Consider the following 192,157-nt stretch of genomic DNA (forward strand, 5'->3'; position numbering starts at 1 on the left):
CCCAGGCCGATTACGCCATCCGGCTCGACGGCACGCTCAACCTCGCAGAGGCTGACTTTATTCTCTGACAGGTGCCGACCATAAATGCACGGCAGATATGGCGGCGTGACTTGTGTAATGGCATAGGTCGCACATGGCCTCACGCCGCCTGTTCGTAGCCCTGCGTCCAACAGAGGATGTTTGCGAAGCCTTGCTCGATACGATGGAAGGCGTCGCGGGCGCGCGGTGGCAGGACGCGGATAATCTCCATATTACCTTGCGCTTTATCGGCGAGGTCGATCGCCACACATTCTCCGACGTGGTGACGGCGCTCGAGAGCGTGCGACTGCGCGCGTTCTCGCTTGCGCTGTCCGGCGTAGGTCATTTTGAAGGCAAGCACCGCGCCAAGGCAATCTGGGCGGCAGTCGCGCCCTCGCCCGAACTCGATGACTTGCAACTCGGCGTGGAGATGGCGTGCCGCCGGGCTGTTCTTGCTGCAGAGACCCGCAAATTCATCCCCCATGTCACGCTTGCACGGCTCAATGCCGGCAGCGGAACAATTGGGCAGTGGCTTTCGGAACATGGCGACCTGGCTCTCGGGCCGTGGGACGTGAACAGCTTCACTCTGTATGAGAGCGACTTGACGCCAAACGGTGCGATTTACCGTGAACTGGTTGTATTTCAGTAGCTTGTAACGGCTTCCACTAATCTGGGTTAATCGGGAACACGCTCCAGCCGTGGGTTGGGTGCGGTCAAGCGTGGACCTCAGCGCCCCTCCAGCCGTTGATAAGGTGAACACAGGTAACACACCGCGCGCCCTGCGGTCCGACCCGGCCAGAAGCCACAATCGCGGGAAACAGGCGCGCCGAACAGGAGTACGATGCAACCCCCCAATCCCGCCTCTGCGGGCCAGAAACCTTATCCCACTTCCCCCCCGGTCAAGAGCAGCCAATTGCAGCCGGCGCGCCGATGGATGCGTGCCGCCATGGTGCGCGAACTCATCAGCCGGATGCGCAGCAAGGAACACGCGAACGACCAGCCGTCAACGCCGCGCCCTCGTGCCCGCCGCCGCAAGAAGAAGGCTGCGCTTGCGGTATCGGCGATGGTCATGACGGTCGGTTCAACCGGCTATGAACTCGGCAACCCGAGCGACGCGAACGCCATCACGCTGGTCAGCCAGCACGACAATATCCGCAGGCACGCTTCGAAACGCACCGTCAGCGAAGAGCTGAAGGAAGCGATTGCAGAAGAAGAGGGCGTCCACCTTACCGTCTATGCCGACCCGATCGGCAAGCCGACTGTAGGCGTCGGCCACCTTGTGCGCGCATTCGATAATCTCTCGGTCGGTGATGTGATCAGCTACGAACGTGCGCTTGAATTCCTCGAACAGGATTTGAAGCAGGCCGAAGCGGCGGTTGCGCGTTTGACCGCGAACCTGCCGCTTTACCAGCACGAATATGATGCGCTTGTCGACCTGGTGTTCAATATTGGCGAAGGGAACGCCAACAAGGAAAACAGTCCGAATTTGAACGCCGCCATCAAGGCTGGTGACTATGCCGCCATTGCCGAAGAACTGGCATATCACACCGCTGGCAACGCCAAGCTGCGTGGTCTTGCCTACCGAAGTGACAGGCGTGCCGCGATTTTCCAGCAAGCCGATTACAGCGACCCTCGCCCCCGTGCGCTTGCCCTTCGCGATCCTCAACTAGAAGGCATTGACACCGGCTGATCGCATGCAAAAACCCGTTCAGCCGCTTGGCAGCTTCACCTGCTATAGCTAAGCGGACAGTTACAACGGCAACCAAATTGAATTTAAGTGGATTGCCGCCACACGAGAGAGAGAAAGAAGGGTCCGCCCGCAATGAAAACGCGTTTGCTAACCTCCACAACCTTGATCGCCATGATGGCGAGCGCTTGCACCACCATGCAGGAGACAGAAATGCCCGACGCTGCCGGAATTCCGCAGATCGAGGAGTACAATCCCGCAATCCCGCAGGCGACGAGCATCTTTGCAGAATTGTCGCCGCTCTACATGCACGCGCCGCAGTTCGATCAGGTTGCTGACGACGAATGGCAAGGCATCGTTGAAGAAGCGATTGCAATCCAGCTGGCCGAAATCGAAGCAATTGCGAATAATCCCAACCCGCCGACCATGGGCAATACGCTGGTCACGATGGAGCGTTCGGGGCAGGTCTTCTCGCGTGCTTATGGTGCTTTCAGCCAGGTCGTGGGTGCCAATATCAACGACACGATTGCCGCTACCGACGAAGCGCTAGCTCCGCAGATCGCTGCGATGACCGACAGCATTTATCTCAACGCGGACCTGTTTGCGCGGGTGAAGGCAATTTACGACAATCGCGCCGCAATGGCGATGACCGCAGAAGATGCGATGCTGCTTGAAACCACTTACGCAGAATTCGTCCATCGCGGCGCTGAGCTTGGTGCCGAACAGCAGGCCGAGCTTCGCCAGATCAACGGGCGGCTTTCGTCGCTGTCTTCGCAAATCTCGCAACTGATCACGCAGGGCCAGAACGCTGCCTCCATCGTGGTCGACACGCGCGCAGAGCTTGCAGGCCTTTCCGATGGTCAGATCGCCGCGGCGGCGGCCGCTGCCACCGAAGCCGGCCATGACGGCAAGTTCATGCTGAGCGTCAGCAACACCACGGGCGTGCCCACCCTTGCACAATTGCACAACCGCTCCGTACGTGAACGGCTGCACCGTGCCAGCGTGGACCGCAACCAGTCGGGCGAAACAAGCACGCTGCCGATGATCCGCGAAACGATTGCCCTGCGCAATCGCCGCGCACAGCTGTTCGGCGAGCCAACCCACGCGAACTGGCAGATGTACGACCGCATGGTTTCCGACCCTGCTCGCGCAATCGGCTTCATGACCGACATGGTCCCCGCGCTCCACGCCACGCAGGACCGCGAAGCCGCTGTCCTGCAGGCACGGATCGAACAGGACGGCCACGATTTCGAGCTCGCCCCGTGGGACTGGGAATATTACGCCGGGATCGTTCGCCAGGAACGCTACGCCCTCGATAATGAGGAAATCAAACAATACTTCGTGGTCGACCGCGTGCTGGAAGACGGCGTGTTCTATATGGCGCAGCAGCTCTACGGCCTGACCTTCGAACAGCGCAGCGATATTCCGACCTATCATCCCGATGTCAGCGTCTACACCGTGTTTCACGATGGCGAACCGATCGCATTGTTCTACTTCGACCCGATGAGCCGCCCGTCCAAGCGCGGTGGTGCCTGGATGAGCAACTTTATCGAGCAGAGCCATCTGCTTGGCCTGCGCCCCGTTGTCACGAACACGCAGAACATCGCTCCGCCCGCACCGGGCGAGCCTGCACTGGCGACCTGGGACGATGTGACGACGATGTTCCACGAGTTCGGTCATGCATTGCACGGCATCTTCGCGGACCAGCAATATCCTTCGCTCTCGGGCACCAACACGGCACGCGACTGGGTGGAATTCCCCAGCCAGTTCCACGAGAACTTCGCTGCCGTGCCTGAAGTGCTGCAACGCTATGCCCGTCATAACGAAACCGGCGAAGTCATCCCCGATGAGCTGATCCAGGCGATCGATCGTTCGAGCAAGTTCAACCAGGGCCACAGTTTCGGCGAGATCATCGCTGCATCATTGCTCGACATGGAATGGCACTCGATCGATCCGAGCCAGCCTGCCCCGACCGACGTCATGGCCTTTGAAGCCGAAGCGCTCGACCGCATCGGGCTGCGTCACGACCTCGTGCCGCCGCGCTATCGCACGCCGTATTTCCGGCACATTTTCGAGCATGGCTATGATGCAGGCTACTACGCCTACACATGGACCGAAATGCTGCACCATGATGCGTACAGCTATGTCCAGAACAATGGCGGCATGACCCGCGAAATGGGCGATCACATCGTGTCGACCTTCCTCGGCCAGGGCCATTCGAAGACCTACGAACAAATGTTCCGGGACTTCACGGGCCGCGATCCGCGCGTCGAACCGCTGCTCGAAGCACGCGGGCTGATCCCGGAAGATGACAATGTAACGGGCATCGACGGAGCCGAAGGCGCGCTCTGATCGGTTCTTCAATGCTACAAGGAGGGGGTCGGCGTGCGAGCGTCGGCCCCTTTTTCATGCGAGGAGCGGCGTCAGCCGTCGATGACCAGCGCCCGCGCGCCGGCCTCGCCTACCCAGCGCGCATCGACGCCCCAGCCATTGGCGATGTTCTGTGGGGATAGCGCCTGCTCCGGCTCGCCATCCGCGACGAGACGACCTTCTCGCAGCACCAGCACTCGGTCGGCGTGGTTCATTGCAAGCGCCAGATCGTGCAGCACCAGAACCACGCCGCAGCCCGATTCCGCTTCTGCCTCGAGCACTCGCAGCATCTCCAGCTGGTGCGCGATATCGAGCGCAGCGAGCGGTTCATCAGCGAGGATCCATTGAGGCTCTCCGGCCAGCACCCGCGCAAGCAAGGCGCGCGCTTTTTCACCGCCGCTGAGTGTGGATACCGGGCGATCACGGAAATCTTCCAGCCCGCAAACGCCTATGGCGCGGTTGACCTCTGCCTCGCCGGTATCGCGGTGCGGCAATCGTCCCAGCGCGACGAGGTTGGCAACCGAGACATCCCATGCAACTTCCGCAGATTGGGGCAAATATCCGACATTGCGGGCACGGGTCAGCGGGTGAACGGCTGCCAGTGACTTGTCGCTAAGCGCTACTGTTCCCGCTGCTGGCTTCATCAGGCTGCCGAGCGCGCCGAGCAAGGTCGATTTACCCGCGCCATTGGGGCCGCAGATCGCGGTGATGTCACCGGGACGCAGCGCACAGCTGACGCGGTCGAGCACCAGCTTTTGTCCGCGCTGCACCGACAAGTTATCGCACGCGAGTATCATGCCAGCCCCCTTCTCATCCGGAGCAACAGCACGAGGAAGAACGGCGCACCAATCAGGCTGAGCGCGATGCCCAGTCGCAATTCCGTCACCAGCGGAAGGATGCGGCACACCACGTCGGCCACCAGCACCAGCAAGGCCCCCGCCAAGGCACTCGGCACGATCAGGCTGGAGGGGCGCTTGTCGGTCAGCGGGCGGACGAGGTGCGGCACGATCAGTCCGACAAAGCCGATAATTCCGGCAACCGCCACTCCGGTACCGACCGTCAGGCCCGTGCCCAGCACCATCAGCCCCATAAGTTTGGTCGGGTTGACGCCCATCGACCGGGCCGCCTCCTCACCCAGCGTAAGTGCATCGAGCCAGCGTCCCGCGCGCCACAGCACCAATAATCCAGCCAGTGTGAGCGGCGCGGCCATCGTCACATCGCTCCACCCGCGATCGGTCAGTGCCCCCATCAGCCATGTCACGATATTGCTCATCGCAAATGCATTGGGCGAAAGGCTGATAGCGAGGCTGGTGAGCGCGCCCGCAAGACTAGCGATCATCATGCCTGCCAGCGTGAACAGCGCGATGCCATGCGCGGGATTGGCGGTGCGTCCGGCGATCAGGGCCAGCAGGGCCATGGCTCCGCCAGCGCCCAGCAGTGCGAAGCCGGACAGGAGCAGCGTGGAACCTGCCCCGATGTACAGCGCGATCACGGCTCCCAGCGCGGCGCCCGGCGCGATGCCGAACAGGCCAGGATCGGCGAGCGGATTGCGCAAATAGCCCTGCATTGCTGCACCCGCTGCGCCCAGTCCGCCGCCGATGACTAGCGCCAGCACCGCACGCGGCAAACGCAGTTCGGCAAGGATCAGCGCGGCATTGGCCGTAGTCGCCGGGTCGATCCATACGCGCCCTGCCAGCAGCGAAAGCGGCACTGCAATCAACAGGAGCGCGGCAAAGGTGATGGTGGCGCGGTTCATTCCAGCCCCGCGCGTATCTCGGTCAACCGCGCCAGCGCGCGCGGAATGGTCGGTCCCCCGCAATAAAGCAGCGTCGGGTCGAGTGTTTCGTAACGCACACCTTGCAACCGTCGCAGCACCGGGTGCGACAACATACGTTGCTCTCCTGCCGCAAGCACAAATTGCGGCGGATCGGCGACCACCTGCTCGAGCGGGAGGTAAGCGCCCTGCCCCATGCCGCGTGCGGCGGAATGGCTGGCGAAACCGGTATGCTCGAGCATGGCGATGGCGAGCGTCCCATCGCCCGGCACGATCCCGCCCTGTTGCCACAACAGCGCAGAAGCGGGCGCACCTTCAAACTCCGCCGCCTCCCATGCAAGCTCGATCCGCGTCACCAGAGTCTCACCCCTGCCAGCATTCCCAGCGAGATCGGCCAGCCGCCGGACCTGATCCATGCTGTCATGCGGGCTGGCGACGATATCGAGAAGTTCGACCTGCACTCCCGCACGCTCGAGCGCCTCGCGCGTGGAGGGAGCAAGAAAAATGTCTGCGACCACGATATCTGGGGCCAGCGCGAGCACTTCCTCCGCCGTTCCGCCTGTCGCACGAAACTGCGCGGCCTTGTCGAGCGGCATTGAGCTGGAACTGGCCCGCTGGCTGTAATGCGAGATTGCCAGCAATTGCCCCGGTGCCGAGACTTCAGCCAGGATCGCATCGGCGCAAGGATTGAGGCTGACGATGGTCGGATGGTCAGAGTCTCTGGCAGGCTGCGTCGGCGCGCAGCCCGCCAGCACGAGGGCCAAGGCGGCCAGCGCCCTCACAGTGCCAGCCGCGCTCCGATGAAGGCTGCACGCCCACGCGTGTTGTAGCCGGCGGCGGTCTGGTAATCCTCGTCCCACACATTCTCGACGCGGCCAAAAAGCTGGACCTTATCGCTCACATCGAATGCGGCGCGCAGTGTCAGCACTTCGTAGCCATCAAGGCGCGTGAAATTGCCCGCATCGTCGAAGGCATCGGAGACGAGCCGCAAGTCTGCTCCGAGCGACAATCGCGCGAGCGGGGTCCAGTCCGCTGTAAGCGTCGCTGCGTGGCGCGGGCGGCGGGCCAGTTCATTGCCCGTATCGCGGTCCTCGGTGTCGGTGAAAGCGTAGACGGCTTGCAGCCGCAGCGTTTCGGTCAGCTTCGCGCCTGCTTCCACTTCCACACCGGTAGCGCGGGTGCGGGCGATGTTGTCATAGGTGCCGAAAGGCCGGTCGATGCAGATGTCGCTGGTCACGCCGAAACAACCGACAAAGGCGATCTGGTCTTCGGTGTCGCGGCGGAACAGCGTCACAGAGCCGTGAAGGTCCTGCGAACGGTCGCCATAGGCCAGGCCAATGTCCATGCCGGTGCTTGTTTCAGGCGTCAGCGTGGCATTGCCGAAATCGGAGAAGAGCTGGAACAGGCTGGGCGCCTTGAAGCCTTCGCCTACACTTGCGCGCAAACGCAGATTGGCGGCCAGCGCGTAGCTCAAATCTGCGCCGAAGCTAACCTCGCTGCCGAAATCGGCTTGGTCGTCCAGCCGCACACCGATATGGCCGGAAATCCCGCGCCATTCGATACCGGCCTGTGAATAGATACCGAAAATCCGCGTGTTATTGCCGCTATCGAACAGTGTTTCGTAACTCGTCCATTCGTTCTGCGCGCCGAAATTGACGATCAGCGGACCGATAGGACGCCATTCCCCGCGAAGGCTCACGAGGTCCGACTGCCCCTCGCTGGTGAAGGTCGCGTTGCCATCCCCGTCGAGATTGTCGCGCGCCGTATCCGCGAAGCTGTAGCTAGCCTGCAAAAACAGCGGGCCAGTGTCATAGACCGCACCGGCAGAGCCGAAAGTCTGCGCGGTATCCTGAACCTCGTCCGAGTCAGCAAGCGCAAAGGCAGGTGCCGGGAAACCGTCGATCTCCAGTTCGCCTTCAGCCTGCCGCAGCCGTGCAAACACCTCGAAAATGTCGGAGAAATAGTAGCGGCCGTGCCCCTCGACCACCCACTGCTCGAAGCCATCGGCCTCGGTCCCGCTGGCGGCGGAGGAGAAACCGTCAGTACTGGTGTAGCTGGCTGATGCGCCGATAAAGCCGGTGTCGGGATCGGAAATCCCGCCCGAAGCCGCGCCGGTAAAGCTGTTGTCCGCGCCATATTCGACCAGCCCAGCAAACCCGCCTTCGGCCCGCGTCGAGGCGACGATCACGCCGCCGATGGCATCCGAACCCCAGATGGTGGAGTTTGAACCGCGCAGTACCTCGACCTTGGAGAAGTTGTTGCTGAGCAAATTGCCGAAATCGAACCCGCCCGAAGGCGCAGCAGAGTCGGCGACCCGCACGCCGTCCACCACGACCAGCACTTGCTCGGCCTCTGCACCGCGCAGGCGCACGCCGGTAAAGCCGCCCAGCCCGCCATTGCGGCTGAGTGTCAGGCCGGGGACACGTTCAAGCACGCGGGTGAAGTCCGGCCCCTGCACGCTGCGAATTTCATCCTCACCAATGACGGTGATGGCCTGTCCGGTATCTTCCAGCTCGATCCGGGTGCCGGTAGCGGTGACAGTGATGGCGTTTTCCGACGTTTGCGCCGCGTCCGACGCCAACACGAAATCATCGTCCTGCGCCATTGCAGGGACGGAGAGAGCCACAAAAGATGCACCAAGAAACAGATATTTATACACTCAACCTCCTATCAAAAGCGAAATTGCCGCTTTCGAGGGAGGGAGCGCGGAAATGCGCTCTCCCGCTAGCTGCCGGTACTCCCCGCCCGTCAGCGTAAGCGACCGTCACCCGGCAGGTCTCCTGGCTCCCGGATCATCGCTCGCCGCCCGCCTTCCCGCTTGCGCAGTGGCCTATGGGTAGCTCGCTCCCCGGTCACAGTTGCGGGGGCAGCGGAGGATTGGCACCTCCTTCCCTCTTAGGTCCACGCGAATGGACAACCCGTGACGTCGCGAACCCCATAGGCGCGGTGGCAGGTGGCGGCAAGCCCGCGCCGCAACAGTGCAAAATCGAGTGTTAACCGGCGTCCCGCAACGGTACGCATGCAAATGGAAAGATGCTGCGAAACATCGCTCCCGCTAAAGCGGCGGTGTGAAACAGGCTTTCCCCAACCAGCATTCCGGCGAATCGCCGCGCCGCGATTTCCGTACGCCGCGCAGGTCGCTGCGTGACCGGCTGATCCCGCTCGCCAAACGGCTGGGTATTGTCGGGCTGGCAATCGCCGTACCTTCCCTTGCCGCAGAAGGCGCGATGGGAACTTTAGACAGCGAACCGGCCCAGCAGCCAATCACGCTGATGGCATTCGAAACACCGGGGCAGAGTTTTCCCGGCTCTGCATTCTACTATCTCGAAGACACACCGCGCCTTGTCGAAGGCGAGCAGTGGAGCGGGACGGCCGAAGTGATCGGTGAACCCGCGCTTGCGACATCGGACCTCACCGAAGCACCGCTCGCCGCTGCGCCGCTGCGCATCCGCGGATCGGACCTCGACCATATGCGCGCGCAGGAATGCATGGCGCAGGCGATCTATTACGAGGCGGCGAGTGAAAGCGATGCAGGCCAGCGCGCTGTAGCGCAGGTTGTGCTCAACCGGGTGGCGCACCCATCCTATCCGCGCACGGTTTGCGGCGTGGTCTACCAGGGCAGCGAGCGGCGCACCGGGTGCCAGTTCACCTTTACCTGCGACGGTTCGCTTGTGCGGCGCCCGTCGGCCAGTGGCTACAGCCGCGCCAGCCGCATCGCGCGCGAGGCGCTTGCCGGTCTGGTCTACGCGCCCGTTGGCACGGCGACGCATTACCACACGCTGGCGGTCAATCCCTATTGGGCGAGCAGCCTCGAAAGCGTCGGCGTGATCGGCGCGCACATCTTCTATCGCTGGCCCGGTGCAGCCGGACGGCCCGCCGCCTTCAGCGCGGGCTATGCTGGTGGAGAGCCGGCCTCGGCCCGCGCACGGATGCAAATGCCGCAGGCACCTGATCCGGCGACTGCGCCTGTGCTGGTGCAGGCAGACCTGGCAGCCGCTGGCGGCGCCTCTCCGCCCGTATCATTCTCCACAGTCGCACAGGGTCCGAGTGCTCCCCCGGCACCTCCACGCAGCGGCGATATCCGTGCGGAATATGCCAACAGCGGGCGGTGGATCGAGCGACCCTGACGGTGCTCGGGCATTTCGTGCTGCCTCATCAAACCTACTGAAAACACGACTAAGACTTCAGCAACCATTCTCTAGAACCTTCGCTTAGAGGGCGCGGTTTATAGAGGCCCCTGTCGCACCTGTGGCACAACGCGCCACGCAATCGCAGGACCAAGGCAAACCATGTCAATCCGCTTCGCCGCAGCCGCCAAGCCCACCTCAGTCCGCATGTCGCCCGACAGGGTCCGCGCAATCCACACGGATGCCGCCAATGATGATGGTGACCTGGTCAGCCAGGTCTTCATCAACGCTGCCCTGCGGCATTTTGCCACTCACGGACTCGGCGCGGCGCAGCACGCCCGCGACCAGGCGCTTGCTGCGAGCGAAGCCGGCGACCGCCAGACATTTGAATGGTGGCTCGAGATTTGCCGCGCTCTGGACCGCCGCATGGCGCGCCGGATCGATCCCAAGAATCACGCGAACTCGGCCCGCTAGACCGCGCCCGACTCCGGGTGATGGCTCTCAGCGGCTCCCTTACATAGCAGCGTAGGACCAGCTTCCGGCATCTGACCGGAGCTGGCGCAGCTGCGCCAATCCCCCTGCACACCCCCGACAAGCAACGCCTGATCGCCATTTATTGCTATTGCAAACCAGTATCATAACATACGACTTTTAGACTGTTGCAATGCCCTTTTACGCGTTCTAGGGCAGTCCTGAATTGAGCGCGCGGCCTCTTGCGGGGCGCATGGCCCACGCGCCCTGTAAACCGAATGAGCGCCCGAGGCTTTAAAGGACCAGGCTTTTTCATGGCACGCAACAAGATTGCCCTCGTCGGCGCCGGAATGATCGGCGGCACGCTCGCCCACCTCGCAGCGATGAAGGAAATGGGCGACGTCGTCCTGTTCGACATTGCCGAAGGAATGCCAGCCGGCAAGGCGCTGGACCTTTCGCAGGCTGGCCCGGTCGAAGGCTTTGACGCCACGCTCAAGGGCACCAGCGACTACGCCGATATCGCGGGCGCCGATGTCGTGATCGTCACCGCAGGCGTGCCGCGCAAGCCCGGCATGAGCCGCGACGATTTGCTCGGCATCAACCTCAAGGTGATGAAGGCCGTGGGCGAAGGCATCAAGGCCAACTGCCCCGATGCTTTCGTGATCTGCATCACCAACCCGCTCGATGCGATGGTCTGGGCGCTGCGCGAATTTTCCGGCCTGCCGCACAACAAGGTCGTCGGCATGGCTGGCGTGCTCGACAGCGCGCGCTTCCGCCACTTCCTCGCCGATGAATTCGACGTGTCGATGGAAGATGTCACTGCCTTCGTGCTCGGCGGCCACGGCGACACGATGGTGCCGATCCTCGAATATTCGACAGTAGCCGGAATCCCCGTGCCCGACCTCATCAAGATGGGCTGGTCGACGCAGGAAAAGATGGACGCGATTGTCGACCGCACCCGCAAGGGCGGCGGCGAGATCGTCGGCCTGCTCGGCAATGGCTCGGCCTATTATGCCCCCGCAACCAGCGCGATCCAAATGGCCGAGAGCTACCTCAAGGACAAGAAGCGCGTCCTGCCCTGCGCCGCCTATCTCGAAGGCCAGTATGGCGTGGATGGTCTCTACGTCGGCGTGCCCATCGTGATCGGTGCCAATGGCGTCGAGCGGATCGTCGAGATCGAACTGGACGACGAAGCCAAGAAGGGCTTCCAGGTCAGCGTCGATGCAGTCGAAGAACTGCTTGAGGCTTGCAAGGGACTGGATAGCAGCCTTGCTTAAATCGGCGGCAGGATTGGCGGCGGCAGGCGTTGCAATGATCGCAATTCCTGCGAGCGGCCAAGTTCAGCCGGTTTCCGTAGATAGCCTCGCCGTGGCAGTCAGCGCATGTATTCTCGCCGTCGATGGGGAGCAACCGATTGCGGAAACTCTCGTAGCGAGCGGTTGGAGCGAGGCCACACTCGAGTCGGATGAGCCTGTCCAGACCCCGCTTTTGGTCTTCGGTCACAGCGACAGTGAAGCCGTCATCATGACGCTTAATGCAGGTGAAGGTGAGCCGGAGCCATGCGTCGTCGTTGCGCGCCTTCCATCAACAACCGTCTACCATCCTTCTGCGGAAGGGCTGAGCAGAATAATTGGCATGCCGGTATCGCGCGAAGATAATCAGTACACGTGGCGCTTCGCTGGCAAGCTGGCACAGATGGCTCCAACCGGCAGCGCCGATGCGCCAAGCCTCCGTTTTCTAGTAATCCGAACAGGAGACAATTGATGTCCATCCTCGTAAACAAAGACACCAAGGTCATCACCCAGGGCATGACGGGTAACACCGGCACGTTCCACACGCAGCAGGCTCTCGATTACGGGACCAAGATGGTTGCGGGTGTCACTCCGGGCAAAGGCGGCTCCGAGCATCTCGGCCTGCCGCAGTTCAACACGGTGCGCGAAGCCAGGGAAGCGACCGGCGCGACCGCGTCGTGCATCTACGTGCCGCCGCCCTTTGCCGCCGACGCCATTCTCGAAGCGATCGAGGCCGAGGTCGAGCTGATCATCACGATCACTGAAGGCGTTCCGGTGATGGACATGGTGACCGTCAAGCGCGCCTTGACCGGCTCCAAGTCGCGCCTGATCGGCCCGAACTGCCCCGGCGTGCTGACGCCGGAAGAGTGCAAGATCGGCATCATGCCCGGCAAGATTTTCCAGAAGGGCAGCGTTGGCGTCGTCTCGCGCTCGGGCACGCTCACCTATGAGGCCGTGCACCAGACTACGGCTGTCGGCCTCGGCCAGACGACCGCTGTCGGCATCGGCGGCGATCCCGTGAACGGCACCAACTTCATCGACGTGCTCGACCTGTTCCTGGACGATGACGCCACCAAGTCGATCATCATGATCGGCGAAATCGGCGGCAGCGCGGAAGAGGAAGCGGCCGAATTCATCAAGCAGGAAGCCGCCAAGGGCCGCCGCAAGCCGATGGTCGGCTTCATCGCCGGCCGCACCGCGCCTCCGGGTCGCCGCATGGGCCATGCCGGTGCCATCGTGGCAGGCGGCAAGGGCGGCGCTGATGACAAGATTGCGGCGATGGAAGATGCGGGCATCCGCGTCTCCCCCTCGCCCAGCGAACTCGGCACCACGCTCGACGCGATGCTCAAGGAAATGGCGTAACCACTTACGCACTGCCTCCAGGGAGAGGTGAACGACATGGGTAACGAACCGAAAAACTTCCTTCCCGAACTGCCCTCGCAAGGCGAGGCGCAGGCCGGGCCGAGCTGGGGCAATCCGCGTTGGCCGCTGGTCGACGATGCGGGCGACCTTTCCGCCGCCATGGACCCGACCGACATGGTCGCCGTGGTCAAGGAAGCTGCGGCAAAGGCGGGCAAGCCGACCGATACCGCCAGCATCGAAGCGGCGTGTCGTGACTCGATCCAGGCGATGCTGCTGATCCGCCTGTACCGCGTGCGAGGGCATCTTGCGGCCGATCTCGATCCGCTCGGCCTAACCCACCGCGAGATCCCCGAGGATCTTACGCTCGAATGGCATGGCTTTGCAGGGCAAGAAGACAAGGAAGTCTTCGTTGGCGGAGTGTTCGAATTCGAATGGGTCAAGGTCGGCACGCTGCTCGAAGCCTTGCGCACGACCTATTGCGGCAATGTCGGCCTTGAATACATGCATATCGCCGACACCGAAGAACGGCGCTTCCTGCAAGACCAGTTCGAACAGCCCGAAGAGACCATCCAGTTCACGCCCGAAGGCAAGCAGGCAATCCTGCAGGCGGTGATCCGCGGCGAGGAATACGAGAAATTCCTCGGCAAGAAATACGTCGGCACCAAGCGCTTCGGCCTTGATGGTGGCGAAGCCATGATCCCGGCGCTTGAAGCCGTTATCAAATACGGCGGCTCGACCGGCGTGCGCGAGATCATCTATGGCATGGCCCATCGTGGCCGGCTGAACGTGCTCGCCAATGTGATGGCCAAGCCGTACCACGTGATCTTCCACGAATTTTCGGGCGGCAGCGCCAATCCCGACGATGTCGGCGGTTCGGGCGATGTGAAATATCACCTTGGCACCAGCACCGACCGCGAGTTTGACGGGATCAAGGTCCACATGAGCCTCGTCCCCAATCCCAGCCACCTGGAAGCGGTGAATCCTGTGGTGCTCGGCAAGACCCGCGCGCAGCAGGCGATGCATGACGATCTCGATGCGCATGAAAAGGTCATGCCTGTCCTGATCCACGGCGATGCCGCGTTTGCCGGGCAAGGGGTCGTGTGGGAATGCTTCGGCCTGTCCGGCGTGCGCGGTTATTCGACCGGCGGGTGCATCCACTTCATCATCAACAACCAGATCGGCTTCACCACCAGTCCCAAATTTGCGCGTTCCTCGCCCTACCCGTCCGACGTGGCGAAGGGCATCCAGGCACCGATCCTGCATGTGAACGGCGATGATCCCGAGGCCGTGACCTTCGCCTGCAAACTGGCGGTCGAATATCGCCAACGCTTCAAGCGCGACGTGGTGATCGACATGTGGTGCTACCGCCGCTTCGGCCACAATGAGGGTGACGAGCCCAAGTTCACCCAGCCGCTGATGTATGATGCGATCAAGAAGCATCCGCGCGTGTCGGAAATCTATTCCGAACGGCTCAAGGACGAAGGCGTGATCGAGGAAGGCACTGCACCTGGCATGCGGCAGGACTTCATCGACCACCTCGAGGGCGAGTTCCAGGCAGCCAAGAGCTACAAGCCCAATGAAATCGACTGGTTCGCCGGTCGCTGGAGCGGGCTGCACAAGCCAGCCGATCCGGAAACCGCGCGGCGCAATGTGGAAACGGCGGTCGACAAGAAGCTGTTCGCCAGCCTTGGCCGCACGCTGACCACGGTTCCCGAAGATCATACGATCCACAAGACGCTGGGCCGCGTGCTCGATGCGAAGCGTGAAATGTTTGCCAGCGGTGGCGGCTTCGACTGGGCCACGGCAGAGGCCCTGGCCTTTGGCAGTCTCGTGACCGAGGGTTTCGGCGTGCGCCTGTCCGGACAGGATTCGGGCCGCGGCACCTTCAGCCAGCGCCATGCAATCTGGGTCGACCAGAATGACGAGGGCAAATATATCCCCCTCGCCACGCTGCCGCACGGCAAGTTCGAAGTATATGATTCCACGCTGAGCGAATTCGGCGTGCTCGGTTTCGAATACGGCTTTGCTTTGGCTGATCCCAAGACACTGGTGATGTGGGAAGCGCAGTTTGGCGATTTCGCCAATGGCGCGCAGATCATGATCGACCAGTTCATGGCCGCAGGCGAAGTCAAATGGATGCGCGCCAACGGCCTCGTGCTGTTGCTGCCGCATGGATATGAAGGCCAGGGCCCGGAACACTCTTCCGCAAGGCTCGAGCGGTTCCTGCAACTCTGCGCGAACGACAATATCCAGGTGTGCAACATCACCAGCCCGGCGAACTACTTCCACGTGCTTCGCCGCCAGATGCTGCGTCCCTTCCGCAAGCCGCTTGTCATCATGACGCCCAAGAGCCTGCTACGCCATCCCGATGCCAAGTCGGAAGCGAAGGACTTCACGGGCGACAGCCACTTCATGCGCATTCTTTCGGACCGCAAGGAAATCGCCGACAAGAAGGTGCGCCGCCTCGTCCTGTGCAGCGGCAAGGTTGCCTACGATCTGATGGACAAGCGCGATGAGGAAGATGTGGACGATGTCTCCATAGTCCGGATCGAGCAGATCTACCCCTTCCCCGGCGAACCGCTGGCCGTGCGCATGAAGCGCATGACCAATCTCGAGGAAGTCGTCTGGTGCCAGGAAGAGCCGCACAACAACGGCGCATGGTTCTTCGTGCAAAACCGCATCGAGGACGCGCTCACCGCTGCCGGACACAAGGGAATGCGTCCATCCTATGCCGGGCGCGAAGAAGCTGCATCGCCCGCCACCGGCTTCGCCTCGCGTCACCAGGCGCAGCAGGAAGCTCTCGTATCGGTCGCGCTGGGCTTGTCCAGCCGCGGCAAAACCGCCGCCAGGCAGGCAGCGCGTTCCACCAAAAAGAAAAGCTGAGGAAGCACTCTCATGGCAACCGAAGTCAAGGTCCCTACACTGGGGGAATCGGTCACAGAAGCGACGGTCGGCGAATGGCTGAAGCAGCCCGGCGATGCCGTTGCTGCGGATGAGCCGATTGTCAGTCTCGAAACCGACAAGGTCGCGGTCGAGGCACCCTCGCCTATCGCCGGGGTCATTACCGAGCTCAAGGTCGAGGTTGGCGCCACTGTTGAAGTCGGCGCAGTGCTCGCGATCGTGGAAGCCGGTGGAGCGCCGGCCGCCAAGGGCGAAGAGGCCGGGCGTGCTGCCGAACAGCGCGAAGAAACGCAGGCCAAGAGCGCCGACAGTGGCAGCGCCGCTGCGAGCGATGGCTCTGTCACCATGTCCCCCGCCGTGCGCCGTGCGGTTATCGAACACGGTGTCGATCCGACGACGATCAAGGGCACAGGCAAGGATGGTCGCCTGACCAAGGAAGATGTCCTCGCCGCGGCCAAGAGCAAGGAAACCGGCCCGACCGACGCAAGCAAGCCTGCCGCACCGGCTCCTGCCGTGCCTGCTGCCGCGAAGGGCGAACGCCGCGAGGAACGCGTCAAGATGACGCGGATGCGCCAGACCATCGCCAAGCGCCTGAAGGGCGCGCAGGAAGAAGCTGCGCTGCTCACCACATTCAACGATTGCGACATGACCGCCGTGATCGAGGCTCGCGAGGCCTACAAGGAAGTCTTCGCCAGGAAGCACGGCATCAAGCTCGGTTTCATGAGCTTCTTCGCCAAGGCTGCGGCGCTGGCACTCAAGGACGTGCCTGCCGTCAACGCGCAGATCGACGGCGACGAGATTGTCTATCACGACTATGTCGATCTCTCGGTTGCGGTCAGCGCGCCCAACGGCCTGGTCGTGCCAGTAGTGCGCAGCGTCGACGCGATGAGCTTTGCCGAGATTGAACTCGCCATCGCCGATTTTGGCAAACGCGCCAAGGCAGGCGAGTTGACCATGGAAGACATGAAGGGCGGCACCTTCACGATTTCGAATGGCGGCGTGTTCGGATCGCTGATGTCGACCCCGATCATCAATCCGCCTCAGAGCGCCGTTCTTGGCCTCCACCGCATCGAGGACCGCCCGGTCGCCGTGAATGGCGAAGTGGTGATCCGCCCGATGATGTATCTAGCGCTAAGCTATGACCACCGCATCATCGACGGCCGCGAAGCGGTAACCGCGCTCAAGATCATGAAGGAAGCGATCGAAGATCCCATGCGGATGCTTATCGACCTTTGATAGACGCACTCCCCCATATCGTGGGAATGACGAGAGAGAATTATGGCTGAATATCAATACGACGTCCTTGTTATCGGTGCCGGCCCCGGCGGCTATGTCGCCGCAATCCGCGCGGCGCAGCTGGGACTGAAGACCGCGTGTGCCGAGAGCCGCGATACGCTTGGCGGGACCTGCCTCAACGTCGGCTGCATTCCATCCAAGGCAATGCTGCACGCATCCGAATATTTCGATGCGGCGAGCAATGGCACGATGGCCAACATGGGCGTGGAAGTGACGCCCAAGCTCAACCTGCCCAAGATGCACGAACAGCGCCTCGACGCGGTCGAAGGGCTGACCAAGGGCGTCGCCTTCCTGTTCAAGAAGAACAAGGTCGACTGGAAGCAGGGCCACGCCACTTTCGTCGATGCGCACACCGTCGACGTGGGCGGTGAAAAGGTCACGGCCAAGGAAGTGGTGATCGCGACGGGTTCGTCCGTCACGCCCCTGCCCGGTGTCGAGGTCGACAATTCCAAGCACGTCGTGGTCGATTCCACAGGCGCGCTCGAATTGCCCAAGGTGCCCAAGCACATGGTTGTGATCGGCGGCGGTGTCATCGGACTGGAACTCGGTTCGGTCTGGCGGCGGCTCGGCGCAAAGGTCACCTGCGTCGAATTCCTCGACCAGATCCTGCCCGGCATGGACGGTGATATCCGCAAGGAATCGAACAAGATCTTCAAGAAGCAGGGGATCGAATTCAAGCTTTCCACCAAGGTCACCGGCGTTACCGTCAAGGGCAAGAAGGCCACCGTCACGCTCGAACCCGCCAAGGGCGGCGATAGCGAGACAATCGATGCGGATTGCGTGCTCGTGTCGATTGGCCGCAAGCCCAATACCGATGGCCTTGGCCTCGACAAGATCGGTCTGGAAGTGAACCAGCGCGGCCAGATCGAGGTCGATCACGAATTCCGCACTGCGGTCGATGGCGTGCGCGCAATTGGCGATGTCGTCCCCGGCCCCATGCTCGCGCACAAGGCCGAGGATGAAGGCATTGCCGTGGCCGAATGGATTGCGGGCGATACCGGCATCGTGAACCACGATGTCATCCCCACCGTCGTCTATACCATGCCCGAAATCGCTGGCGTGGGCCTTACCGAGGAACAGGCGATCGAAAAGATGGGCGGCGACAAGAAGGCCATCAAGACCAGCAAGTTCCCGATGATGGCGAACAGCCGCGCGAAGACCAATCACGAGCCCGACGGCCTTGTAAAGGTCATCGCCGAGGCCGAAAGCGACCGCGTGCTGGGCATCTGGGCTATTGCCAGCGTTGCCGGGACGATGATCGCCGAAGCTGCCATCGCGATGGAATTCGGCGCGACGAGCGAGGACATCGCCTACACCTGTCACGCTCACCCGACCCATGCAGAAGCCGTGAAAGAGGCGGCAATGGGCGTGCAGGGCAAGCCGATCCATATTTGATGGTGCTTGCCTGACATGACCATTCGGGATCGCCTGCCTGCCCTCCTGGCGCTTGCGATCCCGGTGGTGTGCGGCGCTGCGTGGATGGCTGCCTCGGGAGCGCCGTTCCATTATCCGCTGGTCAATCTTGGCGCACTGGCTCTGGTCAGTGTCTGGATGTTGGCTGGACGCGGACCGCATACTGCGCTCAGCCGCCATATCTTGCTCATCACCCTGCTGGTCATTCTCCTTTGCCCGCTTGTAATCGGACCCGAACTCACCTCCATCACCGGAGACCGCGTGGTGCGCTGGACCCCGCTTGGACCGTTGACGCTCCATACCGGAATGCTCGCCGCGCCCGCGCTCGCCGTGCTGGCTGCGCGCAATCGCAGCTATGGCGCGGCATTCCTGCTTGCAGGACTGTTGGCGGTGCTGTTGCAACCCGATGCTGCGACAGGCTTTGCGCTGACGTTTGCTGCCGTCGGCATCCACCATGTCACCAAGGACTGGAAGTTTGGCGCCGTCGCCATTCTCGGCTTTCTCGCCTCGATAGCCATGGCCCTGGCCGGCGAGATTCCGCCGCAGCCCTTTGTTGAGCGCGTGCTGGTCGATGCGACTTTGCAGAGCATAATTCTCGGCATTGTCCTCGCAGCCACGCTGCTTGCAAGCTTTGCGCTACTGTTGTTCGCGATACCCTTGGCACGCGAAGCGCGCTTCGCCCTCGCCGGCCTGTTTTTCGGCTTTGCAGTCATGGCGTTCATGTCAAACTATCCCACACCCTTTATCGGCTATGGCGCGGCGCCTATTCTCGGTTTCGGCCTTGCGCTCGGCCTGCACAGGATACCCGCCCGATGACCCAGCTTTCGCCCTTCCACCTCGCCTTTCCCGTCGACAGCCTGATCGCTGCGCGCGCCTTCTGGGGCGAGGTAATGGGTTGCAAGGAAGGCCGCAGCAGCGACGACTGGTGCGATTTCGATTTCTACGGCCACCAGATCGTGGCGCATCAGGCCCCTTCGATCGTCGCCAAGGGAGGTCGCGGCACCAATCCGGTCGACGGACACGATGTCCCCGTCCCGCATTTCGGAATCGTGCTGGATATGGATCAATGGCGCGAGCTGGCAGAGCGCCTGATCGAAAAGGGCGTCGAATTCGAGATCGCGCCATACATCAGGTTCGAAGGCGAACCGGGCGAGCAAGCCACGATGTTCTTCCGCGATCCCGCGGGCAACGCCATCGAAATGAAAGCCATTGCAGACCGGTCGAAACTTTTCGCCCGCGACTAGTGGTACAACGGGCACCGCGTTAAGGGGCGGACATGGCAAAACAGAAAATGATGCGATTGTTCGCAAAGTGGCACATCTGGCTCGGCTGGCTGGTGGGCGTTCCTGTCCTGATGTGGACCGTGACCGGCCTGGTCATGGTCTGGTATCCGATCGAGGAGGTGCGCGGCACTCACTTGCGCGTTGAGAGCGAACAGGTGCTGATACCCGCTTCACTGGAACCGCCACCATTGGAAACCGGCGAAGGCTACCGCGCATTGCGCGCAGCCATGCAGGATGGCAGGCCCGTGTGGTTCGCGACCCACGCCGATGGACGCGTCGAGCGTTTCGCCGCCGATGCGGGCGGAGCACTGCCCGCCATTGATGAAGCCTACGTCCGCGAGCTGGCCGCAAGGCAAATCGTTGGCGGTGACAACCCGGTGACAGTCGAACAGTTTTCTGCCGAGGAGTCACCCTTCGATTTCCGTCGACCCGTGCCCTCATGGCGACTCACGCTGGACGATGGCGCGCACGTATATGTCGATGCGCAAACCGGGGAAATCGCCGCTGTGCGCACGCGCTTCTGGCGGGTCTTCGATTTCATGTGGGGGCTGCACATCATGGACTTGCAGACGCGTGAACTCGATCAACAGAGCGACTTCCACCACACGATCCTTGTGCTGTTCGCAGCCCTTGCCGTGCTTGGCTCACTACTTGGCTGCACGCTGATGTTCCGTCGCCGCAAGGCCCGCGTGAAAGTGCCGACATGAACAGCGAAATCCTCACCCCGCTGATCGACTGGCTCGACATCATCGGCATAGCCATCTTTGCGCTCACCGGCGCATTGCTGGCGGCGAAGCAGCGCCAGACTTTTGTGACCGTCGTTTTCTTCGCCCTTTTGACTGGCGTCGGCGGCGGTTCGGTTCGCGATCTGTTGATCGGCGCCCCAGTATTCTGGATCACGGACCCCTGGGTTGCTTTTGCCTGCCTGGCCGTTTCGTTGATTGCGTGGTTTACCCCGGTGCGCTGGTGGGAAGGCAAGCTGCTCGATATCGCCGATGGCGCGGGCCTGACTGCCTATGCGGTACTCGGTGCGGCCAAGGCGCTCAGTTACGGCGTTCCGCCCATTCCGGCGGTGCTGATGGGTGTGGTGACAGGCTGTGTCGGCGGGATCATGCGCGATGTAGTAGCGGGCCGACCCTCGATCCTCATGCGGCCCGAGCTTTACGTGACCGCTGCCGCGCTTTCCGCCTCCTTGTGCGTCATCGGCGAAGTGCTTGGCTTGCCCCGCGTCCCGGTATGGATCGCGGCCGCTTCGGCAGGCTTCCTGCTCAGGAGCGCCGCCCTTCACTGGAATCTTTCGCTTCCCGCCTATTCGCGAGAATCCTGACGCCTTTGCGCGAAACTAGCTGCCCGGCTGCTCGAAATCGGGAGCTTCGGCAGTAGAATAGCGACCATCGACGGTCGGGCTATTGTCATAGCCGTTGTCGCCATAGCCCTCGTCACCATAGGCTTCTTCACCGGGCAGCGGACCACCCGGATATGATGGACGTGGACCGTCGCTTGTTGCAGTCACCCGTGGTTCCTCGCGATAGGTGTATTCGCTATCGCTCGCGGTTCGAGTGGTGGCACGGGCGCGGGCATAGGCACCCTCGTCCCACTGTTCGCCCGCAGGCGCGGCGGCGGTGAAATCGCCAGCATCGTCATATGAATAGCTCGGCGCACCAACATCGACGTTGCGGACGCGGCCGTCATTGTCGATCCAGCAGCTCCAGCTCTCGTTGTTTTCGAGTGTACCGGTGATGCGCCAGCCATCAGAAGTGCGGCGCGCGCTAGAGATATCGTCCACCTCGTCGCGTCCGCGCTCGATCTGGTCGATGCACATGTCGACGGCACGTTCCATGCCGCGGCGGTCATACCCGCCACGGTCATCGCGATAGTCGCGGTCGCGGTAATCGCGGTCGGGATAATCGCGATCACGATAGTCCCGATCCCGGTCGCGGCTGCGGGATGACCCGGCAATTGCAGCAATCGTGCCCAGCACCAGGACGCCAGCGATAACGTCACCAGCATCCACGCGGTTGCGGTGACGATGGCGGCGATAGTGGCGATGCTGGTTCTGGTCCGCCGCTTCGCCGGTGTTCACTTCAACATCGGCGCTGGCGAAACCGGAACCGCTCATATCGGGCAATTCGACTGCCGCAGCCGGCGTAGCAATCATGGACAGGGCCGCGGCGAGCGCAGCACCTGAGGTGAATCTTGAAGGCTTGCTCGTCATGTTTCGTCTCCCCGTCCGGGCACCGTGCCGGTGGCTAGCAGATACGGTTAGGCGGCCCAGGCTGAAATTAGCCTGAACCGCCTGTCCTGTCTTTTCCTAGGTGACCTTAGAGGCCACGGATGCCGCTGAAGTCGATGTCGACAACCCGCCCGTTGCGAACGTCACATTCGAAGCGGCCTTCATCCCAGCCGTTGTTGCGATAGCCACGACGGTAGTCGTTACGATAGCCACGGCTGCGATAATTGTCGCGAACTGCGATCCGGCCCTTCACTTCGAAGCCGTTACGTTCACGATCAACGTCGCGAATTTCGTAAACTTCGGCGCGCGATCCGGTGTAACGCTGGGCAGTCCGTTCTGCCGCGCGGACACATGCTTCTACAGCACTGCGCGCATTGTAACGGCCATAGCCATTGCGATTGCGGTTGTTGCGATAGTCACCGCGATAATCGCGATAATTGCGGTCGCGATAGCGGCGATCGTCGTAACGATCATTGTCACGCGATGAGAGGATAGCGGCAAGGCCGCCGAGGATTACGGCACCGGCGATAACTTCGCCTGCCGAAATGCCATCATCATGGCGGTCGCGATAGCGATCCTGAGCGGCTGCAGGCGATGCTGCTGTGAGCGCCATTGCGCCAGCCGCGACGGTGGCGAATGAACCCTTGGCCAGGGCTTTGGTCATGGTCTTCATGGGGCTTCTCCTTCCGAAGCGGGTAGCGGAATTGCCACCTGATAAGAGGGTTCTACCCGAGTCGGAGTGAGTTGAGCCTGAACTTGCGTGTTAGGAAATATTCAGGAAAGTACGCACTTTCCTGAATAACTCATTCTGCGACTTGCAGACCCGTCCAATATCCCAAAAAGCTCAGTATATCAGCTGCTTCTGCGATAGCCTTGTCTGTCGGTTTGCCCGATCCATGGCCCGCACGCGTCTCGATCCGGATCAGTTGTGGACGATCTCCAAGCTCTGCCTTCTGAAGCGCGGCGGTGTATTTGAAGCTGTGCCCCGGCACCACACGGTCATCGGTGTCTGCGGTCGTGACCAGCAAGGCCGGATAAGCCGTTTCGCGCTGGATGTTGTGATACGGCGAGTACTCTCGCAGGATACGCCAGTCTTCCTCGCGGTCGGGATAGCCGTAGTCATCGACCCAATACCGCCCGGCGGTCCACTGGTTGAAGCGCAGCATGTCCATCACGCCCACAGCCGCGTTGCCGGCAGCAAACAGGTCAGGACGCTGGTTGACCACCGCACCGACCAGCAGGCCGCCGTTGGAGCCGCCCTGGATCGCAAGGCCATCCTCGGGCGTGACGCCTTCGGCAATCAGATATTCGCCCGCGGCGATGAAATCATCGAACACGTTCTGCTTGTTCGCGCGGCGACCGCCATCGTGCCATGCCTTGCCATATTCGCCGCCGCCACGGATGTTGGCGACTACATAGGCACCGCCAGCCTCGACCCACGCAAGGCGACTGGCCGAAAAGCCGGGAGTGAGCGAAACATCGAAGCCGCCATAGCCGTAGAGCAAGGTCGGCACTGCCTCCCCGCTTTCAGCGACATCGGCGCGGCGCACGATGAACATCGGCACCCGCGTGCCATCCTTGCTTTCGTAGAAACGCTGCTCGACCGCGAAATCTTCGGGCGAGAAGCTGACGTCGGGTGCAGCAAACACCGTGCTCTCGCCCGTCGTCACATCGTAGCGATAGATCGTGCTGGGACGGTTGAAGCTGGAGAAGTTGTAGAATGTCTCCGCATTGTCCGGGCTGCCGCCAAAGCCGCCCGCGCTGCCGATCCCGGCAAATTCGATCTCGCGCACCATCTCGCCGCCGAGCGTGTAGACATAGGCGCTGGAGGAGGCGTCCTCGAGATATTCTAGCACCAGATGACCACCGATGATCGATGCATCGGCAGTCGGCTGGTCGCGCTCCGGAATGACGACGGTCCAGCCATCCTGCGGATTGTCCATGTCGATAGAGACCACACGGTACCTCGGCGCGGCATCATTGGTTACGAAGAACAGCCGTGAGCCGACGCTCTCGATCATGCTCCAGCTGTTTTCGAAGCCGGTCACAAGCGGGCGCGCCTGCCAACCAAGCGTATCGCGCGCTTCGAGGTCGATCATGTGCACTTCGTAACGCGCATCGGTGCCGGTGGAGGAAGTGACGATCGCCCAGCGGCCATCATCGCTGGTGCCTGCGGTATGGTTTCGCTCCGGATGGTCCGGAGTCGCGTAAACGAGCTGGTCGTCCGCCTGATCGGTGCCGAGAGCGTGGTAGTAGACCGCCTGGTTGGTGTTGAGCGCCTGGAAATCCTCACCCTCTTCGGGTTCTGGAAAGCGCGAATAGAGAAAACCTTCCTCACCCACCCAGGCCAGGCCGGAAAACTTCACCCAGCGGATTTCGCCGCCGACATGCTCGCCGGTTTCGACATCCATGACGCGCACTATGCGCCAGTCGGTGCCGCCATCCTGAACGCTGTACAGCAGCTTGGAGCCATCGGGTGATGGCACCCAGCCGCCAAGTGCGGTTGCACCATCGTCAGCCCATTCATTCGGATCGATCAGCAGGCGCGGTTCGCCATCGAGCCCGTCGCGCACATAGAGCGGCGACTGATTCTGGAGGCCCGAATTGCGGTTGTAAAAATAGCGATTGCCGCGCGCCACGGGGACCGAGAAACGCTCGTAATCGGTCAATTCGCCAATGCGGCCCGCAAACCAGTCCCGCGCGGGGAGATCTTCGAGATAGGCATCGGTGACGGCATTCTGCCGCTCGACCCAATCGGCCACTTCTTCATTGTTGCGCACATCGTCTTCAAGCCAGCGATAGGGGTCAGCCACCTCTTCGCCAAAAATTGTCTCGACCACGTCTCCGCGGCGGGTCTCGGGATAGTCGGGAGCTGTCATGTCCTGCGCGTTAGCGGGAATGGCAATTGTGGCAAGCAGCGAGGCTGCTGCGATAGCTGTGCGATTCATGCGACCTCTGAATTAGTGTTCGGAGTGATCGTATGTAGTTGGCAATGAAACCAGTCGGATGCAAGGTGGGCGTTCGGCTATTCTTCCAGCGCCGCCAACACATCGCGGGTGAAGGCCTCGATATCGAAGCCGCTGCCGCCCGCCGGATCCTCTCCGCGCCGCACGATCACGACATCGCGGCTGGGGATGACCACGATATACTGCCCGCGATTGCCTCGCGCCGCGAAGGCATCCTCGGGAATGCCCTCCATCCCGCGCATGGTCCACCAGCCCGCACCATAGCCCCAGCGGCCTTCGGGCTGCGGGCCGGAAGGATCGGAGACGTATTGCACCCAGCCCTCGGGCAAGATGCGCGTGCCATCTGGCAGAACACCGTCGTCGAGGTAAAGCTGGCCGAGCCGCGCAAGATCGCCTGCGGTGGACCACACCTGACTGGAGAGAATGTAATTGCCTTGCCAGTCGGTCTCGGCAACTGTCGCGTCCATCCCGACTAGCTCGAACAGTTTTGCGGGCGGATGCGCTTCGAACGTGTGTTCGATTGCTTGAACCGCAGCAAGGGTATCGTTGTTGGCATAGCGAAAAACAGTTCCCGGCTCGTTAATCAGCGGCCAGTCGACGGCGACCTCGTCAACGGTCGCCCCGCCAAAATAGAGCGGATCGGTGCGGTTGCCCGGCGTATCGGAATAGCGTCCGGTCGCCATCCGCAGAGCCTGGTCAATCGTGATCACGCGCCGCGGGTCGTCATCGCCTGCGCCAAGGCCCGCGCTTGCGGAAACATCGATATCGCCCCGCTGCACCGCCGCGCCCACGAGAGTGGCTGCAATGCTCTTGGCGACCGACCACGTGCGTTGCGGCGTCGACACCACATTAGGGAAATCGCTAACTGATAGGGACACGAGATCGCGCCCAGACGCCCTGACGATCACCGCGGTCGTCCGCGTATTCGCACCATAGCTGGAACCGTCGAAGGCGGTGTGCCCGACGTCATGGAGCGGTCCTGCGGTCAACGGATGACTCGCGTAAATTATCGTCGCCTGTTCGGTATCAGACTGCCAGTCACTTGTCGGCTCGGCTGCCCCGATCGGTAATCCCACGCAGCCACGTCCGGGATCGTGATGCGCGAAACGCGGTGCGACCGTGTCGCTCCACGTGACTGACACAAGGCTGATTTGACCGTCTCGAGCCCGCACGATCTGGAAGGGGAGTTCGGCGATAATGGCGTCCAGCGGCGACTGGATCCCGGTGAGCTCCCATTCCATCACGCTCTCAGGCGTACGAGTCCCGCCGTTACGCTCCGCATTGGCAATCGCACTGCAGAGGAATAGCGCCTTGTATCCGGCGGCGAGCGCGCGGTCGTAACGGGCATCGAGTTCGCTTTGCGAAGTAGATTGCGCGGTTGCGGGATTGGCGAAAAGCAACCCAGCGGTTGATAGTGCGGCTGCGAGCATTGTGGTGCGGATCATGGCGCGCACTGTGCCACTTTCAGCACAAAAGAAAAGGGCCGCCGGATCGCACCGACAGCCCTTTATTTGTCTCTTCAAACGAGGCGCTTACGCGTCTTCGTATTCGTCCTCGGTCATCACCGGGCCGCTGTCCTGACCCTTGGCGTCTTCGTCACGGTCGACGAATTCGATATAGGCAATCGCGGCAGCGTCGCTGGCGCGGTAACCGGCCTTGATGATGCGGGTGTAGCCACCTTCGCGGTCGGCAAAACGCTCTGCCAGGACCTCGAACAGCTTCTTTTCCTGTGCTTCGTCCATCAGGCGGCTATGCGCGAGACGACGGTTCGACAGGCCGCCACGCTTGGCGAGCGTGATCAGCTTTTCGACATAGGGACGAATTTCCTTCGCCTTGGCGGTGGTGGTGAGGATCTGCTCGTGCTTGATCAGCGCAGCAGCCATGTTGCGGAACATGGCGGTGCGGTGCTGGGACTTGCGGCTGAGCTTGCGGCCTTTGATACCGTGACGCATTTTCTCTTACTCCAGTTCGTTATGGGCCCGTATGAGGTTGCCCGTAGCAGGCCGGAAAAAGGGGTCCGGCCCATGCCCCGTGTGGCAATTAGCCGAGCAGTTCCTGCTCGAGCTTCTTGGCCATTTCTTCGATGTTTTCCGGAGGCCAGCCAGGAATGTCCATGCCGAGGCGCAGACCCATGCTGGAAAGCACTTCCTTGATCTCGTTGAGCGACTTGCGGCCGAAGTTCGGCGTGCGCAGCATCTCGGCTTCGGTCTTCTGGACCAGGTCGCCGATGTAGATGATGTTGTCGTTCTTGAGGCAATTGGCCGAACGCACCGACAGTTCCAGCTCGTCGACCTTCTTGAGAAGGTAGCGGTTGAGCTGGTTGGTGTCGCTTTCCTGCGGTTCTGCTGCAACGCCGATCATCTGGCCCTGCGGCTGCGGGATGCCGTCTTCGAAGTGGACGAACAGCGTCAGCTGGTCCTGCAGGATGCGCGCCGCATAAGCGATGGCATCTTCAGGAGTAACGGTGCCGTCGGTTTCGATGGTCAGGCTCAGCTTGTCGAAGTCGAGCTCCTGGCCAACACGGGCGTTCTCGACCTTGTAGCTGACCTGCTTGATCGGCGAGTAGAGGCTGTCGATCGGAATAAGGCCGATCGGCGCGTCTGCCGGACGGTTCGACACGGCAGGCGAATAGCCCTTGCCGGTGTCGGCGGTCAGTTCCATGTTGAGCGTGGCGCCTTCGTCGAGGTGGCACAGCACGAGATCCTTGTTGAGGATTTCGATGTCGCCGGACACGGCGATGTCGCCGGCCTTCACGTCACCCGGACCGGTTGCGGAAAGCTGCAGGCGCTTGGGGCCTTCGCCTTCCATCTTGAGCGCGATCTGCTTCACGTTGAGCACGATGTCGGTGACGTCTTCACGCACACCGGCAAGGCTGCTGAATTCGTGCAGCACGTTCTCGATCTTGATCGAGGTGATCGCCGCGCCCTGCAGGCTGGCGAGAAGCACGCGGCGCAGCGCGTTGCCGAGCGTCAGGCCATAGCCGCGCTCGAGCGGTTCGGCGATGAAGGTCGCCTTGCGCTTCTTGTCGGTGCCTTCCTTGACGTCGAGAGTGTTGGGCTTCTTCAGTTCCTGCCAGTTCTTAGTATTGACGGACATGGACTTCCCCTAAAGGTATATAATGGCGCAAAAGTCGCGGGGTGCTGGAACCGCCGCGACCGATGCGAATGACTGGTTGTGCGAGGACCGGATGCCCTCGCGGCAGGCTTCGATCAGACGCGACGACGCTTTGAAGGTCGCACGCCGTTATGTGGTATCGGCGTTACGTCGCGGATGCTGGTGATGTTGAAACCAACGGCCTGCAGTGCCCGCAGCGCGCTTTCGCGGCCCGAACCCGGACCCTTGATTTCGACTTCCAGCGTACGCACGCCGTGTTCGGCAGCTTTCTTGCCGGCATCGTCTGCAGCGACCTGCGCGGCATAGGGTGTCGACTTGCGGCTGCCCTTGAACCCCATCATGCCCGCGCTGGACCAGCTGATAGCATTGCCCTGTGCATCGGTGATGGTGATCATGGTGTTGTTGAAGCTCGCATTGACGTGCGCGACGCCACTGGAGATGTTCTTTTTGTCGCGGCGCCTTACTCGGCCTGGTTCGCGTGCCATTTTCTATATTCCTCGTATCTCGAAAGAAGGAAAAGCTGCGGGGCTTGCCCCGGCTTACTTCTTCTTGCCGGCGATCGGCTTGGCCTTACCCTTGCGGGTACGGGCGTTGGTGTGGGTGCGCTGACCGCGGACCGGGAGGCCCTTACGGTGACGCAGGCCACGATAGCAGGCGAGGTCCATCAGGCGCTTGATGTTCATCGCGGTGTCACGACGAAGGTCGCCTTCCACGGTAAGATCAGCGTCGATGGTTTCACGGATCTGCACGACTTCGCCATCGGTCAGGTCCTGCACGCGGCGGGCGTGATCGATGCCGAGCTTGTCGACAATCTTGCGGGCCGTGGTCGGTCCGATTCCGTGAATATAGGTGAGCGCGACAATCACGCGTTTGTTGGTGGGGATGTTTACCCCGGCAATACGAGCCACTTAGTTCTCCATGCTCCACAGAGGATTTGCCGGACCCGAAATACGGGGAGCGCGCCTCTATCTCATAGCGGTTGCGTTTCGCCCCAAGCTGGGAATTGAAAAACCAAGGCTCGCGTGAAAGCTGCCCTGAATCGGTCAAGTCTTTGCAAATGGACGATTGGAAGGCGCAGATAGGGTGATTCCCCCTCTACGTCAACAGGCGAAAGCGAGCCAGCGGTCACCCGCTGCCCGTTCCCGGTTCTTCCCGTTCTGTGATCAGCCTATAGCGCGCATGGCCGTGCTAGTCAAAACGGGCGTTAACCTTCGGCGCCTTCTCCGGCTACAGCGCCGCCCAAACGATCGACCAGGCCGCCGAGAAATTCAGCCTGCACGTTATCCACAACCGGCCCGAATTGCCCGACCGGAAAGCGCGCTTCGCCGCCGGTGATATAGTCCCAGGTGATGCGCGTTCCCGCCTCTTCCTCGGCTAACGTCACCGTAAGCGTGCCGACCAGCCCTTCGGACTGCAGCGGCCCGAGCGAGCCCGACATGCGCAAGAGCGATCCGGGCATGACCATGAGCACGCGCATATGCTCGACCGAGCCAGCGGGCCAGCCATCGGTGGCCGGCACGGTCTCGCAAAAGCAGCCCCCTGCCCGCGCATCCAAACGGAGGTTGGCGGAATCATCCGACCAGGTATGGGTCCACCAGGCTTCGGGGTGAATGAGCTCGCGCCAGACCTGTGCGCGGTCGGCAGCGACAACCACGCTGTGGGTGCTGGCAAACCCGCCGTGTTCGGATTCAACGATTTCGGCTGACGCCGGCAACGCGGCAAGCATCACGAGACACGCGGTCGCGGTGGTCATTAGGCGCTTCATATTCACTCCCCTTCTTCAGGAGGAGGGATAACCGCGCCTTCAGGCGGAAGCCAAGACCTTCTCGATCGCGGTGGTCACGTCATCGATGGCCGCCATGCCGTCCACCCGCTGCACGATGCCGCGCGCGTCGTAGATCGGCAGGATCGGCGCGGTCTTGGCGCGATATTCGTTCATGCGCGTGCGCACGGTATCTTCGGTGTCATCGGCACGGCGCTTGAATTCGGTCGAGCCGCACTTGTCGCACACGCCCTCTTTCGCAGGCAGCTTGTGACGGTCGTGATAGCCTTCGCCGCAATTTGCACAGGTGAAGCGGCCAGTGACACGGTCGACCAGCGCTTCCTCATCGACAACCAGTTCGATTACGTGATCGAGCTTGCGGTCATGCTTGGCGAGAATGTCGTCGAGCGAGTGTGCCTGGGCTTCGGTGCGCGGGTATCCATCGAAGATCGCGCCGACCTCATCACCCATGTCCGCCAGCTTTGCATCAATCATCGCCGAGACGATTTCGTCCGACACCAGCTCGCCTGCGTCCATCACAGCGGCAACGCGGCGGCCAAGTTCGGTATCGGCCTTGCGCGTTTCGCGGAGCATGTCTCCGGTCGAAAGCTGCAGCATACCGTGATGTTCTACCAGCAAATTGGCCTGCGTGCCCTTGCCCGCGCCCGGAGGCCCCAGGAGAATGATGTTCATGACTGCAGCGAATCCCCGTCCAATTGAAGCCCTGACGCTAGCCTAGCGATTGCGGCCCTTCAACTTAGCCTTTTTGATGAGATCGCCATACTGGTGCGCAAGAAGATGCGACTGGATCTGGCTGATCGTATCCACGGTCACGTTCACCACAATCAGCAGGCTGGTACCGCCCAGGAAGATCGGAATGCCCGTTTGCGCAATGCCCCATTCGGGAATGACGCAGACCAGTGTCAGGTAGATCGCACCGACCACGGTGATACGCGACAGGACGTAATCGATGTACTCGGCCGTGCGTTTGCCCGGACGGATGCCCGGAATGAAGCCACCCTGCTTCTTCAAGTTCTCTGCCGTATCTTCCGGATTGAAGACAACCGCGGTGTAGAAGAAGCAGAAGAAAATGATGCCTGCAGCGTAGAGCAGCATGTACAGCGGCTGCCCGTGCGCCAGATACTGGTTGAGCGACTGGATAAAGCTGCCCGACGAACTGGTCGTATCGATGGAATTGCCGGCGAACTGCGTGATCGTGAGCGGCAGCAGCAACAGCGAACTGGCGAAGATCGGCGGAATAACACCAGCAGTGTTGAGCTTGAGCGGCAGGTGCGAGCGGTCTGCCTGCATACCGCCGCGCTGCTGGGCGCGCTTGGGATACTGGATCAGCAGGCGGCGCTGGGCGCGCTCGACAAAGCAGATTACCAGGATCAGGCCGATGATCATGACCAGCATTCCGCCGATCACGATGCCGCTGATCGAGCCGGAGCGACCGCCTTCGAACAGGTTGACCGCAAAGGTCGGGAACTGGGCAACGATACCCGCCATGATGATGAGCGATACGCCGTTACCGATGCCGCGGCTCGTCACCTGTTCACCCAGCCACAGCAGGAACATGGTTCCGCCGACAAGGTTGATGACGGTCACGACGCGGAACATAATGCCGGGGTCGACAACCGCTTGCAGGCCGCTCTGCGCGCCGTAGGCTTCCAGCCCGCTGGCAAGGAACCAGCCCTGGATCGCGCACAGGAACACGGTGCCGTAGCGGGTGTACTGGTTGAGCTTCTTGCGTCCGGCCTCGCCTTCCTTCTTCAGCGCCATCAGGCTGGGATGCAGCGATGACGCGAGCTGGATAACGATAGAGGCGGTGATGTAGGGCATCACACCAAGCGCGATAAGGCTCATCCGCTCCAGCGAGCCGCCGGAGAACATGTTGAACATGTCAAGGATGCCGCCGCGGGTGGTGTCGTAAAGCGTTTCCAGAACCATCGGGTTCACGCCGGGAAGCGGAACGAAGCTGAGGAAACGGAAGACGATCAGTGCACCGATGGTGAACCAGATACGCTGCTTCAGCTCGGTCGCCTTGCTGAAATTGGCGAGACTGAGCGTGCTTGCAATATTATCGGCGCGGGATGACATTTGAAGCCTTAATCCTGGTCATGATGCCGGACCCTCCCGGCTCAGGGGAGCTAGATAGGGAGGCGCGGGGCCGATGTCGAACCCGCGCCTCTAAATTCTACCAGCTTATTTAGCCTTCTTGGCCTTGGCCGCTGTGTTGGCTTCGCGACGAGCAGTCTTCTTTTCGTGCTCGGACGGGCCGCGATCGATGACTTCGACCTTGCCGCCAGCCTTTTCGACAGCAGCAACCGCACCCTTGGAGGCACCGGCAACGCTGAAGTTGAGCTTGGCAGAGATTTCACCCTTGCCGAGCAGTCGTACGCCGTCCTTGCCGCCACGGGCGACACCCGCAGCCTTCAGGGCTGCGTGATCGACCGTCTTCTTGGCGTCGAGCTTCTTGTCGTCGACGAGGCGCTGGATCTGGCCGAGGTTCACCTCTGCATAGTCCTTGCCGAACGGGTTGTTGAAGCCACGCTTCGGAAGGCGCATGTGAAGGGGCATTTGGCCGCCTTCGAAGCCCTTGATGGCTACGCCCGAGCGGCTCTTCTGGCCCTTCTGGCCACGGCCAGCGGTCTTGCCCTTGCCCGAACCGATACCACGGCCCACGCGGGTACGCTCTTTACGGGCACCCGGATTGTCACGAATTTCGTTAAGTTTCATATCTTGCACTCGCTTTCGCTGTTTTCGCGCTGAGAAAACCGTCGATTAGTCGACGATCTCCACCATATGCGGCACCTTCTTGAGGGCGCCGCGCACTTCGGGGGTGTCCTGCAGTTCAACGACCTTGTGCATCTTGTTCAGCCCGAGGCCGATCAGGATCTGGCGTTGAATCTTGGGACGGCGGATCGGCGAACCGATCTGCTTAAGCTTGATGGTTTTCTTGGCAGCCATCGTAATTACTCCGTCAGAGCCGCAGCGTCAGCTTCGGCCTCTACTTCGCTCGCACCACCACGGCCAAGCAGGTCAGCGACCTTCTTGCCGCGACGCTGGGCAACCGACTTCGGCGAAGACTGGTTGGTCAGGCCATCGAAAGTGGCGCGGATCATGTTATAGGGGTTGGACGTACCGACCGACTTGGTCACAACGTCCGCCACGCCAAGCGCTTCGAAAACAGCACGCATCGGGCCACCGGCGATGATACCGGTACCGGCCGGAGCCGAACGGACAACCACGCGGCCTGCGCCGAAATGGCCGGTGCCATCATGGTGCAGCGTGCGGCCTTCCTTGAGCGGAACGCGGATCATCTTCTTCTTCGCAGCGGCGGTAGCCTTGTTGATGGCTTCCGGCACTTCGCGAGCCTTGCCGTGGCCGAAGCCAACGCGGCCCTTGCCGTCACCCACCACGACCAGCGCGGCGAAACCGAAGCGCTTACCGCCCTTCACAACCTTGGCAACGCGGTTGATATGGACGAGCTTTTCGATCAGCTCTTCGCCATCATCGTCTCCGCGACCACCACGGCGATCATCACGACCGCCACGGCCACGACCGCGGCCACCGCCACGATTGTCGTCACGGCCACGTCCGCCGCCACCACGGCCACCGCGAGTACGCGGCTGCCCTTCGGCACCCTGCGCAGGCGACTGGTTTTCAGCCGCTTCGCTGGTTGTCGTCGTCGGCGTCGGGGTCGAGCCTTCGATGTTCTGCTCGACCTGGTCGGCCGGCTTGGTTTCTTCGTTCTTGGTTTCGTCAGCCATCATCAGAACTCCAGCCCGCCTTCGCGGGCGGCATCGGCCAGCGCCTTGACGCGACCATGGAACAGGAACCCGCCGCGATCGAACACGACAGTCTTCACGCCGGCCTTCTTGGCGGCTGCGGCAATATCCGAACCCACCTTGGCGGCGGCATCGACATTGGCACCCGAAGACTTCACACCAAGAGTATTGGCGGCTGCAACGGTGCGGCCATCCTTGTCATCGATGATCTGCGCATAGATGTGCTTGCCGGTGCGGTGCACCGACAGGCGGGGCTTGTCGCCGGAACGCTTGCGGAGTGCGGTGCGCACCCGGCGGCGGCGGCGTTCAAAGAGAGAGAGCTTTGCCATCTTACTTCTTCTTCCCTTCCTTGCGGAAGATGTACTCGCCGCGATACTTCACGCCCTTGCCCTTGTAAGGCTCGGGCTTGCGCCATTCGCGGATCTCGGCAGCGAACTGCCCGACCTTCTGCTTATCGATGCCCGAAATCTCGACCGTGGTCTGATCGGGCGTCTTGACTTCGAGACCTTCCGGCACATCGAGATCGATGTCGTGGCTGAAACCGAGCTGCAGCTTGAGCTTCTTGCCCTGCGCCTGTGCACGGTAACCAACGCCGTTGATCTCGAGGACCTTGGTGAAACCTTCGGTCACACCGTCAACCAGGTTCTGCACCAGCGTACGCTGCATGCCCCAGAACTGGCGAGCCTGCTTGGTCTTGTTGATCGGGTTGACCTGGATTTCGCCTTCAACGACCTTGTAGTCGATGAGTTCGAACATGCTCATCGTGAGTTCGCCCTTGGGGCCCTTCACGCTCAGCACGCCATTTTCGGTCTTGGCGGTAACGCCAGCGGGCAATGCCACCGGCCTTTTTCCGATGCGGCTCATCAGAACACCTCCGCAAGCACTTCGCCGCCGACGTTCTCGGTGCGGGCTTCGTTGTCCGAAAGCACGCCCTTGGGGGTCGAGACGATGGTGATGCCAAGGCCGTTGCGAACCACCGGAAGCTCCTGGCTTCCCGAGTAGATCCGGCGACCCGGCTTGGAGACACGGGCGAGATGCTTGATCGCAGGCTCGCCTTCGAAATACTTCAGTTCAATCCGCAACGCAGGGTGCTGGCCCGTAGCGTCTTCGCTATAGCCACGGATGTAGCCTTCGCGCTGGAGCACTTCGAGAACATTGGCACGCAGCTTGGAAGCGGGCGAAAGGACGGAATCCTTCTTCGCCTGCTGGCCATTGCGGATACGGGTGAGCATATCACCCAGGGGATCGGTCATCGGCATAGTCTAGATCCTCACCAGCTCGACTTGGTCACGCCCGGGATCAGGCCCTTGTTGGCCAGATCGCGGAGTTCGATGCGGTTAAGCCCGAACTTGCGGTAGTAGCCGCGCGGGCGGCCGGTGGTGTTGCAGCGGTTGCGCACCCGGGTCGGGTTCGCGTTGCGCGGGATTTCAGCCATCTTCAGGCGTGCGATCAGACGCTCTGAATCGTCGAGCGATTCATCGTCCGCAATAGCCTTCAGCTTGGCATACTTGCCTGCGTACTTCTTGACGAGCTGCTTGCGCTTCTCGTTCTTGTTTATGGAACTCAGTTTCGCCATTGGACTTAAGCTCTCCTGCGCCGCTTACGCGGCCTCTTTTTCTTCGGCGTTTTCGGCCGGGAACGGGAAACCGAACAGGCGCAGCAATTCGCGGGCCTCTTCGTCGGTTTTTGCGGTGGTGGTCACGATGATATCCATCCCGCGCACCTTTTCGATCTTGTCGTAGCTGATCTCCGGAAAGATGATCTGCTCCTTGATGCCCATGGCGTAATTGCCCTGGCCATCAAACGACTTGGGATTGAGACCACGGAAGTCGCGAATACGCGGCATCGCGATGGTCACGAGGCGATCGAGAAATTCGTACATACGGTCACGACGCAAGGTTACCTTGGCACCGATCGGCATGCCTTCACGCAGCTTGAACTGCGCGATCGACTTCTTCGCCTTGGTAATCACCGGCTTCTGGCCAGCGATCGCTTCCATTTCCTCAGCAGCCGTCTGGACCTTCTTCTTGTCCTGGCTGGCCTCGCCCACACCCATGTTGAGCGTGATCTTGGCAATCTGCGGCACTTGCATGCGGTTGGCGTAACCGAACTTGTCGGTCATGGCCTTGACGATTTCGTCCGCATACTTCTGCTTCATGCGGGGCGTATAATCAGCCATCGATAGTCTCCCCGGATTTCACGGCAACGCGCACCTTCTTGCCGTCCTTTTCTTCGAAACGGACGCGGGTGGGCTTGCCGTCCTTCGGATCGGCGATTGCGACCTTGCCAAGCTGCATCGGCGCAGGAATGCGATCGATGCCGCCCTGCGGATTGGCCTGGCTCGGCTTGCGGTGGCGGGTCATCACGTTGACGCCTTCGACGAGCACGAGGCCGGCCTTCGGCATAACCTGCTGGACAGTGCCGGTCTGGCCCTTGTCCTTGCCCGAGAGCACTACGACAGTGTCACCCTTCTTGATCTTTGCGGCAGCCATCACAGCACCTCCGGAGCGAGCGAGATGATCTTCATGAAGCCCTTGCCGCGCAGTTCGCGCACGACCGGGCCAAAGATACGCGTGCCGATCGGCTCTTCGCTCTTGTTCACGAGAACCGCGGCGTTGCCGTCAAAGCGGATCACGCTACCGTCAGGACGACGAACGTCCTTGCGGGTGCGCACGATCACCGCACGGTGAACGTCGCCCTTTTTGACCTTCGCACGCGGCTGGGCTTCCTTGACGGAAACCACGATCACGTCCCCGACACTCGCGGTCCGGCGCTTCGAGCCACCCAGTACCTTAATGCACTGGACGCGCTTGGCGCCGCTGTTGTCCGCAACGTCGAGATTGGATTGCATCTGGATCATCGATCCGGTTCCTTCTCATTGGCTTTCCGAGACTTGGCCGAAACCCGCCCGGAAGTTCCTAACGTCTGCCCCTGCAAAGCAGCGGCGGGATTGCTTACTCGGCTTCCGCCGCTTCCTTGTCGGCGTCCGCCTTCTTGGCCGAAGCCTTCTTTGCAGCAGCCTGCTTCTCTTCCGGAGCGCCGGTCGGCGTGGCTTCGGCGACATCGAGGTCTGCGGCAACAGCCACACCCTTGCTTGCCACCAAGCGGTCGATCACGTTCCACGTCTTGGTCTTGGAGATCGGTTTGGTCTCCTCGATCCGGACGGTGTCGCCCACGGTGTATTCATTCGCTTCGTCGTGAGCGTGATACTTCTTCGAACGACGAATGATCTTCCCGTACAGCGGGTGCTTCACGCGGCGTTCGACCTTCACGGTCACGGTCTTGTCGGTCTTGTCGGAGACGACAGTTCCGGTCAGGATACGTTTCGGCATGGTCTTTTCCTTACGCCTCGGCGCCCGCAGCAGCAGCCGCGCGCTCGTTCTGCAGCGTCTTGATCTGCGCAATTTCACGACGGACCTGCTTGACCCGGGCAGCGCCCTCAAGCTGGTTTGTCGCGGCCTGGAAACGCAGGTTGAACTGCTCTTTCTTCAGCATGACGAGCTGCTCGGCGAGCTGGTCGTCAGTCTTCGTACGAAGGTCTTCTATCTTCGCCATTACTTGGTTCCTCCAAGATGCGAGGTATCGCCCATACGCGCGATGACCTTGGTCTTGATCGGCAACTTCATCGCGGCGCGGCTGAAGGCTTCGGCGGCCAGTGGGCCGGGAACACCATCAAGCTCGAACAGCACACGACCCGGCTTTACGCGGGCGGCCCAGAATTCGACCGATCCCTTGCCCTTACCCTGACGCACTTCGGCAGGCTTTTTCGACACCGGCACATCGGGGAACACGCGGATCCACAGACGGCCCTGACGGCGAATGTGACGCGTGATCGCACGACGCGCAGCTTCGATCTGGCGCGCGGTGATACGTTCGGGTTCCAGGGCCTTGAGGCCGTAGGAGCCGAAATTCAGATCCGTACCGCCCTTGGCCTTGCCATGGATCTTGCCCTTGAAGGCTTTACGGTACTTGGTTTTCTTCGGTTGCAGCATGTTATCTACTCACCTCAACGTGCGGGGCGGACGCCGGACGTCTGCGATTCCATCATCAGACGATCCTGCGAGGTCGGGTCGTGACCCAGAATCTCGCCCTTGAAGACCCACACCTTGATGCCGATGATGCCATAGGCGGTCAGCGCCTCGGCTTCAGCGTAATCAATGTTGGCGCGCAAGGTGTGCAGCGGCACACGGCCTTCGCGGTACTGTTCGACACGTGCGATTTCGGCACCGCCAAGACGGCCGCCACACATGATCTTGATGCCTTCGGCACCAAGGCGCATGGCCGACTGCATGGCGCGCTTCATGGCGCGGCGGAAAGCGACACGGCGAATCAGCTGGTCGGCGATGCCCTGGGCGACGAGCTTGGCGTCGATTTCCGGCTTGCGGATTTCGACGATGTTCAGCTTCACTTCGCTGTCGGTCATCGTGGCCAGCTTGGCGCGCAGCTTTTCGATGTCTGCACCCTTCTTGCCGATGATGACGCCGGGACGCGCAGCATAGATCGAAACGCGGCACAGCTTGGCCGGACGTTCGATCACCACCTTCGAAATCGCGGCCTGCGGCAGCGAACCGACGATGTACTTGCGGATCTCGATGTCTTCCTTGAGCAGCTTGGCGTATTCGCCGCCTTCGGCGTACCACCGGCTGTCCCAGGTGCGGTTGATCTGCAGGCGCAGACCGATCGGATTGCTCTTGTGACCCATCTTACGCCTCTTCCTGCTCGCGAACGACGATCCGCAGCCGACTGAACGGCTTGAGGATGCGCGTGGACTTGCCACGGCCGCGCGTTGCGAACCGCTTCATGGTGACAGACTTGCCGACACTAGCCTCGGCAACGACGAGAGCGTCGACGTCGAGGTCGTGGTTGTTTTCCGCATTGGCGATCGCTGATGCGAGAACCTTGGTCGCGTCACGTGCCATGGCCCGCTTCGAGAAGGAGAGGATGTTCAGTGCCTCTTCAGCCTTCTTGCCGCGGATCAGCGCAGCAACCAGGTTGAGCTTCTGCGCGGAGCCACGGATCGTGGTGCCAACGGCCATCGCTTCGTTATCAGCGACGCGGCGGGGAGATTTCGCCTTGCCCATTATCGCTTACCCTTCTTGTCGGCAGCATGGCCCGGGAAGCTGCGTGTGGGCGCGAATTCGCCGAGCTTGTGCCCAACCATTTCCTCGCTCACCGAGACCGGGATAAACTTGTGACCATTGTAGACGCTGAACGTCAGGCCGACGAAATCCGGAAGGATCGTCGAACGACGCGACCAGGTCTTGATCGGCTTGTTGCTGTTTGCTTCCTGTGCGTCCTGCGCCTTCTTCAGAAGGTGCAGATCGACAAACGGACCTTTCCAGACGGAACGTGCCATCGTGCCTTACCTCTTCTTCTTCGCGTGACGCGAACGGATAATCATCTTGTCCGTCTGCTTGTTCTTGCGGGTGCGGGCACCCTTGGTCGGCTTGCCCCACGGGGTAACCGGATGACGGCCACCGCTGGTGCGGCCTTCACCACCACCATGCGGGTGATCGACCGGGTTCTTGGCGACACCACGCGTCAGCGGCTTGATGCCCATGTGACGGCGGCGACCGGCCTTGCCCAGGTTCTGGTTCTGGTTGTCGGGGTTCGAAACCGCGCCAACCGTGCCCATGCAATCGGCACGCAGGTAACGCTGCTCGCCGCTGTTGAGGCGAACGATCACCATGCCGCGGTCACGACCGACGAGCTGCACATAGGTGCCTGCCGAACGTGCGATCTGGCCACCCTTGCCCGGCTTCATCTCCACGTTGTGGATGATGGTGCCGACCGGCATCTGACCCAGCAACATGGCGTTGCCCGGCTTGGTGTCGGTCTTCTCGCCAGCGATGACCTTGTCACCGGGAGCAAGACGGTTGGGAGCGATGATGTAGGACAGTTCGCCGTCCTCATACTTGATCAGCGCGATGAAAGCGGTGCGGTTGGGATCGTATTCGATCCGCTCCACGGTAGCTTCCATGTCCCACTTGCGACGCTTGAAGTCGATGAAGCGGTACTTCTGCTTGTTACCGCCGCCCTTGCCGCGCGAAGTGATGTGGCCCTTGTTGTTACGGCCACCGGTCTTGGTGATGCCCTTGGACAGCGACTTGACCGGACCACCCTTGTGGAGGCCGGTCTTGTCGACCAGGACGAGGCCACGGCGCGCCGGGCTTGTCGGTTTATAGTTCTTCAGTGCCATCGGATCAGCCCAGTTGCTCTGTGACGTCTACACTCTGGCCTTCGGCCAGGGTCACGATCGCCTTCTTGAAGTCGGAACGCTTGTAGGGCTTACCCTTCCAGCGCTTCGACTTACCCTTGGTCAGGATCGTGTTCACTTTCATGACCTTCACGTCGAACAGTGCCTCTACCGCAGACTTGATCTGCGGCTTGGTGGCATCGTTCGCGACCTTGAAGACCACGGCGTTGTTTTCGCTCAGCAACGTCGCCTTTTCGGTGATGTGCGGGGCGAGGATCACGTCGTAGTGACGCGAATCAATTCCTTGCTTCTTAGCCATTGAAACGCGCCTCCAGCTTTTCGACCGCGTCCTTGGTCAGGACCAGCGTATCGTGATTGAGGATGTCGTAAACGTTGGCGCCGATCGCTGGCAGCACGTTGACACCGGGCAGATTGCCCGCAGCCTTCGCGAAGCTGTCGGTCACGGCTTCACCGTCGATTACCAGCACCTTGCCGTTCCAGCCATTCTTGTCGAAGTGGCCTTTGAGCGCCTTGGTCTTGGCATCCTTCACATCAAGGCTGTCGACGATCACGAGACCGTCCTTCGCCTTGCTGCTCAGGGCCATCTTGAGACCGAGTGCACGGATCTTCTTGTTCAGCGACTGCTCGAAGTCACGCTTGCGCGCACCGTGAGCCTTACCACCGCCGATGAAGATCGGAGCCGAGCGAGCACCGTGGCGAGCGCCGCCGGAACCCTTCTGCTTGCCCCACTTCTTGCCGGTACGGGCAACGTCGGAACGCTCACGCGTCGGGCGAGCCGTGGCGCGGCGGTTTTCCAACTGCCACGTTACGACACGATGCAGGATGTCGGCACGCGGCTCGACACCGAACACGGCATCATCGAGCGTCACGTCACCGGCAGCCTTGCCGTCGATTTTCTGGACCTTCACCTTCATGGCGATCAGCCTTCCTCGTTCTTGGCGTCTGCTTCGCCGCCTGCAGCGCCGGTATCGGCACCACCTTCGGTTTCAGCGCCAGCTTCTTGCTCTTTCGCCAGCTTTTCCTGCGTGGCGGCATCGACTGCGGGGTTCACCTCGTGCTCCGCCGCGCTCTCGACCAGGCCGGGAGCTGCATCTTCGGTGGCGGTTTCGTCGGCGTTGCGACGCATTGCACCGGGGAACGGCACGCCGTCTGGAAGCGCGACCTTTACCGAGTCCTTGACCAGCAGCCAGCCATTCTTCGAACCGGGGACAGAGCCCTTCACGAAGATCAGGCCGCGGTCGGCATCGGTGCGCACAACTTCCAGGTTCTGCTGGGTGCGCTGACGGTCGCCCATGTGGCCGGCCATCTTCTTATTCTTGAATACTTTGCCCGGGTCCTGGCGGTTACCGGTCGAGCCGTGCGAACGGTGAGAGATCGAAACACCGTGCGTAGCGCGCAGACCGCCGAAGCCCCAGCGCTTCATCGCACCGGCAAAGCCCTTACCCACGGTGTGACCCGTGATGTCGACCTTCTGGCCAGCAATGAAGTGATCGGCCGTAATCGTCGCGCCGACGGGAAGAAGACCTTCCTCGTCCGCCACGCGGAATTCGGCGACCTTCTGCTTCAGACCAACTTCAGCCTTGGCGAATGCTTCGCGCTGCGGCTTGTTGACGTTCTTGTGCTTCGCATCTCCGGCGCCAAGCTGCACCGAGAAATAGCCGTCGCGGTCGGCTGTGCGGTTTCCGGTGACCTGACACCCTTCCAGCGACAGAACGGTCACGGGAACGTGACGTCCATCCTCCTGGAACAGGCGGGTCATCCCGACTTTTTTCGCGATCACGCCAGTGCGCATGACCAAACTCCTTACAGAGGCACAAGGGGACCATTCCCCAGGTGCATGCAGCCCAAGTTTTCGAAACGTCGCCCCGTCCGGGCTGTAATGCTCCTGCAGCAAGGCTGCGAGAGCGAGACGGGGGACGCGGCCCGGATGGATCCGGCGGTATCCCTATGTCTTGCCGATTGCCCGATTTCTCCGGCTATTCGGCGGGGCCATATGGAGCCCCGAAACTCTCTGGCGGTTTAAGGTCCCTCCAGAAGGACCGGTGCAGCGCTTAAGCGAGCTTAATTTCCACGTTCACGCCAGCAGCAAGATCGAGCTTCATCAGCGCGTCGACCGTCTGGGCGTTGGGCTGCACGATATCGAGCAACCGCTTGTAGGTGCGCACCTCGAACTGCTCGCGCGACTTCTTGTCGATGTGCGGGCCGCGGTTCACGGTGAACTTCTCAATGCGCGTCGGCATGGGAATCGGACCACGAATGAGCGCGCCGGTACGGCGTGCGGTTTCCGCAATCTCACCAGTCGCCTGGTCGAGCACGCGGTGATCGAAGGCCTTGAGGCGAATGCGAATATTCTGTGCGTCCATGATTCCAACTACCGATGCGAAAGAGCCAAGGGGCCTAAACCCCCAAAAACAAAAAGGCCCGCCCCGCGTAACCCGGTTTCCCGGAACGGGCGGCCTTCCCGTAAAATTCGTTGCGAGCGAGACGAATCTCCCTCTGTCTGGACGCGCATATACGGGCGAGATGACGAACTGACAACCCCCGAAATCGGCCAATTTGCCGTAAGCGGGATTTGCGTGCGACGAAGCGACCAATGGCCGGCCTCACCCGAAGGCATGTGCCTCCATAAAAAGGGCCCGGCACTCACTGGGAGTACCGGGCCGCTTTTGTCATCCGTTCGCGCCTTGTGGCGCGGCGGAATTACTTGGTGATTTTCGAAACCACGCCCGAGCCGACCGTACGGCCGCCTTCACGGATAGCGAAGCGCAGGCCTTCGTCCATGGCGATCGGAGCGATCAGCTTCACGCCGATCGAAACGTTGTCGCCCGGCATGACCATTTCGGTGCCCTCGGGGAGGACAACTTCACCGGTCACGTCGGTGGTGCGGAAGTAGAACTGCGGACGGTAGTTGGCGAAGAACGGCGTGTGACGGCCACCTTCGTCCTTCGACAGAACGTAGACTTCGGCGTCGAAGTCGGTGTGCGGCGTAACCGAACCCGGCTTTGCGAGAACCTGGCCACGCTCGACTTCTTCACGGCCAACGCCGCGGATCAGGGCGCCGATGTTGTCGCCAGCCTGGCCCGAGTCGAGCAGCTTGCGGAACATTTCAACACCGGTCACGGTCGTCTTGGTGGTGTCCTTGATGCCGACGATTTCGACTTCGTCGCCAACGTTCACAACGCCGGTTTCAACACGGCCGGTCACAACCGTACCACGACCCGAGATCGAGAACACGTCTTCGATCGGCATCAGGAAGGGCTGGTCAACCGGACGGTCGGGCTGCGGGATGTGCTCGTCAACGGCAGCCATCAGCTCGAGGATCGAGTTCTTGCCGATTTCATCGTCACGACCTTCGAGAGCGGCCAGGGCCGAACCCTTTACGATGGCGATGTTGTCGCCGTCGAAGCCGTACTCGGTGAGCAGTTCGCGGACTTCCAGTTCGACGAGTTCGAGGATTTCCTCGTCGTCAACCTGGTCGACCTTGTTCATGTAAACGACCAGAGCCGGAACGCCGACCTGACGCGAGAGCAGGATGTGCTCGCGGGTCTGCGGCATGGGGCCGTCAGCAGCGTTCACAACCAGGATCGCGCCGTCCATCTGGGCGGCACCGGTGATCATGTTCTTCACATAGTCAGCGTGGCCCGGGCAGTCGACGTGCGCATAGTGACGCGCACCGGTTTCGTATTCGACGTGTGCGGTCGAGATGGTGATCCCGCGCTCACGCTCTTCCGGAGCCTTGTCGATGTTTGCGAAATCGATAGCAGCACCGCCATGTTCTTCAGCCATCACCTTGGTGATTGCTGCAGTCAGCGTGGTCTTGCCGTGGTCGACGTGACCAATGGTGCCGATGTTGCAGTGCGGCTTGTTCCGCTGGAATTTTTCCTTCGCCATTTTCTCTTATTAACCTCTGTCTAAAATGAAAGTTCTGCGGGGAGAGAGTCGGCACCCGCTGAAACAGGCGCCGCCCCTAGCTGTATCGCTCGCCTTAGGCAAGCTTCTCCTTGACCTCTTGTGCCACGCTGGCCGGAACTTCGTCGTAGTGGCTGAACTGCATCGTGTACTGAGCACGGCCCTGACTGAAGGACCGCAGCTCGTTCACATAGCCGAACATGTTGGCCAGCGGAACGAATGCTTCGACCGCCGTAGCAATACCGCGCGTGTCGGTGCCCTGGATCTGGCCACGACGCGAATTGAGGTCGCCGATGACATCGCCGAGATAGTCTTCGGGAGTCACAACCTCGACCTTCATCACCGGCTCCAGCAGTTTGATGCCGGCGCGCTCGGCCGCTTCGCGCATCGCGCCACGACCGGTGATTTCGAAAGCCACCGTGCTCGAGTCGACGTCATGGTACTTGCCGTCGATCAGGCGGATCGTGAAGTCGATGATCGGGAAGCCGATCAGGTGACCACTTTCAGCCTGCTCGCGCATGCCCTTTTCAACCGACGGGATATATTCGCGCGGAATGTTACCGCCCTTGATCTCGTCTTCGAAAATGACGCCCTGGCCACGCTCGCCCGGCGAGACAACGACCTTGGCTTCACCGAACTGACCCGAACCACCCGACTGCTTCTTGTGGGTGTAAGTCACTTCGACTTCACGGCCGAGCGACTCGCGGTAAGCCACCTGCGGCGCACCGACATTGGCTTCGACCTTGAATTCGCGCTTCATGCGATCAACGAGGATGTCGAGGTGAAGTTCACCCATACCCTTGATGATCGTCTGGCCCGATTCGTGATCCGTGGTGACGCGGAACGAGGGATCCTCGGCAGCCAGGCGGTTGAGCGCAACGCCCATCTTTTCCTGGTCGGCCTTGGTCTTGGGTTCCACCGACAATTCGATAACCGGATCCGGGAATTCCATCCGTTCCAGAATGATCGGGTGAGCCGGATCGCACAGCGTGTCACCGGTCGTGGTTTCCTTCAGACCGGCAATGGCCACGATGTCACCAGCAAACGCTTCATCAATGTCTTCGCGGTTGTTGGAGTGCATCAGCAGCATGCGGCCGATCTTTTCCTTCTTGTCCTTCACCGAGTTCAGGACGCCGCCCTTGGACAGCTTGCCCGAATAGATGCGGGTAAAGGTGAGCGAGCCGACGAACGGATCGTTCATGATCTTGAAGGCCAGTGCGGAGAACGGCTCGTTGTCGCTCGACGGACGGGTTTCTTCCTTGTCCTCGTCGCCGGGAACAACGCCCTTGATCGCCGCAACATCGGTCGGGGCGGGCATGTAATCGACAACAGCGTCAAGCAAAGGCTGTACGCCCTTGTTCTTGAAGGCCGAACCACACAGAACCGGCACGAAAGCCTGCTCCATGGTGCCCTTGCGGATCAAACGCTTGAGCGTGGCTGCATCGGGGAGGTCGCCTTCAAGATAGGCTTCCATCACGTCATCATCGAGTTCGACGACGGTTTCGATCAGCTGTTCGCGATATTCGGCCGCCTTGTCCGCAAGATCGGCGGGGATGTCGACATAGTTGAACGTCGCGCCCAGACCGTCATTTTCCCAGACGATACCGCGATTGTTGACGAGATCGACAACGCCCTGCAGGTCGGCTTCCATGCCGATCGGCAGGTAGAGCACCAGCGGCTTCGCACCGAGACGATCGATGATCGACTGTACGCAGTAGTAGAAGTCGGCACCGGTACGGTCCAACTTGTTGATGAAGCACATACGGGGGACTTTATACTTGTCCGCCTGGCGCCATACGGTTTCGGACTGCGGCTCCACACCTGCGACACCGTCGAACACGGCGACGGCGCCATCGAGTACGCGCAGCGAGCGTTCGACTTCAATGGTGAAGTCGACGTGGCCGGGCGTGTCGATGATGTTGATCCGGTGCTTGGGGCCTTCGCCATCCTCGGCCGACCAGAACGTGGTCGTCGCGGCGGACGTGATGGTGATCCCGCGCTCCTGCTCCTGCTCCATCCAGTCCATCGTCGCGGCACCATCGTGCACTTCGCCGATCTTGTAGGACTTGCCGGTGTAATACAGAATACGTTCTGTCGTAGTGGTCTTGCCGGCATCGATGTGAGCCATGATGCCGATGTTGCGGTAACGCTCCAGCGGATATTCGCGGGCCATGTGGAATTCCTCGTAAGGTTCGGGAAGCGAACTTCGTCGCGTCCCATGTAGTAACTTATCCGGTCACTTGAAGACCGGAGCACCCTGCCCCGGCCTCACAAGCAGAACGGACTACCAGCGGTAGTGCGAGAACGCGCGGTTGGCATCCGCCATGCGGTGCGTATCTTCGCGCTTCTTCACCGCGTTGCCGCGATTGTTGGCCGCATCCATCAGCTCACCCGAAAGACGGGCGCTCATGGTGGTTTCGGCACGACCGCGCGCGGCCGTGATCAGCCAGCGGATCGCCAGCGCCTGGGCACGTTCGGGACGCACTTCGACAGGCACCTGGTACGTAGCACCACCAACACGGCGGCTGCGCACTTCGACCTGCGGCTTCACATTGTTGAGAGCTTCATGGAACAGCTCGACCGGATTGGCCTTCGCCTTGGTTTCAACCGTTTCAAGGGCGGAATAGACGATGCCTTCGGCAACAGCCTTCTTACCGTCCAGCATGAGGTTGTTCATGAATTTCGACAGCACCTGATCACCAAACTTGGGATCGGGCAGGATGACCCGCTTTTCGGGACGACGACGACGTGACATTTTGCAAAAACTCCTTCGGAGTGGTCGCTCGCACATGGCAAGCGCCCTGAACCTTACTTCGGACGCTTGGCGCCGTACTTCGAACGGGACTGGCGGCGATCCTTGACACCCTGCGTGTCGAGCACGCCGCGCAGCACGTGGTAACGCACACCGGGAAGGTCGCGTACACGGCCGCCGCGGATCAGCACCACGGAGTGTTCCTGCAGATTGTGGCCCTCGCCCGGGATATAGGCGATGATCTCACGCTGGTTGGTCAGACGGATCTTCGCAACCTTGCGCAGTGCCGAGTTCGGCTTTTTCGGGGTCGTCGTATAGACGCGCGTGCAAACGCCGCGCTTCTGCGGGCTGGATTCCATCGCCGCAGACTTGCTCTTCTTGACGATGGGACTGCGGCCCTTGCGGACCAGCTGGTTGATAGTCGGCATTCGTTTCTCTTCACCTGATCTTCTGGTGCGACGACATTGTCGCCCCAGCGCGCCCCATTCGGGCGCAAAACCGGTTCCCACTTTTGCTAATGGGAGCGCGGCGCCTTGCAGCAACGCAATCCCATAGCGAGGCGAGAACCTGGCCTCTTGGCACCGTTGGTCTGTGTGGATTGTCCGTAAGTTCGTGCAAGGCCTGTCCGGTCGATCCGGTCTGCCAAGGGACAAAGCCCAGGGCCGCCGGAGGCGGATGCTGCACGAGCCTGAAAACACTCCACCCGCACCAATGGCACCGGGTTACTTTGACGGCAGCCCCGGCGGTATCGCTACCGCCCCAATAGAAAAGAGCCCCTCACTTCAGCGAGGAGCCCCGGGACAAATCCGGCAATGTTCAGCTCTATCTGACCGACGCTGGCACAAGGCTGGCTTCGGATGGAGGCGCACTTAGTTGGATTTGGGCGGGGGGTCAAGGGTCGAAGCCATCGCACCTCACTCGTCACATGAGTCATCAAGGAAGCCGAACTCGGGAAAAATTTTCCGTTCTGTCCGACAAACTTGACATGCCCCCCCTAATTTTCCCTCACCCTATTTCTCGGTGACCCTCGCCGCTACTCGACCGGGGTGATCTGTACCGGCGGAGGAACCATGCCGATGTCGTCGTAACCCTCGACACGCGATTCCATGCCCTCGGTAATCGTCAGCGTGTAGGCACCGCGCGAACCGCCATAGGCCTGCACCCGGATGCGCATCATGTCGAGCAGGCCGGGGTGGTCCGCCAGCAGGCCGAGGTCGACCGGCAGCAGCGCGTTGAGCGAGCCTGACCCGTCATCATCCGAAGTCGCCACGGCAAAGCCCAGCGGCGTATCGAAGCCCAGTTCCACAAACGGATCGATGCTGCCGCCAAAGTCGGGATCGCCCTCGTCCGAGGCATCCATGCGGATCGTCACCTGCCCGTCACCATTGCGGATCGCGGCAATCGCGGCGGGATTGAGCTGGTACATGATCGTGCTCGGCAGGTCGGAGCTGTCCTCCCACTGCGAGCCGAGTTCGCCGGTGGCCGTGTCGTCCAGCCCGATCATCTGCAGCGGCAGTTGCGCCGCAATCTCGCGCCGTTCGCGAACACGCAGGGTGAAGTCGCCCGTGCTCTCTCCGTAACCCATCGCCGCGATGGTGTAGGTGCCGGCCTCGTCAAACGTGTGGCGCAGCAGCGAGTTCAGCCCGTCGCCGCCGTCATCGTCGTAATTGATCGCCTCTCCGCTGGCGTCGCGCAGTTCCAGATAGGGGTCGAGCTCGCCTTCGGACAGCATTGCGACCTCGATCGTGTCGCCGGCCTGTGCCTGGAAGGTGAACAGGTGCGGCTCTCCCTGCACGGAGCCGGTTTCGCGCGCTCCGAACGTCACCGTGCGGGTGGCCGGCGCGGTGTAGGTGCTGGTGGCAAGCCGCAGGTCGAAGCTGCCGCCATATTCCTCGCCGTCTTCCATCCAGGTCGCATCGAAGCTGTTGACCGAGATCACGATGCGGCGGCCAGCGTCCTCGCCGCGAATGCGCACGCGCGAGTTGAGATCGTCACCCCCGTCATCATCCTCGGCAATCACGTCGCCGCTGACAGCGTCGGTCACGGTTACGATCGGATCGAGGTCGGAGGTCGAGATCACGTCGATCTGCATCACTGACCCGGCAGGCACGTTGACTTCGAAGGTTGCCGGTTCGCCAGAAACACTGCCCTGGAACACGCGAACATCGCTTTGTGCCTGGTCGAGATTGACCTGCGCACTGGCGACGACAGGCGTAAGCAGCGCTGCGGCACCGATCAGCAGTGCAGTCTTGTGAAATCCGAATCGCATGTAATTTCCCCCGTTCTGAAAAATGATTTGCCCTGTTGCTATCAATGATAGCGACACGTTTCTAGGAACATGTCACTGAACCGGCCCTATCCCTGCCATTCATCGCTCAGAAGGCCGAACAGCCAGCTGTCACACCAGCCGATGTGGGTTTTCATCGCATCGCGAAGATGCGCCTCGCGGGTAAACCCCAGAGCGAGCAGCAATCGCGCCGAGGCCGTGTTGCGCGGGTCGACGTCGCCAAAGATGCGATGATAGCCTTCGCGGCGGAACAACTGGGTGATGAGAGCCGTCATGCATTCTCGTGCGATGCCCTGCCCTTCATGACCGGGCACCATGATGTAGCCGATTTCCGCCACCTCTTGGTGCGGGGAACTCGTGAACATGCGGAACACCGGTGCACCGCCATCCTTCGGCTCTGCCACCCACGACCGCCCGGCCTTCTCATCGAGCAGGTAATCCTGCAGCGCAGCGCGGTCTGTGAAGGGTCCGCATGACCAGTAACGCATCTGGCTCTTGCTCGAGAAGGCAGGCCAGAAGGTGTCGACGTCCTGTTCTGTCGGAGCGCGGCAGGTGAAGCGGGGCGTGGTGAGGATCGGGACTTGGGTCATGTACTCGCAGGCAATCAGCTCCACTTGGCCGGATCAAGTGCGAAAAGCTCGGCCAGTTGTTCGTACAGCTCCGGTTCCTCTTGCAACATGGCCCGCGGCTTCTCGAAAAAGGTAACGGTGGCCTCGGCAAAGAACTCCTGATGGTTTGTCGCGCCATAGGGATCGATCAGCGTGGGATGTCCGCTTTCCATCCGTCTCACATGGCCATGATAGGCGTCGAGCATTGCCTTCTCCCATCGCGCGTACTGCTGCCCCTTGCGCAGATGGGGGATGCCGTTGGTGTGTCCGGTCAGGGCATCGAGCTGGTGGGCGAATTCGTGAATGACGACATTGTGGCCGTCTTCCGGATTGAGCCCGCCACGCAGGGCATGGTCCCACGAAAGAACAACCGGCCCACGGGACCAGCTTTCACCTGCCGTGCCGATATCGCGTTCGTGAACCAGAAAACCGTCGTGTTCGCCTCGCCCCGTACTGAACGCTGACGGATAAATCAGGATGGTGCGCAGCGTATCGAACCAGACCGGGCTGTTGACGACCAGCAGGCAAGCTTGCGCGGCAATGGAAAGCCGCATCTCTTCCTTCAGTTCGATGCCGTTATTCCCGTGAAAAGTAACCTGATCAAGGAACAGGTTGATCTTGCCTTCGAGGCTCGGTCGCAAGGATTCCGGCAGACGGCGAAGTATGGGTACGAGCCTCGCCAGCATCTCCCGCTGCTGCGGTGAAAGCGGCGTCGCCAGAAGCCGCTCCCGCTTCCGCCTTCGCGAAATGTAGCGGTACGACAGGCCCAGCACCACGAGGGCGAGGAGGACAAGAGGGAGATAGCTCATCGGGCGGCGGCCGGGCACTTGATCGGGAATGGCAGGATCGCCTCTCTCACCCCACCAGAAACTCCACCAGCGCTTTCACCTTCTTCTGCCGCCATTGCGGGCGCGGGGCGAGGAGCCAGTAGGCGCGGCGGCAGTCTTCGGGGTCGCCGATCATCTCCAGCCGTCCGTCTGCCAGCGCATCCTCCACCAGCGGCATTGGCAGGCTGGCGCGGCCCATTCCGGCCAGCACCGAAGACAGCACCTGCCCCGCGTTGCCGACCTGCAGGCCGACATCAGCGCCTGCGGGCGGCTCGTAAGTCGGCCAGCTGATCCAGCTTTCCGGTGCGCCGGGCGCGGTTACTGTCACGCGGCAGCCATTGATAAGCTGCTCACCTTCTAGATCGTCCGGCCCGTCAACCAGACGGATCGCCAGGTCGAGATTGCTTTCGGTGAAATCGGCGTTTTCATCCGCCACCAGCAGGAAGCGGGCGTCGGGGTTCGCCTCGCGAAAGCGCGCCAAACGCGGGGCGAGCCATTGGGCGTAGAATTCACGCGGCGCAGCTATGGCGAAATTGCTGCTCGACTGGCCTGCCTGCATGGCCTGCACGCTTTCCTCGAACCGCAGGAATCCTTCGCGCAAGGGATCGAGACCGGCCTCCGCCTCATCGGTCAGTTCCAGCCCCTTGGAAGTGCGCCGGAAAAGCACCACGCCGAGCACATCTTCCAGCGCGCGGATTTGCTGTCCCACGGCGGCAGGCGTCACCGCCAGCTCGTCTGCCGCACGGGTGAAGCTGAGATGGCGCGCGGCGGCGTCGAATACGCGCAGGGCGTTGAGAGGCAGGTGTGTGCGTTTCATTCCGGTTTCCTGACATCGCCTCTATGAAGGAAGCGCCGCTGCGGCAAGGTGCTTGACCGCATCGCATCCCGGTACCGCAGCGGAGCGAAGCCGGACGAATGTATCCGTAAGGTTGCTGGCCGAGCGGTGATTGAACCGCCGTCGCCTGAAACTAAACGGAAGAATCCGCAGGCGCGGCAAGCGGGAAGAACGGGATTGCTGCTTCGAACAGATCGCCATCGGCATCGACGAAGGTGTAGAAGCCTTCCATCGTGCCCTGGTTGGTGTTGAGTTCGCAGCCTGACACATAGTCATGCGTCTGCCCCGGCTGTAGCAGCGGAGTTTCACCCACCACACCTTCGCCATCGACAATGTTCACCATTCCGTTCGAATCGGTGATCCGCCAGTGGCGGGACTTCAACTGGATACGTTCGCTCCGGCCGTTTTCGATGCGGATGTGATAGACCCAGAACCATCGACCTGCCCCGACGCGCGATTGCTCCGGCATAAAGCTCACAGCTACTCTCACGGTCACACCCTTGGTGATCGCAACATGTTGGAACAGGGACGAGATTGCGTTGACTGTCATGCCCCGATCTTAGCTATTATCCGTGACGGGAGCAAAGGAACCCGTCGCGCCTTGGCAAGGAATCACCCGCGCCGTGTCCTGCGCGCAACTCAATCGGCTGGATTATGCCGCGCAAGGAAATCGACAATCGCATCGTAATAGGCCTGCTCGTCCTCGGGATTGTAGAACCCGTGCCCTGAATCCTCCAGCGCCAGCGTCTCCAGCTCTATGCCGGCATTGTCAGCGCGGCCGACCATAAGTTCGAACTGGTCGAAGGGTACGCGGTTGTCCTTTTCGCCATGCACAAGCAGCACGGGGCGCGTCAGACGGCGGACCTGCACGGCGGGCGAGACATCGTCGAGATCGAAATTGGTCTGGTCGCCATCGATTCGGTCCCAATGTCGCCCGCGATTGCGCCCGAACAGATAATCGCTGTCGTGCGCCAGTTGCCGCTCGAAATGCATGACGCCTGCAAAACTCACTGCACAGCGATAGATTTCCGGGTTTCGGATCGCGCCCCAGACGGCGGCGAAACCGCCGTAGCTGGATCCGATCATGCAGACCCTATCGGGATCGACCGTGCCCTGCGCGACCAGATGGGCGACAACGTCATCGAGGTCGTCCTGCATGACGCGCCCGACCTGGCCATGGCCAAGCAGTTCGAAGCTCTCGCCAAAGCCGCCCGATCCGCGATAATTGGGCTGGATCACCGCATATCCGCGATTGGCGAGCAATTGCACCATGTCGTTGTAATCATCCCAGTCGCGAACGCCGTAGGGGCCGCCGTGGGGGTGGACGATCAGGGGCAGGTTCGCCGCATCGCGCCCGCGTGGCAGCGTGAGATAGCCGTGGATGGAGGTGCCATCGCGGGCCTCGTAACGCATTGCCCGCGGGGTCGCGAGCATCTCGGGCTGCAGGCCGGGGCGATACTCGGCAAACAGCGCCAGATCGCGTTCACCCGGGGTGAAGACATACAACGCTCCGGGATCTGCCGGGCCCGATTGCAGGACCAGCATCCGTGTGTTGCTGTCATCGATATCAAGGATCGTGACATCGCTCCCGGGCAGAGCGGCACCCAGTTGCTCACGCCAGCGTCGGATCTGCGGGTCGAGCCATTCGCGGCGGTAGTTTTCGCCCGCGTAGCCGACTGCAATCGGCGTCCTGTCCGGCCCGAATACGACCGACGACACATCTTCGTCAGCCGACTGGAACACGATCCTGCCCGGCTCGCCGGTGGAGAAATCGAATTCCATCAGCGCGCGACGCTCCCCGCCGGGTGGAACGGCAATCGAATAACCGACATCGCTTCCGGCACGCAGGCCCATGAAATCCCAAAGATCTCTTGCATCGGTGTCGTCGAGGCGTACCCGCGCAACGGTCTCCCAATTATCGCCGGCATTGCTGCGATAGCGCATTCCCAGCCGCCTGCTGTATCCGCGAACGCCCAACCCGATGCGCACCACTCCGGTTTCGTCGGCAAGCCATGATCCGACCGAGTTCTGGCGGGATTCCACCTTCACGCCGCGAATTTCGTCGTCATGTTCCTCGGATGTCAGATCGAAACGCCAGACGTCGGGCGGACGACCCCAGCCTTCGGCGATTGCCACCAGCACGAAGCCGGCATCATGGTTGGTATGGATGATGTTGTCGCCATCGAAGCTCATCCGATTAAGGACCAGCGGGCGCAACCTGCGCGCCTCCAGGTTGAACGACACAAGGCGGCTAAATCGCAGGTCGTAGCGACTGTCACGACCCAGCATCGACAGTAGCAGCCGTTCGTTACCGGCCCAGCGGAACCACTTGAAATCATCCGGCTCACCGAGCGCAATCCCGCCCACCAGCTCGCGAGTGCTGCTGTCGAAAACGCTGAGGTACATCTGGTCGTCGCGCAAGACCGTGAACGCAAACCGCGAGCCGTCTGGCGACAATCTTGCCGAGTTGAAACTTGAACGTGAAGCGAAAGCCGAGGTGGGAATTACATCGGGGATTTCGCTCGCCTGGACTTCGGTGACCACGGCCGGTGCAGCATCCTGCGCCAGGGAAGCCGACGCTGGCACAAGCCATAGCGCTGCCGCAGCAATTGCCCCGAAAACGAACCGAAAAAACCCCATATGCCCCTCCATTTTCATGGAGAGACTATGTGGTTTTCACCCAATCGCAAGAGATTTATCGCGCCTTTTCCACGGCCTAGAGCCCGAGCTTGCCTAGCGCCCGGTCCAGATCCTCGATCAGGTCGAGCGGGTCTTCCAGCCCGACGTTGAGCCGTAACATGCCATCCTCGATCCCCGCCTCAGCGCGCCCCTCTTCGCCCATGTTATAGTGGGTTGTGCTGGCCGGGTGGCACATCAGCGACTTCGAGTCGCCGATATTGTTGGAGATGTCGATCAGCTCGAGCGCGTTGCATAGCGCCATGGCCTGTCGCTGGCCTTCCGACCCCTCGCCGGGCGCAAAAAATGCGAAGATTGGCCCCGCCGACACCATCTGCTTTTGCGTGAGCGCATGTTGCGGATGGCTGGGCAGGCCCGGATGGAGCACGCGCAGCCCACGGTCTTCGAGGAATTGCGCCACCAGCAACGCATTGGCGCTTTGCGCAGTGGCGCGCAGCGGCAGCGTCTCCAGCCCCTTCATCACCACCCAGGCATTGAATGGCGCACAGATCGGGCCGGTATTTCGCTGGAACGGGCTGAGCTTTTCCTCGATCCATTCGCTGCTGGCACAGACCGCACCGGCCATCACGCGGCCCTGCCCGTCCATGAGCTTGGTCGCCGAATAGGCCACCACGTCGGCGCCGAAATCCATCGGCCTTTGCAACACGCTGGTCGCAAAGGCATTGTCGACCACCGTCGTGATCCCCTTGCTGCGTGCGAGGCCGCAGACAAACTCCAGGTCGACCAGGTCCATCGTCGGGTTGGCAGGCGTTTCAAAGAAGAACGCCTTGGTATTGGGCTGCACCGCTGCTTCCCACGCGGCATTGTCGGTCCCGTCGATAGCCGTGTGGGTGATACCGAAACGGTTGAGCACATTGTCGAGGATCCAGCGACACGACCCGAAGGCGGCGCGTCCGGCGACCACGTGATCGCCTGCGCTGAGCATACACAACAGGGAGGATGTCATCGCTGCCATGCCGCTCGCCTGCATCAGGCAAGCCTCGGCGCCCTCCATCGCCGCGATGCGTTGCTGCGCCATTTCAACCGTGGGGTTCTTGAAGCGCGAATATTGCATCCCTTCAGCCTCGCCCGCGAAACGTGCGGCGACTTCCTCGGCGCTGTCGTAGGTGAACCCGCTGGTGAGATAGAGCGCCTCGCTCGTCTCGCCATGTTCGCTGCGATGCGTGCCCGCGCGCACGGCTTGTGTGGCAGGGCGCCATTTGGAGGTGATGGCGGGGTTCGATGCGATGGTCTTCTTCATATGGCGCCGAGTGTTAGGGGTGCGCGGCGCGTTTGCCAATTGCCCTTGAGCGCGCTGGCGATTAACGCATGCCATTCCTTATGAGCGCGCCGCCCGACCATCCCCGCGATCCCTTTGCCCTGAACGCCATCATCGCGCTGGCCTTCGCCGCCTTGGCATTCGTGCGGATCGGTATTCCGAGCGAGCCCTATTTCGACGAGCTCCATTACCTGCCGGCTGCCCGCGCCGTGCTGGATCTGGGCTTTGCCACCAATCTTGAGCACCCGCCGCTCGGCAAGCAATTGATTGCCCTGGGCATCTGGCTGTTCGGGGATACGCCGCCGGGCTGGCGCCTGCCGAGCATTGTGTTCGGCACAGTCGCGCTGTTCGCGGCGATGCGCGCGGCGTGGTTTTCCAGCCAGACCCGCGCCGCCAGCCTGCTGACCGGATTGTTTGTCGGCACCAATTTCCTGCTGTTCGTCCATTCCCGCATCGCCATGCTCGACATCTTCATGGTGAGTTTCCTGATGGTGGCGCTGTGGATGTTCGCCGGGGCCGTGCGCGAAAACGAGACGGGCCGCTGGCGCCTTGTCCTCTGCGGCGTAGCGCTTGGGTGCGCAATGGCGAGCAAGTGGAACGCCATTCCCATCGCAATCCTGCCCGGTCTCGCCTTTTTCGCAGCGCGCTGGAAGGCAGAGCGCCGCCGGTTGATCCTCTCGACCCGCGGCTGGCCGGTGGCGGGCATATCCTTGTGGGAAGCGGCCATCTGGCTCGGTGCGCTGCCATTGGCCGTCTATGCCCTCACCTTCTGGCCATTCCTCTTCTGGAGCGTGCCGCAGGGCAATCCGACCGGGCTGGTCGACCTGCACCAAAACATGCTCGCGCTGCAAACGCAGGTGCCCGAAAGCCACCCTTACCAGAGTGTCTGGTGGCAATGGATCGGGAACAGCCGCGCCATCTGGTATCTCTACGAGGAGGTGGACAACGCGCATCGCGGGGTAATGCTGATCGGCAATCCGGTGACCATGTGGTTCGGCCTGCTGGCGATGGCATGGTGTGCCTGGGCTGGCTGGCGCCAAAAGCGCAAGGACATGCTGGCGCTGGTCCTGCTCTATCTGGCCAGCCTTGCCCTCTGGGTAGTCGCGCCCAAGGCGGTGCAGTTCTACTTCCACTATTTCCTGCCGGGCATGTTCGTGAGCGGCGCGCTGGCGCTGGGCGTCGAGCGATTGTGGCAGCGCGGGGAACGGCTCGTGCCGTGGGCGCTCTCGCTGGGTGCGCTGGCCTTCTTCCTCTACTGGTTCCCGATCCTCACCGCCGCGCCGCTCGATGATCCGCAGGATTTCCTGCGCTGGGCGTGGATCGAAGGGTGGCGGTAATGTCGATCTGGCGGCGCAGCCTGAGCGGCCTGGCCGCGATTGCAGTTACGCTGGCCATGTTCTCCCTGATCGCTTTCAGCCTTGATGCGAGCGCGGTTCGCGTGGCTCTCGGCATCACGCCGGAACTCGATGTTCCCTATGTCGAAACGCGCTCCGAAATGGTCGATACCATGCTCGACATGGCCGAAGTCGGGCCGGACGATCATGTAATCGACCTGGGCACGGGCGACGGGCGCATCCTGTTCGCCGCAGCGCAGGATCGCGGAGCCCGGGGGCTTGGCGTGGACCTCGATCCGGTGCTTGTCGACGATGCCGCGGACGAAGCAGCGCGCCTCGGCCTGTCCGACCGTGTGACTTTCCGCGAGCAGGACCTGTTCGAAACGCCGCTGCACGAAGCCGATGTGGTGACCATGTTCCTGCTGCCGAGCGTGAACCTGCGCCTGCGACCGCGCTTGCTGGAAGAACTGAAGCCGGGCACGCGTGTTGTCAGCAACCGCTTCGATATGGGCGACTGGCGGCCCGACGAGGTGCGCCGCACTGCCGGATATCCGGCCTATCTGTGGATCGTTCCCGCCGATGTTGCAGGTTCGTGGATGCTCGCTGTCGGGGCGCGATCAATCGCTCTCGAGCTGGAGCAGCAATTCCAGGATGTGACGGGGACCGCCATGATCGACGGACAGCCGCAAGCGATCGCCTTTTCGATGCGCGGGGATCGTCTGCGGTTCAGCCTTGAAATCGACGGTGAATACCGGACATTCGACGGCGTGGTTCGCGACGACAGGATAATACCGGCCGATGAAGCGGACTGGCTCGCCCTGCGCCAATCCGACTGATGCTGATGGCCTGACATGCGGTGCACGGCCTTCTTCCCGCGCACCGCCTGCCAGTTATTGGTTACATCGCTACCGGACGCACGGTGACCGACTCGCCATCGGTATTGGTTGCGGTGAAAGAGCCGTCTTCAGCGGGAGGAGTTTCGTCCCAGCATGTCGGGCCTTCCTCATCCGGATCGAGTGTGTTGCTAAAGCATGTCTGTCCGTCGGCGACCCACCACGTGCCTTCTTCGGTGACATTGCCGTCCGCATCGTAGGATGAATGTGTACCGTCAGCATTAAGCACCGAGGTGCCAACGCTTCCGTCGGGTCCGACGACTTCATGCGTACCGGGCATGGTGCCGTTGGCGGTCACCATCGCGGCAACCTCTCCTTCGGCCATCGCATCGTCTTCGACCACCGGTTCTTCAACCGCTGCCTCGGAACAGGCGACAAGCGCCAGCGGCGCGGCAAACATCAATATCTTCTTCATGTAATTCCCCTCTCCATAACGACCCGAAGGCTGCCTAGCAGTTTGGGAAAGCAGAGGGAATAGATCGGCAGTGCATTGCCGCAGGGGAGCACCGCTCTAGCGGAAACGGCCCCATACGAACTTGCTCGACAGCGCGTAATTCCAGACAGAGGCGATCACGACACCGATCAGCGCGGCAATCCACCAGATCACGCCCTGATCCTCCAGCACGGTCGCGACGGCTACATTGGCAAAGGCGCCGATGGAACACGCACCGCAGAACTTGAGCCAGCCCCAGAACAGATTGTCCGGCCCGTCGAGCTTCTTGTCCCGGTAGGTCAGGAGGTTGTTAAGCCAGAAGTTGAACGTCATTGCCACCATGGTCGCAATGGCCTGCCCCCAGCCGAACGCGACCAATCCGGGCGAATAGACCGCGGCCAGCACCGCCATGTGGACGAACACGCCCAGGCCGCCAACAAGGCCGAACAGCGCGAAACGCACCGGAATGTAGCGGCCAAGATAGCGTTCCATCAGACCGGCCACGAAATCGAGCACCACGCCGTGATCGAGCTTGCTTTCCCCTGCGAGGCGTTCGGCGAATTTCAACGGGAATTCCTTCACTGTGAGGCGCGGCTCGGCAGTCGCGAGAATGTCGAGCATGATCTTGAAGCCTATCCCCGAAAGGTTTTCAGCCTGTTTACGCAGTTGGTCGGTGCGCAGCAGGAAGAACCCGCTCATCGCATCGGTCAGCTCGGTTCCGGTCAATTGGCGGGCGAGCGCGTTGGCTATCCTGGAGCCTTGTTCGCGTCCCTTCGATGACAGGCCATCGGCATTGCCGCCCACGGCAAACCGGCTGGCATAGGCAAGGTCGGCCTCGCCCGATTTCACCGCTGCGAGCATTTCGACGAGCAGCGCGGGGTCGTGCTGGTGGTCAGCATCCATCACCGCCACATAGGGCGCGGCGGTGGCGCACATGCCTTCGATTGCGGCGCTGGCAAGCCCGCGGCGACCGATGCGCTGGATCACGCGGATGCGCGGGTCGCTGCGACCGATGCGGCGCGCCTCCTCGGCAGTGCCGTCATGCGAATTGTCATCGACGAACACGGCTTCCCAGCCGCTCGGGCCGAGCGCCTTTTCCAGCCGCTCCACCATGGGCGCAATATTGTCCCGCTCGTTGAGCGTGGGCAGTACGATAGCGAGATCGAGCGGCGCGGTGCCTTGCGCCTTTGCCAGCGTGGCGACGCTCTCTACCTGCTGCCTGAAATCATTGTGGCTCATATGCATGGGACCGCGTTACGGGGAATTGTTAACCATAAGGTTACCACGGCGGATTTCATGCCGATGCTCAAAGCCGCTCCAGCACGGCATCACCAATGGCCGTGGTCCCAGCCGAACCGCCCAGGTCCGCCCCGAGGATGCCATCGTCCAGCACCTTCGCAACCGCTGCCTCGATACGCGCTGCATCATCATCGCGGCCCAGCGAGTGGCGCAGCAGCATGGCAAGACTGAGGATCATCGCGGTCGGATTGGCCAGCCCCTGCCCGGCAATATCGGGCGCGCTGCCGTGGATGGGTTCATACATGCCGAAAGTGCCGAATTCGGTCTGACGCTCGCCTAGCGCGGCACTGGCCAGCAGTCCGATAGAGCCGACGCACATGCTCGCCTGGTCGGACAGGATATCGCCGAACAGATTGCCGGTGACGATCACGTCGAACTGGCCCGGATTACGCACCAGCTGCATCGCGGCGTTGTCGACATACATGTGGCTGAGCTCAACGTCGGGATAGTCGGCGGCGGTTTCCACGATGACATCGCGCCACAACTGGCTGGTTTCGAGGACATTGGCCTTGTCGACGCTGCACAGCCGCCCCTTGCGGCCCTGCGCGGCGCGGAAGGCGACATGGGCGATGCGGCGCACCTCGTCTTCGGCATAGGACATGATGTCATAGCCTTCGCGCCTGCCGTCACCGGTCTTGCGCATTCCCTTTTCGCCGAAATAGACATCGCCATTGAGCTCGCGCACGATCAGCGTGTCTATCTGGCGGGCAATTTGAGGCTTGAGCGCGGACAGGTCTTCCAGCCCCGGAAACATCTTGGCGGGGCGCAGATTGGCGAACAGGCCAAGCTCGCTGCGAAGGCCAAGGATTGCCTGTTCAGGTCGCAAGTGCCGCTCCAAATCGTCGCAGGCCGGATCACCCACCGCGCCGAACAGCACGGCATCGGCAGCGCGTGCCATGTCCAGCGTCTCTTCGGGCAGAGGGTGGCCGTGGCGCTTGTAGGCGATCCCGCCGACATCGCCTTCGAACACTGTCAGCTGCGGCAACGAAAGCGCATCGAGCACGCGCCGCGCCTCGCCCATAATTTCCGGGCCGATCCCGTCCCCTGCAAACAATGCGATTTTCATGTCAGACCATCCGTCCCAGCAAATCCCGAAGCCGTGTGCGCGCCGCCATAACGTCTCCCCGCCGGTCGGCAAGCAGGTAGTGGTCAAGCGGCTCGGCCAGTTCGTCCATCACCTCGATAATCTGCGCCAGATCGCCCTCGGGCCGGCCGCCTGCACCGCCATAGCCCAGTTCGCGCAGCAACAGCGCCTCGTAACCCACCAGCGCGCTCGCCCAGCCGCGCGCGCTAGGGGCGTTGCAGATTGCATCTAGCGTTCCGCCAAGCGCTTCGTAGAGCGAGGCATAGGGCTGGCGTTCGGGCAGCGCGGTGGCGGTTAGCGCGCACACCCAGGAGATGGCGGCAGCGGGCAACGGTTCGCCCAGCCACGCCCCGCGCGACTGCGTGAGTTCGACCTTGGCAAAGGGCAACTGGCTGTCGGACTTGGCCGAAAGTTGCACTTCCACCGCATTGCCGGGAATGACAACCGGGCGAAGATTGCGACCACGTCCGCCCGCAACATAGCCCGCGATCAATCCGTATTCTTCAGTCAGGAAGCGCGCGACAACCGCTGTTTCGCCATGCTGGCGTGCGGCGAGGAGTATGGCGGGTGCGCGAAGCTGCATCCAGCGCGGTTACTCTGCCGGAGCAATCAGTCCAAGTATGCTTTCGTGGAATCGTGCCCGCGAGCGGTAAGAGAAGCGCGCCTCAATCGTGCTTGGCTGGCGGACCTTCATGGCCGAAGACCTTTGCTTCGAGCGCGTCGAGACGGGTGCGCATCGCGTCTGCCTCTTCGCGAGCCTTGGCAGCCATGTCCTTCACCGCATCGAATTCCTCGCGGGAAACGAAATCCAGGCCGCCCATGGCTTCCTTCATCTTCTCGCGCGCGTTTTCCCGCGCTTCACGGCCCATTCCCGCGAGCGTACCCGCAGCCGAATTGGCAACCTTGACGAAATCGGCGATGATCTTGTTTTCGCTTTGCATGGCCTGAATGTGGTGCTTCTTGAGAGAAATCTCAACTCAAAATTCGTAGGTCTGCACCGCCCCGCTGTCTTCGAATCGAGAAGCGTCGGGATTGAGTTGCAGGAATTGCCAGTTGAGCAGGGTCGCGAACAGGATCCACGCGAGATAGGGAAGCATCAGGATGCCCGCCCATTTGCGTACCTTGAAGAACAGGATCGTCGTCACGATCGCAAGCACATCAACCGCGATCAGCACGTAGAGCGCCAGCGTGATTTCCTGCTGGCCGAAGAATACCGGCGACCACGCAAGGTTGAACGCCAGGTGGACGAGGAAGGCAGCAATCGCCACGCCGCGGCTTGGCGAACCCCAGGCCGAACACACCAGCGCGAAGGCAAAGCCGATCATTGCGTAGAGGATCGTCCAGACGATGCCGAAGGTAGCAGGCGGCGGGTAAATGCCGGGCTTGTCGAGCGACTGGAACCACGCGCTGTTCGCATCGCCGCCCATTTGGCCCGCGACAAAACCCGCCAGCAGGATAGCCGGCACAAGGAAAAGCGCCCAACGCAGGAGGCTGGCGCGCAACTGTCCGGGTGAAGCGAGACGGTTCATCAATATCCCCAAAAATGCCGATTCGGCTTGGGCTTAGTTGTGACGGGCAGGTTGCACAGTGGCAAGCGCTCCGGCCCGAAGTGTCCGCAATGGGGTCAGTCTGGAGAATTTGTCAGGTCATTTGCCCGCGCACGGCGTTGACGAGGAACTCGATGTTGCCCTGCGTTCCGGTAATCGGGCTCTCCGTCAGGCCATCGATGCGCCAGCCGCGCTTCTCCAGCCAATCAGTCACTTCGTCGCACACACGGGCGTGCAGGGCAGGATCGCGCACGATGCCGCCTTTGCCCACCTCTTCACGGGCGACCTCGAACTGCGGCTTTATCAAGGCAACCAGGCGGCAATCGGGTGCGGCGAGCGCGAGCGGGACTTCGAGCACTTTGGCCAACCCGATGAAGCTGGCATCACACACCACCCAATTGCACGGCCGGTCGATCTGCCGGGCGGTCAGCGCGCGGGCATTGGTCTGTTCGAGCACGGTGATGCGCGGGTCTTCGCGCAGCTTCCACGCAAGCTGGTTGGTGCCGACATCCACCGCGAACACGTGCTCCGCACCGTGATGCAGCAGCACCTGCGTGAAACCGCCCGTCGAACTACCGATATCCATCGCCACCGCGCTGGCAGGATCAAGGCCGAAATGCTGGATCGCGTGATCCAGTTTCATGCCTCCGCGCCCGACCCACGGGTGATCGCGTCCGCGCACCTCTATGGCCCAGTTTTCCGCGATTTGCTGGCCGGACTTGTCAATGCGTGAGAGCTTTCCCGGCGGCCCTGCAAATACCAGTCCGGCCATGATCAGCGCCTGCGCACGGCTGCGGCTATCCGCCTCGCCGCGCTCGACGAGCAGTTGATCGATCCGGCTGCGTGAAGGCTTGCGCTCTGCCATGGGCGAAGCGATAGGATGATGGAACCGGACTTGCCAGCCATTGGTTGCCAGAATTGAACAGCAATCGCTTCCCAGACAGAGAGAAGAGCCGACATATGCAGCCACGCCGCACACCATTACTCGCCGGGACAGCCGCTATTGTCGGCGCTTTGGCTCTTGTCGCCTGTATCCCGCCAGCGCCCGAACCCACCCCCGTACCATCGCCCACGCCGACGCCGGTGGTTCAACCCACGGCTCCGCCAACAGTCGTTACACCGACTTACGATAACTGGATGGATGCACCGCAAACGGCGGGCGATTGGACCTATACGGCGCAGGCGGGCCAGACGCTCGCATTGTTCGGCACAGGCACTTCGCGCGGCGATGCTTCGCTGACCATACGCTGCGACCTTGCGACACGGCGCGTCATGATTGCACGGCGCGGCACAGCTTCCAGCCAGGTGCAGATGCGCATCCGCACCGAAACGCAGGATCGCGTGCTGACTGCGGGCACGATGGGCGGGACGTCGGGCGAGCTTGCCGCAGAGCTGAGCGCACGCGACAGCCTGCTTGATGCCATTGCCTTTTCGAAAGGACGTTTCGCGGTGGAGGTCGACGGAGTGCCGACGATCCATGTTCCGGCCTATCCTGAAATCACCCGCGTCGTGGAAGACTGCCGCAGCTGATCGCCGGGCTATATTCGCTGTCGTCAAACCGTCATGGGACGGCTGCGAAGCGAAGGCGGCATTGTGACTGTGAAAAAGAATAAAACAAGACTTGTTTTAATGGACTCGGCGATTCACAAAGGTACCCAAGACCGGCGGTGAATGCAGGTCTCGGGCTCCCGGTGATAGGCAGTCCTGGCTCTCAAAGCGCGAAAGGAGGTGATCCGATGTCTCATGGTTCAGCAGGGAGGTCGGTGACGATCCATGCGGAGCATATTCGGTAGTTACTACTTTCGCCGAGTAAGGCTTCGTGGGCGGTCGCATTGACCGCTGACCATGAAAAGGGCGGTTCCTGTTTCGGCAGGGCCGCCCTTCTCATATGCGACCCGATTTTCGGAGCGTCTAGTACTCGGGAAATCCATCACACCACAAACGCGCTGCAACCCCTTGCCTCTCACAACGCTGCCGCCTAATCGCCGCGCAAGGAGTGAGCACGAACATGGATTTTACCCGCCTTCCCCATCCTGCCCCGGTGCCCGGTGCCACGCGTGACCAGGCGATTGCCGATCCGGGTTTCGGTACTGTCTTCACCGACCACATGATCTCGATCGACTATGACGAGGGCGAAGGCTGGCATTCGGCCACGCTCGGTCCGCGCGGCCCCATCGCACTCGATCCGGCGGCCAGCGTGCTGCATTACGCGCAGGAAATCTTCGAAGGCATGAAGGCCTACAAGCTGGCAGACGGCACGATGGCGCTGTTCCGGCCCGAAGCGAATGCCGCGCGCTTCAACCGCTCCGCCGCGCGCCTCGCGATGCCCGACCTTCCCGAAGAGGTGTTCGTCGAGGCGGTGAAGCAGGTCGTGCTGGCGGACAAGGACTGGTTCCCTGGTGTCGAGGGCGGCTCGCTCTACATCCGGCCCTTCATGTTCGCCAACGAACACTTTCTCGGCGTGCGACCGGCGAAGAAATACAAATTCCTAGTGATCCTCTCGCCTGCCGGAAATTACTTCAAATCGGGCGCGCCTGCCGTGTCCGTCTGGGTGAGCGATTATACCCGGGCAGCGCCGGGCGGAACGGGCGAAGCCAAGTGCGGCGGCAATTACGCCGCCAGCCTCGTTCCCACCGGCGAAGCCTTCGCCAAGGGGCACGATCAGGTGGTGTTCCTCGATGCAGCCGAACACAAGTGGATCGAGGAACTGGGCGGCATGAACCTGTTCTTCGTGTTCGATGACGGCAGCATCATCACCCCGCCCCTGCGCGGCACCATCCTGCCCGGCATCACCCGCGATTCGATCATCACGCTGGCGCGCGAACAGGGCCTTGATGTGCGCGAGGAAATGTATTCGATCGACCAATGGCGCGACGATGCGGCGAGCGGAAAGCTGGTAGAAACCTTCGCCTGCGGTACCGCAGCGGTGGTGACGGCAGTGGGCAATGTCGCCGGGCGCGATGGCGAATTTTCCATCGGCAGCGGCGGACCGGGTCAGGTCACCAGTTCCATCCGCGAAAAGCTCGTCGGCATCCAGCGCGGCACGGTCGAGGACACGCACGGCTGGGTGACACGCCTGGACTAGGATGAAGGGCGATGGCCGCAAGGAAAGTCCTGATCTACCTCGCCGAGCCGCACATCGGCGAACTGGAGCGGATCCTTGCGCGACATTGCCGGCGGTTCTGGCGCGAGGCCGTTCCGGGCGGGCTCGAGAAATACAGCTGCATCGTGCAGCAACGCTATACCGAAAGGCTATTGAACAATCTCGACGCGAGCTTTGGCGCCGACCCTGAATTTCACGCCCATGTCGAAATGCTCGACGCGGTCTTGCCGCCCGTCACCGAAGATGCGGCATCCGAACTGCCGCTCGACACGGACCTCAAACCGCCGACCGCGCTCGAACGCTTCTTCAGCCGCGACCGGTTGAGCACCGACGAGATCTATGAGGATATCGACGAGAGCCTGCACATCACGCCGTCCTACCTGCTGATGGTGACGCTTTCGGCGCTCATTGCAGGGCTCGGCATGCGCAGCGGGCAGACAGCGGTGGTCATCGGGGCAATGATCATCGCGCCCTTGCTCGGCCCCACTATGGGGCTGGCGCTCGCAGCGACAGTAGGTAACGGGCAATTGGGGCTGCGTGCGGCGGGAACGCTGGCAATCGGCTGCGTTTTCGCGGTGCTGGCCGGGGTCGCGCTTGGCCTGCTGGTTCAGATCGATCCGCTTGTTCCGGAACTGCGCAATCGCACCATAGTCCAGCCTTCCGATGTTGCCTTGGCGCTGGCTTGCGGAGCGGCTGGCGTGCTGGCCTTCACCCGTGGCGCTTCGCTGTCACTGGTCGGCGTGATGATCGCGGTTGCGCTTGTCCCGCCGCTCGCCGCTATCGGCATCTATCTTGGTGCCGGTTACACGCTTGCTGCATCGGGGGCGCTCTTCCTGTTCGCGGTCAATCTGGTGTGCGTGAATGTCGCGGGGATTGCGATGTTTCTTATCCAGGGCCTGCCGCCCAAGAACTGGCGAATGACCGGCGGCATTCTGACCGTCTGGGCTGTCATTTTGATCCTGCTGACCTCGATGATGGTCGGACGGATATTCCTGGGGTTTGGCTCGTGGGATAGGGTGCTAGCCAATCTCTCAGGCTGAAACGCCCGCCAACTAAAGCGCCAGCGGAATCGGCGCATCCCCCGGCTTCCACGGCTTTTCGCGCTGCATCACGGTCTTGAACAGATCGCTTTCCAGATGCCCTGCCAGCCATCGCTGGACATGGGGCAGATCGAGCGCGTCGAACCATTCGCGGTCGTGATTGGCGAACTGGCGGATGAAGGGGAAGATCGCGATATCGGTAAAGCCGCGCTGTTCTCCGCATAGCTGGCCGTTCGCCGCCAGCCTTGCTTCCAGTTTGCGCAGGAATTCCTCGCCGCGTGCGCGGTGCGGCAGTGGGTCGCAATCATCGTAGCGGTTGGGATATTTGTAGTGGTCGAGCGCGTGCTTGAACTCCCCGTCGCATTCGGCGAGCAGCTCTGCATCGTGCTGCTCCAGCCAACCTTCGGGGTCGGTGTGGCCGAGTGCCCAGCGCATGATATCGAGGCTTTCTTCCAGGAACCCGCCATCGCTGTGCACCAGCACCGGCACGGTGGCCTTGGGCGAGATGTCGAGCATGGCCTGCGGCTTGTCGGACAGCTTCACCTCACGCAGTTCGCAGCGCGTCCCGCTCACCACCAGCGCCATGCGTGCACGCATCGCATAGGGGCAGCGGCGGAAGCTGTAGAGCACACGGTCAGACATGGTGCTTCTCCCCCTTCTTCGGCAGGATCGCGCCCACATGCTCGACACCCCGCTTGGCGGCGAGCACCTGCTGCTTCTGCCGCTCGCGATAGGAATCGCGCTGTTTCTCGGTCCGCTCGTCATGGCAGGCGGGGCAACTGACGCCGGCTTTGTAGAGCGGGCTTTCGAGGTCTTCGGCGCTCACCGGAAGGCGGCAGGCGTGGCACAATTTGTAGCTTCCCTGCACCAGCCCGTGGCCCACGCTCACGCGCTGGTCGAACACGAAACATTCGCCGCGCCACAGGCTCAGTTCCTCGGGCACGGTTTCGAGATATTTGAGGATGCCGCCCTTCAGGTGGTAGACTTCCTCCACACCTTCAGCGGCAAGGAACGCGGTGGATTTCTCGCAGCGAATGCCGCCGGTGCAATACATCGCGACCTTGGGCGGTGTGCCGTCACCCTTCGCCATCAGCCGCTCCCGCTCGGCGCGGAACCACGCGGGGAAATCGCTGAAGGTCGGCGTCCGCGGATCGAGTGCCCCCTCGAACTGGCCAACCGCCACCTCGTAATCATTGCGCGTGTCGATCACGATGGTGTCGGGGTCGGATATCAAATCGTTCCAATCCTGCGGATCGACATAGGTGCCCGCATTATTCGCCGGATCGAGATCGCACTGCCCCATGGTCACGATTTCGGGCTTCACGCGCACCTTCAAGCGGTGGAACGGCATTTTGGCGGCGCTGGAGAACTTCACCTCGATATCGGCGCAATCGGGCAGCGTGCGGATGTGATCGAGCACCTTTGCGACGCTGTTTGGGGAGCCTGCGATTGTTCCGTTAATGCCTTCATGGGCGAGCAGCAGCGTGCCGCGAATGGAATTGTCCTCGCACAATTGCTGGAGCGGCGCGCGCAGGGCTTCGGGATCGGCGAAGGTCGCGAATTGATAGAGCGCTGCGACGCTCATTGGTGCGTCTGGGGTTGGGGTGTCGGTTGGCATGGGTGAGCCTTTAGCGAGATGCCGGGCTTGCGGCCAGATACTCGTATTCTTTCTTGAGTATGGCTTGGACGAGTTTCTGCTTGGGGGTGCATCAAGACGAGATTGGCACTAAACGTCTTGGATGGATCTCAACGAACATTATCGGTTCTGGCTCCACACTCGAAAGCCGGAATGCGACTATTATGAACGCGCCACCGATATACCGGTCAGTGCATCCTGCGCACGGATCGGTAGGGAAAACGACTCTTTCGCGGGTTTGGGAAAGTTATCGAAGCTCGTCGAATTGGAAGCGTCGAATGCCAATCAGGATATGCTCGAAGAAATATCCCGACTTTCAGCCCTTCAGTACCTGGATCTTGGCTGGCCGCTGGTAGCGAAAGACCTCACTCCCTTGCTAGCGCTCGAAAATCTGCAGGTGCTGAAGATCGACAGCCCGCGACACATGACTGATTTCAGCCCTTTGTCGAAATTACCGAAACTGGAGCGCTTGTTCCTGACGAATGCAAAGCATTGCGACAATCTCGATTGGTTACGGCCACTCAAGAATCAACTCATCGCCTTGGGGATAGAGGGGAGTACGTGGACCAAGCACACCATTCCCACGCTGGAACCACTCAATGGGTTCGCGCTCGAAGCGTTGTTTCTCACCAACACCAAGCTGGCGGATCAGGATCTATCACCTCTGGCTACTATGCGAAACCTGCGTTTTTTGGGGACCGCGCTCAATGCACCTAAAGCCGAATTCATGGCTCTCAAGGCTAGAAACGCAGGCCTTGAATGCAGCTGGTTTGATGAAGCGCTTTGGGCAACCTTCAAGGACCCGAGACCGCCAAAGCAAAGTTGAACAACAGAGCGAAGGCATGAACCGCGGCCGGCCGGTCAGATGCTATCAGGATACAGCGGCCGGATATCCACCGGAATGCTGTCCATCCCCGCTATTGCGGCCTCGGCGTGCTCGTCGAGATGCGCGTATTGTTCGAAAAACGCTTTGGTCCCGTCGTAATCGCCGGTCGCCTGCAGCATCAGTTCGGTCCGCAGCAATTCGGTAAGGCCGCTTTCCAGCCGCGCTTCGTCGATCACGAAAACGCCTGCATCCTCGTCCCAGGCGAAAGCGCCGTAGTCGAGCAGGAAGCCGTATTGCGCCGCCGCGCCCTTGCCGTGGGCTTCCTCGATACCGAAGCGCATGGAGCGGAACAGGCCGGCGAAATAGGTCGCCAGCAATTCGCTCTTTTCCGCCACGGGCAGTTCGCCGCGCTCCATCATGTAAAGGAGGTTGTAGATGCCCATGACATCGGCCTTGCTCTCCTCAAGCGCCGAATATTGCTCGCGCAGTGCCTCGTTCACCGTAGTCTGGCTGCCATCGACGGTGATTGTGCCCGGCCCGAGCGAGTGGCTGAGTTCGTGGAACAGGGTGAACAGCTGCATGTAGCGGCGGCTCACAAGCGCGGCCTGTTCCTCGGCCAACACAACATCGGCAATCGGGTCGAGGATCATGTCGAACTTCGCGCCGAGCACGTTGGACAGGATCACCTTTTTCGCGCCCTTGGCTTCGCGCACGCGCTCGTCATTGGGCAGGTTGAAGGCGATGGTCTGCACGCCGGGCACATTGTCGCCGCCGCCATGCACCTGGTCGGCAACGGCAATGGGGCTTTCGAAGCCGCGGGTGAAATTGTGGTACTGCGCGTCGATGGGCAGGTTGCCCTCCATGTCGCGCAAATAGCCGACATAACGATCAAGCGCGGCGCTTTCGTCCGGGTTCTTGAGCGTCACGAAGCTCTCGAACGCGGTTTTCGTGCCGTAGAGCCGGTCGGTGTAGACTTCGTACGGGCCGATGGCGATTTCGATGGGTGTGTCCTCGAGGTCCATCCACGCCATTTCGCTTTCGAAATAATCGTCCGACTCGAAGCTGTCGGCGCGCAGGTTCAGGAACCGCTTGAGGCTGGCGTTGGTGGTGATCTCCGCCGCCTCGCGCAGCAGAGCCGCGGCAGGTTCGAGGAATTCGGCATATTCCTCGCTGTAAGGGACAGCCACGAAGCCATCACCTTCGCGTTTCACCACGGTATAGGGGCTCATCAGGGCTTCGCGCTGGTCAGGATTGGCTTCGAGATAGGCGTCGAATTCCTCGCGCGTCAGGTCTGCCGGATAGAAGCCTGCGCCCTCGGGCCATTCGGTATCGCCGTAGAAGGGGTGGTTGTCCGCCACGCTGTCCCACGGGCCGAAGTGGCGGTCGAACATGTCGAGCGTGTCAGCATCGCCACTGGCTTCGATTTCGGCGCGCATTTGGGGCAAGCCCTCGCCGCGCTGGCGCAGGTAGATCTCGTCCATGTAACCGCTGGCCTCGATCAGCAGATTGACCACCTGCCGCTCCTCATCGGTGAGGTAGGATGTTTCCGGCGCCATCTCGACATCGGCAATCGTCGCGCGGCTGGCGGCCATGTCATAGCCGTCCGCCGAAGCCTGTTCGGTGGCGGGAGTGCAGGCAGCGAGCAGCGCAACCGGAGCGGTGGCGAGCGAAAGAGCGATAAGGGCACGGCGCATCAGGGATATCCTTCAACTGGAAACAGGCGAAACCATCTAGCCGAGCGCTTCGCCGGAGTCACCTGAACTCGACAGTCCGATTACTGCGCCGGTCAGGCTGCGACGTCGAGCCATTCCAGCGCGGCTGGCCCACCTTCGAGCAGGTCGATCAGGCCGCGTTCCCACTTGTTGAGATATTGCGTCCGGCGCGGCAGCTTGAGCGTTTCACGCCATTCCATCTGTCGCTCGACCAGGTCGATCACGGCGGGATGGACATAGCTCTTGCGCGTCACCGCTGGCGTATTGCCGAGATATTCGGCCACTTTTTCGAGCACAGCCTTAAACGTCAGCCTTTCCTGTGCCTCGCCCAGCAGGCGAAATGCCATGACGCTGGCGTGCCAGGTGCGAAAGTTCTTGGCGGTAAAGGGCTGGCCCATTGTATCGCCGAGATATTCGTTCACGTCGGATGAGCTGACATCCTGCGCATCGCCATCATCGTCCAGCCAGCGAAACAGGTGCTGGCCGGGCAAATCCTGCATCCGCTTGACGCAGCGTGCCAGCGATCCGTCAGACAGCGACACTTCGCGCTGCTTGCCGCCCTTGCCGATGTAGCTGAGCCGCAGCGTGCGACCCGTCACTTCGGCATGGCGGCGTTGCAGGGTGGTCGCGCCGAAGCTGCGGTTCTTCTTCGAATATTGCGTGTTGCCGACGCGGATCGCGCCGAGGTCGAGCAGCTTGACCACGCTCGCAACCGCGCGATCCTTGCCCATCTTGGGCGAGCGCATGTCCTTTTCCACCCGCTTGCGCACCAATGGCAGCAAATTGCCGAAGGCGATGCAGCCATCGAACTTCTCGCCTTCGCGCATGGCGCGAAATTCCGGGTGGTAGCGATATTGCTTGCGCCCCTTCGCATCATATCCGGTGGCGAGGATGTGCCCGTTGGGAGCGGGGCAGAACCACGCATCGACATAGGCAGGCGGCAGAGCGATGGCGTTGAGCCGCGTCTTCTCCGCCCGATCTGTAATCAGCTTGCCCTTGGGGTCATAATAGGCCCAGCCCTTGCCCGCACCCTTGCGGGTGATGCCCGGAAGGTCATCATCAACATAGATCAGCTTGGTTGGACAAGTGGCCATAGTGGTTTGAAAATCCACGGCAAGCCAGCCGGTTCCTTCGCATGGACCAAAGCAGGTGAGATCGGTCTAGCTCAAGGCTGGCCTTGGTCCCGGTGCTTCGGCCACATCGTGCAGTACGCTGGGCGGGACGGCTCCCTTGCGCGGGTATTTCACCGCTAGCATCATCACCAGCCCGAGTGCGTGCAAGGCAGCAACGATCAGGAACATCGGCCGCAATCCCCCAAGCAGATCGCTGAAGCCCGAAGCCCATGCCCCCATGCTGATGCCGAAGTTGGAGCAAGCCATGTAGAGCGTGAACTGCGTCGCCGCGACGCGCGGATCGCACAGCCGCATGGAGATCGGCAGCGCGGCCACAGTGATCAGCACATCGAGGCTGCACCACACGTAGACGAAGCCGATGAAAACGCTCGGGTCGCTCCATTGCGGGGCCAGGGTCCACATCACCGCGCTCATCGTAATATATGCGGTGAACAGTCCGATCACGGTTCTTTTCGCTCCGAATCGGTCGCCCATCCAGCCGCCGATAGTCAGGCCAAGGATGCCGCCGATAAGCTGCGCCGGGCCAACAAACCCGCTGATCGTCTGCTCGTCCCACCCGACATCGCCCGCACCGATCAATGGTGTCAGCGTGGTGAACACCCCATAATGAAACCCGCGCACCAGCAAGACCGGAACCCACAACAGGCTGACCGGCAGGATCAGCGATTTGAAGGTGCTCTTGAGGATCGGCCACCACGCGCCGAGCTGGATTTCAAGATTGCGCTGATGGACCTCGCCGTCGCTCCACGGCAGGCGCCGTTCACCCGGTCGCTCGCGCAGGACCAGCATGTAGATCGTGATGATCCCGATGAAAGCGGCCGCCAGCAAATAGGCTGCCGACGGACCGAGCTGCGCGATGGCAAGGCCGGTAAGCGTGGTCGCGGTAGCGATGCCGATGGCTTGCCCGCCGAACATCATGCCACTGGCGCGGGCGCGCTCTTCCTCCTCCATGATGTCCACGGCAAGCCCGTCGACCGCGACATCCTGAAAGGTCGTCGCCATGTTCACAACGAAGCCCGCGATGCCGAGCAGCAATATGTCCTCGACCCCCGGCTGCGCGAAGGCACACGCGGACAGAAGACCGATCATCATGCATTGCGCTCCGACGATCCACACGCGCCGCCGCCCCATCGGCAGGAAGGTATAGCGGTCCATGATAAAGCCGTTCACCAGCTTCAAAGTCCACGGCAGCGCGGTAAGACCAAGGACATAGGCGACATCGCTTGCATCGGCCCCGTTGGCCGCCATCCATGCCGGTATTGCGAACCAGAACAGTCCGATGGGCACACCCTGCGCCACATAGAGGATGAACAGCGTGAACAGGCGCAGACGCCTGCTCAGCGACAGGACATAGCGTCCTTCCGGCGGTGAATTTTCGATATCCCAAGCCCCCACTGGAGGCGACCCCGCGCAGGGTCTGGCACAGATTTGCGCCCTTGGCAAAAACCCGATTTACCAGCCCCAAGAATTGCTTGCCCTTGTTAGGTCGCGGGTGAGCGGCCACTTGTTGCACAAGAAATCAACCAGGAGCACGCAATGGCCGACCCGACCTATACCCCGCCCAAAGTCTGGAAGAACACCGAAAGCGGCGGCAAGTTCGCCAATATCAACCGGCCCACGGCGGGCGCGCGGTTCGACAGGGATTTGCCGGTGGGGGAGCACCCCTTCCAGCTCTATTCACTTGCAACGCCCAACGGGGTGAAGGCGACGATCATGCTGGAGGAACTGCTCGAGGCAGGTCATGCGGAGGCCGACTATGACGCCTGGCTGATCAATATTGGCGAAGGCGACCAGTTCTCCAGCGGGTTCACCGACATCAACCCCAACAGCAAGATCCCCGCCCTGCTCGACCGCAGCGGCGACACGCCAGTCCGCGTGTTCGAGAGCGGCGCAATCCTGCTCTACCTGGCGGAGAAATTCGGGCGCTTCCTGCCGACCGATCACACCCGCGCCGAAGTGCTCAGCTGGCTGTTCTGGCAGATCGGCAGCGCGCCCTTCATCGGCGGCGGCTTTGGCCATTTCTACGCCTATGCCCCCGAAAAGTACGAATATCCGATCGACCGTTATGCGATGGAGACGAAGCGCCTGTTCGATGTTGCGGACAAGCGCCTGGCCGAAGCGCGCTTTCTCGGCGGGGATGACTACACCGTGGCTGATATCGCCGCCTTCCCATGGATGGCACCGTTCGTCGAAGGCATCATTTATGAAGATGCGCGGACTTTCCTCTCGATCGACGAATATGCCAATGTCGCGCGCTGGGCGGCTGAAATTGCCGCGCGGCCTGCGGTCAAGCGCGGGCGGATGGTCAACCGCACTTGGGGCGACGAGGACGAGCAAGTGCGCGAACGTCACGCTGCTTCCGATTTCGAACGGCAGACCGTCACTGCAGACTGACACGCTCCTTGCGTCCGCAAGATGAGGCGTTATATGAGCGCGCTCCTGCTGGGGTGTAGCCAAGTGGTAAGGCACCGGTTTTTGGTATCGGCATTCGCAGGTTCGATCCCTGCCACCCCAGCCAGGACTTTCTTCAATCGACGAACGTGATGCGCCCGCTGCCCTGTACGGCGAGCGGGAGGTAAAGTCCTTGTGCGGCGGCGCGCACCTGTCCGTGGCGCACTGTCTCGATCTCGGCCGAGAGCACGAAGTTCCCGATGCGCACCGCTTCCAGTGCCTCGCCCGCCGCCTCCAGCACATGCGCATATTCGCGTTCGAAGTTTTCCTGCAACGCAGCTTCGATCTGGGCATCGAGTTCAGGCGATCGGGCAAATTTGAGCAATAGGTCCGAGGCCAGGCGGTCGGTGTCGCCATACACCTGCAAATCGGAGATCGACACGTCGCGGCTGTCATAGTCGCCCTCGACCAGCCCCGTCAGCCAAACTTGCCCTTCGACCGTGCCATAGCGCCGCGCAGCGCCTTGCGTCGGCGTCATCGTGAGCTCGATCCCGACTGCAATGCGCCCACCTTGCGTGGGATAGACCTCGACCGATGTGAAATGCGCATCGACCTGCCCGACGCCCGGCAGGTTGATGCCGCTTTCGGCAAGCACACGCAATTCGCGCAATACGATCGGCTCCAGCAGCGCGTATTCGCTGAGTACCGGCAGGAAGAGATCAAGTTGGCCCGCGCCTTGCGGCACTTCATTGGGCGGAAGGCTAGCTGGTTCGGGAGGTTCGGGACGCTCGCCAAGATAGGTACGCGTGGTCGCCTCCATCACCAGATTGAGCACGAGGCTGGACCGCGTGGTCGCCATGCTGGCAATGCCAACCTTGCGCGGTTGCAAATAGAGCCATGCAGGCGGGTCATCGCGGTTAAGCGATTCGACGGTGAAAGCCTGGCGCCACAAATCCGCAACCCGCGATCGCACGTTCACCCGCTCCAGTTCGCGCTCGATCTCGCGCTCGACCCGTGCCATCACCGGGCGCAATTGCTCATCGGCTTCCTGCATGAAAGTTATCCGCTGGCCGAGGATGTCGATCCCCGGCGGGCGCGACCAGTTGTAGCGAAGATCGACCTGTGCGGCGGGCGACCAGTCGCGCCGGATATCGACGCGCACCACCGCTTCGACAACCGCGCTGCCTGTCGCTGTCTCGCCGCTCAACACGCCGCCGATATCGCGTGCCGAAACAACTGCCGTCACCGGCATCCGGATAACCAGGTCGCGCCCTTCCCCGCGTAGCGTCAGATTGCCCCGCCAAACGTTGCCGACGATGCGACAACTTATGCGCGGGGTGACGCGAACATCGCGGCCAAGCACGCTGACGCGCTCTGTCGGAGCGCAGTTGCCCCGCGTCTCGTCGATCTCGTAGAGTTCGCGGGGCACGTTACGCGCAATAATCGTGCGGATGCTTTCCAGCGGGATACTGACGGGCACGGCAAGGCGCGACTGCAGATCGGGAATCACCAGTCCCGGCGCTTCGCGCGGTGGTGCCTCTATCGCGATATCGTTGCGACACCCTGCCAGCAGCAATGCCAGCCATGCGAGCGCGAACAGGTGTTTCACGATGATTGCCCCATCAGGCGCAAAGGATGCGCGTGTCGTATGCCGGTGGCAAGACCCCTTTGGATATCGAGCAATGACTGCGGGCCTCAGCCCCTGTTCCCGTCCATTGTCGTGAGGACAAAGCCTGCGACGCTCAGTGCAGTCGCGCCGAGCACGACCAGCGCCGCTCCTGTCGCGCCAAGTACATCGACGAGCCAAGGCAGGGCCGCCAATCCGATCAGCAGAGGTATTCCGCGCAAGGCAAGCGTGGTCATGGCGCGGCCGCGTGCGACCAGCAGCGCCTCAAGGCTCGCCCCGGCCAGCTCGAGCGCCGCTGATGCACTCAGCAGGACCATCGGCCAGAACGCGGCAAGGAAGGCCGAACCCGCGATTGCAAGAATGATCCATTCGCCCGCAATCAGCGAGACGAAGACCACCGCCAGCCCCGTAATCATCGCGATGCGGGTAAGCTGCCTTGCAAGCGCCCTTGCCCTCTCCGGATCGCGGACAAGCTCGGGATAGACCGCCCGCAGCACGGCTTGGGCAAGCTTGAGCAGTCCTTCGCCCAATTGCGATGCAACACGGTAGATACCCGCCATTGCCGGTCCGCCCAGCACGCCCACCAACAGCACCAGCAGCTTGCGGCTGGCAGTGGACACGGCAGCGGATAGGCTTGTGCCAAAAACGAAGCGCCAGGCGCCTTCGTTCTCGCGCGGCAGACGTGTCAGGCTGATCCTGCGGAATTGGAGCGGCTCTGTCCGTGCGGCGAGGCGCCAGTACATCGCGGCAGTAGCCAGCTCGGCCACACCCCATACGATCAGGAAGGCTTCGATCGTCGGCGCGACCAGCGCGATGAGCCCCGCTCCGACAGCGCGCACGACGCTTGTGGTGGCATCGGCAGCAGCGGCGCGGGCATAGCGGTCGTGAAGGCGCAGCAATCCGGTGGGCGTAGAGCGGATGGCCAGCAGCGAAACGAGTGTGAAGAGGAATGTTGCGGGGCGCAGCTCAGGGTCGATCGGCAGCCAATCTCCCGCAAAGGACAAGATCAGCGCAGCCGCTATCGCGCCAAAGGCAATGGACACCCCGTCGAGCGCCAAGGCGAAACCGGTTGCCGTGTCGCGACCATCCGCTTCCTGACCCCAGCGCACAACGACCTGCCATGTCTGGAAACCGGCAAAGCCGACGACCAACTGCGCGAAAGTGAATGCAACCACGAACTGGCCGAATTCCTCCAGCCCCAGCGCGCGGGTGGCGAGCGCGAGGTAGACGAGGCTGAGCACTGCGTTGATGCCGCGCGCGCTCATCAGCCAGCCGGTATTGGTCAATGCGCGGCGAATCATGGCGTCGCCCTGCCCCAGCCTTCGCGCAAATGCAAAACCTAGTCGGCCAGTTCGAGCGGCGCTTGCGGATTGTTGGGCGTGAGGATCAGCTCATCCTGCTCGATTCTCACCGAGGCGAGGCGCGACAGGAGGTTCATGCCGATGACATTGGTTTCACCCAGTCCTGGAGCGATAACCGCATCCAGCCCGCGCGCCGCGACATTGCCGAAGCGCATATCGTCGATATTGGTCATATAGGCGGCGACAGTCCCGTTGGCGGTTTGCAGCGCAATCGGAATGCCGCCATCATTCTTCTCGAGACCTGCCGCATCGGCGGTCGCCTGCGAGACGGCTGTCAGCGTGGCGCCGGTATCGACCATGAAAGCGGCGCGGTGGCCGTTGATCTCGGCCTCGAGCCAGTAATGGCCATCGAAATGCACCGGTATGCGCGTTTCGCTACCTTCGACCACCTGTTCGGGATAGCCGATCTCCGGCACGGCGAGCGAGAAACGCGGATCGAGGCGAGAAAGCTGAAGTACCACCAGACCAAGCACGGCGACCAGTCCCAGCGTGCTGCCGGTACGCAGGATGCGTCCCGCAACCGGCACACGCTTCATAAGCACCGAGCCGAGCACGCCCGCCACCATGGCGATCAAAGCCGCCAGCAGCAGTCCCGAACTCGGAATTTCGCGGATCGAAAAAGCGAGCTGTTCGAAGATCGGGGCAAAATCCATGGTGCACTATATAGCGCGGCAATCAAAAATTGCGATGAACGGGAGCGGATTGCGGAGCATCATGGCGCGCTGCGGGGGATCATGGCGCGAGCGAGTACGAGCGAGAATTGCTGCGCTTCATCGGTCCAGCGCTCCATCGGTGTCCAATGGCCCGCAAGCAGCAGTGTGTTGCTGCTGCGCGCATCGAACTTGTGGCTGTTTTCGGTGTGGATCGTTTCTCCCGCTTTCATCGAGAATTCCTCGCCCGAAACGCTGAAAGTCACGTCCTCCTGTGCCACCAGATGCATTTCGATCCGTGCATAGGTGTCGACCCAGCGCGCTTCGTGAGCGAAGGCATCGACGGGAATATCGGCGTCCAGTTCACGGTTGATGCGGGTCAGCAGGTTGAGGTTGAAGGCAGCGGTAACGCCTTGCGCGTCGTCATAGGCGGCTTCGAGAACGGCCTCGTCTTTCACAAGATCCATTCCGATTAGCAGCATCGCCTCGTCACCCAGCGTTTGGCGCATCTCGCGCAGCAGGTCGACAGCCGTACGCGGGACCATGTTGCCGATGGTGGAGCCAGGGAAAAAGCCGAGCTTGGGCATTTGCGCGACCGCTTCGGGCAATTCGACGCGCTTGGTGAAATCGGCTTCGACCGGATGGACCGGAAGACCGGGAAACTGTGCGGCCAGATCGGCGGCGGCAGCGCGCAGAAATTCGCCCGAGATGTCGAGCGGGACATAAGCGCCCGGATCGATCGCGGAGAGTAGGAGCGGGGTCTTGACCGAAGAGCCCGAGCCGAATTCCACTACTGCACGGCCAGGACCGATCAATTGCGCGAACTCTTCGCCCTTGCCGCGCAGGATCTCCGTCTCTGCCCGGGTCGGGTAATATTCGGAAACCTGCGTGATTTCCTCGAACAATTGCGAACCGCGCTCATCGTAGAACCAGCGTGCGGGAATCGCTTTTTGCGATTGGGCGAGGCCCTTCAATACGTCGGAACGGAAGGCGCGGTCGACGCCGCTTTCGTCCAGGTCAACAAGGCGAATGCCATGTTTGTCGGTCATCAATTATCCTTGGCGAGCCGCAGTCCGGTGAACTGCCAGCGCTGTTGCGAGTAGAAGAAATTGCGATAGCTTGGCCGCGAATGGCCGCGAACGGTGGCACAGCTTGCACCCTTGAGCACCCACTGCCCGGCCATGAACTTGCCATTGTATTCTCCCACCGCGCCCGGAGCAGCCTCGAACCGTGGATAGGGGGAATAGGAAGACCGGGTGAACTGCCAGACATCGCCGAACAACTCGCCCGTCCCGACCGGCTGCGGGGGCGCAGCCTTGTCAAGCTGGTTGCCAGCGCTGGCATCGAATTGCGGCGCATTGTCGGGCGCATCCTGTCCGCGGGCGATTGCTTCCCACTCGAACTCTGTCGGCAGCCGCGCGCCCGCCCATGAGGCAAACGCTTCCGCCTCGTAGAAAGAGATATGGCTGACCGGCGCGTCGGGATCGCGTTCTTCCCAGCCACAATGGGTAAACTGCTCGCCCTCGCGCCAGTAGAGCGGCGCCTTGATTTTGCAGCGGCCCAGCCATGCCCATGCGTCCGACAACCACAGCCGGTGGTCTTCATAGCCGCCATCGGCGATGAATTCGTCCCACTGGCCATTCGTAACAAGACTGCGCGACAGCGAAAACGGCTCCAGCAACACGCGGTGCGCGGGGCCTTCATTGTCGAATGCAAACCGGTCCGCCTGATGCCCGATACGCGCAACGCCGCCGGGATGATCCAGCCAGCCATCGGACTGATGGGCGGGCACTGCGGGAAGCGTTTCCCACATGGCCGGACCAATAGGGTTCTTGCTGAAGGCGTGTTTGATGTCGGTTAGCAGCAGTTCGATGTGCTGTTGCTCGTGCGCAATGCCCAGCTCGATAAGCTCGGCGCGTTCCGTGTCTTCAAGCAGGGCTTCCATCGCCTGGTCGACATGCTCGCGCCATTCCAGAACCTGTTCGAGCGTGGGCCGCGTGACCAGTCCGCGATTGCCGCGAGCAATGCGGTCACCCTCCGCCTCGTAATAGGAATTGAACAGGAAGGGGAATTGCTCGTCGAACAGCTGATATTCGGGCAAGTGGTCGCGCAGCAGGAAGGTTTCCCAGAACCACGTGGTATGCGCCGCGTGCCATTTGGCAGGCGATGCATCCTCCATCGACTGGATCGTGGCATCTGCCTCGCTCAACGGTTCCAGCAAGTCCTGCATGAGCCGACGGGTCGCTCGGAAGCGATCCGCGAGAGCAAGGTCGGCATTGCTGTTCGGGCGGCGTTCGGCCTGGGGCAAGGCCCTCTCCTGTCGGCGATCTGGTCCGTCGCCCGCAGCATGGCGCAAGGGCTTGTCGATTGAAACCCCTGCCTTTTGGCCATGTTCCCGAAAAACGGTCAGGCGGCCCGGCGCACCTGGTTTCGCCCGCTCTGCTTGGCTTCATAGAGCGCAGCGTCGGCGCGGGCGAGCAGGTCGGCGCCCGAATCCCCGCGCTCGAAATGCGCAAGGCCGACGCTGATCGTGATCCGGGGGAGCGATGATCCTTCGTTTCCGCCCTCCACCGACTTGCGCAAACGCTCTGCCAACATTCGCGCTGCCCTGCTGTCGATGCCGGGGAGCAACCAGACGAATTCTTCCCCGCCGATGCGCCCGACAAGGTCACTCTGACGCGCCTGTTTCCGGGCAAGATCGGCCACTTGTACGATGACCTCGTCGCCTGTCTGGTGGCCGAAGGTGTCGTTGACCGCCTTGAAGTGATCGATGTCGAACATGATCGCAGTCAGTGCAGATCCGCTACCCCGGGCAGTTTCCACCATCGCATCGAGCCGACCGAACGTGCAGCGGCGATTGGGAAGATCGGTGAGCGGATCGGTATTGGCCAGCTCCTGTGCCTCATCTGCCATCTGCTCTGCCCTACCAAGCGCCAGATCGAGAGCCCGTTCGCGCGCCTTCTGTTCGGTTACGTCCATCGCTGCGCCAAAGATGGCGATGCGGCGGCCTTCGCTGTTGAATTCGTTGAGCACCGAAATCCGCAGTATGCGCTTGCTCCCGTCGTCCAGCGTGATGCGGTAGTTGAAAGAGAACGGTTCACGCTCCTCGCGCTTGCTGGCCACTTTGCGAAGCATGGCTTCGCCACCACCGGGCAGGATATGGCTCACATCGCCCGGGTCAGGTGCAAGCTCGGCCGGTAGTCCATGCAGTTCGAGCATCCGGGGGGACCAGTCCTGCTCCCCTGTTTCAAGATCGAGCCGCCAGCGCCCGATCCCCGCCAGTTGCTCGGCCAGGTCGAGCAGCATCAAATTCTCGTGCATGGCGGAATTGCGGCGGATCAGCGCGATCTGCAATTCTTCGCTTTTCATGAACACAGCCGCCAGCGGCAAGGCGGTGGCGAGCATGGTGAGCAGCCAGCTTTGCAGGGCCAGCACGGCTTCCAACCGCGTACCGTCGTGCTGCGGCATGGGGCTGCCACCGTTCAAGCTGAGAACGCTCGCAACCGCGATATATGTCAGCAAGGTCAGCGCGATAGCAGTGTAGCCAAAACGTACGGCCATCACGATCATCGCTGCAACCAGCAACGGCATCAACGTGACGGCAGAGACTTGCAACGCAACCACCGCGAGCACCGCACATCCTGCCAGCGAAGCCAAGAGTTGCAGGTCGAACGCGACCGCGCGGCTGTCCCAGAGTTGTGCCAGCGCCTTGCGGGCATGAAGCAAGGCAGGCGTGAGAATGAGGATGCCGAGGATATTAGCGAAGCACCATGCACCAAGCTCCTCGATCGATACCGCTGCGCGCACCGGCCAGACGATCGCGGCTCCGATCACACATGCAACGAATGCCGCTATAAACAGGCCCACGACTTCCGAGATGCGGCGCGGCATTGCCAGCCGTCCGCCGAGAACCCAGCGACTGAGTGCCGCACAGACAAAAGCCTGCGTCGTCACCGACAGGGCATAAGCGACGGCGAATTGCGCGGTAACGCCGGCCATGCTGACGACCAGCACCTGGGTCGGCAGCATTGTGACAACCAGCAGCAGCCACTTGGGGCGCGGAAGATAGCGAAACGCGGCAACCGCCACGCCGCTTGGCGCGGACAGCAATACGACACCGCCGAGCCCCTCGCGCATGTAGACGCTCGCCAGCGCAGCCAAGGCCCATAGGGCACAGGCCATCAGCGGTTCGCGCAGTGACTCGATTATTCGCAATCTAGGTCCCCAAAGGATTTCTCCTTCAGAGGGTTAGCGAACATTGGTGAGGCCGCGTTCTAGCCCGCCCTACGCGTTGTTACGCAGCCACGCTCAGGCAGCAGCAGCCCGGCGTCCTTCGCCCAGCTCCAGATTGAGCATTTCGGCGAGCAGGAAGGCCAGTTCGAGCGATTGCGCAGCGTTGAGCCGCGGGTCGCAATGCGTGTGATAGCGATCGTTCAGCCCTTCGTCGGTGATCGCGACCGCACCGCCAGTGCATTCGGTCACGTCCTGTCCGGTCATTTCCAGATGGATACCGCCGGCGTGGCTACCCTCGGCACGGTGCACGGCAAAGAAGCCGCGCACTTCGGCCAGTATGCGGTCGAACGGGCGGGTCTTGAAGCCGCTTTCCGCCTTGATGACGTTGCCGTGCATCGGGTCGCAGCTCCACACCACCGGATGGCCTTCGCGCTGGATAGCACGCACCAGCGGGGGCAGGCCTTCCTCGACCTTATTGTGCCCGAAGCGGCTGATGAGCGTGATCCGCCCTGCCTCGCGCGCCGGATTGAGCACGTCGAGCATTTCCAGCAGCGCATCGGGGTCGAGGCTCGGCCCGCATTTCACGCCGATGGGGTTGTCCACCCCGCGCAGGAATTCGACATGCGCGCTATCGATGAAACGCGTGCGGTCGCCGATCCACAGGAAGTGGGCGGAAGTGTCATACCAGTCGCCGGTAAGCGAATCCTGCCGCGTCATCGCCTGTTCGTACGGCAGCAGCAGCGCCTCGTGGCTGGTGTAGAAGCTGGACGTCTTGAGCTGCGGCTGGTCTTCGATGTCGATCCCGCAGGCTTCCATGAAATCGAGCGCCTCGCCAATGCGGTCGGCGATGTCCTGATACTTCTCCGACCACGGGCTGCGGCCCATGAAATCGAGTGTCCAGCGATGCACTTCGCGCAAGTTAGCGTAGCCGCCACCGGCAAAGGCGCGCAGCAGGTTCAGTGTCGCAGCGGCCTGCGAATAGGCGCGGATCATGCGCTCGGGATCGTTGCGCCGTGTTTCAGGCGAGAATTCGATGCCGTTGACGTTGTCGCCGAAGTAGCTCGGCAGCGTCACGTCGCCCTGAGTTTCTGTATCCGAGCTGCGCGGCTTGGCGAACTGCCCGGCCATGCGCCCGACCTTTACGACCGGCATCTTGCTGGCGAAGGTCAGCACGGCTGCCATCTGCAGGATAACGCGGAAAGTATCGCGGATATTGTTTGGGCTGAATTCGGCGAAGCTTTCGGCACAGTCGCCGCCTTGCAACAGGAAGGCCTCGCCATTGGCGACCTTGCCCAGATCGTCCTTCAGCCGGCGGGCTTCACCTGCAAAGACCAGCGGCGGAAATCCTGCCAGCGTATCGGTTGCAGCCGTCAGTGCGTCTGCATCCTGATATTGGGGCAGGTGTTTTGCCGTGAAGCGATCCTGCGTCCAGCTTGCGGGTGTCCAATCGTTTGCCACGTCTATTCCATCATCACAAAGGCGCCCGTCCCCGGCGGGTCGCGAAAGTCGGTATCTTGCGGGGAGAATTCTCCACCTACAACCCGCACACGCCTCGCGCAAAGATTACTTGAGAAACTTCCTTGGTGAAATTGCCGGCCAGATTTACCTGCCAGCAGGTGCCTGCGAGGCCGTGCCATCGGGCACAACCTGCAACTGCCAGCCAGGCTGCGCCAGATATTGCGCAGCAAGCGCCTGCATCTCTTCCACCGTTGCCTCGTCATAATCAGTGTAGATAGTGGGGAGATAGGCGATCCGGTTTGCATCGAATGCCGCGCCCTGAAGCTGGTTGAGCCAGAATGTATGCCCGGTCTGCGCACGCAGCAAATATTGCCGCGCCGGTTCGACCACGCGCTCAAGCTCGTCCGGCGTCGGGCCATTGGTTGCCAGATCGATCGCGATGGACTGCGCCTCATCGAAGAAGGCCGGAATGAGCGTAGGTTCTATCTGGACGAGCGCAAACATCACCCCGCCGCTATCGACATCGAGCGGCCAGCTTGAACTGACGAAGGGCGAATAGGCCGCTCCGGCACGTTCGCGCAGCCCGTCGAGCAGGCGGTTGGAGAAGATTTGCGACAGCAGTTCCAGCTTGCGGCTGCGAGCAATGCCTTCCGAACCGCCACCCAGCGGCCATGCGATCACGGCCGCAGCCTGATCGTCATCGCCGCGATGCGTCAATACGCGCGGCTGCGCATTCGCAGCGGGGAAGGATACGCCGCGCGCCGCGATCTCGGCGGGGACGGGCTGGCGCGGTGCCATTGCACCGAAGGTTCGGCTGAGCGCGGCGATCGTCGCATCGGGATCGATATCGCCAAACACGGCGACTTCGACGTCACCCTGCGCCAGCAAGCGCTCCCACACTTCGCGGAAACCTGCAGGCGTCGCACCCTGCATTTCGGCTGGCGTGGGGGTGCGGAAACGCGGGTCTTCGCCGCGCAACAGGTAATCGAGATCGCGGTTGAGGATACCATTGGGGTCCCTGCCATAGCTGTCGTAGGCGATCAGCGCCGAAGCCTTCGCGCGTTCGACAGGATTGGCGTCCCAGCTCGGCATGGAGAGCTTGGCTGCGAACAGGTAAAGCTGCTCTTCAAGGTCCTCCTGCCGGGTCAGGCCCTGGAAGATAAAGGTGCCGTTGTCGATCTCGAAATCGAAGCCGAGCTTGCGGTCGGCAGCGATCCGATCGAGATCGTTCTGGTCGAGCGGCCCGATGCCCGAATTGACCAGCGCGATGGGGCCAAGTTCGGCGTAAATCGCCTCATCGTCCTCGAACGCCTGCCAGCCAGCACCAAAACGTACCCGCACGGTAACGCGTCCGGGTTCATTGTCGCGGTCCATCAGCAAGGCGCGAACGCCGTTCGGGAATGTGACACGCTCTACGCCCAGCAGGCCGATCGGTTCGCGCGCGGTCGGCATGGCAGGCGCGCCGATGGCGGGCAGGTCGGCGAAATTGATCGCTTCGGCATTGTCGCGTGCCACACCATTCGCGATGACGGTGGTTTCGAGCGCATTGCGCAATTCCGCTTCGGTCGCTTCGCCGGGCGTCGGGCTGAGCATGACCGAGCGGATAACGTCACCTTCAAACAGTTCCTGCGTTGCCGCCAGCACGTCTTCAGGTGTGAAGCGGCTGGAGATCGAGCGGAATACCTCGAGGAAGGTTTCCGGGCTCGCCACGGCTTCGCGGATATCTACCGCCTGCACGATCTGGTCGGCCAGTTGCGATCCGGCCTGGATGCGCGACTGTTCGACCATGTCGACGAATGCGACATCATACTGGGCCACAGCCTGGTCGATTTCGGACTGCGCGGGCGGCTGCGAAAGCGCGTCAGCAATGACCGAGCGGACATCGTCCAGCGCGGTTTCCCAATCGTCGGTCAGCGGGGCGTAGGTTACGAACGTGCCGTCCACGGAACGGCTGATCTTGTCGCGACCTACCCCTGCGAACAGGAACGATCCCCCGGCTCGCGCACGGTTTTCAAGCCGGCGATTGACCACGGCGAGGCCCACTTCGCCTAAAAGGTTGCGCCGGTTGTATTCGAGATTGTCGATCACTTCGACCCACGGACGCATGATCGCATAGGTAACTGCGCGCGGCTGACCGGGCTCGACGATCACATCGACCTCGCCCACCGGATTGTTCGGATTGGCGCCATCAGGGGCGACAGGGTCGCCAAAATCGGGCGCAGGCACGAAAGGTCCATTGCCCTGCCAATCGGCAAAGTGGCGTTCCACCACGGCAGCAAGCGCGCGCGGTTCGGCATCGCCGACCAACACGACCACGGCATTTTCCGGACGATACCAGCGGCGATGAAAGGCCTGGACAGCCTCGGCTGTCGCGCCCTGAAGCGTTTCGACCGTGCCGATGGGACTGCGTTCGGCGAGCCTTTGTCCGGCAAAAAAGACTGCGGTTGTCGCGTCCGCCACGCGGCGCTGCGGTCCGGCTTGCTCGCGCCGCTCGCTCAGCACAATGGGCACATCCTGCACAAGGTTCTCGGCGGACAGGGTTGGCGAAATCACCATGCCTGCAAACCGGCGCACGCTATCGTCCAGCGTGGTGCGATTGGCGTTGGGCAGGTTGAGGTTGAAGGTCGTCGCGGTCGGACTCGTGGTGGCATTGGTATCGTAACCGAAGCTCGCGCCCAGCCGCTGGAAATGTGAGATCGCCTCGCCCGGACCGAAGGTCGCGGATTCGCGGAACACGAGATGCTCGAGAAGGTGGGCAAAGCCGCGTTCGCTGTCTTCTTCATGCAGGGAGCCTGCATCGATCCGCACTCGCAGCGATATCTGGCACGGCGGCACATCATTTTGCCGCACCGCATAGCGCACACCATTGGGCATTTCGCCGAACAACCATTGCTCATCGACAGGAATGTCGGTGCCGCGATAGATCCACGGATCGTCGGGCCGCGCATATTGCGGCTGGTCGGCCTCGGTTGCACGGATGACACAGTTTTGCGCCTGAGCCGGAGCCGCAACGGGCAGGAACAGGGCAATCGGGACAAAGACGCGAAGCGCGCGTGTAATAATGGTCATGGTGCCCCAATAGCTGAGCAATGAATGAAGTTCCGGTGAATAGGGGCGAATATTTGCTTGCGCCACCACCTTGCGCATTGCCTTGTCGCGGCCGCTTGCGCCCCTTACATTGCACCCATGTTCATAGAAACCGAAACAACGCCCAATCCCGCCTCGCTCAAATTCCTGCCCGGCCAGCAGGTGATGCCGAGCGGCACCCGCGATTTTGCCAATCCGGAAGAAGCCGAGGCCAGCCCGCTGGCGCAAGCTTTGTTCGACACAGGCGAAGTGACCGGCGTCTTCTTCGGTTCCGACTTCGTGTCGGTCACCGCCGCACCCGGCGTCAACTGGAGCGATCTCAAGCCGCAGGTTGTCGCCGTTTTGCTCGACCATTTCGTTTCCGAAGCCCCGCTGTTCGCTGGCGGCGATGCCAGCGGCTTCTCCGTTCCGGCGGAGGATGAGGCTGCCGAGATCGGCAATGACGATGGCACCGAAGACATCGTAACCCAGATCAACGAACTGCTCGAAACGCGGGTGCGCCCTGCAGTCGCCAATGATGGCGGCGATATCCGGTATCGCGGCTTCCGTGATGGCGTGGTTTACCTGCAGATGCAGGGTGCCTGCTCGGGCTGCCCGAGCTCAACCGCGACGCTCAAGCACGGCATCGAAAGCCTGCTGAAGCACTACGTCCCCGAAGTGAAGGAAGTGCGCGCGGCCTGACGCCGCCAGCACTTCTGGTGAACTTTGGCGGCGCTGCTGCGTTGCGATCCTTCAAACCTTGATGAAATCTCCCACAGGAGCTGCCTCCTTCATGTCCGACACACTTTCCGATTCCGCCCTCGACCTGATCTTCCGCGAAGCGCGCAGCTACAATGGCTGGCTCGACAAGGAGATCACCGAGGATCAGATTCACGCGATCTACGAGCTGATGAAGATGGGGCCGACTTCGGCCAACCAGCAGCCGGGCCGCTTTGTGTGGTGCAAGTCGGACGAGGCAAAGCAGAAGCTGGCCGATTGCGCTGCGGAAGGAAACAAGAAGAAAATCCTGACCGCACCGGCATGTGTCATCATCGGTTACGATCTCGATTTCCACGAGCAATTGCCGTGGCTCTTCCCGCATACCGATGCCAAGAGCTGGTTTGAAGGCAGCGAAGACGCGCGCAAGGAAAGCGCCTTTCGTAATTCGGTGCTGCAAGGTGCCTATCTGATGATTGCCGCACGCGCGCTCGGGCTTGATTGCGGCCCTATGTCCGGCTTCGACCAGGAAGCGGCGACCAAGGCGTTCTTCTCCGACCAGCCGCGATATCGCGCCGACTGGATCTGCTCGATCGGCTATGGTGACCGCACTTCGGTACACGACCGCAGCCCGCGGCCTGAATTCGACACCTTCAATAAAGTGATCTGATCGCCTAAGCGCGCATTCTATGCTGACCTTGGCGATAGATTGCGCGACCGAAGCGTGCTCGGCGGCGCTGTTCGATGGAACGGCGCTGGTCGATGGCCGCTGCGAGGTGATCAATCGCGGTCACGCCGAACGGCTGGTGCCGATGATCGCCGAATTGCCGGACAAGGGCCGCGCCGACCGCATCCTCGTTTCGCTGGGCCCCGGCAGTTTCACCGGGGTGCGGATCGGGCTGGCGGCAGCGCGCGCGCTGGGGCTGGCATGGGGAGCCCAAGTGCTGGGTTATCCGACGCTCGACCTGGTGGCAGCGCGAAGCTGGCAACCGAGCCCCCGCCCAGTCACCGTGTGCATGGCGGGTGGGCATGGCGAATGGTTCGTGCAGAATTTCGCCAATGGCACGCAAGCAGAAGGACCGGTTCAATCGCTGAAGCCCGACGAAGCGGCCAAAGCCTGCAAGCACCAGGTGATCGCAGGAAACCGGGCCCGCGAAATGGCGGAACTGCTGGGCGATGACCGCATGGTGCTCGACCTGCTGCCCGATGCGCGCAAGGCCTATCTGTTGCACGACACACAGCTGACGGGCAATCTTGCCCCCATCTACGGTCGCCCGCCCGATGCCAAGCCGCAGGTGCCCGCATGATAGACGATGCGGTGGACGCGATCATGGTCGTCATGCGCGAAGCCTTTGACAACACCTATGGCGAAGCCTGGACCCGGCGAGAGGTGGCCGATGCGCTGGTCACGCCGAACACGCATTACATCCTGTCCGGCCAGGCAGACGAACAGACCATTGTCGCGGAGTGTACAACCGGCTTCACATTGTCGCGCCACGCAGCCGACGAAGAAGAATTGTTGCTAATTGCAGTACGACCGCAGTTTCGCGGGCAAGGTATTGGCAAGCAATTGATGGAAGAATTTGTAGCAAATTCAAAAGAACGCGGAACAGCGCGGATTTTCCTTGAAATGCGTGCCGGAAACCCGGCCGAACATCTCTACCGTGAGATCGGCTTTGAGCAGGTCGGCCTGCGCCGCGGATATTATCGCGGCGCCGTTGGCGGTCCTTTGGACGCGATTACTTTTGTCCTGAATGTCGATTAAGTTACTCAATTGAGCGCTAAGTCGCTTTATTTACGGCATTTGACAATTTTAATTCATGGAACATGTTAAATACCCTTGAGTTGGGGTATTATCTACGGCAGGGCCGCGCGAAGTTCGTTCCACCAAACGAGAACGAATGAACACGGGTACGCACACGCAGAGGTAACAATGGATAACTTTGAATCTGACACGAACGAGATGCTGATCACGCTTACTGCTGACATCGTCACGGCTCAGGTCGCCAATAATAACGTCGATTCCGACACTCTCCCCGCACTGATCCAGAATGTTTACGGCGCGCTCGCTTCGCTTGGCGAAGAGAAGACGGTCGAAGAACGTCCCGAACCTGCGGTCTCTGTTCGGGCATCGGTGAAGAACGATCACGTCGTCTGCCTTGAAGACGGCAAGAAGATGAAGATGCTCAAACGTCACCTGATGACAGATCACGGCATGACGCCGGACGAATATCGCGAGCGCTGGAATCTGCCCGCCGATTATCCGATGGTCGCACCTGCCTATGCGGAAAAGCGCCGCGAGCTGGCGAAGAAGATCGGTCTTGGCCGCAAGCCGGGCCAAAAGCCCAAGGCAAAGGCTGGTCGCAAGAAGTAATGCGATCCCAACTGTAGATGGCCGCAAGGCCCCTGCTTGAGCGAAACGCCCCGTGCCCCTAAGGCTACGGGGCGTTTCCTTTTGCAGAGGCTTTTGCAAATCACTCCTTTTCGGGCCAATATAGACCTATGATCGATCTCGAAGCCCTCTGTGCCGAACGTGGCCTGCGTATTACCGACCAGCGGCGAACAATCGCCAAGGTATTGTCCGAAAGCGACGATCACCCGGACGTGGAATTGCTGCACGAACGCGCCTCTGCGGTCGATCCGAAGATTTCGATCGCCACGGTCTATCGTACGGTGCGCCTGTTCGAAGAGGCGGGCATCCTCGACCGGCACGATTTCGGTGATGGCCGCGCCCGCTACGAAGCCGCGCCCGAGGCTCACCATGATCACCTGATCGATGTCGAAACGGGCAAGGTCGTGGAATTTGTCGATCCCGAACTTGAGGCACTCCAGCGCCAGATTGCCGAGAAGCTGGGATACCGCCTCGTCGATCACCGGATGGAACTCTACGCCGTTCGCCTCGACCGCGAAGAGAAAAGCTGAGGCGGACCGCGTGGCGCAGGCAATCGCCAACAGCGCAGCGCGCATTTCACCATTGGGTTACGGACTGATCGCGTTGCGCCTTTTCGTAATGGTGGCGCTGCTGCTGATCTGCGTTCCGCTGCATTATCTCTGGCGCCTGCTCGGGCTTGATCGCACCTGGCCGCGCGTGTTCCTGGCCGGTGTCGGCATGGCAGCCGGCTTGCACTTGCGGCGCCATGGCAAGCGGGTTCCGGGCGCGCTGCTGCTCTCCAACCATGTCTCCTGGCTCGACATACTTGCGCTCTCACACGCGGCGAACAGCGCCTATGTCGCGCATGACGGGCTGGCGCAATTCGGCTTTCTCAAATGGCTGTGCAGCATGAACGAGACCGTGTTCATCGCCCGTGATCGGCGCACCGATGTCAGCCACCAGGCCGATGCCATCCGCGCGGCAATGGACCACGGCGGCACGCTGACGCTTTTCCCCGAAGGCACTACGAGCGATGGCACAGGACTGCTTCCGTTCAAATCCTCGCTGCTGGGCGCGCTGGAGCCGCTGCCCGAAGGCGCTGTCGTCCAGCCGGTGCTGCTCGCCTATGCCGACGTGCCCGACATTGCATGGGTGGGGGACGAACCGGGGCTGGATAATTTCAAGCGAGTGCTCGCCCGCCTGCGACCCGTGCGCCTCGATGTGCATTTCCTTGCTCCGCTTGCGGGTGACGAGTTGGCGAACCGCAAAACCATGACCGCGGCTGCGCGGGAGCGGCTCGTGCAGGCCTTGGCGTGATCGCAGCGCTTTAAATCGCCGCGCTTATCTTCTAAGGGCGCAGCCCTGATGAAACCTACCGACACCCCCAAGACCTACCGGGTCAAAAGCTTCGGCTGCCAGATGAACGTCTATGATGGCGAGCGTATGGGCGAACTGCTCGAAGCCAAGGGCATCACGCCAGCGGCCGAAGGCGAGGACGCCGATCTGGTCGTGCTCAACACCTGCCACATCCGCGAGAAGGCGACCGAGAAGGTTTATTCCGATGTCGGGCGGCTGGTGAAAGCCGGCCGCAATGCGGGCAAGGACCCGATGATCGCAATCGCAGGCTGCGTGGCACAGGCCGAGGGTGAGGAGATCATGAAGCGCGCTCCGGCGGTTGGCATGGTCGTTGGCCCGCAGGCCTATCACCGGCTTGGCGACATGGTGGACAAGGCTGTATCCGGTAAACGCTCGACCGATACAGACATGCCCGAAGACGCCAAGTTTGCCGCCCTTCCGGCGCGTCGCAAGGTGTCTCCGACAGCATTCCTCACCGTGCAGGAAGGATGCGACAAGTTCTGCACCTATTGCGTTGTACCCTATACGCGGGGCGCGGAAATATCGCGGCCTTTCAGCGCATTGGTCGATGAAGCCAAGAGACTGGTCGAAGCCGGCGCGCGGGAGATCACGCTGCTGGGCCAGAACGTCAACGCCTGGAGCGGCGAGGATGGGGCGGGCCACACCGTTGGTCTCGACGGGTTGATAAGGGAACTGGCCAAGATCCCGGAATTGCAGCGTATTCGCTACACCACCAGCCATCCGGCAGACATGTCGGACGGTCTGATAGCCGCGCATGGCGAGATCGCCAAGCTGATGCCCTATCTGCATCTTCCGGTGCAAAGCGGGAATGACCGTGTGCTCAAGGCGATGAACCGCAGCCACACCGCGGAAAGCTATCTCAAGCTGCTTGACCGCTTCCGCGAAGCGCGCCCCGATATTGCGTTGTCGGGCGATTTCATCGTCGGCTTCCCGGGCGAGACCGATGCCGAATTCGAGGACACGCTGAAGCTGGTCGATGCGGTGGGTTATGCGCAGGCCTACAGCTTCAAATATTCCCCGCGTCCCGGCACACCCGCCGCCAGCATGGACAGCCAGATCGCCGCCGAAGTCATGGACGAACGACTGCAACGCCTCCAGGCCCACCTCGGCCGCGACCAGCACGCTTTCAACGAAGCGAGCGTGGGCAAGACCTGCGATGTCCTGATCGAGCGCAAGGGCAAGCGCCCCGGCCAATGGCTCGGCAAGTCTCCGTGGCTGCAATCGGTGTTTTTCGAAAGCGACCTAGCTATCGGCGACATGGTCCGCGCCGAGCTGGTGCAGGCAGGACCAAGCTCATTGCAGGGTCGTTTGCTGGAAACCATCTCCGCCTGATCTTTCCGGCTCCCTTGCGGAGCCCGGCGAAGAGCTCAGTCCTCGCCCTCATATTCCTCGGCCACTGCTCGCGCCAGCCGGACAGCGGGCGCGTTCGGTCGCAGCGCGTATAGAGCGGTGAGGTAGGCCCGGTCGAACCGCGTCAGCCGTTCGGGACCGCCTTCTGCCGGGAATGGTGCGGTGATGCTCGCAGGTTCGGGAAACTCGCCGTCGAGCGGGATTAAATCGGGGGCAAGCAAACGCATCGTGGCATAATCGGCCAGCCGGTCGATCTCCATACCTTCGATAATTTCCGAGTCGAATATGATCGCAGCACTCACGACCCCGCGGCTGAAGGCGAGCTCCGCCCTGCTCGGCCAATTGTTGATGTTGATCCGCGCGTCGACGTTGAATGACCCGCCGACATTGTCGTCGCCAGGCACCGCCCGTCCATAGGCAAGGCGGCGCCCTCCCATGTTACGGTCTTCCTCATTGTGCCAGACGATGAATTCATCTCCGCGCGCGACCGCAGCATCGACAGCGACGCGCTCTTCGCGCGGCAGCAACATCGGCTGTTCGTCCTTTATGCGCTCGACGAGCCCCGCCACGTCGTGGAAGATCAGCACCATCGCGTTCACCCGGCACCCTTCCCCCTGCGCGGGCAAGCCGATATCGGCGGCATTGCGCACGATCCGGTCGTGAAGATAATCGTTACCCGCGCTGTTCAGTCCGCTGACCGAAAGGCACAGCGCATCGAAAAATCGCGTGGCGGGCACATCGGGACGCGCATCTTCGGCGAGTCGCTGGACGAGCGATCGCACGTCCTCCGGCGCTCTCGCAGTTTCGCCTGGCACCACAATCTCGCCCTCTGCGGGCGCATCCTGCGCGGTTGCAGTATAACTGGTGAGGCCGAGCATCATCGCCAGGCTCAAGGCGAAAGGCGTTCTCATGCCCATATCATAGCGCAAATGTGGCCGAATGACGACTTTCCACCGTGAACCGCACCCTCCCCGCTTGCCAGCGCGCGCATCCGGCTTATCTTCCAAGTTACAGTTCGAAAGGATTAGATGGCCCGTAAAGCACACAAGGGCGACAACCATGCCGCCACAATCGCCAAGCCGGCGCCAAAAGCGGCGCAGGGCCAGGACCCATCCCGGCGCGCTCGCCTTGAAATCGGATTTGACGAACAGGCCGTTCTCGGAGCGCTGTTCGGGCAATTCGATGCCAACCTCGTTCAGATAGAAAACCGTCTCGGCGTCTATATTGCCGCGCGCGGGGACAAGGTCATCATCGAAGGTGCGGCCGAAGAAGTGGCCCGCGCCCGCGACGTGCTGATGAAGATGCACGAAAAGCTGCTGACCGGAGAGGAAATGGATGCCGGTGCGATCGATGCCCTCATTTCCATGTCCGACGAGCCGACACTGGAAGGCATTATCACCGGCGACGCCAAGACCCCGCCGATCATGATCCGCACGCGCAAGAAGACGATCACGCCGCGCAGTGCGATGCAGGGCGAATATATGCGCCTGCTCGCGCGGGAGGACGTGATCTTCGCGCTCGGCCCGGCGGGTACGGGCAAGACCTACCTCGCGGTCGCGCAGGCGGTCAGCCAGCTTATCACGGGCAGCGTCCAGCGTCTGATCCTGTCGCGTCCTGCGGTCGAAGCTGGCGAGCGACTGGGCTTCCTGCCCGGCGACATGAAAGAGAAGGTCGATCCGTACCTGCGACCGCTTTACGATGCGCTGTACGATACCATGCCGCCTGAACAGGTCGACCGCCGGATCGCCAGCGGTGAAATCGAGATCGCGCCCATCGCATTCATGCGCGGTCGCACGTTGGCCGATGCATTCGTGATCCTTGATGAAGCGCAGAACACCACGCGCGAACAGATGAAGATGTTCCTCACCCGCTTCGGCCAGAACAGCCGCATGGTGGTGTGCGGCGATCCCAAGCAGGTCGACATCCCCGGCGGCGACCGGATGAGCGGACTGGCCGATGCGGTCCAGCGCCTCGAAGGTGTCGAAGGCGTGGGCGTCACGCGCTTCACCTCCGCCGACGTCGTGCGCCACCCAATTGTCGGGCGCATAGTCGAGGCTTACGAGGGACCAGACGGTCACGCGGATTAGGCGTGGAACTCGAAATCGACATCGAAGACTGGCCCGAGGCGGACTGGGAAACGCTTGCCGCGCGAATTGCTGAAGCGACCGCGCAAATCGTGCCTGAACTCGCCAATCCACGCCTTGTCACCAGTATGCTGTTCACCAGCGATGCGGTGGTGCGCACGCTCAACCACGACTGGCGGGACAAGGACAAGCCGACCAACGTGCTCAGCTTCCCCATGCTCGAACGGCTCGATCTCGTGCATCTGGACCCGGATGAAGGCCCACCCGAAATGCTCGGTGATATCGCCCTCGCGCATGAAACCTGCGCGCGTGAAGCCGCCGAAAAGGGCATCTCGCTGCAGCACCACGCCAGCCACCTGATCGTACACGGCTTACTCCATCTCGCTGGCTACGATCACGAAACGGGCGAGGCAGACGCGCAGGCAATGGAAGCATTGGAAGTAAAGGCGCTTGCACTTATGGGTATAGCCAACCCATATACGGGCGACTCAGCGGAATAAGGAAAAGCGACAGGGCAATGCCCGATAGTGAAAAACCGGGCGACTCCCAAAGCGGAGACGCGGACAGTAGTAGCGGCGGATTGTGGAATGCAATCCGCGGCCTTTTCGATGATGACAACGACACCTCCCTGCGCGCGCAGCTTGAGGAAGCTATTGACGAGCATGAGGACGAAGCATCGCGCAACGGCAGGGACGAGCCGACCAAGGGCGATCTTTCGCCGGTCGAGCTTACCATGCTGCGCAAGGTGCTGCATTTCAGCGAGCATGACGCCGACGACGTAGCGATTCCGCGCAGCGAGATCATCGCGGTGGACGTCAACGCGCCGTGGGCGGACATGGTCGCCACCTTCGCCGAGCACGGTATCTCGCGGATGCCGGTTTACCGTGGCCAGCTCGACGATGTGATCGGCATGATGCACATCAAAGACGTGTTCGCCTTCCTCGCCAGCGGAGAAGAACCACCGACTGATTGGTCCACACTGATGCGCCAGCCGCTCTATGTGCCGCAAGCACGCGGTGCGCTGGATGTCCTGGCCGACATGCGCCAGCGCCGCACCCATCTGGCTATCGTGGTCGATGAATTTTCAGGCACTGACGGCATCATAACGATCGAGGATCTGGTCGAGGAAATCGTCGGCGAGATCGAGGATGAGCACGATGAGGCTCCGATCGAGCAATTGATGGAGATCAGCGACGGCATCTGGGACGCCGACGCCCGCGCCGAGCTGGACGATGTCGCCGAAAAGGTCGGCGATCCGCGGCTCGCAGAGATAGAGGAAGCGGTCGATACGCTCGGCGGGCTGGCTTTCGTGCTGGCCGAAGGTGTGCCGCAGCCCGGAACCGTGCTCGAACACCCAGGCGGCTGGAAAATCGAGATTACTGCGGGCGACGAAACCCATGTGACTCGCCTTCGCCTGCATCGCCCCCTGCCCCCCACGCCGGAGGATGACGGCTAGGAGAGCGTCTCCGGCCGCAGGCAACCGTAAAATTGGTGCGGTGCAGCAAAAAATTCGCTGCGATGCAAATTGTTACTCGACAGCAGCCCTTGTCGTGGCGACAAAGGCACCCGTGCGCCGCCTTCCTCCCCTCCGTGCCCTGGAAGCATTCATCCGGACCGTCAGGCTCGGCTCTGCCCGTGCGGCAGCCAGCGAGTTGGGGCTCAGTCCCTCGGCCCTGTCGCGCAGGATCAGCAATCTCGAGAGTTTCACCGGGCGCAAGCTGTTCTCGCGTTCGGGCCAGACGATGCGCCTGACCGACGAAGGGCGCACTTTCTATGACGCCGTGGCCCCGCATCTTGAAGCACTGGCAGCATCGGTCGAATCGCAGAGCGAAAATCTGCAACTCATGCGCTTGCGCCTTGGCGTAATGCCGCTGTTTGGCACGCAGCGGCTGTTTCCTCGACTAAGCGAGTTGCGCGAGAGCCATCCGCGCCTGCATCTTGATATCGATACCGGCCCGCATCTGGTCGACCGCGTCGGAGATACGCTCGATGCGGCGATCACGCTGACCACCAAGCCGGTGGAAGGCCTGTATGGCATCCAGCTGGACCAGAACACGATCCACGCCATCGCCAACCGTGACGTGGTCGCAGAAATGGGCGACCAGCCCGATACCAGGCTGCTGGAAAAGCAGACTTTCCTTGTCCACACAGACATGCCGCTCAGCTTCGATGCGTGGAAAGTCGCGCTGGGATTGGAAGGATTGCAGCCTGCGGCCATCGATCACTATGATTCGGGCCAGCTGATACTCGAGGCAGCAGCGCAGAGGATGGGTATCGCCATCATGCATGATGACCATCTGGCGCGGAACAATGATGCGCGCCTTGCCCCGCTATACAATCAGACCGTGCAGAGCCCCTATTCCTACTGGTTCATCTGCCGCCCGGCCGACCTGGAAGCGCGACCGGTGCGCATCTTCCACGATTGGCTGGTAAAGGCGGGGCTGTAACACCCCGCCCTCACTAGGTTCAGGAAACGGTCGCCTTGGCGATCTTGCCCGGATTGGCAGGCGGTTCACCCTTGGGAAGCGCGTCGACATGGTCCATGCCGCTCTCGACTTCGCCCCAGACAGTGTACTGGCGGTCGAGGAAGCGGGCGTCGTCCAGGCAGATGAAGAACTGGCTGTTCGCGCTGTTGGGATCCTGCGTGCGTGCCATCGAGCATACGCCGCGGTTGTGCGGCGCATCGCTGAATTCCTGGTCGAGGTTGGGCTTGTCCGATCCGCTCATCCCGGTGCCGGTCGGATCGCCGCCCTGCGCCATGAAGCCGCTGATCACGCGGTGGAAAACCACGCCGTCGTAAAAACCTTCCTTCGCCAGCTCGGTAATGCGCGCGACGTGGTTCGGGGCAAGGTCGGAACGCAGCTTGATAACGACATCGCCGCCTTTCCCGTCTCCGCAGTCGAGGGTGAAGGTGAGTTTTTCATCGGCCATTGGTAATTTCTCCTTGAATTGATGGCCGCCGATATAGGGGTGGTGCAGCGAAAGTCACGCTTTGCCCACATGGCTCGCTTGCTTTTGCGGCGCAGCACAATAGACCCGCCCCCATGGCCGAGACCGATCTTCAAGAACTTGCCGAAGAGCCGCCCGTACAGGGTGAAGGCGAGCAATTCGATGAGGAAAACCGGCTGAAGCCCGAATTCGTGCGGCAAGTGCGCGAATCGCTGCGCGACGACAATGAGGACAGCACCTACGATCTCGTAGAACCGCTTCACCCCGCCGACATCGCCGACCTGTTCGAACTGTTCGACCGCGACGACCGCGGGGTGCTGGCCGCCGCCATCACCGATTTGATGAGCAGCGAAGTGGTCGCCGAGCTCAACGACTACGTGCGTGAGGACATGCTCGAATCGCTGCCACCCGAAGCGGTGGCGGAAATCGTCGAGCAGCTCGAAACCGATGATGCGGTCCAGCTGATTGAGGATCTCGACTTCAACGACCAGCGCGCCATCCTGGCCGAGGTCGAGCCTGAAGACCGCGCGGCGATCGAGAACGCGCTCGCCTATCCCGAGGAATCTGCCGGACGCCTGATGCAGCGCGAGCTGGTGGCGGTTCCCGACAGCATGACGGTGGGCGACCTGATCGACTACCTACGCAAGAACGATCAGCTGATCACCGATTTCTGGGAAATTTTCGTCGTCGATCACCGCTTCCACCCGGTTGGCACCTGCCAGCTCAGCTGGATCCTGCGCACTCCTCGCGATATCGCGCTGACCGATGTGATGAAGCGCGACCAGACGCTGATCCCGGTCGACATGGACCAGGAAGAGGTCGCCCTGCGCTTCCAGAAATACGCGCTCATCTCCGCCGCCGTGGTCGACGAGAGCGGCAGGCTGGTCGGCCAGTTGACGGTCGATGACATGGTCCACATCATCTCCGAAGAAGCGGGCGAGGACGCCCTGCTGATGAGCGGTGCCGGTGAAGGCGACATCAACGAGCCGCTGCGCGATGCCTATTCGGCACGGGTGCGCTGGCTGATCGCCAATCTCGGCACTGCCGTGGTCGCCAGTGCCATCATTGCATTCTTCGGTGCGGCTATCGAACAGCTCGTCGCGCTGGCGGTGCTCATGCCGATCGTCGCCAGCATCGGCGGCAATGCCGGTACGCAGACCATGGCCGTCACCATCCGCGCCATCGCGATGAACCAGCTTACCCGCTCCAATACGCGGCGCATCCTGCTGCGCGAGCTGAAGGTGGCGCTGATGAACGGCGCGACGGTCGCCGTGCTGATAGGCATTGCCACGGCGCTGATCTTCACGCCTGAACTCGGCGCGGTGATCGCCCTTGCAATGGTGGTCAACATCGTGGTGTCGGGGCTGGCAGGCGTGCTCGTACCGGTCGCTTTCGAACGGCTTGACCAGGACCCGGCCGTGGCGAGCAGCGTTTTCGTGACGATGATCACCGATTCAATGGGTTTCTTTGCTTTCCTCGGCCTGGCCGTGGCGGCGGGGCTGGCCGGGTGAACCGGTTCATCATGTCCACAAGATGCACGTAGGCCCCGGTGTCACCATCGAGCCGATGCAACGTTCCGACATAGCTGGGGCATTGGCGATACAGGCAGCCAGCTATCCCGCCACTCTGCAGGAAGACGCCGCCGCCTTTTCCAGCCGCATCGATCTGCCGAATTCCTACTGCGTGATTGCAAGGAGCGGTGAAGAACTGCTCGCCTACCTGCTTGCCCACGGCTGGACCGGCAATTCACCTCCGCCCTTGGGCGCGCAGATTGCGCAACCAGCCGAAATTGACACGCTCTACCTGCACGACCTCGCGGTAGCCCCAGCGGGCCGGGGATCGGATCTGGGCAGGAAACTGGTCGAGCACGCGCTGGCGCTGGCTGCGCAAGACGGATTGCACCGGGCTGAACTGATCGCTGTCTTCGACGCGTGGCGCTATTGGGAGACGCTGGACTTCTCGCTGACTGCTGCCACCCCGGCCATTGCCGCGAAGCTCGCCGGATACGGTCCCGATGCGCGCTGGATGACACGCGAATTCCAGGCTGACACTAACGCCGGACCTTGAGCGCGCGGCGGCCTGTCCCTATCTTGTCGCCATGCCGCTCAACCTGACCAAGATCGCTTTCGGCGCGAAAAGCTTTGCCGATATCGAGGAATGGTACGCCAACCGCAGCAGCTTCAAGGTCAACACCCGCTATCGCCCCACGCGCTGGGAAGAAACGATCGGCGGTTCCCTGTTCTGGATCCACGAACACAACATCGTCGCGCGCTCGCAGATACTCGATTACGAGCAGCAGGATAACGGTCGCTGGTGGATCAATATCGAACCGCGGCTTGTCCGGGTCATGCCCAAGCCCAAGCGCGCCCATCAGGGTTGGCGCTACATGAAGGGTGAGCCGCCACGCGATCTGGCCGACGGGGAGGATATCGGTGACATCATTCCCGGCAAGCTGGCGGGCAAGCTTTCACGCCTCGGGCTGATCTGACTTTTCGGAACGGTGCCCCCTCCTCGCCCGTTGGTCGGGAAAGGAGAATTAATATGCCCGAACGTCAATCCATGCATCCCGATAACGAACTGATCGATTCCATGCAGGAAGGTGCCACGCCGTCGCAAGGGAGCCGCTCCGGCGGCACGGTGCCCAAGGATGTCGGCACGCGCGGCGAGTTGAATCGCGCAACCGATCCGGACCACCGCGAATCTGTGGTTGGCAGCGACAACCCGGCGCAGGACGCGAAGAAGGGACCCAAGACGCAGGCCGCCATCGAATCCGAAGCGAACAGCTAGGCGCTTTCAGCCGGTTCCATATTCGCAATGTTGCGCAGGGCCTTGGCAAAGTTCTCGGCTCCCTGCGCGCCTTGCAGCAGGTATTTGTTGGCGATGACGAAGCTCGGCACGGCAGTGATGCCCATCTCGCGACCACGCTCGGTTTCGAGGCGGGTTGCGGTCGCCAGCGTATCGTCCCCCAAGGCCTCCGATGCATCGTCGGATCGTAATCCGGGCACCTCGCCCGCAATTTCCGCCAAGACCTGCGGATCGGAGATATTCCGCCGCTCGCGAAAATGCGCCTTGAAAAAGGCCAGTTTCAGCGCGGTCTGGACCTCCGGACCCTTTGTAGCGAGCGCCCAGCGCAAGAGTTTGTGCGCGTTAAAGGTATTCCAGCGCATGGCATCGGGCGCGTTGCCCTCGCCATCGTAAGTCAGCGGGAAACCGGCCTCTTCTGCGGCAGCCTCCATCTGGTCGCGCTTGGCCGCCGCTTCCTCCAGCGTGTAGCCGTATTTCTCGGCCAGATGTTCGAGCGCATTGCCGCCTTCTGCGGGCGCATCGGGATCGAGCTCGAACGGCATCCAGCGGAAAGTAACTGCGACCTCGTCAGCGACCATCTCCATCGCCTTGGTGAACTGTGCATAGCCGACTGCACACCAGGGACACATGACATCGGACCAGATTTCTACGTCGATTTCGGTCATGCGCCTTGCTCCAGCCACCATTTAAGCAAGGTATGGGCAATTGCTTCGCGCGGCGGCGCGCGGAACGCTCCCTGTTCGGGATCGCTCTGTAGTGCCTCGGCAACCTCGGCGCGGGTGAACCAGCGCGCATCTTCCAGCTCGGTCTTGTCGAGCGTGATCTCGCGGCCCGTGGCATAGCCATGACAACCGATCATCAATTGCGAGGGAAACGGCCACGGCTGGCTCGCCACGTAGCTGACATCGCACAATTCGACGCCCGCTTCCTCGAGCACTTCGCGCGCGGCGCCCTCCTCGATGCTTTCGCCCGGTTCAACAAAGCCGGCGAGCGCGGAATAGCTGCGCTCCGGCCAGTTCGATCCGCGCCCGAGCAAAACGTCGCCGTCGTGCTCGACAAGCATGATCGCAACAGGATCGGTGCGCGGGAAATGCGGCGCGCCGCAGCCGCCATCGGACTTGACGCAATTGCGCTGCCAACCGCCCTTGGCGATGACCGTAGGCTTGCCGCAATTGGCGCAATAGCGGTGCCGTGCATGCCAATCGACAAGGCTGCGCGCTCCGGCATAGATCGCCAGATCACGCGCTTGTAATTGCATGACAATCGCGCGATTGGCGCGTTGTTCAAAGGCTTGGCGCGTGTCACCCTCACCGGGCACAGGTGCGAAGATGGGCGTTTCATCCTTCAGCCCCATGTAGACGAGTTCGCCGTGCGCTTCGCCGCCATTCAGAGGCGTAAACGTCAGTCCGTCACCCTGCAGAACGGGTAGCAGGCCATCGAGCGCCATCAACCGTGCATCGGAACGCGCAAGCATCTGTGCAAGTCGCTCCTCATCGGCGCGCGTATGATCGTCACGGTCCATGCCGTGGCCGGTAAGCGCAGGCCGGGGGGCGGTTGCCTTGATAGATGCCATCAGCGCGATGCCAGCCGCATCGCGTCCTGCGCAACGGCAACCGGGAAGCGCGACTGAACGTCGTAATTCTCGGCCGGCATATATTGGGTCATCAAGGTATGGCGCAGGCCAGCCTGCAAATTGACCAGCCCGACTGTTCCCGCCGCGCCAAACCAGCCGTAGAGGCCGGCGGTATTGCCCTGGCCTACCAGCCCTGCCGCGCCGAATCCGAAGGTTTGGCCGTTGGCGGTGAAACGCCCGTTGCTTGCCAATGTTTCAGGGAAAAGGTCGGAAGCGCCCATCCGAACCGCAGCTTCGCTCATCACGCGCACTCCGTCGATTTCGCCATATCCGGCAAGCATCCGGAGAAACCGGTCGTAATCGCGCGCGCTTGATACGAGACCAGCACCGCCGAACGGGAAAGCCGGCCTGTCGAGGAAGATCGAGCTTCCCGGCAGGTCCAGCGGCAGCGGCACTCCGCCCATGAGGAAGTAATTGGCCGCTAGCCTGCGCGAATCCTGTGCCGCGACGCGGAAACCGGTGCTGTCCATGCCGACCGGCGTGAAGATGCGCTGCTGCAGGAAGTCGTCGAACGCCTGCCCGGTCACAACTTCGATAACGCGGCCGAGCAAATCGGTCGCCACCGAATAACTCCAGCGCGTTCCCGGCTGGCGGACCAGCGGCATCTCGGCGAGGCGATCGGCGAATTCGGCAAGGCTGGGTGCCGGATTGCCACCCATCAGGTCTTGCGCGATCGCCATGCGGCTGGCGGAGAACGGGACCAGTCCTGCGCGCGAATAGGCTGCCTTGATCGGGCCTTGCTGGACAATTGTGTAGCCGAATCCGGCCGTGTGGGTCAGCAAATGGCGGATCGTGATCGGGCGGGCGGCCGGTTCGAGATTGTCCGCGGTGATCGGCCCGTCATATTGCCGCTGCACCCGCATATTGCGATAGGCGGGCAGGATCTCGTGCAAAGGCTGATCGAGGCCGAGCAGGCCTTCATCGATGCACATCATCACGGCCATGCCCGTGATCGGCTTGGTCATCGAATAGATGCGGAACAGCGTGTCGGGCCCGACCGCGCTCGTGCCATCGAAAGTGCGCGATCCGGCGGATACGAAATCGGGAGCGGACTGACCGAAACCCATACCCGCCACCATGCCGGCCACGCGGCGATTATCGACATAGGAGCGGATGAAGCGGGTGACCTCGGGCCACCTGCTCGACACATCAGTCTGTGCGTAGGCGGCCGGAGCGAACGGCAAGCCGGAAACGGCAGCGCCAGCGCCAAGCGCGGCACCGGTTCGCAAAACGACACGGCGGGAGAAAGCGGTCGAGAGATATTGCGGCTGCATGACTTGGGGGATCTCTTTCACAGTAGAATTTCGGTCGCGAGACTAAGCCGCGAAATTGAAAGCGGCAAGGTTGCAGAACGCTACTGTGTTGCCTATCTATAACACATGCTGAACATAATCTCGATCCTTATCGGCCTCATATCGCTGGTCATTGTCATCCCTGCGCAAATCCCGCTGCTCGGCTGGGCCAACTGGATTGCCCTGCCCATTGTCGCGGTAGGACTTGCCTTCGGACAATTGTCGAGCAGCAATGCCGGTCGCAATTTTTGCCTTGTGGTTTTCCTGATCGCCGTAGTTCGCCTGATGCTGGGCGGCGGTATCATCTAGTCGCGGTCGGCCAGGATAAGCTGCGCCGCCTTGGCAAACAGCGTTGGCAAGCCCGCATCGTCGATCCGCTCGACCGGCCACCACTCCCCTTCTCCTTCCGGCGCGGGCTGCTTGCCGGCATGAACAGCTACGCCAAGTTCAAGATCGAAATGGGTGAAAGAATGGCGCACCACGCCGCCTCCTTTCCATGCACCTGACACCGGCGCATCGCCATCGCCGTCGCCACGCGCCGACCAGCCATCGTCGGGCAAGGCGCGCATCCCGCCGAGCATCCCCTTTCCCGGCCGCTTGACCAGCCACACGGCACCTTTGTGCTCGATCCAGAACGCGGTCCCGGTGCGGCGCGGCTTGGCCTTTTTCGGCGCCTTGACCGGAAGACGCAGCGGATCTCCGCTTGCCCGGCCCTCGCACTTGGCGCTGAGCGGGCACAACAGGCATTTGGCATCGCGCGCGGTGCAAATGCCCGAGCCCAAATCCATCATGGCCTGCGCGAAATCGCCAGCGCGCTCGTCCGGTGTGATCGCGTCGGCTCTCATGCGGATCGCCTTGCGCGCGCCCGGCAAGGGCTCGTCGATGGCGAACAGACGGGCGACAACTCGCTCCACATTGGCATCGACCACCACGGCCCGCTCGCCAAAGGCAATCGCTGCAATAGCCGCGGCTGTGTAGTCACCCACGCCGGGCAATTTTCGCAACCCAGCCTCGGTTTCGGGAAATCCGCCCATCGCCGCGACCTCGGCGGCACATTTCACCAGATTGCGTGCACGCGAATAATAGCCCAACCCTGCCCAGGCGGCCATCACCTCCGCTTCAGGCGCGGCGGCAAGCGCCTCAACGTCTGACCACGACTTCGTGAACTTGGCGAAATATGGCTTTACCGCAGCTACGGTCGTTTGTTGCAGCATCACTTCGGAAAGCCATACGCGGTATGGATCGGGCCGCTCCCCGCCCGGCGGCGAACGCCATGGCAAGTCGCGGGCGTGGGCATCATACCAGTCGAGAAGCAGTGAAGAGATGGTGGCGGTCACGCGCCGCCTATGGCATGAGCATGGCTTCCATGGAACGTGATGACAAACCGAAATCGGGGAAGAGCGGCTCGGGCGGCGCAAAACCGCCGCGCAAGGTCGCCAAACCCTACCAGCGCCCTCGCGGTGGTCCGGCCAGGCCGGTGTCCGATCTCGTTCCGCAGATTGGCCGCGCAGCCTTTCGCCGCTTCGGATTCGTGCAGTCATCCGTGGTGACCCGCTGGCCCGAGATTGTCGGCCCTACGCACGCCAAGGTCTGCGCGCCCGAAAGCATTCGCTTCCCGCCAGGCGAGAAATCGGACGGGATCATGCAACTGGTCGTGCTTCCTGCCCATGCGCCGCTGATCCAACACGTGATCCCCGAGATCATGGAGCGGGTGAACCGCTTTTTCGGTTACAAGGCGGTAGCCAAGGTCAAGATCCGGCAAGGCGTGGTTAAGCCGCCGCCTGCTGGAGAGAAACGCGCTGCTCCGCCGTCGCTCAAGCCCATTCCGATGGACCTTGGCGAAGGCCTGCGCGATATTGGTGACCCTGAATTGCGCGCCGTGCTGGAATCGCTTGCCCGCTCGGTCGCGAACAAAGAGGATAGTGAGACATGAATTTTCGGCGTTTCGTGGCTGCTCCGGCTGCCGCAATCGTTGCCTTGGCTGTGCCCGCAACGCCCGCCCTGGCACAGGATTGGAATGCGCAGATTGTCGAAACCGACAAGGGCTTCCGCGTCGGCAACCCCGAAGCGCCGCTGCAATTGATCGAATTTGTCAGCTACACCTGCCCGCACTGCGCGCATTTCGAGCAGGAATCCGAGGCAGAGCTGAAATATGTCTACGTACTTGAAGGGCTGGCTGCGGTCGAAGTGCGCCATCTTTTGCGCAATCCGATCGATGTAGCCGTGGCATTGGTCACCGAGTGCGGGGCGACCGAGAATTTCTTCCAGAATCACCGGGCACTGCTTCACACCCAGCCCGAATGGCTCGCCCGCGCGCAGGACACTTCGCCAGCGCAACAGGCGCGCTGGACCAGCGGCACGATTGCTGCGCGTATGCGCGCCATCGGCAATGATCTCGACCTTCACGAAATCATGGAAGGGCGCGGTTATACCTTCACCCAGGTCGACAATTGCCTCGCCGATAGCGAGCGAGCGCTCGCCATGGTCGATGCTTCGGCAGCAAATGCGGCCGAGTTCAATGTGCAAGGAACGCCCAGTTTCGTTCTCAACGGCAATTTGCTCGACGGGGTGCACGATTGGGCTTCGCTGGTCCAGATCATGGCCCCGACACGCGAATCTGCCATGACCACCGCCGAATAAGGGGAAAACCCTGTGCAAAAGCGCCGTTTCCGGACCCCCGGCGCTTTCAACCGAGCATCGCATACGTCTAGCTTGCGGGTCCGCATTACGACAGGACGCTTTCAGACATGACCATTTCGCGCCGTTTCGCCTTTGCAACCCTTGCCGCGCCGCTGGCGCTGGTGCTTTCCGCCTGTGGCGAGGAAGCGGCCGATGGCGAAATAGCCGAAGGTGATCCCATTGCAGCGATCCCTGCACCCGAAGGCCAATCATGGACCGACATCGTCGAAGTGACCGAACATGACGGATATCTGCTCGGCAATCCGGATGCGCCGATCAAGGTCGTCGAATACGGCTCGCTCACTTGCGGCGCCTGCGCCAACTTCGCCCAGAACGGTGCCGAACAACTGCGCGAAGAATACGTCAGCACCGGTGTAGTCTCCTTCGAACTGCGCAATCTCGTACGGGACGGCTACGACCTCACGCTTGCCCGCCTGACGCGGTGCAGCGCGCCCGAAAGCTTCCACGCACTGTCCGACCAGGTCTGGCTCAATTTCGAGGAAATCATGGGCGGTGCGCAGCAAGGCCAGCAGGCCATGCAGCAATTGGGCGAACTGCCCGACGATCAACTGTATGTTGCCGTAGCCGAAACTGCCGGCTTCCTCGATTTCTTCGCCGCGCGCGGGGTCAGCCGCGACCAGGCTGCCGCGTGTCTCTCGGATAACGCATCGGTTCTGGAAGTCGGCGCGAATTCGGATGCGCAAGCGCAAGAATTCAATGTGACCGGCACCCCGACCTTCTTCGTGAACGATGTGCGGGTGGATGGGATAAACTGGTCCGATCTCGAACCGGTTCTCCAGCGCGCCGGCGCTCGGGAAGAGTAAGGCGCAGGCGGGCAACGGATGGAGTTTCGCAAACTTCGGCTGACCGGCTTCAAGAGCTTCGTCGAGCCGTCTGAATTGCGAATCGAGCCCGGGCTCACGGGCGTTGTCGGCCCCAATGGGTGCGGCAAATCCAACCTTCTTGAAGCGATCCGCTGGGTGATGGGCGAAAACTCGCCCAAATCGATGCGTTCGGGCGGCATGGAGGACGTGATCTTCGCGGGCACTTCCGCCCGCCCGCCGCGCGATTTTGCCGAGGTCGTGCTCCACGCCAAAGACGATGACGGCGAAGACCTCGATGTCACCCGCCGGATCGAACGCGGTGCGGGCAGCGCCTATCGCATGAATGGCAGCGATGTGCGCGCCAAGGACGTGTCGCTGATCTTTGCCGATGCCGCGACCGGTGCCCACTCCCCCGCCCTCGTCAGCCAGGGCAAGATCGCTCAGGTCATCGCCGCCAAGCCGACCGAGCGGCGCATGATGCTGGAAGAGGCTGCGGGTATTGCCGGGCTGCACGTGCGCCGCCGCGATGCCGAGCTGAAGCTGCGCTCGACCGAGAAGAATCTCGAACGGCTCGAAGACCTGATGGCGGGCCTCGATACGCAAATGGCTTCGCTCAAGCGGCAGGCCAAGCAGGCCGAACGATACACCAGGCTTTCAGACCAGATCCGCATTGCCGAGGCGCGGCTGCTGTTTGCCCGCTGGCGCGATGCTGCTGCCGCGGCAGAAGCTGCTCGCGTCCAGGCAAAAGAGGCTGATGACAAGGTTGCCGGCGCACAGGCGACTGCGAAAGCAGCGCAGAAAGCGCAAGCCGAGCTGGCGGGCAAGCTTGCCGAACTGCGCGATGAACTCGCCGACCGCCGGGATGACGCGAGCGCGCACGGTCATCGCATGGCAGCGCTCGCCAGCCAGTTGGAAGCGGCAGAGGAACGCCTGCGCGACCTCGATCGGCAAAAGGAACGGCTGGAAGAAGACAAGTTCGAAGCCGACCGGATGACGCAGGACGCGGCCAAGGCGCTGAAAGACCTTGAAGCCGCACTCGCCACTGGTGAAGCCGCGCTTGAGGTCGATGAGGCCAAGCGCCCCGATCTGGTCGCCAAGGTCGAGGACAGCGAGCGCGCAGGCCGTACCGCCGAACTCGCGCTGGCCAAGGCGACGGCAGACCATGCGGGCGTCGAGGCAGACTGGCGCGTGGCACAATCCGAGATTTCACAGACCGAAGCACGGCTTGAACGGCTCGCAGGTGAAGCGCAGCGGCTGGAGGCCCAGCGCGAAGCCCTGACCGGCGCGCGTGATCCGCAAGAGGCGCTCACCGAAGCGCGCACAGCAGCTGACGACGCCACCGCTCTGGTGGCGCAGCGCAAGAGCGAAGGCGAAAGCGACCGCGCGCTCAAGGAAGAGGTGACGCAGGCGCGAGACGATGCCCGCGAGGCGTTTGCCGCCGCCAAGGCCGAGCTTGCCGGGATCGAACGTGAGCACGCCGCGCTGGAGCGGGACCGCGCTGCCCGCGCGAAGCAGCAGGCGAACCGGTCGGGCCGCTCTCTCGCGATTGACAAGGTGCGCGCTGCACCGGGCTTTGAACGTGCGCTCGCTGCCGCACTTGGGCGCGATGCCAAGTCTCCCTTGGGTGCGCCACAGGGCGAAGGCCGGTACTGGACAGGACGCTCAGCGCCTTCGCCCGTGCCGGACTCACTCGCCAGCCACGTCGTCGATTGCCCCGAAGAACTCGCCGCACGCATGGCACTGGTCCATGTTGCCGACAGCGATGACGGGCGCACGCTCGATCCCGGCCATTGGCTGGTCACACGCGACGGCGCGCTCCGCCGTTGGGACGGCTTTGTCGCACATGGCGAAGGCGGGGCCGAAGCTGCGCGGCTGGAGGCGGACAACCGATTCTCCGAACTGGCCGAGAAATTGCCCGCGCTGCAGGAAAAGCTCGCCGAAACAGAGGCACAAGTCGCACGCACGCAGGATCGTTATGCCGCAATCCAGCAGGCGCTGATCGAACGTGACCGAGCCATTGCAACGGCCATCGAAGACGAGCGTGCCGCGCTGCGGGCGGTTGACCAGGCAGAGGCTGCAGTCGCGCAAATGGCATCGCGCATGGAACAGATCGCCAGCGCGAGCGAAGACCTCGCCAGCCAGCGCGAAGCTGCCGAAGCCGACCTTGCGGCGGCCAAGGCGCGGCTTGCCGAACTGCCCGATCCCGAAGCTGGTCGCGCCTCGCTCGATGCTGCGCGGGCCAAGCATGAGGCGGCGCGGGAAAGCGTGCAGGCCGCCAATGCCGCGCTCGCCGCGCATGACCAGTCGCTTGCTGTCTTGCGTGAACGGGTCGCCACCCAGCGTGCCGACATCAAGGGCTGGCAGGCGCGGGCGGGTGATGCTGCGGCGCGGCTGGCGGGCATGTCCGCCCGGTTCGAGGAGATCGCCGAGGAACGCGCGGTCGTCGCGGCGAAGCCCGACGGCCTGATGCGCGAGATCGAAAGCGGCGAAGCGGTACGCGCAAGACTGAGCGAAGAATTGACCAGGGCCGAGAGCGCGGTTCGCGAGACCGAGGCGCAGGCGCGCGAGGCCGATGCCGCTCTCGCCGATCTCAACGAAGCACTCTCCGCCACCCGCGAACAGCGCGCCACATTGGCCGCACGCGCGGAGAACGAGGAAGCGCGGCGCGAGGAAATGGCGCGGATTTCGGGCGAACGCTTCCAGGCGCCGCCCGCGATGCTGCCCGGCCGCTTCGAATTCGATGAAGAAGCAGTCAAGAACTCGGGCCTCGAAAGCGACGAGATGGACCGTCTGGTGGCGAGCCGCGAGCGCATCGGTCCGGTCAACCTCGTCGCCGCCGAGGAATTGTCGAAGATAGAGGAAGAGCACGGTTCGAGCGCCGCGGAACAGGCTGAGCTGGGCGAAGCGGTTCACCGGCTGCGCGGCAGCATCGGCAATCTCAACCGCGAGGGCCGCGAACGGCTGAAAGCGGCGTTCGAAGAAGTCGATGCGCATTTCCGTCGCCTGTTCACGCGCTTGTTCGAAGGCGGGCAAGCGCATTTGGCGTTGGTCGACTCAGACGATCCGCTTGAAGCCGGACTGGAGATTTACGCGCAGCCGCCGGGCAAACGCCTGCAATCGCTGAGCCTGCTTTCGGGCGGCGAACAGGCGCTGACCGCCACCGCGCTGATTTTCGCGCTCTTCCTGACCAATCCGGCCCCGATCTGCGTGCTGGACGAGGTCGACGCGCCGCTCGACGACGCAAATATCGAACGCTTCTGCGACCTACTTGACTCGATGGTGCTCGAAACCAACACCCGCTATCTGATCGTCACCCACAATGCCGTCACCATGAGCCGCATGCACCGCCTGTTCGGCGTGACAATGGTCGAAAAAGGTATCTCGCGGCTGGTCAGCGTGGACCTTGGCGAGGCTGAGGCGCTGGCGGCGGAGTAGCCAGAGTTAATGGTAAAGCAGGTTCGCCACTGATTTGGCGAGAATGCCAGTTCGCCTAATCCAGCACAGCCCGAGGCCCCGGCCCTTTGAGCCCCATCCTATCATCCTTGTTGTAGAGCTGGCACTTGGTCAGACTCAGGCAGCCGCAGCCGATGCATTGGTCGAGCTGGTTCCGGGTACGGGTGAGCAAATTGATCTTCTCGTCGATCTGCACGCGCATCGTGCGGCTGATCTTCTGCCAATCGGCCAGTGTCGGATTGCGGCCTTCGGGCAAGCGGGACAATTGTTCCTCAATCTCGGCTAGGCCAAGGCCGAGTTTTTGTGCGATGAGGATGAAGCTGACGCGGCGAATATCGCTGCGCAAGAATCGTCGCTGGTTGCCGCTGGTGCGTAGCGGCTGGAGCAGCCCCTTCTCTTCATAAAAGCGCAGCGCCGACACTGCGACACCCGTGCGCTTGGCCAAATCGCCAATGCCGATCCAATTGAGCTTGGTCATTGCGTCCCGTCCCTTCTGGCCGTCCGACAACACCCGCTCGGACAACATTTTATCCCCAATCTCTTGACCTGAACTTAGCTTGAGGTTGCATGATTGGCAAATAGCGATTCGCAGACGGCCTGTAAGCGCGTCGGGAAATCGCTAATTTACAAAGGGTTAGAACAGGAAATTTGCACCATGGAACAAGTCTCTCTGCAAGGTCGAATTGAACACGTAAATCTTACCGTAAGCGACATGGATCGCTCGATCGCGCTGTTGCAAGACCTGCTCGGCTGGCAATTACGCGTCCGTGCACCGCATGGCGAGAGCGGCGAATTTGCGCATGTTGGCAGCGACAGCGACTATTTCGCGCTGTGGGCCGATGGAGGCGATTATTCCGGCCAGCGCAAGGGAAAGCCGCTCAACCATGTCGGCCTGCAGGTTGAAGATCTGGACGCTGCAGATCGCGTTGTGCGCGAACACGGGCTCGAAACCTTCAGCCACGGAAAATACGATCCCGGCCCGCGCAGCTTCTATTTCTTCGACTGGGACGGGATCGAATTCGAGGTGGTCAGCTATGAATGAGATTATGCCAAGGGAGCCGATGTTCGCCCAGCCGCCATCGAATACGAAGCCCGAAAAGCGCCGGTCAGCGCCAGAGTGGACGCCAACCCTGCCGCTGTTGCCTCAGAAGCTTTCCTCATAAACGCGGGTGATATCCCCGTCCCATTCGCCGTGGTACTTCTCAAGCAGAACTTCGGCGGGAACCTTGCCGCTCTCCACGATCTGGCGGAGCGGGTTGAGGAAGCCGCTTTCATTGTCGCCCATGCTGTTCAGACGGCCCCGCGCCACGAGTCCGGCATGGGCGATATCGAGCACATCACCGGCAAGGTCGCGCAATGTCCCGCCGCCCGGAATGGCTGCGCCTAGCGCCTGCTTGGGCACAGCGTTGCGAAGCGCCTCGCGCTCTTCCATTGACCAGTGCTTGACCAGATCCCAGGCGGCATCGAGTGCATTTTCGTCGTACAGCAAGCCCACCCACAAGGCGGGCAAGGCACAGATCCGGTTCCACGGTCCGCCATCGGCGCCGCGCATTTCGAGGAAGCTCTTGAGACGAACTTCGGGGAATGCGGTGGAGAGGTGATCCCACCAGTCCGAAGGCGTGGGCAATTCGCCCGGCAAGGCGGGCAGTTCACCTTTCATGAAGTCGCGGAAACTCTGGCCCGCCGCATCGATATAGACGCCGTCGCGATAGACAAAATACATCGGCACATCGAGCATGTAATCGACGTATCGTTCGTACCCGAAGCCTTCTTCGAAGACGAAGGGCAACATGCCCGTGCGGTGCGGATCGGTGTCCGACCAGATGTGGCTGCGATAGGAGAGGAAGCCGTTGGGCTTGCCTTCGGTAAAGGGCGAATTGGCGAAGAGCGCGGTGGCGAGCGGCTGGAGCGCAAGCCCGGTGCGAAATTTCTTCGCCATGTCGGCTTCGGAAGAATAATCCAGATTGACCTGAATCGTACAGGTGCGCAGCATCATGTCGAGGCCCAGTTCGCCCACCTTAGGCATATGGCGCATCATGATCGAATAGCGCTGCTTCGGCATCACCGGCAGGTCGGCACGGGCCTTGTCGGGCCACATGCCAAGGCCGAGAAAGCCGACTTCACAGCCCTCGCCCACGGTCTTGACCTGCGTGAGATGGCGGCCTGTTTCGGCGCAGGTCTGATGCAGCGTTTCGAGAGGCGCGCCCGAAAGTTCCAATTGCCCGGCAGGCTCCAGGCTGATGGTGCCATCATCGCCTGCCATCGCAATGACATCGACCGTACCATCAGGGCCAAGCTCCTCGACCGGCTCCCAGCCGAATTCGCGCATGGCGAGCAATATGTCGCGTATGCCGCCCTTTTCGCCATAGGTCGGTGCATGGTGGTCGCTGGTCTTGAAAACGAGCTTTTCATGCTCGGTACCGATGCGCCAGCGATTGCTGGGCTTTTCGCCCTGAAGCATTGGTTCGACCAGTTGACCGAGATTTTCGATGCGGACTTCGTCGTCGCCGGATGCCTTGCGCGTGCTCATCGGTACTCCCTTGTTCGCCGCGCGGCTTAGCCGATAGGTCGCAAAGCGCCACGCAATATTTTACTTACCCCGCCCGCGTCACGGCTTTTGCCAGTCGCCAGCCGCGCTCATCCAGAGCGCAAGCGCGGCGATGGCTGCTGTCTCACCACGCAATATTCGCGGACCAAGCGCAATCGGTTTCGCCTGCGGGTGCGCGCGTAGCATTTCTCGTTCGGAATCGTCGAAGCCACCTTCGGGGCCGATCAGGATGGCAGCGGGTAGCCCATTGGTTGCAAATGCTGTGCCCGCGTGTTCGATCCCGCCTTCGCTGCCCATTTCATCAGCGAAAAAGAGCACCCGGTCAGCAGGAAAATCCCGCAGGAAAGCCTCCAGCTTGTGCGGCTGGTCCACGACAGGCAGCGCGGTGCGGGCACATTGCTCGGCAGCTTCGGTCACGATGAATTGCGCACGCTCGGCATTGAGCTTGTCGGCAACGCAGCGGCGGGTGACCAGCGGTATGATCCGTGCCGCGCCCAGTTCGGTCGCCTTCTCCAGCACCTGATCGAAACGATCCTTCTTGAGCAGAGCCGGGCATAGCCACAGGTCTGGCACAGCCTCTCGCTCGCGCAGTTTCTCGACCGGATCGAGTACAATCTCGCGCTTGCCTGCCTCTACCACGCGCGCAGCCCATTCGCCGGTGATATCATCGCATAGGATGATTGCATCGCCCTGACCCACTCGCATTACGCGCGATAGATAATGCGCCTGGTTACCGGATATACGCACCGGACGGCCGACCTCGATAATCTGTTCGATGAACAGACGAGGAGCGGATCGCGGAGGCCAAGCGGGAGTTGCGGGCATGGCTAGGCACTAGGGCTAAGCACGGCTAACAGGCAAGCCCAAGGAGGCCGGCCATGAGCGCGGAAACAATCACGCCCGATACCCAGCACCGCAGCCTTGCGGAGCGCCTGCCGCAACCGTTCCGCGATTATGCGTTGCTCGCAAGGTTCGACCGTCCGATCGGTTTCTGGTTACTGTTCTGGCCGTGTGCCTGGGGCCTGTGGCTGACCGGAGCAGGCGCGCAGTGGTTGCTGGTCGCGTGGTTCTTCCTCGGTGCGATCGCCATGCGTTCGGCCGGTTGTGTCTACAATGATATCATCGACCACAATCTCGACAGGAGCGTTGCGCGCACCGCCAACCGGCCCATTGCCAGTGGCAGGGTGAGCGTTCGCGCGGCGTGGGTCTGGTTGGTGGCGCTCTGCCTCGTGGGGCTGCTCGTGCTGCTGCAATTGCGGCCCACGGCGCAAGTCGTAGCCTTGGGCAGTCTGGCGCTGGTAGCCGCCTATCCCTTCATGAAGCGCATAACCTGGTGGCCGCAGGCGTGGCTGGGACTGGTGTTCAACTGGGGCGTGCTCGTCGGCTGGACATCCATGCGCGAAGACAACCTCGTCGTGATGCTGGCCCTTTATGCAGGCGCTGCCTTCTGGACCGTCGGTTACGACACGATTTATGCGCTGCAAGACCGCGAAGATGATGCGTTGGTCGGTATCAAGAGTTCTGCCCTGCGCCTTGGCGGGCGGGTGAAAAGCGGTGTCGCTGCTTTCTACGCCTTGGCCCTCGCGTCGTGGCTCCTCGCCTTCTGGCTGCTGCGCGGTGACCTGCTGGCGTTGCTCGCCCTCGCCCCTGCGGCGGTGCATTTGTCGTGGCAGGTGGCGACGCTCGATCCGGGCGACCCGGATAATCCGCTTGCCCGCTTCCGATCCAATCGCATGGCCGGGGCGCTGGTGGCAGCAGCGTGTTTTATCGTGGGAAATGCGGGAGCCTGAAACCTACTCGGCAGGCTGCGGCTGCATCGCTGCGCCCTTGCGTGGATTGGCCCAGTGCAACAGCCGTGCGAGCCGGGCGGTGATCACGCCGTTTTCCTGCATCCAGTCGTAATATTCCCGGTACTTGGGATCCTCGAGCAGCAGATGCGCCTCTTCGGTGCGCGCGCGCCAGTAGTAAATTCCGCTGACCATGGCGATGAAAGCGGTGTTGCGGATCATGTCCACCATCGAACCGCTGGTGACAAGGAATGGCATGACCGAACTCCACCAGAACAGGTTCTTCGAAACATAGGCCGGATGGCGCGTGTAACGGTACGGGCCATTGGTGATGACGCCGCGATAGGTCAGGTTTGAGAACCGGATACCGAAGGCGACGGTCGCCCAGGCGTAAACCGCTGTCAGGAAGACCAGCCACGTCGCCCATATCCAGAGCAACGCAGGGTAATCGGCAAACCAGTACGCCCAGTCCGCCGTGTTCACTTCGTAATTGATGATGCTGCCGAGCAGGCCCCAAGCCAGCGGCGGATAGCAGGCCAGCGCGGCAATCCATCCGGCGAGGAAGGGATTGCCGCTGCGGATATGCGCATCGAGTGGCCTGAAAGTGAGCAAATAGCCGACCGTGCCGATCTGCACATCGATCACGAACAACAGTTCGAACAGCAGCACGCCCAGCCTTACCGGATCGCCGACAATCTCGGACACCGGAGATTCCACCACCGTGGCGAACCCTCCGGGAATGATGGAAATCATGAAGGCGCTGAAGAAGCCCTTGATGATCCAGCTACGCCAGTGCTTCTTGACCTCGTCGCTGTCATAGGCTTCCCGCCCGATCAGCATGGCTCCGAAATGCCAGGAATGATCGCGCGGGTTGATCATCACCCGGTCGATCCAGAGCACGTAGGGTACCGAAAGCAGGACCAGCGGGATGATGGCAGCGCCAATTACCTGCATGGCAAACAGGTAAGAGCCATCCCAGTACCAGCGGCCAAGGCAGTACAGTCCTCCGATGATGAACCAGGTCGCCCAAAGGCCCGCGAGCTTGGTGATTGAAATATCGATGACTTCGGAGATTGGTCGACGATTGTTCCAGTCGATGCCGGTCGAGGGATTGCGGTGAACTTTTTCAACGAAGACCGACCATGCGGCCATTGCACCACCGGTCAGGATCATCGCGGTCATGGCCGAATAGGGGCCGGAAAGGCGACCGAACTGGTCCGGATAACCAAGTAGGCCTGCTATTTCAGGGAAATAACGCGCAAAGAAAATGTAGCCGAGCAAGGTCGCAAGGCCGACCAGCCCGACCCAAGGCGATACATCGCTGGCAGGCAGCCGCGTGCCATTGTGCTCTTGCGCGCTCATCACCCGACCGCCCTAGCGCGGAAGGGTTAAAAGCCAGGTAACATCGTCAGTTCTCGCCTGCCGCGAATTATCCGTTCACTTCAGGCCGTAAAAGCCCTTAGCGCCAGGCTGTGATACGACCGCTATCGTCAAGGATATACAGCGTGTTATTCGCCACCACGGGAGGCAGCGAAACGCCGTCGTCCAGCTGCGTGAAATCGGCAACCGCGCCGGTCATGACATCGACCGATTTGACGTAGCCGCGCGAGCTGGCGATCCACAGGCGATTGCTCGCGAGCACTGGGCCGGTCCAGAAGATCGGTCCTTCACGGTCCTTCACGTCGCGCCACTGGTCGAGCTGTGTCATCCAGCGGATGCGCCCGGTGTTGCGCTGAATCGCGAGGATACGGGCGTCGTCGGTCAGGGTGAACACCCATTCGCCGGCAATCGTGGGCGTGGAAATGCCCGCCAGCGTCAATTCCCAGATGCGTTGGCCGGTGAGCAATTCGTAGGCTGCCATACGGCCGCCCTGCCCCAATGCGTAAACGCGGCCCTGATCGATGATCGGATCTGCGTCGACATCGGTGAGCGTGCCGACCTGCGTCGAGATCGAAGTCCGCGCGAGCGCGTCGGACCACAATTCGCGGCCGTTTTCGTAGCGGTAGGCCACCAGTTCGCCGGACGAGAATCCGGCCAGCACGGTGCCCTGCCCGGCAGAGGGTGCAGCAACGCCAAACACGCCTTGCTGCCCGCTCGCAGCGGCCTTCTGCCAGACGATTTCACCATCGGCGGTCGCCAGCGAGAAAATCTGGTTGTCCTGCGTCATCACGAAGACTGAATTGAACGCCACCGTCGGTGCACCGCGCAGCGGTCCGCCCGGCTTTACGCGCCAGATTTCAGCGCCCGTCGCCGCATCGAGTGCAACAACATCGCCAACGCCAGTCGTGGCGTAAACCCGGCCATTGTTGTAGCTCGCGCCGCCACCGAAAGTTGCGTCCACGAGGTCGTTCGCCACGGCAATACGGTGACGCCAGCGCACAACGCCGGTCTGGGCATCGAAAGCATGGACCGTCGCGCCGGTGTCGACCGCGAAGAGCATACCGTCCGCCACGACCGGTGCCGCAGCAAGGCGGCGCGTGTTGGTCGTGCCCGCGATGCTTGCCGTCCATGCCCGCGTGGGCACTACCGGCAGCGTTACGTGCCCAGAAACCTTCGCCGCATTGCCACCAGCCTGCGGCCAACTGGCATTGCTCTGCGCAGGTGGGACAACCACAGCGACATTGGCAAGCGCCGGATCGGCGACGATTTCGGTTGCGATGCGCGACAGGATCGGCACGCGATTCCCGACGGTTGGGGTATCTTCTTCGTCATCGCCGCCACCCCCGATGCCGAGCGTTTCGCAACCAGCCAGCGCAAGCGAGGCGGCAAGCGCCAATGCCGGCAGCAGGAAACGGGGAGATTTGCGAGTATCGGTATGCATCATGAAGTGTCCGTTCGAATTATTCGACCAGCTCGACGCTGGCATCTGCAGGCGCCTCACCGGGCTCCTGACCTGTAATTTCTGTTAGCGCCGCATCGACATCTTCGATGGCATCGAAGCCAAGCGATCCGGCGAGTTGGCGTGTACGCCCGCGGATTGATTGCGGCACATCCTCGTTCTGGGCGAGCGAAACAAGCAGCGGGCCAGCCTGTTCGGGCTTGCCCTGCGCCAGGTAAGCATGCGCGACCAGTTCGCCCGCGCTGCCGAAATAGGGACTGCCCGGCTGTGCCAGCGGACCGATGCGATCAATCACGACCTGCGGATCGAGCTGGTCATATTGCGCGCTAACCGATCGAATCGCCGCGACATCGCGCATTTCCGATGGCAATTCGGTGTTGTTTGCAACCCTGTCGAACAGGACCACCGCGTCTGCCGCGCGATCCTGCTCCATGGCGATTCCCGCGCGCAGCATGGCCGCTGCGGCAGCGACGCCATCTGTGCCTTCCGAAAGCGCCTCCAGCTCGGCATCGGCGATGCTGAGATTGGAAGCATCAAGTTCGTCCATTGCCATGACAAGCTGCTCTGACCGTTCTTCCAAAGCGGATTCGGTCTGGTTCTGCCACAGCAGGTAACCGCCGTAAGCGGCAATCGCGAGGACGAAGGCGATGCCCAGCGGCCAGCCGTATTTCTTCGCGAAAGTGCTGACTTCATCCTGGCGGACGGCCTCGTCCACCTCGCGCATGAGCATTTCCTGCTCCGCGTCGGGCTTCGGTTCCTTTTCGCCCTTGGAGGACGGGTCTGTGATTGCGGGTGGTTTTGCCAAGGTTTGTTTCTAGCTTTTCGGTTTCGATAATTCAGGCTGCGCTGTTAGGCGGTAAGCCCAAGCTTTTCAATCGAAGAGGCATGAGTGTCCCCGTCACGGTGAACGGTGGCTTAAGCCTCGTCACTATCAGGCACCGGCCTGTCACCTGCCTTCGGATACTTTTGCATCAGCCCCCAATAGAGCGCGCGGTAGCGTTCGATCATGCGCTTCTCGTCGAATTCTTCGCGAGCCTTCGCCTTGTTGGCCTGGCCGATACGCTTGCGCTCCTTTGGATCGCCGGAGAGCGTGAGCAGCGAACTGGCGAGAGCTTCGCTGTCACCGGGATCGACCAGAGCCGGGCCATTTTCGCTCGACACCATGCTGCCGATATCGCCCACCCTGGGGGCGACCACCGGAAGGCCCGCCGCCATCGCCTCGACGACTGAAATCGGGAATTGTTCGGAATGGCTCGACAGTGCGAAAATATCGAAATGTCCGATCAGCTTCTGCGGCTCAGCCACGAAACCGGGCAGGTGGACACGGTCCTCCAGTCCCAGCTTCTCTGCCTGCGCCAACAACGCATCACGCTCTGGCCCCTCGCCAGCGATCACCAATTGCCATTCTTCGGGCAAATGCGTCATTGCCCTTACCAGCATGTCGAGTTGCTTGACCTTGCGCAGGCCGGCAAGCGTACCGATCCAGAATTCGTCCTTGTGCTTCAGCAAGCCGGGCAGGATATCGCGCTTGGGCGGCGCTGCATAGGCACGCGTGTTGATCCCGTTGGGTATCCGGCGGACACGGGTGCGTGGCTGGTCCCAGATATTGAGCGCGATGTCTTCCAGCGTGGTCGAGGGAACAACCAGCGCCGCGGTCCGCCCAAGCGCGATACGGCGATACCAGTTGCGGCGCTTTTTCAGGCGCACGGCCTCGTCTTCATTGAAGCCATCTTCATGATGGACCAGCGGTGGGAGCTTGAACGGATCGGCAAACACCGTGTGCGCCATCACCGCATCGATCGCGCCCCAATTATAGGTGCAGATCAGGTCATACCCGGCCATGGCCTTGGCGATCTTTGACAGTCGCCGCGGTGTCGGGGTGCCGGTGAGCGAGGGAAATTTCGGCCAGCTGATCCGCGGCTTCTTGCCGATCATGTGCGCCGCATTGCGCTTCTCGAGATCGCCCGAGACAATCGCGTGATCCACGTCCTTGCCCCAGGCGTTGATCAACTGGACATTGCGCAACTCCTTGCCGCCCGCATCGAAAGTCGAATGCAAGTGGAGGATTCTCGGGGTCTTGGACCTGCCGCTCATGCGACCTTTTCCAGCAGACGCGCGATGGCTGCCTGCGCGGCAGGCTCCTCAAGCGTTGGAACATGGCCGACACCGGGCACGGTCACAGCTTCGAGAGCGGGCATTCTGCTCTGCATCTTCTCTACCGTCTGGGTCGAGAGCAGGTCGGAAAGCTCGCCGCGCAACACCATTACGGGAATTCCTGCCAGCGCGTCGAATAGTGGCCACATGTCGGGCGATTCCTGTTCGGCTGCCAGAGGTTCGGCGATCTTCATGTCGTAATCGAAGCTGATGCGTCCGCTATTGCCGACTACCATCAAGCGCTTGGCGAGGCGGAGCCAATCGCGCATCTTGTAACCGGGATAGACATAGTCGCTGGTTTCCTGAAGCGCGCGGGCGGCGTGCATCCACGTGGGGAAGCTGCCGCCGTGGCCGACGTAGTCCTTGATCCTGTCCAACCCCAATTGCTCCACATGAGGGCCGATGTCATTGAGGACCACACCGGCGAAGCGGCCCGGGTGCTGGAATGCCATAAGCATGGACACGATCCCGCCGAGCGAGGTGCCCAGCGCAACAACCTTGTCCAGCCCCTCCTGCTCCAGCAGGGCGAGGATATCCTCGACATAGGTCGATGGCTTGTAGGTTTGCGGATCCTTCGAATAATCGCTTTCGCCGCGCCCTCGAAGGTTCACGACGATCACGCGCCAGTCTCCGGCAAAAGCATCGGCCACCGGCTCGAAATCGCGCACTGTGCGGGTCAAGCCGGGAATGCACAGGATCGGCGGGCGATCATCGCGGCCCGGATAATCGCGGTAGTGCAAGGTCAGCCCATCGGCGCTTTCCCAAGTCTTGTCCTGCCAGCTCTTCTGCTGAGTGGTATTCTCGCCCACACATGCTCCCCAATTTGATGCCTGCCTTGCTTTAGGCAGCGCGCGTGGCCACCTATTGGAATGATGCGCGCCGAACCGCAACCTGCCGACTATCGTCCTGACACGAAAATCACCGAAATCGCGCAATTTCTTGCCGGTCCGGTCGATGCCGCGCAGTTTCCGGCGCACCAGTTGCGCTTTCGTAATGCCCGCTGGGACAAGTCCGTTGGCCTTGGCGATTTGACCGATGACCAGTGGATCGCGCATTTCGGCAAGTTCGAGCCGTTGCCCGATAACCTGCCCAAGCCGCTTGCGCTGCGCTATCACGGGCATCAGTTCCGCACCTATAATCCGGAGATCGGTGACGGGCGCGGGTTCCTGTTTGCACAGATGCGCGACGGTGATGGACGGTTGCTCGATTGCGGCACCAAGGGCAGCGGCACCACGCCTTACAGCCGCGATGGCGACGGGCGGCTGACGCTGAAGGGTGCGGTGCGTGAAATTCTTGCGACCGAAATGCTCGAAGCGCTCGGCGTCTATACCTCCAAGACATTCTCGGTCATCGAAACGGGAGAGGAGTTGTGGCGCAATGACGAGCCAAGCCCTACCCGCTCTGCCGCGATGGTGCGCCTGAGCCACGGTCACATCCGCATCGGCAGTTTCCAGCGCCTGATGGCTTTGGAGGAGGACGCCGCGCTTGCGCAACTGGTCGATTATTGTCTCAGCGCTTATCCCGGCCCTCTACCACCGCAAAATGCTCCCGGACGCGACGAGCCAGCGGTCATCCTGCTGCATCAGGTGACCGAACGCCTTGCCGATCTGGCCGCGAGCTACATGGTGGCGGGCTTCGTTCACGGCGTGCTGAACACGGACAACATCAATATCACTGGCGAGAGTTTCGATTACGGGCCGTGGCGCTGGCTGCCACAGTGGGAGCCGCAGTTCACCGCCGCCTATTTTGACCAGACCGGGCTTTACGCCTTCGGGCGCCAACCAGAGGCAATCCGCTGGAATCTTGGCCAACTGGCGATATCGTTGCGTCCGCTTGCCGAGTCGGAACCGCTCATCGCGGCCATCGAGAGGTTTGGGCCGCTTTACGGGGAGGCGATGATGCGGCGCTTTTGCTGGAGGCTCGGCGTTGAGCAGCGCGGTGAGGCCGCCGATGCCGCGCTGATCGGGGCTGCCGAACAGGCCATGCGCGAGCAGAAGATCGGCCCGGACATCTTTTTTCACGCGCATCGCGGTGGCCGCAACGCTTCCGGCCCACTGGCTTACGCTCTGGCAGGCTACCAGCCGCTTGAAAGCGATGACCGATATTGGTCGCGAGAGACCCCGGTCTCCATGCTGATCGAAGAGGTCGAGTCCATCTGGGATGCCATTGCCAAGAACGATGATTGGGAGCCGCTATCGGCAAAAATCTCGAATATGCGCGAATTGGGCCGAGCCCTTGGACCTCCGCCCCACGCCGCTGGGCATGAATGAAATCGTAACTTTGCGCCTTTGCGAAACAGTCTCTAAAGGTCTGGAAACCACCTGCACACGGGAAACCGCACTACCTTGGCCAATTCTCAGGAACTGATTTCTTTCGAACCCGCCACGGGCAAGGAATTGTGGCGCGGCGCGCATGGCAATGTCGATGCGGTCGTGGCGCAATCGCGCCGGGCGTGGCCGAAATGGGCTGCGCTGCCGCTTTCCAACCGTATCGAATTGATGCGCCGCTTCGTCAACGAAGTGCGCAAGGACCAGGATGCCTTCGCCGAACTGATCGCTCGTGAGGCTGGCAAGCCGCTGTGGGAAGCCCGCACCGAAGTCGAAGCGGTCATGGCCAAGGTCGATATCTCGGTCAGCGCCTATGCTGAAAGGACGGGCCAGCGCAAGCTCGACAGCGCCCTGCAAGGCACCGCAGCCCTGCGCCACAAACCGCATGGGGTGATGGCGGTCCTCGGCCCATATAATTTCCCTGCACACCTGCCCAACGGCCACATGGTGCCAGCGCTGATCGCAGGCAACACGGTCATCCTCAAACCGTCGGAGAAGACTCCTGCGGTTGGGGAAAAGCTGGTCGAATTGATGAACCGCGCCGGGATCCCCGAGGGTGTGGTGCAATTGCTGATCGGTGGGCCGGATGAGGGCAAGGCGCTTGTCGCGCACCAGGACGTGGACGGCGTGCTGTTCACCGGATCGGCGCAAGTCGGGATTGCCATCAACCGGAAGCTTGCCAATGAGCCGGGCAAGATCGTGGCGCTCGAGATGGGTGGCAACAATCCGATTGTTGTCTGGGATACGCCCAAGATCACCGATGCGGCTGCCCTCATCATCCAGTCTGCCTTCACTACAGCCGGCCAGCGCTGCACCGCTGCGCGCCGCCTGATCGTGAAATCGAGCATGTATGACGAGGTGATCGCGGAAACGAAGAAGCTGGCCGATCGCATCATCGTGGGCGGTCCCTTCGATGATCCCGCTCCCTTCATGGGCCCAGTGATCGATAACTATACCGCGGACCAGTTGACCGAAAGCTTCGTCTACCTGCTGTCGCATGGCGGAAAGGCGATCAAACATATGCGCCGGCAGCAAGACGATCTGCCATTCCTTACGCCCGCCATTATCGATACGACCGCCATGGCGGATCGGCCCGATGTCGAGCTGTTCGGTCCGCTGTTGCAGGTCATCAAGGTCGATGACTTCGACGAGGCCATTGCAGAGGCCAACAACACGCGTTTTGGCCTGTCCGCCTCTCTCGTCGGTGGGGACCCACAGCAATACAATCGATTCTGGGCCAACGTCCGCGCCGGCATCGTGAACTGGAACCGCCCGACAAATGGCGCGAGTTCAGCGGCACCTTTTGGCGGGATCGGCCTGTCCGGCAACCACCGCCCAGCCGCATTCTATGCAGCAGACTACTGTGCCTACCCTGTGACAAGCACAGAGGTGGAGCAGCCACGCGCAAGCGTCGGAGTTGGCTTCAAATAAGTTTCAGCGAGACCTGCCTGGTCCGGAAAATATCAAGGCGCCCGAGCCGTTAAAGCCCGGGCGCCTTGGCGCGGCCCTCACTAACACGACCCGAAGGACCGCGCAGTCGGTGCGACCTAACAGGGGAAGGTCGCCCGTATTCGAAATAACTCTCTATTTTCCGGAGCTTTGTGCGTTTTATAGCACTCTGCGGCTGAATGTGGCGCAACCGCGCGCAAAGCTTGCCGACAGGCGCGCGAAGGCCTAGCGCGGCGCCATGACCACGCCTGCTTCATGGCCCGAAACCAGCCGCGGCAGGGCGCTGTCCTTTGCCCTTACCGCGCATCTCATCTGGGGCTTGCTGCCGCTTTACCTGCTGATGGTGAAGGACGTGCCGCCGGTCGAATTCGTCGCCTGGCGGACATTGTTCACACTGCCGATCTGCCTTGGCTTCGTGTGGTTCACTGGCAAATTCGGCGAATTGCGCACTTGCCTGGCGCAGCGCCGCGTCGTGTTCACGCTGGTGCTTTCATCAATCATGATCGCAGTGAACTGGCTGGGCTACATCTGGGCCATCCAGACTTCTCACGTCTACGCCGCAAGCCTTGGTTATTACATCCTCCCGATCGTCATGATGCTGATGGGAGTGGTGTTCCTGAAGGAACCGCTATCGGTGCGCCAGTGGGCTGCGGTGGCGCTCGCTTCGGTGGGCGTTGGCGCGCTTGCGCTTGGCGCGGTGACCACACTCTGGGTGAGCCTGCTGCTGGCGGTTTCCTTCGGCATATACGGGCTGCTGCGCAAGACGGTGGCCGCCGGTGCGCTTGTCGGATTGACCATCGAGGCGACGATCCTCCTGCCGTTGGTACTCGCCTATCTGGGCTGGACTCATTGGGAAGGCGGAGGGACGGCTCTCGGTCGCGATACGGTGGAGACCATCGGCATATTGGGCGCCGGTTTCGTGACCGCGATACCGCTGATCCTGTTCGCTACAGCCGCGCGTGCCCTGCCCTATACGGTGATCGGTTTCATCCAGTTTGCCGCCCCAAGCGTCATCTTCTTGCTCGGGCTCACCGTCTTCGGAGAGGAACTGAAACCTGCACAATTGGCATGTTTCATCGCCATCTGGGCGGCGGTCGCGCTGTTTAGCTGGGATATCTGGCGCAAGAGCCGCGCCGTAAAGCCCGCCCCTGCCTAACCGGCGAATGTCCAGCCGAGCGTCTGCCCGGCGTGGAACGGTACAAGCTGTTCCCCGCCCGCGTCGACCGTCTCCGGTACACCGGTGTCGCGCTTCTCCAGCGTTATAGCCTCTTCGTTCACCGGGAGGCCGTAAAACGCAGGTCCGTGCAAGCTGGCAAATCCTTCGAATTGCTCAAGCGCCTCTTCGGCCTCGAACACCGCAAGATAGCTCTCAAGCGCGAATGGTGCGTTGAAAATGCCCGCGCAGCCGCACGCGCTTTCCTTGGCTGAGCGTGTGTGCGGAGCGCTGTCGGTACCGAGGAAGAACTTGGGCAAGCCCGAGGTCGCAGCTCGGCGCAGAGCAAGGCGGTGCAATTCGCGCTTGGCGACCGGCAGGCAATAGGCATGCGGTCGCATCCCGCCGACCAGCATGGCGTTACGGTTGATATGCAAATGCTGCGGGGTGATGGTGGCGGCAACATTGGCCGGTGCAGCTTCGACGAAGCGCACCGCATCCTGCGTGGTAATATGTTCGAACACGACCTTTAGGGACGGTATCTCGGCGATCAGGGGTTTGAGCACTTGTTCGATAAACACCGCCTCGCGGTCGAATATGTCGATATCGGCGGCGGTCACTTCGCCATGGACGCACAGTACCATGCCGATCTCTGCCATCACCTCCAAAACGCCACGGATCTTGGCCACATCGGTGACGCCGCTGTCTGAGTTGGTGGTGGCACCTGCCGGATAAAGCTTGGCTGCGGTGAATACACCTGCCTCGAAACCGCGCCGCACCTCTTCCGGATCGAGGTTATCGGTCAGATAGCAGGTCATCAGCGGTTCGAACGCTGCGCCATCAGGCAGTGCCGCCATGATCCGGTCACGATAGGCGCTCGCTGCCTCCACCGTGGTAATCGGCGGAGTAAGGTTGGGCATCACGATAGCGCGCGCGAATTGCCGCGCGGTATAGCTTGCAACGCCCTGCAACATGGCGTCATCGCGCAGGTGAACGTGCCAGTCATCGGGGCGGCGGATTGTGATCGTCGTCGTCATGGGATTGCCTATGGCGCGCTCCGCCCTATCTGTCACCCATGACAATAGGCCGATTAACCAGCCGCGCCGTGGTGCGCGTTTCGCCGCAGGATGAAAGCGAGGATGCGGCAGCTTTCCTGCAAGGACTGCTCACCAATGATGTGACGGGAAACCTGCCCACCTATGCCGCGCTGCTGACCCCCCAAGGCAAGACCATGTTCGACATGCTCGTATGGCGCGACGGCGAGGATATCTTGCTCGATTGCGAGGCCGAACATGCCGTGGAACTGGCCAAGCGACTCTCGCTCTATCGCCTGCGCAGGAAAATCGAGATTGGCGTGGACTCGTCGCTTGGAATTTTCTGGAGCGATAGTGCCGCGGATGGTTTCACCACGGACCCGCGCCTCTCCTCGCTCGGTTTTCGCCGCATCAGCACCGTTTCGCCGAAAGATAACAGCGTAGACGATTCCTACCTCGCTCACCGTCTGTCCCTTGGTGTCGCGGAAGGTCATGCCGAACTGTCCGATATCCTGTGGCTTGAAACCAATGCGGTCGAACTCAACGGCGTCAGCTTCGACAAGGGCTGTTACATCGGCCAGGAAAATACCGCGCGGATGAACTGGCGGCAAAAGATCAACCGCCGGCTGGTTGTGGTTCCGCTGGATCAATCGCAGGAAAAGCGGCGCAAGGCTGAATATCCCGCACAAGGGCTGGCCATCGATCACTTGCGGGTTGACGATATTCCGGTCGATCTTGTGCCGGGCTGGATGCGACTGCAAGCCGCCAGCGACTAGACGTTCACACCGTTTCGCGCGAAGGCCGCGACCAGCATCTCTTCAGCCCGGTCACGCGAGGTTGTGCGATCGACCGAGAGCGACTCGGCCAATTGCTCGCCGAGCAGCGCATCGCCCAATGCGAGGAGCACCAGCGTGAGCGTGGTTTCGTGCATAGCAAGCTCTCCGCCCGAATGCGTTTCCTCCGGATGAATATCGTGCACAAGTGCATGGATTCGCTCAATAATCGGGTTGAGAGCATCCTCATTTCCCGATGCCAGCATCCAGCTGGCCAGCGACCCGCCGCCTTCTCGCCCGAAGGCATCGAAGGTCAGATCGACGACTTCACGCGGGCTTCCGATTCCGGCGCGGGTCGCACGAACCGCCTCACCGATGGAATCGCAAACGGTCGTTGCAAGATGCGCCGCCAGCTCTTTCTGCAAGCCCGCCGCGCTGCCGAAATGGTGCAGCAGATTCGCATGCGTGCGGCCGATTCGCGCAGCAACAGCTTTAAGCGTGACTGCCTGCGGACCTGCCTCTATCAGCAAAGCGCGCGCAGCTTCCAAGGCTGCGGCACGACTTTCTTCCGGACTGAGGCGCTTCCTCACTGACATTGATGTAAGTTTCCTATTGACATTCATGTAAGTCAACGCGATCTTCAGGCTGACGGCACACGAGACTGGTATCTGGACTACGATATGACCGCACAACCTCACTGGCAAGCAAGCACCCCGGCAGATCACAAATTGACCGTGCGGGACCGTCGCTTCAATCGCGATGAAAAGCGTCAGCGCGGGGTCGATCCGGTAGCTTCTGCGTGGTTCGCCGCTTTGTCCGCCAGCTTCCCGCGTGGCGAAGCCATGTTCATCGAAGCGGTGAAGGCCCACCGCGACGGCGTGCCCGAACAGCTGGCCGCCGAAATTCGCGACTTTATCCGCCAGGAAGTGAACCATTCACGCGAACACGTCGCGTTCAACCGCGCGATCGAGGAAGCCGGTTACGACCTGACACGTATCGAAGAGCGGGTTAAGCGACTCGTCGGCGATACGCTGGCGACCCCGCCGATCGTGCAACTGGCAATCACCTGTGCTCTCGAGCATTTCACCGCCATGTTCGCACACCAGTTCCTCAAGTCACCCAAAGCACTGGCCACGGCGGGCATGGGCGATCCGCAGCTTTGGCTGTGGCATGCTGTCGAAGAAATCGAGCACAAGGCCGTCGCCTACGACACCTTCCTCCACGCGACGCGCGACTGGTCGGGGTTCAAGCGGTGGCGAATGCGTAGCATCCTGATGGCCTTGGTCACTTTCCGCTTCCTCAGGAACCGCACGAGAGATGCGCTCGAATTGCTGGAACAGGACGACATTACCGGTTGGCGCGCCAAATGGCGCCTGTTTGCCTATCTCACCGGCAAGCCCGGCATCTTACGCAAGATCCTGCCATCGTGGCTCGGCTATTTCCGGCCCGGCTTCCATCCGTGGGACCTTGACGACCGCTACCTGATCACACGTTGGGACGTCGACCAGGCAAAGCGGGAGGACGGCCCCGCCACCGCCTGATTGCTCAGGCCGCAGCGGGGCGAACGCTCCCGGCGTTTTCACCAATCCAGTTCACGTACCGGCGTGCCAGGACCTGCGCGCCGCCCCGGCCATTGCTCTGCGTTGGCAGCAATTCGCCGGTCTCTTCGAAACCGGCATTGCGCAACACCTTGCCGCTGGCCGGGTTGTCTACAAAGTGCCCGGCCTCCAGCGATGGGATACCCAGCGCTTCGGCCAGCCGCACGACGCCGCACACCGCCTCGGTTGCGAATCCGCGGCGCTGCCAGTCCTTGCCGATCCAGTAGCCCAGCTCCTCGCCTCCGCCTTCAACCGGCTCGAAACCGATCATGCCGACGACGGGCGCTCCTTGCTTTTCGGGAAGAGTGATTGCGAAACGGGTGCGCGTTTCCGAATTGGCGCCAGCACAGAAGCTGCGCGCATCATCCTCGGTGTAGGGCCACGGCGCGCGGGCAAGGTTGCGGACGATCGCTTCGTCAGCAATGCCGCAAAAGACATCGCGCCAGTCTTCGGCAAATACGGGCCGCAAGAACAGCCGCTGGGTACGCATGAACATCGCAACTTCTCCTCAAAAGCCGAATGCCCGCCTCCAGTGGACGTCTGACATGTCAAAACGAGGAAAGGAGAATCAAAAAAAGGAGACGGGGCGGCCCCATCTCCTTCCAGCTTTTCGGATTTCAAAAGTCCGAAAGGGGCCATCCCGGTGGATGACCCCTGTATCGAATCATCCGGTTATTCGGCGGCTTGCGCCATGGCGTCGACCGAGACGTATTTGCGGCCGAGTTTGCCATCGTGGAAGCGGACACGGCCCGCTTCGAGCGCGAACAGCGTATGGTCCTTGCCCATGCCGACATTGGCACCGGGATAGAACTTCGTGCCGCGCTGGCGCACGATAATGTTGCCCGGAATCACTTCCTGGCTGCCAAACTTCTTCACACCAAGGCGACGACCGGCTGAGTCGCGACCGTTACGCGATGAGCCACCAGCTTTTTTATGTGCCATTGTGTCTTACTCCAATTCGTCCGCGCGCAGCGGGATTACTTCTTGTCGGCCGGCTTGGCGGCGCTTTTCTTGGTGGCTGCTGCCTTCTTGGGCGCTGCCTTCTTGGGCGCTGCCTTCTTGGCGGCAGGCTCCTTGGCCGCTGCTTCCTTCTTGGGAGCAGCCTTCTTGGCCGGAGCCTTCTTCTCGGCAGCTTCCTTCACCGGTGCAGCCTTGTGCGCCTTGGGATCAGCCTTCTCTTCGGAAGTGTCCTTCTTCGCAGCAACCTTTTTGGCCGGAGCCTTCTTGCCTTCGCCAACTGCCGTGATCCGCAGCAGGGTCATCTGCTGGCGGTGGCCGTTCTTGCGGCGATAGTTGTGACGACGACGCTTCTTGAAAACCGTCACCTTCTCACTCTTGGCCTGGGCGATCACTTCGGCCGAAACCGTGACCTTGGCGGCATCCGCCAGGTCAGCGCCTTCGCCGGCCAGCAGAACATCGTCCAACACGATTGTTTCACCGGCTTCACCAGCCAGTTTCTCAACCGCAATCTTGTCTCCTTCGGCGACGCGATACTGCTTGCCGCCCGTGCGCACTACTGCGAACATGGTGCTATAATCCGTTTATCTGGTGTTCTTACGCCTAGACTTTGCCCGAGCGAACCCGGACCAGTTTCAGAGCAACAACAAAAAGGGCGCCCATAAGGGCACCGTGAAGACGCCGCCGTTAGGCCAACCGCCTGTAGCTGTCAACCACTTGCGAGCGCGAAATCCGGCCATTTGCACGCTGGATCACACTCGTTTCCCGATGTAGGGGCGTGACATGACAAAGCAAGCCCGCCTCCTTGTTTCCAGCCTGTGCTGCGCCCTGCTGGCAGCTTGCGCCAGCCCCAGCGGTGACTACCCCTCTCTGGCCATTCGCGATTCGGAACGCTGGATTGGCACGATGGATGCCGCAGAACCACAGCCCTACCTTCCCCCCGCACCAGACGCCTCTGCGATCGACCAGGTGGGCGCGTTGGCTGCGCAGGCGAGCACCATTCACGCAGAATTTTTGGCCGCTGAATCTGCAGTGCGTCGCCTTGCCACTGCTGCACGTGGCTCCAGCGCGGGCAGCGATTCATGGGCAAGTGCGCAAGTCGGTATCGCAGATCTCGAATCGCGGCGTAGCCAGGCGATGATTGCCCTCGCCGATTTGGACCGCGTCTTTGTCGAGACTTCGAACGCCGGACTTTCTGTTGCGCAAATCGGGGATGTGCGAAGTGAAGTGGTCGCGCTTGTCGAGCAAGAGAACGCGATCATCGCCGATTTGCTTTCTACTGTCGGCCGATAAGCACCAGCCTGAACAAAAGCGCGGGACCGTTTGGGACGGCCCCGCGCATGATGGAGAGTTCTGGTCGAGCGGGTCGCCCCCCGTTCTTGGGACTCAGACCAGCGCAGCGATAGCCGCCGCGATTACTCCCCAAATGAAAATCAACACGGGCAGGATAAGAACCTGCACCGTGGCGTCTCGCGCCGAGGTGCGGCCATAGGCTGTCATCACGCCGTCGTGCTTGAATCGCGCCCAAGTCTTCGATTGGGATGGAATCTGCGGCGCCAATCGCAACCAGACAGATGGGACGCCAAACCCAGCGACGACAATGGTAACGAAAATCGCGACCGGTATTATCATCTCGGGGTGGGCAAAGCTGAGGCCCAGCACGGCGATGAAGCCGAGGTACAGTCCGATTGTCGCGAAAAAGAGTCCCTTGGGCAGTTCGAAAGTCCGGTCGACCGGAGCATTTCGGACATAGGCTGGCGGCGCGCTGTGGATTTTCGCCGCAGATGCAATTTCCTCGCGAGTGAGTTGTTCGGCCATTCGTATTCTCCTTCGTGTCGAAAGAAAACTGGCCCGGATCGCTCACGCTTTCATTGATCTCGCGCAAATCGCCCGCGATTTATTCCCAGCGCGCCAATGCTGCGTGATCCTCTGCGCGCGGTTCGATCCAGTGCCATTCGCCAGCACGTTTTTCGCGTTTCCAGAACCAGCTTTTAGCCTTCAGGTGATCCATGCAGAAATCGACCGCATCGATGGCGCCGCGCCGATGCCGGGCGCAGGCCGAGACCAGCACAACGGGCTCTCCAGGAAGCATCACGCCCGTCCGGTGAACAATCAACAGGCCCATGAGATCGAAGCGCTGTTCGGCCAGGGCCGCAAGGCGCTCCATACCAGGGAGCGTCATGCGCTCGTAATGCGTCAGTTCGAGCGCTTCGACATCGTTTTCGCCCCGCACCTCTCCGACAAATGTGCAAACGCCGCCAAAGCCGGGGTGGGCGCGGGTGAAAGGACCTACCAGTGCCGCCGGCGGGAACGCTGTTTCGAACAGTTGTACGGTGACCGACACGTCAGCCGCCGCTGACCGGAGGCAGCAGCGCCACTTCAGATCCTGCGGGTGCTACAAGGGCGGTCTTGTCCGCCAGCAGCTCGCCGTCGAGTGCCAACTTCACGCGTTCGCTTGCGATCTCGATGGCAAGCGGCTCCTCGCACAAAGTCAAAAGCCCGTTCCAATCGAGCGGTGCCGGCACTTCGCGCACGCTTTCGCCTGCAAGATCTGCGAGCTTACCCAGGAAAACGAGCGTGACCACGTTCATCCCCCTGTCACCGACATATGCCTCGGCTGCGCGGGAGCTGCGCCGCGTGCGATGGCGAAATGGTGGCGTTCGGGCTTGATCCGCATGGCTTCATCGAGCGCAGTCGCAAGCGCTGCCTCAGGCTGGTCGCTGCGCAATGCCGCGCGCAGGTCGACCTTCTCCGCTCCGCCGAGACAGGCATAGAGCTGGCCCGTGGCGGTGACCCTAACGCGGTTGCATGTAGCGCAGAAATTGTTAGTCAGCGGAGATATGAAGCCGATTCTACGACCGGTTTCCGCGACCCGAACATAACGCGCCGGGCCACCGGTCGAATCGCCGATGTCACTTAAGGCAAAATGTTGCTCAAGCTGATCCCTTACGGCGGGAAGCGGCAGGTAGTGATCGATCCGCTCGCCGTCGACATCACCCATCGGCATCACTTCGATCAGCGTCAGGTCATGACCTTGTGCGTGAGACCATTCGACCAGTTGAGGGATCTCCGCTTCGTTCAAGCCCTTCAGCGCGACCGTGTTGATTTTCACGCGCAACCCCGCAGCCTTGGCGGCGGCGATTCCTTCAAGCACCTGTGCCAGGCGATCGCGGCGGGTGAGCTGGGCGAACAGGTCCGGGTCTCGCGTGTCGAGGCTGACATTCACACGGCGCACGCCCGCGTCGAACAGTGGCTGCGCATATTCGGCCAGTTGCGTGCCGTTGGTGGTGAGCGTCAATTCCTCCAGCCCGTCACCCAGCTTCCGGCCCAGCGCCCGTACCAGATCCATGACATCGCGGCGAACCAACGGTTCCCCTCCTGTCAGGCGGATCTTCGCCACGCCGCGGGCGACGAAAGCCAGTGCCAACCGGTAAATCTCTTCGAGGGTCAGCACCTCGGACTTGGGAAGGAATTGCATCCGTTCGGGCATGCAATAGGCGCAGCGCAAATCACAGCGGTCCGTCACCGACAGACGCAGGTAGGAAATGCGGCGGTCGAAACTGTCTGTGAGAGGCGTGGCGCAGCTCATCCAATACTCATGGCGGGAACGGGGACTGTATTCAACTTCGCTCGCTCACCAAGCAAGGTTACTCGGCAAGCGTGAATATCTGCCCCGTCACACCCGGCGCATCATCTAGATACTTCAGCACCTGAGCGATCGCGCCGCTTTCGCTGCCGACCACGGCGTTGATCCGGCCCGGCGCCGCCTCGCGCGCAAGCTCCTCGATCGCGGCCTTGCGCCAGCTATCATGCGTGTGATCCGCATGGTCTAGGATGACCATACAACTCCCGTAGCCGCGCAGGATGGGAAAATATCTGGCTGCAAACTCCGCAGCGGCATCGAGCGGGGCAGCGGGCAGTCCGCGCGCCTCCACCACATCCATGCCGCACGCGATCTTGCCCACTATTTCCGCTCTCGTGTCAGCGTGATGCCGATGTGCTCGCCTGCCTCGCTCAACGCCAGCTTGACGATCTTGACCTGCACTTCCTCGATGCGCTTATCCTGCAGGAACAGTGTTTCGCAAACATGATCCGCAACCGCCTCGATAAGCTTGTAATGGCGATCCCCGAGCGCCTGCGAACAGGCGAATTTCAGGTCCATGTAATTCTTGCTCTCTTCGAGCGGGGTATCGGCATCGTAGAAAGCTTTCGCCCTCAGCCGGGCACGCACAGTAAAGCGTAGCGGCTGCGGCTTGCCGGTTTCCTCCGAGTAAATCCCGGTGTGCACGTCATGCTCGAATTCGGCGAGCTCGAGGTAAAGGCTGTCTGCCATGATAGGGTTCGCATGGCAGCGACAGGGCGGATTGGCAAGCGGGAGCCATTGCGCAGGATGGAGCGTTTTTATTGACGAGCGGCGATGCGACGCGCATTGCCCAAGTCACGGCAAAACAGGGAGCAGGTCGTGAACGAAACACCCGAAACCAATGATACCGCAGCTACGCCTTCAAAGAGAGCGCGTGCCGCTGCGAAGACAGTCAAATGGACCGGGAATTTCGTGCTCGGCGGCGCGTTGATTGCGATAGTCGTCGTCCTGATCGCGGCGACCCTGGCGCGTTTCGACATCATCGAGAAGATTGCGGGATTCGCGCCCTTCTATCTCACAGTAAATCCGGCGCGCGCGCTGACGATCATCGGCCTGCTCGGTCTTGGTTTTGCACTCTGGCGCAAGACCGGTCATCTGTGGAAGCTGGCGTTGGGAACAGCGCTGTCCGCCGGCCTGTTGTTTGCCCAGTATACGATGCTGATCTTGCCCGGCAGGGATGTTCCCCCGATCCACGATATCTCGACCGACCTCAACGAAATGCCGCAATTTACCGCGCTTGATGTCGAACCGATCAGCACCGGGCCGTTCACAGTAGAGGAATGGCGCGCCTATCATGAGGACTCCTACGGCGACATTCGGCCGGAAGTCATCGACAAACCGCCGGTAGAAGTGCTCGCCAATGCAAGGGCGCTTGCCGAAACACGCGGATGGGAAATCGTGTCCGCCGATCCCGAAGCCGGGCGCCTAGAGGCAACCGCGACCGCCGGTTACGTCAGGTTTTATGACGATGTCGTGATCGAGGTCACGCCGGTGCAGGACGGCAGCACGCGCGTCGACATGCGCTCCGTCAGCCGCGTGGGTGTGAGCGATGTGGGCTATAATGCCGACCGTATCAGGGCTTTCCTGCTCGACCTGCGTAGCATGGACTGAGCCAGCGCCTAGCTCTGGCTCCACCTTGCGAAGATCGCTGTGGGAAGCAGCCTTCCGCCCTCGCCCGCTTCGCGCACGGCCAGATCGCCATGTTCGATGGTGCCGGGAAGATCCGCAAACAGGTCGGCCAGCAGTCCGCCGATAGCGAGCGAGCTCATGCGCACGGCGTAGACTGTCAGGAACAGGAAGCGGCTGTCGGCATCGAGCAATTGTCGGCAATCGGCAACGAGGTCAGGAAGCCCTTCTTCCAGCCGCCAGGTTTCATTCTTGGGTCCGCGCCCGAACTTTGGCGGATCGAGGATGATGCCATCATAGCGGTTCTGCCGCCGAACTTCGCGGGCGGTAAACTTGGCAGCATCATCGACCAGCCAGCGGATGGGCCTGTCCTCCATGCCCGACAACGCTGCATTGTCGCGCGCCTGCGCCACAGACTTCTTGCTGGCATCGACGTGGGTGACACGGCCATGGCGGCTGAGCGCTAATGATCCGACGCCTGTATAACCAAACAGGTTGAGCGTTTCGGCATCCTCGCGGCCGGTCAACTGATCCCGCATCCATTCCCAAACAGGGGCCATGTCGGGGAAAAATTGCAAGTGGCGAAAAGGCGTGGGCTGCGCAGTAAAGCGCGTCTCGTTCCAGCTTACAGGCCATCCGTTGTCGGGAAGTGCCGGGGCATCGGTCCAGCGCCCGCCGCCATCTTCGTCGCTACCGGGTATGAATTCGCTATGCGCATCCCAATCCGGCAGGCGCGGTGTCCACATGGCCTGCGGTTCGGGCCGGACGAACCGGTATTCGCCGAAACTTTCGTATTTACGACCATGCCCGCTGTCGAGCAGGCGGTAGCCGTCCCAGCCAGCGCCCTCCATGATCACAGGTTCACGGACCAGATCAGCCATCAGGCGCTCTCGGTCGCCCGCTGCGCAACGTAATCGCGCACAGCCTCGTAAGTGCCGGGAAGGCTGTCGAAACGCTCCTCCCGCTCGAACAGATTGCCGAGGCGGGCGGGCAATTCGGGATGCTGGCCGGTCGCTTCGGAAACGGCGTCGGGGAATTTCGCCGGATGGGCAGTGGCGAGCGTGACGATCGGCATTGCGGCATCGATTTCCATGCTGCACGCAGCGTAAAGGCCGATGGCGGTATGCGGGTCGATAATCTCGCCGCAATGATCCGATGCCCAGCGCATTGCCTTGACCATCTCTTCGGGAGTCACGCGCGCGCTGGTGAAAAGGGCGGACGCCCCTTCACGCTGGGCATTGGTGAGTTGCATCGCCTTGCTCGCCTCGAACCCGCGCATCTGCTCGGCAAGTGCAGCGCCGTCGCGGCCACCCGCATCGAACAGCAGGCGCTCGAAATTGGAACTGACCTGGATATCCATGCTCGGCGCGGCTGTTGGAGTGACGGTGCCGGCAGAATAATCCCCGCTCGACAAGGCGCGGTGGAGGATATCGTTGACGTTGGTGGCGACGATCAGCCGCTCGATCGGCAACCCCATCTGCGCCGCGACATAGCCTGCGAATACGTCACCGAAATTGCCCGTCGGCACGCTGAAGGCAATTTTGCGCTGCGGCGCGCCCAATTGCAGCGCGGCGGCAAAGTAATAGACGACCTGCGCCATCAGCCGCGCCCAGTTGATCGAATTGACCGCAGTGATGCGGAAACGCCCGCCATGCGAAGTGGCCATGGAGGGATCGGTGAACATGCGCTTCACCATCGCCTGCGCATCGTCGAAACTGCCGTCGATGGCGATATTGTGCACGTTGGGCGCGAGCACCGTCGTCATCTGCCGACGCTGAACTTCGCTCACCCGGCCTTCGGGGTGGAGCATGAAGATATCGATCCGTTCGCGGCCCGCCACTGCATCAATCGCGGCGCTGCCCGTATCGCCGCTGGTCGCTCCGACGATGGTCAAATGATCGTCGCTGCGGCTGAGGAAGTTCTCAAACAGGCGGCCGAGCAATTGCAGCGCGACATCCTTGAAGGCGAGCGTGGGGCCGTGGAACAGTTCAAGCAGCCAATGCTGCTGGTCGAATTGCACCAGCGGCGTCACCGCATCATGGGCGAAACTGCCATAAGCCGCGTGGCACAAGCCGCGCAGTTCTTCCTCGGTCAACGATCCGGCGGTGAACGGGGCCATGATGCGCACGGCAAGCTCTGCATAAGGCAAACCCGCCATTTCGGCGATTTCATTATCGCTGAAACGCGGCCAGCTTTCGGGGATGTAGAGGCCGCCGTCCGAGGCGAGCCCGGCAAGGGTGACCCCTTCGAAATCGAGCGCTGCCGCGCTGCCACGGGTTGAGATATATTTCATGGTGCAGCGCGGGTAGCGCCAGCACGCGCGCCTCGCAAGCAAGCTATTATTGCAGGTGTGCTATCATGCCTAATCGAAAGGAGATGGAATATGGCTATCGGGTTTCGAGTGGCAGGACGCGTTTCGGGGCCGGTTGGAGAGGTTTTCGAAGCGGTTGCCGACCCCGACACAATCTCGAAGTATTTTACGACAGGCGGCGCGAAGGGACGGCTCGAGAGCGGCTCCACAGTCAGTTGGGAATTCCACGATTATCCCGGCGCTTTCGAGGTTGATGTGATCGAGGTCGTCCCGAACGAGCGGATCGTGCTCCAGTGGCCTGCCTACGAGGCCGAGCCGCATAATGTTTCTGGTGGCGGTCAAGATGAAGGTGCAGATGCGGACTACAAGACAACCGTCACGATGACCTTTCGCGAGGCTGACGGTGGCACAATGATCGAGATCGCCGAGGAGGGATGGCGCGATACCGACGCCGCGCGGCGCGGTTCCTACGGCAACTGCCAGGGCTGGTCGCAAATGCTGTGCTGCCTGAAAGCGTGGGTGGAGCACGGCATCAATTTGCGTGACGGAATGTACAAGGCCTAGCCTTCGCGCGACCTATCCCGCCAGCGTCGGCGCAGCGCGAGCCAGTAGATCACCAGCGCGGTGAGCGCGAAGAAGAACCACTGCCCGGCATAGGCGAGGTGATTGTTGGGCAGATTGCTCGGATCGGGCTTGGCGAGCGGTTCGAGACCCGCGGCAGGTATATTCATCTGCACCCTGCGGCCCATTACACCTCCCGGGACGATCAGCCCGGATACTTCACCGCCATCCCAAGCAGGAGCGTCAGGACGCCGCGACCAGCCTAGCAGGACATCGGCAACCCCTCTGACGGTTTCGCAGCGGGCGATATGGGCATAACCCGACTGATCGCGGTCGTTGCGTCCGGCGATTGCCTCCCGTCCGATCACTTCGGCACATTCGAAACTAGTCGGGTGGAACAAGAATCTCCCATCGAGTGATCCCTTGTCTGACGGAAAAGGCCGCTGCTCGCCCGATTCAAGCGCAGCTTCATAACGCGCAATTAGCGCCGCTTTCTCATCCGCCCGGCCTAGCTGCCAGAAGCCAAGCGCCACCATTACGGCTGCAGCAGCCACCACCACGACTGTCGGGATGATCGGGATTTTGCGCTCAGTCATGAGAGATCGCGTCCGTCGTGACGACGCTCTTCGGCACCACGCCTGTATTCACTTACGAGCAGCCATGCCTTTGCCAGCCGCAACCCGCCGATAACTCCGGCGATTGTAAGGGGTACCCAGAGCAGCACGTGAACCCACCACGGCGGTTCGAAACTTAGTTGCAACCACAGTGCCAGCGCGACGACGATAGCCCCCACGATCATCGTCAGGAACGCCGCTGGTCCGTCACCCACATTGAACCTGTCATAGTCCAGCCCACAAGCCCGGCATTTGTCGGCAAATTTGATCCAGCCAGCGAACAGCGTCCGCTCTCCGCATCGCGGGCACATAGCGAAAAGGGCAGCCTCACCAATGGCGGGCTGCCCCTTCGATACGGTTGGCGGACTATCCGTCACCAGAAAGCCTAGTGGATTTCGGCACCCCAGCCGCCCCAGACGTAAACGGCGATGAAGAGGAACAACCACACCACGTCGACGAAGTGCCAGTACCACGCTGCCGCTTCGAAGCCGAAGTGCTGGCGCGGGGTGAAATGGCCCTTGTACGTGCGGAACAGACAGACGGAGAGGAAGATCGTGCCGACCAGGACGTGGAAGCCATGGAAGCCCGTCGCCATGTAAAATGCGCTGGAATAATTCACCCCGCCAAAGCCGAAGCTGGCGTGGCTGTATTCATAGGCCTGGATGGCCGAGAACAATACGCCGAGCGCGATTGTGAGCCACAGACCCTTCTTCAGACCGTCACGATCGCCGTGGATCAGCGAGTGATGCGCCCAAGTAACCGTGGTGCCCGAACACAGCAGGATAATGGTATTGAGCAGCGGCAGCGCGAACGGGTCGAGCACGTGAATGCCTTCGGGAGGGAAGCTCAGCAGCGCAGCAGCGCCGTCCTGACCGATGACATTTTGCCACTGGTTGTCGCCCAGATATTCCAGCGGCGACGGGAACAGCGCGAAATCGAACCAGCTCCAGAACCAGCCGACAAAGAACATCACTTCCGAAGCGATGAACAGGATCATGCCGTAACGCATGTGAAGCTGCACGACAGGCGTGTGATCGCCGCGTTCCGCTTCGTTCACCACCTTGGAGAACCAGCCGAAGAAGGTCGCGATCAGGCCGGCAACGCCGATACCCAGCACGATCCGCCAGCTGTCGCCGAAGAAATCATCATGCATCAGCATGACCATCCCGCTGGTGAAGGTCAGCGCGGAAACCGCGCCGATCAGCGGCCAGATATCGGGATCGAGAATGTGATAATCGTGGTTCTTGGCGCCGGCCATGTGTCTGTCCTGATCCTTGGTGTATTGTTCCAGCCCTTAATGACCCCACGCGCGCGGGTCCAGAGCCTTAGCTGTCTTGTTCAGTCTGTTCTTCGTTTTCGATTGCGCGATGGAATGTGTAGCTGAGCGTGATCTGCTCGACATCCTGCATATTCGGGTCGTCCAGCACCGCCGGATCGACGTAATAGAGCACGGGCATCCGGATTTCCTGGCCCGGTTGCAGCGTTTGTTCGGTAAAGCAGAAGCACTGGATCTTGTTGAAATAGCGGCCCGCCTGCTCCGGCTCGACATTGAAAGTCGCGGTGCCGGTGATGGCAACGTCCGACATGTTGCGGGCGATGTAGGTCGCCATGTCGCGCTGCCCGATGGCGACGCGGTCGGTCACTTGGGTCGGGCGAAAGTCCCACGGCATGTCGCGCGCGGTATTTGCGTCGAAGCGGATCGAGTAGCTTTTGCCCCCCGCGCTCGCTGCAAGCCGCTCCGCCGTGTCGGCTTCTGCTTCGGTCGCGACCTGCGTGGTCCCGCCAAATCCCGTCACTCGGCAGAACAGGTCATACAGCGGCACAGCGGCATAGCCGAGCCCGAGCATGGCCAGAGCGGCTCCGAAAGCCAGCAGCATGGTGCGGCGGTTCCGCGTTTCGAGCGATACTGCCGTCATTGTGCACCGATCTTCACAATTGTGATCGTGTAGAACAGCACGACGAAGCCCAGCAGGACCAGTCCGACCACCAGATTGCGAGCCTTGCGGCGGCGCTTGTATTCTTCTTCTTCCTGCGGGGTCATGCGAGCCATCCCGTATTTGCCAACACGCGGTCGAGCACGAGTGCGCCGAACAGCACGAAGAGGTAGAGGATCGAGAAAGCGAACAGCTTTTTCTCGGGCTTCATAGCATCGCCTTCGACAGCGCGGCGCATCCCGACAGGGATGGTCAGCGCAAAGAAGATAATCGAGAGCACGAGGGCCGAAATGCCGTAGATCGCGCCGGTGCCGCCAATCAGCCAAGGTGTAACACTGAGCGGGAGCAAGAGCGCGGAATAGAACAGGCTTTGGCGGCGGGTCGAGACCTCGCCCGCTGCATTGGGCATCATCGGGATGTTGGCGGCAGCGTAATCGGGCTTCACCCATAGGGCGAGCGCCCAGAAATGTGGCGGCGTCCACATGAAGATGATTGCGAACAACAGCACCGGCATCAGCGTGATCTCGCCCGTCACCGAAATCCAGCCAATCAGCGGGGGAAATGCTCCGGCAGCGCCGCCGATGACGATGTTCTGCGGCGTGCGCGGCTTGAGCCACATGGTGTAGATCACGACATAGAAGAACACGCTGAAAGCCAGCACTGCGGCAGCGAGCCAGTGGACCGCGAGGCCCATCACCATTACCGCTGCGCCTGCCAGCAACAGGCCGAAATCACGCGCATCCTCGCGTCGCATCATGCCTCTGGGCAAGGGACGCTGCGCGGTGCGCTTCATCTTCGCGTCGATATCCGCTTCCCACCACATGTTCAGCGCACCCGCTCCGCCTGCAGCGAGCGCGATGCAAAGAATGGCGGTGAATCCGATAACCGGATGAATACTTCCGGGAGCAGCGAGCAAGCCGCACAGCCCGGTAAAGACCACCAGGCGCATGACCTTGGGCTTGGTCAGTGCGAAGAAATCGCGCCAGTCAGCCGGCATCCCTTGCGAAGGCGCAGAGGCAATCGACGCGGCCACTGGGCTCACGGCGATGGCAGTCTGGTCGACTTCACTGGCATTCGGGGCGGTGATGGCGGTCATGGTCCTGTTCTTTGCGCGAAGGGGCGCTTCCGTCTCCGGCGCGCCCCTCCCAATTGTCTATCCCAGGCGAGAGGCGAACCGTCAGGCGGTTGCCGGCTTCTCGCTGATGTGATCGTCGGCATTGTGATGATCTTCGATCACCGGCAGCGTTTCAAACTGGTGGAACGGCGGCGGGCTGGAAAGGCTCCATTCCAGCGTTGTCGCGCCTTCGCCCCAGTAATTGCCCGCAGCCTTCTTACCGGCAACCAGCGCGTAGCCGATGTTGGCGAAGAAGATGAGCATCGAGAAGCCCATGATCAGATAGCCATAGCTCGCGATCTCGTTCCAGTAGGAGTAGGCAGCGGTGAAGTCGGGGTAGCGACGCGGCATGCCCTGCAACCCGAGGAAGTGCATTGGGAAGAAGATCACGTTCACGCCGATGAAGAACAGCCAGAAGTGTACGTGGCTGAGGAATTCGGAGTGCCAGCGGCCGCTCATCTTCGGGAACCAGTAATAGAAACCCGCGAAGATCGAGAACACCGCACCCATCGACAGGACGTAATGGAAGTGCGCCACCACGTAATAGGTGTCGTGCAGATTGTCGTCCACACCGCCGTTCGCCAGCACGACGCCGGTCACGCCGCCCACGGTGAACAGGAAGATGAAGCCCATCGCCCACACCATCGGAGATTTGAACGTGATGGAGCCGCCCCACATGGTGGCGATCCAGCTGAAGATCTTGATGCCGGTCGGCACCGCGATCACCATCGTTGCAGCGGTGAAATACATCTTGGTGTTTACGTCGAGGCCGACCGTATACATGTGGTGCGCCCACACGATGAAGCCAACCACGCCGATCGCGACCATAGCGTAGGCCATGCCGAGGTAGCCGAACACCGGCTTGCGGCTGAAAGTCGCGACGATCTGCGAGATCATGCCGAAGCCCGGCAGGATCATGATGTAGACTTCAGGGTGACCAAAGAACCAGAACAGGTGCTGGTACAGCACCGGATCGCCGCCACCGGCTTGGTCGAAGAAGGTCGTACCGAAGTTGCGGTCCGTGATCAGCATGGTGATCGCGGCAGCGAGCACGGGCAGCGCCAACAACAGCAGGAAGGCGGTTACCAGCACCGACCACACGAACAGCGGCATCTTGTGCAGCGTCATGCCCGGAGCACGCATGTTGAAGATGGTGGTAATGAAGTTGGTCGCACCAAGGATCGAGCCAGCGCCCGCGAGGTGGAGCGAGAAAATCGCGAAATCGACTGCCGGTCCGACGGAACCGCTGGTCGAAAGCGGCGCATAGACCGTCCAGCCGGTACCCGCACCCATGCCGATGCCGCCCGGCACGAACATGGAGAACAGCAGCGAACAGAAGCCCGCAACGGTCAGCCAGTAGCTGATGTTGTTCATCCGCGGGAAGGCCATGTCGGGCGCGCCGATCATCAGCGGGACGAACCAGTTGCCGAAACCACCGATCATGGCGGGCATGACCATGAAGAACACCATGATCAGGCCGTGCGCGGTAATCAGCACGTTCCACATGTGGCCCTGCTGGTCGAAGGATGCGCCGTCGCCGCCAAGCGCGTTGACCACGTGGCCCATGATCTGCAGGCCAGGTTCCGCCAGTTCCCAACGCATGAGGCCGGAAATGATGCCGCCGATGATCCCCGCGACAATCGCGAAGATCAGGTACAGCGTGCCGATGTCCTTGTGGTTGGTCGACATGAACCAGCGAGCGAAGAAGCCGGGCTTGTGATCGGCGTGATCATGCGCGGCGTGGTCTTCGTGGTGAGCGTCGAAAACTTCAGCGGTGGTGGCCATGAGTTTGTGGACCTTGTTTTCTATATTCGTCGTTCAAAAATTCGGATGGCGGCGATCAGGCAGCTTCAGCCTCGGCGGTCACTGCTTCTTCGACGCCAGCTTCATCACCGGCTTCGGCAGCGTCCTGCGCGGAAGCTGCATCCTGAGCGGCAGCGCTGGCTGCTTCGGCGTTGATCTGCGCGCGGGTCATGCCACCGGGCTGCGATTGCACCCATGCGTTGTAATCTTCCATGCTGCGCGCCTCGATGACGATCGGCATGTAGCCGTGACGGGCACCGCACAATTCCATGCACTGGCCGTAGAAGATGCCTTCTTCCTGGATCGTGAGGATCTTCTCGTTGATCCGGCCCGGAACAGCATCAAGCTTGAACCAGAGCGCGGGGACGCCGAACGAGTGGATCACGTCAGCGCCGAACGTCTGCAGGCGGATCGGAACGCCGACTGGCACAACCATGCGGTTGTCGGCGGCAAGCTGGTGCGGTTCGCCCGCTTCGAGAGCTTCGGCTTCGTCGAGCATGTTCGAGATGACTTCGAAGCCGCCATTATCGACATATTCAAAGCCCCAGTACCACTGGTAGCCATTGGCCTTGATCGTGATCGCATCTTCGGGCGGCGACTGATACTGGCGCGACAGCAGCGTGATCGAGGGCACGGCGATCACCACGAGAATAATGACCGGGACGACCGTCCAGATGATCTCGATCAGCGTGTTATGGCTCGTCTTGGAAGGCACCTGATTGGCAGCGCGCCGATAGCGGTAGACCACCCACAGCAGCAGGAAAAGCACGAAAATGCTGATCGCCGTAATGATCGGCATCAGCAGGTAATCGTGCATGCCGAGCGCGTAATTGCCATTGTCGGTATATTGCGGCTGGAAGTTCATCGACCCCCAAAGGTCCTCTTCCGCCGAAACCGGCTGGCCCTTTATCATCTCCGGACCGAAATGCTCGAACCCGCCGGTCGCTTCTATCACCGTCTCGCCATCGGCGACGCTTTCAGCTTCAACCTCTGCGGCATCGACTGTGGATGCGGGTGCGGAAACGTCCTGCGCGCTCGCAACCTGAGGTGCGATGGCAATCGACAATGCTGCAAACAGCATGGCCAGCGACTTCGTCATATTACGGGCGGTCTCGCCGAAATTCATAGCTACGATGCTTTCCGTTTATGTAACCCGGACACACGGCCCGACAGCCAGATCAGGCTGAGTCTGGCGCGCGTATACCCACGCTTGCCCGATGCCTCAACCACATCTAGGGACTTTTTTCGACAGGGTCTATGCGGCCCAAGGTCTCTGATCTGCCAAATCACGGAAAGGCTTGGTGCAAATAGCCATGACACAGGACGAAGTACTCGCCGAATTTCGCCACAGCGGTGCTTTGCTCGAAGGCCATTTCCAGCTGAGTTCAGGCCGTCATAGCGGGCACTACCTGCAATGCGCCCGCGTTTTGATGAACCCGCACCGCGCCGCGCGACTGGCGGAAGCGCTGGCCGAACGTATCGCCGGCGAAATCCTCGATTCGCTCGATGCGGTGGTCAGCCCGGCGATGGGCGGCATCATCATCGGGCATGAAATGGGCCGGGCGCTGAACATGGATGCCATGTTCCTCGAGCGGCCTGATGGTGAGTTCCACCTGCGCCGCGGCTTCGCCCTGAAGCCCGGCACGAAGGTCCTTATGGTCGAGGATGTCGTCACCACCGGTCTTTCCAGCCGTGAAGCAATAGCCGCCGTCGGGCGCGAAGGCGGCGAAGTGCTGGCAGAAGTCGCATTGGTCGATCGCTCGAACGGGACTGTCGATCTGGGCGTGCCTTTCTTCCCGCTGATCGACATCAACTTCCCGACCTATGCCGAGGATGAAGTGCCCGAGGCACTCGCCGCGATTCCGATTACCAAGCCGGGGAGCCGCAAGTAAATTGGCCGAATATCTCCGCCTCGGTGTGAATATCGATCACGTTGCCACGATCCGCAACGCGCGCGGCGGCGATCATCCTGATCCCGTGCGCGCTGCACAGATCGTTGCGGAATGCGGGGGAGACGGAATCACCGCCCATTTGCGCGAAGACCGCCGCCATATCCGCGACGATGATCTGAAGCGCATTCAGGAAGCGACCGACCTGCCGCTCAATCTGGAAATGGCCGCGACCGAGGAAATGCTCGCCATTGCGCTGGCGCACAAGCCGCATGCGGCCTGCATTGTCCCCGAAAAGCGCGAGGAACGCACGACCGAGGGCGGATTGGATGCGGCCGGACAGCACAATCATCTCGCCCCGATCATCACGCAGTTGAAGGATGCGGGCATCCGCGTCTCGCTGTTCATCGAGGCAAGCGAGCGCCAGCTGGATGCCTCATTGCAAATGGGCGTGCCGGTGGTGGAGTTTCACACCGGCGAATATGCCCATGCCATGCTCGATGGTGACCAGGAACGCGTTGCACGCGAATTGAAACGCATCGCAGACATGGCCGCGCTCGCCGCAAAGAACGGGATAGAGCCGCATGCTGGACATGGCCTGACCTTCGACAACGTCCAGCCGATCGCCGCCATCCCGCAACTGGCCGAGCTCAACATCGGACACTATCTGATCGGCGAGGCGATATTCGACGGACTGGAGCCAGCCGTGCTCAAGATGCGCGAATTGATGGATCTGGCGCGATGATCATCGGCCTCGGATCAGACCTGTGCAATATCGAGCGGATCCAGAATTCGCTCGACCGCTGGGGCGACCGCTTCCGGCAGCGGTCTTTTACCGACATAGAGAATGCCAAGGCGGCGCGCAGGCCGCATACGCAGGCCGGCACCTATGCCAAGCGGTTCGCCGCCAAGGAGGCATTCTCCAAGGCAGTCGGCACCGGGTTCAAGCGCGGCGTCTACATGAAGGATATTGGCGTCGTGAACGCACCGAGCGGAGCGCCTACGCTCGCACTTACCGGCGGAGCAGCAGCACGGTTGGTGGAGCTGACGCCGAACGGGCACATTGTCACCATTCATCTCACCCTCACCGACGATCACCCATGGGCGCAGGCCTTCGTGATACTTGAAGCCCATCCGAAAGCCTGACCGACCCTCATGAGCGCCGACGACAAGCCCAAATCCGAAAAGATCAACTGGTTCGCCGAAATACGCGGGCTGGCGCTGATGCTGCTCGCGGTGCTGGCATTCCATACCTTTATAGCCAAGCCATTCTACATCCCGAGCGCCAGCATGGTGCCCAACCTGCTAGTGGGCGACCGGCTGATCGTGACCAAATATCCATACGGCTGGAGCTGGGTTTCGGCGAGCTTCCACATCTTCCCGCGCAGCGACACCCGCATCGCGCCCGCCACCCCGGAATATGGCGATATCGTAATCGCGGTGCCGCCTGATCGCGCCGAAGACTACATCAAGCGCGTGGTAGCCCTGCCCGGCGATACGATCGCACTGGTCGACGGGCAGATCATCCTGAACGGCGAACCCGTGCCGCAGGACATGGAACCGCCGGTCCGCCTGCCTGCCGACAACGATAATATGTGCATGAACGGGTTCGGCACGTCGCATCCGTGCATGGATGACTTCGAGCAATATCGCGTCACGCTGGGAGACGGCACGCAGGTATTCGAGCCGCCGACCTATCGCGAAACGCTGCCCAATGGCGCGAGTTATCTTATCATCGACCACATCGAACGGCAGAGCCTCGACAATATGGAGCCTGTCCTCGTTCCCGAAGGCCATGTCTTCCTGATGGGCGACAACCGCGATCATTCGTCGGACAGCCGCGCGCCTTCCGCGCTTGACGGCGGCAACGGACTTGGCGGCCCGGTCCCTCTCTCCAGCATCGGCGGGAGGGCCGAGCGCCTGACGTTTTCGCTCGACGGCAGTGCGACATACAACCCGCTAACATGGTGGGGAGCCTTGCGCGAAGGGCGCGGTTGGACCAGCCTGCGGCCCGAGCTACGCGGAGAGGCGGCAGATGAGTGAATCAGGCGATCAATCACTGACCAAGGGACTTGGCGCCAGCCCAGCTCGCATTTCCAGCCCGGAGTTGCGGTTCGAGGCATGGCGCGCTTTGACCTGGACGACAGTGGTTGGGCTGGTCGCGCTTGCAGTCTACATCTCGCAAAGTCTGCTGGTAATTTTCGGGGCAATGGTCCTTGCAACCATGATCGATGGCGGCTCGCGCCTGCTTGGCCGGGTCCTTCCCATTGCCCGCGTGTGGCGAGTGAGCATCGTCCTGGCTTCGGCAGTCTTGCTGCTTGGCTGGCTGACAATATTTGCCGGTTCGACGATCTCACAGGAGGCCGCGCAATTCCCCAGCATCGTGCAGGAACAAGCGCAACAATTGTTTGGCTGGATGCGCGCGCAAGGACTCCAGATCGATATCGGAATGGTGCAATCGATGGGTAGCCAGGCCGCCAGCGGCTTCGGCACCGTCACCCGCGCCCTGGGTGGACTGCTTGGTGGCATAACAACCTTGGTGCTTATCGCGATAATCGGCATCTACGTCGCATTCGAGCCGCGCCTTTACGAACGCGGCGTGGCTTGGATGATGCCGCGCGAGAGGCGCTCTGCCTTTCTCGAGACAGCAAGCCGCATGGGTTACACCATGCGTCGCCTGATGTTCGGGCGATTGGTCGGCATGGTGGTCGAGGGCATTTTCACCTACGCCATGCTTGTCGGATATGGACTGGTCACAGGAGATGCCATTCCAATGGCCGCACTGCTGGCTATCTTAACCGGACTGCTGGCGTTCGTGCCCAATATTGGGGCGATTATCTCCGGTGTGCTAATGGTACTCGTCGGCTTCTCGGGCGGAGCACAGATGGGCATCTACACCATAGTAGTGTATTTCCTCGTGCAGAATATCGACGGTTACATCGTCATTCCAATGATCGCGCGCAAGACAGTCGATCTTGCCCCCGCGCTGGTTCTGTCGATGCAGCTTATCATGGGTATATTATTCGGTATCCTCGGCCTGTTCCTCGCCGACCCCTTGCTCGCGATGATCAAGGTGGCGCTTGAGCAGCGCGCCAAGTCGAAGGATGCCGAAGATGAAGCCGCTCTCGCCGCCGAGGCCGGACCGATGGAGAACGCCGTTGCGTAAGTTTCTTTTCACGATTGTTTTCCTGATCGTCCTCGTGGCGGTGGTGTTGTTCGCGCTGCGGCTGTTCGATGACGAATTGACCGAGATCGCGCTCGTCCCCGATACCGAATTTGTCGAGCAGGATCCGCTGGCCAGCAGCACCTACCAGGACCCGGACATGTGGTTCAGTCGGCCAGGAAAGGGTGCGCAGAACGATCCGGCACGCTGGCAACCTGCCTTTGCCGACCCCGAAGCCAGGGAAACACGCCGGGGAAGTGCGCAGGCTGCCGAGCCTGCGGCTGCACCAAGCCCTGAGCCGACCAGCCCCGCTAGCGAGGAGGTGCCGCGTTTCGCCGTCTTCTTCGTTCACCCGACCAGCTATTTTGACGCCCGCCAGTGGAATGCCTCGCTCGATGACGAGGAATCGCAAAACCGTGCGCGGCTTATGGTTCGCGGTCTTGCCAGCGCGTTCAATCAGGCGAGCGAAATCTGGGTGCCACGTTATCGTCAGGCAACCTTTGGTGCATTCATAACCGAGCTGCCCGAAGCCACCCAGGCGCTCGACGCGGCCTATGCCGATGTCGAGCAGGCATTCGATTTCTTCCTCGATTCAATTCCCGCGGACATGCCCATTGTCCTCGCCGGACACAGCCAGGGCGGCTTTCACGTAACGCGGCTTCTGCAGGAGCGCGTTGCGGGGACGGAGCTGCAATCGCGCGTTGCAATGGCGTATCCGGTGGGCTGGCCGATCAGTATCGAACACGATCTGCCGAGCCTCGGCCTGCCCGCCTGCGCTACGCCCGAACAGGCCGGATGCATCGTGAGCTGGGCCAGCTTTGCCGAGCCTGCCGAGCCTGGCCAGTTCCTGCGCCGCTATGCCGCAATCCCGGGAAATGACGGATCGCCGCGCGGTGACAGCCCCATCCTGTGCGTGAATCCGATCACCGGTCTGCTCGGCGGAGAAGCCCCGGAGCGCGATAATCTGGGAACGCTGATACCCAATGACGATCTGACTTCGGGAGAACTTGTACCCGGTGCCGTTCCGGCAACGTGCCGGGACGATGGCCTGCTGCTGATCGGCAATCCGCCGGAGCTCGGCCAATATGTCCTGCCGGGCAACAATTACCACGTTTACGACATTCCGCTGTTCTGGAAGAACCTGCAGCGCGACGTCGTGCAACGCGTGGGCGCGTGGCAGCAAATGCAATCGCAGGCCCGGCCATAACCGCTCTCGTCACAGAGGATGCCGCCGTGTTCCGTGAAGCGCTCCCTGATGGCGGAGTGCTGCTCGGACTGGACCTTGGCACCAAGACCATCGGCACTGCGATTTGCGATGCCGGCTGGAGCTTTGCGACTGCAGGCAAGACTGTTCCCAAGGGTAAGTTCGCCCGCGACAAGGCTGCACTTGCGAGCTTGTGCAAGGACCGCGGTGTCGCGGCAATCGTCATTGGCCTGCCACTCAACATGGACGGCTCCGCCGGTCCCCGTGCGCAGGCAAGTCGCTCTTTCGCTCGCAATCTTGCGCATGAGGAAAACGGCCTCGGGCTGCCGGTCCTGCTGTGGGACGAGCGCTGGTCTACCACCAGTGCCGAACGGGACCTGATCGCGCAGGATTTCAGCCGGGCGAAGCGCGCTGAACGGATCGATAGCCACGCTGCTGCGGTGATCCTGCAAGGGGCAATTGACCGGCTTGCAGGCGGTATACTTTAGGCTGCGACCAGTTCACGCCTTCGCCGCGTGGCTTCCATCGCGACAAGCCTGCTGCCAGACCCTTCTGCAAGGCGCCAAAGTTCATCACATTCTGCCGCGCCGAGCACACCTGCCTGCGCGTCCAGCGCTACCAGCCGCATGCGGTCACTGGGGTGCGACCCGGCAAAGTTGGCGGCCAGATCGCGCGCCTCTTCACCCCCCAGCCCCACCGCCACGCGGAGGAATGTCTCGCTTCCTCCGGCGCTGATGACGCCTGAAATCTCATCCTTTTCAACATCGAACTTGTACTGGTCGAGCCATCCTTGTGCTCCACCCGCATGCATGATGTTGATCGATACGGAGAGGCTTTCGGGCGGCAATTGCGAGTGCACGTCCTTGTGCGCGCGATAGTGCATCAGCTTGCCCGGTGTCAGTGTGGACCTTTCGATGAAGCGCAGTCCGGCCTTCTCGCCGATCACACCGGCTACGCTTTCGTAATCATACTCCCAATAATCGCTGGTATAGCCTGGCCCGAAATAGCCCAGCGTCAGGAAATCGAAATTGTGGTCATGCGGTAATTCGTAGCTGAAAGCGGATTTTCCGCTGGCACGGAACATGTGTTCATCCACGCTCGGCCAGAAGTTGGCGCGCATGTAGAATTCGCTGCCGAGCATTGACAGCATTACAACCTGGGGGCCGTAATCGCTCGCTTCCTCGGCAGCCTTTATCCCGCGCTTCAGCTCGTCGACGAGCATATCGCCAAGGAAGGTGCGGTTGTTGCCAAGTCGGCGCAACCAATGGGCACCGGACTGGAGGCTTTCTTCTGCCCATGGGTGAAAGCCGCTTTCGTGCAGGCCGGAAATGCATTCTTCGAGGTCACACGAAGTTTCATCAATGCAGTCGATTATGCGGGGCATTGGGCGGTCTCCAGCTGGGCAAGTTCGGCATGGGTTTCGAGAAGCTGTGCGCGCAAAGCTCCGGCAGAAGCGGCAAGCGGATCATCAGCGCGGCGGGCCAGTTGTGACAGCGCGCAAAAGCCCTGTTCGCTATCGAGCGCGAGGCATTCGCGCAGGGCTTGCCAGCGCAGCGATACATCGCCCTCGCCCAGCGCGGTGCGTGCCATTTCGGGCGCGGCATCGGTGCGGTTCATGCGGCCGAGGAGCGCAATGATGGCCTCTTGCCGGCTGGTGGCAATCGTGGCTGCGGTCTGCATCAACATATCGCCGGTTTCTGCATCATACTGGCGGCCTGGCTGCGGCTCTGCAGCCGAGCGCACCAGGCGCAAGACGACCAGACGGCGGGTGACGCGGTCGACCAGAAGCGTCTCGCTTTGCAGGTCGAGAGCGATCCGCTCTCCCCCACGAAGGGACAATTGCTCGGTCTCGAACTTCTTCCCGCCATCGCCGGCGGAGCGTGCCCGCACGATGCGCGCATCGGCCTCGCCAGCCAGAACGGCATCGAAGCGTTCGGCATCGGAAAAAATATATGCACTTGTCGATGTCTCACCCGGCTCGCGGCTTTGGATCATGAGTTGCGCACGGCCTGACCGGGCCAGCAAGATCGTGCCCGCCGTCCCGTTGAAACCGTGGCGGAACGGCGGGTGGCCAATCGGATTGTCGGCGAGCGCCGCGCAATAATGGCGGGATAGGAGGGCCATCAGCCGCTCGCCATCTCCGGTCTCCGTAAAAACCTGTTCGAGCATGGGGCACGCACAAAGCGGTGCGCCACCGCCGAACTGGCCCAGCTCGTCCATCAATTGCTCTGCGCCTTGTTCAGAGCGCCAGGCGTCGCGCGCAGCGTCCATGGCCGCCTGGGCCTGGCGTTGCGGACCACGATTTGTCCGCAACGCCGCGATGAAAGGATGCACATCCATCGTCTGGCCCGAACGTTAGAACAAACCGCCGCTGGGAGGCGCGCTGTCATAGACAAGCGTGGCGAGCACGATGATCGTATCGTCATGCCCGGGAGTTTGCGTCGGGCCAGTCGGGCCCGCACCAAACATGCCGGTGAGCGTGGTGAGATCGGGCAGACTCGCCAGATCGATCTTGGGAAGTTTCATGGAATTTCTCTCCGTTGAGGGAAGGCGCGACGGATTGTCGACCCACGGAAAGATTGCCGCGCTGCTAGGCGCAAAGGAAATTAAATTGCTGTAATGTAGTTGTTTATTACGTTTTCGCCGTTTTGAGGATAACGACCAGACCATCTGGCATGGGACCAGTTATCGGAAGAACCAATCGTGCCGCGTCGGCTCGCGCGCGGTTAAGAATATCAGCGGAAACAGTTGGTTCCGCGATTACGGCATCGGCCATCCCGAGAAGGCGCGATTGTCGTATGGTCAAATCTTCGGGGTCATCGCTCAAGAGCAGGAACTCATGAACCTGCGCGGTTTCCGAAGGCCATGATTGCCCCAGCCAGGCATCGACCTGCGCTTCACTACCCTGCACCAGCGGATCAAGCATACCGCCCTCGCCCAACGCCTGATCGAGCGCCCGGCGACGGTCGGACATGGCCGGAAAACGCGCTCGTATCGCATCGCGTGCGGCAAAAAGTCTGTCAGCCAATTGCCCCAGATTGGCGGGAAGCAATCGCTCGAGCCGCAAGCGTAGCTGCTTGGCCAGGCCCGCCGATGCTCCGCCGGTGCCAACCGCAACCAGAACCGGCTCACGATCAAGAATACTGGGCGTGGTAAAATCGCACAATTCGGGTCGATCCACGACGTTGACCAGCAGTCCGGCACAGCGCAGGCGAATAGCGTCGCTTTCGCACATCGCTGGATCGTCGTGCGCCACGAATGCCAGCCGTGCGCCTTCGTCCAGCCCCTCTTGCAAGGCGGTAACCACTCGCCCGCCCGCGCGCTCCACAAGGCGGCGCTTTGGCTCAGCCATCTCGCCCTCACCCAGCACGATGACCGGTTGACCGGCAATCGAGTGGAAGAGTGGCAGTTGCTGCATTACTAGAGGAGGAAGTCCGGCACACGCTCGGCATCGGCAATGCTACCGGGCAGGATGCGATCTGCAACCACGGCAAAATCCGCTCCATCGACCATGACCTCGGCCACGAAACCGCGCGAATTGTAACTGCTCGCCATGGTCGCGCCATATGCGCCAGCAGTGCGGAAAACCGCTAAATCGCCGGAAACGAGAGCATCGGTATCGCGGCCCATCGCAAAGGTGTCGCCTGTTTCGCAGATTGGCCCGACTATGTTGGCAGTCATATGCTCGCCGGTGGGCTTGACCGCGTCGAAATCGTGCCATGCACCGTAGAGCGCCGGTCGCGCCAGATCATTCATCGCCGCATCCACGATGACAAATGGATCATTGAGCCCACGCTTGACCCTGATGACACGGGTGAGCAGCACGCCGGCATTGCCAGCTATCACGCGGCCAGGTTCGAACATCAATGTGACGTCCCAACCCTTGGTTGCGCGCGCGACCATGGCGCCATATTCGGCCGGACTGGGGAGGACCTCGCCCTTGCGATACGGCACGCCCAGCCCGCCGCCCAGGTCCATATGGCTGATCGTATGGCCAGCAGCGCGCAATTGGCGCAAGCTCTCGCCCAGCTTGGCAAAGGCAGCTTCGAGCGGCGCCAGTTCGGACAATTGACTGCCAATATGGACGGCAAGACCGCGCAGATTGAGGCCGGGGAGCGCAGAAAGCTCGGCGAACAGTTCGGGCGCGCGGTCGATGGGAACGCCGAACTTGTTGTCCGCCTTGCCGGTCGAAATCTTGTCATGCGTGCCGGCATCGACATCGGGGTTCACCCGCAGCGCGCAATTGGCAACCTGCCCGCGCGCAGCCGCGATGGAGGCCAGTTCCCGACCTTCCTCGCCCGATTCGATGTTGAATTGCCCGATTCCCTCGTCGAGACCCTGCGCCAGCTCGGCATCGGTCTTGCCCACGCCGGAGAACACGACGTCCTCGGCTGGCATACCGGCAAGCAGTGCCCGCGCCAATTCGCCGCCGGATACCACATCCGCGCCGTAACCTTCGCGGCTGAGAAGTTTGAGCACGGCAAGGTTGGGATTGGATTTGACTGCAAAAGCGAGATGGGGCGGCTTCTCAAGCCCGCCCAGCGCCTCGCGAAAGACGCGCGCATGTCGCTCGAACGTGGCGCGCGAGTAGACATAGACCGGCGTGCCGACTTCGGCAGCAATGCGTGACAAAGGCACGTCCTCGGCGTGCAATTCGCCGTCTCGGAGATGGAAATGGTCCAAGTTCTTGCGCCCTGTTACCTTTCGGGGGGAAGATCGAATGGGTCGTCTTCACGCTCTTCGCTCGAGCTTCGCAGCTCAACGCTCCGTTCGGGTGCTGCCTGCGGATCAATCGCAAGCAGCTCTTCGGCATCGAGCGGCTCGGTCGCACCATATGGGGGTTGCGGCAAGCTTTGTCCGGGAAGCGGTTGAAGTTCGGTGCGCTGGCCGCACGCTGCGAGCAGTAGGATTGCGGCGAGTGCCGTCGCGGTGCGTTTGATCATTGGTCCATCCCCAGCGACTTGCGGGCCTCTGCAATCTGCACGCGTACCTGTTCGGGCGCGGTGCCGCCATAGGAATTGCGCGCCGCGACCGAGGCTTCGACCGAGAGCGCCTTGTACACGCGGTCGTCGATTCGCGGATCGATGACCTGAAGTTCTTCCAGTGAAAGCTCATCAAGCGCACTACCCTTGCCTTCCGCAAGTTTGACAGCTGCTCCGGTGATGTGATGGGCTTCGCGAAATGGGATGTCGGCCTCGCGCACCAGCCAGTCGGCCAGGTCGGTCGCCGTGGCATAGCCCAGTTCCGCCGCCTGCCGCATCCGCCCGGTCCGGAAGTCCGCACCCGCGACCATGCCTGTCATTGCCGCAACGCATAGCTGGAGCAACCCGGCCGCTTCGAAGACGGGAGGCTTGTCGTCCTGCATGTCCTTGGAATAGGCGAGCGGGAGGCCTTTCATCGTCATCATGAGCGCCATCTGGCATCCGACGATCCGTCCTGCGTGGCCGCGAACCAGCTCTGCCGCGTCGGGATTTTTCTTCTGCGGCATGATCGAGCTGCCGGTGCTCAGCGTATCGGGCATCCGCACGAAGCCGAAAGGCTGGCTTGCCCAGATCACGAATTCTTCCGCGAGACGCGAAAGATGCAGCGCGCATTGGCTGGCCGCGCCGAGGAAATCGAGTGCGAAATCGCGATCCGAAACAGCATCGAGGCTATTGGCGGTCGGGGCGTCGAAACCGAGCGCCTGCGTGGTCATCTTGCGATCGATCGGGAAGCCGGTCCCGGCAAGCGCCGCGCTTCCCAGCGGAGATTGGTTCAACCGCACCCTCGCGTCCTTGAAGCGGGAAACATCGCGCGCGATCATCTCGTAATAGGCCATCAGATGATGACCCAGCGTTACCGGCTGCGCGGTCTGCAGATGGGTAAAGCCCGGCATGATGGAATCGGCGTGCTGACCTGCTGTCTCGACGAGCGAACGCTGCAACCCGGCGAGACCTTCCAGCAAGGAATCGGTCTCGTCACGGACCCACAGGCGGAAGTCCGTCGCCACCTGATCGTTGCGGCTGCGCGCAGTGTGGAGCCGCCCCGCGACCGGGCCGACCAGTTCGGCCAGCCGGGCCTCGGTGGTCATGTGAATGTCTTCGAGATCCCAATTTTCGGGGACGCCATCGGCTTCATATTCAGCCGCGACCTTTTCGAGCCCGCCGGTGATTGTGTCGGCATCCTCTACGCTGACAATCTTGCAGGCCGCAAGCATGGCGACATGCGCCTTGCTCGCCGCTATATCCTGTTGCCACAATTGCTTGTCGAACGGGATACTCGCATTGATCTCGCGCATTATGGCAGAGGGGCCTTCGGCAAACCTGCCGCCCCACATTGTATTGGAGGAATTATCCTTGGCCAAATCGCGCCTTTCGTCTGTCTTGGTCGCCTGCCTTGCGGCGGGGCTGCTTGTGGGCTGCGATACCGATGCGGACAATGCGGCGCAAGAAAAGGCGAGTGCGGAGGAGGAAAGCGAATCTTTCGCACTGACCGGCACGCTCGACCGAAGCTTTGCCGGAGAGGCAATGCCCGAGATCACCCTGACCGATCCCGATGGGGCCGAATTGGAACTGGCCTCGCTGAGCGAACCGGTGCTGATCAATCTGTGGGCGACATGGTGCGCGCCTTGTGTAGTCGAAATGCCGTTGCTGAACGAACTTGCCGCGGATCTGGATGGACAGGTCCAAGTGCTGACCGTCAGCGAAGACCTGCGCGGTGCGGAGGTGGTGGTGCCGTTTTTCGAGGCGCGTGAACTGCCCAACCTGCCGCGCTGGATGGACCAGCAGAACGACCTCGCCTTCTCCTACGGCGGGGGTGCAGTGCTACCGCTGACCATACTCTACGATGCTGACGGACGCGAAGTCTGGCGTGTTATCGGGGCCTATGACTGGGCAAGCGCGCAAGCACGCGAGGAAGTGCTTGAAGCCACTGCTGGAGACTCCGCCTCCGTCGCTGTTGATCAATAAGCAGCTCATTTCTGCGCCAATCGCACCAATAGCGCACTTTGCCCCTTTCACCCCGGCTATGTGTGCGCTAAGGGGCCTGCGCTACACAATAGTGTAGGGCGATTAGCTCAGTTGGTAGAGCATCTCGTTTACACCGAGAGGGTCGGCAGTTCGAGCCTGTCATCGCCCACCATTCTAGACCAGAGAATGTGGTTCGCAGGATCATTGATCCGTAGAAATTTACGAACAAGGTCGACAGGCTGGCGCGTTTCATCGCCAGCGTCTATCCGCCACGCATGAGCGACCAAGCAATCCTCGTTCTGGCCACCGGCGGCACAATCGCCGGACAGGCCGGATCCGCCACGCGAGCCGACTATCGCCCTGGCCAGATCGACATCGCCGATTTTCTCGCGGAGTTCGATGCACTGGGAGTCGATGCGCGGCTGGAAGGTCGGCAAGTCGCCAATATCGATTCGGCAAACATCGGACCGGAAATCTGGTGCCAACTGCATTCAGCCTGCATGGACGCCATGAGCGATCCTTCATGCAGCGGTGTCATCATCACGCACGGGACGGACACGGCAGAGGAAACCGCTTTCCTGCTCGACCTGACGTTGCCGACCACAAAGCCGATCGTGCTGGTGGGCGCCATGCGTCCGGCCGATGCCGTGGGCAGCGATGGCCTGCGCAATTTCGCCAATGCAGTGCAGATCGCTGCGCATCCTGCCGCAGCCGGGCGCGGCGTCTTGCTGGTGATGGGCGATACGGTCCTGTCGGCTCGCGATGTGCGGAAAGCGCACACGGGCGGCACCAACGCCTTCAAGGGATTTCCGCGCGGCCCCATCGCGCTTGCTACCCCGTCGTCGGTCGATTGGCTCAGCCCGCCTTGGCGTGTCGAGGAAGCGGCACGCTTTGTCCTTCCCGGGAAGATGCCACGCGTATCCATCATCTATGCCTATGCGGGAATGGATGGAGCGAGCGTGACGCAAGCTCTCGAGCAAGGTGCCAAGGGTATAGTGTTGGCAGGATTTGGCGCGGGCAATTCACCCGACACAGTGCGAGAGGCGCTGGCCGATGCCGCGCATGGCGGCGTACCCGTAGTCCGCGCAACGCGCGTGGATGAAGGGCTGGTCGACCGCGAGCCGCAGGATACCGCTAATGGCTTCATTGCCTCGCGCGCGCTCGGACCCGCAAAGGCGCGTATCCTGCTGCAATTGCTGATCGCCAGCGGCGTGACCGATCCTGTCGAAGCGCAGGCTGCATTCGATCGCCGTTGACAAGCGGCGGTTCGTAATCAAGCCATTGCCATCGCGTCCTGTCCCACTTCCGCGAAATAGCGCGCCATCGCATCGGCACCCTTGTCGGACAGTTCGATGAAGGCGCGGCGGCGGTCAGCATCGTCTTCCACGCGATCGAACAGTCCCGCGTGCACCATTTGCCCGATCCAGCGCAGCGCCGTAGTCGGTGGAACGCCAGAGGCGATGCAGAGTGAAGTCACCGAAACACGCTGGTGTTCGACGCGAGCGGCGGTCAGGTCGAGCAACATGTCCCAAGCGGGATCGGCGAACAGATCCGCATCGAGAAATTTCGCACGGGCTGCGCGCTGTTGGATGATTTGGCGCACGAGCCGCGCATCAGGCAGCGGCGGGCGCGGCTTGCGCACCAAATCGTTTTCAGCGCGATAGGAGGTCGAGGGGCTTTCGAAGCGGAAGGCGCCCCCGCCAGCCTTCTGGCCCCAGCCGCCCGAAGCGCTGTCTAGCTTGTCGAGCCGTCCGGCAATATGGCCGACCTGCTCCGTCAGGCGCAGCAATGTCAGCCGATCATCTTCGGACAGTTCGCGCAGGCGCAGGTTTGGCGTTTCAGCCAGCACGCGGCCCAGCGCAATAACGCGTTCGGCCCGGAGCGGATTGACGAGGATTTGTGGATTGGACTGCGAACAGCAGCCAAAAACCGCATCAAGCGAGTCCATCGAAGTCGAAATTACCAACCGAGCACCTGATTTGGCCGCCCTGCTGTCGAGCCGCGCCAGCGTCGCCATGGCGGCGACATCGGGGTTCGGGCAGTCGACCAGCACGATTTCACCGAGCGCCCGCGCATCCCCCGCCAGCAACTGGTGCAGATCGCCGCGCTCTCGCACCGTCAGGCCTGCCTGCGTCACATCATCTTCGAGGTCGCCGCGCAGCATGTCGCAATCAGCAAAGATGGAAACCGCCAGCGGCAGGCCTGCTGCATCAGCTGCCAGATCATATGTGAAATCGGCTTGCGCCATAATCGGATTCCCCTGAGTCGCTATTCGAGAACACAGTGAGAACAAACAAGGATCATGTCAAGAATTTGAATGCGTGGCCGTTAAGGATTGAACCTTTTCGCTTTCACCACCGACTATCCATGCGAAACAGGAGTTCGGGATCGGTCATTGCGCAATGCACAGAATATATACGACGAGCTTCTCGTCACCATGGTTTGGGGCGGAGATCGCTCTGCGATGGACGAACTGGCGCGGCGCTGGCACCCGCGCCTGCTGCGTTCGGCACGACGTATGTTGGGAGAGGATGAGCCGGCCCATGCCGTCACGCAGGAATGCTGGGTAGCGATCATCCGGGGTATTCATCGCCTGTCCAATCCGGAGCGTTTTGCCCCATGGGCATTTACTATCCTGCGCCGCAAATGCGCTGATGCAATCCGCAGCCAACAAGCAAGGCGCCTGCACGATGGTGATGGCGAGCATGCTGAGATTGCCGACCATGGCGATCCAGGAGGGAGCGTGTCGATCCTGCAAGCCTTCGCCGCGCTTGCGCCTGAACAACGCCTCGCCGCACATCTGTACTTCGTCGAGGGCCTGACCCTCGCCGAGATCGCCGATGTGCAAGACATTCCAACAGGCACTGCCAAGTCACGCCTGTTCCACGCCCGCCGAAAATTGAAGGTAGCATTATCAGGAGAAGAGAAATGACCGATATCGATGACAGGATTGGTGCCGCGCTCGACGCCGATGACCGCGCATTCCTTGAAAAACTGGACGATGGTCGCGGCCTGTTCCGCCAGATCGGTGACAGCCTCAACGGCCCGCTGGGCGGATGGGCCAAACTGATGTTCGCGGTGACATTCGTAATCGGGATCGCGCTGGTTTATTTCGTCTGGCAACTGGTCACGGCGGACAGCCTGGAGGAGACGATCCTGTGGGCCACTGCAACGCTTACCGGACTGATCATGCAGGGTTTCCTGAAGCAATGGTTCTTCAGCCGCATGAACATGATCGCGATCCTGCGGGAACTCAAACGGCTCGAATTGCAGATCGCGATGCTTCAGGACCAGCGCGGCTGATCAGTCCTCGAACGGATCACGCACGAGGATCGTATCGTCGCGTTCGGGGCTGGTCGAAACGCTCGCGACCGGGCATTCGATCAGCTCCTCGATGCGGCGGATATACTTGATCGCCTGCGCCGGAAGATCGGCCCAGCTGCGCGCCCCGACCGTGGTGCCTTCCCAGCCTTCAAACTCCTCATAGATCGGTTCGACCGCAGCCTGTTCGGCGGCGTGCGCAGGCAGGTAATCGAGCACCTGGTCACCCAGCCGGTAGCCGGTGCAAATCTTGATTGTATCGAACCAGTCAAGCACGTCGATCTTGGTGAGCGCGATACCCGTCACGCCCGAGAGCGCGCAGGTCTGGCGCACGAGCACCGCGTCGAACCAGCCGCACCGGCGCTTGCGCGAAGTGACAGTGCCGAATTCATGGCCGCGCTCGCCCAGTTTCTGGCCGGTTTCATCCTCCAGCTCCGTCGGAAACGGGCCGCTGCCAACACGGGTGGTGTAGGCCTTGACGATACCCAGCACGAAACCCGCTGCGTTGGGACCAAGCCCGCTGCCGCTGGCGACCGTGCCGCTGACCGTGTTGGAGCTGGTCACGAAGGGATAAGTGCCATGATCGACATCGAGCAGCACGCCTTGCGCACCCTCGAACAGGATCTTCGATCCAGCTTTCTTTACCTCGTTGAGGCGTTTCCAGACCGGCTGCGCAAACTGGCCGACGAAAGGCGCGATCTCGCGCAATTCGGCGAGCAGGCCTTCGCGATCGACCGGGTCTTGCCCGAAACCAGCAAGCAACGCGTCATGATGCGCGCAAAGCCGGTCGAGCTGCGGTTCGATCTTGTCGAGATGCGCAAGATCGCAAACGCGGATCGCGCGGCGGCCGACCTTGTCTTCATACGCGGGACCAATGCCGCGCCCGGTGGTGCCGATCTTGCCCTTGCCGGCAGCCGTCTCGCGCAATCCATCCAGATCGCGGTGCATCGGCAGGATCAGTGCGCAATTGTCGGCGATTCCGAAATTGTCGGCCGTGATGGACACGCCCTGCCCTTCGAGCTTGGCGATTTCATCGCGCAAGGCCCACGGGTCGAGCACGACGCCATTGCCGATCAGGCTGAGCGTTCCGGTGACGATACCACTTGGCAGCAAGCTCAGCTTGTAGGTCTGGTCGCCGACAACCAGCGTGTGTCCGGCGTTATGGCCGCCTTGGAAACGCACCACGGCATCGGCGCGACTGGCGAGCCAATCCACAATCTTGCCCTTGCCTTCATCGCCCCATTGGGCGCCGATTACGGTGACATTGGCCATGGAGGTGTAAACCTTTCAAATTGGGACCGCCGCGCCCTAGGCAATGGCGGTGACTAGGGCAACCAGACAGAGTTGTTTCTTCGCAGTCAAAGCGGCTTCGCGGCACCGTTATCAAGCACATGGGTGCAACCCAGCACCGCGCCATCGTCGTCATCGTCCAGTGCCGCGACCGTGCGCCAGCCCTCGCTGCGCAACTGATCGGCTTGGGCGACATCGTGACCCAGCGGCAGGAACAGCTTTTGCCCCAGATCCTCCTCCGCCTTGACCGCTTCGATCAACGCATCGGGATAGAGCGAGAAGCCGGTCGCAGGCTCATCGCTGCCGCCGATGCAATAGGTGCCACCTCGGCCAAGCGCACCGCGCACGCCTTCGGCATAAAGCGTGAAACCGAACCAGCTTTGGTATTCGAAGCCATGGCGTTCGGAGGGATCGAGAGTGAGGCGCGCACGCCCCTTAACCCGATTGGCGATCTGACGCAGGCCTTCAATCCGTGTGCCCAGAACACCAGTCGTATCGAGTTCAACCAGCCGCTCTACTGCCTCACCAAAGGGGCCTGTCGCGTGGATGAGTGGCAAGTAGGCTTCGCCGCCCGCTTCCACCAATCCCCCGGCATCCTTGGTGTCGAGTTCGCGCCGGACGGCCATCCGGGCTGCTTCACTCAAGGGAAACGGGCCATCGGCCAGGGTATCGACAAGATCGGGCAGCGTGAAATCGACCGAGATGCCTGTCGCCCCCGCCGCTTCCAAGGCGGTAATCGCCAGCGCAACAGCTTCGCCAGCAGCGGCTGCGCCATCGCTGCCGATGAGTTCCGCGCCGACCTGCAAACTCTCGCGCTGCGGATCGAGCATGTCGCCAGCAATCCGCACGACCTGTCCGGCGTAACAGAGCCGCAGCGGGCGCGGCGCATCGGCCAGCCCGGTCGCGGCAATGCGGCCGACCTGAACGGTGATGTCGGAACGCAGGGCAAGCCCGCGAAGGCTCCGCGGATCGACGAAACGGAACATGCGCCGCGTACGAAGCCCGTCCATGCGCCGTGCCATCGACTGTTCGAATTCGATCAGCGGCGGACGCACCCGGTCAAACCCGTGTCCGCGCATGACATCGAGCATGGCACGCTGGATGCGCGCCGCGGCTGCCGCGCTTTGCGGCAGGCGGTCTTCCAGTCCTTCGGGCAACAGGTCTTGTGTAGGATCGGTCATGCGGTGGGCCTAGCCAATTCGCCACCCCGGCGAAAGCCGGGATGGCGGTCGGTTTGTCAGAAGCTCAGTGCCTTGACCTTCTTCACGCCTTCCAGCGCGCAGACGGCATCCTGCACTTCCTTCGTGGGTGCCTGATCCAGCGTCAGCAACAACACGGCATCGCCGCCACGGTGCTTTTCGGCAATTCGGCGGCCGAGGTGGAAGTTGCCGATATTGACACCCGACTCGCCGAGCACCGAGCCGAGCCGCCCGATGAATCCGGGGGCATCTTCGTTGACGATATAGATCATGTGGCCTTCCAGATCGGTTTCGATCCGAGTGCCGGCAATCTCCACAAGGCGCGTCTGCGAATCACCAAACAGGCTGCCTGCCACTTCACGGCGACGATCCGAGGTCGCGACGGTCACGCGCAGCAGCGTGTGATAATCGCCTTCCCTTGCGTGGCGAACCTCACGCACGTCCAGCCCGCGTTCCTTGGCGAGGATGGGCGCGTTGACCATGTTGATCGTGTCCGACCAGGTGCGCATCATGCCCGCGAGCACGGCAGCGGTGATCGGCTTCATGTTCAGCTCTGCAGCAGCGCCTTCGACTTCGACGGTGAGTGAGTGGATATCGGGCCCTTCCAACTGGCCGACCAGCGAACCCAGCTTCTCACCAAGCGAAATATACGGCTTGAGGCGCGGCGCTTCCTCGGCACTGAGGCTGGGCACGTTCAGCGCATTTGTGACACCGCCGCTAACAAGGTAGTCCGCCATCTGCTCCGCCACCTGTAGCGCGACATTGACCTGCGCCTCGTTGGTGGAGGCACCAAGGTGCGGGGTGCAGATAAAGTTCGGTGCGCCGAACAGCGGATTGTCCGTGGCAGGTTCTTCGAGGAACACGTCCAGCGCCGCTCCTGCAACATGGCCGCTTTCCAGCATATCCTTGAGCGCAACCTCGTCGATCAGGCCGCCGCGAGCGCAATTGACGATTCGCACACCCGACTTGGCCTGTTCGAGCCGCTCGCGCGAGAGGATGTTGCGAGTCTCGTCGGTCAAAGGCGTGTGGAGGGTAATGAAATCGGCGCGCTGGAGCAGCGTACCCAGATCGACCTTCTCGACCCCCAGTTCCATCGCCCGGTCAGCCGTCAGGAACGGATCGTAGGCGATGACCTTCATCCTGAGGCCTTGTGCGCGACTGGCGACGATTGCGCCGATATTGCCAGCGCCGATCAGGCCGAGCGTCTTGCCGGTTACTTCGACGCCCATGAAATCCTTCTTCGGCCATTCGCCCGCTTGCGTGCGGCGGTTGGCTTCGGGGATCTGGCGAGCGAGGGCCAGCAGCATGGCAATCGCGTGTTCGGCGGTCGTGATCGAGTTACCGAAGGGTGTATTCATCACCACCACGCCGCGGGCAGAAGCCTTGGCAATATCGACATTGTCGACACCGATACCGGCACGGCCGATGACCTTGAGGTTGGTCGCAGCTTCGAGGATTTCGGGCGTCACCTTGGTCGAGGAACGGATGGCAAGGCCATCATATTCTCCGATGCGCGCCTTCAATTCCTCGGGCGTTTCACCGGTGATCACATCGACATCGCAGCCGCGCTCTTCGAAAATTCGCGCGGCGTTGGGGTCCATCTTGTCGGAAATGAGAACTTTGGGTTTGGTCATGTCTAGCCTCGTCATCCCGGCAGACCGGGATCTGTCTCGTTAAATCGGGAAAATGCGCGACAACGGTCCCGGCTCCCACCGGGACATCGCTGTCAGAGGTTGCCGGCTTTCAGCTCTTCGTAAGCCCATTCGATCCACGGCAGCAGGCGCGCGATATCTTCGGATTCGAGCGATCCGCCACACCAGATGCGCAAGCTTGGCGGAGCATCGCGGTAGCCATTGAAGTCGTAACCGACATCCAGCTCTTCGAGCTTGGCGGCGATCTTCTTCGGCACGTTCGCCTGATCCTCTTGGGACAAGCCTTCATACCATTCGCCCTGGAATACCATGCACACACCGGTATTGGTGCGCTTGGCCGGGTCGCTCGCCATGTTGCGCAGCCAAGGCGTGGCCTCGATCCAGTCGGTCACGATCTTGGCGTTGGTATTGGCGCGTTCGATCATCGCCTTGCGGCCACCGATCGACTTCGCCCATTCGAGCGCCCAGATGTAATCTTCGACCGCCAGCATCGACGGCGTGTTGATCGTTGCGCCTTCGAAGATCGCGCGGTTCAGCTTGTCGCCCTTCTTCAGGCGAAACAGCTTGGGCAGCGGCCATGACGGATCGTAGCTTTCGATCCGTTCGACAGCCTTGGGGCTGAGGATCAGCATCCCGTGTTGCGCTTCGGAACCCATGACCTTCTGCCAGCTATAGGTCGTCGCATCGAGCTTCGGCCAGTCCATCTCCATCGCGAAGACAGCGCTGGTGGCATCATTGATGGTGATGCCCTTGCGACCCGGCTCGAGCCAGTCGGTGTCGGGAATCTTCGCGCCCGAAGTGGTGCCGTTCCAGGTGAAGACGACATCGTTTTCCTGGGGAATCTGCGAGAAGTCTGGCACTTCGCCGTAATCGGCTTCGAGGACTTGAAGGTCTTTCAGCTTGAGCTGTTTGACCGCGTCCTGGATCCAGACATTACCAAAGCTTTCCCACGCCGCGACGGTCGCTGGCCCAGCGCCCAGCATCGTCCACATCGCGCATTCCAGCGCGCCGGTATCGGATCCCGGCATGATGCCGATCAGGTAATCATCGGGAACTTCCAGAAGCTCACGAGTCAGATCGATCGCGTATTTCAGGCGACCCTTGGCATATTTGGAGCGGTGCGAACGGCCCAGGCTCTTGGTGCTGAGCTTGTCAGCCGACCAGCCGGGAGGTTTGCAGGTGGGTCCGGACGAAAAAAACGGACGCTCCGGACGAAGCGTTGGCATATTACTCATGTATTCTCTCCTTACAGAGAGCACGCGCGGCGTTGGGACCGCGTGGCCCGTCGGCGGCCCTAGAGCCATCGTGAGCCAAGTCAAACGCTAATGAAGTTGCAATTGTAACGATCAAGGGTTTTGCAGGTGGTTTCGGTTGCGTTAACTATAGGTGCGGCATCGATATTAACCAACGTAAGGTCATGTTGTCTGCCATGAAACACGCGATTGTCTTGAGCTTCCTTAGCCTTGCCGTGGCAGGCTGCTCGGTCTTGCCCGCATCGGGCAATAATGGCGCGCAACGCAATTCCTCAGCGGATCGCACTGCCGTTGCAGCTCCGGTTCAGCCCCGATTTGCTGCCGCATCGCCGGTGATCGCCAGCCCCGCAGCAGCACAATGCTTCAATCGGCTGGGTTCGGCAGGCGTGCAATTCGATCCGCTGCCCGACCAGTATTTGGGCGATGGATGCAGCACGCTGGGCGCGGTCCAGATGCACGCCTTGCAGGGCGATGACGGGCGACTGGATGTCAGCAACCTTGGCCCGGTGACTTGCCCCGTCAGTTCGGCTTTCGCCGCTTGGGCGCGCTTCGGTGTGGACCGTGCGGCGCGCGAGGTTTTCGGCACGCCGCTCGCCAATATCCAGACCATGGGCAGCTATTCGTGCCGCAATATTGCTGGCTCATCGCGCCGGTCTGGCCATGCGAGTGCCGCAGCCATCGACATCAGCGGTTTCGTGTTGGCCGACGGGCGCCGCATCAGCGTGCAATCAGGCTGGAACGGCTCGGCACAGGAGCGCGAATTCCTGCGGTTGGTGCAACGCAGCGCATGTCGCCGCTTCGGCACCGTTCTTGGACCCGATTACAATGCCGCCCATCGTGACCATTTCCACGTCGAGGGCGTGATCGACGGAAATTCCTACTGCCGTTAGCCGGCAGGCAAAGTGACCTCTATCGAGCGGTACGCGGCGGGATCAGCACCTGTTCGATGAACATGGGTGCTGCAGAGGTATTTCCCGCCGCGCTCTTGGCGGCAGCTTCCCGGCGCTTCTTTGCCACCAGCCCCGCTTCCAGCCGCACCCGTACTGCCTCGGCCGCGTGACTCGCCCCCAGCTTGTCCATCATGTTGGCGCGATGGATTTCCACCGTGCGCGGGCTGATGTCGAGTTCTCGGGCGATGGCCTTGTTCGAGCAGCCTTCGGACAGCCAATCGAGCACTTCACGCTCGCGCTTCGACAGGCCCGATATTCGCCGGCGGGCGTCGATCAGGCGGCGGCGTGCCTCGGCATGACGGCCCGCGTCGGTATGAACGTGAGCAACCATGCGGCGCAATTCTTCTTCTGTCAGCGGTAGCGTCAGGAAATCAAGCGCACCTACCTGGATCGCTTGCACCACCTCTTCCAACGCCGGGTCCTCGCGCGCAGCAACCAGCGGAATCCAGATACCGCCGTCGGCAAGCTGTTCGAGCAGGTCGCGAATGCCGTCTGCCAGCGCATCTTCCGAGGCGATGATGACCCCGTCATGCGGCGGCCGGTCGAGCAGTTCGACAAGATCCGAATAGACTTCGGCATGATGTCCCATTGAAAGGACGAGTCTGGATTGGGCGGCGCGCGAGCGGCTGTTGCCGCCGACGATATGCATTGTGATACGCTGTTCCATGCCTTTAACTTTGGCTGGAAATTCTGGAGTTTACATTCCGTATTACTACGGAAGTCCACCTATTGCGCGGCCATGAATCGGTAATCCGGCGCAGTTCCGCGGGAAACTTATCTCCATATTGGAGAGAAAAGACGCGAACAAATCCCTATCGGAATCTGCGTAAGAGGCCAGATCAACGGAATCCGAACAAATAGCTACGTAGTTTTACTGGGTTGGTGGAAACTGTAATCCGGAAGCGAGTGGAATGCGCTTCGCAACGCCTCGCTCCAACTGCTCGAAATGGCATCGAAATAGGGATCGGTGTGTTCGATCCTGCGCTCGTGCACCGGCTCGAAATTATCCTTCTCGATTACCAGGAGGTCCAGCGGGAGCCCGACCGAAAGATTGGCCTTCAACGTGGAATCAAAGCTGACCATCAACAGCTTGGCTGCATCTTCGAAGCTCATGTCCCTGTCGTAACCGCGCAGGATGATCGGACGGCCATATTTCGTCTCCCCGATCTGGAAGAACGGAGTGTCGAAGCTGGCTTCGATGAAATTGCCTTCGGGGTAGATCATGAAGAGACGTGGCTCCATCCCGTTGATCTGTCCGGCAAGGATGATCGACGCGGTAAAGCGGCCCTTTCCGCGCGTGCCATTTTCGGCCTGCGTTACGGCGATTGTCTCGCGCAGCAGCTTGCCGACCTCGATCGCGACCTGAAACATTGTGGGCAGGTCGAGCAGGCCGTTCTGGCGGTCCTGCGGGGCCTTGGAGCGTTCCTCGAGCAAGCTGATCACGGCCTGCGTGGTGGCGAGATTGCCCGCTGTCATTACCGAGATGATGCGCTGGCCGGGTACCGACCAGGTAAACATCTTGCGAAATACGGAGATATTGTCGACGCCCGAATTGGTGCGGGTGTCGCTCATCAGTACGAGGCCCTTGTCGAGAACCATGCCAACACAATAAGTCATTAAATCTGCCTACTCCGGGTAGTCTGCATCCGCCAATAGAGACGCTATTGCTGGTCCACCATCTGCTGTTCCACAGCCAGGTTGACTGACAGGTCTTCCCGCTGCGATCCGTAAGAAATGCCGGTTATCGGCGCGGCATCGCGATAGTCGCGCCCCGTCGCCACGCGCACATAGCGCGGGTCAGGACTGATGCCATTCGAAATATCGAAACCAACCCATCCCAGCCCCTGGACGAACGCCTCTGCCCACGCATGGGTCGCTTCCTGCTCGATACGGTCGTTCATCATCAAATAGCCGCTCACGTAGCGCGCCGGGATTTCGAGGCTGCGGGCGGCGGAAATGAATATATGAGCATGGTCCTGGCACACGCCCGCGCCGTTCGTTGCGGCTTCTTCTCCGGTCGTGGTAACCCGCGTGGTTCCAGTGCGGTAATCGACGTGGTCACGGATGACGTTGGAAAGGTTGTGCAGCGTATCGACCATTCCGGTTTCGCTGCGCTCTACCTTCGCGATCAGGGATTTGATCTTCGGCCCCGGCTTGGTGAGGCTCGTTTGGCCGAGAAATGTCCAGAGCGGCAAATGCCCGGCATGTTTGCCGATGACGCCTGCATTGTCTTCGGTATCGACCCTGCCGCGGCAAGTCACCACGACTTCGCGCGTGCTCTCCTCGACAGAGATCAGGTTGACGTGGTTGAAGTTCTGGTCGTCGAAGACAAGCTCTTCTCGCGCACCTTCGAGCTCCATTTCCCATTCGAGGATCTTCTGGCCCTGCGTTTCCTTCGGCGTCAGCCGCAGGCGCTGGATACCGTAGGAAACCGGCTCATCGAAGCGATAGCGCGTGGTATGACGGATAGAGAGGCGCATTTGTTTCGTCCTCCTCGTTCAGGCCGTGAACCGGTAATCGGTTGCAATAGCTTCGGCGAGCAAGCGATTGTCGGCGATGAATTCCAGCAGGAACTGGTGCAGCCCCTGATCGAAGATGTCGTCGACGCTCTTGTCGACCAGCTTCATGTCGGCAGCGCGCATCTGCTCCTGCGCCTTTCCGCTCTCGCCGTGCAGCTTGGCCAGATCGAACAGATTCGAGCGCATTTCCGCGTAACAGAAGGCAAGGCTGCGCGGGAAACGGGCGTCGAGGATCAGGAACTCTGCGATGGAACGCGCACTCATCTGGCCGGCATTGAGCCAGCGATAGGCACGCTCTGCCGAAAGCGACCGCAGCACGCTGTCCCATTGACCGCTGTCGAGCGGCGTTCCGACATAGGAAAGCGAAGGCAGCAACAGGTAGTATTTGACGTCGAGAATACGCGCCGTGCTGTCGGCGCGTTCGAGAAATGTGCCCAACCTGGCGAAAATATACGTCTCGTTGCGCAGCATCGAGCCATGCGTGGCGCCGCGCGCAAGCGTGCTTTCGCGCCGCACCGCCGCCAGCACCGGGTTGAGGTTGCTCTCGCGCACCGGACGGCAAAGCAGCTCGCGAAGGGTCATCCAACCTTCGTTGACCGCTTCCCAGACTTCCATCGTGATTGCAGAGCGGCAGACGCGGGCGTTCGTGCGAGCGCCCTCCATCATCTGCAGCACGCTTTCAGGATTATGTTTCGACCGCAGCACGAAATCGCACACGCTCGCGCCGGTATAGTCGTCGTGGATCGCCTCGTATGCCTTGCGCAGACCAAGTGTGGTAAGAACCGATTTCCACTCCTTGCTGGCCATGTCCGCGCCGCGGGTGAGCGTCATCCGGTGGCCCGCTTCGAGCAGGCGCGCAGTATTTTCGGCCCGCTCGAGATAGCGGTACATCCAGAAGATGCCGTTGGCGACGCGGCCTAACATGGGGACGCTCCACCCATCAGTCGTCCAGCACCCAGCTGTCCTTGGTGCCGCCACCCTGGCTGGAATTGACGACCAGCGAGCCTTTTTCCAGCGCCACGCGGGTCAGTCCGCCAGGCGTGATGTCGACCCCTTCGGGAGAGCACAGCACGAACGGACGCAAGTCGACGTGGCGCGGCGCGAGGCCGGACTTGGTGAAAATCGGACAGGTCGATAGCGCCAGCGTCGGCTGCGCGATGTAATTGTCGGGGTCCGCTTCCAGCTTGTGACGGAACTCGGTAATTTCCTTCTTGGACGATGTCGGGCCGATCAGCATTCCATAACCGCCCGAGCCGTGGACTTCCTTCACGACCAGTTCTTCAAGGTTTTCCAGAACGTATTTGAGGCTGTCAGGATCGGCGCAGCGCCAGGTATCGACATTGGGAAGCAGCACTTTCTCGCCAGTGTAGAATTCCACGATGTCGGGCATGAAGGAATAAATTGCCTTATCGTCGGCAACGCCTGTGCCCGGCGCATTGGCGATCGTGATCCGTCCTGCCCGATAGACATCCATGATCCCAGGAATGCCAAGCACACTGTCGGGATTGAAAGTGAGCGGATCGAGGTATTCGTCATCGACGCGGCGATACAGCACATCGACCTGTCGATAACCGACAGTGGTGCGCATCTGCACCCTGCCATCGACGACGCGAAGATCGCTGCCTTCGACCAGCTCCGCACCCATCTGGTCAGCCAGGAAGGCGTGTTCGTAATAAGCCGAATTGTAGATGCCCGGCGTCAGCACGGCGATGGTCGGCTTGTCCTCGATGTCTTCGGGAGCACATGCAGCCAGGCTATGCGCCAGCCGGCGCGGATAGTCCGACACGGGGCAGACGTTCACCCTGCTGAACAGCTCGGGGAACATCGCCATCATCGTTTCGCGGTTTTCCAGCATGTAAGAGACACCGCTGGGCGTGCGCGCATTGTCTTCCAGTACCAGGAAGTCATCCGGCCCGGTGCGGACCAGGTCGATGCCGGTGATGTGGGTGTAGACACCGCCCGGCGGGGTGAAGCCGACCATTTGCGGCAGCCAGGCAGCATTCTGTCGGAACAGACGCTCAGGCAAACGGCCGGAACGGATAATTTCCTGTCGGTGATAGAGATCGTGCATGAAGGCGTTCAGTGCCCGCACGCGTTGTTCGATACCCTTCGAAAGCCGACGCCATTCGCCGCCGGTGATGATGCGCGGCACCATGTCGAACGGAATCAGTCGCTCTTCGGCGTCATCCTCTCCATAGACATTGAAGGTAATGCCCGTCTTGCGGAAAAAGCTCTCGGCTTCCTTCGTCTTGCGACGCATCAGGCCTTCGTCCTGTTCGGACAGCCAATCCTGATATCCCTGATAGGCTTCGCGCACCGAACCGTCCGGAGCGTGCATCTCATCGAATTTGGAAGGCTGGGAAGCGCTCATGAACCCCTTTGTCCGGTATGGCGCAGCATGCACGGCCTGTGCATTTCCCCACGCGTCACTCCAATCAAAGGTTAGCTTGCCGCACGGTTCCCGTCACCCTGCAATTCATCGAGCAAAGCTTTTATGCAATCAGGCGAATTTGGAAACATCAGGTGTGAGCATCGTAGTGCTACAGCGCGGTCCCGCTCGCCCGGCTCACCACATGCTGCACGGCGCGATATCACGCCATCACGCGGACTCCAGAAAGCCACGGTTTCGACCGGCGGTTTGGCGCTGATTTCGGTGCTTATCGGCGGAGCATCGACAGTATGCCCGGCGACCAACTGATACGGTCGCCAGATGTTGTTCGAATAGGGCGAGTGGCTGAACGGCGAACCCATCGTAATGACCTTTGCCACGCAATCAGGATTGATCTTGGCAACTTCTCGCGCAACCACGCCGCCAAGGCTCCAGCCGATCAGCACTACCTTCTGCCCGTATCGCTCGCACACCTCGCAAATGCGCGCGGAAAGCAGGTCGAGTGTTTCGGGCGTCGGCCCAAGGTTGTGGCCCAGCCCCCAGCGCTTCACCTTGTGCCCTGCGCGTTCAAGCTGGGTAGCGAGATAGCGCATCCTGTTCGGCCCCGTGGCGAAACCGGGAAAAAGGATCACAACGCGCGGATGATCGGCTTTTGCGACGGAAAGCTCGGGACGCAAACGCCTGACCACCGGATCCGCAAAGGACAGTAGCTCGGCGAAGAAATAGCGTAGCGGCGGACGGTGAGCGTGGTCCGGCGTGGTGCCTCGCAAAAGGCGAAGGCGCTTCATCAACCGGACGGCCATCGAGTGCTAGTCTCGTTCAGCGGCAGGCGCGTTGATGGCGGATTGTTCGTCGGCATCACATTCTCCGACCCGCTCCATCAGCATCCGCATTTTCATGCGCATCTTGCCCATGTCTGCGGCCTGCATCTGCATGGTCATCAGCATGTCCATACCGCCCTCGCCAGCCGTGCCGGTGAACCGTGCGTTCATTGCTTCCCCGCCCGACGGCTGGGTGCACTGAATCGCCGTGTCGAAGGAGTCGCCAACGATGCGCGAATAATTGGTCGTGCAATCTTCTCCGCCAAATTCTTCGCGCCAGTTCGAGCGATCCGGCGGGCCCGCGAGGCAGGTATAGTTGACCTCAGGCTCCATAACTTCCCGCATCGCGTCAGCCATGCCTTGTCCGTCCTTATCGCCTTCGAGACCGGGAAAACTCATCTCCTCGATCGTGAAGGTCATGCGATATCTGCCGGGCAGCGGGTCCGTCTCTATGAAATCGGGCCAGGGAAAATCCTCGCCGTTATCCTGAGCCGGGTCGACCGCCTCCCTATTTGGCACGGCCTCCTGAGCGGAAATGGCAACGACAGGCGCGACTATTGCGGTTGCGATGAGCGGAATGAATATTGCTGGACGGTTCATGCCGTCCAGCTTGGCACAATTACCCGCAGGAATCGCCTGTTTTTTCAGCGACAACCTGCAACCGCACGGTTCCTTCGCCGGCCGCTGTCGGGAAGGCATAGGTCATGGTGAGGTTGGAGCCCTCTTCAGCCGATCGGCCACCGATTTCGACGCGGCCGTCAAAACTTTCGTCGGACGAACACGCCATCACACCGGTCAATTCGGTGCCTTCGGCGTTGAAGCTCGAAAGCGTGCAATCGGCTTCCACCATGTCTGAAAGCCATTGCTCGCGCGTGGTTTCTTCGGTCACGCAATATAGGTGCGGGTCCTCCGCGCCCTCGTTGAACGCGGCGCGCATGTCCGCAATGCTGCCCTCGGTCATGCCGGGTGCATCCAGTTCCACCAGCGATTCGCGGGTCGAATATTCGCCGGGCAGCGGCATGATGCCATTGTCCGCGATAGCGGCATCGACGTCGCCCGCGGCCAAATCACCTTCGGCGGCTGGATCTTTCTCACACGCGGCCAAGGCAATCGCGGCAAGAAGTGGAAGGGCATGGAACGCGCGCATCATATTTCCCCGTTATTCGGGCGGCATGGAGCCGCCGGGCATCGGGAGATAACTATATGCGTGCGATGGCGATGCCAATTGCGGGCGCCCTTGATTTAGCGGCTGCGTCCCATTGTGGAGCATCCCGCGCATGAACCCCTACCGCGCCCGTTCAGCCCGCGGCTTCGCTTTCAGCCGAGCAATCGCCGACACGTTCGGTCTGGTTACGGATTACCATGCGCATGGCTCTACCCTGCGTTGCATCGTTCATGTCCATCGATACGGTCATATCCTGGCTGGTCTCGGTCACCGTTCCGGCAAAATGCACTGTGCCCGAACTGCCTGAATTGTCGTCACACGACATGGTCGCATCAAGCATGTCGCCCGATACGGTAAATTCGCTGAATGCGCAGTCGTCGGGCAGGTCCTGCATGGCGGAAAGGAAATCGTCGAAGCCCTTCTCGGCCTGTTCTTCGGTAATGCACATGGTCTGTGTCTGCGCCGCGCCCATTTCCATGAAACCGCGCATCATCTCGACCTCTTCAGCCGGAGCGCCGGGCAGGTCGAATTCCACCAGTGTACCTGTGGTGCGATATTCGCCTGGCTGCGGTGTGGGCAGGTTTTCCGAAGCAGCGGCAAGCTGTTCGGGATCGCTGGGATCGTCGACCGTGGTTTCGGAATCGCCGCACGCCGCGAGGGCCAGCGCCGAAGTGGCGATCAGAACTGTCGAAAAACGCATGATATTTTCCCCCGTTTAGGATTCGCCACGCATGGTGACGTATCGCGGCGCGGGGGGCAAGCGCGCATCACCACCGCGTTGCTCAGCAATCGCCGATGCGGGTCCCTTCCTGCACCGCGATCATCTTGAGCACGTGAGGGGTAGCATCGCCCGGAAGCGTGATCGTGCCTTCCATCGTTACCACATCACGGCTCGAAGTCTCGTCGAAGCGGGAATAGCCGGTTAGCGAAGGTGTGTAGCTGCCACCAGCCTGCTCGATCGTACAGATGCCGGCATATTCGGCGCTATCGCCATCATGCGTGTAGGTCTCCAGCTCGCACATCCCGCCGGTGCGGTTGGCGATATCGTCACTCTGCCAGTCGGCATCGGTATAAAGCGGCTCTCCGCAGCGGGTCTCGGTACCTTCGAAATTGCGCAGTTCAGCGGGTATCTGGTCTGCCGAGAATGTCATCCCGTCAAGCGTCACGCTGTCGAGTGTCTTGACCAGTTGCCATTCACCGCGCAGCGGCACGTTATCGGGGTTATCTCCGAAACATCCGGAAAGCAGCGGCAAGGCCAGCAACAAGGCGATTCTGGTACGCGGCACGATGTTCCCCTCCGATTACTCGACCAGTGCCATAGCAAAAATCCGGTAAAAATTTGCCGAACCCGACCAGGTTCCCCATATCACCGCGCATGGCAGAATTGGTAATCAGGCGCGGGCTGGAAGAGCCTGACACGACAGGCGAATTTACCCCCCACAAACCCGCGCGTCCGGAAAAGTCCCTGCCGGGCAAGAAGTTCAAGCTCGTCTCCGACTATGAACCGGCGGGCGATCAACCGACTGCCATTTCCGAACTTGTCGGCAGCGCAAAGGAGGGTGAGCAAACGCAGGTCCTCCTCGGCGTGACTGGCAGCGGCAAGACCTTCACCATGGCCAAGGTGATCGAGGAATTGCAGCGCCCCGCCCTGATCCTTGCCCCCAACAAGATCCTCGCCGCGCAGCTTTACGGCGAGTTCAAGAGCTTCTTCCCGGAAAACGCGGTCGAGTATTTCGTATCCTATTACGACTACTACCAGCCCGAAGCCTACGTCCCGCGCTCCGACACCTATATCGAGAAGGAATCTTCGGTAAACGAAGCCATCGACCGGATGCGCCACTCGGCCACACGTTCGCTGCTGGAGCGGGACGACGTGCTGATCGTGGCATCGGTTTCGTGCCTCTACGGTATCGGCTCGGTCGAAACCTATTCGGCGATGATCTTCGACATCAAATCGGGCGACAATGTCGACCAGCGCGAATTGATCCGCAAACTCGTTGCCCTGCAATACAAGCGCAACGACACTGCCTTTGCGCGCGGCTGCTTCCGTGTGCGTGGTGATAATCTGGAGCTGTTTCCCAGCCATCTCGAAGACACCGCCTGGCGCATAAGCTTCTTCGGTGACGATATCGAGGAAATCAGCGAATTCGACCCGCTGACCGGCAAGAAAGGCGAGAAGCTGGAGAAGGTGCGCGTCTATGCCAACAGCCACTATGTGACTCCCGGCCCGACGATGAAACAGGCGGCGCAAGCGATTAAATTCGAGCTGACCGAACGGCTCAAGGAATTGCACGAGGAAGGCCGATTGCTCGAAGCACAACGGCTCGAGCAGCGCACCAATTTCGATCTCGAGATGATCGCCGCAACGGGTAGCTGCAACGGGATCGAAAACTACTCGCGGTTCCTGACCGGCCGCCTTCCCGGCGAACCACCGCCAACCTTGTTCGAATATCTGCCCGAGAACGCGCTGCTGTTCGTCGATGAGAGCCACCAGACGGTGCCGCAGATCGGTGCGATGGCGCGCGGAGACCATCGTCGCAAGCTTACGCTGGCCGAGTATGGCTTCCGTCTGCCTTCGTGCATCGACAACCGTCCGCTGCGCTTCAACGAATGGGACGCAATGCGTCCGCAAACCTTTGCCGTCTCGGCCACTCCGGGCAAATGGGAGATGGAACAGACCGGCGGCGTGTTTGCCGAACAGGTCATCCGCCCCACCGGGCTGATCGATCCGCCGGTCGAGATCAAGCCGGTCGAGGACCAGGTGCAGGACTGCATTGCCGAGTGCAAGGCGACGGCTGCCAAGGGCTATCGCACGCTCGTCACCACGCTCACCAAGCGCATGGCCGAGGACTTGACCGAGTTCATGCACGAACAGGGCGTGAAGGTCCGCTACATGCATTCCGATGTCGAGACGCTGGAGCGTATCGAGCTGATCCGCGACTTGCGGCTTGGTGTTTATGACGTGCTAATCGGCATCAATTTGCTTCGCGAAGGCCTCGACATTCCCGAGTGCGGGCTGGTGGCCATTCTCGATGCGGACAAGGAAGGCTTCCTTCGCTCCGAAACCTCACTCATCCAGACCATCGGCCGCGCGGCGCGCAACGTGGATGGGAAAGTCATCCTTTATGCCGACCGGATCACGGGCAGCATGGAGCGCGCCATGGCGGAAACCGAACGCCGCCGCGAAAAACAGCGCGCCTATAACGAGGAGCACGGCATTACGCCGACCACGATCAAGCGCGCCATTGCGGATATCGTGGCGCACACGGCATCGCAGGACGGGGTGACGGTTGGCACTGGCGATGACGAAGTAAACAACCTCGTCGGCCACAATTTGCGCGCCTATATCGAAGACCTCGAAAAGCGCATGCGCGCAGCCGCCGCCGATCTCGAATTCGAGGAAGCCGGAAGGTTGCGCGACGAGATACGTCGGCTCGAAGCGGACGAGTTGGGGATTCCCGATCCTGACAAGAAAGCACCCATCGTCGGGCGATCAAATGAGGGCAAGCCAGGCACACGCAAGATGCGCTATGGCCGAACGCAGCGCAAGATGGGGCGCTAGTTCGCAGAGGCCTCGCACGCAGGCCAGACTTGCTCCCCGTCAAGGGCGCGTATGAGCTGACCGAAGCTCCACTCGTTTCCGGCGATGAAGAAGCCGATCACCTGCTCCCATTCTTCGCCCGTGCCATAACCAAGGCCCCAGCTGGTCACGCGCGTCTGGCCCTCGCCAAGAGCCTCGAACTCGATCAGGTTGGCCATATCGGGCGAGCGCTCGAGAATGGCCTCATTCATCCACGCTGCATCGCTACTGGCTGACAGGTCGGTTTGCAGGATCAGGAAACGCTCGGGCACGAGATTGACGATATCCAGCGTGATCGTGCCGCTATCCTGCGTTGTTGCACAGGCGTTGTAGTTCGTACTGATCGTGCCGCCAGATCGCAGGTCCACTTCGGCCACAGGAGCCATCCAGCTCGCAGCTCCTTCCGATGTGGTGAAGCGCGACCAAACTTCATCGACTGGAGCATCCAATACCAGCGATTGCATGAGCGCCTGCTCCCCTTCAGCAACGGGGACAAGCTGCGAAACCGGCTCCGCATCCTGTGCCCATGCGCCCCCGCTGCAAGAAAGCACGATTGCAAGGGATCCGAGAAGATCTTTCATCCAACACTCCTGTCGTTCAGGGAAGGCTTAGCAGCCTAACTCAGCCAAGGGCAAAAAAGCCTTGGTGGTGATCATGTCATTCAGCTCACAAGGCAAAAGATCAACGCGCCTCTTGATCGCTATCGAAAGACTGCGCATTGGCGCAAGGATGCAATCGAAGGCTTTCCTGATCCTGCTGCTGACTCTGGCCGCTTGCGGACAGTCGAGCGAGCCTGCGCCCGAACCGCAACGGATCGCGCTCGAAGCGGCGGACTCGCGTGAGGCCATCGCCTACCCTTCGCCCGATACGTCAGACGCCTTCTGGACTGTATCGGAAACCGGTCAGGCGATCCGCTTCGGCAATGCGGATGAAAGCCCCTTGCTGACCCTTGGTTGCAATTTGCAGTCCACACCGATCGAACTCGTCATCGTGCGCCACGCCGATGCGCTCCCCGGCCAGAGCGCGCTATTTCCTTTTGTCGGGAACGGGATGCGCAGCCGGTTTTTCGCCGACACAAAGCTCGTCGATGGTGAATGGCGCTGGGAATCGCGCTTGCCGGTGGGCGATCCGCAGCTCGATGTGTTCGCCGGAACGCGCGACCTGACAGCGACCTTGCCGGGGCGCGGTATGCTCGAAATCAAAGGTAGCCGGATCCCGGGAGAATTTCTCGACTGGTGCCGCGCAGGCGGTCGCCCGGCAGTTCCGGACAATGCGACAGATGAGACGGATGAAACTGCTGAGGGTGAGCCAGTCGAAGGCTAACCCCCAGCCCGCTCCAACAGGATGTCCGGTGTCAGCACCTGCGGCAGTTGCTCGCCTTCCCCGCCAGCCGGATACCACACATACAGCGGGACGCCGGCTGCGCCCCATATTTCGAGATAGCGCGTGATAGCGGGATCGGCGCGCGTCCAGTCGCCGCGCATCGCCACGACGCCCGCCTGATCGAACGCGGCGCGCGTGGCCTCGCGCTCGATGGCGATACTCTCGTTGACCTTGCAGGTGACGCACCAATCGGCGGTGAACCACAGGAACACCGGCCGGCCCGATGCCCGCGCTTCAGCAAGCGCTGCTTCGCTGTAGGGCGTGGGATCAAGCACGCTTTCGACCGCGGCAGAGGCCTGCTCTTCGACACGGAACGGCAGCGCTACGAGGAAATAGGCGGGGATCACCAGCAACAAGGCCTGCATCGGGCGCGAAGCACGGCCCAGAGAGGCAAACAAGATCGTGAGGGTCACGCCAGCACCTACGGCGGTGAAGGCAAAGTGCGCTCCGCCAACTCGCCAGGCGAGCCATACCAGTGCCAGCCCGGTCAGCCCCATGGGTATCGCCATGATCTTGCGGAACCGTTCCATCCAACCACCAGGCTTCGGCAGGCGGGATCGCAGCGCAGGAATATAGCCAAGCAGCAGGAACGGCAGTGCCAGTCCCAATCCCAGCGCGGCAAACAGAAGCAATGCCTGCGTCACCGGCAGCAGCAGCGCCGCACCGAGGGCTGCCGCCATGAATGGTCCCGTGCACGGCGTTGCGACGACAGCGGCAAGCAGCCCGGTGGCAAACGCGCTCCCCTGTCCGCCGGTGCGGATCGGCATCATGGGCAATTCGAACAGGTCTGCGAGATTGGCAGTGATCAGCGTCACCAGCACAAGCAGCCCGGCAACCACCAACGGTTGCTGCAACTGGAAAGCCCAGCCCACCTGTTCACCGGCCGCCCGCAGCGCCAGCATCAAGGCACCAAGCGCCAGCACGGCGAGCATGACGCCGGCAGTGTAGGCAAGTCCTTCGCGCCGCGCCTGCATCTTGCTCTCCCCGGCACGCGCCAGAGTCAGCGCCTTGAGGCTGAGGATCGGGAAAACGCAAGGCATCAGGTTGAGCAGCAGCCCGCCAAGCAGGGCGCCGCCCAGAAGCAGGAGAAGCGGCGCGTTGGTGCCGCTGGTACGCAAGGCAGTGCCGCCAGTCGGCACCTCGCCTTGTGCAGCCACGAACTGCACGCCCGCACCCTCTGTCCCGAAAGCGAGAATGCCGGATATCTCGCCCGCTTCATCACGCAATCCGCCGCGCGGAATTTCAACAACAAGCAGATCGCCTTCGCGCACGAAAGTCTGCACTCCGCCATAGTCCACCACGTCACGCTGCTCGATAAAGACGTGCGGATTGTTAATGGAAAGCTCCGCTGGCAAGGGGATCGCAATGCGCAGCCGCTCCTGCGTCAATGCGAATGTCCCGGCCTGGTCGATCATCGGCGGGATGGCTGCGCGATGCGCGTCGAACTGCACGCGCTGGGCGTCGCTTTGCTGTGGATAGCGCAAGGTGAGCGTCGCACCTTCGGGCACGCACAACTCGTCCGAACAGGCCAGCCACAAGGCATCGAGCGTGATCGGCGCGATGTTCTGCACCGCCGCGCCTGCAGGCACCTCTATCGGGACCAACACCGCGTAATCACGTTCGTACGCATGGTTCACGATGCCGAACAGGTTCAGCACCTCTGGCACCGGGTAGCGCGGCTCTCCCGCTTGCCAGCCTTCGGGCAGGGTCCAATCAAGCTCCATGCCCAGCCCGGCCTCGCCAGGGTTCGACCAATAGCCGTGCCAGCCTTCCTTCGGGCGAAAACGTAGCGCGACCGTCAGCGTTTCTCCGGCTTGCGGCTGGCTCTCGGCAACGAGGTCTGCGGCGATGTAGTTCTCGCGCTGTGCGGCAAGCGGCGCGGCAAGGATTGCGCATCCCAGCACCAGCATGGCTGCGAGATACCGCATAAGAGAGAGGCTTGCCTGCATTACCGGCTCCACCTAGGAGCGAGGGCGATGGCAGACAAGCGCGAACTCCTCATCCTCGGCGGCGGTCTCGTCGGCATGACACTGGCCCTTGCAGCGGCACGAAAGGGCATCTCGAGCCACGTCGTCGATCGCGCCGATCCCGCAGAACTGACCGGCGAAGGCTATGACGGGCGCGCCACCGCCGTTTCCACGGCGAGCTGGAACCTGTTCAGGAACATCGGACTTGCTGACCGGCTGGAACCGCACGGGTGCCGGATCGAGAATATCGCTGTTACCGACGCGATGCGTCCCGGCAGGATCGATTTCCAGCCCGAGCCGCACGAAGGCACGCTTGGCCGGATGTTCGCCAATCGCGAGCTTCGCCTCGCCCTTTTCGAAGCGGCCAAGGACGAAAAGCTGATCAACTGGCACGCCAGCGCCAATGTCGTTGCGCGCGAGCGCGGCGAGCATGGCGTTTCGGCGACGCTGAAAGATGGCACCGTGCTTGAAGCGAGCCTGATGGTCGCAGCAGAGGGACGCGGTTCGCCCACGCGTGACGATGCGGGGATTGCGCTTGCCAAATGGGATTACAGCCACCGCGCGATCATCCAGGGCCTCATCCACGCTAAGCCACACGGCGGAACGGCGTGGGAAATCTTCTACCCGGCAGGGCCCTTCGCGCTGCTGCCCCTGCTCGATGATGCCGAAGGCAATCACCGCTCTGCGCTGGTGTGGACCGTGGACGAGACGGATGCTGCCGGTATGCTCAAACTCGGCCCACGCGGCTTCCTGGCCGAGGTCCAGAAGCGCATGGACGGTCTTTACGGCACGATCTCGCTCGATGGCGACCGCAGCTCCTATCCACTGGGATTTCACCACACGGCCAAGATCGTCGATCACCGTCTGGCGCTGGCAGGCGATGCTGCGCACGGAATTCACCCGATTGCCGGACAGGGATTCAATCTGGGCCTGCGCGACGTCGGCGCGCTCGTAGAGGTTATCGCGGAGGGAATGCGCCTGGGTCTCGAGCCCGGCGACGCACAGATCCTTGCACGATACGAGAAATGGCGCGGGCTGGATTCCTTCATGGTCGCACTCGCAACCGACGGGCTTACACGACTGTTCGGAATTCCCGGGAAAGCTCCGAGCGCCGTGCGCCGGCTTGGCATGGCAGGCGTGCAGCGGATGCCTGCGCTCAAACGCTGGTTCATGGACGAGGCACGTGGGATGAGCGGCGATCTGCCCGAATTGCTGAAAGGCTAGGGCTCCAAGCGCCTACTGACGCTGGTTGCCCGCCGGGCTGCGCTGTTCGACCGGACGCCCTTCACCATCGCGCAGTTCGCGTGGATCTAGAACGGCCGCCGTTTCCAGCGTTTCAAGCGCACGCTGCGCAGCGGCATAGCGTTCTGCGGCATCCAGCCAATCCTGTGCGACAGCCGCGTTGGGCAGGTTTCGCACTTCGGAGACTGCCGCCTCTATCCGTCCGCTTTCGAGGAACAATCGCGCACGTTCAAGACGACGTTCGGCAACGGGTGAAGCGGTATCTTCACGTCGCACCACGAACAGTTCGGACAATTCGCGTCCGATGCGCGTGAAAACGCCTTCTCCCGCCGGTGCGTCGGTGAGCGAGGGAGCAAGCCCTTCGAGCTGGGCCAGCAACTGATCGAGTGTGATGGGCGATTGCGAAGCGTCGATCACGATCTGCACCGCGTTGGGCCGGTCTTCGCCGAAGCGCAGTCGCAACTGGTCTGCCAAATAGCCGAGCGGCCGCCCGCGTTCAATTGCCCGCCTGCTGGCGAAAGCGATCAACAAGGCTTCGGCGCGCGCAGCATTGCCCGCCGCGGCCTGTGATTGCAGGTCGAGCTGGGTAAGACGCTGTTCCATCGCGACAATCCGGCTGTCGAGGCCGCCTTGCTGTTCGACTACCTGTTCCACCTGCTGGACCGCCTGACGCGCCTCTTCAGCCGCGCCTTCCGGAGACGGTGCAGGTGTTGGCTCCCCTGCATCTTCGCTGGTATTGGAAAGCGCTGCCTCTTCAGACGAGCCACCCTCTCCGGCTTCACTACGGATGCTGAAAAGCCCTCCCGTGCTGTCGTCACCCGTCAAAAGCCATGTCCCTGCCACTCCGAGCAGGAAGGCCGCGCCAAGCGCAATCAATATCGGGCGCATAGTCTGCGTCTGCCGCCGCGTACTCGCGGGGGTAAAGTCGTAGCCTTGCTCCATAGTGTCCTTCTGCAAGCCGATCCCGGCAGTTAGCCCACCTGCATTCGAGCATTTTACATTAATGGCACATGTTTTGCGCCAAAGACAACAATGCAGCGTCATCCGGCTGTGGAGCGGATTGGCAATCGCGCCATCCGCCGCCAGCAGCTTCGGCGACACGCGGGCCGATACATGCGAGCGCTATACGCGACTTGTCGAGCCCGCGGCGATCGCATTCGTCCGCAAAATGCCGTGCTGCGGCTGCCGAATGCAGCAGGACGAGAGGTTCTGCCGCGCGAAGCGATACCTCGTCGCTGCCGGATAGTGGCAGAGCGCGCACATCGTATACGATATAGGTGGTGACGGTCACGCGCTTGGGCAAGTCGAGCGGCACATGTTCCGCGCCCGCAAGCCGGAGGAAATGCATCTCACCCTTCAAAGCATTGACGAGCGCCTGCAAGCCACCAGAGCCCGTTTCTGCCACGGTGAAACCCGCTTCGCGCGCGGCGCTCGCCGTGGCATCTCCGACAGCATGTACAGGCAGGTCGGCAAACCCTTCCAGGGCCGCGCCGCCGTGGCGGATTGCGTTGGCGCTGCCCAGCAGGAGCGCGTCGAAAGCCTGCGCATCAGGTGCATCCCAGGCCACGGGCACGACTTCGAACAGCGGCCTCCCCAGCACGGCCATGTTGAGGTCGCGTGCGGCTTGCAGTGTCGATTGCAGGCCCGGCTCGGGACGTATCGCGAAGATCATGTCTGGCCGCCAAACAAAGTTCGGATGCCGGGTGTGGCCCTTTCGAGAAGGTCGGCTGCGAGCTTTGCCGGGCTGGCAAGGTCACCCGCACCGAAGCGTGCCTCTCCTTCCACCTTTTCCACGCCGTCGCTGCTGAAAATCGCTGCGCGCATCGAAAGCTCTCCTTCGGCATGATCGCAAATGACGGCGATGGGCGAATGGCAATTTCCGCCGAGAGCAAGCAACAGAGCGCGTTCTGCCATGACTTCCGCGCGGCTGGGAACGTGATCGAGCGGCGCGAGCAGTTCGCGGGTTCGCGCATCTTCGGTGCGGCATTCGAGCGCGATTGCGCCCTGCGCGGGGGCAGGCAGCCATTCGTGCTGGTCGAGTGCATGGCCGACATCATCCTGCCCGAGCCGGGATAAACCTGCAGCGGCAAGGAAAGTCGCGTCCGCCTCCCCCGCCTCGAGCTTGCCGAGCCGCGTGGCTACGTTGCCGCGGAAAGTCACGACTTTGCAATCCGGGCGCAGGTTGAGCAATTGCGCGGCCCGGCGCGGGGCGCTGGTGCCGATGATCGCGGCTTCGGGCAAAGCGGCAATACTGACCGCCCCGATCAACCGGTCACGCTTGTCCGCACGCGGCAGGATCACGGAAAGCAGCAGGCTGTCCGGCCGGATTGTTTCGACATCCTTGAGCGAATGGACTGCTGCATCGATCTGGCCCTCGGCGAGCCATTCGTCGAGCTCCTTCGTCCACAACGCCTTGCCGCCAATTTCGGCGAGCGGGCGATCCTGCACTTTGTCTCCACTCGCCACGACAGGCACCAGTTCGACGGCAGAATCGGGCCATCCATGCGCTTCGCACAGGCGACGTCGGGCTTCCTCGGCCTGCACCATGGCAAGCGGCGAGCGGCGCGTTCCGAGTTTCAGGAAAGGGGCGTCGGGCATCGGTTCGCTTGCCCTAGCGGCCCCTTCCGCTAAGGGAAAGTGCCATGACGCTGGTCCTCGGAATAGAAAGCTCTTGCGACGAAACCGCAGCCGCGTTGGTTACGGGCGACCGCGCAATCCTGGCGCAGGCCATCGCCAGCCAGGAAGCCGAACACGCGCCCTATGGCGGCGTCGTCCCTGAAATCGCCGCACGCGCCCATGCCGAAAGGCTGGCTCCCCTGATCGAACAGGTTCTGCGCGAGGCCGATGTGACGCTGGCCGATTGCGATGCGATTGCCGCGACCGCCGGCCCCGGTCTGATTGGCGGCGTGATCGTCGGTCTTGTTACGGCGAAGGCGCTGGCGATGGCGTCCAACAAGCCGCTGCTGGCGATCAATCACCTTGAAGGCCACGCGTTATCACCCCGCCTTGCCGATCCGGCGCTTGAATTTCCCTATGCGCTGCTGTTGGTAAGCGGTGGTCATTGCCAGATCCTGCGGGTCGAGGGCGTGGGGAAATACCAGCGGCTCGCCACTACGATCGACGATGCGCTGGGCGAGGCTTTCGACAAGACCGCGAAGATACTCGGACTCGGCTATCCCGGCGGTCCGGCTGTCGAGAAGCTGGCGATTCAGGGCGATCCAAATGCAGTCCCGCTCCCGCGTCCGCTCAAGGGCAGCAAGGAACCGCATTTCAGCTTTGCCGGATTGAAGAGCGCAGTGCTGCGCGCTCATCAGGCAGGCGAGCACGATGACGCCGATATTGCCGCAAGCTTCCAGCAGGCCGCGCTCGACTGCATTCTCGACCGGACGCGGCGGGCGCTCGCGTCGATGGAGCCTGTCACCGCGCTGGTTGTCGCTGGAGGAGTTGCCGCGAACCAGACCATTCGCGGGGGGCTGGAACAATTGGCAGCCGAGTTCGACCTGCCTTTCACCGCGCCGCCACTCGCCCTATGCACGGACAATGCCGCGATGATCGGCTGGGCGGGTATTGAACGGCTGGCAGCCGGTTTTGCACCTGATCCGCTCGACCTGAAGGCTCGGCCGCGTTGGCCACTCGATCCCGATGCAGTCCCGGCACGCGGGGCAGGAGTAAAGGCATGACCAATCCGACGATCGGCGTTGTAGGAGCAGGCGCGTGGGGCACGGCGCTGGCGCAGGCGTTGGCATCCGATGGCCGCGAGGTGAAGCTGTGGGCATTGGAGGATGGGCTGGCCGACACCATCAATTCCACCCATCGCAACGAACTCTACCTGCCTTCTGCGGAACTGGCCGAATCGATCGAGGCGACAGGCGATCTCTCCGAGATGGCGGCTTGCGACATGCTGCTGCTCGTCACTCCGGCACAGCATATGGGTTCGACGCTGGAGAAGCTCGGCAGCTTCCCGCGCGATCTGGTGCTGTGCTCCAAGGGCATCGAAGCGAGCAGCGGGCGCATGATGCACGATGTCGCGCAAGACGCTGCGCCAGATAGTGACATCGCCGTTCTATCTGGCCCAACTTTCGCGCATGAAGTAGCAGCGGGCCTTCCCTGTGCCGTGACGCTGGCTTGCGGCGGCGGCGAGGCGCAGTGGGACCGCATCAGCCCTGCCATCGCACGCCAGAATTTCCGGCCTTATTACTCGGACGATGTCGTGGGTGCAGAAGTGGGTGGCGCAGTGAAGAACGTGCTCGCCATCGCTTGCGGCGTGGTTGACGGTCTTGGCCTGGGCCAGAACGCCCGCAACGCCCTGATCACACGCGGCTTTGCCGAGATGTTGCGCTTCGGCGTGTCGCTGGGGGGCAAGCCCGAAACGCTGAACGGCCTGTGCGGACTGGGCGACCTGGTGCTGACATGCTCTTCCACCTCGAGCCGCAATTTCTCGCTCGGCAAGTCGCTGGGCGAAGGCATGAGCGCCGACGAGGCTTTGGCTGATAAGCGCACCGTTGCCGAAGGCGCGCACACCGCTCCGGTATTGCGCGACCTCGCGAAGAAGCACGGCGTGCAAATGCCGATTACCGAAGCGGTAAATCACCTGCTTGATGGGCGCAGCGCACGCGATGTGGTCGCCGAATTGCTCGCCCGTCCGCTCAAGGCAGAGGGCCACACGCGTTGAGCGAACCCGCCAAGCCTGCCAGCGGACCTGACGAGAACAGCGATGACATGAATGCGCTGGTCAAGGGTGGGCGCACGAACACGCTGGGCTTCGTGCTTCGCCTGATCGGCGGCATCCCTTTCCTGTTTATCGGCTATCGCCTCTACGGCGTCGAGGAAATGGGCCGATTTGCATCTGCCGTGGTGGTGATCGAGCTGTTCGCGCTGATCTGCGCTCTCGGTGAGAAGCGCGGCCTTGCCCAGCGATTGACCCAAGGTGCTCAGGACCACGCCTCGAAGCGGGTGAACCTCGTATTCGATGCCATGCTGGCGTCGCTGATCGTGTCGGCGGTTGTCGTTACGCTGCTCGTGATCTTCCCTTATCCCATTTTCCCAAACGGGACGTCCGGGCGCTGGGACATGCTAATTATCGGCGCGATCCCGGCTTTCGCACTCACCGAAATCCTGCTCGCCGCGCAGGCCTATCGCTTCGATATCGCCACGACCGTTCGCGCACGCGCAATCGTCGAGCCATGGACACGCTCGCTCGCCGTGGTGGCGTTCTTTTTCATTCCCGGATTACGCGATGGCGGCGTTGCACTCGCCTATCTTGCAGCGATCTATGCTGCGCTGCTGACAGCGATCTGGCCGTTCGTACGCACGTACGGCTTGCCCATGGGCTGGCGACCAAGCCCGCATTATCTGGTGCGGCTCGTCAGCCAGGCCTTCCCGCTTGCCGGAGCCGATGTGATCGAACGGGGTACGCGGCTGATCGACGTTTTCCTGCTGGGCCTGTTTACATCGCCGACAGCGGTCGGGATCTATTACTTTGCCAAGGAAGTCGCGAGCCTGCCGCAGAAGCTGAAAACCAGCTTCGAACCCGTCCTTTCGCCCGTCATCACCAAGAACCTCAAGACCGGCAATTACGCCGCCATTGCCGCGCAGGTGCAACAGGTGGGGTTCTGGATCATTGCCTTGCAATTGGGCATCGCACTGGCGCTGGCAATACCCGGTGAAGCAGTGATGGGCCTTGGCGGTCCGGCGATCGTCGGCGGCACCGCCGCGCTCGGCCTGCTGCTTGTTGCGGAAGCCGTGGCGTCAATGGCCGTCGTTTCGGAGGGTGTACTCGTCTACATCGCGAAGAAGCGCAATCTGGCGATCTCCATCGCGGTCATCGTATTGCAGGCCGTGCTAACAGTCGGCTTCATCCTGTTTGCGCGCAGCAGAGGTCTGGAGGAAGGCTATTTCGCTGGGGCCGCGGCAATGGCTCTGTTGCTGGCGCTAGGCTTTTCCAGCCTGGTAAAGGCGCTGCTGCTCAAATCACTGCTCAAGGCTCCTGTCGGCAATCTGCGCTGGGCGCTGGTGTGGGCCACCGGCGCGGCGGTCCTTGTGGGACAGGCCGCCATTCTCCTGCCGGAGTGGGCCGAGCTGGTATTCGGCATTCCGGCAATCATCGGTGTCTATGGCTGGGTCATCTGGACACGCGGTTTCGGGCCCGAGGACCGGGTCTTGTTCAAAAAGGCCGATCCCACGGCGGAGGATGACAAAAGCGCACCCTCCATCACGCCGTCCTGAATCGCAGCCACCTCGATAAACTACTGATAACACGATGCAAATACCCTCGCGCTTGACTCATGCCCCATTTTCGCCCTAATTCCGCCTTAATTCTGCCATAATTCATCTGTTGTTAATGTTATATCATCCCATTTGCTGATGCCGTCTGTTTCGGCGGCGCATGAGGAGAGAGAGCATGACACGCAAGGACAGGGTTTTCGGAGGCGCCGGAGCGATTGGCGCGACAGCCATCTTATTTCTGATCGTGGGTTGTACGCAGGACGGCGGAGAGCGGGAAGCAAACGAAAGTGTCGCATCCTACGACATCGAAATGTCTGCCGATGGGGAAATGGCTTATGGCCCGGCCCCTTCAATCCTGCGCGAAGAAGTCATGCCGCCAATGGTCGAAAACCGCGAGCGATATGATGGCGAAGAGGTCAGTCCGGTGCAACTCGTGGCGCTGGCACCCGTGTCGACCTTCTCCGTGGATGTCGACACCGGCGCATATGCCAACACCCGCCGGTTCCTGACAAATGGATCATTACCGCCGCAGGCCGCGGTGCGCACAGAAGAGCTGATCAACTACTTCAGATATGACTACCCCGCCCCGTCCGATCGATCGACCCCGTTCAGTGTGACGACCGACATGGCCGTAACCCCCTGGAACGGCAACACACGCCTGCTGCGTATCGGCCTGCGCGGTTACGACCTGCCCCGGGCCGAGCGTCCAGCGGCCAATCTTGTCTTCCTGCTCGATGTGTCGGGCAGCATGAGCAGTGCGGACAAGCTGCCGCTGGTCCAAACTGCCATGCGCCAGCTTGCAGGCGAGTTGCGGGACCAGGACCGCGTCTCCATCGTCGTTTATGCCGGTGCTGCTGGTCTGGTGCTCGAACCGACCCGCAACACGCGCGCCATCCGCCGGGCCATCGACCAACTCGAAGCGGGCGGCTCCACTGCCGGCGGCGAAGGTTTGCGGCTCGCTTATGACGTGGCGCGCGGCTCTTTTATCGAAGGCGGTGTGAACCGCATCATTCTTGCGACCGACGGCGATTTCAATGTCGGCATTTCGGACCGCGACGCGCTGGTCGAGATGATCGAGCGCCAGCGTGACAGTGGCATCACGCTTACCACGCTCGGCTTTGGCGGCGGCAACTACAACGAAGCGATGATGGAACAGATCGCCAATCACGGGAACGGCAATTACGCCTATATCGATAGCGCAATGGAGGCCCGCAAAGTGCTCTCTGAGGAAATGCAGTCGACGCTTTTCACGATTGCGCAGGACGTGAAAATACAGGTCGAATTCAATCCGGCGATAATCTCGCAATACCGCCTTATCGGTTATGAGAACCGGGCACTGCGCGAAGAGGATTTCGACAATGACACGGTCGATGCCGGCGATATCGGCGCGGGTCATCAGGTCACGGCGTTGTATGAAGTGGTGCCCGCCGGAACGCAGGGCTGGATCGCTCCGCGCCGCTACCAGGGCAATACCGCCTCTGCCGCGCGCCGCAATGTGAGCGAGGTCGCCGAGATCCGGCTGCGCTACAAATTGCCGGGGCAGGATAGTTCGCGCCTGCTCCGGCGCGTTGTCCCGTCCGCCATTATCGCCAACGCCCGTGAGCCGCGCGGAGACATGGCCTTCGTCAGCGCGGTCGCGGCCTATGGACAGTTGCTGCGCGGCGATACGATGCTGAACAATTTCGACTACGGCGATGCCGTCCAACTCGCCGGTCCTCAGCAAGGTTTTTGGCGCGAGGAATTCCTGCAATTGGCTACACTTGCGGAATCTCTCGACGGACGCTGATCGAGCGCGCTAAGGGGCGGCACATGAAATTCTTGAGCCGCCCCCCGCTTGCCATCGCGCTTGGCGCATTTGTGATTTTCCTGCTCGCCCGATTTGTCGCAGGTGCCAGCGCACCCGAATTCGCCGCACGCCTTTCTGCACAGGCACCTGCCGTGATCGAAGAGGCAGGTGGCGATGGGCAGGTCCGGGCAAATTACATATCACCGCGCGGCCTTCCCAGCCGCCACCCGCTGCTGACCGGTGGCGAACCGCTCGACGAAACCACGCGCGCCGAAGTCGCAAAGGCCGTGGCGAACATCCCGGGTACCGGCGGCATCCGCTGGTCCGATAGCGACATGATGGCAATGTCCGGCGAGCGGGTGTTCCGCCCCCTGCACTGCCAGGAAGACGTTCAGGCCTTGCTGCGCGCTCGCACGATCCGTTTCGAGGAAAGCTCCAGCCGGATGGACACCGGCAGCCGCGAGCTGCTTGATGAGGTTGCGGCTGCCTTGCGTCCCTGCCTCGGCGCCATCATCCAGATCACCGGCCACACCGACAACTCCGGGCCGGAGCCGGGAAATATCGCCCTTTCCAGCGAACGCGCGCGCGCCGTTCGTGCGGCGCTGCTGCGGCGTGGCATTCCGGCTGACGGATTGCGCACACGCGGGGTGGGTTCGCGCAGCCCGGTCGAAGGGCTCGATCCTGCCGATCCGGCCAACCGCCGCATTGAGTTTTCGGTCATCGCGACAGAGCCTATCCGGCCCACCCCGGTCGATACGCCCGCTCCGCGCTGACGCCCAATACCACGCTTGCGCTAAACCCCCGCTCACCACTAGGAGAAGAGCCATGCCGATCTGGATGGAAGTTTTCGTGCTGATGCTGCTCGCCTACGGGATCGGGCTTGGCATAGGCTGGTCTATCTGGGGTCGATCTTCCTGATCCGGAGCGGTCAGGCTGATGTAAAGATATAGAGAGAGGTCCAAATCCATGTCCGAATTGATGCAGGAATACTGGCTGCTGATCCTGGTCGCGCTCGTGATCGGCTTTATCGTGGCATGGTGGGTCTTTCATGCCGCTCGACGCACGCATGTAGAGCTTGAAGACAAGGCCGATGGTGACGGCGCAGCCAAGCGCAACCAGGCATTGATAGATGCGCCGCCTGTTGCCGGTGCTGTTCCGGGAACAATGTCCGCCGCCGCGAATGCTGATGCCGTAGCCGCCGCTCCCGCAGCAGCCGACGCGGAGGCAGGCGCCGCAGTCCCCGCCCGCGAGGCGATGCACAAGATGGCCGATGTCTCGCCCGGGGAAAGCGCCGAAGCGCTGGCACCGGAACCAACGGACGCGCCTTCCCCAGCACCATCGCAAGGTGATGACCTGCGCCGGATCAAGGGTGTGGGGCCCAAGCTCGTCACCTTGCTCGCCGAGCAAGGCGTCACGAATTTTGCACAAATCGCCGCATGGACCGACGCCGATATCGACCGCATCGATGCAAATCTCGGTCGCTTTCAGGGCCGAATTCGCCGCGATGACTGGGTCGCGCAGGCGCAAATGCTCGCAGCGGATGACATCTCTGGCTACGAAGAGCGGTTCGGCAAGATCTAAACGGCCGTTAACCTCTACGGGAACTCGCAGGCCACCTGCCGCGTAATAGAGGTTACGGAAATTTGATTAGTCGCGAAGGCAAGAATGTTATGGCAACCCAATTGCAGGCAGATCAGCACAGCGTGCTCGTGGTCGAGGATGAGTTTATCATCGCCCTCGACCTGTCCGAGACCGTGCGCGATCTCGGTCTCAAGGTCGAAGGTCCCTACGCCAACCGCGATCACGCTATCATCGCTATCGATGGCAAAATGCCCGACCTGGCGATCTTGGACGTCATGGCCGCTGATGGCGAGGTATTCCCCTTGGCGGATGTGCTGACCGAGGCGGGCGTACCGATCATCTTCCATTCGGGTCATATTTCGCCGCGCGATATCGCCGAGCGTTACCCCAATGCAATGGCGGCGCAGAAGCCGTGCCCGCCCGACAAGCTCATCAGCATGATCGAAAAGGCTGTAGAACGCGCGCACTAATTTGCGCCGTACCACTGCAAAGTCGCTTTCGCTCCTTGCCGCACACTGGATGAAATCCTAGGGCGGTTACAAAGGAGACTATCTACATGGCCGACATGGTTCCGTTCGACTGGGCCGACCCGTTCAACCTCGATGACCAATTGTCCGAGGAAGAGCGCATGGTGCGCGATGCTGCACACGGATTCGCGCAGGGCGAGTTGCAACCGCGTGTCATCGATGCCTACGCGAATGAAGTGGATGCGCCTGAACTTTTCCCGATGATGGGCAAAGCCGGTCTGCTGGGCGTAACGATCCCCGAAGCATACGGCGGCGCTGGCGCCAATTATGTATCCTACGGGCTCGTCGCACGCGAAATTGAACGTGTCGACAGCGGCTATCGGTCGATGGCGAGTGTCCAGTCGAGCTTGGTCATGCACCCCATCCATGCCTACGGGTCGGACGAACAGCGCAGGAAATATCTTCCCGGTCTCGCAAGCGGACAATTGATCGGCTGCTTCGGCCTGACCGAGCCCGATGCAGGGTCCGATCCTTCGGGGATGCGTACCTATGCGAAGAAGGATGGAGACGGATATTCATTGTCCGGCGCCAAGACTTGGATTTCCAATTCCCCGTTTGCCGATGTGTTTGTCGTCTGGGCGAAGTCCGAGGCGCATGGCGACAAGGTTCGAGGATTTGTCCTCGAAAAAGGTATGGCCGGGCTCGCTGCGCCGAAGATCGGCGGCAAGCTGAGCCTGCGCGCAAGCACAACCGGAATGATCCAGATGGACGAGGTCAAACTGCCGGCAGATGCACTGCTTCCGAATGTCGAGGGAATGAAAGGCCCGTTCGGATGCCTGAACCGGGCACGGTACGGCATTTCATGGGGCAGCATGGGGGCGGCAGAATTCTGCTACCACGCAGCGCGGCAATATGGCCTTGACCGGCACCAATTCGGTGTTCCGCTGGCCTCCAAGCAGCTTTACCAGTTGAAACTTGCCGATATGGCGAGCGAAATCGCCTTGGGTCTGCAAGCTTCCTTGCGGGTCGGCAGATTGCTCGACGATGGCCGGTATGCCCCCGAAATGATCAGCGTGGTCAAAAGAAACAACGTCGGCAAGGCCCTCGGCATCGCGCGCATTGCTCGCGACATGCACGGTGGCAACGGAATTTCCGAGGAATATCAAGTGATGCGGCACATGGCCAACCTGGAAACCGTAAACACTTATGAAGGAACTCACGATGTACACGCCCTCATCCTGGGGCGTGCCATCACGGGCATCTCGGCGTTCTAGGAGACCGATCCAACCGCATTGTGCTGCAATTTCGCAACACCCGCAAAGACATCGAAAATAATTACTTCGCAGATGCGGAACAATCGGGCATTAGGGGCATTGCGATCTGTAATGCACGAATGTGAAGTTCATGCGTGATTTGAAGGGAATACAATGAAGAAACTACTTCTGTCTGCGTCCGTCGCGGCGCTCGCCATTCCGGGGGTTGCCCAAGCAGACCCCTATATCGCCATCAGCGGCGGTATTGCCACTGCTGAAAATGCCGACAATGAAGGTGTTTACACCGAAACCGTTCCGGGCCGCAGCGCTTCGGAATCGGACATTCCGGCAGGCACGTCATATTCGTTCGAAACCAATGCCGACCTCGGCTGGAACGTGAACGGCCAGATCGGTTACGCTTTCGATAGCGGCCTCCGCATCGAGCTGGACGGCAGCTATGTCACTTACGACATCGAAAACCATTTCAACCCGGTTGTTGGCGGCGTCGCATTCAGCGATCCCGACGCAAGCGCGCTGAACCGCAGCTCGCCGGCTGCTGGTATCTCGGTTGGTGAGCTTCTCGCCGACGGTCGCGGTGACGTGGAAACATACGGTGCTTTCCTCAACATCCTTTATGATTTCGATCTTGGTTCGGTGAAGCCTTACCTGGGCGCCGGCGCCGGCATCTATGTGCTTGACGTCGACTACATCCCCGGTGGCACTCTGATCGCCAACGATGCCGACACCACTTTTGCCTATCAGGGCATCGCCGGTGTTTCGGGTGAACTTTCCGACCGTGTCGAACTGTTCGCCGAATACAAGTATCGTCGTCTGTTCGAAGAAGCTGACATCACCAACCGTCTCTTCCCGGCTACGCTGGAAGTAGACCAGACTCAGCACATCGGTTCGCTGGGCCTGCGGTTCATGCTTGGTGGCGCGGACGTACCTCCTCCGCCGCCGCCTCCTCCGCCGCCCCCGCCGCCGCCGCCCCCGCCGCCTCCGCCGCCGCCTCCGCCGCCGGTTGCCGAGTGCAACACCGGGCCGTACATCGTGTTCTTCGACTGGGATCAGTCGAA

The 192,157-nt window shown here is 61.5% G+C and carries 205 protein-coding genes, 2 tRNA genes, 1 pseudogene and 1 riboswitch; of the genes and pseudogenes, 79 read left to right on the top strand and 129 right to left on the bottom strand.

What is annotated here, in order from left to right; translation table 11 throughout:
* The first annotated feature begins 133 nt into the window (after positions 1–133).
* From thpR to AAC850_RS12915, 3 genes are all read left to right on the top strand, one after another.
* Complete coding sequence (gene thpR, locus AAC850_RS12905) at positions 134–667, top strand: RNA 2',3'-cyclic phosphodiesterase (RefSeq protein WP_340589227.1); 534 nt, start codon at positions 134–136, stop codon at positions 665–667.
* 285 nt (positions 668–952) lie between these two features.
* A complete protein-coding gene (locus AAC850_RS12910) occupies positions 953–1,708 on the top strand; it encodes a lysozyme (RefSeq protein WP_340589230.1) in 756 nt (251 codons plus the stop codon).
* Positions 1,709–1,840: 132 nt separating this feature from the next.
* Positions 1,841–4,057, top strand: a complete 2,217-nt coding sequence (locus tag AAC850_RS12915) for a M3 family metallopeptidase (protein WP_340589231.1) — start codon at positions 1,841–1,843, stop codon at positions 4,055–4,057.
* Between the two features lie 71 nt (positions 4,058–4,128).
* Here AAC850_RS12915 and AAC850_RS12920 read toward each other — a convergent pair whose 3' ends face one another.
* The 4 genes from AAC850_RS12920 to AAC850_RS12935 are packed head-to-tail and all read right to left on the bottom strand — an operon-like array spanning position 4,129 to position 8,475.
* Positions 4,129–4,872, bottom strand: a complete 744-nt coding sequence (locus AAC850_RS12920) for an ABC transporter ATP-binding protein (protein WP_340589232.1) — start codon at positions 4,870–4,872, stop codon at positions 4,129–4,131.
* Positions 4,869–5,831 (bottom strand): FecCD family ABC transporter permease, encoded by a 963-nt coding sequence (locus AAC850_RS12925; RefSeq protein WP_340589233.1) that lies wholly within the window; start codon positions 5,829–5,831, stop codon positions 4,869–4,871. Before AAC850_RS12925 ends, AAC850_RS12920 begins: the two co-directional genes overlap by 4 nt.
* The gene (locus tag AAC850_RS12930) at positions 5,828–6,604 is read right to left on the bottom strand and encodes an ABC transporter substrate-binding protein (protein WP_340589471.1); all 777 of its coding nucleotides are present in this window, start codon (positions 6,602–6,604) and stop codon (positions 5,828–5,830) included. Before AAC850_RS12930 ends, AAC850_RS12925 begins: the two co-directional genes overlap by 4 nt.
* A gap of 23 nt (positions 6,605–6,627) precedes the next feature.
* On the bottom strand, positions 6,628–8,475 hold the full coding sequence (locus tag AAC850_RS12935; RefSeq protein ID WP_340589234.1) for a TonB-dependent receptor plug domain-containing protein: 1,848 nt from the start codon (positions 8,473–8,475) through the stop codon (positions 6,628–6,630).
* Positions 8,476–8,602: 127 nt separating this feature from the next.
* A riboswitch (cobalamin riboswitch) is annotated at positions 8,603–8,785 on the bottom strand.
* A 132-nt stretch (positions 8,786–8,917) separates the two neighbouring features.
* Here AAC850_RS12935 and AAC850_RS12940 point away from each other — a divergent pair.
* From AAC850_RS12940 to AAC850_RS12995, 12 genes are all read left to right on the top strand, one after another.
* Positions 8,918–9,976 (top strand): cell wall hydrolase, encoded by a 1,059-nt coding sequence (locus tag AAC850_RS12940; RefSeq protein ID WP_340589235.1) that lies wholly within the window; start codon positions 8,918–8,920, stop codon positions 9,974–9,976.
* A gap of 162 nt (positions 9,977–10,138) precedes the next feature.
* Positions 10,139–10,450, top strand: a complete 312-nt coding sequence (locus AAC850_RS12945; protein ID WP_340589236.1) for a hypothetical protein — start codon at positions 10,139–10,141, stop codon at positions 10,448–10,450.
* A 311-nt stretch (positions 10,451–10,761) separates the two neighbouring features.
* Positions 10,762–11,724, top strand: coding sequence for a malate dehydrogenase (gene mdh / locus AAC850_RS12950; protein WP_340589237.1), 963 nt, complete (start codon positions 10,762–10,764; stop codon positions 11,722–11,724).
* Between the two features lie 34 nt (positions 11,725–11,758).
* Positions 11,759–12,211, top strand: a complete 453-nt coding sequence (locus AAC850_RS12955) for a hypothetical protein (RefSeq protein WP_340589238.1) — start codon at positions 11,759–11,761, stop codon at positions 12,209–12,211.
* Positions 12,211–13,101: a succinate--CoA ligase subunit alpha gene (sucD, locus tag AAC850_RS12960; RefSeq protein WP_340589239.1), complete on the top strand. Its 891-nt coding sequence runs from the start codon at positions 12,211–12,213 to the stop codon at positions 13,099–13,101. Before AAC850_RS12955 ends, sucD begins: the two co-directional genes overlap by 1 nt.
* Before the next feature lie 36 nt (positions 13,102–13,137).
* A complete protein-coding gene (locus AAC850_RS12965; RefSeq protein ID WP_340589240.1) occupies positions 13,138–15,984 on the top strand; it encodes a 2-oxoglutarate dehydrogenase E1 component in 2,847 nt (948 codons plus the stop codon).
* Between the two features lie 12 nt (positions 15,985–15,996).
* Positions 15,997–17,238, top strand: a complete 1,242-nt coding sequence (odhB, locus tag AAC850_RS12970; protein ID WP_340589241.1) for a 2-oxoglutarate dehydrogenase complex dihydrolipoyllysine-residue succinyltransferase — start codon at positions 15,997–15,999, stop codon at positions 17,236–17,238.
* Between the two features lie 42 nt (positions 17,239–17,280).
* Complete coding sequence (gene lpdA / locus AAC850_RS12975) at positions 17,281–18,693, top strand: dihydrolipoyl dehydrogenase (protein ID WP_340589243.1); 1,413 nt, start codon at positions 17,281–17,283, stop codon at positions 18,691–18,693.
* A gap of 15 nt (positions 18,694–18,708) precedes the next feature.
* Complete coding sequence (locus AAC850_RS12980; protein WP_340589244.1) at positions 18,709–19,527, top strand: hypothetical protein; 819 nt, start codon at positions 18,709–18,711, stop codon at positions 19,525–19,527.
* Positions 19,524–19,955: a VOC family protein gene (locus AAC850_RS12985; protein ID WP_340589245.1), complete on the top strand. Its 432-nt coding sequence runs from the start codon at positions 19,524–19,526 to the stop codon at positions 19,953–19,955. The genes AAC850_RS12980 and AAC850_RS12985 overlap by 4 nt, the downstream gene beginning before the upstream one ends.
* A 32-nt stretch (positions 19,956–19,987) precedes the next feature.
* Positions 19,988–20,701 carry a PepSY domain-containing protein gene (locus tag AAC850_RS12990; RefSeq protein WP_340589246.1) on the top strand — a complete coding sequence of 238 codons (714 nt, stop codon included), beginning with the start codon at positions 19,988–19,990 and terminating at the stop codon, positions 20,699–20,701.
* Positions 20,698–21,321 carry a trimeric intracellular cation channel family protein gene (locus AAC850_RS12995; RefSeq protein WP_340589247.1) on the top strand — a complete coding sequence of 208 codons (624 nt, stop codon included), beginning with the start codon at positions 20,698–20,700 and terminating at the stop codon, positions 21,319–21,321. The genes AAC850_RS12990 and AAC850_RS12995 overlap by 4 nt, the downstream gene beginning before the upstream one ends.
* A 15-nt stretch (positions 21,322–21,336) precedes the next feature.
* Here AAC850_RS12995 and AAC850_RS13000 read toward each other — a convergent pair whose 3' ends face one another.
* The 43 genes and pseudogenes from AAC850_RS13000 to AAC850_RS13210 form a co-directional block, all read right to left on the bottom strand.
* Positions 21,337–22,209, bottom strand: a complete 873-nt coding sequence (locus AAC850_RS13000; RefSeq protein WP_340589248.1) for a hypothetical protein — start codon at positions 22,207–22,209, stop codon at positions 21,337–21,339.
* Between the two features lie 106 nt (positions 22,210–22,315).
* The gene (locus AAC850_RS13005; RefSeq protein ID WP_340589249.1) at positions 22,316–22,900 is read right to left on the bottom strand and encodes a hypothetical protein; all 585 of its coding nucleotides are present in this window, start codon (positions 22,898–22,900) and stop codon (positions 22,316–22,318) included.
* Positions 22,901–23,030: 130 nt separating this feature from the next.
* Positions 23,031–25,175, bottom strand: coding sequence for a prolyl oligopeptidase family serine peptidase (locus AAC850_RS13010; protein WP_340589250.1), 2,145 nt, complete (start codon positions 25,173–25,175; stop codon positions 23,031–23,033).
* A 77-nt stretch (positions 25,176–25,252) separates the two neighbouring features.
* Positions 25,253–26,638, bottom strand: coding sequence for a serine hydrolase domain-containing protein (locus AAC850_RS13015; protein ID WP_340589251.1), 1,386 nt, complete (start codon positions 26,636–26,638; stop codon positions 25,253–25,255).
* Between the two features lie 87 nt (positions 26,639–26,725).
* The gene (gene rplQ, locus AAC850_RS13020; RefSeq protein ID WP_340589252.1) at positions 26,726–27,145 is read right to left on the bottom strand and encodes a 50S ribosomal protein L17; all 420 of its coding nucleotides are present in this window, start codon (positions 27,143–27,145) and stop codon (positions 26,726–26,728) included.
* An 88-nt stretch (positions 27,146–27,233) separates the two neighbouring features.
* Positions 27,234–28,289, bottom strand: a complete 1,056-nt coding sequence (locus AAC850_RS13025; protein WP_340589254.1) for a DNA-directed RNA polymerase subunit alpha — start codon at positions 28,287–28,289, stop codon at positions 27,234–27,236.
* A 113-nt stretch (positions 28,290–28,402) separates the two neighbouring features.
* Positions 28,403–28,792 (bottom strand): 30S ribosomal protein S11, encoded by a 390-nt coding sequence (gene rpsK / locus AAC850_RS13030; RefSeq protein WP_340589255.1) that lies wholly within the window; start codon positions 28,790–28,792, stop codon positions 28,403–28,405.
* 54 nt (positions 28,793–28,846) lie between these two features.
* The gene (rpsM, locus tag AAC850_RS13035; RefSeq protein WP_340589256.1) at positions 28,847–29,215 is read right to left on the bottom strand and encodes a 30S ribosomal protein S13; all 369 of its coding nucleotides are present in this window, start codon (positions 29,213–29,215) and stop codon (positions 28,847–28,849) included.
* Positions 29,216–29,511: 296 nt separating this feature from the next.
* Positions 29,512–30,072 (bottom strand): SRPBCC family protein, encoded by a 561-nt coding sequence (locus tag AAC850_RS13040; RefSeq protein WP_340589257.1) that lies wholly within the window; start codon positions 30,070–30,072, stop codon positions 29,512–29,514.
* Positions 30,073–30,111: 39 nt separating this feature from the next.
* Positions 30,112–30,762 (bottom strand): adenylate kinase, encoded by a 651-nt coding sequence (locus AAC850_RS13045; protein ID WP_340589258.1) that lies wholly within the window; start codon positions 30,760–30,762, stop codon positions 30,112–30,114.
* A 42-nt stretch (positions 30,763–30,804) separates the two neighbouring features.
* Positions 30,805–32,169 (bottom strand): preprotein translocase subunit SecY, encoded by a 1,365-nt coding sequence (gene secY, locus AAC850_RS13050; RefSeq protein WP_340589259.1) that lies wholly within the window; start codon positions 32,167–32,169, stop codon positions 30,805–30,807.
* Between the two features lie 105 nt (positions 32,170–32,274).
* Positions 32,275–32,808 (bottom strand): 50S ribosomal protein L15, encoded by a 534-nt coding sequence (rplO, locus tag AAC850_RS13055; protein WP_340589260.1) that lies wholly within the window; start codon positions 32,806–32,808, stop codon positions 32,275–32,277.
* A gap of 45 nt (positions 32,809–32,853) precedes the next feature.
* Complete coding sequence (rpmD, locus tag AAC850_RS13060) at positions 32,854–33,039, bottom strand: 50S ribosomal protein L30 (protein ID WP_340589261.1); 186 nt, start codon at positions 33,037–33,039, stop codon at positions 32,854–32,856.
* Between the two features lie 5 nt (positions 33,040–33,044).
* A complete protein-coding gene (gene rpsE, locus AAC850_RS13065; protein ID WP_422723202.1) occupies positions 33,045–33,842 on the bottom strand; it encodes a 30S ribosomal protein S5 in 798 nt (265 codons plus the stop codon).
* Positions 33,843–33,844: 2 nt separating this feature from the next.
* A complete protein-coding gene (gene rplR, locus AAC850_RS13070; RefSeq protein ID WP_340589263.1) occupies positions 33,845–34,189 on the bottom strand; it encodes a 50S ribosomal protein L18 in 345 nt (114 codons plus the stop codon).
* Position 34,190: 1 nt separating this feature from the next.
* On the bottom strand, positions 34,191–34,724 hold the full coding sequence (gene rplF / locus AAC850_RS13075) for a 50S ribosomal protein L6 (protein ID WP_340589264.1): 534 nt from the start codon (positions 34,722–34,724) through the stop codon (positions 34,191–34,193).
* Positions 34,724–35,119, bottom strand: coding sequence for a 30S ribosomal protein S8 (rpsH, locus tag AAC850_RS13080; RefSeq protein WP_340589266.1), 396 nt, complete (start codon positions 35,117–35,119; stop codon positions 34,724–34,726). The genes rplF and rpsH overlap by 1 nt, the downstream gene beginning before the upstream one ends.
* An 11-nt stretch (positions 35,120–35,130) precedes the next feature.
* Positions 35,131–35,436 (bottom strand): 30S ribosomal protein S14, encoded by a 306-nt coding sequence (gene rpsN / locus AAC850_RS13085; RefSeq protein ID WP_340589267.1) that lies wholly within the window; start codon positions 35,434–35,436, stop codon positions 35,131–35,133.
* Between the two features lie 24 nt (positions 35,437–35,460).
* Positions 35,461–36,039, bottom strand: a complete 579-nt coding sequence (gene rplE / locus AAC850_RS13090; protein WP_340589269.1) for a 50S ribosomal protein L5 — start codon at positions 36,037–36,039, stop codon at positions 35,461–35,463.
* Entirely contained in the window at positions 36,032–36,352 is a 321-nt protein-coding gene (rplX, locus tag AAC850_RS13095) for a 50S ribosomal protein L24 (RefSeq protein ID WP_340589270.1), read from the bottom strand. The genes rplE and rplX overlap by 8 nt, the downstream gene beginning before the upstream one ends.
* Positions 36,352–36,720: a 50S ribosomal protein L14 gene (rplN, locus tag AAC850_RS13100; RefSeq protein WP_340589271.1), complete on the bottom strand. Its 369-nt coding sequence runs from the start codon at positions 36,718–36,720 to the stop codon at positions 36,352–36,354. The genes rplX and rplN overlap by 1 nt, the downstream gene beginning before the upstream one ends.
* Positions 36,721–36,910: 190 nt before the next feature.
* Positions 36,911–37,192: pseudogene (gene rpsQ / locus AAC850_RS13105) on the bottom strand (30S ribosomal protein S17); the annotation flags it as partial.
* Between the two features lie 10 nt (positions 37,193–37,202).
* Positions 37,203–37,415 (bottom strand): 50S ribosomal protein L29, encoded by a 213-nt coding sequence (gene rpmC, locus AAC850_RS13110; protein WP_340589273.1) that lies wholly within the window; start codon positions 37,413–37,415, stop codon positions 37,203–37,205.
* Positions 37,415–37,852, bottom strand: a complete 438-nt coding sequence (gene rplP, locus AAC850_RS13115; protein ID WP_340589274.1) for a 50S ribosomal protein L16 — start codon at positions 37,850–37,852, stop codon at positions 37,415–37,417. The genes rpmC and rplP overlap by 1 nt, the downstream gene beginning before the upstream one ends.
* Positions 37,853–37,866: 14 nt before the next feature.
* The gene (rpsC, locus tag AAC850_RS13120) at positions 37,867–38,562 is read right to left on the bottom strand and encodes a 30S ribosomal protein S3 (RefSeq protein WP_340589275.1); all 696 of its coding nucleotides are present in this window, start codon (positions 38,560–38,562) and stop codon (positions 37,867–37,869) included.
* A 1-nt stretch (position 38,563) separates the two neighbouring features.
* Positions 38,564–38,941, bottom strand: a complete 378-nt coding sequence (gene rplV, locus AAC850_RS13125) for a 50S ribosomal protein L22 (protein WP_340589277.1) — start codon at positions 38,939–38,941, stop codon at positions 38,564–38,566.
* On the bottom strand, positions 38,941–39,216 hold the full coding sequence (rpsS, locus tag AAC850_RS13130) for a 30S ribosomal protein S19 (protein WP_340589278.1): 276 nt from the start codon (positions 39,214–39,216) through the stop codon (positions 38,941–38,943). The genes rplV and rpsS overlap by 1 nt, the downstream gene beginning before the upstream one ends.
* A gap of 6 nt (positions 39,217–39,222) precedes the next feature.
* Positions 39,223–40,059, bottom strand: coding sequence for a 50S ribosomal protein L2 (gene rplB, locus AAC850_RS13135; RefSeq protein WP_340589279.1), 837 nt, complete (start codon positions 40,057–40,059; stop codon positions 39,223–39,225).
* Between the two features lie 4 nt (positions 40,060–40,063).
* Positions 40,064–40,375, bottom strand: coding sequence for a 50S ribosomal protein L23 (locus AAC850_RS13140; protein ID WP_340589282.1), 312 nt, complete (start codon positions 40,373–40,375; stop codon positions 40,064–40,066).
* Entirely contained in the window at positions 40,368–40,991 is a 624-nt protein-coding gene (rplD, locus tag AAC850_RS13145) for a 50S ribosomal protein L4 (RefSeq protein ID WP_340589283.1), read from the bottom strand. The genes AAC850_RS13140 and rplD overlap by 8 nt, the downstream gene beginning before the upstream one ends.
* A 5-nt stretch (positions 40,992–40,996) precedes the next feature.
* Positions 40,997–41,869, bottom strand: a complete 873-nt coding sequence (gene rplC / locus AAC850_RS13150) for a 50S ribosomal protein L3 (protein WP_340589285.1) — start codon at positions 41,867–41,869, stop codon at positions 40,997–40,999.
* 259 nt (positions 41,870–42,128) lie between these two features.
* A complete protein-coding gene (rpsJ, locus tag AAC850_RS13155) occupies positions 42,129–42,440 on the bottom strand; it encodes a 30S ribosomal protein S10 (protein ID WP_340589287.1) in 312 nt (103 codons plus the stop codon).
* A gap of 337 nt (positions 42,441–42,777) precedes the next feature.
* Positions 42,778–43,968 carry an elongation factor Tu gene (gene tuf / locus AAC850_RS13160; protein ID WP_340589288.1) on the bottom strand — a complete coding sequence of 397 codons (1,191 nt, stop codon included), beginning with the start codon at positions 43,966–43,968 and terminating at the stop codon, positions 42,778–42,780.
* Positions 43,969–44,062: 94 nt separating this feature from the next.
* Positions 44,063–46,159: an elongation factor G gene (gene fusA / locus AAC850_RS13165; protein ID WP_340589289.1), complete on the bottom strand. Its 2,097-nt coding sequence runs from the start codon at positions 46,157–46,159 to the stop codon at positions 44,063–44,065.
* Positions 46,160–46,270: 111 nt separating this feature from the next.
* The gene (rpsG, locus tag AAC850_RS13170; RefSeq protein WP_340589290.1) at positions 46,271–46,741 is read right to left on the bottom strand and encodes a 30S ribosomal protein S7; all 471 of its coding nucleotides are present in this window, start codon (positions 46,739–46,741) and stop codon (positions 46,271–46,273) included.
* 53 nt (positions 46,742–46,794) lie between these two features.
* The gene (gene rpsL / locus AAC850_RS13175; RefSeq protein WP_340589291.1) at positions 46,795–47,166 is read right to left on the bottom strand and encodes a 30S ribosomal protein S12; all 372 of its coding nucleotides are present in this window, start codon (positions 47,164–47,166) and stop codon (positions 46,795–46,797) included.
* A 605-nt stretch (positions 47,167–47,771) separates the two neighbouring features.
* Positions 47,772–49,007 carry a pre-peptidase C-terminal domain-containing protein gene (locus tag AAC850_RS13180; RefSeq protein WP_340589293.1) on the bottom strand — a complete coding sequence of 412 codons (1,236 nt, stop codon included), beginning with the start codon at positions 49,005–49,007 and terminating at the stop codon, positions 47,772–47,774.
* 86 nt (positions 49,008–49,093) lie between these two features.
* A complete protein-coding gene (locus tag AAC850_RS13185; protein WP_340589295.1) occupies positions 49,094–49,615 on the bottom strand; it encodes a GNAT family N-acetyltransferase in 522 nt (173 codons plus the stop codon).
* A 14-nt stretch (positions 49,616–49,629) separates the two neighbouring features.
* Complete coding sequence (locus tag AAC850_RS13190; protein WP_340589296.1) at positions 49,630–50,442, bottom strand: M90 family metallopeptidase; 813 nt, start codon at positions 50,440–50,442, stop codon at positions 49,630–49,632.
* Positions 50,443–50,488: 46 nt separating this feature from the next.
* Positions 50,489–51,277, bottom strand: a complete 789-nt coding sequence (locus AAC850_RS13195; protein ID WP_340589297.1) for a LysR family transcriptional regulator — start codon at positions 51,275–51,277, stop codon at positions 50,489–50,491.
* 151 nt (positions 51,278–51,428) lie between these two features.
* Positions 51,429–51,830 (bottom strand): Co2+/Mg2+ efflux protein ApaG, encoded by a 402-nt coding sequence (gene apaG, locus AAC850_RS13200; protein WP_340589473.1) that lies wholly within the window; start codon positions 51,828–51,830, stop codon positions 51,429–51,431.
* A 104-nt stretch (positions 51,831–51,934) separates the two neighbouring features.
* Positions 51,935–53,935, bottom strand: coding sequence for an alpha/beta hydrolase family protein (locus tag AAC850_RS13205; RefSeq protein ID WP_340589298.1), 2,001 nt, complete (start codon positions 53,933–53,935; stop codon positions 51,935–51,937).
* A gap of 76 nt (positions 53,936–54,011) precedes the next feature.
* The gene (locus AAC850_RS13210; RefSeq protein WP_340589299.1) at positions 54,012–55,232 is read right to left on the bottom strand and encodes a trans-sulfuration enzyme family protein; all 1,221 of its coding nucleotides are present in this window, start codon (positions 55,230–55,232) and stop codon (positions 54,012–54,014) included.
* 68 nt (positions 55,233–55,300) lie between these two features.
* Between AAC850_RS13210 and AAC850_RS13215 the strand changes: the two genes are divergently transcribed.
* Positions 55,301–56,587 carry a phospholipid carrier-dependent glycosyltransferase gene (locus AAC850_RS13215; RefSeq protein WP_340589302.1) on the top strand — a complete coding sequence of 429 codons (1,287 nt, stop codon included), beginning with the start codon at positions 55,301–55,303 and terminating at the stop codon, positions 56,585–56,587.
* Positions 56,587–57,420 (top strand): SAM-dependent methyltransferase, encoded by an 834-nt coding sequence (locus AAC850_RS13220; protein WP_340589303.1) that lies wholly within the window; start codon positions 56,587–56,589, stop codon positions 57,418–57,420. Before AAC850_RS13215 ends, AAC850_RS13220 begins: the two co-directional genes overlap by 1 nt.
* A gap of 61 nt (positions 57,421–57,481) precedes the next feature.
* Here AAC850_RS13220 and AAC850_RS13225 read toward each other — a convergent pair whose 3' ends face one another.
* The 7 genes from AAC850_RS13225 to AAC850_RS13255 form a co-directional block, all read right to left on the bottom strand.
* Complete coding sequence (locus tag AAC850_RS13225; RefSeq protein WP_340589304.1) at positions 57,482–57,892, bottom strand: hypothetical protein; 411 nt, start codon at positions 57,890–57,892, stop codon at positions 57,482–57,484.
* 96 nt (positions 57,893–57,988) lie between these two features.
* The gene (locus AAC850_RS13230) at positions 57,989–59,155 is read right to left on the bottom strand and encodes a glycosyltransferase family 2 protein (protein WP_340589306.1); all 1,167 of its coding nucleotides are present in this window, start codon (positions 59,153–59,155) and stop codon (positions 57,989–57,991) included.
* Between the two features lie 61 nt (positions 59,156–59,216).
* On the bottom strand, positions 59,217–60,275 hold the full coding sequence (gene leuB / locus AAC850_RS13235) for a 3-isopropylmalate dehydrogenase (protein WP_340589307.1): 1,059 nt from the start codon (positions 60,273–60,275) through the stop codon (positions 59,217–59,219).
* A gap of 1 nt (position 60,276) precedes the next feature.
* On the bottom strand, positions 60,277–60,876 hold the full coding sequence (recO, locus tag AAC850_RS13240; RefSeq protein WP_340589308.1) for a DNA repair protein RecO: 600 nt from the start codon (positions 60,874–60,876) through the stop codon (positions 60,277–60,279).
* An 82-nt stretch (positions 60,877–60,958) separates the two neighbouring features.
* The gene (locus AAC850_RS13245) at positions 60,959–61,234 is read right to left on the bottom strand and encodes an accessory factor UbiK family protein (protein WP_340589309.1); all 276 of its coding nucleotides are present in this window, start codon (positions 61,232–61,234) and stop codon (positions 60,959–60,961) included.
* Between the two features lie 36 nt (positions 61,235–61,270).
* A complete protein-coding gene (locus tag AAC850_RS13250) occupies positions 61,271–61,822 on the bottom strand; it encodes a TspO/MBR family protein (protein WP_340589310.1) in 552 nt (183 codons plus the stop codon).
* Positions 61,823–61,934: 112 nt separating this feature from the next.
* Positions 61,935–62,705 (bottom strand): TlyA family RNA methyltransferase, encoded by a 771-nt coding sequence (locus AAC850_RS13255; RefSeq protein WP_340589311.1) that lies wholly within the window; start codon positions 62,703–62,705, stop codon positions 61,935–61,937.
* Positions 62,706–62,800: 95 nt separating this feature from the next.
* Here AAC850_RS13255 and AAC850_RS13260 point away from each other — a divergent pair, with 95 nt between their 5' ends.
* The 3 genes from AAC850_RS13260 to AAC850_RS13270 all read left to right on the top strand — a co-directional run bounded on the left by AAC850_RS13260 (position 62,801) and on the right by AAC850_RS13270 (position 65,983).
* On the top strand, positions 62,801–63,370 hold the full coding sequence (locus AAC850_RS13260) for a hypothetical protein (protein WP_340589312.1): 570 nt from the start codon (positions 62,801–62,803) through the stop codon (positions 63,368–63,370).
* 478 nt (positions 63,371–63,848) lie between these two features.
* A complete protein-coding gene (locus AAC850_RS13265) occupies positions 63,849–64,925 on the top strand; it encodes a branched-chain amino acid aminotransferase (RefSeq protein WP_340589313.1) in 1,077 nt (358 codons plus the stop codon).
* 11 nt (positions 64,926–64,936) lie between these two features.
* Positions 64,937–65,983: a TIGR00341 family protein gene (locus tag AAC850_RS13270; RefSeq protein ID WP_340589314.1), complete on the top strand. Its 1,047-nt coding sequence runs from the start codon at positions 64,937–64,939 to the stop codon at positions 65,981–65,983.
* 12 nt (positions 65,984–65,995) lie between these two features.
* On the opposite strand, the gene AAC850_RS13275 is transcribed toward AAC850_RS13270, so the two are convergent.
* Positions 65,996–66,625: a glutathione S-transferase gene (locus tag AAC850_RS13275; protein WP_340589315.1), complete on the bottom strand. Its 630-nt coding sequence runs from the start codon at positions 66,623–66,625 to the stop codon at positions 65,996–65,998.
* Positions 66,618–67,601, bottom strand: a complete 984-nt coding sequence (trhO, locus tag AAC850_RS13280) for an oxygen-dependent tRNA uridine(34) hydroxylase TrhO (RefSeq protein ID WP_340589316.1) — start codon at positions 67,599–67,601, stop codon at positions 66,618–66,620. The genes AAC850_RS13275 and trhO overlap by 8 nt, the downstream gene beginning before the upstream one ends.
* 121 nt (positions 67,602–67,722) lie before the next feature.
* Between trhO and AAC850_RS13285 the strand changes: the two genes are divergently transcribed.
* On the top strand, positions 67,723–68,445 hold the full coding sequence (locus AAC850_RS13285) for a leucine-rich repeat domain-containing protein (RefSeq protein WP_340589317.1): 723 nt from the start codon (positions 67,723–67,725) through the stop codon (positions 68,443–68,445).
* Between the two features lie 35 nt (positions 68,446–68,480).
* On the opposite strand, the gene AAC850_RS13290 is transcribed toward AAC850_RS13285, so the two are convergent.
* The 3 genes from AAC850_RS13290 to AAC850_RS13300 form a co-directional block, all read right to left on the bottom strand.
* A complete protein-coding gene (locus AAC850_RS13290) occupies positions 68,481–70,139 on the bottom strand; it encodes a dipeptidyl-peptidase 3 family protein (protein WP_340589318.1) in 1,659 nt (552 codons plus the stop codon).
* Positions 70,140–70,231: 92 nt separating this feature from the next.
* On the bottom strand, positions 70,232–71,251 hold the full coding sequence (locus tag AAC850_RS13295; protein WP_340589319.1) for a DNA topoisomerase IB: 1,020 nt from the start codon (positions 71,249–71,251) through the stop codon (positions 70,232–70,234).
* A 66-nt stretch (positions 71,252–71,317) separates the two neighbouring features.
* The gene (locus tag AAC850_RS13300) at positions 71,318–72,685 is read right to left on the bottom strand and encodes an MFS transporter (RefSeq protein ID WP_340589321.1); all 1,368 of its coding nucleotides are present in this window, start codon (positions 72,683–72,685) and stop codon (positions 71,318–71,320) included.
* A gap of 141 nt (positions 72,686–72,826) precedes the next feature.
* Between AAC850_RS13300 and yghU the strand changes: the two genes are divergently transcribed.
* Both yghU and AAC850_RS13310 read left to right on the top strand, forming a co-directional pair.
* Complete coding sequence (gene yghU / locus AAC850_RS13305; RefSeq protein ID WP_340589322.1) at positions 72,827–73,684, top strand: glutathione-dependent disulfide-bond oxidoreductase; 858 nt, start codon at positions 72,827–72,829, stop codon at positions 73,682–73,684.
* A 49-nt stretch (positions 73,685–73,733) separates the two neighbouring features.
* Positions 73,734–73,808, top strand: a tRNA-Gln gene (locus tag AAC850_RS13310).
* Between the two features lie 9 nt (positions 73,809–73,817).
* Here the strand turns inward: AAC850_RS13310 and AAC850_RS13315 are convergent.
* The 8 genes from AAC850_RS13315 to AAC850_RS13350 all read right to left on the bottom strand — a co-directional run bounded on the left by AAC850_RS13315 (position 73,818) and on the right by AAC850_RS13350 (position 86,079).
* Positions 73,818–75,290 carry a DUF4403 family protein gene (locus tag AAC850_RS13315; RefSeq protein WP_340589324.1) on the bottom strand — a complete coding sequence of 491 codons (1,473 nt, stop codon included), beginning with the start codon at positions 75,288–75,290 and terminating at the stop codon, positions 73,818–73,820.
* Positions 75,291–75,376: 86 nt separating this feature from the next.
* Positions 75,377–76,609, bottom strand: coding sequence for a lipopolysaccharide biosynthesis protein (locus AAC850_RS13320; protein WP_340589325.1), 1,233 nt, complete (start codon positions 76,607–76,609; stop codon positions 75,377–75,379).
* Between the two features lie 38 nt (positions 76,610–76,647).
* Positions 76,648–77,322, bottom strand: a complete 675-nt coding sequence (locus tag AAC850_RS13325; RefSeq protein WP_340589326.1) for a retropepsin-like aspartic protease family protein — start codon at positions 77,320–77,322, stop codon at positions 76,648–76,650.
* A 59-nt stretch (positions 77,323–77,381) separates the two neighbouring features.
* Complete coding sequence (egtD, locus tag AAC850_RS13330; RefSeq protein ID WP_340589327.1) at positions 77,382–78,368, bottom strand: L-histidine N(alpha)-methyltransferase; 987 nt, start codon at positions 78,366–78,368, stop codon at positions 77,382–77,384.
* Positions 78,368–79,627 (bottom strand): ergothioneine biosynthesis protein EgtB, encoded by a 1,260-nt coding sequence (egtB, locus tag AAC850_RS13335; protein WP_340589328.1) that lies wholly within the window; start codon positions 79,625–79,627, stop codon positions 78,368–78,370. Before egtB ends, egtD begins: the two co-directional genes overlap by 1 nt.
* Before the next feature lie 98 nt (positions 79,628–79,725).
* A complete protein-coding gene (locus tag AAC850_RS13340; protein WP_340589329.1) occupies positions 79,726–81,501 on the bottom strand; it encodes a sensor domain-containing diguanylate cyclase in 1,776 nt (591 codons plus the stop codon).
* Between the two features lie 126 nt (positions 81,502–81,627).
* Entirely contained in the window at positions 81,628–83,010 is a 1,383-nt protein-coding gene (locus tag AAC850_RS13345; protein WP_340589330.1) for a class II 3-deoxy-7-phosphoheptulonate synthase, read from the bottom strand.
* A 144-nt stretch (positions 83,011–83,154) separates the two neighbouring features.
* Positions 83,155–86,079 carry a M16 family metallopeptidase gene (locus tag AAC850_RS13350; RefSeq protein ID WP_340589331.1) on the bottom strand — a complete coding sequence of 975 codons (2,925 nt, stop codon included), beginning with the start codon at positions 86,077–86,079 and terminating at the stop codon, positions 83,155–83,157.
* A 117-nt stretch (positions 86,080–86,196) separates the two neighbouring features.
* Here AAC850_RS13350 and AAC850_RS13355 point away from each other — a divergent pair, with 117 nt between their 5' ends.
* The 8 genes from AAC850_RS13355 (at position 86,197) to miaB (ending at position 91,873) form a co-directional block, all read left to right on the top strand.
* The gene (locus tag AAC850_RS13355; protein WP_340589333.1) at positions 86,197–86,778 is read left to right on the top strand and encodes a NifU family protein; all 582 of its coding nucleotides are present in this window, start codon (positions 86,197–86,199) and stop codon (positions 86,776–86,778) included.
* Positions 86,779–86,869: 91 nt separating this feature from the next.
* On the top strand, positions 86,870–87,463 hold the full coding sequence (locus tag AAC850_RS13360; RefSeq protein WP_340589334.1) for a malonic semialdehyde reductase: 594 nt from the start codon (positions 86,870–86,872) through the stop codon (positions 87,461–87,463).
* 19 nt (positions 87,464–87,482) lie between these two features.
* Positions 87,483–88,100: a tRNA (adenosine(37)-N6)-threonylcarbamoyltransferase complex dimerization subunit type 1 TsaB gene (tsaB, locus tag AAC850_RS13365; RefSeq protein ID WP_340589336.1), complete on the top strand. Its 618-nt coding sequence runs from the start codon at positions 87,483–87,485 to the stop codon at positions 88,098–88,100.
* On the top strand, positions 88,097–88,558 hold the full coding sequence (locus AAC850_RS13370) for a GNAT family N-acetyltransferase (protein ID WP_340589338.1): 462 nt from the start codon (positions 88,097–88,099) through the stop codon (positions 88,556–88,558). Before tsaB ends, AAC850_RS13370 begins: the two co-directional genes overlap by 4 nt.
* Before the next feature lie 168 nt (positions 88,559–88,726).
* A complete protein-coding gene (locus AAC850_RS13375) occupies positions 88,727–89,167 on the top strand; it encodes a Ros/MucR family transcriptional regulator (protein WP_340589339.1) in 441 nt (146 codons plus the stop codon).
* A gap of 128 nt (positions 89,168–89,295) precedes the next feature.
* On the top strand, positions 89,296–89,715 hold the full coding sequence (locus AAC850_RS13380) for a Fur family transcriptional regulator (protein ID WP_340589340.1): 420 nt from the start codon (positions 89,296–89,298) through the stop codon (positions 89,713–89,715).
* Positions 89,716–89,725: 10 nt separating this feature from the next.
* Positions 89,726–90,481 (top strand): lysophospholipid acyltransferase family protein, encoded by a 756-nt coding sequence (locus tag AAC850_RS13385; protein WP_340589342.1) that lies wholly within the window; start codon positions 89,726–89,728, stop codon positions 90,479–90,481.
* A 48-nt stretch (positions 90,482–90,529) separates the two neighbouring features.
* On the top strand, positions 90,530–91,873 hold the full coding sequence (gene miaB, locus AAC850_RS13390) for a tRNA (N6-isopentenyl adenosine(37)-C2)-methylthiotransferase MiaB (protein ID WP_340589343.1): 1,344 nt from the start codon (positions 90,530–90,532) through the stop codon (positions 91,871–91,873).
* A 35-nt stretch (positions 91,874–91,908) separates the two neighbouring features.
* Here the strand turns inward: miaB and AAC850_RS13395 are convergent, their stop codons facing one another.
* Entirely contained in the window at positions 91,909–92,802 is an 894-nt protein-coding gene (locus AAC850_RS13395) for a hypothetical protein (protein ID WP_340589345.1), read from the bottom strand.
* 117 nt (positions 92,803–92,919) lie between these two features.
* Here AAC850_RS13395 and AAC850_RS13400 point away from each other — a divergent pair, with 117 nt between their 5' ends.
* The 4 genes from AAC850_RS13400 to AAC850_RS13415 all read left to right on the top strand — a co-directional run bounded on the left by AAC850_RS13400 (position 92,920) and on the right by AAC850_RS13415 (position 96,422).
* Positions 92,920–93,978 carry a PhoH family protein gene (locus tag AAC850_RS13400; protein ID WP_340589346.1) on the top strand — a complete coding sequence of 353 codons (1,059 nt, stop codon included), beginning with the start codon at positions 92,920–92,922 and terminating at the stop codon, positions 93,976–93,978.
* 2 nt (positions 93,979–93,980) lie between these two features.
* Positions 93,981–94,475 carry an rRNA maturation RNase YbeY gene (gene ybeY, locus AAC850_RS13405; RefSeq protein WP_340589348.1) on the top strand — a complete coding sequence of 165 codons (495 nt, stop codon included), beginning with the start codon at positions 93,981–93,983 and terminating at the stop codon, positions 94,473–94,475.
* A gap of 17 nt (positions 94,476–94,492) precedes the next feature.
* Positions 94,493–95,431, top strand: a complete 939-nt coding sequence (locus AAC850_RS13410) for a hemolysin family protein (protein ID WP_340589349.1) — start codon at positions 94,493–94,495, stop codon at positions 95,429–95,431.
* Positions 95,432–95,543: 112 nt separating this feature from the next.
* The gene (locus AAC850_RS13415; RefSeq protein ID WP_340589350.1) at positions 95,544–96,422 is read left to right on the top strand and encodes a LysR family transcriptional regulator; all 879 of its coding nucleotides are present in this window, start codon (positions 95,544–95,546) and stop codon (positions 96,420–96,422) included.
* A 19-nt stretch (positions 96,423–96,441) separates the two neighbouring features.
* Here the strand turns inward: AAC850_RS13415 and AAC850_RS13420 are convergent, their stop codons facing one another.
* Positions 96,442–96,906, bottom strand: coding sequence for a peptidylprolyl isomerase (locus AAC850_RS13420; RefSeq protein ID WP_340589351.1), 465 nt, complete (start codon positions 96,904–96,906; stop codon positions 96,442–96,444).
* Positions 96,907–97,019: 113 nt separating this feature from the next.
* Between AAC850_RS13420 and mgtE the strand changes: the two genes are divergently transcribed.
* Genes mgtE through AAC850_RS13440 form a run of 4 tightly spaced genes read left to right on the top strand, consistent with a single transcriptional unit; the run spans position 97,020 to position 99,711 of the window.
* Positions 97,020–98,435, top strand: coding sequence for a magnesium transporter (gene mgtE / locus AAC850_RS13425; RefSeq protein WP_340589352.1), 1,416 nt, complete (start codon positions 97,020–97,022; stop codon positions 98,433–98,435).
* 55 nt (positions 98,436–98,490) lie between these two features.
* Positions 98,491–98,991, top strand: a complete 501-nt coding sequence (locus AAC850_RS13430; RefSeq protein ID WP_340589353.1) for a GNAT family N-acetyltransferase — start codon at positions 98,491–98,493, stop codon at positions 98,989–98,991.
* 31 nt (positions 98,992–99,022) lie between these two features.
* Positions 99,023–99,412, top strand: coding sequence for a DUF1489 family protein (locus tag AAC850_RS13435; RefSeq protein WP_340589355.1), 390 nt, complete (start codon positions 99,023–99,025; stop codon positions 99,410–99,412).
* Between the two features lie 53 nt (positions 99,413–99,465).
* Positions 99,466–99,711, top strand: coding sequence for a hypothetical protein (locus tag AAC850_RS13440; RefSeq protein ID WP_340589356.1), 246 nt, complete (start codon positions 99,466–99,468; stop codon positions 99,709–99,711).
* On the opposite strand, the gene AAC850_RS13445 is transcribed toward AAC850_RS13440, so the two are convergent.
* From AAC850_RS13445 to AAC850_RS13455, 3 genes are read right to left on the bottom strand one after another with little or no spacing between them, the layout of a single operon-like run.
* Positions 99,708–100,394, bottom strand: a complete 687-nt coding sequence (locus AAC850_RS13445; RefSeq protein WP_340589358.1) for a DsbA family oxidoreductase — start codon at positions 100,392–100,394, stop codon at positions 99,708–99,710. The genes AAC850_RS13440 and AAC850_RS13445 overlap by 4 nt on opposite strands.
* Positions 100,391–101,302, bottom strand: coding sequence for an NAD(+) diphosphatase (nudC, locus tag AAC850_RS13450; RefSeq protein WP_340589359.1), 912 nt, complete (start codon positions 101,300–101,302; stop codon positions 100,391–100,393). The genes AAC850_RS13445 and nudC overlap by 4 nt, the downstream gene beginning before the upstream one ends.
* Positions 101,302–102,657 carry a serine hydrolase domain-containing protein gene (locus AAC850_RS13455; protein ID WP_340589360.1) on the bottom strand — a complete coding sequence of 452 codons (1,356 nt, stop codon included), beginning with the start codon at positions 102,655–102,657 and terminating at the stop codon, positions 101,302–101,304. Before AAC850_RS13455 ends, nudC begins: the two co-directional genes overlap by 1 nt.
* A gap of 84 nt (positions 102,658–102,741) precedes the next feature.
* Between AAC850_RS13455 and AAC850_RS13460 the strand changes: the two genes are divergently transcribed.
* A complete protein-coding gene (locus tag AAC850_RS13460; protein WP_340589361.1) occupies positions 102,742–102,963 on the top strand; it encodes a hypothetical protein in 222 nt (73 codons plus the stop codon).
* Here the strand turns inward: AAC850_RS13460 and AAC850_RS13465 are convergent.
* Entirely contained in the window at positions 102,960–103,991 is a 1,032-nt protein-coding gene (locus AAC850_RS13465; protein WP_340589362.1) for an A/G-specific adenine glycosylase, read from the bottom strand. The two genes, AAC850_RS13460 and AAC850_RS13465, sit on opposite strands and share 4 nt — an antisense overlap.
* Before the next feature lie 29 nt (positions 103,992–104,020).
* Between AAC850_RS13465 and AAC850_RS13470 the strand changes: the two genes are divergently transcribed.
* The 4 genes from AAC850_RS13470 (at position 104,021) to AAC850_RS13485 (ending at position 109,592) form a co-directional block, all read left to right on the top strand.
* A complete protein-coding gene (locus AAC850_RS13470) occupies positions 104,021–104,587 on the top strand; it encodes a DUF721 domain-containing protein (RefSeq protein ID WP_422723203.1) in 567 nt (188 codons plus the stop codon).
* A complete protein-coding gene (locus AAC850_RS13475) occupies positions 104,584–105,294 on the top strand; it encodes a DsbA family protein (protein ID WP_340589365.1) in 711 nt (236 codons plus the stop codon). Before AAC850_RS13470 ends, AAC850_RS13475 begins: the two co-directional genes overlap by 4 nt.
* A 107-nt stretch (positions 105,295–105,401) precedes the next feature.
* A complete protein-coding gene (locus tag AAC850_RS13480) occupies positions 105,402–106,157 on the top strand; it encodes a thioredoxin domain-containing protein (RefSeq protein ID WP_340589366.1) in 756 nt (251 codons plus the stop codon).
* A gap of 18 nt (positions 106,158–106,175) precedes the next feature.
* Positions 106,176–109,592 (top strand): AAA family ATPase, encoded by a 3,417-nt coding sequence (locus AAC850_RS13485; RefSeq protein WP_340589368.1) that lies wholly within the window; start codon positions 106,176–106,178, stop codon positions 109,590–109,592.
* 55 nt (positions 109,593–109,647) lie between these two features.
* Here the strand turns inward: AAC850_RS13485 and soxR are convergent, their stop codons facing one another.
* Positions 109,648–110,088 (bottom strand): redox-sensitive transcriptional activator SoxR, encoded by a 441-nt coding sequence (gene soxR, locus AAC850_RS13490; RefSeq protein ID WP_340589369.1) that lies wholly within the window; start codon positions 110,086–110,088, stop codon positions 109,648–109,650.
* Positions 110,089–110,265: 177 nt separating this feature from the next.
* Here soxR and AAC850_RS13495 point away from each other — a divergent pair, with 177 nt between their 5' ends.
* Positions 110,266–110,652, top strand: coding sequence for a VOC family protein (locus AAC850_RS13495; protein WP_340589371.1), 387 nt, complete (start codon positions 110,266–110,268; stop codon positions 110,650–110,652).
* 102 nt (positions 110,653–110,754) lie between these two features.
* Here AAC850_RS13495 and AAC850_RS13500 read toward each other — a convergent pair whose 3' ends face one another.
* Positions 110,755–112,140, bottom strand: a complete 1,386-nt coding sequence (locus tag AAC850_RS13500) for a glutamate--cysteine ligase (protein ID WP_340589373.1) — start codon at positions 112,138–112,140, stop codon at positions 110,755–110,757.
* Positions 112,141–112,218: 78 nt separating this feature from the next.
* Positions 112,219–112,983, bottom strand: a complete 765-nt coding sequence (locus AAC850_RS13505; protein WP_340589374.1) for a 16S rRNA (uracil(1498)-N(3))-methyltransferase — start codon at positions 112,981–112,983, stop codon at positions 112,219–112,221.
* A gap of 53 nt (positions 112,984–113,036) precedes the next feature.
* Here AAC850_RS13505 and ubiA point away from each other — a divergent pair, with 53 nt between their 5' ends.
* Positions 113,037–113,948, top strand: coding sequence for a 4-hydroxybenzoate octaprenyltransferase (ubiA, locus tag AAC850_RS13510; RefSeq protein WP_340589375.1), 912 nt, complete (start codon positions 113,037–113,039; stop codon positions 113,946–113,948).
* 3 nt (positions 113,949–113,951) lie between these two features.
* Here ubiA and AAC850_RS13515 read toward each other — a convergent pair whose 3' ends face one another.
* From AAC850_RS13515 to AAC850_RS13535, 5 genes are all read right to left on the bottom strand, one after another.
* A complete protein-coding gene (locus AAC850_RS13515) occupies positions 113,952–115,307 on the bottom strand; it encodes a methyltransferase family protein (RefSeq protein WP_340589377.1) in 1,356 nt (451 codons plus the stop codon).
* Between the two features lie 97 nt (positions 115,308–115,404).
* Positions 115,405–116,769 carry an outer membrane protein assembly factor BamB family protein gene (locus AAC850_RS13520; RefSeq protein WP_422723200.1) on the bottom strand — a complete coding sequence of 455 codons (1,365 nt, stop codon included), beginning with the start codon at positions 116,767–116,769 and terminating at the stop codon, positions 115,405–115,407.
* Positions 116,770–116,785: 16 nt separating this feature from the next.
* Positions 116,786–117,589 (bottom strand): tetratricopeptide repeat protein, encoded by an 804-nt coding sequence (locus AAC850_RS13525; protein WP_340589378.1) that lies wholly within the window; start codon positions 117,587–117,589, stop codon positions 116,786–116,788.
* A gap of 110 nt (positions 117,590–117,699) precedes the next feature.
* Positions 117,700–118,878, bottom strand: a complete 1,179-nt coding sequence (locus tag AAC850_RS13530) for a glycosyltransferase family 4 protein (RefSeq protein ID WP_340589379.1) — start codon at positions 118,876–118,878, stop codon at positions 117,700–117,702.
* A complete protein-coding gene (locus tag AAC850_RS13535; RefSeq protein WP_340589380.1) occupies positions 118,875–119,747 on the bottom strand; it encodes an alpha/beta fold hydrolase in 873 nt (290 codons plus the stop codon). Before AAC850_RS13535 ends, AAC850_RS13530 begins: the two co-directional genes overlap by 4 nt.
* 63 nt (positions 119,748–119,810) lie before the next feature.
* Here AAC850_RS13535 and AAC850_RS13540 point away from each other — a divergent pair, with 63 nt between their 5' ends.
* The 3 genes from AAC850_RS13540 to rarD all read left to right on the top strand — a co-directional run bounded on the left by AAC850_RS13540 (position 119,811) and on the right by rarD (position 123,870).
* A complete protein-coding gene (locus AAC850_RS13540; RefSeq protein ID WP_340589381.1) occupies positions 119,811–121,208 on the top strand; it encodes a protein adenylyltransferase SelO family protein in 1,398 nt (465 codons plus the stop codon).
* Positions 121,209–121,283: 75 nt separating this feature from the next.
* Positions 121,284–122,696 (top strand): succinylglutamate-semialdehyde dehydrogenase, encoded by a 1,413-nt coding sequence (gene astD, locus AAC850_RS13545; protein ID WP_340589382.1) that lies wholly within the window; start codon positions 121,284–121,286, stop codon positions 122,694–122,696.
* A gap of 256 nt (positions 122,697–122,952) precedes the next feature.
* Positions 122,953–123,870, top strand: a complete 918-nt coding sequence (rarD, locus tag AAC850_RS13550; RefSeq protein WP_340589384.1) for an EamA family transporter RarD — start codon at positions 122,953–122,955, stop codon at positions 123,868–123,870.
* Here the strand turns inward: rarD and pyrC are convergent.
* On the bottom strand, positions 123,867–124,904 hold the full coding sequence (gene pyrC, locus AAC850_RS13555) for a dihydroorotase (protein WP_340589385.1): 1,038 nt from the start codon (positions 124,902–124,904) through the stop codon (positions 123,867–123,869). The two genes, rarD and pyrC, sit on opposite strands and share 4 nt — an antisense overlap.
* A 38-nt stretch (positions 124,905–124,942) precedes the next feature.
* Here pyrC and ygfZ point away from each other — a divergent pair, with 38 nt between their 5' ends.
* The gene (gene ygfZ, locus AAC850_RS13560; protein WP_340589386.1) at positions 124,943–125,677 is read left to right on the top strand and encodes a CAF17-like 4Fe-4S cluster assembly/insertion protein YgfZ; all 735 of its coding nucleotides are present in this window, start codon (positions 124,943–124,945) and stop codon (positions 125,675–125,677) included.
* Here ygfZ and AAC850_RS13565 read toward each other — a convergent pair.
* Positions 125,674–126,270: a TetR family transcriptional regulator gene (locus tag AAC850_RS13565; RefSeq protein WP_340589387.1), complete on the bottom strand. Its 597-nt coding sequence runs from the start codon at positions 126,268–126,270 to the stop codon at positions 125,674–125,676. The genes ygfZ and AAC850_RS13565 overlap by 4 nt on opposite strands.
* 84 nt (positions 126,271–126,354) lie before the next feature.
* Here AAC850_RS13565 and AAC850_RS13570 point away from each other — a divergent pair, with 84 nt between their 5' ends.
* Complete coding sequence (locus tag AAC850_RS13570) at positions 126,355–127,215, top strand: metal-dependent hydrolase (RefSeq protein WP_340589388.1); 861 nt, start codon at positions 126,355–126,357, stop codon at positions 127,213–127,215.
* 4 nt (positions 127,216–127,219) lie between these two features.
* Here the strand turns inward: AAC850_RS13570 and AAC850_RS13575 are convergent, their stop codons facing one another.
* The 3 genes from AAC850_RS13575 to rplU all read right to left on the bottom strand — a co-directional run bounded on the left by AAC850_RS13575 (position 127,220) and on the right by rplU (position 128,798).
* Complete coding sequence (locus tag AAC850_RS13575; RefSeq protein ID WP_340589390.1) at positions 127,220–127,768, bottom strand: GNAT family N-acetyltransferase; 549 nt, start codon at positions 127,766–127,768, stop codon at positions 127,220–127,222.
* Between the two features lie 176 nt (positions 127,769–127,944).
* Entirely contained in the window at positions 127,945–128,214 is a 270-nt protein-coding gene (gene rpmA, locus AAC850_RS13580) for a 50S ribosomal protein L27 (protein ID WP_340589391.1), read from the bottom strand.
* A gap of 35 nt (positions 128,215–128,249) precedes the next feature.
* On the bottom strand, positions 128,250–128,798 hold the full coding sequence (gene rplU / locus AAC850_RS13585) for a 50S ribosomal protein L21 (protein ID WP_340589392.1): 549 nt from the start codon (positions 128,796–128,798) through the stop codon (positions 128,250–128,252).
* A 214-nt stretch (positions 128,799–129,012) separates the two neighbouring features.
* Here rplU and AAC850_RS13590 point away from each other — a divergent pair, with 214 nt between their 5' ends.
* Positions 129,013–129,522, top strand: a complete 510-nt coding sequence (locus AAC850_RS13590) for a hypothetical protein (RefSeq protein WP_340589393.1) — start codon at positions 129,013–129,015, stop codon at positions 129,520–129,522.
* A 93-nt stretch (positions 129,523–129,615) separates the two neighbouring features.
* On the opposite strand, the gene AAC850_RS13595 is transcribed toward AAC850_RS13590, so the two are convergent.
* The 6 genes from AAC850_RS13595 to AAC850_RS13620 all read right to left on the bottom strand — a co-directional run bounded on the left by AAC850_RS13595 (position 129,616) and on the right by AAC850_RS13620 (position 132,562).
* Positions 129,616–130,047, bottom strand: coding sequence for a hypothetical protein (locus tag AAC850_RS13595; RefSeq protein ID WP_340589394.1), 432 nt, complete (start codon positions 130,045–130,047; stop codon positions 129,616–129,618).
* A 79-nt stretch (positions 130,048–130,126) separates the two neighbouring features.
* Positions 130,127–130,573: a molybdenum cofactor biosynthesis protein MoaE gene (locus AAC850_RS13600; protein ID WP_422723201.1), complete on the bottom strand. Its 447-nt coding sequence runs from the start codon at positions 130,571–130,573 to the stop codon at positions 130,127–130,129.
* A gap of 1 nt (position 130,574) precedes the next feature.
* Complete coding sequence (locus AAC850_RS13605; RefSeq protein WP_340589395.1) at positions 130,575–130,814, bottom strand: MoaD/ThiS family protein; 240 nt, start codon at positions 130,812–130,814, stop codon at positions 130,575–130,577.
* 2 nt (positions 130,815–130,816) lie between these two features.
* Positions 130,817–131,818, bottom strand: coding sequence for a GTP 3',8-cyclase MoaA (moaA, locus tag AAC850_RS13610; RefSeq protein ID WP_340589396.1), 1,002 nt, complete (start codon positions 131,816–131,818; stop codon positions 130,817–130,819).
* 58 nt (positions 131,819–131,876) lie between these two features.
* Complete coding sequence (locus AAC850_RS13615; RefSeq protein WP_340589397.1) at positions 131,877–132,194, bottom strand: Rossmann fold domain-containing protein; 318 nt, start codon at positions 132,192–132,194, stop codon at positions 131,877–131,879.
* Complete coding sequence (locus tag AAC850_RS13620; protein ID WP_340589398.1) at positions 132,194–132,562, bottom strand: dihydroneopterin aldolase; 369 nt, start codon at positions 132,560–132,562, stop codon at positions 132,194–132,196. The genes AAC850_RS13615 and AAC850_RS13620 overlap by 1 nt, the downstream gene beginning before the upstream one ends.
* A 129-nt stretch (positions 132,563–132,691) precedes the next feature.
* Between AAC850_RS13620 and AAC850_RS13625 the strand changes: the two genes are divergently transcribed.
* Positions 132,692–133,483: a DUF1499 domain-containing protein gene (locus AAC850_RS13625; RefSeq protein WP_340589399.1), complete on the top strand. Its 792-nt coding sequence runs from the start codon at positions 132,692–132,694 to the stop codon at positions 133,481–133,483.
* Between the two features lie 8 nt (positions 133,484–133,491).
* Here AAC850_RS13625 and AAC850_RS13630 read toward each other — a convergent pair whose 3' ends face one another.
* The gene (locus tag AAC850_RS13630; protein WP_340589400.1) at positions 133,492–134,379 is read right to left on the bottom strand and encodes a class I SAM-dependent methyltransferase; all 888 of its coding nucleotides are present in this window, start codon (positions 134,377–134,379) and stop codon (positions 133,492–133,494) included.
* Entirely contained in the window at positions 134,379–135,791 is a 1,413-nt protein-coding gene (gene thrC / locus AAC850_RS13635; protein WP_340589401.1) for a threonine synthase, read from the bottom strand. Before thrC ends, AAC850_RS13630 begins: the two co-directional genes overlap by 1 nt.
* A 90-nt stretch (positions 135,792–135,881) precedes the next feature.
* On the opposite strand from thrC, the gene AAC850_RS13640 reads away from it, so the two are divergent.
* Positions 135,882–136,373 (top strand): SRPBCC domain-containing protein, encoded by a 492-nt coding sequence (locus AAC850_RS13640; RefSeq protein WP_340589402.1) that lies wholly within the window; start codon positions 135,882–135,884, stop codon positions 136,371–136,373.
* Here the strand turns inward: AAC850_RS13640 and AAC850_RS13645 are convergent.
* The 8 genes from AAC850_RS13645 to coxB all read right to left on the bottom strand — a co-directional run bounded on the left by AAC850_RS13645 (position 136,370) and on the right by coxB (position 142,934).
* A complete protein-coding gene (locus tag AAC850_RS13645) occupies positions 136,370–136,966 on the bottom strand; it encodes an SURF1 family protein (protein WP_340589404.1) in 597 nt (198 codons plus the stop codon). The two genes, AAC850_RS13640 and AAC850_RS13645, sit on opposite strands and share 4 nt — an antisense overlap.
* Entirely contained in the window at positions 136,963–137,361 is a 399-nt protein-coding gene (locus tag AAC850_RS13650; protein WP_340589405.1) for a DUF983 domain-containing protein, read from the bottom strand. The genes AAC850_RS13645 and AAC850_RS13650 overlap by 4 nt, the downstream gene beginning before the upstream one ends.
* Positions 137,362–137,369: 8 nt before the next feature.
* Complete coding sequence (locus tag AAC850_RS13655) at positions 137,370–138,242, bottom strand: cytochrome c oxidase subunit 3 (RefSeq protein WP_340589406.1); 873 nt, start codon at positions 138,240–138,242, stop codon at positions 137,370–137,372.
* A gap of 67 nt (positions 138,243–138,309) precedes the next feature.
* Positions 138,310–138,900, bottom strand: a complete 591-nt coding sequence (locus tag AAC850_RS13660) for a cytochrome c oxidase assembly protein (protein ID WP_340589407.1) — start codon at positions 138,898–138,900, stop codon at positions 138,310–138,312.
* A complete protein-coding gene (locus AAC850_RS13665; protein ID WP_340589479.1) occupies positions 138,897–139,034 on the bottom strand; it encodes a hypothetical protein in 138 nt (45 codons plus the stop codon). The genes AAC850_RS13660 and AAC850_RS13665 overlap by 4 nt, the downstream gene beginning before the upstream one ends.
* A complete protein-coding gene (locus AAC850_RS13670) occupies positions 139,022–140,014 on the bottom strand; it encodes a heme o synthase (RefSeq protein ID WP_340589408.1) in 993 nt (330 codons plus the stop codon). Before AAC850_RS13670 ends, AAC850_RS13665 begins: the two co-directional genes overlap by 13 nt.
* An 81-nt stretch (positions 140,015–140,095) precedes the next feature.
* On the bottom strand, positions 140,096–141,817 hold the full coding sequence (ctaD, locus tag AAC850_RS13675; protein WP_340589409.1) for a cytochrome c oxidase subunit I: 1,722 nt from the start codon (positions 141,815–141,817) through the stop codon (positions 140,096–140,098).
* Positions 141,818–141,872: 55 nt separating this feature from the next.
* The gene (coxB, locus tag AAC850_RS13680) at positions 141,873–142,934 is read right to left on the bottom strand and encodes a cytochrome c oxidase subunit II (RefSeq protein WP_340589411.1); all 1,062 of its coding nucleotides are present in this window, start codon (positions 142,932–142,934) and stop codon (positions 141,873–141,875) included.
* A gap of 214 nt (positions 142,935–143,148) precedes the next feature.
* On the opposite strand from coxB, the gene pyrE reads away from it, so the two are divergent.
* The 7 genes from pyrE to ruvX are packed head-to-tail and all read left to right on the top strand — an operon-like array spanning position 143,149 to position 148,579.
* Complete coding sequence (gene pyrE / locus AAC850_RS13685; protein WP_340589413.1) at positions 143,149–143,727, top strand: orotate phosphoribosyltransferase; 579 nt, start codon at positions 143,149–143,151, stop codon at positions 143,725–143,727.
* A 1-nt stretch (position 143,728) separates the two neighbouring features.
* Positions 143,729–144,469, top strand: a complete 741-nt coding sequence (locus tag AAC850_RS13690; protein WP_340589414.1) for a pyridoxine 5'-phosphate synthase — start codon at positions 143,729–143,731, stop codon at positions 144,467–144,469.
* A complete protein-coding gene (gene acpS / locus AAC850_RS13695) occupies positions 144,466–144,870 on the top strand; it encodes a holo-ACP synthase (protein WP_340589415.1) in 405 nt (134 codons plus the stop codon). The genes AAC850_RS13690 and acpS overlap by 4 nt, the downstream gene beginning before the upstream one ends.
* A 9-nt stretch (positions 144,871–144,879) precedes the next feature.
* Positions 144,880–145,767, top strand: coding sequence for a signal peptidase I (gene lepB, locus AAC850_RS13700; RefSeq protein ID WP_340589417.1), 888 nt, complete (start codon positions 144,880–144,882; stop codon positions 145,765–145,767).
* Positions 145,760–146,890 (top strand): AI-2E family transporter, encoded by a 1,131-nt coding sequence (locus tag AAC850_RS13705; protein ID WP_340589418.1) that lies wholly within the window; start codon positions 145,760–145,762, stop codon positions 146,888–146,890. The genes lepB and AAC850_RS13705 overlap by 8 nt, the downstream gene beginning before the upstream one ends.
* The gene (locus AAC850_RS13710; RefSeq protein WP_340589420.1) at positions 146,883–148,094 is read left to right on the top strand and encodes a DUF3089 domain-containing protein; all 1,212 of its coding nucleotides are present in this window, start codon (positions 146,883–146,885) and stop codon (positions 148,092–148,094) included. Before AAC850_RS13705 ends, AAC850_RS13710 begins: the two co-directional genes overlap by 8 nt.
* Positions 148,061–148,579, top strand: coding sequence for a Holliday junction resolvase RuvX (gene ruvX / locus AAC850_RS13715; RefSeq protein ID WP_340589421.1), 519 nt, complete (start codon positions 148,061–148,063; stop codon positions 148,577–148,579). The genes AAC850_RS13710 and ruvX overlap by 34 nt, the downstream gene beginning before the upstream one ends.
* Here the strand turns inward: ruvX and AAC850_RS13720 are convergent.
* The 7 genes from AAC850_RS13720 to argH form a co-directional block, all read right to left on the bottom strand.
* Positions 148,576–149,475 (bottom strand): transposase, encoded by a 900-nt coding sequence (locus AAC850_RS13720; RefSeq protein WP_340589422.1) that lies wholly within the window; start codon positions 149,473–149,475, stop codon positions 148,576–148,578. The two genes, ruvX and AAC850_RS13720, sit on opposite strands and share 4 nt — an antisense overlap.
* Complete coding sequence (locus AAC850_RS13725; RefSeq protein ID WP_340589423.1) at positions 149,463–150,362, bottom strand: hypothetical protein; 900 nt, start codon at positions 150,360–150,362, stop codon at positions 149,463–149,465. Before AAC850_RS13725 ends, AAC850_RS13720 begins: the two co-directional genes overlap by 13 nt.
* 84 nt (positions 150,363–150,446) lie before the next feature.
* Entirely contained in the window at positions 150,447–150,617 is a 171-nt protein-coding gene (locus AAC850_RS13730; protein WP_340589424.1) for a hypothetical protein, read from the bottom strand.
* A gap of 106 nt (positions 150,618–150,723) precedes the next feature.
* Positions 150,724–151,509, bottom strand: coding sequence for a precorrin-2 dehydrogenase/sirohydrochlorin ferrochelatase family protein (locus AAC850_RS13735; protein WP_340589425.1), 786 nt, complete (start codon positions 151,507–151,509; stop codon positions 150,724–150,726).
* A gap of 2 nt (positions 151,510–151,511) precedes the next feature.
* A complete protein-coding gene (gene lysA, locus AAC850_RS13740; protein WP_340589426.1) occupies positions 151,512–152,774 on the bottom strand; it encodes a diaminopimelate decarboxylase in 1,263 nt (420 codons plus the stop codon).
* A gap of 14 nt (positions 152,775–152,788) precedes the next feature.
* Positions 152,789–153,034, bottom strand: coding sequence for a hypothetical protein (locus AAC850_RS13745; RefSeq protein WP_340589427.1), 246 nt, complete (start codon positions 153,032–153,034; stop codon positions 152,789–152,791).
* Positions 153,031–154,407 (bottom strand): argininosuccinate lyase, encoded by a 1,377-nt coding sequence (argH, locus tag AAC850_RS13750; RefSeq protein ID WP_340589476.1) that lies wholly within the window; start codon positions 154,405–154,407, stop codon positions 153,031–153,033. Before argH ends, AAC850_RS13745 begins: the two co-directional genes overlap by 4 nt.
* A 19-nt stretch (positions 154,408–154,426) precedes the next feature.
* Between argH and AAC850_RS13755 the strand changes: the two genes are divergently transcribed.
* The 3 genes from AAC850_RS13755 (at position 154,427) to AAC850_RS13765 (ending at position 156,294) form a co-directional block, all read left to right on the top strand.
* A complete protein-coding gene (locus tag AAC850_RS13755; RefSeq protein WP_340589428.1) occupies positions 154,427–155,038 on the top strand; it encodes a TlpA family protein disulfide reductase in 612 nt (203 codons plus the stop codon).
* A 96-nt stretch (positions 155,039–155,134) separates the two neighbouring features.
* Positions 155,135–155,210 (top strand) — tRNA-Val (locus AAC850_RS13760).
* 103 nt (positions 155,211–155,313) lie between these two features.
* Positions 155,314–156,294, top strand: coding sequence for an asparaginase (locus AAC850_RS13765; RefSeq protein ID WP_340589429.1), 981 nt, complete (start codon positions 155,314–155,316; stop codon positions 156,292–156,294).
* 17 nt (positions 156,295–156,311) lie between these two features.
* On the opposite strand, the gene AAC850_RS13770 is transcribed toward AAC850_RS13765, so the two are convergent.
* On the bottom strand, positions 156,312–157,286 hold the full coding sequence (locus AAC850_RS13770) for a winged helix DNA-binding protein (protein ID WP_340589430.1): 975 nt from the start codon (positions 157,284–157,286) through the stop codon (positions 156,312–156,314).
* Positions 157,287–157,475: 189 nt separating this feature from the next.
* Between AAC850_RS13770 and AAC850_RS13775 the strand changes: the two genes are divergently transcribed.
* Positions 157,476–157,970 (top strand): RNA polymerase sigma factor, encoded by a 495-nt coding sequence (locus AAC850_RS13775; RefSeq protein WP_340589477.1) that lies wholly within the window; start codon positions 157,476–157,478, stop codon positions 157,968–157,970.
* The gene (locus AAC850_RS13780) at positions 157,967–158,341 is read left to right on the top strand and encodes a DUF6768 family protein (RefSeq protein ID WP_340589431.1); all 375 of its coding nucleotides are present in this window, start codon (positions 157,967–157,969) and stop codon (positions 158,339–158,341) included. The genes AAC850_RS13775 and AAC850_RS13780 overlap by 4 nt, the downstream gene beginning before the upstream one ends.
* Here AAC850_RS13780 and AAC850_RS13785 read toward each other — a convergent pair whose 3' ends face one another.
* The 4 genes from AAC850_RS13785 to AAC850_RS13800 all read right to left on the bottom strand — a co-directional run bounded on the left by AAC850_RS13785 (position 158,342) and on the right by AAC850_RS13800 (position 163,735).
* Positions 158,342–159,631: an adenylosuccinate synthase gene (locus AAC850_RS13785; protein ID WP_340589432.1), complete on the bottom strand. Its 1,290-nt coding sequence runs from the start codon at positions 159,629–159,631 to the stop codon at positions 158,342–158,344.
* A gap of 86 nt (positions 159,632–159,717) precedes the next feature.
* Complete coding sequence (locus AAC850_RS13790; RefSeq protein WP_340589434.1) at positions 159,718–160,830, bottom strand: ATP phosphoribosyltransferase regulatory subunit; 1,113 nt, start codon at positions 160,828–160,830, stop codon at positions 159,718–159,720.
* 56 nt (positions 160,831–160,886) lie between these two features.
* Positions 160,887–162,482: a phosphoglycerate dehydrogenase gene (gene serA, locus AAC850_RS13795; RefSeq protein WP_340589435.1), complete on the bottom strand. Its 1,596-nt coding sequence runs from the start codon at positions 162,480–162,482 to the stop codon at positions 160,887–160,889.
* 92 nt (positions 162,483–162,574) lie between these two features.
* Positions 162,575–163,735 (bottom strand): phosphoserine transaminase, encoded by a 1,161-nt coding sequence (locus AAC850_RS13800; RefSeq protein WP_340589436.1) that lies wholly within the window; start codon positions 163,733–163,735, stop codon positions 162,575–162,577.
* Positions 163,736–163,929: 194 nt separating this feature from the next.
* Here AAC850_RS13800 and AAC850_RS13805 point away from each other — a divergent pair, with 194 nt between their 5' ends.
* Positions 163,930–164,643 (top strand): extensin-like domain-containing protein, encoded by a 714-nt coding sequence (locus AAC850_RS13805; RefSeq protein ID WP_340589437.1) that lies wholly within the window; start codon positions 163,930–163,932, stop codon positions 164,641–164,643.
* A gap of 19 nt (positions 164,644–164,662) precedes the next feature.
* Here the strand turns inward: AAC850_RS13805 and AAC850_RS13810 are convergent, their stop codons facing one another.
* From AAC850_RS13810 to AAC850_RS13855, 10 genes are all read right to left on the bottom strand, one after another.
* On the bottom strand, positions 164,663–165,370 hold the full coding sequence (locus tag AAC850_RS13810; RefSeq protein WP_340589438.1) for a response regulator transcription factor: 708 nt from the start codon (positions 165,368–165,370) through the stop codon (positions 164,663–164,665).
* 194 nt (positions 165,371–165,564) lie between these two features.
* On the bottom strand, positions 165,565–166,320 hold the full coding sequence (locus AAC850_RS13815; protein WP_340589439.1) for a proteasome-type protease: 756 nt from the start codon (positions 166,318–166,320) through the stop codon (positions 165,565–165,567).
* A gap of 44 nt (positions 166,321–166,364) precedes the next feature.
* The gene (locus AAC850_RS13820) at positions 166,365–167,183 is read right to left on the bottom strand and encodes a transglutaminase family protein (protein WP_340589440.1); all 819 of its coding nucleotides are present in this window, start codon (positions 167,181–167,183) and stop codon (positions 166,365–166,367) included.
* A gap of 18 nt (positions 167,184–167,201) precedes the next feature.
* On the bottom strand, positions 167,202–168,146 hold the full coding sequence (locus tag AAC850_RS13825) for an alpha-E domain-containing protein (RefSeq protein WP_340589441.1): 945 nt from the start codon (positions 168,144–168,146) through the stop codon (positions 167,202–167,204).
* A 16-nt stretch (positions 168,147–168,162) separates the two neighbouring features.
* Positions 168,163–169,593, bottom strand: a complete 1,431-nt coding sequence (locus AAC850_RS13830) for a circularly permuted type 2 ATP-grasp protein (RefSeq protein WP_340589442.1) — start codon at positions 169,591–169,593, stop codon at positions 168,163–168,165.
* A 71-nt stretch (positions 169,594–169,664) separates the two neighbouring features.
* The gene (locus AAC850_RS13835) at positions 169,665–170,399 is read right to left on the bottom strand and encodes an esterase/lipase family protein (RefSeq protein WP_340589444.1); all 735 of its coding nucleotides are present in this window, start codon (positions 170,397–170,399) and stop codon (positions 169,665–169,667) included.
* 21 nt (positions 170,400–170,420) lie between these two features.
* Complete coding sequence (locus AAC850_RS13840) at positions 170,421–171,032, bottom strand: DUF3617 domain-containing protein (protein ID WP_340589445.1); 612 nt, start codon at positions 171,030–171,032, stop codon at positions 170,421–170,423.
* Positions 171,033–171,051: 19 nt separating this feature from the next.
* The gene (locus AAC850_RS13845; protein WP_340589446.1) at positions 171,052–171,582 is read right to left on the bottom strand and encodes a DUF3617 domain-containing protein; all 531 of its coding nucleotides are present in this window, start codon (positions 171,580–171,582) and stop codon (positions 171,052–171,054) included.
* 148 nt (positions 171,583–171,730) lie between these two features.
* Positions 171,731–172,297 carry a DUF3617 domain-containing protein gene (locus tag AAC850_RS13850; protein WP_340589448.1) on the bottom strand — a complete coding sequence of 189 codons (567 nt, stop codon included), beginning with the start codon at positions 172,295–172,297 and terminating at the stop codon, positions 171,731–171,733.
* Positions 172,298–172,379: 82 nt separating this feature from the next.
* Positions 172,380–172,883 (bottom strand): DUF3617 domain-containing protein, encoded by a 504-nt coding sequence (locus tag AAC850_RS13855; protein ID WP_340589449.1) that lies wholly within the window; start codon positions 172,881–172,883, stop codon positions 172,380–172,382.
* An 89-nt stretch (positions 172,884–172,972) separates the two neighbouring features.
* Between AAC850_RS13855 and uvrB the strand changes: the two genes are divergently transcribed.
* Complete coding sequence (uvrB, locus tag AAC850_RS13860; RefSeq protein ID WP_340589450.1) at positions 172,973–175,159, top strand: excinuclease ABC subunit UvrB; 2,187 nt, start codon at positions 172,973–172,975, stop codon at positions 175,157–175,159.
* Here the strand turns inward: uvrB and AAC850_RS13865 are convergent.
* On the bottom strand, positions 175,156–175,758 hold the full coding sequence (locus tag AAC850_RS13865) for an SRPBCC family protein (protein WP_340589451.1): 603 nt from the start codon (positions 175,756–175,758) through the stop codon (positions 175,156–175,158). The two genes, uvrB and AAC850_RS13865, sit on opposite strands and share 4 nt — an antisense overlap.
* A 148-nt stretch (positions 175,759–175,906) precedes the next feature.
* On the opposite strand from AAC850_RS13865, the gene AAC850_RS13870 reads away from it, so the two are divergent.
* Positions 175,907–176,500, top strand: a complete 594-nt coding sequence (locus AAC850_RS13870) for a hypothetical protein (RefSeq protein ID WP_340589453.1) — start codon at positions 175,907–175,909, stop codon at positions 176,498–176,500.
* On the opposite strand, the gene AAC850_RS13875 is transcribed toward AAC850_RS13870, so the two are convergent.
* Positions 176,497–178,488, bottom strand: a complete 1,992-nt coding sequence (locus AAC850_RS13875) for a protein-disulfide reductase DsbD family protein (protein WP_340589454.1) — start codon at positions 178,486–178,488, stop codon at positions 176,497–176,499. The two genes, AAC850_RS13870 and AAC850_RS13875, sit on opposite strands and share 4 nt — an antisense overlap.
* 48 nt (positions 178,489–178,536) lie before the next feature.
* Between AAC850_RS13875 and AAC850_RS13880 the strand changes: the two genes are divergently transcribed.
* Positions 178,537–179,751: an FAD-dependent monooxygenase gene (locus AAC850_RS13880; protein ID WP_340589455.1), complete on the top strand. Its 1,215-nt coding sequence runs from the start codon at positions 178,537–178,539 to the stop codon at positions 179,749–179,751.
* A gap of 12 nt (positions 179,752–179,763) precedes the next feature.
* Here the strand turns inward: AAC850_RS13880 and AAC850_RS13885 are convergent, their stop codons facing one another.
* The 3 genes from AAC850_RS13885 to hemC are packed head-to-tail and all read right to left on the bottom strand — an operon-like array spanning position 179,764 to position 182,367.
* A complete protein-coding gene (locus AAC850_RS13885; protein ID WP_340589456.1) occupies positions 179,764–180,726 on the bottom strand; it encodes a hypothetical protein in 963 nt (320 codons plus the stop codon).
* 43 nt (positions 180,727–180,769) lie between these two features.
* Positions 180,770–181,441 (bottom strand): uroporphyrinogen-III synthase, encoded by a 672-nt coding sequence (locus AAC850_RS13890; protein WP_340589457.1) that lies wholly within the window; start codon positions 181,439–181,441, stop codon positions 180,770–180,772.
* Positions 181,438–182,367, bottom strand: coding sequence for a hydroxymethylbilane synthase (gene hemC, locus AAC850_RS13895; RefSeq protein WP_340589458.1), 930 nt, complete (start codon positions 182,365–182,367; stop codon positions 181,438–181,440). Before hemC ends, AAC850_RS13890 begins: the two co-directional genes overlap by 4 nt.
* Positions 182,368–182,411: 44 nt before the next feature.
* On the opposite strand from hemC, the gene tsaD reads away from it, so the two are divergent.
* From tsaD to AAC850_RS13940, 9 genes are all read left to right on the top strand, one after another.
* The gene (gene tsaD / locus AAC850_RS13900; protein ID WP_340589459.1) at positions 182,412–183,449 is read left to right on the top strand and encodes a tRNA (adenosine(37)-N6)-threonylcarbamoyltransferase complex transferase subunit TsaD; all 1,038 of its coding nucleotides are present in this window, start codon (positions 182,412–182,414) and stop codon (positions 183,447–183,449) included.
* Positions 183,446–184,441 carry an NAD(P)H-dependent glycerol-3-phosphate dehydrogenase gene (locus tag AAC850_RS13905; RefSeq protein ID WP_340589460.1) on the top strand — a complete coding sequence of 332 codons (996 nt, stop codon included), beginning with the start codon at positions 183,446–183,448 and terminating at the stop codon, positions 184,439–184,441. The genes tsaD and AAC850_RS13905 overlap by 4 nt, the downstream gene beginning before the upstream one ends.
* Positions 184,438–185,994 (top strand): lipopolysaccharide biosynthesis protein, encoded by a 1,557-nt coding sequence (locus tag AAC850_RS13910; protein WP_340589462.1) that lies wholly within the window; start codon positions 184,438–184,440, stop codon positions 185,992–185,994. Before AAC850_RS13905 ends, AAC850_RS13910 begins: the two co-directional genes overlap by 4 nt.
* Positions 185,995–186,169: 175 nt before the next feature.
* Positions 186,170–187,780, top strand: a complete 1,611-nt coding sequence (locus AAC850_RS13915; protein WP_340589463.1) for a vWA domain-containing protein — start codon at positions 186,170–186,172, stop codon at positions 187,778–187,780.
* 23 nt (positions 187,781–187,803) lie between these two features.
* Entirely contained in the window at positions 187,804–188,553 is a 750-nt protein-coding gene (locus tag AAC850_RS13920; protein ID WP_340589465.1) for an OmpA family protein, read from the top strand.
* A gap of 193 nt (positions 188,554–188,746) precedes the next feature.
* On the top strand, positions 188,747–189,361 hold the full coding sequence (locus AAC850_RS13925) for a hypothetical protein (RefSeq protein WP_340589466.1): 615 nt from the start codon (positions 188,747–188,749) through the stop codon (positions 189,359–189,361).
* An 89-nt stretch (positions 189,362–189,450) separates the two neighbouring features.
* Entirely contained in the window at positions 189,451–189,831 is a 381-nt protein-coding gene (locus AAC850_RS13930; protein WP_340589467.1) for a response regulator, read from the top strand.
* A gap of 86 nt (positions 189,832–189,917) precedes the next feature.
* On the top strand, positions 189,918–191,102 hold the full coding sequence (locus AAC850_RS13935; protein WP_340589468.1) for an acyl-CoA dehydrogenase: 1,185 nt from the start codon (positions 189,918–189,920) through the stop codon (positions 191,100–191,102).
* A 153-nt stretch (positions 191,103–191,255) separates the two neighbouring features.
* On the top strand, positions 191,256–192,157 hold a 902-nt coding region (locus tag AAC850_RS13940), incomplete at its 3' end, for an outer membrane protein (protein WP_340589470.1).

Origin of the sequence: Erythrobacter alti, assembly GCF_037996805.1 — a bacterium.
Classification (GTDB): domain Bacteria; phylum Pseudomonadota; class Alphaproteobacteria; order Sphingomonadales; family Sphingomonadaceae; genus Alteraurantiacibacter; species Alteraurantiacibacter alti.

Bases quoted from the DNA above. Each gene is read 5' to 3' on its own strand.
- lepB (WP_340589417.1), top strand. From the start codon at position 144,880: ATGAGCGCCGACGACAAGCCCAAATCCGAAAAGATCAACTGGTTCGCC.
- AAC850_RS12990 (WP_340589246.1), top strand. From the start codon at position 19,988: ATGGCAAAACAGAAAATGATGCGATTGTTCGCAAAGTGGCACATCTGG.
- rpsJ (WP_340589287.1), bottom strand. From the start codon at position 42,440: ATGGACGCACAGAATATTCGCATTCGCCTCAAGGCCTTCGATCACCGC.
- AAC850_RS12945 (WP_340589236.1), top strand. From the start codon at position 10,139: ATGTCAATCCGCTTCGCCGCAGCCGCCAAGCCCACCTCAGTCCGCATG.
- AAC850_RS13025 (WP_340589254.1), bottom strand. From the start codon at position 28,289: ATGTCCGTCAATACTAAGAACTGGCAGGAACTGAAGAAGCCCAACACT.
- AAC850_RS13575 (WP_340589390.1), bottom strand. From the start codon at position 127,768: ATGTTCATGCGTACCCAGCGGCTGTTCTTGCGGCCCGTATTTGCCGAA.
- AAC850_RS13920 (WP_340589465.1), top strand. From the start codon at position 187,804: ATGAAATTCTTGAGCCGCCCCCCGCTTGCCATCGCGCTTGGCGCATTT.
- AAC850_RS13765 (WP_340589429.1), top strand. From the start codon at position 155,314: ATGAGCGACCAAGCAATCCTCGTTCTGGCCACCGGCGGCACAATCGCC.
- leuB (WP_340589307.1), bottom strand. From the start codon at position 60,275: ATGAAAATCGCATTGTTTGCAGGGGACGGGATCGGCCCGGAAATTATG.
- AAC850_RS13045 (WP_340589258.1), bottom strand. From the start codon at position 30,762: ATGAACATCATTCTCCTGGGGCCTCCGGGCGCGGGCAAGGGCACGCAG.
- AAC850_RS13215 (WP_340589302.1), top strand. From the start codon at position 55,301: ATGCCATTCCTTATGAGCGCGCCGCCCGACCATCCCCGCGATCCCTTT.
- AAC850_RS12920 (WP_340589232.1), bottom strand. From the start codon at position 4,872: ATGATACTCGCGTGCGATAACTTGTCGGTGCAGCGCGGACAAAAGCTG.
- AAC850_RS12910 (WP_340589230.1), top strand. From the start codon at position 953: ATGCGTGCCGCCATGGTGCGCGAACTCATCAGCCGGATGCGCAGCAAG.
- odhB (WP_340589241.1), top strand. From the start codon at position 15,997: ATGGCAACCGAAGTCAAGGTCCCTACACTGGGGGAATCGGTCACAGAA.
- lpdA (WP_340589243.1), top strand. From the start codon at position 17,281: ATGGCTGAATATCAATACGACGTCCTTGTTATCGGTGCCGGCCCCGGC.
- tuf (WP_340589288.1), bottom strand. From the start codon at position 43,968: ATGGCGAAGGAAAAATTCCAGCGGAACAAGCCGCACTGCAACATCGGC.
- mdh (WP_340589237.1), top strand. From the start codon at position 10,762: ATGGCACGCAACAAGATTGCCCTCGTCGGCGCCGGAATGATCGGCGGC.
- AAC850_RS13380 (WP_340589340.1), top strand. From the start codon at position 89,296: ATGATCGATCTCGAAGCCCTCTGTGCCGAACGTGGCCTGCGTATTACC.
- rplX (WP_340589270.1), bottom strand. From the start codon at position 36,352: ATGGCTGCCGCAAAGATCAAGAAGGGTGACACTGTCGTAGTGCTCTCG.
- pyrC (WP_340589385.1), bottom strand. From the start codon at position 124,904: ATGACGACGACGATCACAATCCGCCGCCCCGATGACTGGCACGTTCAC.
- rpsS (WP_340589278.1), bottom strand. From the start codon at position 39,216: ATGGCACGTTCCGTCTGGAAAGGTCCGTTTGTCGATCTGCACCTTCTG.
- AAC850_RS13290 (WP_340589318.1), bottom strand. From the start codon at position 70,139: ATGCGCCGTGCCCTTATCGCTCTTTCGCTCGCCACCGCTCCGGTTGCG.
- AAC850_RS13185 (WP_340589295.1), bottom strand. From the start codon at position 49,615: ATGACCCAAGTCCCGATCCTCACCACGCCCCGCTTCACCTGCCGCGCT.
- AAC850_RS13800 (WP_340589436.1), bottom strand. From the start codon at position 163,735: ATGAGTAATATGCCAACGCTTCGTCCGGAGCGTCCGTTTTTTTCGTCC.
- AAC850_RS13520 (WP_422723200.1), bottom strand. From the start codon at position 116,769: ATGATGCATACCGATACTCGCAAATCTCCCCGTTTCCTGCTGCCGGCA.
- rplP (WP_340589274.1), bottom strand. From the start codon at position 37,852: ATGCTGCAACCGAAGAAAACCAAGTACCGTAAAGCCTTCAAGGGCAAG.
- rpmD (WP_340589261.1), bottom strand. From the start codon at position 33,039: ATGGCTGCCAAGAAAACCATCAAGCTTAAGCAGATCGGTTCGCCGATC.
- egtD (WP_340589327.1), bottom strand. From the start codon at position 78,368: ATGACCGACAAACATGGCATTCGCCTTGTTGACCTGGACGAAAGCGGC.
- AAC850_RS13670 (WP_340589408.1), bottom strand. From the start codon at position 140,014: ATGACCGCCATCACCGCCCCGAATGCCAGTGAAGTCGACCAGACTGCC.
- AAC850_RS13255 (WP_340589311.1), bottom strand. From the start codon at position 62,705: ATGGCAGAGCGCAAGCCTTCACGCAGCCGGATCGATCAACTGCTCGTC.
- AAC850_RS13875 (WP_340589454.1), bottom strand. From the start codon at position 178,488: ATGCGGTATCTCGCAGCCATGCTGGTGCTGGGATGCGCAATCCTTGCC.
- AAC850_RS13925 (WP_340589466.1), top strand. From the start codon at position 188,747: ATGTCCGAATTGATGCAGGAATACTGGCTGCTGATCCTGGTCGCGCTC.
- rpmA (WP_340589391.1), bottom strand. From the start codon at position 128,214: ATGGCACATAAAAAAGCTGGTGGCTCATCGCGTAACGGTCGCGACTCA.
- AAC850_RS13230 (WP_340589306.1), bottom strand. From the start codon at position 59,155: ATGCATATGAGCCACAATGATTTCAGGCAGCAGGTAGAGAGCGTCGCC.
- AAC850_RS13245 (WP_340589309.1), bottom strand. From the start codon at position 61,234: ATGCAAAGCGAAAACAAGATCATCGCCGATTTCGTCAAGGTTGCCAAT.
- AAC850_RS13445 (WP_340589358.1), bottom strand. From the start codon at position 100,394: ATGACCGAAATCGACGTAGAAATCTGGTCCGATGTCATGTGTCCCTGG.
- AAC850_RS13890 (WP_340589457.1), bottom strand. From the start codon at position 181,441: ATGATCTTCGCGATACGTCCCGAGCCGGGCCTGCAATCGACACTGCAA.
- AAC850_RS13655 (WP_340589406.1), bottom strand. From the start codon at position 138,242: ATGGCCGGCGCCAAGAACCACGATTATCACATTCTCGATCCCGATATC.
- AAC850_RS13930 (WP_340589467.1), top strand. From the start codon at position 189,451: ATGGCAACCCAATTGCAGGCAGATCAGCACAGCGTGCTCGTGGTCGAG.
- thrC (WP_340589401.1), bottom strand. From the start codon at position 135,791: ATGAAATATATCTCAACCCGTGGCAGCGCGGCAGCGCTCGATTTCGAA.
- AAC850_RS13320 (WP_340589325.1), bottom strand. From the start codon at position 76,609: ATGATTCGCCGCGCATTGACCAATACCGGCTGGCTGATGAGCGCGCGC.
- moaA (WP_340589396.1), bottom strand. From the start codon at position 131,818: ATGAGCTGCGCCACGCCTCTCACAGACAGTTTCGACCGCCGCATTTCC.
- AAC850_RS13730 (WP_340589424.1), bottom strand. From the start codon at position 150,617: ATGAAACTTCCCAAGATCGATCTGGCGAGTCTGCCCGATCTCACCACG.
- rplR (WP_340589263.1), bottom strand. From the start codon at position 34,189: ATGGCAAAGCTCTCTCTCTTTGAACGCCGCCGCCGCCGGGTGCGCACC.
- rpsG (WP_340589290.1), bottom strand. From the start codon at position 46,741: ATGTCACGTCGTCGTCGTCCCGAAAAGCGGGTCATCCTGCCCGATCCC.
- AAC850_RS13845 (WP_340589446.1), bottom strand. From the start codon at position 171,582: ATGATGCGCGCGTTCCATGCCCTTCCACTTCTTGCCGCGATTGCCTTG.
- AAC850_RS13485 (WP_340589368.1), top strand. From the start codon at position 106,176: ATGGAGTTTCGCAAACTTCGGCTGACCGGCTTCAAGAGCTTCGTCGAG.
- AAC850_RS13775 (WP_340589477.1), top strand. From the start codon at position 157,476: ATGGTTTGGGGCGGAGATCGCTCTGCGATGGACGAACTGGCGCGGCGC.
- yghU (WP_340589322.1), top strand. From the start codon at position 72,827: ATGGCCGACCCGACCTATACCCCGCCCAAAGTCTGGAAGAACACCGAA.
- AAC850_RS13190 (WP_340589296.1), bottom strand. From the start codon at position 50,442: ATGAGCTATCTCCCTCTTGTCCTCCTCGCCCTCGTGGTGCTGGGCCTG.
- AAC850_RS13595 (WP_340589394.1), bottom strand. From the start codon at position 130,047: ATGGCCGAACAACTCACTCGCGAGGAAATTGCATCTGCGGCGAAAATC.
- rplF (WP_340589264.1), bottom strand. From the start codon at position 34,724: ATGAGCCGCATCGGAAAAAGGCCGGTGGCATTGCCCGCTGGCGTTACC.
- AAC850_RS13210 (WP_340589299.1), bottom strand. From the start codon at position 55,232: ATGAAGAAGACCATCGCATCGAACCCCGCCATCACCTCCAAATGGCGC.
- AAC850_RS13630 (WP_340589400.1), bottom strand. From the start codon at position 134,379: ATGGCTGATCTGGTCCGTGAACCTGTGATCATGGAGGGCGCTGGCTGG.
- AAC850_RS13720 (WP_340589422.1), bottom strand. From the start codon at position 149,475: ATGCCCCGCATAATCGACTGCATTGATGAAACTTCGTGTGACCTCGAA.
- sucD (WP_340589239.1), top strand. From the start codon at position 12,211: ATGTCCATCCTCGTAAACAAAGACACCAAGGTCATCACCCAGGGCATG.
- rplQ (WP_340589252.1), bottom strand. From the start codon at position 27,145: ATGCGTCACGGTATCAAAGGCCGCAAGCTCAGCCGCAAGTCCCAGCAC.
- AAC850_RS13850 (WP_340589448.1), bottom strand. From the start codon at position 172,297: ATGCGTTTTTCGACAGTTCTGATCGCCACTTCGGCGCTGGCCCTCGCG.
- rpsN (WP_340589267.1), bottom strand. From the start codon at position 35,436: ATGGCGAAACTGAGTTCCATAAACAAGAACGAGAAGCGCAAGCAGCTC.
- tsaB (WP_340589336.1), top strand. From the start codon at position 87,483: ATGCTGACCTTGGCGATAGATTGCGCGACCGAAGCGTGCTCGGCGGCG.
- thpR (WP_340589227.1), top strand. From the start codon at position 134: ATGGCCTCACGCCGCCTGTTCGTAGCCCTGCGTCCAACAGAGGATGTT.
- AAC850_RS13180 (WP_340589293.1), bottom strand. From the start codon at position 49,007: ATGCGATTCGGATTTCACAAGACTGCACTGCTGATCGGTGCCGCAGCG.
- AAC850_RS13370 (WP_340589338.1), top strand. From the start codon at position 88,097: ATGATAGACGATGCGGTGGACGCGATCATGGTCGTCATGCGCGAAGCC.
- AAC850_RS13620 (WP_340589398.1), bottom strand. From the start codon at position 132,562: ATGGCAGACAGCCTTTACCTCGAGCTCGCCGAATTCGAGCATGACGTG.
- AAC850_RS13745 (WP_340589427.1), bottom strand. From the start codon at position 153,034: ATGATCAAACGCACCGCGACGGCACTCGCCGCAATCCTACTGCTCGCA.
- AAC850_RS13430 (WP_340589353.1), top strand. From the start codon at position 98,491: ATGCAACGTTCCGACATAGCTGGGGCATTGGCGATACAGGCAGCCAGC.
- rpmC (WP_340589273.1), bottom strand. From the start codon at position 37,415: ATGGCGAAGATAGAAGACCTTCGTACGAAGACTGACGACCAGCTCGCC.
- AAC850_RS12965 (WP_340589240.1), top strand. From the start codon at position 13,138: ATGGGTAACGAACCGAAAAACTTCCTTCCCGAACTGCCCTCGCAAGGC.
- rpsE (WP_422723202.1), bottom strand. From the start codon at position 33,842: ATGGCTGACGAAACCAAGAACGAAGAAACCAAGCCGGCCGACCAGGTC.
- AAC850_RS13840 (WP_340589445.1), bottom strand. From the start codon at position 171,032: ATGAACCGTCCAGCAATATTCATTCCGCTCATCGCAACCGCAATAGTC.
- AAC850_RS13395 (WP_340589345.1), bottom strand. From the start codon at position 92,802: ATGAGAACGCCTTTCGCCTTGAGCCTGGCGATGATGCTCGGCCTCACC.
- AAC850_RS13785 (WP_340589432.1), bottom strand. From the start codon at position 159,631: ATGGCCAATGTCACCGTAATCGGCGCCCAATGGGGCGATGAAGGCAAG.
- AAC850_RS13500 (WP_340589373.1), bottom strand. From the start codon at position 112,140: ATGAGCACGCGCAAGGCATCCGGCGACGACGAAGTCCGCATCGAAAAT.
- AAC850_RS13400 (WP_340589346.1), top strand. From the start codon at position 92,920: ATGGCCCGTAAAGCACACAAGGGCGACAACCATGCCGCCACAATCGCC.
- mgtE (WP_340589352.1), top strand. From the start codon at position 97,020: ATGGCCGAGACCGATCTTCAAGAACTTGCCGAAGAGCCGCCCGTACAG.
- AAC850_RS13780 (WP_340589431.1), top strand. From the start codon at position 157,967: ATGACCGATATCGATGACAGGATTGGTGCCGCGCTCGACGCCGATGAC.
- AAC850_RS13705 (WP_340589418.1), top strand. From the start codon at position 145,760: ATGAGTGAATCAGGCGATCAATCACTGACCAAGGGACTTGGCGCCAGC.
- AAC850_RS13475 (WP_340589365.1), top strand. From the start codon at position 104,584: ATGAATTTTCGGCGTTTCGTGGCTGCTCCGGCTGCCGCAATCGTTGCC.
- rpsC (WP_340589275.1), bottom strand. From the start codon at position 38,562: ATGGGTCACAAGAGCAATCCGATCGGTCTGCGCCTGCAGATCAACCGC.
- AAC850_RS13285 (WP_340589317.1), top strand. From the start codon at position 67,723: ATGGATCTCAACGAACATTATCGGTTCTGGCTCCACACTCGAAAGCCG.
- ctaD (WP_340589409.1), bottom strand. From the start codon at position 141,817: ATGGCCACCACCGCTGAAGTTTTCGACGCTCACCACGAAGACCACGCC.
- AAC850_RS13805 (WP_340589437.1), top strand. From the start codon at position 163,930: ATGAAACACGCGATTGTCTTGAGCTTCCTTAGCCTTGCCGTGGCAGGC.
- AAC850_RS13645 (WP_340589404.1), bottom strand. From the start codon at position 136,966: ATGACTGAGCGCAAAATCCCGATCATCCCGACAGTCGTGGTGGTGGCT.
- coxB (WP_340589411.1), bottom strand. From the start codon at position 142,934: ATGACGAAGTCGCTGGCCATGCTGTTTGCAGCATTGTCGATTGCCATC.
- rplU (WP_340589392.1), bottom strand. From the start codon at position 128,798: ATGTTCGCAGTAGTGCGCACGGGCGGCAAGCAGTATCGCGTCGCCGAA.
- AAC850_RS13770 (WP_340589430.1), bottom strand. From the start codon at position 157,286: ATGGCGCAAGCCGATTTCACATATGATCTGGCAGCTGATGCAGCAGGC.
- AAC850_RS13420 (WP_340589351.1), bottom strand. From the start codon at position 96,906: ATGGCCGATGAAAAACTCACCTTCACCCTCGACTGCGGAGACGGGAAA.
- AAC850_RS12925 (WP_340589233.1), bottom strand. From the start codon at position 5,831: ATGAACCGCGCCACCATCACCTTTGCCGCGCTCCTGTTGATTGCAGTG.
- AAC850_RS13915 (WP_340589463.1), top strand. From the start codon at position 186,170: ATGACACGCAAGGACAGGGTTTTCGGAGGCGCCGGAGCGATTGGCGCG.
- AAC850_RS13205 (WP_340589298.1), bottom strand. From the start codon at position 53,935: ATGGGGTTTTTTCGGTTCGTTTTCGGGGCAATTGCTGCGGCAGCGCTA.
- AAC850_RS13220 (WP_340589303.1), top strand. From the start codon at position 56,587: ATGTCGATCTGGCGGCGCAGCCTGAGCGGCCTGGCCGCGATTGCAGTT.
- recO (WP_340589308.1), bottom strand. From the start codon at position 60,876: ATGCAGCTTCGCGCACCCGCCATACTCCTCGCCGCACGCCAGCATGGC.
- AAC850_RS13000 (WP_340589248.1), bottom strand. From the start codon at position 22,209: ATGACGAGCAAGCCTTCAAGATTCACCTCAGGTGCTGCGCTCGCCGCG.
- AAC850_RS13830 (WP_340589442.1), bottom strand. From the start codon at position 169,593: ATGAGCGCTTCCCAGCCTTCCAAATTCGATGAGATGCACGCTCCGGAC.
- AAC850_RS13820 (WP_340589440.1), bottom strand. From the start codon at position 167,183: ATGCGCCTCTCTATCCGTCATACCACGCGCTATCGCTTCGATGAGCCG.
- trhO (WP_340589316.1), bottom strand. From the start codon at position 67,601: ATGCCAACCGACACCCCAACCCCAGACGCACCAATGAGCGTCGCAGCG.
- nudC (WP_340589359.1), bottom strand. From the start codon at position 101,302: ATGGCATCTATCAAGGCAACCGCCCCCCGGCCTGCGCTTACCGGCCAC.
- AAC850_RS13295 (WP_340589319.1), bottom strand. From the start codon at position 71,251: ATGGCCACTTGTCCAACCAAGCTGATCTATGTTGATGATGACCTTCCG.
- AAC850_RS13010 (WP_340589250.1), bottom strand. From the start codon at position 25,175: ATGAATCGCACAGCTATCGCAGCAGCCTCGCTGCTTGCCACAATTGCC.
- rplB (WP_340589279.1), bottom strand. From the start codon at position 40,059: ATGGCACTGAAGAACTATAAACCGACAAGCCCGGCGCGCCGTGGCCTC.
- AAC850_RS13735 (WP_340589425.1), bottom strand. From the start codon at position 151,509: ATGCAGCAACTGCCACTCTTCCACTCGATTGCCGGTCAACCGGTCATC.
- argH (WP_340589476.1), bottom strand. From the start codon at position 154,407: ATGTGGGGCGGCAGGTTTGCCGAAGGCCCCTCTGCCATAATGCGCGAG.
- AAC850_RS13810 (WP_340589438.1), bottom strand. From the start codon at position 165,370: ATGGAACAGCGTATCACAATGCATATCGTCGGCGGCAACAGCCGCTCG.
- AAC850_RS13435 (WP_340589355.1), top strand. From the start codon at position 99,023: ATGCCGCTCAACCTGACCAAGATCGCTTTCGGCGCGAAAAGCTTTGCC.
- tsaD (WP_340589459.1), top strand. From the start codon at position 182,412: ATGACGCTGGTCCTCGGAATAGAAAGCTCTTGCGACGAAACCGCAGCC.
- AAC850_RS13935 (WP_340589468.1), top strand. From the start codon at position 189,918: ATGGCCGACATGGTTCCGTTCGACTGGGCCGACCCGTTCAACCTCGAT.
- AAC850_RS13835 (WP_340589444.1), bottom strand. From the start codon at position 170,399: ATGAAGCGCCTTCGCCTTTTGCGAGGCACCACGCCGGACCACGCTCAC.
- AAC850_RS13360 (WP_340589334.1), top strand. From the start codon at position 86,870: ATGTCCGACACACTTTCCGATTCCGCCCTCGACCTGATCTTCCGCGAA.
- AAC850_RS13530 (WP_340589379.1), bottom strand. From the start codon at position 118,878: ATGAGCGGCAGGTCCAAGACCCCGAGAATCCTCCACTTGCATTCGACT.
- AAC850_RS13440 (WP_340589356.1), top strand. From the start codon at position 99,466: ATGCCCGAACGTCAATCCATGCATCCCGATAACGAACTGATCGATTCC.
- AAC850_RS13225 (WP_340589304.1), bottom strand. From the start codon at position 57,892: ATGAAGAAGATATTGATGTTTGCCGCGCCGCTGGCGCTTGTCGCCTGT.
- fusA (WP_340589289.1), bottom strand. From the start codon at position 46,159: ATGGCCCGCGAATATCCGCTGGAGCGTTACCGCAACATCGGCATCATG.
- AAC850_RS13570 (WP_340589388.1), top strand. From the start codon at position 126,355: ATGACCGCACAACCTCACTGGCAAGCAAGCACCCCGGCAGATCACAAA.
- AAC850_RS13590 (WP_340589393.1), top strand. From the start codon at position 129,013: ATGACAAAGCAAGCCCGCCTCCTTGTTTCCAGCCTGTGCTGCGCCCTG.
- rplO (WP_340589260.1), bottom strand. From the start codon at position 32,808: ATGAAACTTAACGAAATTCGTGACAATCCGGGTGCCCGTAAAGAGCGT.
- AAC850_RS13540 (WP_340589381.1), top strand. From the start codon at position 119,811: ATGCGCGCCGAACCGCAACCTGCCGACTATCGTCCTGACACGAAAATC.
- AAC850_RS13825 (WP_340589441.1), bottom strand. From the start codon at position 168,146: ATGTTAGGCCGCGTCGCCAACGGCATCTTCTGGATGTACCGCTATCTC.
- AAC850_RS12995 (WP_340589247.1), top strand. From the start codon at position 20,698: ATGAACAGCGAAATCCTCACCCCGCTGATCGACTGGCTCGACATCATC.
- rplV (WP_340589277.1), bottom strand. From the start codon at position 38,941: ATGGGCAAGGCGAAATCTCCCCGCCGCGTCGCTGATAACGAAGCGATG.
- AAC850_RS13790 (WP_340589434.1), bottom strand. From the start codon at position 160,830: ATGACCGATCCTACACAAGACCTGTTGCCCGAAGGACTGGAAGACCGC.
- AAC850_RS13505 (WP_340589374.1), bottom strand. From the start codon at position 112,983: ATGCCCGCAACTCCCGCTTGGCCTCCGCGATCCGCTCCTCGTCTGTTC.
- hemC (WP_340589458.1), bottom strand. From the start codon at position 182,367: ATGCCCGACGCCCCTTTCCTGAAACTCGGAACGCGCCGCTCGCCGCTT.
- AAC850_RS12955 (WP_340589238.1), top strand. From the start codon at position 11,759: ATGATCGCAATTCCTGCGAGCGGCCAAGTTCAGCCGGTTTCCGTAGAT.
- AAC850_RS13270 (WP_340589314.1), top strand. From the start codon at position 64,937: ATGGCCGCAAGGAAAGTCCTGATCTACCTCGCCGAGCCGCACATCGGC.
- AAC850_RS13350 (WP_340589331.1), bottom strand. From the start codon at position 86,079: ATGACCATTATTACACGCGCGCTTCGCGTCTTTGTCCCGATTGCCCTG.
- AAC850_RS13565 (WP_340589387.1), bottom strand. From the start codon at position 126,270: ATGTCAGTGAGGAAGCGCCTCAGTCCGGAAGAAAGTCGTGCCGCAGCC.
- AAC850_RS13460 (WP_340589361.1), top strand. From the start codon at position 102,742: ATGCTGAACATAATCTCGATCCTTATCGGCCTCATATCGCTGGTCATT.
- AAC850_RS12915 (WP_340589231.1), top strand. From the start codon at position 1,841: ATGAAAACGCGTTTGCTAACCTCCACAACCTTGATCGCCATGATGGCG.
- AAC850_RS13005 (WP_340589249.1), bottom strand. From the start codon at position 22,900: ATGAAGACCATGACCAAAGCCCTGGCCAAGGGTTCATTCGCCACCGTC.
- AAC850_RS13325 (WP_340589326.1), bottom strand. From the start codon at position 77,322: ATGGATTTTGCCCCGATCTTCGAACAGCTCGCTTTTTCGATCCGCGAA.
- rpsL (WP_340589291.1), bottom strand. From the start codon at position 47,166: ATGCCGACTATCAACCAGCTGGTCCGCAAGGGCCGCAGTCCCATCGTC.
- rarD (WP_340589384.1), top strand. From the start codon at position 122,953: ATGACCACGCCTGCTTCATGGCCCGAAACCAGCCGCGGCAGGGCGCTG.
- secY (WP_340589259.1), bottom strand. From the start codon at position 32,169: ATGTCATCCCGCGCCGATAATATTGCAAGCACGCTCAGTCTCGCCAAT.
- acpS (WP_340589415.1), top strand. From the start codon at position 144,466: ATGATCATCGGCCTCGGATCAGACCTGTGCAATATCGAGCGGATCCAG.
- AAC850_RS13665 (WP_340589479.1), bottom strand. From the start codon at position 139,034: ATGGCTCGCATGACCCCGCAGGAAGAAGAAGAATACAAGCGCCGCCGC.
- AAC850_RS13250 (WP_340589310.1), bottom strand. From the start codon at position 61,822: ATGAACCGTCTCGCTTCACCCGGACAGTTGCGCGCCAGCCTCCTGCGT.
- AAC850_RS13870 (WP_340589453.1), top strand. From the start codon at position 175,907: ATGCAATCGAAGGCTTTCCTGATCCTGCTGCTGACTCTGGCCGCTTGC.
- serA (WP_340589435.1), bottom strand. From the start codon at position 162,482: ATGACCAAACCCAAAGTTCTCATTTCCGACAAGATGGACCCCAACGCC.
- AAC850_RS12985 (WP_340589245.1), top strand. From the start codon at position 19,524: ATGACCCAGCTTTCGCCCTTCCACCTCGCCTTTCCCGTCGACAGCCTG.
- AAC850_RS13140 (WP_340589282.1), bottom strand. From the start codon at position 40,375: ATGGCTAAGAAGCAAGGAATTGATTCGCGTCACTACGACGTGATCCTC.
- AAC850_RS12980 (WP_340589244.1), top strand. From the start codon at position 18,709: ATGACCATTCGGGATCGCCTGCCTGCCCTCCTGGCGCTTGCGATCCCG.
- AAC850_RS13195 (WP_340589297.1), bottom strand. From the start codon at position 51,277: ATGAAACGCACACACCTGCCTCTCAACGCCCTGCGCGTATTCGACGCC.
- AAC850_RS13265 (WP_340589313.1), top strand. From the start codon at position 63,849: ATGGATTTTACCCGCCTTCCCCATCCTGCCCCGGTGCCCGGTGCCACG.
- AAC850_RS13410 (WP_340589349.1), top strand. From the start codon at position 94,493: ATGCCCGATAGTGAAAAACCGGGCGACTCCCAAAGCGGAGACGCGGAC.
- rplE (WP_340589269.1), bottom strand. From the start codon at position 36,039: ATGGCTGATTATACGCCCCGCATGAAGCAGAAGTATGCGGACGAAATC.
- AAC850_RS13815 (WP_340589439.1), bottom strand. From the start codon at position 166,320: ATGACTTATTGTGTTGGCATGGTTCTCGACAAGGGCCTCGTACTGATG.
- AAC850_RS13905 (WP_340589460.1), top strand. From the start codon at position 183,446: ATGACCAATCCGACGATCGGCGTTGTAGGAGCAGGCGCGTGGGGCACG.
- AAC850_RS13275 (WP_340589315.1), bottom strand. From the start codon at position 66,625: ATGTCTGACCGTGTGCTCTACAGCTTCCGCCGCTGCCCCTATGCGATG.
- AAC850_RS13865 (WP_340589451.1), bottom strand. From the start codon at position 175,758: ATGAAAGATCTTCTCGGATCCCTTGCAATCGTGCTTTCTTGCAGCGGG.
- AAC850_RS13260 (WP_340589312.1), top strand. From the start codon at position 62,801: ATGCAGCCACGCCGCACACCATTACTCGCCGGGACAGCCGCTATTGTC.
- AAC850_RS13355 (WP_340589333.1), top strand. From the start codon at position 86,197: ATGTTCATAGAAACCGAAACAACGCCCAATCCCGCCTCGCTCAAATTC.
- rplD (WP_340589283.1), bottom strand. From the start codon at position 40,991: ATGAAGGTGAAGGTCCAGAAAATCGACGGCAAGGCTGCCGGTGACGTG.
- AAC850_RS13725 (WP_340589423.1), bottom strand. From the start codon at position 150,362: ATGGACGCTGCGCGCGACGCCTGGCGCTCTGAACAAGGCGCAGAGCAA.
- AAC850_RS13495 (WP_340589371.1), top strand. From the start codon at position 110,266: ATGGAACAAGTCTCTCTGCAAGGTCGAATTGAACACGTAAATCTTACC.
- pyrE (WP_340589413.1), top strand. From the start codon at position 143,149: ATGACACAGGACGAAGTACTCGCCGAATTTCGCCACAGCGGTGCTTTG.
- AAC850_RS13880 (WP_340589455.1), top strand. From the start codon at position 178,537: ATGGCAGACAAGCGCGAACTCCTCATCCTCGGCGGCGGTCTCGTCGGC.
- ubiA (WP_340589375.1), top strand. From the start codon at position 113,037: ATGAGCGCGGAAACAATCACGCCCGATACCCAGCACCGCAGCCTTGCG.
- AAC850_RS13470 (WP_422723203.1), top strand. From the start codon at position 104,021: ATGGAACGTGATGACAAACCGAAATCGGGGAAGAGCGGCTCGGGCGGC.
- miaB (WP_340589343.1), top strand. From the start codon at position 90,530: ATGAAACCTACCGACACCCCCAAGACCTACCGGGTCAAAAGCTTCGGC.
- AAC850_RS13375 (WP_340589339.1), top strand. From the start codon at position 88,727: ATGGATAACTTTGAATCTGACACGAACGAGATGCTGATCACGCTTACT.
- ygfZ (WP_340589386.1), top strand. From the start codon at position 124,943: ATGACAATAGGCCGATTAACCAGCCGCGCCGTGGTGCGCGTTTCGCCG.
- rpsK (WP_340589255.1), bottom strand. From the start codon at position 28,792: ATGGCACGCGAACCAGGCCGAGTAAGGCGCCGCGACAAAAAGAACATC.
- AAC850_RS13660 (WP_340589407.1), bottom strand. From the start codon at position 138,900: ATGACGGCAGTATCGCTCGAAACGCGGAACCGCCGCACCATGCTGCTG.
- uvrB (WP_340589450.1), top strand. From the start codon at position 172,973: ATGGCAGAATTGGTAATCAGGCGCGGGCTGGAAGAGCCTGACACGACA.
- rplN (WP_340589271.1), bottom strand. From the start codon at position 36,720: ATGATCCAGATGCAATCCAATCTCGACGTTGCGGACAACAGCGGCGCC.
- AAC850_RS13640 (WP_340589402.1), top strand. From the start codon at position 135,882: ATGGCTATCGGGTTTCGAGTGGCAGGACGCGTTTCGGGGCCGGTTGGA.
- rpsH (WP_340589266.1), bottom strand. From the start codon at position 35,119: ATGCCGATGACCGATCCCCTGGGTGATATGCTCACCCGTATCCGCAAT.
- AAC850_RS13040 (WP_340589257.1), bottom strand. From the start codon at position 30,072: ATGAAGCGCCTAATGACCACCGCGACCGCGTGTCTCGTGATGCTTGCC.
- AAC850_RS13015 (WP_340589251.1), bottom strand. From the start codon at position 26,638: ATGATCCGCACCACAATGCTCGCAGCCGCACTATCAACCGCTGGGTTG.
- AAC850_RS13340 (WP_340589329.1), bottom strand. From the start codon at position 81,501: ATGGCCTGTGCCCTATGGGCCTTGGCTGCGCTGGCGAGCGTCTACATG.
- AAC850_RS13480 (WP_340589366.1), top strand. From the start codon at position 105,402: ATGACCATTTCGCGCCGTTTCGCCTTTGCAACCCTTGCCGCGCCGCTG.
- soxR (WP_340589369.1), bottom strand. From the start codon at position 110,088: ATGACCAAGCTCAATTGGATCGGCATTGGCGATTTGGCCAAGCGCACG.
- AAC850_RS13515 (WP_340589377.1), bottom strand. From the start codon at position 115,307: ATGAGCGCGCAAGAGCACAATGGCACGCGGCTGCCTGCCAGCGATGTA.
- rplC (WP_340589285.1), bottom strand. From the start codon at position 41,869: ATGCGCACTGGCGTGATCGCGAAAAAAGTCGGGATGACCCGCCTGTTC.